Origin of the sequence: Nocardioides sp. LHG3406-4 (genome assembly GCF_049897745.1) — a bacterium.
Classification (GTDB): domain Bacteria; phylum Actinomycetota; class Actinomycetes; order Propionibacteriales; family Nocardioidaceae; genus Nocardioides.
This window is the reverse complement of record NZ_JAFCWV010000003.1, coordinates 334,214-516,599: the sequence shown is the minus strand read 5'-3', so window position 1 is coordinate 516,599 and position 182,386 is coordinate 334,214. Positions and strand designations below refer to the sequence as shown.

Here is a 182,386-nt window from a genome sequence, read left to right as displayed (position 1 = left end):
CACGCCGCCAGCGTTCGTCCTGAGCCAGGATCAAACTCTCCGTAGAAAACTTGCTCCCGACAAACAAACCCTGACTTTCGCCAGAATCATTGCCGAAAAAAACAAAACCCAACAAAAAATCGAAGGGCATAACAAACTAATTCGTCGACTATGACACACTGTTGAGTTCTCAAAAATCAGACGCACCCGACCGCCACCCACAACAGTGAGCCTTGTACCGGGACTTCGCAAAACTTAGCGGCTTGAATTACACCGATGCAAATCGGCGGGCATTCTTGCCTTCCCGTGCCGGCTGACCGGCGCACCACATCAGGTCCGAGATTGACCAGCCGCTATTGCGCGCACTCGTCGACCTCGGATTGAGGTTGTGGTGTTGGGGTGGTCTACCCGGGGCCGGGAGCCCGGTCTCGCGACCTTGCTCCCCGCCGCTCCCTGGCGACTCGGAGAACATTAGGTGAATGTCCCTGGCTGCGCAAATCCATCCACCGTGACGGCGGCCACAACTGCGTATGCGCAGGTCAGCGGCCTGTGGTCAACGAACCTCGACCCCGGCGAGCTTCTTCTTGCCCCGGCGCAGCACCAGCCAGCTGCCCCCGATCAGGTCCCCATCGGCGGGCGCGGCGTCGGCGTCCTCGACGCGCACGTTGTTCAGGTAGGCGCCACCTTCGCTGATCGTGCGGCGCGCCTCCCCCTTGCTCGCCGCCAGGCCGGTGCTCACTAGCAGGTCGACGACCGACGGCAGACCACCGGAGCGGTCCACCGTGACCGAGCCTGCCTCGCGCAGCGCCGCGGCCAGAGTCGTCGTACTGAGACCGTGCAGCACTCCGCCGCCGAACAGCGCGGCGGCTGCCTCCCTGGCGGCCGCCGTCTCGGCGGCGCCGTGCACGAAGGTCGTGACCTCGTCGGCCAGCACCTTCTGGGCGGCCCGGAGGAACGGCTTCTCCTCGGTCTGGGCGGCCAGGTCGTCGATCTCATCGTGGGAGAGGAAGGTGAAGAGCCGCAGCATCTCCACGACCTTCTCGTCCTCGACGTTGAGCCAGAACTGGTGGAAGGCGTACGGCGACATCATCTCGGGATCGAGCCAGAGAGCGCCCGTCTCGGTCTTGCCGTACTTGGTGCCGTCGGCGCGCGTCACCAGGGGCGTCGCGAAGGCGTGCACGTGGTCGCCGGTCACCCGCCGGATCAGCTCGGCCCCGCCGGTGATGTTGCCCCACTGGTCGGACCCGCCGAACTGGAGCGTGATGCCGTGGTCGCGATGGAGCGTGAGGTAGTCCATGGACTGCAGCAGGACGTAGGAGAACTCGGTGTAGCTGATGCCCGACTCCAGGCGTCGCTTGACGGTGTCGCGCGCCAGCATCCGGTTGACCGGGAAGTGCTTCCCGATGTCGCGCAGGAAGTCGATCACCGACATGGACGCAGTCCAGTCGTAGTTGTTGACCATCGTGGCGGCGTTGCGGCCCTCGAAGGACAGGAACGGCTCGATCTGGTCGTGCACCTTCTCGACCCAGCCCTTGACGGTGTCGAGGGAGTTGAGGGTGCGCTCAGCGGAGTCCTTGGGGTCACCGATCATCCCCGTGGCTCCTCCGACCAGCAGGTACGGCGTGTGACCGGCGTCCTGCAGCCGCCTGGCGGTGACGATCTGGACGAGGTTGCCCATGTGGAGGCTGGGGGCGGTCGGGTCGAAACCGACATAGAACCGGACACTGCCCTCGCCCAGCGCCGCACGCAGCGCGTCGAGATCAGTCGAATGCGCGATGAGCCCGCGCCATTCGAGGTCGTCCAGGACGTTCGGGGTCGACACAGATGTTCCTCTCGAGAGTGGGCCGGCACGGCGTACCGGGCAGAGCAAGCCTGCCAGATGGTGCCGACCGCCGCGGCTGCTCCTAGGCTGACCGACGTGATTGCAGGCAGGTACTCCCTCGACCGGGAGATCGGGCGCGGCGGCATGGGCGCGGTCTGGCTCGGCCGCGACGAGGTGTTGCACCGAGACGTCGCGCTCAAGCGCATCGGGATGATGCCCGGCGCCTCGACCCCCGACCTCGAGCGCGCCGAGCGCGAGGGGCGGCTGGCGGCCCGCCTCAACCACCCGCACGTGGTGGCCATCTACGACCTGGTCGACGAGCAGGACGAGCAGTGGCTGGTGATGGAGTACATCGAGGGCTCCAGCCTGGCTCAGGTGATCCGCGCCGACGGACCGTTGAGCTCCGAGCGCGCCGCGGAGATCCTGTGGCAGACCGCCGACGCGCTGGCTGCCGCCCACACCGCGGGCGTCGTGCACCGAGACGTGAAGCCCTCGAACATCCTCCTGACGACCGACGGCCAGGCCAAGCTCACCGACTTCGGCATCGCCCGCGCGGAGGCCGAGGCGTCGCTGACGCAGACCGGCCTGGTGACCGGCTCCCCCGCCTACCTCTCCCCCGAGGTGGCGTCGGGCCAGACCGCCACCCCTGCCGCCGACGTGTGGTCGCTGGGGGCGACGCTCTTCCACGCCCTGGCCGGCCGGCCGCCGTACGACGTGGGCGAGAACGTGCTCGGCGCCATGTACCGCATCGTCAACGAGCCGCCGCCGCGGCTAGACGACGCGGGCTGGCTCGCGCCGTTGCTGGAGAACACGATGGCCACCGACCCTGAGCAGAGATGGTCGATGAGCCAGGTGCGCGACTTCCTGGCCGGACGCGGCAACACCGTCGAGCGGGCGCCGGCGGCGGCGGTCGCCCAGCCGACCTCCACGACCCCGGATGCTCCGGCTCCCCCCGAGCGGGAGTCGCACACCGAGATGCTGACCGCGACACCGGTCGAGCCGGTCACGGCCGCGCCCGCGGCGCGGCCCAGGCGTCGGCGGTCGGTCATGCCGTGGTTGGCGGCCCTGCTGGGGCTGCTGCTGGTGATCGTGATCGCCTACGTAGCCAGCCAGCTCGGCGGGAAGGAGGAGGATCCCAATCCCCCGGCCGCCGACGAGTCGACGTCGTCGCCTGCGGACCCCAGCTCGGAGCCAGACCCGGATCCCACCTCGGAGTCGCCCCCGGCGCAGCCGGATCCAGCCGCCATGGAGGCGTTCGTGGAGGACTACCTGCAGACCGTGACCTCCGACCCGAAGTCGGCCTGGACGCGTCTCACCGGGGACTTCCAGTCGGACAGCGGCGGGTACGGCCAGTACAAGGGCTTCTGGGCCACCATCGAGAGCGCCACGGTGCGCGCCATCGACGCGGACCCGGCCGGGATGACGGTGACCTACGACGTCGACTACGAGACGACGACAGGTCCGAAGAGCGACACGGTTCGGTTGCACCTGGTCGAGTCCGGCGACTCGTTCCTGATCGCTGCCGAGGGCTGATACAGACCGGCCACCTTCGGCGAAAAGTGCACCCGCGCCCCGTGCGCCCACCTATCGTGACCACGACAGGGTCGGGAGGGAACGCACGCCGTGGAGCTGGCACATCTGTACCGCGAGATCGTGGAGACCTCGACCGACGCCATCTGGGTCTTCGACCTCGACGGCCGGCTGCTCTACGTCAACCCTGCCTGTGCGGAGCTCATGGGCGTGCCCGTCGAGCAGGCGGCGGAGCGCACCGCGTTCGACTTCCTCGACCGGGTCGGCAGGCTCCAGTTCGCCCACCACCTCCAGGAGATGCGCGGCGGACTGTTCAACGACTCCGACTTCGAGGTCCAGTTCGTGCAGGACGACGGCAGCCTGGTGTGGGTGCTGGCGAGCGAGACCCCCCTGTACGACGACTCCGGAGAGCTCACCGGGGTCCTGCACCGGATGGCGGACTACACCGATCGCCGGCACACTGTCGACGAGCTCTCCGCCAGCCAGGAGCGGCTGGCGGAGGCCCAGCGCATCGCCCGCATCGGCAGCTTCAGCTGGGACGTCACGCACGACGTGGTGACGGGATCCGACGGGCTGTTCCTCATGCTCGACCTGGGTGAGCCGGGCCGACTGTCCCACGGTGAGTTCCTCTCGCTCGTGCACGAGAGGGACAGGGGAACCCTCGATGAGGACCTCGCGACCGCGATAGCGACCGGGACCGACGTGCGGTTCGTCGCCCGCGCCCGGGGCATCGAGGGATGGATCTGGGTCCGGGTGCAGGCCGAGTGCACACTCGGCGAAGATGGCCAGGTCGTCGCCGTCGCCGGGACCGTGCAGGACATCACCGAGACACTCGAGGCCGAGCTCGCCCTGAAGGACCAGGTGGCCCAGAACGTGCTCATGGAGGCCGTCGCCAGGGCCGCGAACAAGGCCAGCACGATGGCCGACGTACTCCGCGACGCGCGCACGCTCATCCTGCTGCACGACAGCTGGGAACGCGCTCGGGGATTCAACTGCGAGGGTGGCGAGGTCACGCCCCTGTACGTCGACGACGCAGACCACGCCGCAGACGTGCTCGATCCCGGGTCTCTCGCCCTCGACCTGGCCCTGGCCAAGAGGTGCCTGGCCGCCGGGGCCCCGGTCTGGGACGAGACCGGCCTGACCCTCGCCTGCCCGGTGCTCCACGCGGGTGAGGTGCGCGCGATCTACACGATCACGTCGCAGCCGCCGATCATCCGGCGTCGCATGATCGAGCAGATGGCGGAGCAGGCCGCCGTACAGATCGGCCGGGTCGCGGAGCGGGAGGCGACCGCGAGAGTGCTGGCCGAGGCCCGCGACGCAGCCGAGGAGGCGTCGCGCCAGAAGTCGGACTTCCTGGCGATGATCAGCCACGAGATCCGGACGCCGCTCAACGGCGTGCTCGGCCTCAACGACCTGCTGATGCGCTCCGGCCTGGATGCGGAGCAGCGCCGGCTCGTCTCCGGGGTCGAACTGTCGGGGCGAGCGTTGCTCAGCCTCATCAACGAGATCCTCGACTACTCCAAGATCGAGGCGGGGCACCTCGAGCTCGAGGCGATCGACTTCGACGTCAGGTCGGTGCTCGACAGCGCCGTGACCCCGCTGCTCTCGACCGGCAGGTCGAAGGGCCTGTACGTCGAGAACACCTACGACGACGCGGTGCCCGCAGTCGTCAACGGCGACCCGACCCGGCTGTCCCAGGTCTTGTCGAACTTCGTCTCGAACGCTGTGAAGTTCACCCGCGAGGGCGCCGTCGTCGTACACGTCAGCGCGATGGAGACCGACGACGGCTGGATGCTGCGCGCCGACGTACGCGACACCGGCGTGGGGACCGACGTCGACGCCGAGACGCTGTTCGCGCCCTTCCAGCAGGCCGACACCTCGACCACCCGGGTGTTCGGTGGCACCGGACTGGGCCTGGCGATCTCTCGCGAGATCGTGCAGGCGGTCGGCGGCGAGATCGGGTTCGACAGCCAGCGCGGTGTGGGCACGCACGTCTGGTTCACGGCGTTCCTGTGCCCGCCGGCGGGTGGTCCGGTGCTGGGCGCCGCCAAGCCGGCGGGCGGCGTTGCGGCGCTCCCACTCATCGACGGCGAACGCCGACGGGTGCTCGTCGTGGAGGACAACCCGGTCAACCAGATGGTCGCGGTGGGTCTGCTGGAGGCGCTCGGCTACGCGGCGGAGACAGCCGACGACGGGCTCGCGGCCATCAAGCTCTACGACCCGCTGCGCCACGACCTGATCCTGATGGACGTGCAGATGCCGCGGATGGACGGTCTGGCGGCGACCCGCGAGCTGCGCGTGCGCTTCGACGACGGGCCCCGTGTGCCGGTGATCGCGATGACGGCGGCAGCAGTGCCGGGTGAGCGTGAGCGCTGTCTCGAGGCCGGCATGGACGACTTCCTCACCAAGCCCGTGGATCCCGAGGCGCTGGCCCAGACCCTCAAGATCTGGCTCGACGCCACTCGCCCCGTGGGGTCGCCTGACGACGTCGAGCCCGGCGTCCAGGCCGAGAGCCGGATCGTCGACGGCATCGACCTCGGCCGGCTCGACATGCTGCGCGACATGGACAGCGCCGGTACGTCGTACCTCGACCGCGCGATCGGCAACTTCGTGGCCGGTGCCGACGACCAGCTGGCCGCCCTGCGCTCCGCGGTCGACTCGGAGGATGCTGATGCCCTGCGCTTCAGTGCACACCGGCTCGCCGGCAGCGCCGGCAACCTGGGCCTGGTCGCCGCCCGGGAGGCTGTCTCCGCCCTCGAGCTGCTTGCCGACTCCGGCTCCACCGGGGGCGCTGCGTCGCTCCTGCCCAGAGCTGAGCGCGAGGTGACGCGGGGACGCGACGCGCTGCTCGACTACCAGGCCACCCACCGTCGAGCCGACGATGACGTCGCCCCACTAGGCTCGGCGCCCTCGGGGCGGTAGCTCAGTCGGTTAGAGCAGAGGACTCATAATCCTTGGGTCGTGGGTTCGAGCCCCACCCGCCCCACCACCGTCTTCGTATGACGACCGCCCTATCGAGGCGCTCCGCTCCTGAACGAGGAGCCGATGTAGCCGTCGGTGCTGAGGTAGTCGTTGGCCGTTGTCGCGAGGTTGTCACCGGCCAGGCCGACCGCCTTCGCCCCGGTCAGCACGCTCTCGGAGGAGAACTCCACGAGCTGGTTGACGGCCTTGCTGACGGCAGCGGCCTTCGGCACCTCGCCGAACATGTGCGCCTGCACGTGCACGCTGTCGAGGATCGAGGCGGCCGAGGCCAGCGTGGACGCGGGCGAGTCGAGATCGTTGGCCGCCTTCGTGAGCGTCGAGGGCTCCACCTCGAAGTCCTCGGTGAGACCGAGGTCCGAGAGTGGCGTGCGCGTCATGTAGGGGTTGGCCCAGAGGCTGTCGTCGTCGGGAACTCCCCACAGCCAGCCCCAGTCGCCGGACTTCATGTGGTCGTACTCCTCGGCGCCGGACTCGTAGGTGACGACCAGGTCGCCGTTGACCTCCACCACGCCCTGCGACATGTTGGGCAGGTCGTAGGGCTCGCTGCGATCGGTCTCGTCCGACCGGTTCTGGACGATCAGGGAGCTCCCGTTGTCGCGGCCCAGCGACGAGCTGAAGACGTACTCGCCGTCGCGCACGAGGACGCCCTGGCAGTCGGCAGGAGTCTCGACGGTGTCGACCTTCTCCCAGTCGCCCGAGGAGCTCCTCTCGTAGACGTACAGCTTGCTCGCGCCGTGGTCGCCCATGTAGAGCCTGCCGTCCTTCATGGTCGAGTAGGACCCGCCATCGAGACCGGTGATGGGCGGCGCCGACTGGGGCACCGGATCGCTTGCCGAGGCATTGCGCAGGTCCTTGAGCGAGTAGGTGTAGATCTCGCCCTTGTCGGTCACGTAGACGTTGTCGCCATCGACGGTGACGCCACCGGCGTGGGTCGGCCGACTGTCGCTGAGGGTGTTGCCGAACTCGTCCTGGTGGGTGCCGAGCTGGGCCTCACCGATCTCCCGTCCGGTCGCCTCGTCGATCAGTGCGAGGTAGGAACCGTCCTTGGACCAATAGGTCTGCACCAGGGTTCCCGTCCCGGAGCCCGTCCCGGGGACGTAGCCCAGGCCTTGCGGGACCAGCCCGCGATCATCGCCGGTGGCCGCCGTGTTCGGGATGAGCGGTCCGAGGCTGCTGTCGTTCCCGCCCAGCCAGTCGTCGTTCTTCGCCAGCCCCTTCTCCACCCACTCTCGGGTGTCCTCGTCCAGCTCGTCGAGATCGACCTCCTCGCCGGACAGCACGGCCGAGACACCCGCCAGCTGCTCGTTGTAGGTCACTCCGACCGACAGCAGGCGTGCGTTGACGACGCGAGCGAAGAGCTCCTCGATCACCGGCGGCAGCGTCGGCCGGTTGCGCCAGAAGCCGATGTAGTAGCCCGCGTCGTCCACGGCGATCTCGTACGCCGACGCGCTGGTCTCCAGCGCCCCGCGAGCGCGACCGATGGCGGCTCGGGTCGCCACGACGCCCTGGCGCAGTCCGAGCGCCCGGTCCTGGAACACGTTGGCCGCCGAGCCGGTCCACACCATCGTGACGCACACGTCGGCGAGCTCCGTCCGGACACCGTCGAGCTGGCTCATCGTCGACTCGAGCGTCGCGGCGGCCGAGCGCAGCGAGGCGGCGTCACCCGAGGTGAGCCGCTGGTACTCGATCTCCGGGTCGGTCACGACTCGTCCCCGCCCTGGAGGACCATCCCGTTGCCGGCCGTCGCGCCGTACGGGAAGACCACCGTCTGCCCCGCAGACTCCTCGAAGACCTCACACTCACCCGACGGCACCTGACACGTCATCAGGGCGACGGAGTCCCCGGGCTGGGTCCGGATGCCGGTGTTGGGCCCGGTGATGTAGGTCCCCACGGCGGTGCGATCGTCAGCCCACCAGGAGAGGTTCCACCGCGGGCCCTCCGTCACGGGGGTCACCTCCGCACCGTCGGCCCCCACGATCCGGATCCGCCCCTCGTCCGCGCCTTCGATGCGCCACTCGCCGTTCGGGCTCGAGTGCAAGTCCGCTGCCTGCGGCCGCTCACCCTCCTCCAGCTCCCTGCCCTCGCCGGTGGCGAGATCGAAGACGAACTCCCCGAGCGCCCGGACGTAGAGGCTCGTGTCGGTCATCGACAAGATCTCCATCTCCGCCTCGGAGTAGGCATCTGCGAGGTCGTCCTCGTCGGGGTCTCCCATGCCGAGGGTGGAGTCGATGACCTGCTTGCCGGTCTTGAGGTCGAAGGCCACCACGGACGCTTGCGGCGTGTCGAACCTGTCCTTCTCGCCGGTCGTCGTGTCGATGGCGGCGAGATAACGCCCGTCCGGGGAGCCGGCCACGAACTGGGGTGAGACCTGCAACCCCGTGCCGGTCGCGGGCTTCCCCGGCGTCGCGAACCGCAGCTCGTCGACGGTGAGCGTGGTCGACCCTGCGTCCTCCTCGCTCTCGGCCGGGACGAAGAAGGCGCCGTCGCCCGCGACGACGAACGAGCGGACGAAGCCGCCGGTGTCGATCGTCGTGCCGTCGGAGAGATGCACGGTCGACCCGGCAGCCCAGGCAAGGCCGCTGGTGACGACCGGATCGGTGCTCGTCCGCCATGCAGGCGAGTCGGTAGCCTTCACATCACCCTCGTCCCCGCAGCCCGTGGCGAGCAGCAGCAGCAATGCGACCACCGCAAGCCCCGCCCGTCGCACCATGCTGGGATGGTGCCACGGCGCCGAGCACTCAAACCTCAGCGGCCCTTCTGTCAGCCGCGCTTGACCTGCATCTCGTGCATCCGCTCCACGATCCGGAAGCCGAAGTCGCGGTTGGTGCGCTGCATGGCGTGGTTGTCGGGATCGGTCCAGGTGTGGATCGAGGTGGATGCGGGGTACTCCTCGGCCAGGACGCCGAGCGTGGCGAGCTTGAGCAGGGTGCCGAGGCGGCGGCCCCTGTGCTCGGGCATGACCAGGGTGTCGTCCTGGAGCACGTCGGGCTCGCCGCGCGGCACGTAGACCTGGGAGTAGCCGGCGAAGACCCCGTCCCGGCGCCGTCGGGCGGCGGACACGACGGAGCCGTAGGACTGGGCGAGCCGGGTCTCGGACGTCCGGAGCCGCTCCTGGGTGAAGACGACCGGCTCGTAGTCGACCTCGCCGATCGGCACGTCGCTGTCCATGCGGGTGCGCATCTCGCAGAACGCGTCGACGTACTCGTCGGGGCAGGTGTCGCCCCACGTGATGATCTCGTAGTCGGACGCCTTGGCCTCGGCGCCGGTGCGCAGGATGGCGACGTGTCCGTCGTCGACGGGAAGGGGCAGGACCAGGTGGTCCTCGACATGGACCTCCTCGAGGCCCATGGCCCTCGCGAAGGCGTACGGCCCGGCCGTCGCCGGCTCGACGCCGGCGGGGACGTGCAGCTCCCCGCAGACCGAGGTGCGACCGGCCGCGTGGCACCGGCGCAGTGCCTCGTCGTAGAGGGCGCGCCCGATGCCCTCGCGGCGCCGGTCGGGCAGCACGCTGATCTCGAGGTCGGCCAGGTGCGTGTTGTCCTCGACCGAGCCGCCGAGCTCGGCCACGCCGGCCGTGACCTCGCCCTCGCGCGCGGCGAACAGGGTCCGTCGGTAGTAGGGCCCGGGCTCCCTCACGCTGTTGGACAGCGCCTCCCACGTGCGCAGCAGCGCGTGCGGGCGGTCGGCCCGGATCGCCGCCTGCTCGGTCTCCCAGAAGGCCCGCAGCGCGGTCTCGTCGGACGGGTCGACCTCGACGATGACGATCACTCCGCAACCGTGCCATGCTCCTCGACATGGAGCCACTGCATTCCCTCAGCGAGGACTGGGAGCGCGCGCTGTGCGTCGTCGCGCACCCCGACGACCTCGAGTTCGGCGCAGCCGCCGCCATCGCCCGCTGGACCGCGCAGGGCAAGCACGTCGTCTACTGCATGGTGACCAGCGGAGAGGCCGGCATCGACGGGATGCACCCCGACGAGGCCCGTCGCATACGTGAGGCCGAGCAGGTCGAGTCGGCGCGCATCGTCGGCGTCGACACCGTGGACTTCCTCGGCCTGACCGACGGCGTCCTGGAGTACGGCGTCGCGTTGCGGCGGGTGATCGCCGAGAGGGTGCGCAGGCACCGTCCGGAGATCGTCATCACCGCCAACTTCCAGGAGACCTGGGGTGGGCGCAACTTCAACCAGGCCGACCACATCGCTGTCGGCCGGGCCGTCATCGACGCGGTGCGCGACGCCGGGAACCGCTGGGTCTTCAAGGACCAGCTGGTCGATGGCCTCGAGCCGTGGGGCGGGGTGCGCGAGGTCTGGGCCGCCGGCTCGCCCACCGGGGGCCACGGCGTCGACGTCACCGCGACCTTCGAGGCGGGCGTCGAGTCGCTTCGCGCCCACGCGGCGTACATCGAGGGGCTCGGTTGGGAGAACTGGGACCCCCGCGAGTTCCTGGAAGGGATCGCGAGGCAGGCCGGGCAGCGGATGGGCGTGGCGTTCGCCACGACGTTCGAGGTCTATCCAATGGGCTGGGGAGAGTAGCTAGTCGGAGCTGAGGAGCTCGGCCGGCACCCACTCCTCCACCAGTGACCATCGGCCGGCCCGCAGCTCGGCGACGTAGGCGACGCGACCCTCCCAGCGTCCGTTCTCGACCCGGCGCCACTCGATGAGCAGGCCCGGCCGGGGCCTCGTGCCGTCGACCGGAGCCGAGATCCAGCAGTGCCGGGCCGGGTGCGCATCGGTAGGGGCAGGTGCCGCAGCGGGAGGCGGCGACTGTGCCCCACCGGCGCGGACCCGGTCGCGCAGCGGCACCCCGCTCCCTGTGCCGTACCCGCCGCGCGCCATGTGTCAGATTAGAACATGTGTTCGAACGACGCATGTCTTTCGACTTTCAACCATCGACCTGCTTTGCTCGAGGGCGCGCGACGGGCCACCGGGCCTGCGCCCGACGGGAAGGACCAGCAATGCCCAGCATCAACTCCGGCTCGGTCGAGATCCACTACGAGGACACCGGCGGCGACGGGCGCCCCGTCGTCCTCGTCCACGGCTGGCCGCTCAGCGGCGCCTCGTGGTCCGGGCAGGTGCCGGCGCTCACCGCGGCCGGCCACCGGGTGATCACCTACGACCGTCGCGGGTTCGGCCAGTCCGGCAAGCCTGGCGCCGACTCCGCCTACGACTACGACACCCTCACCACCGACCTCGACGCCGTGCTCACCGAGCTCGACCTGCACGACGTGAGCCTGGTCGGCTTCTCCATGGGCGGCGGCGAGGTCGCTCGCTACGTCGGGACGTACGGCGAGGGCCGGGTCCACAGCGCCGTGCTCGCGGCCGCCGTCCCGCCGTGCCTGCTCAAGGACGACGCACACCCGGACGGAGCGCTCACCCTCGACGACATCGCTGGGATGCAGGAGCAGCTGCGCGCCGACCCGGAGGCGTTCTACGGCGCCTTCCTCACCAACTTCTTCAGCGCGGGCGACGACCTCAAGGTGACAGAGGAGCAGCGCCAGGAGGCGTTGGGCCTCGCCGCCCAGGCCGACCTGCACGCGTCGGCGGAGTGCATCCGGTCCTGGGTCAGCGACTTCACCGGCGACCTCGCGAAGGTCACCGTGCCGCTGCTGGTCATCCACGGTGACTCCGACGCTATCGTGCCGTTCGAGGTCTCGGGCGAGCGCTCGGCGCAGGCCGTCGCCAACAGCGAGCTGGTGGTCGTGGCGGACGCGCCCCACGGGCTCAACGTCAGCCACGCGGCGGAGTTCAACCGCGTCCTGCTGGAGTTCCTCGCCCACTGACTGTGCCGGGCACCGGCACGTCAGGCTGCTCGGCGCTCGCGGACGATCTCGCCGACGAGCGGCACCCGCGGCGATGCGAAGCGGAGCGGCATCCGGGCCTCCTCGGGGGTCCGGTTGCCCTTCCGGGCGTTGCACGGGCTGCACGCCGCGACGCAGTTCAGCCACGACCACTGGCCGCCACGTGAGCGTGGAAGCAGGTGGTCGACCGTCGTGGCCTTGGCGCCGCAGTAGGCGCAGCGGTGCTTGTCCCGCAGGAAGACCCCGCCGCGGTGCCACGCTGCGTCGCGGTAGAGCCAGGCCTGGAAGACGTAGCGGACCAGTCGGAGCACCCGCGGCCACGGGTGCGGCCCGATGCGACGAGTCTCGTCACCCTCCTCGACCACGGCCACCTGACGGAAGAGCATGCGCACGGCCTTGGGGAAGTCGACGTGGCCGAGAGGCTCGTAGGAGGCGTTGAGGAGCGTCACCGAGCGTGAGCGGTGACCCATCGGCGTACCTCCTCCCGGGTGGCTGCCTACAGTGTGCGCCGCAGGTGGTCACGCCGGGAAGTGAATAGTCGGTGCGCGCCTCGCCGACGGGCGGGCCGCGCAACGCCGGCAGCTACGCCGACGGTGCGCTGCCGCCCTCGTCTGCGATCAGGTCCATCAGCCGCTCGTCGCGCCATCGGACGCGTTGCTCCCACTCCTCCAGGGGCATCGCCTCGCGGCGCTGCCGCACCACCTCGGCGACCAGCTCCTCGGTCCACGGGTCGTCCTGGCCGCGTTCGGCGCCCATGCGCGCGTACGCCGGCCCCATCCGCCCGGCGTGCACGCCGATACCGCCGCGGGTGTTCAGATCGACGGTCTCGAAGGGACCGACCACGCCCCAGCGACGGCCGAGCCCGAGCCGCATCACCGCGTCGATGTCGGCGACCGAGGCGACGCCGTCGCGCACCAGGCAGTACGCCTCACGCAGGACCGCGCCCTGGAGACGGTTGAACAGGAAGCCCTCGACCTCGCGTCGCAGTCTGACCGGGTGCAGCCCGGCATCGGCGTAGGTCGCGGAGGCGCGCTCCACAACATCCGGGCGCGTGAGCGGACTCGGCACCACCTCGACCACCGGGAGCAGGTACGGCGGGTTGCCCGGGTGCCCCACGAGGATCCGGTCGGCCGCCGGGAGGTCGTGACCGATCCGGCTCGCGCTGATGGCCGAGCTCGACGAGGCGAGCACCGTGTCAGGTCCGGTGAGCTCGCCGAGCCTCGCGAACAGGTCGCGCTTGAGCTCGACATCCTCCGGCGCGCACTCCTGGACGAGCTCGACACCAGCCGTGGCGGTCGACAGGTCGCTGGTGAGGGTCACCAGCCCGAGGACGGCGTCCGGGTCGTCGAGCAGCCCGTGCCGGTGCAGCGTCGCCGCCTTGTCCGCCAGGTCGGCCCTGGCCCGTCCGATCGCCTCTGGCAGCGGATCCCAGCACCGGACCTCGGCGCCGGCCCGCGCGAACACGAGCGCGAAGGCCACGCCGATCGAGCCGGTCCCGACGACGGCGACGCTCACGCCTGCCACCAGGACCGGTCGTCGTGGTACCCGTGCTCGAGGATGCTCAGCACTGCGTCCTTGTCGAGCTCCCGCGGGTTGTTGGCGGTGAGCCGGGTGGCCAGCAGCGCCTGGTCGGCGACGTACTCGAAGCCGTCGGGCTCGAGTCCCAGCGCCTTGAGGTTCAGCGGGCAGCCGATGGTCTCGAGGAGCTCCTCGACCCGGCGGATGCCGGCCTGCGCCCGGGCCTCGACGCTCTCGCCTTGTGCGGTGACGCCGAGGACGCGGCCGATCTCGGCGAACTCCTCGAGACGCGTCGGCAGGTTGTAGCGCATGACGTAGGGCAGCAGCGCGCCCACGCCGAGGCCGTGGGCGGTGTGGGTGAGGGCACCGATCGGCGACTGGATCGCGTGCGCACCGGCCGTCCCGGCGGTGTTGATCGCCATTCCGGCGCAGAACGCCGCCATCATCTTGTCCGTGCGCGCCCGCAGGTCGCCGGGGTCAGCGACCACTCGGGCGAAGGCGGTGTTCACCATGGTCAGGCCGTGTCGGCAGTACAGGTCGGTGAGGAGGTTCTTCCCGACGTAGAGGTGTGCCTCGATCTGCTCGGCGCCAGGGTTCTTGGCCCGACCGGTGAAGGCTTCGACGAGGTGGGTGAGCGCATCGGCGCCGGTCGCGGCCGTCAGTCCCGGCGGACAGGTCAAGGTCAGCTCGGGGTCGACGATGGCCATCGCGGGCTCGAGGTACGGCGAGGCGACGCCGATCTTCATGCCGCGATCGGCGTCGTAGACCACGGAGATGCAGGTGACCTCCGCTCCGGTGCCGCCGGTGGTCGGAACCGTGATGATCGGGATGCCGGCACGCTCGACGATGTTCTCGCCGTACAGGTCGCGCACGTCACCGCCGTGCGCGAGCAGCTGGGAGGCCACCTTGGCGAAGTCCAACACGGAGCCGCCGCCGACGCCGACGATGACGTCGAACGTCGATCCGCCATGAGCCTCGACGACGTCGAGGAGGTTCTCCCGCGGCAGGTCCGGCTCGACCTTCGCGTAGACCTCCACATCGATGCCGCGGCCGGTCAGCGCCTCGACGAGGTCTCGGAACAGCCCGTCCCCGGCCATCCGCTCGTCGGTGCACAGCAGCGCCCGGTCGCCGAAGGCGGCCACGGCAGCGGGGAGCTGCCGGCGCTGACCGGGACCGAACAGCACGGTGGAGGGCTGGCGGACGAGCCCGAGGTCGAGCTCGTTGACGGTGGTGGTCACCTCGGCGGACATCAGAGCACCGCCGCCTCGTCGTCCACCGTGACCGCGAGGTACTTCGGCTCGAGGAACTCATAGATCCCGTCGTGGCCGCCCTCGCGCCCCAGGCCGGACGCCTTCGTGCCTCCGAAGGAGGCGACCGGGTCCGCCATGATCCCGCGGTTGATGCCGACCATGCCGAACTCGAGGCGCTCGGCGATCGAGAACGCACGTGACAGGTCGCGTGTGAACACGTACGCCGCCAGGCCGTAGTCGGTGTCGTTGGCGAACTCGAGCGCCTCGGCACCGCTCTTCACGGTGTAGAGCGCGGCCAGCGGGGCGAACAGCTCCTCGGTGCACAGGTCGCTGTCGCGGTTGTCCATCTTGATGACGGTGGGCTCGAAGAAGTAGCCCGGGCGGTCGACCGGCGATCCGCCGACGAGGACCTCGGCGCCGTCGGCGGCGAACCGGCCGACGAGGTCGGCGACCCGGTCGCGCTGCTGGCTGCTGATGATCGGACCGACGTCGACCCCGGCCTCGAAGCCGCTGCCGACCGTCAGGGCCTGCGCCCGCTCGACGAACTTCCCGGTGAACTCCTCGGCGATGTCCTGGTGCAGGATGATCCGGTTGGCGGCGACGCAGGCCTGACCGGCGTTGCGGAACTTGCAGATGATGGCCTGGTCGACCGCGAGGTCGACGTCAGCGTCGTCGAGGACGATGAACGGCCCGTCGCCGCCGAGCTCCATCGACGCGTTCACGATGTTGCCGGCCGCCTGGCGCAGCAGGTGGGCGCCGACTCCGGTCGAGCCGGTGAAGCTCACCTTGCGCAGCCTCGGGTCGGTCAGCAGGGTGTCGGAGACCGCAGCCGAGTTCGTGGTGTGGAGCAGGTTGACCACACCGGCGGGGAAGCCGGCGTCGTGGAGTGCCTGGACGAACAGCGCACCGGTCAGCGGGGTCTGCTGCGCCGTCTTCATCACCACGGTGCATCCCGCGGCGAGCGCCGCACCGGCCTTGCGGGCGGACATCAGCAGGGGGAAGTTCCACGGGGTGATCAGCAGGCTCGGGCCGACCGGCTGGTGGGTCATGACGACGCGGTAGCCGCCGTTGGACCCGGAGGCGAAGGTCCCGTGGAGGTGATTGATCTGCTCGGCGTACCAGAGGAAGAACCCGGCCGACAGGCCGAACTCGGCGAGGGACTCGGAGCGCGGCTTGCCACTCTCCGCGGTCATCACGTCGGCGAAGGCGTCCGTGCGATCGAGGAGGAGGCGGTGCGCCCTGAGGAAGAGGTCGGCGCGGGCCCGCGGCGACCAGCCGGCCCACGCCCGCTGGGCCAGGGTCGCCGCGTCGAGCGCACGCCGGGCGTCCTCGGCGGTGCCGTCGGGGACGTCGGCGATGGTGTCGCCGCTGCTGGGGTCCACCACCTGGAACGTGGTCGGGGCGCCGGTCCACGCGCCGTCGATGTAGAGCCCCGCCGGGAGCTCGTGGCCGTAGACGGAGACCGGGTGGTGGTCCTGGGGGACGGTGTTCATGGTGTTCCTTTCGTCATGGCCGTCAGCGGGCCGTGTAGCCGCCGTCGATGGGGAGGTTCACGCCGGTGACCCAGTCGGCTTCGTCAGAGGCGAGGTAGAGGACGCCGTACGCGACGTCCTCGGGGCGACCGAGCCGGCGCAGCGACTGCCGGCCGGTCATGGCCTGCTCGTAGGCGGGCAGTCCGCCGGGGTACGCGTCGGCGATCCCCTCGACGAGCGGGGTGAGCACCGTGCTCGGGTGGACGGAGTTCACCCGGATGTTGTGACGGCCGTACACCGCGGCGTCCTGCCGGGTCTGCATCGTCACCGCGCCCTTGGCCACGTGGTAGGCGGTGAACTCGTCGTTGCCGAGCAGCCCGTAGATCGAGGAGTAGTTCACGATGCTGCCCCTGCCACGGTGCAGCATGTGCCGTACGGCGTGCTTGGTGCACAGCAGCACACCCTTCACGTCGACGGCGAAGAGCGCGTCGAACTCGGCCTCGGTGAGCTCGTGGGTCGGCTTGTCCGGCCCGATGACGCCTGCGCAGTTCACGAGGATGTCGAGGCCACCGAGCACGACGGTGACCGCGGCGAAGACGTCCTCGACGAGCTCCTCGTCCGAGACGTCGAGGTGCCAGTACTCGGCGGTCCCGCCGTCGGCCCGGATCGCCTCGACGAGCTCCTTCCCGGCAGGGTCGGTGACATCGGTGACGGCCACCGCGGCGCCCTCCTTGGCGAAGAGCTCCGCGGTGGCGCGTCCCATGCCGGAGGCCGCGCCGGTGATGACAGCCACCTTGCCGGCGAGCCGACCGCCTCCTCGGCTCATGCGGTCACCGGCTCGGGGGTCGAGGCCCCGAGGTCGGCGAGGAAGCTCCGGTAGCCCGACTCCTCGGCCTCGCGGCAGTACTGCTGGTAGACCTGCCCGCCGCCCATGTACACCTGGAACGCGCGCGGCTTGCCCGCCACGTTGTGGCCGAGGAACCAGGCGCCCGCCTTCTCGCCCTCGGAGCTCATGACGGTGGCCTCGCCGGCACGCAGCGTCTCCTTCTCCCACCAGTCCTCGGACTCCACGGTCGCCTCGATGCGCTCGACGCCGTGCTCACGGGCCCAGACCAGCAGTCGCTGGAGCCACTGCGCGCCCAGCTGGATCGGGACCGGCAGGTTCGAGTACGGCGTCTGCGGGCCCAGCGACATGAAGAAGTTCGGGAACCCGTTGACCGAGATGCCGAGGTTGGACCGCAGCCCCTCCTCGTTCCACTTGTCGCGCAGGATGCGCCCGTTGCGGCCGACGATGTCGATGTTGGTCAGGGTGCCGGTCATCGCGTCGAAGCCGGTGGCGAAGATGATCACGTCGAGCTCGTACTCGGTGTCCCCGACGACGATGCCCTGTGGCGTGATCGCCGTGATCGGCACGGACTTGGCGTCGACCAGGTGCACGTTCTCGCGGTTGAACGTCTCGTAGTAGTTGTGGCCGGTCGGCACCCGCTTGCCGTTGAAGGAGTAGCCCTTCGGGCACAGCAGCTCGGCGGTCGCGGGGTCCTTGACGATCTCGCGGATCTTCGACCGGATGAACTCCGACGCCAGCTCGGCGGACTCGTGGTTGGTCGCCAGGTCGTTGAAGCACTCGTTGGCGAAGTGGAAGCCGCCCTCCTTCCACTTCGACTCGAACACGCGGCGGCGCTCCTCCGCGTCGACCTCGAGCGCACTCTTCTCGGCGTACTCCATGGCGACGCCGAACGGGTGTGCGGCGGCCTGCTCGAAGATCGCGTCGTAGTGCTCGCGGACGTGGTTCATCCAGTCCTCGGACACCTGCTCGTTGTTCGTCTCCACCACGAAGTTGGGCGTGCGCTGGAAGACGAAGAACTCCTTGGCCTGGGGCGCGACGACCGGCACGATCTGGATGCCCGAGGCGCCCAGGCCGATGATCCCGACCCGCTTGCCCGACAGGTCCACGCCCTCGCGAGGCCAGCTCGCCGTGTGGTACTTCTCGCCGGCGAACGTGTCGATGCCGGGGATGTCGGGGTAGATCGCCTGCGAGAGGACGCCCATCCCGGAGACGACGTACATCGCGACGATGGCGCGCCCGTCCTCGAGCGTGACCGTCCACCGGTTGGTGGCCTCGTCGTACACGGCCGACCTCACCCGGGAGCTCAGCTGGATGTCGCGACGCAGGTCGAGCCGGTCGGCGACGAAGTTGAGGTACGCCAGCACCTCCTTGCCGCTGGGATAGCGCTCGGTCCACGTCCACTCCTCGCGGACCTCCTTGGAGAAGGAGAAGGAGTAGTAGTGGAACTCCGAGTCGGTGCGGACGCCCGGGTAGTTGTTGATCCACCAGGTGCCGCCGATTCCGTCGGTCGCCTCGACGACCTTGGTGTCCAGCCCTGCCTCACGCAGGTGGTGGAGCATGGCGAGGCCGGAGAAGCCGGCCCCGATGACGAGGGCGTCGACCTCGGTGGGCGTGCTGTTGTCGGTCATTGCGGTTGTTCCTTTCGGGATGGAGGCGCTCAGGCGTCCTGGCCGGCGGCGTACCAGGCGCCGATGCGGGCGATCTCGTCGTCGGCCACGGGGTGGCGTCCGGCGAGGAACGGATACACGTGCTGCTGTCCTTCGCCGACGGTGAAGGTGACGTCCACCCCGCACTTCTCGGCGAGGAGGTTGAGCCGGACGGCGTCGTCGAGGAGCGACTCGACCGATCCGGCGTTGATGTAGAGGCGTGGGAACCCGGTCAGGTCGGCGTACAGGGGGTTCACGAACGGGTCGGTGGGGTCGGCCCCGCCCGACAGGTAGCGGTCGATGTTGGCCTGCAGGCCCTCGCGGGCGATCAGGAAGTCGGTGGCGTCGTTGGTGTCGAGGGTCGCCCCGGTGTTCTCCATGTTGAGCCACGGCGACATGGCGATCACCGAGGTCGGCAGCTCCCTGTCGGCGCTCATCAGCCTCAGCACGATGCTGATGGCGAGGTTCGCGCCCGCACTGTCGCCGGCCAGCGTGATGTCCTTGACGGGCAGCCCGTCGGCCACGAGCGCGTCAATGATGGCGAGGCCGTCCTCGACGGCCGCGGGGTACGGATGCTCGGGAGCGAGGCGGAAGTCCGCGACGAACGCGGTCACCCCGCACGCCTTGGCGAGGTGGCCGGTGAGCTTGCGGTGGCTGGCTGACGAGCCGAGGGCGAAGCCGCCGCCGTGCATCAGCACCAGCATCCGCGCGGGGTCGGCACCCGCGGGGCTCACCCGGATCCCGGGGACTCCCCCGATCTCCGTGTGCTCGTAGGTGACGTCCGTCGGCTCGGCGGTGGCGCGCTGCCAGTCGTCGAACACGATACGGAGCAGCTGCTCGGACATGTCCGGGTGGGCGGCCATCTCGACGGCCCACTGCGCGTAGATCTCGCCCAGGAGGTCCTGGGGCTCGGGGTTGCTCATCGTCGGTTCTCCCTCGACGTGGAGGTGGCGAGGTGGCGCGGTGAGCGCCACGGCCGCAACCTTGAACCCGCGTACGACGACTTCGGAATGGCTGTCGCAGATTGCGACAGTCCCGTCTCAGAGTGACCGCGCTCACACGCCTGGTCTGGGCCAAGACTCTCAACCCAGTAGTGGTGCCTCTCACATCCCCCGGCACCCGGGAAAGGCGGACAGATCGTCATGAAGTTCACACTCAAGCCCGGCGCGCTCGCGGCCACCACGGCAGCCCTCGCCCTGCTTCTGTCGGCATGCTCCAGTGGAGCGCCGGCCCAGGAGATCGGCGGCGCGGGTTCCGTCGAGGGTCAGAAGACAGGCATCGTCGGCACCCAGGACCAGATCCAGGACATCAGCGAGCTCTGCGGTGACGAGCCGATGACCGTCGCGCTGGCGGACGGCTTCGGCGGCAACTCCTGGCGCAAGATCACCCGCGCGGTGTTCGAGGCGGAGGCCGCCAAGTGCCCGAACATCGAGAAGGTCCTCTACACCGACGCACAGGGCGATACCCAGAAGGCGATCGCGGACATCAACTCCCTCGTGGCCCAGGGCGTCGACATCATCGTCACGTTCGTCGACGGTGGCGAGGCCCTGCTGCCCACGATCAAGAAGGCGACGGCGGCCGGCGTGAAGGTGGTGCCCTTCGTCGGATCCCCCGGCGGCACACCCGGCGAGGACTACGTCGACTTCGTCGCCGAGGACATCAAGACCTACGGCGGCTCGCTGGCCGACTGGACCATCGACGCGATGGGCGGCGAGGGAAACCTGGTCATGCTCGGTGGCATCGCCGGCAACTCCTACAGCCAGGGCGTCTTCGAGGGTGTCAAGGACGCCGCGGCGAAGAGCCCGGGCATCAACCTCCTCAACGCCGACGGCCCCATCAGCACCGACTGGGAGCCCGGCAAGACCCAGCAGGTCGTCGCGGGACTGATCACCAAGTACGGCCAGATCGACGGGATCGTCGCCGACTACGGCGGCGGCTCGGTGGGAGGCATCCGCGCCTTCATCGCCGCCAACAAGCCGCTGCCGGTGTGGTCCGCGAACGACTCCAACGAGTTCGCCTGCCTCTGGTACCAGTACAAGGACGACAACCCGAGCTACCAGATCGCCACCGAGTCGTCGCGCAACTGGATCGTCAAGGTCGCGCTGCACAAGGGACTCGCTGCGGCGAACGGCATCCTCAGCGACGAGCCCTCGATCTACAACCTGGAGATCATCGAGGACTCCCGCAATCCCGACATGTTGCCGACGTGCGAGGACTCGCTGCCGCCCGACGCCATCCTCTCCTCCGGTCTCAAGGTCGAGCAGCTGGCAGACCTCTTCAAGTAGCCCCTCTCGGCCACCGTCCCGGCCTCATCGTCGAGGCCGGGGCGGCGGCCCCCTTCTCCCCCATCTCGCAATCGTCAGGAGCACGTCATGTCTCGTCTTCAGGGAAAGGTCGCCGTCGTCACGGGCGCCGGCCGTGGAATCGGCCGGTCCATCGCCGAAGTGTTCGCCAAGGAGGGCGCCACCTTGGTGGCCACCGGCCGCCGCGGCGAGGACGACTTCGAATCGCTCGACGGGTCGATCTCCTACGCGCAGCTCGACGTCGCCGACAAGGCGGCGTGGGAGCGGACCATCGCGGACGTCGTCGCGCAGCACGGGCGGGTCGACGTGCTGGTCAACAACGCCGGCATCATCAACTACGAGCCGCTGCACGACCTCGACGTCGACGGGTGGAACGAGGTCCTCGCGGTCAACCAGACCGGCACGTGGCTCGGCATGCGCACCGTCGTGCCCCACATGCTGGCCCAGGGCCGCGGCTCGATCATCAACGTGTCATCGATCTGGGGGAACGCCGCGGTCGGCGGTGCCCACGCCTACCACGCCACCAAGGGCGCGGTGCGGAACATGTCGAAGAACGCCGCGATCACCTACGCCAAGGAGGGGATCCGGGTGAACTCGCTGCACCCGGGCTTCGTCGCGACCCCGCTGACCGACTCCCAGGACGCTGACGTCAACGCGTACGTCGTCTCGCAGACCCCCATGGGCCGCGCCGGGACACCCGAGGAGATCGCCTACGCGGCCGTCTACCTGGCGAGCGACGAGTCCAGCTTCATGACCGGATCCGAGCTCGTCGTCGACGGCGGCTACCTCGCCCAGTAGGGCGTTCGAAGGAGACTGACCATGACCACCAACCAGGTGCTCCCGGACTCATCGCCGGCTCCCGACGTACGGGCTCCCGCGGCGCTGCTGCTGACCGGCATCGGACGCTCGTTCCCCGGCGTCCGTGCCCTCGACGACGTCAACCTCGACGTACGACCCGGCGAGGTGCACGCGCTCGTCGGCGAGAACGGCGCCGGCAAGTCCACCCTGATGGCGATCGCGTCGGGTGCGCTGGCGCCCGACGAGGGCACGGTCTCGATCGGCGGCGGCCGGCTCGAGGAGCCCTCTCCCGACGCGGCCCGCGCCCTGGGACTCGGCATCGTCCGTCAGTACCCCGCGCTGCTTCCCGAGCTCACCGTGGCCGAGAACCTGGCCATCGGCGTGGGCTACGACCGGGTCGGTGGCATCGGCAGCGCAGTCGCCTGGAGCCAGGCAGCGCTCGACCCCTGGCAGATGGCCATCGACGCCTCCGCCAAGGTCTCCGACCTGACCGTCGAGCAGCGGTTCGTCGTCGAGATCGCCAAGGCGCTCGCTCTGGAGCCCTCGGTGCTGATCCTCGACGAGCCGACCGAGCACCTCAGCCTGGAGGAGGTGGAGCGGCTCTTCGCCCGGGTACGCGACCTGGTCAAGGGCGGCACCGCCATCGTCTACATCTCGCACCGCATCCCCGAGGTGAAGCAGATCGCCGACCGGATCACCGTGCTGCGGGACGGCAGGACGCGTGGCACGTTCCCGTGCCAGGACGTCACCGAGGAGCAGATCATCGAGCTCGTCGTCGGGCGCGCGCTGGAGACGGTGTTCCCGCCCAAGGGCTCCGAGGCCGGCTCGATAGGCCAGCACGAGCAGCTCGTGGTCCGCGACGTCAGCGGCGCAGACTTCCGGGACGTCTCGTTCACCGTCCGTGCCGGGGAGATCGTCGGACTGGCCGGCGTCCAGGGCAACGGGCAGAGCGGCATCATCCGCGCGCTGGCCGGCCTCGAGAAGGCATCCGGCGAGGTGGCGGTCGACGGCGCTCGGGTACGCCTCGGCAGTCCCGCCGTGCTGCACGACGCCGGTGTCGTCTACGTGCCGGCCGACCGGCACGAGGAGGGGCTCTTCCTGCCGCTCTCCGTCGCGGCCAACACCGTGATGAGCACGCTGGACTCGTTCTCCGTCGCCGGGCTCGTCCAGGAGCGACGCGTGCGGACGGTGGCCGCGGCCGAGGCGGCCGAGCTCGGCACCAAGACTCCGAGTGTGGACACGCCGGTCCGGTCGCTCTCGGGCGGCAACCAGCAGAAGGTGGTGATGGCGCGCACCCTGCTCTCGGAGCCCCGGGTGCTGCTCGCGGAGGAGCCGACCCAGGGCGTCGACGCGGGCGCACGCGTCGACATCTACCGCATCATCCGAGACGTCGCCGCCAGCGGCGCCGCCGTCGTGCTGCTGTCCTCCGACGGCGTCGAGCTCGAGGGCCTCTGCGACCGGGTGCTGATCGTCTCGCGCGGCACGGTGGTCAAGGAGCTCGAGGGGGCGGAGGTCACCGAGGCGGCGATCGCCCGTGCGGCCCTGACCTCCACGACCATGCGCGGGCGCGAGCACACCGCCACCCGGGAGAAGGGAGCCTGGCTCTCCCGGCTGCGCAGCGACCACACCCCCGCCGGCGTCCTGGCCGCGGTCTTCCTGGCGATGGCGCTGGTGGTCGGGGTCACCAACGCGACGTACTTCAGCGCGTTCAACCTCAACAACCTGCTCTTCATGGCTGCCCCGCTGATCCTGGTCGGCGCCGCCCAGCACACCGTGGTCCTCACCGGCGGCATCGACCTCTCCGTCGGACCACTGACGGGCATGCTCGTGGTGGTCGCGTCGTACCAGGTCACCGACACCGGGAACGTGGGGCTCGGCATCCTCCTGATGGTGCTCCTGGCGCTGGTGGTGGGCCTGACGAACGGGCTGCTGGTCGCGCGCCTCGGTGTCGACTCGGTGGTCGCGACCCTGGCGATGTTCATGGCCCTGCAAGGAGGGTTCCTCACGCTGCGCGGCGTGCCCGACGGTCTCATCTCGACCTCGGTGAGCGACCAGCTGAACCTCCGCGTCGGCTTCGTGCCGGTGGTGACCATCGTCGCCCTCGTGGTCGTCGTCGTGCTCGAGCTCGCACTGCGTCGTACGCGGTGGGGCCTGGAGGTCAGGGCGGTCGGGTCGATGCGCGACAACGCCGAGAAGCTCGGCATCCGCGTCGTACGGCGCCAGGTCGGCGCCTACGTGCTGTGCGCGCTGCTGGCCTTCCTCGCCGCGCTCGTGGTGATGGCGCAGATCGGCATCGGTGACGGCCGGCCGGGCCTCAGCTACACCTTGTCCTCGATCACCGTGGTGGTTCTCGCGGGTGCCAGCGTCTTCGGCGGACGAGGCTCCTACCTCGGCGTCGCTGCTGCCGCCCTGCTCGTCCAGCAGCTGCTCAACGCCTCGCCGTTCCTCGGGCTCTCGCAGGCATGGAGCTACTGGCTGCCCGGGCTGATCATCCTCACCGCCGCGGTCGTCTACGCGGCTCTCCAGCGCACCAGGAAGGCCTGAGATGAACAAGAGAGATCTCAGCAGCTCGACCATCGTCCGCGCGTTCAGCGGCAGCTCGGCGGCGATCTGGCTGGCCACCGTCGCACTGTTCGCGATCAGCCCACTCGTGTCGCCTGGCAGCCTGGCCAAGGCACCGCTGCTCAGCATGCTGCCGTTCGCGGCGGTCCTCGCGATCGCCGCTGCCGGCCAGACCCTTGTCGTCCAGCAGCGCGGCCTCGACCTGTCCGTGCCGGGCATGATGGCGCTCGGCGCAGTGCTGTGCACGAACCTGCCGCAGGGGCACGGCTGGCCGCTCGCGACCGCAGCGGTGGCCGCGATCCTCGCCACGGCGCTGGTCGGCTGCCTCAACGGGCTCCTGGTGACCGCACTCGGCGTGACCGCGCTCGTCGCCACGCTCGGCATGAACGTGGTGCTGCTCGGCACGGTCTTCTCGATCGCGAACGGGACTCCTTCCGGTGCGACACCGGCCCTGAACCAGTTCGCCCTCGACCGGACGCTCGGCATCCCCAACACGGTGCTGATCGCGGTGGCCGTGCTCGCCGTCGCCGGGGTGGTCACCCGCCGGTCGGTGATCGGGCACCGACTGACCGCGGTCGGGGTGAGCGAGCGCGCGGCCGCCGCCATCGGCATCCGGGTCCGGACGTACCAGATCGTGGCCTACGGCTTCGCCGGGCTCTGCTACGGCGCCGCGGGCGTGCTGCTCGCCGGGTACACCAAGACGCCGCCGCTCTTCCTCGGCGACTCCTACCTGCTGCCGACGGTGGCCGCTGTGATCCTGGGCGGCACGGCACTGTCCGGCGGCCTGGCCAGCGTGGTGTCGACGGGTGTCGCGGCGCTCTTCCTCACCCAGCTCGGGCAGCTGCTGCGCACGCTCGGCTGGACGGACGCCCAACAGCTGATCGCCCAGGCAGCGGTGCTGCTCCTCGTGGTGCTGGCCCGGGTGCTCGCGCCGCGCGCACTCGCCTCCGTGCGGGAGCGCCGCGCGCTCGCCCTGGAGCCCGCGGCCTGAGCGCTGGGAGCTGGAGCTCAGCCGTCGAGCCGGTAGGACTTCATCTTCCGGTAGACGGTGGCCCGGGAGATCCCCAGGATCTCGGCGGCCTTGGCCCGGTTGCCGCCGGCTTCTTCCAGCGCCTGGCGGATGGCCTGGAGCTCGACCTGCTCGATCAGCGTGAGCGTGGAGCCGGTGCCTCGCATGTGGTCGGGCAGGTCCACCGCGGCCACCGATCCCCGCTTCCCCGACGCGGCGAGCTGGCTGATCGTCGACCGGAGCTCACTGACGTTGCCGGTCCAGCGGTGTGCCCGCAGGGTGGGTACGGCGTCCGGCCGGAGCACCAGTCCGGCCGTGGGCGCGACCGACTGGGCGATCGAGTTCCACAGCTCGGGCACGTCGGCGGCGCGGGCGCGCAGCGAGGGCACCCAGACCACCCGGGCGCCGCCGAGCCGCCGCGCCAGCTCCTCGGCATCGTCCAGCTCGTTGGTGGTGAGGGTCAGGGTGACCCTCGAGCCCGCGGCGGACTTCTGCATGGCGGCGCGTAGACCGGCCACCGCGGCCTTCTCCAGCGTCTCGACCGAACGGATGCAGACGGGATCACCTGACTCGAGCCGCGCGCTGACCGTCTTGAGCCATTCCTGGACGCCAACCAGGTGGGACTCGGCGCCGTCGACGACGCGCGCCGCGTCGTCGGCGCCGGGTGTGGACGGACGCCCCAGCGCGACCGACGTCTTGCCGACCCCGGTCTCGCCCGCGAGCAGCACGGGCTCATCGCCCTGGCGGGCCTTGGCGACCTGGTGCAGCACCGCCAGCCACTCGGGCGCGCGGCCGATCAGCTTCGCGTGCGGAGTCGCCGTGCGAGGTGCCGAGAGCGTCCGCGTCGGAGTGTCGACGACGACCGCCACGTGGTTGTCCCGCTCCACCGGGGTGATCTCGACCGTCAGCTCGTCCAGCTTGATGAGCCGGGGTCGGCCGTCGCCGGCGGGCAGGTCCAGGCACAGCTGTTGGATCTCGGCCAGCTGCTCCCGGGTCAGGTGACTGGCCCGGGCGTTCTGGATCACCAGGCCATCGGGACCGATCGCGACCACCGGCTCGCTTCGAGTCTCGGCGTAGTGCAGGAACGCCGTGAGCGCGCGCCGGGACGCGGGCTGCTCGATGTCGAGGACCTGCTTCTGCAGCTGGCCGGTGACGGTCTGCAGCAGGGGTCGGAGCAGCTCGGCACGCGGAGTCACGTCGCACGACAGGGTGACCACGGCGAGCAGCTTCCCGGACAGCGGGTGCAGCACCGGCGCGCCGGTGCAGACGGCCTGCTGGTAGAAGTCCGCGAAGTGCTCGGCTCCACGAACCTGGACGAGCTTGCGCGCCGCGATGGCCGTGCCGACGCCGTTCGTGCCGACCGCTTCCTCGGCCAGCACCGCACCGCGGGTGGTGCCCATCCTGTCGAAGTGCGCCTCGACCCTGCGGTCGGCGCTCCACCGCTCCAGGATGCGGCCCGAGGCGTCCGCGAGCAGCAGCCCGAGATGGGTGCCGTCGAGCGTCTCGGAGAACCGCTGGAGGGGGGCCCGGAACATGTCGAGCAGCTGGGTGTCGAGGAGCTCGTCCGCCACGTGGGGCACCTCGGTGACGTTGGCGGGAGAGCCGAGGGCCGCATGGCTGCGGCGCCAGGAGCCCAGCAGGGCCTCGGAGGGCGCGGACTCGGTCTCGATGGCGCTGAGGAAGTCCTCCTTGGCGCGCTCGATCGCCCCGTTGGAGTCGATGTCGGACACGAAGATCCCTCCGTCACCCAAGGCGATCATGGGCATGACAATCGGAGCATCATACCGTCATACAATCGCCATCACGAGGAGATCTCCTCGCCATCTGCTCTACACGCAACGGAGGGACAATGACGCTCGTCTCGGGGGTCTCGGGGGATGAGACATCGCACCGGATCGAGGCGCACGCGGCGCCGCTGCGACAGGAGGTGGTGCGGCTGCTGCGTCAGGAGATCCTCGACCAGGTGCTGGTGCCAGGGCAGCGGATCACCGAGGCGTCGCTCTGCGAGCGGTTCGGGGTGTCACGGACGGTGGTCCGGGAGTCGCTGCGGCACCTGGAGTCCGAGAGCCTGATCACGTTGCTGCCCCATCGCGGCCCCATCGTCACCGTGCTGTCCCGCCACGACATCGAGTCGCTCTACGAGGTGCGCCGCAACCTCGAGGGACTCGCCGGAGAGCTCTTCGCACAACGAGCCACGCAGACCATCGTCGAGGCCATGCTGGTGCACATCGACGTCATGAGGGCACAGATGCCCGACGCCGACGTGGCCGACCGGGGCAGGTTGAAGGACGAGTTCTACCGGCTGCTCCTCGCCGGTGCCGACAACCCCGTGCTGACCACGGCACTCCACGGCCTGCATGCTCGGGTCGCTGTCTTCCGCCACTACGCCTTCCAGGACGACGAGAAGGTGGTGAACGCGTTGCAGGAGGTGGCGACGATCGTGCACGCTGCGGCAGAGCAGCGGGATCCGGCCGCCGCGAGGCGTGCGTGCGAGGACCACATCGAGCGGGCCGGGCGGCTCGCGGTCGAGGAGTACGGCCGCCGGGTGCCTCACATGCCCAACTGACGCGGCCAGGGAGGTTACGTCGCCACGAGGGTGGAGATCAGACGCCCTGGCGCTCCTCCTGCTGCCGGATCAGCTCCTCGACCGCGCTCGGCAGAGTCGACTCGAAGTCGATGAGCTTCGCCCAGGTCGGCGTCACGACGATGCGGACCATCCCGTCGCGGTAGAGCGAGCGCACGCCCGCCTCCCACTCGACCCGCTGCTCCGGCGTCATCTCGTAGGTGCTCGTCGTCTGGAGGTACTCGTCCGGGATGCCGTCGACGTAGTCCAGCTCGGCCCGACCCCGGATGAGCAGGATCTTGGGCGGGTGCACCTCGGTGTCGATCGTCAGGGCCACCATCGGGTTCACGCTCAGGGCGTGGAGCTTCGGCGCGTTCTTCGGCGTGCACATGACGATCTGGGAGCCGTTCCAGGCGAAGATGATCGGGATGTTGCGGGGTGTGCCGTCCTTGGCGACGTAGGCCAGGCGAGTCATGTCGCGGGCCAGCAGCTCGCGGCTGAGCGGTCGGTTCAGCACCTCGGCGATCTCGTTCGGTTGCACGTCGTTCCTCCCGTTGTGATTCGGTCCGCCAGCGGACCGTTCTCGTCGGTCGTACGTCGGTCGCGCGATGACCTCAGCCGAGCTGCTCGGCCAGCGCGACGATGATCCCCGCGGGACCCCTGAGGTAGCAGAGCCGGTAGCTGTCCTCGTACTGCACCACCTCTCCCACGAGCTCCGCGCCGTGGGGCAGGAGGCCTGCGACAGCGGCGTCGATGTCGTCGACCGCGAACATGATGCTGCGCAGCCCCAGGATGTTGGGCGCGTTCTCCGGCTGGGACTCGACCGCCTGCGGGTGGTGGAACTTCGTCAGCTCGAGGCGGCCGTGACCGTCCGGTGTCCGCATCATCGCGATGTCGACTCGTATGCCGTCGATCCCGTTGACACGATCGACCGACTCCCCCGCGACCGGCGCCTCGCCCTCGAGCTCCATGCCGAGCTGGACGAAGAACGCCTTCGCAGCCTCCAGGTCGTCGACGACGACGCTGACGTGGTCCATCCGCTGAATGGTCATGACCGTCCTCCCGTGGTGTCGTACCGCAGAAGTGCCACGCCGTTCTCGAACGCGGTGGCCTCGACCAGCCTCAGGTCCTGCGAGCTCTCGAAGATGCGCGTGCCCTGGCCGCGTGACGCCGGGCAGACCAGCATCCGGACCTCGTCGACGAGGCCGGCGTCCAGCAGGGAGTGCATGAGCTGCAGGCTCCCCCACAGCCAGATGTCCTTCCCGCGCTGCCCCTTGAGCTCACCGACGGTGGCGGCCGGGTCGCGCGTCACGGTCGCGGCGGGAAAGTCACCCCACGGGGCGTCGTCCAGCTTCGACGAGGCGACGAACTTGGCGAGGTTGTTGAGCTTCTCGCCGTACTCGCCCTGCTCGTCGGCGTTGGGCCAGTAGCCCACGCTCTGGGCGTAGGTGTTGGCGCCGAGGATCATCGTGTCGACCGAGTCGATGAACCCCATCACGCTCGCCTTGAACCCGCTGGTGTCGGTCTCGGAGAAGGGCTCCCCCGACACGAAGCTGAGTCCGCCGTCCTCCTCCGCCGCGACGTTGTCGACGGTCACCCACTGCTGGACGATGAGCTTTCGCGTGTCTGCCATTCCTGTGGATCTCCTTGCTTCGAGGTGGTCATCATGGTTGCAGGCAGGTCGTGAGGCCTTGCGCCCGCCGACGGCACGGCGCGGGGCTCAGTGGCTGGTGGTCAGGAGCCGGGCCGCCGCGACGACGAGCGCCGACCCAGTCACCTGCTCGATGCGCGCCCGCACCCTCGGTCGCCGCAGCCGGCGGCCCAGTTGCTCGACGCTGGGGACGTACAGCGAGAACCACGCCAAGTAGACCCCGGCGAAGACCGCGGAGAGCAGGAGCGCCTGTGCGCGTGGCGAGCCGCCGTCGGCGGTGAGGAACTGGGGCAGGAGCGTCACGAAGAACAGCGCCACCTTCGGGTTGAGCGCGTTCGACAGGAAGCCCTATCGCAGGTACGCCGAGCGCTGGGGCGCAACCGAGGGCCTCGCGCAGCATGTGAATCGGCGAGGTCAGTCACGAGTTCTGTGACCGAGGCTACCGCGACGCGCTGTGCGCCCTGATCACAGACGAAGTCGTCGATACCGAGGAGTCGACGGAGACAGGTCTGGTCATCCGGTTCGGGCTGGGAGAACTCATCATCAGTCCCGAACCAACCGACCTGAGCGGACCAGGAATTGCGGCGATGCGTGGCCACGAGGACGCGTTCCGGGGTGCGGCGTTGGCGGCCCGGTGAGGATGTCTTTGCCGGCCGTGCCTGACTCTGACTCCCACATCGTGACATCGATACCAGCGAGCGGATCGCGGCAGATCCGTGCGTTGAGAGTGCTCAGCTGAGCAGCCCACCCGCTGACGCGTAGCGAAGGCGAATCGGCTCAGGCGTTGGGGCCCTGGGGTGCGGGGAGTCGGCGCGTGTTTATCAGTTCAACCGCGACCTGGCGCATCTTCATGTTCTGCGTGGAAGAGATGCGAGTGAGCAGGGCGAACGCACGGACAGCGTCAACGTCGTAGCGCTCCATTACCAGTCCGCACGCCTGCGCGATGAGGGTGCGGGAGTCCAAAGCGGTCTCGTACTGGTCAATTCTCTGCGCTGCTAGGACGGCGATGGCAATGTGCGCGGCAAGTGCCAGCCCCTCCGCCTTGTCCTCGGCGCCGAACGCATCAGCGTGGGTCGAGTACATGCTGAGCGCACCAATGACGTCCTTGATGGTGAAGAGGCGAAAGGTCAAGACACTGCGCGCCCCGGTCGCCTCGCTCAGCTGGGGTCCCCAGTTGGGCCAACGGTCGTCGGCGGCAAGGTTGGGGACGTAGACCGAGTCCTCGTCCCACAGGGTGTCCAAAGCAGGCCCTTCATGAAGATCCGCCTGCAGCCGATCGCCCATTGCGGCCAAGTCGTCGCTGGCTGCCGGGGTCTCCACACGCCGCTTGCCGTAGACCAGCGAGATGCTCGCCGAGTCACATCCCTTGACATTCTGTACGAGCAGTTCGACGGCGCTCTTCACAGTCGCCAAGGGGTCATGCTGGTCCTGCAACTCTCGCGCAGCCGCACTCATGCGCTCCAAAATTGATTCCTGAACCACGTCGACGTGCATCCCAACCCCTTGGCGTCATTGCTGGCGACCATTCAACACGGGGGTGCGGGCCACTTAACACGGGGCGCGCGCCACCGGGCCGCCTTCTCGACCCAGTGGACCCTAGGCATTGCCCCCGTGCGCGCCCGCAGGCGGCGGCCTACGGCGTCGGCACCCAAAGGGAGTGGAGGGGCACCGCGTCGACGATCAGCGCGCCTTCCAGCTACTCACGCGGGTGTCAATGACCTCGAACCTGCGGATGCGTGTCGTGGCTCAGGAGGTCATCGACCAAGCAGTGACCGGCTACTCACCTCGTCGACGACCCGCGCCACATCGTTCGACGTCGCGATATTCGGGTGGGTGTCGAGGACCAGCACTCTGTACTCGGACAGGCGCTCGTGTCTTGGGCGCCGCAGATCCACGCGGTGAGCCTTGCCGAGCGTCATACCGTCCGGCTGGGCCAGGACCTCGAGAAGTGTCACCAAGTCAGCGGCGCTGCGCGCCATGGGTCCGATGACGCTCAGGTCTCGCTCGTAGGGCAACGCGGGCGCCGACGGGGCGGTGTGCCCCCGCGACGGCAGCAGCGCGAAGGACGGCTCGTGGGCGTAGACCCCGCAGAAGTGGGCGGGGATGCGCAAGGATCCCGCGAAGTCGGACCCGATCGACACGGCCCGAAGCCGGCGGCGAGCGCCGCCGCAGAGCCGCCGGAAGACCCACCGGGCGTCCGCCCGTCATCCCACACGGGTGGTTCGTCGTGCCGTAGATCGGGTTATACGTCTGGATGTCCCCGAGCGCCACCGGCACGTTCGTCTTGCCCAGGATCACCGCACCGGCGCGTCGCAGCCGACTGACAGGCAGCGCGTCCTGGTCTGCCACGAAGTCACGAAACGGCGGGATGCCCCAGCTGGGGACGAGGCCGGCAACGTTGAAGGACTCCTTGACCGTCGCGGGGACACCGAGCAGGGGGCCCCGTTCCCCGCGCGCCCGTGCCTCGTCGGCTCCCGCGCGGCGTCCAGGGCCCGGTCGAAGTCGCGCACCGCGAGAGCGTTGATCGCCTGGTCATAACGCTCGATCCGTGCGATCGCGGCGCGGGTGAGCTCAACGGACGAGACGGCGCGACCTTCCCTCGCTGCCCGCATCGCGGCAGCGGTGACGCAGTCGAGCTCAGCGGCATCGATGCGCACGTCCCTTTCCTTCCATTGGTTTGCAAGTCAAACTCTATCAACGCCCGAGCCGTCAGCTCGGAGGCCTGGTGTCAGGCGTCCACGTCGGTCGAGAACGCGAGATCCTTCGCGGACTCCAGCTCTGCGAGTCGACCGCTCAGCGAGTCGTGCACGAACTGATAGGCATCGCTTCCGAGGGTGACTCGCCGCGGGGCCGGCACGACGTCAACCGATCCGATGATCGCTTCGGCGATCTTGTCCGGGTCACCCGGCCCGGCTGCCGTGATGCCTCCGGGGCTCTCTATGAACGTTCGCGACTGGCCCACGACGGTCTCGGCGTACGCCTCCATCGCCGGCGCGACGTCGAGCGATGTCCCGAACGCGGTGCGCGCGACCCCGGGCTCGATGAGCGTGATCCCGATCCCGAACGGGGCGACCTCCAACATCACCGACTCGAGGAACCCCTCGATCCCCCACTTCGTCGCGTGGTAGAGATTCCCGCCGGGGAAGGCCGCCTGTCCACCCGCGCTGGACAATTGCACGATCCGGCCGCCGCCCTGAGCCCGGAGGTGCGGCAGTACGGCGCGCGTCAGCTGGATGGGTGCGACCAGGTTGGTCGCGATCTGGTGATCTATGGCTCGGTCGATGAGCTCCTCCGCCGCGCCGAACGACCCGTAGCCGGCATTGGAGATCACGACGTCGATCCTGGCCAGCTCGCCGAAGGCCTGATCCACGACGGAGCGCATCCGCGCCGTGTCGGTCACGTCGAGCTCGGCGGTCCACAGCAGGTCGCCATGGCGGGCGGACAGCTCGGCCAATCGTTCGGGTCGTCGAGCGGTCGCCGCCACGCGATCGCCGCGTTCCAGCAACTGCCGGGTCATGGCGAGCCCGAATCCTGATGATGCACCGGTGATGAACCACGTTCTGGACATTGTGCTCCTTCTAAACCAACTGGATGGTTTAGTACTCTACGGCTTCGGGTCGCGATTTCCAACTACACGGTTGGATTACACTCTCTGGATGGGCTATGACTCGGCGGCGACGCGTGCGCGCCTCCTCGACGCGGCGCTTGAGGAGTTCGTGAACCACGGTCTGGCGGGGGCCCGCGTGGACCGGATCTCCGTAGCCGCGTCGGCGAACAAACAGGCGATCTACGCCTACTTCGGCTCCAAGGACGCTCTGTTCGACGCCGTGCTGGACGACCGGTTGCGCGACCTGGCTGATCTGGTGCCGTTCACCCCTGCCGATCTGCCGGGGTACACCGGTGTTCTCTTTGACCAACTGGTCGAAGATCCGGGCCTGGTTCGCCTGACACAGTGGAAGGCTTTGGAACGCCCTGGCGCCGCACCGGCCGAGCTGAGCGCGCACACCGACAAGGCCGACGCGCTCGCAGCGGTCTACGGCGTGACGCGCGAGACTGGGATGGACGCCCTCATGCTCACCCTGGGAGTGGCGCTGGCATGGAGCACTACCGCACCTGAGATCCGACACGTCGACGGCGGACCGGAGCGGCGCCGGCGGCTCCGCCATCGCGCCGCAGTGGTCGCCGCGGCCGAGGCAATCACCGCTGCCGTGCTGGGACGCGCCCCACACCCCGCCTGACACACCACCGTACGACGCTGTCGTCGTCGGGTTACGTCACCGGGCGCCAACTCTCCAGTCGGGCATCGTGATCACGGCGCCGCCGGAGGGGCTTCGATATACGCGGCTGCGGGACTGACCCACGGGGCGGCACATCCGGGGCGCCCGTCACCCAAAGATCGCCTTGGTCTGCACATAGGCGTCGAGAGCACCGGGACCCCGCTCGCGCCCGAGACCGCTCGCCTTGACCCCACCGAACGGGGACGACGGATCGGGGAGGTAACGGTTGATGCCGACGGTGCCGGTGTCCATTCGGCGGGCGATGGCCATCGCCCGCTCCGGATCCGCACTCCAGACCGTGCCGCCGAGACCGTAGTCAGATTCGTTCGCGAGCCGGACCGCGTCATCCTCGTCCTCGTGGCGAATGACCGACAGCACGGGTCCGAAGATCTCCTCGCGCGCGATCGTGGATGCGTTGTCGACGCCGACGAACAGGGTCGGCTCGACGAACCAGCCATCGGGAAGGTCGACTGGGCGACCGCCGCCGACCAGTAGCCGCGCCCCTTCGGCCACGCCCGTGGCGATGTAGGCCTCCACCCGGTCACGATGGGCCCGGGTGGCCATCGGACCGATCTGCGTCGCGGGATCGAGGGCGTCCTCGATTTTGAGGGACCGGACGAATGTCTCCAGGACTTCGATGATCTCGTCGTAGCGGCTGCTGGGAACCAGGATCCGCATGCTGAGGTAGCACGTCTGGCCGTTGCTCAGGATGAAGGACTCGAAGAACCGCTCCCCCAGCGTCGCCAGGTCGAGGTGGACATCATCCAAGACGCTGAGGACAGCGACATCACGCGGGACTACTACGTCCACAAAGCCTCGGTGGCGCCCGACCTGACGGTGCACCTGGAGAAGTTCCGGTCCACGATCTGACGCGACTCTTCGGGATCTCCTGTCCGAAGGCGCACCCTGACCACCGAACTGTGTCCTACGCTCGGGTTTGTGGGGCACCTCAGGTCGAGGTTTGTGGACTGTTTTTGGACAGTTTCGGCACTAGGCGCAAATCTCAGAGGGCCCCTGCCTGGACGTTTCGCCAGGTCAGAGGCCCTCTTCCCGCTCCCCCGGTTGGACTCGAACCAACAACCCTCCGGTTAACAGCCGAATGCTCTGCCAGTTGAGCTACAGGGGATCGGCCGCTCTCGCGAGCGGCGGTGAGAAGAGTAGCAAGGTGCTCTGGGCCCGGTGAAATTGCCCTGCGGTGCCCCGCTGCCACGGACGCGAAGCGGCGCTCAGGGCAGGCCGACCTCGTCGCGAGCGGCGGCGAGCGCGCGACCGGCAACCTCGCGCACGCCCGGGTCGTCGGGGTCGATCGTCTCGTCGTACTCGTAGACCCAGGCGATCGGCTCACGCCCACTCGGGGCACGGCGGGCGATCACGCGCAGGCCTCGGCGCCCTCGGATCGGGACGTGCCGCTGGTAGACGACGCTGGCGGTCACCCGCTCCCGCACCAGCTCGAGCAGCCGACGTGGTTCGTCGAGGGTGAAGGTGTGCTCGGGTCGCGGCCGACCCCACGCGCCGACCTCGGAGACTCGCAGTACGACGGTGTCGCGGTCCCAGTCGGCCGCCTCGACGTGCTCCCACGGGACCCGCCCGTCGGGCAGGTAGAGCGCGTCGCGGGTGCCGGCGAGGACGGCGCCGTCGGTCGTGCGGCACCAGGCGAGCACCTTCTCACCGGCAGCCACCGCGACGTCGGGGGGCGGCATCTCCCGGAACGGCATCTTCACGTCTGCGCTCCTGTCGCCAGCTCGCGCAGGCTCCGTCGGTGCTGCTCGAGAGCGACCAGCTCGCCGAACATCTTGTTGTAGTCGGCCGGTTGCTCGACCGGGTTGGTGCGCTGGAGCCGGGACTTCAGGTCCGTGATGCGGCGCAGCGCGGTGAGCTCCTGGAGGCGGTAGACGTGCGCGTCGACGTACGACGGGGCCGGGTCGCCGCTGGTGCGCACCGGCTCGACCCCCAGCTCGCTGATGGCCGACGACACCGCCGGGTCGACGGCGGCGGACCGCACCCGCGACGCCCAGCCGGGATCCGCAGCCCCCGCAGCCGGGCCGCCGTTCGCGGCCACGGCCAGCCAGACGTCGCGGTAGGTCGGGTGCGTGAAGTCGTTGGGTCCGACGCCGGCGGCGCTGCGTCCGACCGCGGACGGGTGCTGGATCACCAGCTTGAGCGTCTCGCGCTCGATGGAGAACCGGGGGTCGCGCAGGTCGGGCAGCTGCCGTCGCGGGGGCTCGGGCGGTGCCTGGGGCTCCTGTCCGGCGCGTACGTCGGAGCGATGGGCGGGCCGCTCGTCCGGGCGGGCCGCGGGCCGGTTGGCGGCCCGGCGCACCTCGGTGCGGGCCTCGTCGACGTCCACGCCGAGCATGCCCGCGATCTCGCGGGCGAACGCGTCGACCTTGGACTTGTCGCGGATGCTCGAGACAAGGCGAGCAGCCTCGCGCAGCGCGTCGATGCGGCCGTCGGCGCGGTCGAGGTCGTAGCGGCTGGCGACGTTGCCGAGCACGAAGCGGTAGAGCGGCTGACGCTTCGCGACCAGCTCCCGCACCGCTGCGTCGCCCTGCTGGATGCGCAGGTCGCACGGGTCGAGGCCCGACGGCTCCACGGCGACGTAGGTCTGGGAGACGAAGTTCTGGTCGCCGCCGAAGGCGCGCAGCGCAGCCTTCTGGCCGGCCGCGTCGCCGTCGAAGGTGAAGATCACCTCGCCCCTGAACTCCTCGTGGTCGTGCAGGAAGCGGCGCAGCACTCGGGCGTGGTCGTCGCCGAAGGCCGTGCCGCACGTGGCCACGGCCGTGCCCACTCCGGCCAGGTGGCAGGCCATCACGTCGGTGTAGCCCTCGACGACCACCGCCTGCGACGACCGGGCGATCTCGCGGCGGGCGAGGTCGAGGCCGTAGAGCACCTGGCTCTTCTTGTAGATCGCGGTCTCGGAGGTGTTGAGGTACTTGGCCTCGATGCGGTCGTCGTCGAAGATGCGCCGCGCCCCGAAGCCGATCGTGTCACCGTTGGACTCACGGATCGGCCACAGCAGGCGCCCCCGGAAGCGGTCGTACGGCGATCGGCCCTGCGCTACGAGACCCGCGGCGATGGTCTCCTCGTCGGTGAAGTTGCGCTGGCGCAGGTGGCGGTAGAGCGACTCCCCCTCGCGCGGCGCGAATCCGATGCCGAACGTCTCGGCTGCGGCCTGGTCGAAGCCGCGCTCGCTGAGGAACTGGCGGGCGACGATCGCGTCGGGGGTCGCGAGCTGGTCGCGGTAGAACTCCTGGGCGACGCGGTGGGCCTCGATGAGCCGGCTGCGCTGGGGGCCGCGCGGCCGCTCGGAGGGCGAGTCGCCCTCCTCGCGCCGCAGCTGCACGCCGTACTTCTCGCCGAGGCGCTCGACCGCCTCGACGAAGGTCACGCCGTCGATCTTCATCAGGAAGCCGATGACGTCGCCGCCCTCGCCGCAGCCGAAGCAGTGCCAGAACTGCTTGGCCGGCGTGACGTGGAACGACGGAGACTTCTCGTCGTGGAACGGGCACAGGCCCTTGAGTGACCCGCCGCCGGCCTTGCGGAGCGTGACGTAGGAGGAGACGACCTCGTCGATGCGCGCCTTCTCGCGCACCTCGGCGATGTCGTCGTCTCTGATCCGGCCGGCCACGTCGCGGAGTCTACGGCCGGGTGGGGCGCCCAGGTCGCCCGCTCCACAACGTCCCGCTTCACCCCTTCGTGTGTCGCGCCCGGTGCCGACTTGGGGCAGGGTGGAGGATCACGCACGATCAACGAGGGAGGGATCACATGAAGAAGCTGATGGTGCTGATCGCCGCAGGGATCGGGTACGTCCTGGGGACCAAGGCGGGTCGTGAGCGCTACGACCAGATCCGCGGTGCCGCCCGCAAGTTCAAGGACAACCCCGCGGTCCAGGAGAAGGCACAGCACGTGGCCGACGTGGCCCGCGAGAAGGCGCCGATCGTCACCGACAAGGTGAAGGGAGCCGCCTCCTCGGCCGCTGAGAAGGTGAAGCCCTCGGGCAGCGACCCGGCCGACCAGCTGAACCCCGACAGCACGGCCCTGCAGGACGACCCCTACCCGAAGGGCGACCTCCCCTGACCTCCGTCAGGTGAGCGAGCGGTGCCGCGCGACCGCGCTGGCGTCACCCAGCGACGCGACCTGGTCGATGACCACGCGCTGCCGGGCTGCGTCGTCGGCTGCGGCACGCCAGTCGTCGGCGAACGGCTGGTCGAGCGAGTCGGGTCCCTGCGCGAGCATGGCCTCGACGAGCTCGGCCAGCAGCTCGCGCTGGCGGGCCATCAGCTCCACGCGGTCGTCGGTGCTCATCACGTAGTGCGCGGCGATGCCCTTGAGCACGCCGATCTCCAGTCGCGTGCGCTGCGGTACGGCGAGCCGGGCGTCGTACCGGACGAACGGCCCGTCCCCCGCCGCGAACGTCGCCTCCTGCACGGCGCCGCAGAAGCGGCCGATCAGGTCGCTCGTGAGGTTCTTCAGCGCGGCCATGGCACGCCGGCTGCCGTCGTACGGCGTGGTGGGCCAGCTGCCCTGGGTGCGCAGGCCGGCGAGCACGTCGTCGAGCTCGTCGTCGGACGACTGCGGGAGGTACCACTCGCGGACCCGCTCCCACAGTGCCGGCCGGTCGAGGGCGGTGAGGTCGATCTTGCCCGCCACGATGCCGTCCTCGACGTCGTGCACGGAGTAGGCCACGTCGTCGGCGAGGTCCATCACCTGCGCCTCGAGGCACTGCTCGGTGCCGGTGACGCCCTGGCGCATCCAGTCGAAGACCGGGCGGTCGTCGTCGTAGACGCCGAACTTCACGACCAGCCGCGGTGACCCGTCGCCGTGCACGCCCTGCGGCGCCTCGGCACGGTCGCGGGTCCAGGGGTACTTCGTGCAGGCGTCCAGCGTGGCGCGGGTGAGGTTGAGCCCGACGCTGCGGCCGTCGGCGTCGAACGTCTTGGACTCGAGCCGGGTCAGCAGGCGCAGGGTCTGCGCGTTGCCCTCGAAGCCGCCGCACTCGACCGCATGCTCGGCCAGGGCCCGCTCGCCGTTGTGGCCGAACGGCGGGTGGCCGAGGTCGTGCGCCAGCGCGGCCGTCTCGGTGATGTCGGGGTGGCAGCCCAATGCGCGGGCCAGGTCGCGGGCGACCTGCGCCACCTCGAGGCTGTGGGTCAGCCGATTGCGCACGAAGTCGTCGGTCTGCGGGCCCACGACCTGGGTCTTGGCGGCCAGCCGCCGGCTCGCCGCCGCGTGCACCACCCGCGCCCGGTCGCGCTCGAACGGCTCGCGGATCGGGGCGTCGACGCGCTTGGGCGGCTCGACGACGAGGCGCGCCCGGGCGGCGTCGTCGTAGCGGGCGTCGTACTGCTGTGTCATCGGCGCGAGGCTAGCGGGTCGCGCCGCCGGCCGATCAGTAGGTGGTGACGTGGACGTGGTCGTAGTGGTTGGCCGTCGTGGACCCGCGATCCGACATGCCGCGCCACCCCTCGCCGCTGCGCTCGACCGACCAGATGTGCTGGGAGTAGATGACGTACTCGACGCCGAGCTCGCTGTAGTGGGCGCGCACGAAGTTGGCGACGTCCCAGCCGGTCGATCCGCTGATCATGATGTCCACGGCGAGCCCCTGCGAGTGCTCCCCGTCACCGCGGAAGGTGCCGTAGGTGGTGATCTGCGGGAAGACCGCGCAGACCGCCTCGTGCACCTTTACGATGTTCGGCGAGACGCCGCTCGCGACACTGCTGCCGTTGGTGCAGCTGCCGCCGATGCCGGGAAGCGGCTTGTCGTCGTCGAGGTAGCCGGTCGAGACCCAGTGGGGCTCGCCGTCGAGCACGATCTCCTCGCGCCCGGCCCGCTCGCGACCGGTCACGAGCACCTTCTCGGCAGGGTCCACGACGCCGAGCTTCACGGCGTCCTGCTCCGGTCCGCTCCAGAGGTTGAGCGCCTCGGTGGTCCACAGCCTGGTGTCCGCGTTGCGCACGGCGCTGCGGGTGGCCTTGATCTGCTGGCGCGCGGCGTCGATCTGCTTCTCGGCCTTGACCAGCCGGGACGTGCCGCGAGTGACGACGGGGCCACGGGCGGCGGACCCTCCGGCGGTGGCGTCCAGCCGGGCCTGCGGGCTGGCCGTGGCCATCAGGTCATGGCCCTCGGAGGGGTGCGCGGCGACGACGCCGAGGGTTACCGCGGAGGCGGTCGCCAAGACGGCGACCGGGGCTGCCACGAGGGCGGCCCTGGAGAGACTGGGGAGCTTGGGGCGGGCGATACGGGGGATGCGGGCATTGGTTTCCCGCTTGTGGCGATGTTGTGCCACAGCGCTGATCCTTTGCTGTTGCTGACTCGGGGGACGCCTCGGGACCTCGTCATTGCAGGGTCGGTGCCCGGGGCGCGTCCGCGAGTCAAGCACATCCGAGTGCCGGTTTCCGCATTTCCGGGGGGCGTACCGAGGGGTGGAAAGCTCCCCACCGTGATCTTGGCGTGATCTTCGCGTGACCGGAGCGTTATCCGCCCGTCACCTCGGCGGCGTCCTCCCGCACGTGCGCCCCGCGCCCGTCGGTGTCGTCGAGCCAGCCGTCGGGTACGACGACCCGCTTGCGCGGTGCGCCCTGCCGGCCCCGCGGGGTGCCCAGCTCGGACACCGGGAACGGGGCGTTCGCGTCGAGCTCGGCCAGCAGGGCATCGAGCGTCGCGAGCGAGTCGATCAGGGCCAGCGAGCGACGCAGCTCACCGCCGGCCGGGAAGCCCTTGAGGTACCACGTGACGTGCTTGCGGAACTCCTTGCAGCCCCGCTCCTCCCCCATGTGCTCGCAGAGCAGCTCGGCGTGCCGGCGCATCATCGCGCGCACCTCGCCTAGGTCGGGCAGTGTCGCGACGGTCTCGCCACGGAACGCCGCCGCGAGGTCGCGGAAGAGCCACGGCCGGCCCAGGCAGCCGCGGCCGACGACCACGCCGGCGACCCCGGTCTGCTCGACCATGCGGAGCGCGTCGGCGGCCTCCCAGATGTCGCCGTTGCCGAGCACCGGAATGTCGACGTGCTCGACCAGCCGGGCGATGGCCTCCCAGTCGGCCTCGCCGGAGTAGGCCTGCTCGACGGTGCGCCCGTGCAGGGCGATAGCGGTCACCCCGGTCTCCTGCGCGATCCGGCCGGCGTCGAGGTAGGTGAGGTGGTCGTCGTCGAGGCCCTTGCGGGTCTTCATGGTCACGGGCACGTCGTACGGCGTCGCGGCGGCCACCGCTGAGGTCAGGATCTCGGCGAGCAGGCCACGCTTCCAGGGCAGCGCGCCGCCGCCGCCCTTGCGGGTGACCTTCGGGACCGGGCAGCCGAAGTTGAGGTCGATGTGGTCGACGCCGAACTCCGCGCAGAGGATCTCCGCGGCCTTGCCGATGTAGACCGGGTCGGTGCCGTAGAGCTGCACCGACCGCGTGGTCTCGAGCTCGTCGAAGACCAGCATCTTCAGCGTGGTCTCGTCGCGCTCGACGAGGCCGCGGGACGTGATCATCTCGCAGACGTAGAGGCCCGCGCCCTGCTCGGCGCACACCCGGCGGTACGCCGCGTTGGTGATGCCGGCCATCGGGGCGAGCACCACCGGCACGGGCACCGTGAGGGGGCCGAGGGTCAGCGTCATGCCCCCATTGTCGGCGCGAGCCCGGCACATCCGAAAATCAGGAGCGACGTGACTCCTGGCCGGACGACCCGGTCAGCCGACCTGCCAGGTCACCCCGAGGTCGGTGCTGGTCGGCTGGAACGTCATCGCGTCGGGATCGGCGCCCGGCGCCAAGGTGTAGACGAGGCAGATGTCGACGGTGTCGCCGGGAGCGAACGGGTCCGGGAGCGGCGTCGAGGGACAGCGCGGGTAGTCGCTGCCGAAGGTCACCGCCGGCGTCAGCACCCCGCTCGCGTCGCGCAGGTAGAGCGGCAGGGCCGCACCGCCCAGCTCCGTCTCGCCGGCGTTGACGACACTGCCGCGGACGAAGTACGGCGTGGTGTCGGCCACCTGGTCCTCGGGCACCCAGCCCGACAGCACCGAGGGCCCCCGGCGCTGGACCTTGACGACCGTCACGTCTGCGGTCGCCTGGGTGCGGGCGTCGACCTGCCAGGCGACGGTGCCGGTCTCCCCCAGCGCCAGGACGGTGCCGGCCGCCGTGGTCGTCGCTCCGGACGCAGCGGTGCCGCTCGAGGTGGCGACGCTGGCCGGCGTACTGCTGGACAGGGAGCGGGGCTCCACGGACTCGTCCCCGCCGCCCGAGCAGCCGGCCAGTGCGAGCGTCGCCACCAGAGCCAGAGCCAGCGCGCGGACCGTCATGCGGTCATTGTGCAGCCCGCGACGTCTCAGCAGCCGAGGAAACGCTCCGCGAAGTAGGTGGAGATGCCCTCGAGGCTGATCCGCTCCTGGGTCATGGAGTCGCGCTCGCGCACGGTGACGGCGTTGTCGTCGAGGGTGTCGAAGTCGACAGTCACGCAGTACGGCGTGCCGATCTCGTCCTGGCGCCGGTAGCGCCGGCCGATGGCACCCGAGTCGTCGAACTCGACGTTCCAATGCTGCCGCAGCTCGGCGGCCAGGGCCTTCGCCTTGGGGCTCAGGTCGGCGTTGCGGCTCAGCGGCAGCACCGCGACCTTGACCGGGGCCAGGCGCGGGTCGAGGCGCAGCACGGTGCGCTTGTCGACGCCACCCTTGGTGTTGGGTGCCTCGTCCTCCTCGTAGGCGTCGATGAGGAACGCCATCAGCGAGCGGGTGAGACCGGCGGCCGGCTCGATGACGTAGGGGAAGTAGCGCTCGTCACCGGCCTGGTCGAAGTAGGAGAGGTCCTGCCCGGAGTACTCGCTGTGCTGCTTGAGGTCGAAGTCGGTGCGGTTGGCGATGCCCTCGAGCTCCTCGAAGTCGCGGCCGGAGAAGCCGAAGCGGAACTCGATGTCGACGGTCCGCTTGGAGTAGTGGCTGAGCTTCTCCTTCGGGTGCTCGAAGTGGCGCAGGTTGGCGGGGTCGATGCCGAGGTCGGTGTACCAGCGGGTGCGCTCGTCGATCCAGTACTGGTGTAGCTCCTCGTCTTCGCCCGGCTTGACGAAGTACTCCATCTCCATCTGCTCGAACTCGCGGGTGCGGAAGATGAAGTTTCCGGGCGTGATCTCGTTGCGGAAGCTCTTGCCCATCTGGGCGATGCCGAACGGCGGCTTCTTGCGGCTGCTCGTCACGACGTTGGCGAAGTTGAGGAAGATGCCCTGGGCCGTCTCGGGCCGCAGGTAGTGCAGGCCGGACTCGTCCTCGATCACGCCGAGGTAGGTCTTGAGCATCATGTTGAACTCGCGCGGCGGGGTCCAGGCGCCGCGGGTGCCGCAGTTGGGGCAGGCGACCGACTCGTTGATGTCGACATCATCAGGGGAGACGGGGTTGCCCTTGGCTTCTTGCTTGGCCGCGTAGTCCTCCTGGAGGTGGTCCTCCCGGAAGCGCTTGTGGCACGACTGGCACTCGGTGAGCGGGTCGCTGAACGTCTTCAGGTGCCCGCTGGCCTCCCAGGTGCGGGTGGGCAGGATGACGCTGGAGTCCAGGCCGACGACGTCCTCGCGAGCGGTGACCATCGACTTCCACCACTGGCGCTTGATGTTCTCCTTGAGCTCGACCCCCAGCGGGCCGTAGTCCCACGCGGAGCGCGTGCCGCCGTAGATCTCGCCGCACGGGTAGACGAAGCCCCTGCGCTTGCAGAGGGAGACGACGTGATCGAGGGTCGTTGCGGGCGCCTTGGCCACTGGGGACTCACTTTCGCGATCGGGCCGGCTGGCTGCCGGTCCGGGAACGATCAGCCTAACGAGCGGGTCTGCTGGATATTGAGGTCGCCTCCCGGCTCGACCAGCTCGAAGGCGCTCGGCTCGTCGACAGCACGGCTCAGCAGCGGCACGGCATGCAGCTTCACGTCGTACTCCGAGAGGGCGCGGCGGTAGGCACCGACGTGCTCCCACAGGGTGGTCAGCACCCACAGCTCCGGGTCGTCGACGTTGCGGCCGATGACGCCCTGGAGGTACCCCGGCCGCTCGGCCAGCGTGGCCCGGGCGCGCTCGAGGTCGGCGCGGAACGCCTCCTGCTCGGCGGCGGGCACCCGGAACCTGTTCACGACCAGCACGGCGCCAGTATGACGCAGGACGAGTTGACAATGGTTCTCAACTGTTTGAGAATCGTTCTCATGAAGTCCCAGCCCCTCACGCTCGGCGCCGTGCTCGCGGGCGCCGCCCTGCTCTCCTCGTGTGCCGCCTTCTCCGCCAGCGACACCGAAGGCGTGCAGGCCGCGGCGGCGTTCTATCCCCTGGAGTACGCCGCGGCGCGCGTGGGCGGCGACCACGTCACCGTCGACAACCTCACCCAGCCGGGGCAGGAGCCGCACGACCTGGAGCTGTCGATCCGGCAGACGGCAGTGGTGGCGGCCGCTGACCTGGTGGTCCTCGAGGAGGGCTTCCAGCCCGCCGTGGACGCGGCAGCCGAGGTCAACGCCGACGGCACGGTGCTCGACGTGTCCGGTGCGGCCGACCTGCTGCCGTTCGACGCGCACGACCACGAGGGCGGCCACGAGGAGGGCCCCGAGGAGGCGCATCAGGAGGGCCACGACCACGGCTCGACCGATCCCCACTTCTGGCTCGACCCGCTGCGGCTGGCCGACGTCGGCGACGCGATCGCTGACGCGCTCTCCGAGGTCGACCCAGGCTCAGAGGCGACGTACGACGCGAACGCGGCCTCCCTGCGCCGCGACCTGGAGGCCCTCGACCGCGACTTCGCCGCCGGGCTCGAGTCGTGTGACCGCGACACCGTCGTGGTCTCCCACGACGCGTTCGGCTACCTGCGGAAGTACGGGCTGCACCTCGAGCCGATCACGGGCCTCACGCCCGGTGCCGAGCCGACTCCCGCTGACGTGCAACGGCTGCAGGAGCTGATCACCGAGGAGGGCATCACCACCGTCTTCTCCGAGACACTGGCCTCGAACGCCGCGTCCGTGAGCCTGGCCCACGACCTCGGCATCGTCACCGCCGTGCTCGACCCCCTCGAGGGGCTGGCGTCCAAGGACGATGATGACGACTACCTGACCATCATGCGTGCCAACCTGGCCGCCCTGCAGAAGGCCAACGGATGCTGAAGACCCCTCTGGCCGACCCCATCGAGCTCGTCAACGGCGGCGTCTCCATCGACGGACGACCGATCCTGCGCGGCATCGACCTCACGGTGACGAGCGGCGAGTTCGTAGCCCTGATGGGGGCCAACGGCTCCGGCAAGTCGACGCTGGTGCGCGCCCTCACCGGGCTACGGGAGCTCACGGCGGGTTCACTGTCGCTGTTCGGCACCCCCTTGGGCAGGTTCACCGACTGGCAGCGCGTCGGCTTCGTGCCGCAGCGCACCGAAGCGGCCACCGGAGTGCCGGCCTCGGTGTGGGAGGTGGTGGCGGCGGGCAGGCTGCCGCACCGCCGGCTGCTCCGCCCGCTGTCACGTGCCGACCGCCGCGCGATCGACGAGGCGCTCGACGTCGTCGGGCTCTCCGACCAGGCGCGGATGGGGGTCTCCACCCTGTCGGGCGGTCAGCAGCAGCGTGCCCTGATCGCGCGGGCGCTGGCTGGTGCGCCCGACCTGTTCTTCCTCGACGAGCCGGCCGCCGGGGTCGACCTGCCCAACCAGCAGGTGCTGGCCGACACCCTCCAGGTGCTCTCCCAGCGCGGCGCGACGATCGTGCTCGTCGCTCACGAGCTCGGCCCGGTGGCGCCGCTGATCGACCGGGCCGTCGTGATGCGCGACGGACGCAAGGCCTACGACGGCGCCCCGCTGGCCGACCACGAGGTGCACGCCCCCGGCTTCGGTGAGTCGCACAGCCACCACCACGTCGTCGCCCACCAGCACGACCATGCCCCGCACGTGTCGGGGCCCTTCGAGGGAGGCCCGCGATGATCGACCTCTTCTCCATGCCGTTCATGCAGCGCGCCCTGCTGGCCGCGGTCTTCACCGGGCTCGCCGCGCCCGCCGTCGGCACCTATCTCGTCCAGCGGCGGCTGGCGCTGATGGGCGACGGCATCGGGCACGTCGCCGTCACCGGCGTCGCGATCGGCCTCGTCACCGGCACCTCCCCGACCTGGACCGCCGTCGTGGTCGCCGTGCTCGGCGCCATCGTGATCGAGGTCATCCGCGAGCGCGGCCACGCCAACGGCGACGTCGCGCTGGCCCTGCTCTTCTACGGCGGCCTCGCCGGCGGAGTGCTGATCACCGGGCTCGGCGCCCAGAGCACGGTCAAGCTGCAGCAGTACCTCTTCGGCTCCATCACCACGATCACCGCCGGCGACGTGCTCGTCACGATGGTGCTGGCCGCCGTGGTGATCGTCCTCTGCGTCGGCCTCGCTCCACAGCTCTTCGCTGTCGCCCAGGACGACGAGTTCGCCCGGGTGGCGGGACTGAACACCCGGTTCTACAACGTGCTCGTGGCCGTGGTGGCGGCCGTCTCGGTCACCGTCGCGATGCGCACGGTCGGACTCCTGCTGGTCTCCGCCCTGATGGTGGTGCCGGTGGCCACGGCCCAGCAGGTGACGCGGTCGTTCCGCTCGACGCTCGGGCTGGCGATGGGGCTGGGCGTGCTCGCCTCGCTCGGCGGACTCGTGGTGTCGACGTTCGCGTCCTATCGGGCCGACGTGGCGCCGGGGCCGACGATCGTTCTGGTCGCGCTGCTCGGGTTCGTGCTGGCGTGGCCCGCCGGCGTGCTGCTGAGGCAGCGGCGGCGGCGGCGGGCGCCCTTCGCGGGCGTCGTACCCCAAGAGCACCTGACCACCGACCACGAGCACCTGCACGGGGACGAGTGCGGGCACCCGGGGGTGCAGCACGGCGACCACGTCGACTACGTGCACGACGGCCACCGGCACGCGCCGCACGGGAGGCACTATGACGAGCACTGAGTCGGGTCCCCTCCGACCCACCCGGCAGCGGCGGGCGGTGATCGCCGCCCTGGCGAGCTTCGCCGACTTCCGCTCCGCCCAGGAGATCCACGAGCTGCTGGCGCGCACCGGCGAGAAGGTGGGACTGGCGACCGTCTACCGCACCCTGGCCGCCCTCGCGGACTCCGGTGACGTCGACGTGCTGCGCAGCGAGGACGGCGAGTCGATCTACCGCAGCTGCTCCGACACCCACCACCATCACCTCGTCTGTCGCGCGTGCGGCGCCACCGTCGAGGTCGAGGGGCCGGCAGTGGAGCGTTGGACGCGGGCGATCGCCGACGAGCACGGGTTCGCCGACATCAGCCACACGCTGGAGATCTTCGGCACCTGCCCCTCCTGCCGCGGCTGGTCCTAGGCTGTCGCACGTGCCCCGAGACGTGCCCCGAGACGTGAGCCGCGCCGTACGCCGACCCTCGCCGCACCCCTCCGGCGCACGCCCCCCGGCGATCCCGCCGGAGCTGGTCCCGCGGCACGTGGCCCTCGTCATGGACGGCAACGGCCGGTGGGCCAAGAAGCGCGGTCTCCCCCGCACCAAGGGCCACGAGGCCGGCGAGAGCTCGTTGTTCGACGTCGTCGAGGGGGCGATCGAGATCGGCGTGAAGGCAGTCTCCGCCTACGCCTTCTCGACCGAGAACTGGTCGCGGTCGACCGACGAGGTCAGGTTCCTGATGGGGTTCAACCGCGACGTGATCCGCCGCCGCCGCGACGAGATGCACGAGCTCGGAGTGCGCGTGCGCTGGGCCGGTCGCGCCCCCCGGCTGTGGAAGTCGGTCATCAAGGAATTGCAGGTCGCGGAGGAGCTGACCCGGCATAACGACGTCCTGACGCTCACCATGTGCGTCAACTACGGCGGCCGGGCGGAGGTCGCCGATGCGGCCCGGTCGATCGCGCGCGAGGTGGCTGCGGGCCGGCTGAACCCCGAGAAGGTCGACGAGAAGGTCTTCGCGCGACACATGTACGTGCCGGAGTGGAGCGACGCCGACCTGGTGTGGCGGACCTCGGGCGAGCAGCGGCTGTCGAACTACATGCTCTGGCAGTCGGCGTACAGCGAGTTCGTGTTCTCCGACGTGCTGTGGCCCGACGTCGACCGCACCCATCTGTGGGCGGCCATCGACGAGTACGCCCGGCGGGACCGCAGGTACGGCTCGGCCTGAGGCCCGCCTCAGCGCTCGACGTGCTCCATGGAGCGCAGGCCGCGCTCGAGGTGCCAGGCGAGGTACGCCGACACGAGGCCGCTGGCCTCCTTGACGTGGCGCGGCTCGGAGGCGGCCACGGCGGGCCAGTCGCCGGCGAGCAGGGCCCCGAGGAGGGCGAGGGTCTCGGGGGCCGGCGTCGCCGAGCCCGGAACCCGGCAGTGGGCGCACAGCACCCCGCCGGAGGATGGGCTGAAGTAGCGGTGCGGACCGATCTCGCCACACCTCACGCAGTGGTCGAACGACGGCGCGTAGCCGGCGACCGACAGCGACCGCAGCAGGTAGGAGTCGAGGATCGCCCCGGCCCGCTGCTCCCCCGCCGCCATCGCCCGCAGGCCGCCGACGAGGAGCAGGAACTGCTGGACCGCGGGCTCCTTGTCCTCGACGACCAGGCGCTCGGCGGTCTCGAGCATGACGGTGCCGGAGGTGTAGCGGTCGTAGTCGAGCCCGAGGCGGCCGTGGAACGGCGTGATCGTCTCGGCCTGGGTGATGATGTCGAGCGAGCGGCCCTCCGCCAGCTGCAGGTCGACGTGGGTGAACGGCTCGAGCCGCGAGCCCCACCGCGAGGTGGTGCGGCGTACGCCCTTCGCGACCGCACGCACCCGGCCGTGCTGACGGGTCAGCAGGGTGATGATGCGGTCGGCCTCGCCCAGCTTGTGGGTGCGCAGCACGATCGCCTCGTCGCGGTATAGAGGCACTCCCTCATTGTGCCTGCTCAGCCGTGAGTACGGCGGCTGCCGCGTCCGCGCGCGCCGTCGGGCCTGGTGCCCCGACGGAGCCACGGAGCGGGTGGGCGGAGCGGAATGTACCCCGGCGAAACGGCCGATGGGTTCGGTTTTGCTTGCCAGGAAAGGCCACGAATCGCCCCGCAGGCTGAAACACTCAGCACCATGTCCTCGAGGGTCGCGGAACTGGGAGACCGGCGCGCAGTCATAGCCTTGGTCTTCCTGGTCTTCGCCGCGGCCTGCCTGGCCCTGGGGGTCGCCTCTCCGGGCCCGACCGACGTGGTTACCTGGTGGCCCGCCGTGGGCGTCACCGCCATGCTCGCGACGCTGACCCGGCGCTCCTGGTGGTGGTGGGCCCTGCCCCTGGTGGTGGTGGCCAACGCGGCGGCCAACGTGGCCTTCGGCAGGCCCTTGAGCCTCGCCCTGATCCTCAGCGTGAACGTGGCCGCCGAGGGTGCGCTGTTCGCCCTGATCATGCGTCACCGCGAGAGCGGCCTCGCCCAGCTGACCACCCAGCGCGACTTCCTGCGGCTGCTCACCGCGTCCGGGGCCGCCGCGGTCGCCGGCGGCATAGTCGGCGGCCTGGCCGTGCCGATCCTCGTCGGCAGCGACTCGTTCCGTGAGCTCCTCCTCACGATCGCGCCCTCCCATGCCGCTGCGATGCTCGTTGTGGCCCCGGTGGCGCTGAGCTGGCGGCGCTCCCTGATGCCCATCCGGGGCTTCGAGCTGTTCGTCCAGTCGACAGCCCTCGCGGTGACGGCGATCGCGACGTTCTGGTTCAGCGACGTGCTTGCCATGACGTTCGTGCCGTTGCCGTTCCTGGTGTGGGCGGCGTTCAAGTTCGGGCTGCGCGTGGTGGCGTGGCAGATGGCAGCGCTGGCGCTCGTGGCCACCGCCGCCACCGCCCTCGACCACGGGCCCTTCGCCGTCGGGTTCGCCAGCGACAGCCTCAGCCGGCTGGCCGCCACCTCGCTCGTGCAGACGTTCCTGGTCTGCATGGTGCTGATCTGCGTGCCGCTCGCGGTCAACGTGGAGCGTGGACGCCGGCTGCTCGAGCGGGTGCGTGCCAGCAGTGAGCTCTTCCGTCAGAACTTCTCCGAGTCGCTGCTGTCGATCCTCGTGCTGAGGGTGGGCGAGGGGCGGCTCGAGATCTTCGACGCCAACACGACCTCCGCGAGCCTGCTCGGCCGCTCCGTCGACCAGCTCCTGGGTCTCCCGCTCGACGCCGTCGTCTCCACGGACACGCCGATGGCCGAGGTGACCGAGTCGATGCTGCACGGCAGCCTGGACGGCTGGCGCGACGAGGGCACACTCGTCAACCGTCCCGGCAGCCGCATCGCGGTGTCGATCGCTCGCCTGGCGGGAACCTACGACGAACCCATGTTCAGCGCGCAGCTGCTCGACCTCACCACCGAGCGCGAGGCGACCGCCGGGCTGCGCGCCGAGCGCGCCCTCACCGACATCACGCTCGACGCCACACCCTGCCTGATCCTGGTGGCCGACATGAGCGGCACGGTGCTGCGCGTCAACCGGGCGACGACCCGCATCACGGGCTACTCCGAGAAGGAGCTCGTGGGGCGGCCGATCTGGGAGACGATCATCTCCCCGGAGTCCCGCGACTCCGTCCGGTCGATGTACGACGACTCGTCGGGCCACGGCATCGTCGGAGCCGGCGAGTCGGGCGTGCACACGAGCGACGGCGCCCTGCTCAGGATCCTGTGGAGCAACGACGTGGTGCGCGACGAGTGTGGCGACGCGGCGTACGCCGTCCTCACCGGACTCGACGTGACGGCCGAGCGGAATGCGTCCGGGCTGATGCGGCACATGCTCGCGGCCGCCCTCAGCACGGCCCTGATCGGTCTCGACAACCGCGGCCGCATCACGGTGTTCAACGCCGGTGCCGAGCAGATCCTCGGCTACGACAGCTTCACGGCTCTGGGCATGGAGTTCACCGACATCCTCGAGCCCGGGGAGTTCGCCGCCTGGACCGCCGAGCAGATGTTGCCGCCCACCTTCGACGCGCTCGCCAAGAACCTCGCCAGCGGGCGGCCCATCTCCGACGACTGCTGCTGGGTGCGCGGCGACGGGTCCCGCACTCTCGTCTCGATGACGCTGAGCGTCGTCGAGGACAGCTACGGCCACCAGGTCGGCTACCTCTGCGTCGCCAGCGACGTCACCGACGTACGCCGCAGCGAGGAGCTGCTGGTCTCCGCGCTGGAGAAGGAGCGACTGGTCGTCGACCGGCTGCGCGACCTCGACGCCGCCAAGGACGAGTTCGTCTCCACGGTGAGCCATGAGCTGCGGACTCCGGTGACCAGCATCGTGGGCTACACGGAGATGCTCATCGACGGCGGCTTCGGCGACATCTCCGATCCGCAGCGACCTGCGCTGGACGCCATCAACCGCAACGGGGAGCGGCTCATCACGCTCGCCAACAACCTGCTCACCCTCAACGGCCTCGCGTCCGGCAGCCTCACGTGGGAGCGCGGACAGATCGACCTCACCGAGGCGGTGCGGGCGGCCCAGGCCGCGATCGCCCCGATGCTCAAGGACCGCGACCTCGAGGTGTCGTTCAAGAACCCCGCGTGGCCGGTCGTCGTGCTCGGCGACGCACCCCACCTCGAGCGCGTCGTCACCAACCTGCTCACCAACGCGGTGAAGTTCACCGAGGACGGCGGCTCCGTCGTCTGCCGCCTCGACACCCGGATGAACGAGGCGGTCATCACCGTGCGCGACACCGGCCTGGGCATCCCCAAGCACGAGCAGCACGGCCTCTTCGACAAGTTCTGGCGCAGCTCGACCTCACAGCTGCGGCACATCCAGGGCACCGGTCTGGGCCTGGCCATCGTGCAGGCGATCGTGGCCGCCCACGGCGGCACCGTCAGCATCGAGTCCGAGCACCTGCAGGGCACGACGGTCTCGGTCAAGCTGCCGCTCTACCGTGAGCGCACCCGTCGCCTCACGTCGGCGTTCTGACCCGGCCGCCCCTCAGGCGCGGTTGACGGCGCTGGTCACGGCCTTGAGGCTGGCGGTGACGATGTTGGCGTCCAGGCCGACCCCCCACAGCACCTGCTCGCCCACAGCACACTCGACGTACGCCGCAGCGATGGCGTCGCCACCCGACGACAGCGCGTGCTCGTGGTAGTCGAGCACCCGCACGTCGTACTCCTGGGGGAGCTCGTTGAGCGCGCTGACGAAGGCCGCGATCGGGCCGTTGCCCGTGCCGCTGAGGGTGGTGAGCACCCCGTCGACGTGGACGCCGACCGTGAGCTGGTCCTTCTCCCCCGCGGCGGAGGAGGTGTGCACGGAGTCGAGGGAGAGCGGGATGGTGCGGGTGAGGTACTCGTCGGAGAAGATCTGCCAGATCTGCTCCGGCGTCACCTCGCCACCGTCGGCGTCGGTGCGGTTCTGCACGACCCGGCTGAACTCGATCTGCGCGCGCCGCGGCAGGTCGAGGTTGTGCTCCGACTTGAGCAGGTAGGCAACTCCGCCCTTGCCCGACTGGCTGTTGACCCGGATGACCGCCTCGTAGGTGCGACCGACGTCCTTCGGGTCGATCGGCAGGTACGGCGCCTCCCACGGCAGCTCGCGCACCGGGACGCCACGCTCGGCGGCCTGCCGCTCGAGGTCCTCGAGGCCCTTCTTGATCGCGTCCTGGTGCGACCCGGAGAACGCCGTGTAGACCAGGTCGCCGGCGTAGGGGTGGCGCGGGTGTACGGGGAGGGCGGTGCAGTACTCGACGGTGCGGCGCACCTCGTCGATGTCGCCGAAGTCGACCTGCGGGTCGATCCCCTGGCTGAACAGATTCATGGCCAGCGTGACGAGGTCGACGTTGCCGGTGCGCTCACCGTGGCCGAAGAGGCAGCCCTCGACCCGGTCGGCCCCGGCCATCAGCGCCAGCTCGGTGGCCGCCACGGCGGTGCCGCGGTCGTTGTGCGGGTGCAGGGAGACCGCGGAGTGCTCGCGCCGGGTCAGGCCGCGGATGAAGTACTCGATCTGGTCGGCGTAGGTATTCGGCGTCGACATCTCGACGGTCGCCGGCAGGTTGAGGATGATCTCGCGCCCGGCCTCGGGCTGCCACACGTCGGACACCGCCTCGCACACGTCGAGGGCGAAGTCGGTGCCGGTCTGGGTGAAGATCTCGGGGCTGTACTGGTAGCCGAAGTCCTCGCTGCCGACGAGGCCGCCCAGCAGCTCCTCGGCGTACTTCATCACGATCTCGGTGCCTCGCGTGGCGATGGCGCGGCACTCGTCGGGCGTGACGCCGAAGACCACCCGCTGGAAGAGCGGTGCGGTCGCGTTGTAGAGGTGCACGGTGGCGCGGTCGACGCCGACCAGTGAGGCCACGGTGCGCTCGATCAGGTCCTCGCGAGCCTGCGTCAGCACCGAGATCTGCACGTCGTCGGGGATGCGGTCCTCCTCGATCAGCTTGCGCACGAAGTCGAAGTCGGTCTGGCTCGCGCTCGGGAAGCCGACCTCGATCTCCTTGTAGCCGAGCTTGACGAGCAGCTCGAACATCGTCAGCTTGCGCGCCGGCGTCATCGGGTCGATGAGGGCCTGGTTGCCGTCGCGCAGGTCGGTGGACAGCCAGCGCGGGGCGTGCGTGATCTTGCGGGTGGGCCAGGTGCGGTCAGGTACGTCGACGGGCTCGAACGCGACGTACCGCCCGAACGGCATGCCGGACGTGGCTTGGGAGTTGGCGGTGTTGCTCAGGTGGGTCATGGCTTCCTCGGCTGCGATGGTGGTCGGGGCCGGTGCACACCACGCTCTCCGCAGCGAGGGGGCCCGGCGTCAGGCCTCGCTGCGGCGACGAAGAAGAAGCTGTGCGCGCATCATGACGAGGTCAACGGTAGCCCAGCCGGGGCCGTCTGTCCCCCGTGGGCCGAACTGTGGGACGCGTGCTGTGGGATCGTGCTGGCCGTGACCGCAGACTTCGACATCCAGGTCGGCGAGGCCGACGCCGCGCTCGACCAGCAGCTCTCCGACGGCCTCGACGTCGTCAACGAGGCAGCGACGACCGGCATCACCCCGCAGCTCGAGCTCACCGTCTCGGTCCGGGACGCCGCCGGGCTGGTGGGCGGCGCCAGCGGCTGGACCTGGGGCACCTGCGCCGGCATCGGCATGGTCTGGGTGCGCGAGGACGGTCGCGGGACCGGCCTCGGCGCTCGGTTGCTCGCGGCCTTCGAGACCGCCGCCCGTGCGCGCGGGTGTGTGCAGGTGCTGGTGTCCTCGTTCACGTTCCAGGCGCCGCGGTTCTACGAACGGCACGGGTACGTCGAGTTCGCGCGCTCCGAGGGACTCCCGGTGGAGGGCGAAGCGGACGTGCACTTCCGCAAAGCCCTATAGACAGGGACCTCTAGACAGGGCCCTCTAGACAGGGCCCTCTAGACAGGGCCCTCTAGACAGGGCCCTCTAGACAGGGCCCTCTAGATTTGCCGGCATGCCTCGCCTCCTGCTCGTGCACCACTCGGCCAGGTCGACGCCGCGGTCCGTGACGAACGCGGTGGTCGCGGGCATCGTGCTGGCGGGGCTGCTCCTCGCCGGCTGCACGGGCCGCGACGGCGAGTCCCCTTCGCCCTCGGCCTCGCCCTCGAGTACGCCGTCCGCCGACGCGTCCTCGCCCGTGCCCGTCCCGAAGCCGCCGAGGGAGGGCTCCTGCCACCGGCTGACCTTCGACGAGGCAGTCGCTCCCACCGCCGACCACGACGCCGTGAAGTGCCGCCGCAAGCACACGTCGCAGACCTTCCGGGTGGGACGCCTCGCCCTGGGTGCCGGCGACGACCGCCGGACCGTCGACTCGGACCGGGCGCAGCGGCAGGCAGCCCGGGCATGCACCGGCCAGCTCGGGCGCTTCCTCGGCGCGGACCGCGAGGCCCTTCGGCTCTCCCTGCTGGCGACGGTGTGGTTCACCCCGACCGTGGAGGAGGGCGAGGCCGGCGGGCGGTGGTTCCGCTGCGACGTGATCGCCACCGCCGGCTCGCGCCGACTGCTGCCGCTCCCCCGCCGCATCCAGGGCGCCCTCGACGACTTCGCCCTCTGTGCCACCTCCGAGCCGGGGCACCCGGACTCGCGACGCATCCCCTGCTCGCAGCCGCACACCTGGGAGGCGCTGACGACCGTCGACCTGCCCGGGACGGCGTACCCGTCCGCCGATCGGGCCGCCGACACGATGGCCGACACCTGCCGTGCCAGTGCCCGCTCGGCCGCCGACGACCCGCTCGACTTCACGTGGAGCGAGGAGCGGCCGACGCGCGCCCAGTGGAAGTCGGGTCAGCGCTACGGGATCTGCTGGGTGCCGGAGTGACTCGGGTCTGACGGGTGCGAGGAGCGCCCGCGGTGTCGCTGGTCGCTGGTCGCGGTGCGAGGAGCGCCAGCCGGTCGCTGGTTGAGGTGTGAGGAGCGCCAGCCGGTCGCTGGTTGAGGTGTGAGGAGCGCAGCGACGAGCCTCGAAACCAAGACCCCGCGCTCCGTCACGCTCTCGCGCCTCGCCGCGTGCTCACGCCGCGTGCAGGATCTCGTTGAAGAACCAGCGCTCGAAGAGGCCGCCCCGGTCCCGGCTGCTGACCGCTATCCCGACCTCGAGGTCGAGTGATAGCTCGACCCCGTCCGGGAGCTCGCCGGGCTTCGGCACCCACTTTGCGCCGTACTCGAGGCGCTGGGAGATGTCGGAGAACACGAGCGGACAGCATGTGCACACCGGGTCATAGCCCGGCAGCGCGTGAGCCACGAAGGTCACGACAGGCCGGCCGAACAGCTCCTCGCGGCGCACCTCTGTGATCGCGACGTTCTCGGTGAGCTCGTACGGGTCGAGCATCGCGGACCACAGGTAGTTGGTCGCATAGGGCTCCAGTGGCCGCACTGCCCACGACGAGGGCGGTGCGCCCCGCTCGCGTATGCGATGGCCGTCCGAGAGGCGTGCGCCGTCGAGCTCACCGTGTCGCAGTGTGGCGTGCACGTCGACGTAGCTCGATCGGTGCACGAGCTCCAGCTCGGTCCAGCGCTCGGGCACCGAGCGCGCAAGGCGACGTACGTCCTCGGGGGTCACGGGCTGAAGGCTAGACGTCACCGTGAGCCCACGCTGAGTAGTTACACGGAGGGACGGTTCAAGACCGACGTGAACGGGAAGGGCCGTGGGATCATCCGCGAGTGATCGGCACTACGGAGACCCGGCTCGTGATCCTTCGGGGCAACAGCGGATCGGGTAAGTCCTCAGTCGCTCGTGCGTTGCAACAGCGCAGAGGGAGGGGGCACCTCGCCGTGGTCTCGCAGGACGTGGTCCGCCGAGAGGTTCTGTGGGCCGACGACAGCGTGGGCAATCCGAGCATCGCGCTCATCGACCTGATGACGAGGTACTCCCTCAACGCAGGGTTCTCGGTGGTCGTGGAAGGCATCCTGCACCCGGATCGATATGCCGAGATGCTGTCCCACCTGGTCCGCGACCACAGGGGCACGACTCACGCCTACTTCTGGGACCTCCCGTTCGAGGACACGCTTCGCCGACACGCGACCAAGGACAAGGCATCCGAGTTCGGCGAGGCCGAGATGCGCGAATGGTGGTACGGGGCGGCACTCATCGCGGCCTTGAACGAAGAAGTGATCGGCCCCGGGTGCGGCCTCGATGCGACCGTTCGGCGCATCGAGGAGGACTGCGGTTGGCTCTGAGCGATGCTCGCCCATGGGCACACGAATCCTCGGTCGCTGGTTGAGGTGCGAGCAGGTCGCTGGTTGAGGTGCGAGGAGCGCAGCGACGAGCCTCGAAACCAAGACCCCCGGGTATTCACAGCCGCCCGGCATCGGGGCGCCGAAATGTCGGTGGTCCCTGGTTGGCTTCTCGTATGGCGATCACCACGAGCGAGCTTCCCGACACCGCAGCAGCGGTGCTCGCGTTCGCACGCTCCCGCCGCCAGGTGGCCGACCGGGCGGAGGCGGAGCTGCTGGTCGCAGCCTGTGAGTGGGCCGACCTGCACCCCGCCGAGTCGGTGTCGGACGCGGCCGCGTTCACGGTCCCGGGTGGGGGTGAGCACGAGGAGCCGGTCGCCGGCCCGGGTGCACCACTGGTCGCGGAGTTCTGCATTCCCGAGTTCGGTGCCGTCCTCGGCCTGTCCACCACCGCGGCGAAGCAGCTGATCGGCCAGGCCCTCGAGCTGCGGCACCGGCTCCCGAGGTTGTGGCGGCGGGTCCAGGCCGGTGACCTCCCGGCGTGGCGGGCCAGGCGGTTCGCCGAAACCACCATCCACGCCCGGTTGTCCCGGGACGCGGCGGGGTACGTCGACGCCCAGCTGACCCCGTTCGCACACCGCACCACGGTTTCGGCCGTCGACCGGATGGTCGATGCGGCCATCGCCCGGTACGAACCCGCCCGGGCGGCTGCCGAAGCTGCCCGCGGCGCCGACGGTAGGCACCATCGAGGACCAGCAGGTGTCCTTCGCCGGCACCATGCGCGTCACCGCGGAGCTCGACCTCGCCGACGCCCTCGACTTCGGCGCCGCCATCACCCACGGCGCCGAGACCCTCAAGACACTCGGATCCGAACAGTCGCTGGACGCCCGGCGCGCCGCCGCGGTCGGGGAGCTGGCGCGCACGCAGCTGTCGCTCGACCTGGACCTGGCCGCTGGTTTCGAGACAGGCGCCAGGGCGCCTTCCTCAACCGGCGACCACACCCCGCCACCCGCCCGGCAGGTGGTGTTGCACGTCCACCTGAGCGAGCACGACCCCGTCGCCCGCCTCGAGCCCGGCACCCTGACCACCCTCGACCAGGTCCGGCACTGGTGCACCCGCTCGCACACCCAAGTGGTGGTGAAACCCCTCCTCGACCTCAACCAGCCGATCGTGTGCGACGGCTACCAACCCTCGGCCCGGCTCCGCGAGCAGGTGATCCTCCGCGACCGCACCTGCGTGTTCCCCTGGTGCACCCGACCCGCCCGAGCCTGCGACCTCGACCACATCGTCCCCTGGGAACACGGCGGCCCCACAAGCACTGCGAACCTGACCGCCCTGTGCCGCCGACACCACCGCCTCACTACCCACACCGCCTGGACCTATGAGCGCACCGGCCCCGCGGCGTACACCTGGACCAGCCCCCACGGCCACACCTACGTCCGCGACGACACCGGCACCGAACCGGGTTGACCACCACGCCCCACACCCCGCCGAAGTCACGCCGGCGGGGCGACCGGCATGTCTCGAGCTGCGATTGAGCTCACTCCACGCTTCGCCGACGTCCCATGATCACCTGGTCGTCGCGCAGTCCGGGTCCGAGGACCTCCCACCCGAGGCGGGCGTACAGGCGCCGCGCCGGGTCCGCGGCATCGGCCGTCGTCATCAGCACCAAGCGTTCGTGCGGAAGCCCGGCGGTGAGCGCGGTCATCAGCCGCTGTCCGAGCCCACGGCCGCGAGCAGCGGCCAGTACGCCGATGCTGACCACCTCGAAGTGACCGCCGATCCACTCGGCGGCCACATCGTCCGGCAGCACCTCGACGGCCCGGTCGCTCCACCACTGACCGCGTTCGCCGGTGTAGCCGTAGGCGAAGCCGACGAGGTCGCCCGTGGACGACGCCCGGGCGAGGCGGAAGCCCTCGCGGGCTACGTGCCGGTCCCAGACCGAGGCGCGCCAGGTGTCCAGGTCGGGCTGGTCGCCGAGCACCGCGTCGTACACGGGCCAGAGCTCGGCGGCGCCGGCCCCGTCCACCACGCCGGTGAGGGTGACCTGCATGGACCTAGAACCCCAGCTTGCGCAGCTGGCGCGGGTCGCGCTGCCAGTCCTTGGCGATCTTGATGTGCAGGTCGAGGTAGACCGGGGTCCCGAGGAGCGCCTCGATCTGCTTGCGGGCAGCCGTGCCGACGTCGCGCAGGCGGGCGCCCTTGTGGCCGATCATGATCCCCTTCTGGGAGTCGCGCTCGACGTAGAGGTTGGCGTAGATGTCGAGGAGCGGCTTGTCCTCGGCGCGCCCCTCGCGCAGCCCCATCTCCTCGACCACGACGGCGATGGAGTGCGGAAGCTCGTCGCGCACGCCCTCCAGCGCGGCCTCGCGGATCAACTCGGCCACGATCGCCTCCTCGGGGGCGTCGCTGAGGTCGCCGTCAGGGTAGAGCTGGGGACCTTCGGGCAGCAGACCGACGAGCAGGTCCTCGAGGAGCTTGACCTGGTCGCCTGAATGCGCCGAGACCGGCACGATCTCGGCCCACTCGACGCCGGTCTCGCCGCCGAGCCTCTGGATGTCGAGCAGGTGCTGCCCGACCTGCTCCCCCGTCGCGAGGTCGGTCTTCGTGGCGATCGCGACCTTGATGGTCCGCTTGACCTTGGCCATCTCCTTGACGATGAAGCGGTCGCCCGGACCGACCTTCTCGTTCGCCGGGAAGCACACGCACACGACGTCGACCTCGGCCAGCGTCGTCTTGACCAGGTCGTTGAGCCGCTCCCCGAGCAGGGTGCGCGGCCGGTGGAGGCCCGGGGTGTCCACCAGGATCAGCTGCGCGTCCGGGCGGTGCACGATGCCTCGTACGACGGTGCGGGTCGTCTGCGGCTTGGAGCTGGTGATGACCACCTTGCTCCCCACCAGTGCGTTGGTCAGCGTCGACTTGCCCGCGTTCGGGCGGCCGACGAAGGACGCGAATCCGCTCTTGTGCTCGGTCATGAGTTCCTAGCGTCGTCGTACTCGGCCCAGATCTGGTCGTCAGTCTTGCCTGCCGCCTTGCCGGCCCGGTAGATCGGGCCCGGGTCGACGGCTCGCGGCTGCCGCTGCGTGCTGGCGCGCCAGTAGCCCATCACGTCGTACGCCGTGCTGGCCAGGCCGCGCTCGCGCATCAGGTGCTTGCGGATCGCCCGCATCTGCGCGGACTCGCCCGCCATCCAGAAGTAGCCGTCGCCGTCCGGCCAGTCGATGCCGGAGACGACCTCGGCCAGCGCGGACGCGCCGGGCGCGGGTGGCGCGAGCCAGGTGATCGACGGGCCGGCGGGGAGGTAGGAGCCCAGTTCGTCGTTCACCTCCGCCCAGATGCGCGTCGGCAGGTCGACGGTCTCGGCGATCCTCGCCATCGCGGGCAGCCCGGTGAGGTCGCCGACCAGCATCAGCCAGCCGGCACCGTCGGGCAGCGCGAAGGAGCCCCGCGGCTCGGTGATCGTCACGGTCTCGCCCACGCAGTCGCGCGCGGCCCACTCGGTGACCAGCCCTACGTCGTGCAGGACGACGTCGACCACCAGCTCTCCGGCTGACCACGAGCGCACCGTGTAGTAGCGGCTCTGGAACTGGCCCGGGACCACCACGCCGACCCACTCGTCGGGCACACCGGTGCTCGTGAACCCCTCGAGCCCCGCACCGCCCAGCGTCAGCCGGGCGAGGTGCGGCGACAGCTGCTCACGACGCAGCACCTCGGCGGCGAACTGACGGGCTCTGGTGCTCACCCGCCAAGGCTAGTCACCAGTGGGGACGCAGCCCGAATCCGTCGTGACCCTCGTCGTCCGTGCGGACGGCGAGCACCTGGTGCAGCTGGATCTCGTTGCGCTCGAAGCCGATCCGCGAGCCGGCCATGTAGACGCCCCACACCCGCGCCGTACCCTCGCCCACCTCGGCCACGCACTCGTCCCAGTTGTCGCGCAGGTTGGCGCACCACTCGCGCAGGGTCATCGCGTAGTGCTTGCGGAGGTTCTCCTCGTGCATGACCTCGAAGCCAGCATCCTGCGCCACGGTGATGATGCGACCCGAGCCGGTCAGCTCGCCGTCGGGGAACACGTAGCGGTCGATGAACGCGCCCGTCTCCTCGCGCCGGTTGTGCGCCCGCGTGATGCAGTGGTTGAGGAGCCGACCTTCGGGACGGAGCCGGTTGCGCAGGTGGCTGAAGTACGCCGGGTAGTTGCGCACGCCGATGTGCTCGGTCAGCCCGATGGAGCTCACCGCGTCGAAGCCGGTCTCGGTGACGTGCCGGTAGTCGAGGTGACGGATCTCGACGAGATGGTCGAGCCCGGCGCGCTTCACGGCCTCCTGGCCCCACGCGGCCTGCTCGGCGGACAGCGTCACGCCGAGGGCGGAGACGCCGTACTCGCGGGCCGCGTGCATCACCATGCCCCCCCAGCCGCAGCCGACGTCGAGCAGCCGCTGGCCGGAGGAGAGCCCGAGCTTGCGGGCGACCAGGTCGAACTTCTCGGCCTGTGCCTCCTCGAGCGTGGCCTCCGGGGTCGGGAAGACGGCGCAGGTGTAGGCCATCGAGGGGCCCAGCACCATCTCGTAGAAGCGGTTGGAGACGTCGTAGTGGTGGTGGATCACCTCGGCGTCGCGGCTCATGGAGTGGCGCAGCCCCTCGACCGCCCGCCGCCAGCGCGGAAGCGTCTCCTGCGGCGGCGGCGGGGGCGGCACGAGGTGGCTGATGCCGAGCGAGCGCACGATCGCCAGCGCCTCGGCGGGGGTCGGTGCCCGGAAGCGCAGGTGGCTCTTCAGCAGCTCCAGCGCCTCGTAGGGGTCGCCCGGCTCCACGCCGGTGAGCTCGAGGTCGCCCATGACGTAGGCCCGCGCCATCCCGAGGTCGCCCGGTGCCGTCAGCAGGTAGGACAGCCCACGCTGGGTGCGAAGGTGCAGGCCGATGCGTGCGTCGGCAGGTCCTGCGCTGCTGCCGTCGTACGCCGTGAACCGCACCGGCATGCCGTCGCGGAGCAGCGACGCAACCGCGTCTCCGATGGTCAGGTTCCGGGTCGTCGTCAGGCTCATTCTCATCCTCCGTATTGCCGTCGTGGTGCCGGCTAGCGCCGGCGTACCGCCTTGTCGTAGAGGCTGGTCAGCCGGTCGCCGGGGTCGACGTCCTTCTTGACCTTCGCCAGGTGTGCGCCGTCGTAGAGGGCGTCGAAGGTCTCCTCGTCGTAGAACGCCTCGGAGTAGAGCGACTTGTGGCCGCCGAGCTCATGCACCTTCGCCTCGATCGCGCGGTTGCGCGGGGCGTCGACCGCCTCGGGACCCACGTGCACGGTGCCCCAGAAGCCGACGTTGACGTACGTCGCTCCCGGACGCAGCGGGTAGGTCGGCCAGTCGCGGGTGGTGACGAGCGGGCAGAGCCACACCGGCCGCATCCCGATCTCGGTGTCGAACCAGGCGAGGAACTCCGCGAGCCGCTCGATGGGCAGCTCGACGTCCTGGATGACCCGCTCGCGCTGCGGGCGCTTGGCCAGCCTGTCCAGCCGGTCGGCCACCCCGAACCGTCGCTCCAGCCCCACCATCCGGTGGTAGACGTCGGAGCGGCGCCAGCGCCGGGGCCACACCCGCCGGATGAGCGGATGCTGTGCGCCGAACGCCCCCGAGCACCAGAACCAGTCGGTGTCCCAGCGCCACAGGTAGTCGAGCATGGTCAGCCGGTCGGAGACGCGCTCCCGGATCGAGCGGTAGAAGATCTGCTGCCCGGTGTAGTCGGACGTCGGCCCCGGCTCGTCGGTCCAGCGTGCCAGGGTGAGGTAGAGCTCGCCGGGCTCGAAGGCCACCCCGTCGATGCCGTCGACGCGCTCGCCCGCCCACTCGCGGCTCTCCGCGATCTCGGCGATCGCCCGGGCCACCTGCTCCGCGTCGTCGAAGCGCACGTGACGCAGGGCCACGAACTCCTGCACGGGCTCGAGGTCGATGCGCAGGCGCGTGGCGTAGCCGAGGGACCCGTAGGAGTTGGGGAAGGTGTCGAAGAGCTCGTCGCCGGGGCGGCACGTGACGACCTCGCCCGCGCCGGTGAAGACGTCCATCTCGCGCACCGACTCGTGCGGCAGCCCGTTGCGGAACGACGTGGACTCGATGCCCAGGCCGGTGACCGCGCCGCCGAGGGTGATCGTGCGCAGCTGCGGCACGACGAACGGGATGAGGCCGTGCGGCAGCGTGGCCGCGACGAGGTTCTCGTAGGTGCACATGCCCTGGACGTCCGCCGTGCGAGCGGTCGGGTCGACGTGCAGCACCCCGTCGAGGCCGGACACGTCGAGCCCGGGTGTGCCCGTCGCCGCGCGCGGGCGGAACAGGTTCGACGTCGGCTTGGCCAGCCGCACCGGCGCGCCCAGGGGGATGGCGTCGTACGACGCCCGCAGCCGTGCCACTGCCTCGGCGTGCGCCGTGGTCCCGGTCGAGTCGAGGCCCTTCCTCTCCCACGGATTCACGGGTCCAAACGTACTCAGCCCCGGCGGCGTGGCAAGTGGGAGGGTTCAGGTTGTGACGTGGCCCACGGCCGTGCCGCGTCCGTCGGCGAAGTGCACCGTGACGCCGGGACCGGCGAGGTCGGTGAGCGCACGCGCATCGGGCTCGGTCAGCGACGTCGAGGCACCGAGCAGCACGCACGCCTCGAGACCGCGCGCGCCCGACGCGACCGCCATCACCACGCAGCCCTGGATGGCGCTGACCTGCAGGCTGGGCAGGTCGACGGTGGCCGCGGCGTACGTGCGCCCGTCGAGATCGCGGACGGCCGCACCCTCGGCCGCACCCACGCGCGCGCGGGTCGCGCGGGCCAGGGTCACGAGCTTGGCGTCCTCCGCTGACAGGCCAGCGGATGGGTCAGGCATCGGCGCGCTCCTCGTCGTCGGATCGCTGCGGGTCGGGAGACACGCGCCTGATCAGGACCGTGCCAAGCGTGTGCCGACGGCCCGTCGCGCGCTCGGCCTCGAAGCGCAGCCCGTGCACCTCGACGGACGCGCCGGGGAGCGGCACCCGGCCCAGGTGCTTGGCCAGCAGCCCGCCCACGCTGTCGACGTCGTCGTCGAACACCTGGATGCCGAAGAGCTCGACGAGGTCGTCGATGGGGAAGCGGGAGACGACACGCACGCTGCCGTTCTCGAGCGTCTCGAAGTCGGCCTCGTCCTCGTCGTACTCGTCGGTGATCTCCCCGACGATCTCCTCGAGCACGTCCTCGATGGTCACGAGACCGGCCGTGCCGCCGTACTCGTCGACGACGATGGCGACGTGCTGGCGCATCGACTGCATCTCCGACATCAGCTCGTCGACGGGCTTGGAGTCGGGCACGTAGTGCACGGGACGCATGACCTCCTCGACGCGCTGGGTGGTCTCGACGTCGGGCGCCTCGAAGTCGCGCCGCACGAGGTCCTTGAGATAGGCCATGCCGCGTACGTCGTCGAGGTTGTCGCCGATGACCGGCACCCGGGAGTAGCCGCTGCGCAGGAACAGCGACATCGTCTGGCGGAGGTTCTTGTAGTGCTCGATGTAGACCACGTCGTTGCGCGGCACCATCACCTCACGGGCGATCGTGTCGCCGAGCTCGAACACCGAGTGGATCATCTTCCGCTCACCCGACTCGATCACCGCCGACGCCTCCGCGAGGTCGACCAGCTCGCGCAGCTCGGTCTCGGTGGAGAAGGGGCCGGTCCGGAAGCCGCGCCCCGGGGTGATCGCGTTGCCGAGCAGGATCAGCAGCTGTGGCAGCGGCCCCAGGATCGTGGTGACGAAGACCAGCGGGGCAGCGGAGAGCAGGGCGACGCTGACGTCGTGCTGGCGGCCGAGGGTGCGGGGCGCCACGCCGATGACCACGAAGGAGACCAGCAGCATCACGCCGATGGTGACCACCAGCGTGGCGCCCCACGCGCCGTCGAAGCGCTCCGTGACCCACAGGGCGACGATCACGGTCGCGCCGATCTCGCAGAGCAGGCGCAGCAGCAGCACCGTGTTGAGGTAGCGGGGGGCGTCGTCGAGGATGCCCATCAGCCGGCGCGCGCCGGGTCGCGACTCGGCCAGCAGCTCCTCGGCGCGGGCACGTGAGAAGCCCGCCAGTGCGGCGTCGGCAGCCGAGAAGACGCCGGCCAGCAGGATCAGCGCGGCCGCTGAGACGAGCAGCCAGACGTCAGTCACCGAGAGCGCCACTCCACGAGCAGCCGGTCCTGGAGGCCGAACATCTCCGCGTGCTCCTCCGGCTCGGCGTGGTCGTAGCCGAGCAGGTGCAGGATGCCGTGCACGGTCAGCAGCTCGATCTCCGCGTCGCCGGAGTGCCCGGCCGTCGCCGCCTGCTTGTCGGCGATGTCGGGGCAGAGCACCAGGTCGCCGAGCACGCCCTCCTCGGGCTCCTCGTTGACCAGCCCCGGCCGCAGCTCGTCCATCGGGAAGGCCAGCACGTCGGTGGGCCCGGACTTGTCCATCCACTGCTGGTTGAGGGCGGCGATGGTGTCCTCGTCGACGGCCTTGATGCAGAGCTCGGCCAAGGGGTGCACGCGCATCCGGTCCATGACGAAGCGCGAGAGGCCGGCGAGGTGCTTCACGTCGAGCTCGCGGCCCGACTCGTTGAGGACCTCGATGCTCATCGAGTGGTGCCCCGGACCGGGCCGGAGTCCTGGCGCGACCCGAACTCGTCGTACGCCGCGACGATCTTGCCGACGAGACGGTGCCGGACGACGTCGTGGGCGGTGAGCCGGTTGAACGAGATGTCGCCGACCTCTCCGAGGATGCCCTCGATGACGCGCAGACCCGACTGCATGCCACCGGGCAGGTCGACCTGGGTGACGTCGCCGGTGACGACGATCTTGGAGCCGAAGCCGAGGCGCGTCAGGAACATCTTCATCTGCTCCGGCGAGGTGTTCTGCGCCTCGTCGAGGATGATGAAGGAGTCGTTGAGCGAGCGACCGCGCATGAAGGCCAGCGGCGCCACCTCGATGGTTCCTGCCGCCAGCAGCTTGGGGATCGACTCGGGGTCGACCATGTCGTGCAGCGCGTCGTAGAGCGGCCGGAGGTAGGGGTCGATCTTCTCGCTGAGCGTGCCGGGCAGGAAGCCGAGCCGCTCGCCCGCCTCCACCGCCGGGCGGGTCAGGATGATCCGGTTGACGTCCTTGCCCTGGAGGGCCTGCACGGCTTTGGCCATCGCGAGATACGTCTTGCCGGTGCCGGCGGGGCCGATGCCGAAGGTGATCGTGTGCTTGTCGATCGCGTCGACGTAGCGCTTCTGGTTGAGCGTCTTGGGCCGGATCGTGCGGCCTCGGTTGCTGAGGATGTTGAGGCTCAGCACGTCGGCGGGTCGCTCGGTGGTCTCCTGGCGGAGCATGCCGATGACCCGCTCGACCGTCTCGGTGGTGACGCCCTGGCCGGTGCGGATGATCGCGACCAGCTCGTCGATGAGTCGCTCTGCGAGGGCGATCTCGGCCGCGTCTCCGTGGAACGTGATGCGGTTGCCGCGCACGTGGACGTCAGCATCGAAGGCCGATTCGAGGAGTCCGAGGTGCTCGTCGCCCGGCCCCAGCAGGCTCACCATGTTGACGCTGTTGGGCACGACGACCGTGTGCTTGGTGGTGAGTCGCTGTGAGTCAGTCATCTTTGCCCGGGGTGGGCGCCTTTCGGGTCGGGTCTCAGGAGGCCTCCATGGTACGGGAGTGGGGCCGAGGAGCCCACCGACTAAGGCGTACCGTCGTGCGTATGGGCGTTCCGCCGGAATGGCGCAGGGACGAGTACGACGACCACGACGACGACTCGCCCCCTGCCTGGTTCCCCGGCCAGCACCTGCCCGCGGACGCCCGGCGCATGGGCCTCACGTCACACGTGCCCGACGGCGCGCTGCTCGACTTCGCCGGGACTCTGGACAGCTCCAAGCCGCTGCACCGCTTCACCGCATGGGTGCTGCTGGTGGTGTTCGGCCTGCCGGTGGTCCTCGCCGTCCTGTGGGTGATCTCGGCCCTCGCGGGCGGCTGACCGGCGTCGGCTCAGCCGGGGGGCCAGGTGAAGCGACGGCCACCGAGCAGGTGCAGGTGGGTGTGGAAGACCGACTGGCCGGCATCCGCGCCGGTGTTGAAGACCAGGCGGTACTGCCCGTCGAGACCCTCGTCGTCGGCGACCCGGGCGGCAGCCGCCACGAGACCGGCCACGGTCGCGGGCTCGGCAGCAGCCAGCTCGGCGGCATTGGCGTGGTGGGAGCGAGGGACGACCAGGACGTGCGTGGGTGCCTGCGGGTTCAGGTCGCGGAAGGCGAGCACGGTGTCGGACTCGTGCACGACGTCGGCCGGGATGTCACCGGCGACGATCTTGCAGAAGAGGCAGTCGTCGGGAGCCGTCATGGGCTCACTGTCCCACGCAACACGGCACCGCGGGCGCGGTAAACCACTCGAACGCCTCGCGCGTCCCACTAGCGTGACCATCCATGCACCGGCTCGCCCCGCAGGGACGCGCGCCCCGCTCCAGGCGGGGCCTGTGACCGACCCCGGGGGATGGCACGCCGACGAGGCGCTCGAGCAGCTGTACGCCGCCCACTGGCGCCAGCTCGTGCGCCTGGCCGTGCTCCTCGTCCGGGACACCGGGACGGCCGAGGAGGTCGTGCAGGACGCGTTCGTCGCGGTGCACGGCCGGTGGTCGCGCATCCGCACACCGGAGGCGGCGCTCCCCTACCTGCGCCAGGCGGTCGTCAACCGGTCGCGCTCGGTGCTCCGGCACCGGGTGGTCGTCGACCGGCACCTGCGCGCCGAGGCCGCTCAGCCCGCACCGGTGGCACCCGATGCCGAGGGAGCCGTGCTCGGCGCGGCCCGGCGCGACGCCGTACTCGACGGACTGCGGGAGCTCCCCCGGCGCCAGCGCGAGGTGCTGGCCCTGCGCTACTTCGCCGACCTGTCGGAGGGCGAGATCGCCACGACCCTGGGCATCTCCCGAGGCGCGGTCAAGAGCCACGCGTCCCGCGGCGCAGCGTCGCTGCGTGGCCTGCTCGGTCCGCTGCTGGAGGAAGAACAGCCATGAACGACGACGACGACCTCGCCCGCGCGCTCCGCGACGCGGTCTCCGACATCGAGCCGCGCGACGCGCTGGCCGACATCCGCGCACGAACGCGCACCGATGCGAAGGTGACAACCATGAGCAAGCGCAGCTGGCCCCTCGTCCTCCTCGGCGCCGCGGCGACCGCGGCCGTCATCGCCGCGATCGCGGTCGCAGGCGGGCTCGGCGGTGACGACGCAGACCCCGATCCTGCCGCGTCGTCGTCGCAGGACGTCGAGCCGACGCCTGCGCAGCCCTCGGCCGACCAGTCGCAGGACCCGAGCGAGTCACCGTCCTCCCCGGCTGCGGAGGCGGGGGCCGTCCCGCTGTACTTCATCGGCGACACCGATCGCGGCGGCCCGCGGCTCTACCGCGAGTTCCAAGCGGGAGACGTCTCCCTCACGTCCGCCCTCGAGCTGCTCTCGGGCACGCCGAAGGACCCCGACTACCGCACCGCCTGGCGGGCGGGCTCCTTCGACGGGGTCGAGGACGACGGCGACGTGATCTCGGTGCGCTTCGCGGACGACTCCATGAGTGCCGCGAAGCCCGGCATGTCCAGGGCGGAGGCGACGGCCGCGGTCCAGCAGGTCGTCTACACCGTGCAGGCCGTGGCCCAGCGCCGGGCACCGGTGCAGTTCATGGTGGACGACGCACGCGCCCAGACCGTGTACGGCGTCCCGACGGCCGAGCCGGTCACCAACGCGCCGGTCCTCGAAGCGCTCAGCCACATGAACATCACCACCCCCGAGCAGGGCGCCACCGTCAGCGGCACGATGAAGCTCTCCGGTGTGGCCAACAGCTTCGAGGCCAGCAGCGGCTGGGAGCTGCGGCGTGGCGACGAGGTCGTGAAGAAGGGCGTGTGGATGGCCGACGGCTGGATGGAGGACAAGCTGTTCCCGTTCGAGCTCTCGATCGACCTGGCCGGCGTCGCACCGGGCGACTACACCATCTGGGCGACGACCGACGACCCGACGGGAGGGACCGAGGGCGTCGGCGCCATGACGGACTCGAAGGACGTCACGGTCGAGTGATCTCGTCCCAGAGGCGTCCGAGCAGCGCACCGTGTCCGGCCGACAGCGAGTGGCACTGGCTGACGGGAAGCCAGTAGCACTCGAAGCGGTGCGCCCCCGAGGCGTCGTCGGGGTCGTCCTCCTGGCTGAGCCAGCGCTCCGGCGCAGGCCCGTCCAGCGCGAGCAGGAAGACCTGACGGTGCTGCACCTCGTCGCGGTACGGCGCCATGTCGTAGCGGCACTCGCCCAGGTGCCGGACCACGCGGAGGCCGCTGAGCCCCGTCTCCTCGGTCGCCTCACGGAGCGCCGCCTGCTGTGCTGTCTCCCCGGCCTTGACGGTGCCGGCGGGGACCTGGAGCTCGCTCTCGTCCCAGTCCTCGTCGACATGGCGGAACACCAGCAGGCGAGCGTCCCTGACGATGTAGCACAGGACCTTCGACCTCTCAGGACGCGCTGCCACGGTCTGACCCTAGGGCAGCGTTGCCGGCCGCTCGGCGAGCGCTCAGCGCCAGCGCGGCGTGCCGGCCAGCAGGGCGGCCACCGCCGCGACGCCGGCGGTCGACGTACGCAGGACCTCGGCACCCAGCCGGACGGACACGGCTCCGGCCCCGACGAACGCCGCGACCTCCTCGTCGGTGAGCCCGCCCTCCGGTCCCACCACGACCACGACGGACGTCGCGGCGCCCACGTCGGGCAGGGATCGCTCCGCCTCCTCGTGGAGTACGACGACCAGGTCGGCCGCGCGCACGAGCTCGACCACCGCCGCTGTGCCGGCGAGCTCGGCCACGTCGGGGAACCACGCGCGGCGGGCCTGCTTGGCCGCCTCCCGGGCCGTCGCGCGCCACTTCGCCACTGACTTGGCCGCCCGGTCACCGCGCCACACCGCGACGCTGCGCGTGGCCGCCCACGGCACGATCCGGGCGACCCCGATCTCGGTGAGCATCTCGACGGCCAGCTCGCCTCGGTCGCCCTTGGGCAGTGCCTGCACGACCGTGACGGCGGGCGCCGGCTCCGGCGGTGTCGCCACGTCGGTGACGGTCACTGCGAAGACCCGCTTGCCGGTCGAGGTCACCTCACCGGTCGCCGCCGTGCCGGCGCCGTCGGTGAGAACGACGAACTCCCCCGCCCGCAGCCGTCGTACGGCCACCGCGTGGTGGGCCTCGTCACCCGTCACCTCGACGGCGCTGCCGGGACGCACCCCGGCCAGGGACGGCACGAGGTGGACCGGCAGCGACATCAGACGTTGAACGCGTCGCGCAGCCGGCCGAAGACCGACTTGTGCGTCGCCCGCACGGTGCCTTCGGGCGACTCCTCGCCGCGGATCGCCGCCAGCTCGCGCAGCAGCTCCTCCTGTCGGTCGTCGAGGCGCGTGGGCGTCTCGACGACGACGGTGACGACCAGGTCGCCCCGGCCGCCGCGCAGGCCAGGCACGCCGTACCCGCGCATGAGGTGCTCGGTGCCGGACTGGGTGCCGGCCTTGAGGTCGAGGTCGAGGGTGGTGACGAGCTCGGAGTCCTCGGCCGACTCGAGATCCGCCTCCAGCAGCGGCAGCGTCACGGTGGTGCCGAGCGCGGCCGCGGTCATCGGCAGGGAGACCGTGCAGTGCAGGTCGTTGCCCGCCCGGGTGAAGGTCGGGTGCGAATCGACCTGGATCTCGACGTAGAGGTCACCGGCCGGACCACCGCCCGGGCCGACCTCGCCCTGCTCGGTGAGCTGGACGCGGGTGCCGGAGTCGACGCCCGCGGGGATCTTGACCTTCAGGGTGCGACGCGACCGCACCCGTCCGTCGCCGGAGCACTCGCGACACGGGTCGGGGATGAGCGTTCCGAAGCCGCGGCAGGCGGCGCACGGGCGCAGGGTCCGGATCTCGCCGAGGAACGAGCGCTGCACCTGCGCCACCTCGCCGGCACCGCGGCAGGTCTCGCAGGTGATCGGGCTCGTGCCCGGCGCCGTGCCCTCGCCGTGGCAGGTCGTGCAGACCACGGCGGTGTCGACCTTGAGATCCTTGGTGACGCCGAACGCCGCCTCGGCGAGGTCGATGTCCAGCCGGATCAGCGCGTCCTGGCCCCGCCGGGTGCGCGGCCGCGGCCCGCGGGTCTGGCCGCCCTGGCCCTGCCCGCCGAAGAACGCGTCCATGATGTCGGTGAACGAGAAGCCGGCGCCCTGCGCGAAGCCCCCGGCACCGCCGGCGAACGGGTCTGCGCCGCGGTCGTACGCCGCGCGCTTCTGGGGGTCCGACAGCACCTCGTAGGCGCGGGACACCTCCTTGAAGCGCTCCTGCGTCTCGGGGTCGGGGTTGACGTCCGGGTGCAGCTGCCGGGCCTGCCTGCGGTAGGCCTTCTTGATGGCGTCGGCATCCGCGTCGCGGGCGACACCGAGGAGCTCGTAGAGGTCCTGACTCACGTTTGTCCGTCTTCCTAACTTCTGGAGGCCAGCTTCCGGGCCCGGGTTTCGAGGCTAGGCCTCGTCGAGAATGCGCGAGACATAGCGGGCGACGGCACGCACCGCCGTCATCGTGCCGGGGTAGTCCATGCGGGTGGGCCCGACGATGCCGAGGCTGGCGACGGCGTCGTCGCCCGGGCCGTAGCCGGTGGCCACCACGCTGGTCGAGGAGAGCTCGGCGTAGGGGCCCTCGTGACCGATCCGCACGGTCACGGCACCGCCGGTGCTGGCCTCACCGAGCAGCTTGAGCAGCACGACGTGCTCCTCGAGCGCCTCGAGCAGGGGTCTGACCGAGGTGTCGAACGAGTCGCCGTACCGCGCGAGGTTGGCTGCGCCGCCCACCGCCACCCGCTCGTCGCTGCGGTGGTCGGACATCGCGTCGGTGAGCGTCTCGACCACCGCGGCGACCAGCCCGACCGGCTCATCGCCCGGCGCGCTGGAGATGGCGCCGAGGGCGGCGATGGCGTCGGCGATGCGCTCACCGGTGACCGCTCGCGCGATGCGCGACCGCAGGATGGCGAGCACGTCGTCGTCGAGCTGGCCGTCGACCTCGACCAGGCGCTGCTCGACCCGGCCGGTGGAGAGGATCAGCACCACGAGCAGCCGCGCGGGAGCCAGCGCGACCAGCTCGACGTGCCGCACCGTGCTGCGCGAGAGGGTGGGGTACTGCACGACGGCGACCTGCCGGGTGAGCTGCGAGAGCATCCGCACCGAGCGCTGCACCACGTCGTCGAGGTCGACGGCGCCGTCGAGGAAGGTCGAGATGGCGCGCTTCTCGGCGGCGCTCATCGGCTTGACGGTGGTGAGCCGGTCGACGAAGAGCCGGTAGCCCTTGTCGGTGGGCACCCGGCCGGCGCTGGTGTGCGGCTGGTGGATGAAGCCCTCCTCCTCCAGCGCCGCCATGTCGTTGCGCACAGTGGCCGGCGAGACGCCCAGGCCGTGCCGCTCGACGAGAGCCTTGGAGCCGACCGGCTCCTCGGTGGCGACGTAGTCCTCGACGATCGCGCGGAGTACGGCGAGCTTGCGGTCGTCGGTCACGGGCTCCTCCTCCTCGATCGGTGCTGGCACTCAGGCGTGGCGAGTGCCAAGCCTACTAGGCTCGCGGGCATGTCCGACTTCATCGAGGTGGCCGAGCGCGTGTGGGTGGCGCGCTACGAGTGGTTCGACGTCAACGTCACGGCTGTCGGCAGCGACCGCGGACTCCTGGTGGTGGACACCCACAGCTCGGGACTGGCGGCCAGTGGCGTCATCGACGACCTACGGCGGCTCGGCGCCGGCGAGGTGACGACGGTCGTCAACACGCACTGCCACTTCGACCACACCTTCGGCAACGCGGCCTTCCGGTCGGCGTACGGCGACATCGCGATCCACGCCCACGAGAACGCCGCGGCCACCACGGTCCCGTGGGGCGAGCGCACCAAGCAGAGGTACGCAGACGACCCCGACGACCCGCACCGCGACGAGGTGCTGGCCACCGAGCTGGTCGCCGCCGACCACACGTTCTCCTCGGCCGTCTCACTCGACCTCGGCGACCGCGTCGTCGAGCTGGTGCACCCGGGGCGCGGCCACACCGACGGCGACCTCGTGGTGCGCATCCCCGACGTCGACGTGCTGCTGGCCGGCGACCTGGTCGAGGAGTCGGCCCCGCCGGTCTACGGCGACGACTGCTTCCCCTTGGACTGGCCGCACAGCATGGACATCGTGCTGGGCCTCACCACCTCCTCGAGCACGGTCGTGCCGGGCCACGGCGCCCCCGTCGACCGCGACTTCGTCGAGGTCCAGCGCAACGACATCGGTCTGGTCGCCGACGCGATCCGCAACCTGGCGAACCGCGGCGTACCCCCGGACCAGGCGCTCGAGGCGGCCGAGTGGCCGTTCCCGAGCGAGCGGCTGGCCGCCGCCCTACGCCGTGGCTACGAGCAGCTGCCCCGCGGCCAGAAACGGCTCCCTCTCGTCTGAACGGACGTTGACGCCCGACGGCTGGGCCTGTTGGCTCGACCCATGAGCGAACAGGACGCCGAGACCCCCCAGGCCGGGATCGCCGACGAGCAGCTGCCCGAGGATCTCCAGCCGGGCGAGGACAACCCGCTGGCCGAGCCGCTCGACCCCGACGACGTCGACCGGGACCTGGAGATGGACGCCACCCAGGACCCCGACGGGTCCGAGGACTCGCACGCGGCCGAGGACGCCGACGACTCAGCCGACGGGTCCTGACGGCGCGCCACCGCCACCTGGGACCCCGCGCGACCTAGCGTTGGCGGGTGACCTCCCCTGATCGCTACGGCGCCGACGTGCTCTCGACCGACTGGAGGGCGCCCAAGCGCGGGCGAGCCCAGGAGCATCCAGCCGACCTCGGCCTCGTCGTCGAGGAGGTCACCACCGACTGGTGCGGCGAGATCATCGCCGTCGACCGGGACCTCTTCACCGTCACGCTCGAGGACCGCCGGAGCAAGCGCCGTACCTTCCCGCTGGGTCCGGGGTTCCTCCTGGAGGGCCGGCCGGTGATCCTCACCCCGCCGCTGCGTCAGAAGGCTCCCGCGGCCCCCACGCGTACGGCGTCCGGCTCCGTGGCCGTGCAGGGCGTGAAGGCGCGAGTGGCGCGCCAGAGCCGCATCTTCGTCGAGGGCCGGCACGACGCCGAGCTGGTCGAGCGGGTCTGGGGCGACGACCTGCGCATCGAGGGCGTGGTCGTGGAGTACCTCGGAGGCGTCGACGACCTCGCCGACCACCTCCGCGACTTCCGGCCCGGACCGGAGCGCCGGGTCGGCGTCCTGGTCGACCACCTGGTCGCCGGGTCGAAGGAGAGCCGGATCGCGCAGGGCATCGCCAGGTCGCCCATCGGAAAGCACGTGCTCATCGTCGGGCACCCCTTCATCGACGTCTGGCAGGCGGTCAAGCCAGAGCGGCTCGGCATCGCGCGCTGGCCCGACGTGCCGCGCAGCATGGACTGGAAGAAGGGCACCTGCCAGCTGCTGGGCTGGCCGCACCGCGACCAGGCCGACATCGCCCGCGCCTGGCAGCACATCCTGTCCAAGGTGAACTCCTTCGCCGACCTCGACCCCGCGCTGCTCGGCCGCGTCGAGGAGCTCATCGACTTCACGACCCAGGACTGAGCTTGCTCAGGCCTGATCGGGTCGGGAGATCGAGGCGCCGGGAAACCGGTTGAGGCGCGGCAGTGCCGGGCGCACACTCAGTCATGGCCCCGGCACCCCGGACCCGCACCGCCAGCAGCCGTCGTGGACCACGCGACCTCCTCGCGTGGGCGACGTCAGTGGCAGTGCTGCTTCTCGCCTCCGGGTGCGGGTCGGACGATCCGCAGGATGACGCCGTCGCCTCGGAACCCGCCTCCACCTCCTCGTCGGCGCCGCCAGGCCTGAGACTCGTCGTCGTCGGCGACTCGATCCCCTACAACCTCTCGACCGACTGCTCGGGCTGCATCGGGTTCATCGAGACCTATGCGGCGAAGGTGGAGGAAGCCACCGGCCAGCGCGTCGACGTCGTGAACCTCTCCGAGCACACGGGCCTGACCGTCGAGGGCCTCACCGGGGAGATGGGCCGGCTGACCGACGCTCTCGGCCAGGCGGACGTCATCGTCGTCGCGATCGCGCACAACAGCACTGAGCTGAACAGCGACCGACCGTGCGGCGTCCCGCTGGCTGCCGACGAGATGCCCCGGTGGTCCGCGGTCGACAGCGGCTGTGCGCGGCACGCGGCCGCGGCGTACCGCCCGAAGTACGCGAGGCTCTTCCACGACGTCGCCGAGCTGCGGTCGGGCTCCCCGACCATCCTGCGGACCCTGAACCGCTACAACGACTTCATCGGGTGGGAGGAGGGCCACCTGAGCCCGGCGGAGGACCGGCGCACCAAGCTGGTCCTCAACGCGTGGAACGCGATGCTGTGCGACACAGCGGAGAGCGCCGGCTTCGGGTGCGTCGACGTCTACCACGCGTTCAACGGTCCGGACGGCCTCCAACCCTCCGGCGATCTCCTCGCGGAGGACTACACGCACCCCTCGCAGAAGGGCAACGACGTGATCAGCGACGTCCTGACCGAGATGGGGTTCGAGCCGCTGGGATGACCGGCACCCGACGTCTCAGGGCAACAGGTCCCGCACCACGCCGTCGGCGAGCAGCCGGCCGCGCGGGGTCAGCACCAGCCGCTCGGTGCGCAGGGTGAGCAGGCCCTCGTCGACGAGCCGGCGCACCTGGCCGCGGCCGTGCTGGTCGAGCGCCAGTACCGGCAGGCCGTCACGCAGCCGGAGCTCCAGCAGGACACACTCCACCCGGCGGGTCTCGTCGTCGAGCACCTCCCGCGCATGGGCCGGGCTGACGCCGGCCGCGAGGCGGTCGGCGTACGCGCTCGGGTGCTTGACGTTCCACCAGCGCACGCCGCCGACGTGGGAGTGGGCCCCCGGGCCCGCGCCCCACCAGTCGCCGCCGGTCCAGTAGAGGAGGTTGTGCCGGCAGCGGCTCTCCGGGCGGCGCGCCCAGTTGGACACCTCGTACCACTCGAGCCCCCCGGCGCCGAGTCGCTGGTCGGCCAGCAGGTACTTGTCGGCGAGGTCGTCCTCGTCGGGCATCGGCAGCTCGCCGCGGCGCACCCGCCGAGCCAGCGCGGTGCCGTCCTCGACGATGAGGGAGTACGCCGACACGTGGTCGGGCTCGCAGGCGAGCGCGGCATCGAGCGACTCCTCCCAGTCGGCGAGGGACTCGCCGGGGGTGCCGTAGATGAGGTCGAGGCTCACCTCGTCGAAGCCGGCGGCCCGCGCCCACTCGACGACCGCCGGGACCCGCAGCGGGTCGTGGGTGCGGTCGAGAGTCTTGAGCACGCGTGGCACCGCCGACTGCATCCCGAAGCTGATCCGGTTGAAGCCGACGGCACGCAGCTCGTCCAGGTCCCACGACGCCACGCTGTCGGGGTTGGCCTCGGTGGTGACCTCGACGTCGTCGGCGAGGCCGAACTCGCTGGCCACCGACGCCAGGATCGCGCCCAGGTCGGCCGTCTTGAGCAGGGTCGGCGTGCCGCCGCCGAGGAAGATCGTCGACACCGGGCGGTCGTCCTGCCCGAGCACGCGCCGAGCCATCCGCAGCTCGTCGATCACCGCCTCGGCGTACGTCGCGCGCGACGCGCCGGGGGTCTCGCCGAGCTCCTCGGCGGTGTAGGTGTTGAAGTCGCAGTAGCCGCACCGGACCGTGCAGAACGGCACGTGGACATAGATGCCCAGGGGTCGCTCCCCCGCGCCGGCGAGCGCGCTCTCCGGCAGCGACCCGTCCGCAGGTGCAGGGTCGCCCGAGGGCTGTGCGGGGGCCACCCGCTCATCCCACCACAGCTGGGACGGCCGGTCCGCGTCAGGTCACGCCGTGAGAGGCAGCCGTCGGGTCAGGAGGCGTACATCTCGTCGATGATCGCCTTGTGGTTGTCCTGCACGACGTTGCGCTTGACCTTCATCGACGGGGTCATCTCCCCCGACTCGACCGTGAGGTCCTCGTCGAGCAGGCGCCACTTCTTGATCGTCTCCCAGCGGTTGAGCTGGGCGTTCATCTGGTCGACGTAGCCGCCGACCATCGCCTTCACGGCCTCGGAGTGCACGATCTCCGTGTACGACGCCCCGGCCAGGCCGTTCTGCGCGGCCCAGCCCGTCATGGCGTCGGGGTCGAGGGTGACGAGCGCCACGCAGTAGTTGCGCTCGTCGCCGAAGACGATGAACTGGCTGGCGTAGGGGCAGACGGCCTTGAACTTGGACTCGATCGCGGGCGGGGCGACGTACTTGCCGCCGGAGGTCTTGAAGAGCTCCTTGATGCGCCCGGTGATGGTGAGGTAGCCGTCGGCGTCCAGGGAGCCCTTGTCGCCGGTGTGCAGCCAGCCGTCGGGGGTGAGCGCCTTGGCCGTCTCCTCGGGCTGGTTGTGGTAGCCGTCCATGATGCCGGGGCCCTTGATCAGGACCTCGTCGCCGTCGCCGAGCTTGACCTCCGAGCCGGGGAACACCGGTCCGACGGTGCCGAAGCGGTTGTCGTCTGGGTGGTTGACGAAGGACCCGGCGGAGGTCTCGGTGAGCCCGTAGCCCTCGAGGATCGTGATGCCGGCGGCGTGGAACCACTCGGCGATGTCGCGGTTGAGCGCCGCTGCCCCGGAGATGAAGAAGCGCACGCGTCCGCCGAACCGGTCGCGGATCTTGCTGAAGACCAGCTTGTCGAAGAGACCGTGCTGGATCCTCAGCGGGAGTGGCACCGCTGCGCCCTCACGCTCGAGGCGGTCGACCTTGAGACCGACCTCGAAGGCCTTCTTGAAGATCTTCTCCTTGGCGCCACCCTCGGCCGCCTGCATGGTGACGATGCGGCCGTGGGCCTTCTCGAAGATGCGCGGTGCCGCACCCATGAACGTCGGCTTGACGACGCCGAGGTTCTCGACGATCTTGTCGACGCGGCCGTCGATGGCCGCGGCGAAGCCGCACGCCATCTGGGCCGACATCAGGACCTTGCCGAAGGAGTGCGCCATCGGCAGCCAGCGGAACTCCAGGTCGTCGGCGTTGAGGATGCCCTGCGCGTTGATCGCCTCGCCCTCGTAGACCCATGACCGGTGGCGGAGCCGGACGCCCTTCGGGCGACCGGTCGTGCCGGAGGTGTAGATGAGGGTGGCGAGGTGCTCGGGCGAGATCGACGCGGCGGTCTCCTCGATGGCGTCGGGGTGCTCGGCGAGGTAGGCGTCGCCGAGCGCCGTCAGGTCGTCGAGGCTGATGACCCAGTCGCCGTCGCTGGCGCCGACGAACGTCACGACCTTGGCGAGGTGGGGCAGGTCGGACTTGTGCTCCCGCACCTTGGAGACCTGCTCGTCGTCCTCGGCGAAGACCACGCGGCACTCGGAGTCGCCGAGGATGTAGCCGGTGTCGTCACTGTTGGTGGTCGGGTAGACGGTCGTCGTCGCGCCACCCGCGCACATGATGGCCAGGTCGGCCAGGATCCACTCGTAGCGGGTGCCCGAGGCGATCCCGGCCCGCTGCTCTGACTCGAGACCGAGGCTCAACAGTCCTGCGGCGAGGCTGCGCACGCGGTCACCGGCCTCACGCCAGGTGACCGACTCCCAGCCCTCTCCCGCGGGGAACCGGAACGCCTCGCGGTCGGGCGACTTCTGGACCCGGTCCCAGAACTGAACGGCGACGCTGGGTAGCAGGTTCTGCACGAAGCTCGTGTCGGTCGTGGTCGGCATGGGACTCCTGCAGCTCGGGATGGGTGGATCCTTGCGGAGTAACCTAGATCACTCTCGAACCCACCGGTAGCGAATGCCTGCGCGAGTTCGAGCCTGCCCACCGCGCTCATCACTTGCCATAGTGGAAACCTTCGGATAGGTTTCCAACATGGAAAGCAATGCAGGCCGCGAACGGCTGCGTCAGCAGCTTCACGAGATCGAGCGTGGCGAGTCCGCCGCCTGGGTCGTCCATCCGCCCACGCCGGTGTGGTGGCCCATCGGGTTCGGCGTCTGGGCAGGGGTCCTGGCCCTGGCCATCGGCTTCCTCGAAGGCATCGTCCTGGCGCTGGTCCAGCTCGGGCTGGTGCTGGTCATGGGTCTGGTGATCCGATGGGACCGGCGTCGGCGCGGCACGTACCCCACCGGACGGCCGCCGCGCGAGCTCAACCCCGCCGTGCTCCGGATGGTGCTTGGCGCCGTCGTCGTCGGCGGGGCGGCCTGGCTGGCCGGTGAGCAGGTCAGCCCCTGGCTGGCCGTCGCGATCGCAGCCGTGGGCGGCTGGGCGGTCGTGGCCTGGTACGAGCACGAGTACGCCGTCGTCGCGGCGCGCGTGCGCGAGCGACTGGCATGACCACCTCCTCGGCCCTGGACGGACTGGACCCGGTCCTCAACGCACCGAAGCGGCTGGCGATCATGGCGGTGCTCAGCAGCTCGAGGTCCTCCGACTTCGCCTTCCTGCGCCAGCATCTCGGTGTCAGCGACTCCGACCTCTCCAAGCAGGCGAGCGCGCTCGAGGCCGCCGGCTACGTCACGATCACCAAGAGCGGGCGCGGGCGCGGCGCCGTGACGGCGTACAAGGCGACCAAGGCCGGCCGCCATGCCTACGAGCAGCACCGCGCTGCCCTCCGGGCCCTCCTCGACGACTGAGGCCCGCGCCCCTAGTCCTGCACGGCCTTGGTGATGGCGATGCAGCGGGTGATCCACTCGCGCTCGTCGGCGGTCAGGTCACGGCCGGCGCGCTGGGCGTCCTCGACGGCCCAGTGGGCGTTGAGGACCATCCGGACGACCACCCAGCCACGGGCCCGGTCCTCGTCGAGGCCGGCGACGTCGACCAGCGTGTGGAACCGGCGGCGCACTCCCTCGCGGATGTCACCCGCCAGCTCGTCGAAGCGGTTCCACAGCATCGGCGCGGGCTCGTAGTGCGGGTCGCCGCTCATCGGCTTCGGGTCGATCACCAGCCACGGCTCGCGATCACCGGCGAGCACGTTCTCGTAGTGCAGGTCCCCGTGCACGAGCGTGCCGGTGCTGGCCTCGTCGGCCACCAGGTCGCGGGCCAGCGACACGGTCTGCTCCACGAGCCGGTGCGGGATCGGCGCGCCGCGGGGCATCGCGGCCAGCGCGGCGACCCAGCGCTCGACGTACGACGTGACCGTGCGCAGCTGCGGCAGAGCCGGCACGTGGATCCGCCGGTAGAGGCCGGCCACGACCTCGCAGGCCTCGAGGTCCCAGAGCGCGGTGAGGTCGTCGCGGTGGAGGCGCTCCAGCAGCATCGCCCGACGGGAGGGATCGGCACGCAGGAGTCGTACGACCCCCTCGCCTCCCCAACGCTGGAGGGCGAGGTGCTCGAACGCCGACTCGTCGTCACCGTCGAAGCTCAGCTTGAGCGCCGCAGGGCCACCCGACCGGGTGCGCACCGGCACGACCACCGAGCAGAAGCCGTGCATCACGGCACCGTCGGGCAACAGCTCCCACTCCGCCCCGACGTCGGCGTAGCGGCGCGGAAGCGCGTCGAGCCAGGCCCCCCAGGGCTCTCCGAGGCTCCGCTGCGCGGCGAGTCCGTGGGGTACGACGAGCGGGGCGGTCACACCGTCGAGCCGGGCTCGACCCGGGCGCCCGCCGGCAGGGTGGCACCGGGCCCGATTACCGAGCCCTTGCCGACCAGGACGACCTCGTCGTCGCGGGCCAGCCGGTGGCTCGGGGCGGCACCGACGTGCGCACCTCGGGCCACCACCACGTCGTCGTCCAGGACCCCGGTGGTCACGGTGGCGTCACGGGCGACTCGCACGTCGGCGAAGAGGACGGCGTCCTCGACGACCGCACCGGCCTCGACGACCACGCCGGGGCCGAGGACGCTGCGGACCACGGTGCCCGACACGTCGGCACCCGGCGAGACCAGGCTGTCCTCGATCACCGCTCCCCGGCGGATCCGGGCGGCCTCCCGGTCGTTCCAGTGCGAGATCACCGGCCGCGCGGGGTCGTCGTAGACGTCGACCTTCCCCGCCAGCAGGTCGCGGTGACCCTGCAGGTAGGCCCCTGGACGACCGACATCGCGCCAGTAGCCCGCGATCGGCTCGGCGAGCACGGTGCCCCGCTCGATCAGCCGCGGCAGCAGGTGCTCGCCGAAGTCGCCGATCCCGCTGTCGGAGCCCTCGGCCGCACCGGACAGCTCCGCGCGCAGCTCACGCAGGGTCTCGAGGAGCGGCTCGGTCTGGTAGACGAACACCTCGGTGGCGACGGTGCCGGTCGACGGTCGCGACGGCTTGACCTCGAGCCCGGTCACCCGACGGCCGCGGCCGGTTGTGATGGTGACGTTCTCGGCGGCCTCGCGCCGGGTCACGTCGCAGGTGAGCACGGTGGCGACGGCACCGGAGGCGAGGTGGCGCTCCACCACGGGAGCCAGGTCCATGGCGAAGACGTGGTCGGCGCTGCTCACCACGATCGTGGGTGCGCCCCAGGCCTCCAGGTCGCGCGCCATCCGCAGCAGCAGGTCGCCGTTGCCGTGGGCGAACTCGTCCTCGGTGGCAGGCCCGCTGCCGGTCTGCGGCACGATGCGCCGGAAGCCCCCGCGGGTGGCGTCCAGGTCCCACGGGCGACCGCCGGCGAGGTACTCGTCGATCGAGGCGACCTGGTACTCGACGCTGACCCACACGTCACGGATCTCGGAGTGCACCATGCTCGAGATCGCGAAGTCGATGAGGCGGTGCGTGCCGGCGTACGGCAGGGCAGGCTTGGCCCGCTCGCGCGTCAGCACATCCATGCGAGACCCGGCTCCACCCGCCTGGACGAGCCCGAGCACCTGACGTGCGGCCATCTGCCACCTCCCTGGCCGCGAGCCTACTGAGTCGACCGAGCCGGCTGGTCGGCGAGGAACTCGCCAGGAGTCATGCCGCTCACGGTGCGGAAGTCGTGCGTGAAGTGGGCCTGGTCGGCGTAGCCCAGCTCGACCGCGATGTCGGCGAGCGACGTCTCCCCCGCCTTGAGCCGCTCGACCGCGTCGTGGAGACGACGGCGCTGGATGAGCCACTTCGGGGACAGGCCGACGCGCTGCTCCACCAGGCGCTGGAGGCTCCGCTCGGTCATCGCGAACTCGGCGGCCAGCTCGTCGACCCGGGTGACCTCGGGGTGGTCGACCAGCCAGGCCACCACGCGGTTGATGAGCTCACCCTGCTCGTCCAGCGGCAGCAGCGGCTCGAGCCGGCCCTCCACCTGCGCCATCGCGGCCGCGTGGGCACGCGGGTCGGCCGGATCGGATGACATCGCGTCGCGGACCTCGCCGACCAGGCGCGTCGCGTCGAGCCCCGGCACCTCGCCGACGTCGAGCCACCGACCGGTGACCGTGGCCACCGAGCGCCCCAGCAGCAACCGGCCGGCCGCGGGGGTCAGCATGGTGCCGACCGCCCAGCCGGTGCCCTCGAGGGTGACCGACGAGAGACCGCGGACCACACCGTAGAAGCGCGCATAGGTGTCGCTGATGACCACCAGGCAGACCGGGTGCTGCAGGGTGCTCTGGGTCTGTGGCTCCTCGACGGACCAGACCGGGATCCAGAACCGCTCGACGAGTGGCGCGAGAGTCGGAGTGGGTGAGTAGCGGAAGATCGGCGGGGACGGGCGGGTGGTGCCGGTCAGGTGGGCGCGGTCCACCGGGTCGACGGGGCGGGCATCGAACCTGGGTGGAGGCTCGTTCTCGCGCATGTGTCGGATTATCACAAGAGCCGCCGACACCCCCGCTCCTAGCCTCGTCCGCATGAACCCCACAGCCCAGCGATTCCATGACCGCGCCAGCCGCTTCGCAGAGATCGTCGACTCGGCCGACGCTCAGTGGGACTCCCCCACCCCGTGCGAGGGATGGACCGTGCGCGACGTCGTCTCCCATGCGATCGGCACCGAGCGGGACTTCTTCGAGACGCGCGCCCTCGACCTCGGCCCGGCCCCCGACGGCACCGACCCGGCCAAGGCCTGGCGCGCGCACGCCGACGCGGTGGTCGACGTGCTCACCCGCGACGGAGTGGCCGAGACGGCGTACGACGGCTACTTCGGCCCGACGACCGTGGCCGACACGATGGCCGACTTCTACGGCTGGGACCTGGTGATCCACGGGTGGGACATCGCCCGGGCGACCGGGCAGGAGTGGAGCATCGGCGAGGACGAGATCGCCCGGCTCCACGCGACCGCCGACGGCTGGGGCGACGCTCTGCACTCCGAGGGGGTGTGTGGGCCCGAGGTGCGCATCGGCGACGACGCGTCTGCCCAGGACCGGCTGCTGGCGCGGCTGGGGCGCGACCCGGGGTGGTCCCTCAACCGCGCTTCTTGATCGTGCGCCAGCCACCTGCCCGGTTGTCCGCGATCAGTCGGCGCAGGAAGCCCGTCAGCGCCACCTCGTCGACCGGGTCGTCCTCGCGGAAGGCGATGCAGCGGCCGGTGGCGTTGCCGTGGCCGGAGGTGATCAGCCCGTCGGGGTCGGGCACGATGCCGCCGTCGTACACGAAGAGGTTCACGTGGTCCTTCGCGGCGAGCAGCGCGCAGACGTTGCCCTGGAGGACGAAGTAGGGCTGCACCGTGCGCTTGATGGTCTCCTCCATCTCCGGATCCGCAGCGTGCACGATCTCGCGCAGCCGCTCGCAGAGGTCCTGCTGCCACGGCGGCAGGCCGGCGATGTAGTGGTCGACTCGGGGGTCACGGACATCGGACATGGGCCCATGATGGCAGCGTCGGGGCATGATGAGGAGATGCGAAAGCTTCTCGGCGCAGCCCTTGCCGGCCTTCTCCTCATGCCCGCTGCCGGTGCCGCCGAGTCGGTTTCGCAGTCCGCGCCGGTGGTGCCACCGCTGTGGGCCGCGTCCGCGTCCCCGGTCCCTGCGGGCTGGGTGGTGCACCTGTGCCCGTGGCTGTCCAGACGCGGTCCCGACCGCACCCTGCGGATCGCCCTACCGGCCCGGTTCGGTCCGATGTCGGCGACCCGCGAGGGCTGCGAGGCGCAGGGCGGGGGCTTCGACGAGTGGGTCTACGTGGAGCCGGCGGTCGGCATGTCGCTGCGCACTTACGAAGAGACGTACATCGACCCCCGGGTCGACGAAGGCGGCGACGACTCGATCTCCGACGTCGTCTACGCCGCCGACGTGCCGGCCTACGGCGCCCGCGTGGGCGAGACGCTCTCCTACGAGGCGTACGCCGACGGCTCCCCGACCGACGTCCACTACGTCCAGGCCGAGGGCGTGCGTCTCCGCTGGGACGTGACCGACGACCACTGGGGCGAGGTCGAGGACGTCTACGCCACCGCCACCGCCGGTGTCGGCATCGACGCGACCCGGGAGAGCAGCTGCGCCCGGAGTGACCTGACGGTCCGCTACCCCCTCGACCGCGAGGTGCGCTGGGTCGACTCGTACCCGGGCACCTGCTACCTGATCCTCGGCAGCGGCGACTTCCGGACGCGCGCCATCAAGGTGGCGGTCCGGCCGGTCCGCGGGCTCACCGCCGCCTACCGGTCGCTGGCTGCGCGCGACGACGTACGCCGCCTGCGTCGCACCAGCGCCCGCCAGCTCGACTACGACGTGCTGCTGGGAGCGACCCGGAAGCCGCGCCGGGTCCGCGTCGTCCAGGCAGGGGCCGTGCGGCTGACGCTGACCACGTCGCGGTCGCGCTGGCGCCACGACCGCCGGCTCTACGACGAGCTGCGCGCCGCGTGGGCTACTTCTTCGTCTTCTCCGCCGTCTGGCCGGTCGACAGCGCAGCGATGAACGCCTCCTGGGGGACCTCGACGCGGCCGACCATCTTCATCCGCTTCTTGCCCTCCTTCTGCTTCTCCAGCAGCTTGCGCTTGCGGGTGATGTCGCCGCCGTAGCACTTGGCGAGCACGTCCTTGCGAATGGCGCGGATGTTCTCGCGCGCGATCACGCGGGCGCCGATGGCGGCCTGGATCGGCACCTCGAACTGCTGGCGCGGGATGAGCTCCTTGAGCTTGCTGGCGAGCATCACCCCGTAGGAGTACGCCGCGTCCCGGTGCACGATGGCCGAGAAGGCGTCCACCGGCTCGCCCTGGAGGAGGATGTCGACCTTCACCAGGTCGGCCGCCTGGTCACCGGAGCGCTCGTAGTCGAGCGAGGCGTAGCCCTTGGTGCGCGACTTCAGCTGGTCGAAGAAGTCGAAGACGATCTCGCCCATCGGCAGGGTGTAGCGCATCTCGACCCGGTCCTCGGAGAGGTAGTCCATGCCCTGGAGGTTGCCGCGCTTGGTCTGGCAGAGCTCCATGATCGTGCCGATGTAGTCGGACGGCGAGAGGATCGTCGCGCGCACGACGGGCTCGCGGACCTCCGCGATCCGGCCGCCGTCGGGATACTCGCTGGGGTTCGTGCACTCGATGACGGTGCCGTCCTCCATCGCGACCTGGTAGATCACGTTGGGGGCCGTCGAGATCAGGTCCAGGTTGAACTCGCGCTCGAGCCGCTCGCGCACGATCTCCATGTGCAGCAGGCCGAGGAAGCCGCACCGGAAGCCGAACCCGAGCGCGCCGGAGGTCTCGGGCTCGTAGGCCAGGGCCGCGTCGTTGAGCTGCAGGCGCTCCAGGGCGTCGCGCAGGGTCGGATAGTCGTCGCCGTCGATGGGGTACAGCCCGGCGAAGACCATCGGGTTGGGGTGCTTGTAGCCGCCCAGCGGCTCGGTGGCTCCGTGGTGCTGGCTGGTGACGGTGTCGCCGACCCGGGACTGGCGGACGTCCTTCACCCCGGTGATGAGGTAGCCCACCTCGCCGACGCCGAGGTCGCTCGACTTCATCGGCTCGGGGCTGATCACGCCGACCTCGAGCATCTCGTGCACGACGCCGTTGGACATCATCTTGATGCGGTCGCGGTGGCTGAGCTTGCCGTCGACGACCCGCACGTAGGTCACCACGCCGCGGTAGGTGTCGTAGACCGAGTCGAAGATCAGTGCGCGCGGCGGGGCATCGGCGTCGCCGGTCGGGGCCGGCGTCTGCCTGACGATCTCGTTGAGCAGCGCCTCGACACCCAGTCCGGTCTTGGCGGAGGTCCGGAGCACGTCGGAGGGGTCGCACCCGATGATGCCGGCGAGCTCCGCGGCGTACTTCTCCGGCTGCGCGTTGGGCAGGTCGATCTTGTTGAGCACCGGGATGATGTGGAGGTCGGCACCCAGGGCGAGATACAGGTTGGCCAGCGTCTGGGCCTCGATGCCCTGCGCGGCGTCGACGAGCAGCACGGCCGTCTCGCACGCCTCGAGCGAGCGCGACACCTCGTAGGTGAAGTCGACGTGGCCCGGGGTGTCGATCATGTTCAGCACGTAGGTGCCGGGCTCGGCGTCCTGGTCGTTGCCCGCCGGGACCGTCCACGGCATCCGCACGGCCTGGCTCTTGATGGTGATGCCGCGCTCGCGCTCGATGTCCATCCGGTCGAGGTACTGCGCGCGGGCGGCGCGCTCGTCGACGACCCCGGTGAGCTGCAGCATCCGGTCGGCGAGCGTGGACTTGCCGTGGTCGATGTGCGCGATGATGCAGAAGTTCCTGATGATCGCGGGATCGGTGTGGCCGGGAAGCGGAGCAGGGGTCCCAGATTTGTGTAGGGGCACGTCGTACTTCCGTGAAGGGGTTCTGCGGGAACCGTCATTGTTCCACGGACGACATGGCCGTGCGGAAACGCTGCGTCGTCCCGGTAGCGTGCCCGGCGATGACTGAGCCGGCCACGCAGACGCCTCCCCCGCTGCATCTGCCCTGGGTGCCCGCTACGGCGTTCGTCCTGGTCTGGTCATCCGGCTACATCGCCGGGCCCGCCGCGGTCCACGCGGCCGCGCCGTTCACCGTGCTGGGGTGGCGGCTGAGCCTGGCGGCAGTAGTGGGGTGCCTCCTGGCGCTCGCCCTGAGGCGGCCGTTCCGGATGTCCCGGCGCATGCTCGGCCGGGTCGCCGGCGTGGGCCTCGTGATGAACGCGCTCCAGTTCGGGCTGATGTACGTCGCGTTCGACCTCGGCCTGGGCGCGACCGTCAGCTCGATGTTCCACGCCTTGAGTCCCGTCCTGACCGCGATCCTGGCGGCCCTCGTGCTGCACGAGCGGCTGTCGTGGGTGCAGGTCGCCGGCTTCGTGACCGGGGTGGCCGGGGTGCTGGTGGTGCTCGGCGCCGACCTGGGACACGTGGGTGGCGCCCTCGCGGTGGTGCTGGGTGCCCTGAGCGTGCTGACCCTGAGCCTCGGCACCCTGGGACAGCGGTGGATCGGCGGCACGCCCGACCTGCTGTGGTCGGCCACGGTGCAGTTCGCCGTCTCCGCGCCGCCCTTGATGGTCATCGGCTGGGTGACCGAGGGGCTGTGGCCCGTCGTCGACGGGCCGAGGGTCGCGGTCGCGGTGCTGTGGATGGCCGTCGTGAACTCGATCTCCGGGCTGGTGCTGCTCGCGGTGCTCGTGCTGCGCGGCGGCTCAGGGGCCGCCGCCAGCCTGTTCTTCCTCTCTCCCCCGGTGACGGCCGTGCTCGCCTGGCTGATCCTCGACGAGACCCTCGGCCCGCGCCAGGTCGTCGGCCTGGTCGTGACCATGGTCGGCGTCGCGGCCGCGACCCGGACCCGGCGACGGCGCGGGCCTGCCGACGTACTCCAACCCGGTGGCTCCGACCCCGGGGCGTCCGGAATGATGCGCGGATGAGCGCACCCATCCCGCATGGCCGGACGGCCCGACGACTGGAGTGGCGCTTCCTCTTGCCGCACGTGCGCGACCTGATCGAGCGTCACTGCGGGTCTCCGGTGGTGGACGCCGCCTCGGCGGGTGGCGGATTCACGCCGGGCTTCGCATCGGTGCTGACCTGTGAGGACGGTTCGCGGCACTTCGTGAAGGCGGCGTCGGGCAAGGCGCAGCGCCTGTTCGCGGAGTCCTACCGCCGCGAGGCGCTGGTGCGCTCAGCGCTGCCGGACGCAGTGCCCGCACCCGCGCTGCTCTGGAGCCACGACTCCGACTGGATGGTGCTCGGGCTCGAGTACGTCGAGGCGCGGGCTCCGCGCCGGCCGTGGCGCAGCGACGAGGTCGACGCCACGCTCGATGCCCTGGAGACCTGCGCAGAACTGCTGACGCCCGCGCCGGAGACGCTGCGCGACGAGACCGCGGTCGACGAGTTCGCGTCCTGGCCGGCGCGCTGGGAGCGGGTCCGCGCGACCCGTCAAGACCTGCCGCACCTCGACGAGGCGGCGGCCCTGGCGGGGTCGTACGCCGCGGCGGTGGTGGGAGACACCCTGAGCCACACCGACGTCCGCGACGACAACGTGCTCATCCGTCCCGACGGCGTCGCGCTGCTCTGCGACTGGAACTGGCCGGTCGTGGGGGCCGACTGGCTCGACACCGTGTTCCTGCTCATGGGTCTGCGCGGCGACGGCCTCGACGTCGAGAAGCTGCTCGCCTCGCGACGCCTCACCAGGGACGTCCCCGCAGACCACATCGACGCGCTGCTCGCGCTGGCCGCCGGCTACTTCCTCTCCTCGGCAGACGAGCCGGTGCCCCCCACGTCACCGCATCTGCGCGACCACCAGCGGTGGTACGGCGAGGCGTGCTGGGGCTGGCTCGCCGAACGACGGGGCTGGGTGTGAGCGCACCTCGCGCCGTGGGCGTGCGAGCGCCGTACTCCGCGATCCCGGAACGGATCCGCGCGTGGGTCGCCGAGACGCTCGGGTCGCCCGTGGTCGAGACCGCGGAGCAGACCGGCGGCATGTCGCCCGGCTGCGCCACCCGGGTGCGGTGCGCGGACGGCAGCCGCGCCTTCGTCAAGGCGGTCGGGCTCGAGCTCAACCCTGACACCCCGACCCTGTTCCGCCGCGAGCGTGCGGTGCTGGAGCTGCTCGGGTCGCACCCCTTGTGGGCGACCCTCCTGGCCGCCCACGACGACGGCTACTGGGTGGCGCTCCTCCTCGAGGACGTCGAGGGGACCCACCCCGACCTCTCCGACGAGAGCACCATAGGCCGCCTGCTGGAGACCACCGACGCGCTCACCGCCGAGCTCGGTCGGCGTGGGCTGCCGGGGCACGAGCCGCTGATCGGCAGCCTCGCCGAGAGGTTCGAGGTCTGGGCCGACGCGGTCGACCGGGTCGGGGAGGTGCCCGAGGAGCTGGTGCCGGGCTGGGTGCGCGAGGCCGCTCCCAGCATCGCGACCACGGTGCGGGCGCTCGGGTCCGAGCCGATGGAACGGCTGGTGCACTGGGACATCCGCAACGACAACCTCATCCAGCGCGCCGACGCGTCGCTCGTCTTCGTCGACTGGGGCATGGCCCACCGGGGTCCCGGCTGGGCCGACCCGCTGCTGGCGCGCGTGGAGAGGGTCGAGCACCCGTGGTTCGACGACAGCCTCGCCACCTCACCCGCGTTGACGGCCCTGGATGACGAGGCGGTCACCGCCTGGCTCGCCGGCTTCGGCACCTTCCTCGCGTGGCGGGCGACCACGGCCGTCGACGTGAACCTGCCGACCCTCAAGGCGTTCCGCATCACCGAGTCCCGGCGGTTCCTGGCCGGTGCGGCCCGGAGGTGGGGAGTCTGACGTCCGCCCGAACACGATTTGGGCGGCCCGTCGCCCCGCTGGTAGCGTGTGTTCTCGCATGTCAGGCGCCAGTCTCTCCGGTGTTCCAGGCTGCCCGACATCCAGCATCTCTCGGCCAGACTTTCTCCTGACCAGACCGATCCAGCGAAGGCTCATCAGTGGCGAACATCAAGTCCCAGATCAAGCGCAACCGCCAGAACGAGGCGGCCCACGAGCGCAACAAGTCCGTCAAGACCGGGCTCAAGTCAGCCGTGCGCAAGTTCCGCGAGCTCGCGGAGTCCGGCGACAAGGAAGCGGCCGTGACCGCGGGTCGGCTGGCCGCCAAGAAGCTCGACAAGGCCGCCTCCAAGGGCGTCATCCACAAGAACCAGGCCGCGAACCGCAAGTCGGCCATCGCGAAGAAGACCGCTTCTCTCTGAGGCTGACCCTCCCTCACGAACACCGCACGAACACCGCACGAACGCCGCCCTCGGGCGGCGTTCGTCATTTCGGCTCAGCGCGGGTTGCGCAGCCCGGTGACCGTGAGCACGAGCCGCTCCAGGGTGTACGCCGCGTCGTGGGCCGCACCCTTGATGTCGGCGTCGGCCCGGGCAACCGCCTGCACCGCCGCGCCGATGCCGTCGTCGCTCCAGCCCCGGGACTGGTCGCGGATCGTCTTGACCTTCCACGGCGGCACTCCCAGCTCACGCGCCAGGTCGGCCTCGCGCAGCCCGCGGGGAGCGCCGAGGTAGCGGGCGATGCCGCGGGCGCCGCCGGCGAACGCGGAGGTCACCAGCACCGGTGCGGTGCCACCGTCCAGCGCCCACCGCAGCTCCTCCAGCGCGGGGGCGGCGCGACCCCCGAACGCGTGGTCGGCGACAGCGAACGACTTCGCCTCGGCTCGGCCGCCGAAGTAGCGCTTCACCTCGTCGATGCCGATCTGCTGGTCGGGGAAGTCGTTGCCGAGCTGGTGGACCGCGGCCGACAGTGAGCGCAGGTCCTGTCCGACGGCCTGGACGAGGAAGTCGGTGGCCTCCGGGGTCGCGCGGGCACCCTGCACCGCGAACTCGGCGGCCACGAAGGAGACGAAGTCGCGGGCGTACTTGACCTCGGCCGACTTCACCTCGGTCACCGCCGCGAGCTTGCGCAGCCTCGTCAGCACCCCGCTGCCCTTGGCGCCGCCGGAGTGCACCAGCACGAGCGCGACCTCCTCGACCGGCGCCGCGGCATAGTCGACCAGCCCGTCGGCGACCTCGTCGGAGGCATCCTCCAGCGCGGTCACCACGACGCAGCGGGTGGACGAGAACAGGGACGGTGAGGACATGTCCGCGAGCGCGGCCGGGGTGAGGTCACCGGCGGGCGAATCGGCCACCTCGGCCTCGGGGTCGTGCGCGCGGATCGCGTGCCGGACGGCCGCGACGGTGCGCGCGCTGAGGTACTCCTCCTTGCCCGTCACGAGAGTGACGCGACCGAGGACCTGGGATGCGCTGGGACCGTGACCTGCCATGGTGGGCCAACCCTGCCACACAGCGCGGACACTCGACCGCCGGGTCAGTGGTCGGTGAGGGTGCCCAGGCGGCCGTCGCGCACGGTCACCACGAGGTCACCGTCGAGGTCGGTGCGCAGCACGCGGGCACCCGCGTCCGCCAGGGCCTCCAGCGTCTGGGCCGCCGGATGGCCGTAGTCGTTGTCGACGCCCACCGACACCAGCGCGACCCGGGCGCGGAGCCCTTCGAGGAACGAGAGGTCCTGGTAGCGACTGCCGTGGTGCGGCACCTTGAGCACGTCGACACGCAACCCCGCGAGAGTCCCCGCCAAGCGGCGCTGGGCCTCCGGCTCGACGTCCCCGGTGAGCAGCACCCGCACTCCGGCGACCTCGGCGACCATCACCACGCTGGCGTCGTTGGGGCCGCTCGGGGGCGGGCCGGGCACCGGCCAGACCGCCTGAAGGCGGACGTCGCCCACCCGCCACCCCCGGTCGTACGCCGTCACGGCGGGCTCGATGCCGCGCCCCTCCGCCAGCCGACGTACGGCCGCCACGGCCTCGGGCGGGTCGGCCAGCGAGGTCACGACCACCTCGCCCACCGACCGTCCGCGCAGCACGCCTCCGAGCCCGTCGACATGGTCGGCGTGGAAGTGGGTGAGCACGACCAGGGGCACCGAGTCGACGTCGAACCGGTGCAGGCACCGGTCGACCGCGACGGGATCCGGACCGGCGTCGACGACCACCGCCGACCCCGGTCCGGCACGGAGCAGCAGGGCATCGCCCTGCCCGACGTCGCACGCGGCGACGACCCAGCCGTCCGGCGGCCACCCGGGCGTGGGCGGCCGGGTCACCACCGTCACGACGAGGAGCAGGCAGCACCCGATGCCCGACACCGGTGAGCGCAGCAGCCGTGGCGCCAGCGCCACGACGACCACCGTGAGGACCGTGAGCAGGACGAGCGCCCAGGGGCCTGCGCCCCAGTCGAGGGCCGCGGTCGGGAGCGCCGCCCCACGGCGGGCCACCACCACGATCCAGCCGACGCACCATGCAGCCGGTGCGGCGACGACCTGGCCCAGCGGCAGCCAGACGAGGGCCAGCAGACCACCCGCCAGACCGAGCACCGTGGCCGGCCCGATGGCCGGAGCGGCCAGCAGGTTGGCCAGCACGGCCACCAGGCTGACCTGCCCCGACAGCGCCGCCACGACCGGAGTGCAGGCTGCCTGGGCGGCGGCCGGGATGGCGATCGCGGCCGCGAGCCACCGCGGCAGCCAGCACGACAGGGCATCACGCCACCCCGGCGCGAGGAAGAGGATCCCGGCGGTGGCGAGCACCGACAGGGCGAAGCCCGCCGTCGTCGCCAGCCACGGGTCGACGAGCAGAAGGAGGACGACGGCCACGCCCAGGGCCCGTGACCCCTGCTCGCGACCGTTGGAGCCCATCGCGACCAGGCCCACCGCCCCCATCACCGCTGCCCTCAGCACGCTCGGCTCGGTGCGCGCGAGGAGCACAAAGCCCACGATGCCGAGCGCCGCCACCAGCTGGATCCAGCGGCCACGCACGCCCACCCACCGGGCGAACAGCACCACGAACCCGACCAGCAGCGTCAGGTTGGTGCCGCTCACCGCGAGGAGGTGCGTCAGCCCGGTGGTGCGGAAGTCGGCGGCCAGGGCGTCGTCGACGCGCGCGTCGTCGCCGACCACCAGGGCGGGCACCAGCGCCTGCGCCTCGGCCGAGCGGGGCTCGACGGCGTCCCTCATCGAGGCCCGCACCGCCCCGGCGCCGCGCCACCACACGTCCGGCCGCCCCACGACCGCAGGCGAGCCGCGTGCGGAGACCACGGCGGCCGCGTCGCCGTCAGCGGGAGCGAGCCGGCCGGTCGTCCGCACCGTCGAGCCGAGCGCCAGCCCGGCCCACTGCGCGTCGCCGATGACGACCACCGGGCTGTCCACGCGCCAGCTGCGGCCGCGACCGGTCAGCTCGGTCACCCGCCCGCGCGCCACGACGTACGGCGCGAAGCGGCCGGCCTTCTCGCGCGGGTCGGCGGTCACCCGGATCGTGGCCGCCACGACCGCGCCCTCCTCGGCGAGGGCGGCCACGGGACCGCCGCCGACCCGTTCACCCCGGACCACCGCCAGTCCCGCCACGGCCACGAGGACGAGGGTCACGGCGAGCCAGCTGCGCACGGCCCGGGACCTTCGCCAGGCCATCAGCCCCACGATCAGGGCTCCCGTCGTCGCCACCACGGGCACCCAGGTGGGACGCAGCACCCCGACCAGGCCGCCCGCCCATGCCGCGAGGCCGAGCACCGGCATCCGCAGGTCGGGCACCCCGACCCGCCCCGGCACCGCCATCGGTCAGATCGTCACGTGCGGGACGAGCTGCTCCAGCGTCGCGTCGCCGATCCCGTCGACCTCGAGCAGCTCGTCGACGGAGGTGAACCCGCCGTGCTCGGTGCGCCAGGCGATGATCGACCCGGCGGTCACCGGACCGATCCCGGGCAGCGTCTCGAGCGCGGCCTGGTCTGCGGTGTTGATGTTCACCAGGGCCGCCGGGGCACCCGGCGTGGTGCCGCCCGGGTCGGTGGAGGCCGGGGTGCCCGGCGAGGCGACACCCACGAGCACCTGCTCACCGTCGACGAGGGGCCGGGCCAGGTTGAGCGAGGTCAGGTCGACGCCGCGCCTGGCGCCGCCGGCCGCCTCGAGCGCATCGACGACCCGCGAGCCGGTGGGCAGCACCGCGATGCCGGGGCGGCGCACCTTGCCCGCGACGTCGACGGTCACCTCGGCCGCCGCCTCGCCCGGCCCGGACTCCGCTCCTGCCTCTGGAGCTGCCTCTTCTGAAGCTGTCTCGCCGGGCGCCGCCGACGCCACACCGGCCTCCGCCTCGGACACCTCGACCCACGGCTCCGCCACCTGAGGTGCCTGGACCTCCTGCGGGTCGGAGCGCACCAGCCACCAGCACGTCAGGGCCAGCGCGGCGCACAGCACCAGCGCCACCACCGTCACGGCTCCGTGGCTGAGCGAGACCCGCCCCCGGAGGGTCTCCGGCACCAGCTCGGCCACCCTGGCTCGCCCGCTGGGGCGCGCGTGCCGCCCGGGCATCGGCACAGCCGGCACCCCGCGCTCCGAGGCCTGGTCCCAGGGCGCCTCGTCGAGGACCGCCCGGATCCGCGTGTGCGGGTGCACGGGAGCCGAGCCGGGGCTGGCATAGGGGTCGGCATCGGGGTCTGGCCGCACCGTCGCGAGCTCGGCGGAGAGCAGCGCGAGCCGCCGGGTCACGGCTTCCTGGTGCTCCGGGCTCGGACGTCGACTGCGCATGGCTCGACCCTAGGAACCTCCACCCCCGGGCCGCGACCCCGATCCGGACTGCTGTGGATAACCCCTCAGCCGACGTCCAGCCGCGGCGCCACGCACGCGGCGACCATGCCGGGCCCGACGTGTGCCCCGAGCACCGCACCCAGCTCGTTGCACCACACCTCGCGCCCGTAGAGCTGCTGCTCGAGCCGCTCGGAGAGCTTGGTGGTCAGGTGGCCCGCGCGCTCGGCGCTGGCCAGGTGCGCCACCCAGATGTCGACCTGCTGGTCGCCGGCCGCCTCCACGACGAGGTCCTCGAGCCTCGCCAGCGCCCGGGCCGCGGTACGCACCCGCTCGAGGTTGGCGACCCGGCCGTCCTCGACCCTCAGCAACGGCTTGACCGAGAGGGCGCCACCGAACAGCGCGGCAGCGGCACCGATCCGGCCCCCGCGACGGAGGTACTCCAAGGTGTCGACGTAGAAGAAGGACGACGACAGCGCGGCCCGCTCCCGAGCGGTCTCCGCAGCGAGCTCGGCACTCCCCCCGTCAGCCAGTACGGCGGCGGCGGAGATCGCCGCGAACCCGGTTGCCGCTCCGACCTGCATGCTGTCGACCGGCAGCACCGGGATCGGCGCCTGGCGCGCGGCCAGCTGGGCCGACTCGAAGGTGCCGCTCATCTCGCCCGACAGGTGCACCGACACGACCGACGAGAAGCCGTCGGCCGCCGCCTTCTCGTAGATGCCGAGCAGCACCGCCGGCGCGGGTCGTGAGGTCGAGACCGGCACGAACGCCTTCAGCGCCTCCGCGACCATGGCCGGCGTCGCGCCCCCCGGGCCCTCGTCGTACACCTTGGCGCCGATCACCACCTGCAGAGGGACGACCACGATGCCGTGCTCGGCGGCGGTCTCTGGCGGCAGGCTGGCCGTCGAGTCGGTGACGACCAGGGTGCGCTCGGGCATGGCGGCAGGCTACCGGCGCCCGGGTGCCACGACGAGGTCTCTCCTCTAGGCTGCCGTTTCGGATCGACACCTCGGGGGACTCGTGACCACCAGCTCGCACATCACCGCCGGCGACGGCGCGCCGACGCCCGTCGAGACGGACGGCGCACCCGAGCTCGCCGACATCCGTCGCTTCGGCCGCCACCTGGTGAGCAGGTTCGTGGCCCAGGCCCGTAAGGCCGACGCGCGGACGTTCCGATCACTGGTCGGCGAGCACCTCGGGTCGGCTGTCGACGAGCTGCCGGTGGTGCAGGAGACGTGGCCCGACTACGAGCACGTCAACGTGCAGGCCGCACTCGACGCGTGGGCGGCGCGACCCGGTCGGGCCCAGGACATCATCGGGATCGCGAACTTCCGCCACCGCGAGCTCGGGCTCGCCGACCTGCTCGCCCAGGCGCACCACGACCCCTACAGTCCGATGCCAGGCAACGTCACCCGGGTGAGCCTGGCCGTCGGCCCCGACGGCGAGACGCGCGACTGCCTGCGCGCCGCCATCGTCCTGCTCACCGACGGTGACGACCGGCTCGCGCTGTTCTTCCGCGGACCCGAGCGCGAGTCCGACCAACGTGGCACGACCCTGGAGATCGTGGGGACCGACCACGCGACGGCGCGCGCCGTGGGGCAGGAGCTGCGGCGGCTGACCCTCGAGCTCAATGCCTTCCGAGGTCAGGTGGTGTCGTTCGGCCGCAGCGTCTTCGGAGAGCGCGCCTCGATCCTGCGCTTCCACCACCGGCCGCAGGTGTCCGGCGACGATCTCATCCTGCCGGCCTCCACCTTCGACGACGTACGACGTCAGGTCATCGGCGTCGCCCGCAACCGGGACCGTCTCCGGGCCGCCGGCCAGCACCTCAAGCGCGGGGTGCTCCTCTACGGGCCGCCAGGCGTCGGCAAGACCCACACGGTGCGCTACCTCGTGAGCCAGCTGGCCGACACCACCATCATCGAGCTCACCGGCGAGACGCTCGGCGGCATCCGGGAGGCGTGCTCCATCGCGCGCAGCCTCCAGCCCTCCATGATCGTCGTCGAGGACGTCGACCTGATCGCCCAGCAGCGCGACCACTACAGCGGCGAGACGCCGTTGCTGTTCACCCTGCTCAACGAGATGGACGGACTCGTCGAGGACGCCGACGTCGTCTTCCTGCTGACCACCAACCGCGCCGACCTGCTCGAGCCGGCGCTCGCCTCCCGGCCGGGTCGCGTCGACCAGGCCGTGCACATCGACGTGCCCGACCGTGCCGCACGCCGGCGCCTCATCGACCTCTACCGCGGCAGGCTGCGCCTCGACGGGAGCCGTCTCGACGACGTCCTCGACCGCACCGACGGGGTCACGGCGTCGTTCCTCAAGGAGCTGCTGCGCCGGGCCGCGGTGATAGCGGCCGACCGCGACCCGGACGACGAGGGAGAGCTCGCCGTCTCGGGCGACGACCTCACCCAGGCCCTCGACGACCTGCTCGACACCCGCAACCAGTTGACGCGTGCGGTGCTCGGCTTCGAGCGGCCGGCGACCTCCGAGTGAGCCCTAGACGACGATGTTGACCAGCTTGGGCGCGCGCACGACGACCTTGCGCACCTCGGCTCCGTCGATCGCGCGCACCACCGCCGGATCGGCCAGCGCGGCCGTCTCCAGGTCGGCGGCGCTGATGTCGGGAGAGACCTCCAGCCGGGCCCGCACCTTGCCGCGCACCTGCACGACGGCCGTCACGGAGTCCTCGACCAGCAACGCCTCGTCGACGACCGGCCAGCCGGCGCGCGCGACCGTGGGCTGGTGACCCAGCCGCGCCCACATCTCCTCGGCGGTGTACGGCGCCACCAGCGACAGCATGATCGCGACCGCCTCGACGGCCTCGCGCACGGCCGGGTCGGCCGGCCCGCAGCCCGAGTCGATGGCCTTGCGAGTGGCGTTGACGAGCTCCATGACCCGGGCCACCATCACGTTGAACCGGTGACCCTCGATCAGCTCACCGCCCTCGTGGACGGTCCTGTGGGTGACCTTGCGCAGCGCGACGTCGCCGCCCCCGGGCGGCGTACCGGCAGGGGACGAGACGTCACCCGACAGCCGCCAGGCGCGCTGCAGGAACCGCAGCGACCCGGCCGGCGACATGTCGGCCCAGTCGATGTTGTCCTCGGGCGGGCTCGCGAAGACCAGCGTCAGCCGCACGGCGTCCACGCCGAACTCCGACAGCTGCTCCCCCAGGCTGACGCCGTTGCCCAGCGACTTGCTCATCTTGCGGCCCTGGTTGATGACCTTGCCCTGGCTCAGGTACGCCGAGAAGGGCTCGTTCCAGGAGATCAGGCCCATGTCGCGCAGCGCCTTGGTGAAGAAGCGCGCGTACAGCAGGTGCAGGACGGCATGCTCGTCGCCGCCGATGTACAGGTCGCACGGACCCCACAGCTCGGCCAGCGCCGAGTCGAACGCCTGGGTGTCGTCGTGCGGCGACAGGTAGCGCAGGAAGTACCACGACGAGTCGACGAAGGTGTCCATCGTGTCGGTGTCGCGCTTGGCCGGGCCGCCGCACACCGGGCAGGTGACGTTGACCCACTCCTCCGCCCCGCCCAGCGGGGAGACGCCCTTCGGCTTCAGGTCGGCGCCGCGCAGCTCGGGCAGCTCCACGGGCAGCTGGTCCTCCGGGACCGGCACCTCGCCGTCGACCGGGCAGTGGATGATCGGGATCGGCGCCCCCCAGTAGCGCTGCCGTGACAGCAGCCAGTCCCGCAGCCGGAAGTTGATGGTGCTGCGGCCCAACCCCTGGCGCTCCAGGAACGCGATCGCCGTGGACTTCGCCTCGTCGATCCCCATCCCGGACAGGTCGATCTCGTCGTTCGCGGAGTTGATCGCCGGCCCGTCGCCGGTGAACGCCTCGCCCTCCCAGTCGGCAGGCGGCTCGACGGTGCGGACGATCGGCAGGTCGAAGGCCTTCGCGAACTCCCAGTCCCGCTGGTCCTGGCCGGGGACGGCCATGATCGCGCCGGTGCCGTAGTCGGCCAGCACGTAGTCGGCGGCGTACACCGGGATGCGGGTGCCGGTCAGCGGGTTGGCTGCGTGCACGCCCAGGAAGACGCCCGTCTTCGGCCGGTCGGTCGACAGCCGGTTCATCTCGGTCTCCTTGCGGACCTCGACCAGGTAGTCCTCCAGCGCCGGACGCTGCTCGTCGGAGACCAGCTCGCCGGCCAGCGCGGCGTCGGCGGCGACGACCATGAAGGTCGCGCCGAACAGCGTGTCCGGCCGCGTGGTGTACACCGTGACCGGCTCGTCGCGTCCCTCGACGACGAAGTCGACGTGGGCGCCCTCGGACCGTCCGATCCAGTTGCGCTGGGCGTTGATCACCTTGTCGGACCACGTGGGCTGCAGGTCGTCCAGGCCGTCCAGCAGCTCCTGGGCGTACTGGGTCGTCCGGAAGTACCACTGCGTCAGCTCGCGCTTGGTGACCTCGGCGCCGCAGCGCTCGCACATGCCGTCGACGACCTGCTCGTTGGCCAGCACCGTCTGGTCGCGGGGGCACCAGTTCACCGGGCTGTTCTTGCGGTAGGCCAGCCCTCGCTCGCGCAGCTTCAGGAACAGCCACTGGGTCCAGCGGTAGTACTCCGGGTCGGAGGTGTGCAGGCGGCGCGACCAGTCGAACGACACGGCGTACTTCTTGAACGACTCGAACTGCGTCTCGATGTTGGCGTACGTGTACGTCGCGGGGTGCTCGTTGTTGCGGATCGCGGCGTTCTCGGCGGGCAGGCCGAAGGAGTCCCAGCCCATCGGGTTCAGCACCTCGTAGCCGCGCTGCCACCAGTAGCGCGCGATCACGTCGTGCAGGGCCGTGACCTCGGCATGACCCATGTGCAGGTCACCGCTCGGGTAGGGGAACATCGTCAGCGCATAGCGCTTCTCACGCGGGCTCGCGTCGTCGGCGGTGAAGGGCTGCAGCTCCTCCCAGACTGGCTGCCACCGGGCCTCGACCTCTCGGACGTCGTACGACTGGGGCTCGTCGCGGGGTTCGTCTCGCTCGCTCATCTCATGTCCTTCGTGTGCTGCTCCGCAGCATGGCTGTGGGCTGGGCTGGCTCGGCGCACAAAAAAGCCCCTCGGACACGAGGGGCAGCCGCATCGACGTGTGCGTGTCGATGCGGCTAGCTAAGAAGCAGGCGCTGCGTCATGCACACATGCTACCGCGCCCGCTCCCGATGTGCCGTGCCGGTCAGCGCACCATCCGGGGCGTCATCGGCGGGTTCCACCACTCGCCGCGGTGCGCCTTGACGGTGCCGAGCAGGTGCAGCACGAACGCGAACACCAGCGCGATGCCGTAGGTCACGAAGCCGATCAGCACGAACATCAGCGGGATAGAGATCAGCAGCACGATGCCGGTGATGATCTGGACGTTGAGCGAGTTGGCGGCGTGCGCGCGCACGAAGGGGCCGCGGTCCTTGTAGAGCAGGTAGATCACCAGCGAGCCGACGAAGCCGAGCAGGCCGGCGCTGAGCACCATCGCCACGAGGGGTACGCCGTGCGCGACGGCGCCGAGGGTGCGCTCCTGGCCGGGCGAGACGGACGGGGCGGTGGCGTACGGGTTCTCACTCATGCGACCAGCCAACCACGCCGTGGCCCCCGGCCCAAGGGGTCTCGGGGTTCAGCCAGGGTCCGATCAGGGCCGCGAGGGGCCTGCCATGATCGGCCCATGACCGTCACCGACATGTTCCGTCTCGACGACAGGGTCGCCATCGTCACCGGTGCCTCCAGCGGCCTGGGCGTGGCCTTCGCGCAGGGACTGGCCGAGGCCGGGGCCGACCTGGTGCTGGGCGCCCGGCGGGTCGACCGGCTCGAGGAGACCGCGGAGCTGGTCCGGGCCGCCGGGCGGCGCGTGCTCACGGTCGCCACCGACGTCGCCTCGGTCGACGACTGCCAGGCGCTCGTCGACGCGGCGATAGCGGAGCTCGGCCGGGTGGACGTGCTGGTCAACAACGCGGGCGTCGGCACCGCCGTACCCGCCACACGGGAGCAGCCCGACGAGTTCCGCCGGGTCATCGACGTGAACCTCAACGGCTGCTACTGGATGGCCCAGGCCTGCGGTCGGGTCATGCGGCCCGGCTCGTCGATCGTCAACATCTCCTCGGTGCTCGGCATCACCACCGCCGGCCTGCCGCAGGCGGCCTACTCCGCGTCCAAGGCCGGGCTCAACGGGCTCACCCGCGACCTGGCCCAGCAGTGGACCGAGCGCAAGGGCATCCGGGTCAACTCCGTCGCGCCGGGCTTCTTCACCTCCGAGATGACCGACACCTACCCCGACGGCTACCTCGAGCTGGCGATGCAGCGCGTGCCTGCGCGCCGCAAGGGCGACCCGGCCGAGCTCGCCGCCACCGTGGTGTTCCTCGCCTCCCCCGCCGCCGGCTACATCACCGGCCAGACGATCCCCGTCGACGGCGGCATGACGATCGGCTGATCAGCGCAGCCGCCTCGGGTAGCGCAGTGCCTTCGACAGCACCGACCTGTCGCTCGCCGCGCGACCCCAGCCGGCGGGACCGTAGGAGTCGAGGTAGGTCACCGCGACCAGCTTCACCCGCCCGCGCAGCCGCAGGCAGGCGGCCGGCATGGTGACCGACAGGATGCCCTTGGCGAGGTTGCGCGTACGACGAGCGCGCGGGCACCGGGTAACGGCACCGTCCGGGCGGACAGCGCGTACGCCGCTGCTGAGGTCGAACACGACGGCGTACGCCACGAGCCGGGGCGGCTTGCGCTCGGGCGAGCGCCACGCCTCGACGACCAGCCCCTGGCGATAGGCGGCATCCGTCTTCCGGGCCTGCTGGATCCGCGCGCGGACCCGGAGCCGGTCCTCATGGCGGAGCCGCAGGTGGGACCACTCGGTGCGCTTCAGCTCCACCTCGATGCGACGGGTCCCGTCGGCGTCGGCCGCGCCGAACATCACGTCCGGCACGGGGTCGGCGATGGAGAACGACCGGACGGTCGTCACCCCTGCCGAGGCGGGAGCGGCGGGTAGCGCGGTGGTCGGGAGCAGTGCCGCCAGCACGAGGGCGGCGACGCGGCGGGACGTCATCCGGCCAATCTCTCATGCCCACCCGCCCACGCCCGGGAACGACGAAGGCTCCCCGTCTCTCGACGGGGAGCCTCGTGTCTCCGGTGGAGCTGAGGGGACTCGAACCCCTGACCCTCTGCATGCCATGCAGATGCGCTACCAGCTGCGCCACAGCCCCGGATCGTCGCCCGCTGGGCAACGAGTGAGAATGCTAGCCAATGGTCGGGCGGCCCGCGAAATCGGGGGGTCACGCACCCGCGTTGTAGCTCACCAGACGCCGGCTGCCGCCCTGGCCGGAGTCGTCGACGGCCGCCCAGCGGCAGTTGTCGAGACCTCGCAGCGACGCGGCCAGGGACTCGGGCCAGCCCAGCCACGCGAGCACCGCGACCTTGAGCGCGGCGCCGTGGGCGACCACGATCCCCGTCTCCCCGGCGCGGAGCCGGGCGAAGGCATCGTCGAGGGCCGGCAGGAAGCGAGCGAGCACGTCGCCGAGCGACTCCCCGGCGGGTACGACGTCGTAGGCGCCCGCGCGGAACGCGGCGTACTCGTCGGGATGCGCCGCGGCGTACTCCGGCATCGTCATGCCGGTGCGCTCCCCCAGGTCGAACTCGCGCAGCCGGGGATCGGCGCTGGCCGTCAGGCCGCTGGCTGAGGCCACCTCGCGGGCGGTGTCGCAGGCACGGGCCAGGTCGGAGGAGACCACGAAGGCGGGTCGCAGCGCCGCCAGCACCGGCGCCACGGCGCGCGCCTGCGCGACCCCCACGTCGTCGAGCCCGATGTCGGCGTGGCCCTGGGCTCGTTGCTCATTGTTCCAGGCGGTGCGGCCGTGGCGGAGGAGCAGGAGGGTGCGAGTGGTGTCGGGTCGCTCAGCGCTCATGCGAGACGACGTCGGCGGGCAGCTTGATGCTGGGGCAGTCGCGCCACAGCCTCTCGAGGGCGTAGAACTGCCGCTCCTCCTCGTGCTGGACGTGGACGACCACGTCGCCGTAGTCGATGAGGACCCAGCGCCCGTCGCGCTCGCCCTCCCGGCGGATCGGCTTGGCGCCGATCTGGCGGAGCTTGTCCTCGATCTCGTCGACGATCGACTTGACCTGACGGTCGTTGGTCGCGGACGCAAGCACGAAGGCGTCGGTGATCGCGAGCTGCTCGCTCACGTCGAAGGCGATGATCTGGGTGGCGAGCTTGTCGGACGCCGCGCGGGCGGCGGCGTGGACGAGCTCGATGGCGTGGTCGGTGGCGGTCATGCCGGGATGTCTCCTGCAACCGGGGCGGGCCCGGGATAGAGGTGGTGCTTGGCGATGTACTGGACCACGCCGTCGGGGACGAGGTACCACACCGGCTCGCCGCGCTCCTTGCGCCTGCGGCAGTCGGTGGAGGAGATGGCGAGAGCCGGGATCTCGACCATTGTGACCCGCTCGGCGGGGATGGCGTCCAACGTCTTCGCGTCCATCTCGTAGCCGGGGCGCGTGCAGCCGACGAACTGGGCGAGCTCGAACATCTCATCGGCGTCGCGCCAGGTGAAGATGTCGGCCAGCGCGTCGGCTCCGGTGATGAAGTAGAGGTCCGCGTCGGGCAGCTGCTGCCTCAGGTCGCGGAGCGTGTCGATGGTGTACGTCGGCCCGGAGCGGTCGATGTCGACGCGCGAGACGCGGAAGCGTGGGTTGGCGGCCGTGGCGATGACCGTCATCAGGTAGCGGTGCTCCGCCGGCGACACCGACTGGTCCGACTTCTGCCAGGGCGCGCCGGTCGGGACGAACACGACCTCGTCGAGGTCGAACCACGCCTGGACCTCCGAGGCCGCCACGAGGTGGCCGTGGTGGATCGGGTCGAACGTGCCACCCATCACCCCGATACGGCGGGATCGGGACGGAGCCGGGGAGGCTGGCACGTCAGCTGTGCTCGCGCCCGCCGCCGAAGACCACCAGGGCACCGAGCGCAGCCAGCAGGAGGCCCAGGGCGATGCCGCCCACGGCGTACGGGGACAGGGCGGGGTCACCGTGCTCAGCAGCGGCGGCCACGATGGAGACGGCACTCAGGGTCATGGCGCACACCCTACCGAGCAATCGCATCCTGATCCGTCCAGGGCCTTCCCAGCGGCAGGGTGGCGGGGGTAGAACGTGATCTTCATCACTCTCGGCTGGCGACGCCGTCGCCTGGAAGGAACCACCGATGCTCCGCAGATCTCGGGTCGGAGGAGTCGGCGCTGCCCTGACGGCGCTCGCTCTCGCAGCCACACTCTCGCCTCTCGCGTCCGCTGCCGGCTCGGCCGGCGCAGCCCCACCGACCTCGGCTCCACCGACAGATGCCCATGCCGCGGGCTTCCAGGGTGAGGGCTCGACGGCACGCGACAAGGACGTCCGGACCAAGCGCGTCAGTCCCGACGCCACCCAGAAGTCGGCCGTCGACGCCCTCGACGCGACGGCGCGCTGGAACCGGCTGGGCACGCCCGCGGTCCTGATGGCCACGGACACTCCGCTGGCCACCGGACTGCCGGCCAAGCCGGAGGCGGCCGCACGCGCCTTCCTCACCCGCTCCCGCGAGCTGCTCGGGCTCACCGCACGCGGTGCGGAGTCCGTGGAGACGCTCACGACCCGGCCGCTGGGTGAGAATGCCTCGGTCGTCGTGCTCCGCCAGCGGTTCGGCGACCTGGCCGCCGGCGTCGACGGGATCGTCTCGGTCGGCGTCCGCGCCGGGAAGGCCCTCTACGTCAGCTCGTCCCTGGCCCGCGACGCCGCGCCCCCGGCGCCCGCCTCGCTGACCGCTGCCGACGCCGAGCGGATCGCCGCCCAGGACGCCGGCATCGCCGAGCCCGTCGTACGCCGTACGACCCAGGTCGCCGTACCCATGCCGGGGGCTCCGGCCCGGGCGGCCTTCCAGGTCGTCCTCGGGTCCGAGGCCGACGCGGCCACGGCCTTCACCAGTTACGTCGACGCCCGCTCCGGCGAGGTGCTGGTGCGCGACGACCTGGTCGACCACGACAGCGACAACCCGGAGTGGGAGGTCTTCCCCTCCTCTCCTCCGCAGGACTACAGCTCCGCCGACACCCGCATGACCTGGTGCTGGCTGGCGGCGGCAAGCTGCGACGAGGTCGTCGCCACCTCGGCGTCGCCCCTGCCGTGGGACGTGGACCCCGCGACCGGGCAGCCGACGCTGACCACTCGTGGCAACAACGCCATCGCGGTGCACAACCTCAACAGCAACGACGCCTTCTCGGTCGGCACCGAGACCGCCACCCCCTCGCCGACCCGCGAGTACGACTACCCGTGGACCAACCAGTGGTACGAGGAGTCCTGCAACCCCGAGGCGTTCAGCTCACCCGAGCGCGCCGACGTCGACGCGGCCCGCGCCAACCTGTTCGCGATGCACAACCGGATGCACGACTGGTCCTACCACCTCGGCTTCGTCGAGAGCACCTGGAACATGCAGCTGGACAACGGCGCCAAGGGCGGGCTCGGCGGCGACTACGAGCAGGGCAACGCCCAGGCGGGCGGCATCTCCGGCGGCCCGCCCACCTTCGCCGCGCGCGACAACGCCAACCAGATCACCCCGCCCGACGGCGTCGCGCCCATCACCAACATGTACATGTGGCAGCCGATCGCGGGCTCCTTCTACGCCCCGTGCGTCGACGGCGACTACGACATGTCGATCATCGCCCACGAGTACGGCCACGCCATCACCAACCGGATGGTCGCCGGCCCGGACGGCGGGCTGAGCTCGCCCCAGGGCATGAGCGAGAGCTGGGGCGACCTGTTCGCCATGGAGTACCTCAACGAGCACGGGTACGCCGACGCCGGCGCCGCGGCGTACACCGCCGGCGCCTACGCCACCGGTGACAAGGTCGCCGGCATCCGCAACTACAACATGAGCCGGAGCCCGCTCAACTACACCGACATCGGCTACGACCTCACCGGGCCGCAGGTGCACGCCGACGGCGAGATCTGGTCGGCGATCAACTTCGACATCCGGCAGGCCTTCATCGGCCGGTACGGCGCCGGGGACGCGGCGCTCAACAAGTCCTGCGCTAACGGCCTGACGCCGGTCTCCGGGTGCCCTGGCGCGCGGCGTTGGATGCAGCTGGTCTTCGACTCCTTCCTGCTGATGGCCAACAGCCAGGTGAGCCAGGTGGACGCGCGCAACGCGCTCATCGCCGCTGACCTGCTGCGCTTCAACGGCGCCAACCAGGACATCTTGTGGAACACGTTCGCCCGGCGCGGGCTGGGCGAGGGGGCGACGAGTGCGGGCCACAGTGACCCGGACCCGGTGCCGAGCTTCCGCTCCGCCTACGCGAACGAGGCGACGGTCACGTTCGCGCCCCGCAGCGACAACGGCAAGGTGGTGCGCAACGCCGATCTCTACGTCGGCCGCTACCAGGCCCGCGCGGTGCCGGTCGCCGACACCGACCCGACGACGGCGCTGCCCGACCGGGTGGAGATGGTGCCGGGCAGCTACGAGTTCACGGTGCGGGCTCCCGGCTACGGCCACGCCCGGGTCGCGCAGACCGCGCTCGCCGCCGGAGCCGACCGGAGGCTGGCCCCGCGGATGTCCGAGAACCTCGCGTCGACGACCAACGGGGCCTCGGTCGAGGGCACCGGCATAAACCTCGACCGCCTCGTCGACGACGAGGAGGGCACCCAGTGGGCGGCACTCGGGGCGCCGGTGGACGAGCAGCACGTGATCGTCGATCTGGCCGGGAGCAAGAAGCAGGACGTGCGCCGGGTGCAGGTCAGCGCCCACCTGCGTCAGGCCATCCCGAGCGACCCCGACAACGGCACCCAGAGCCGCTTCTCCGCGCTGCGGCAGTTCGAGGTCCTGGCCTGCTCGGTGGCGCGGGGCGTCGACTGCGACGAGGAGGACGAGTTCACCCGGGTGTTCGTCAGCCCGGAGGACGCCTTCCCCGCGACCGCTCCGCGGCCGCGGGCGCCCGACCTGATCATCAGGTCGTTCGACATCCGGCGCACCAAGGCGACGCACCTGTGGTTCCAGGCAGTCACCAACCAGTGCACCGGGGCGCCCGACTACGCCGGCGAGCAGGACGCCGACCCACGGGCCACGTCGGACTGCACGACCGGCAGCCCGCAGGCGCTCAACGTGCGAGCCGCCGAGTTCCAGGCGTTCGGACGCTGAGCGCAAGCTGACCGCCGTCTCGCGGTGCCGGCCCTCGGCCGGCGCCGCGAGGCCACGTCAGCGGATGTGGCCCTCGCCGGTGACGACGTACTTGGTCGACGTCATCTCGGCCAGCCCCATCGGCCCACGGGCGTGCAGCTTCTGGGTGCTGATCCCGATCTCGGCGCCGAACCCGAACTCGCCGCCGTCGGTGAAGCGCGTCGAGGCGTTCACGAGCACCACCGCCGAGTCGACGGCGGCCACGAAGCGGCGCGCGGCCGCCTGGTCGCGGGTGACGATCGCCTCGGTGTGGCCGCTCGAGAAGCGCCGGATGTGGGCGATCGCCTCGTCCACGGAGTCGACGACCCGCGCCGAGATGTCGAGGGAGAGGTACTCCGCGGCGTAGTCGTCGTCGGTCGCCGCCAGCACCCCGTCGTACGCCGCGAACCCGGCGTCGCCGTGCACGGTCACGCCCGCCTCGGTCAGCGCCGCGACGACCCTCGGCACGAACGAGCCGACCAGGTCGGCGTGCACGAGCAGCGACTCGGCCGCGTTGCAGACGCTGGTGCGGTCGGTCTTGGCGTTGAGCACGATGGCGAGCGCCTGGTCGAGGTCGGCCGCCGCGTCGACGTAGACGTGGCAGTTGCCGACCCCGGTCTCGATCACCGGCACCGTGGACTCCTCCACGACCGAGCGGATCAGCCCGGCTCCCCCGCGGGGGATGAGCACGTCGACGAGGCCGCGGGCCCGCATCAGGGCCTTGACGCTCTCATGGGAGTCGCCCGGCACCAGCTGCACGACGTCGGCCGGCAGGCCCACCGCGGCGGCGGCGTCGCGCAGCACCTGCACGATCGCTGCGTTCGACGACCGGGCGCTCGACGAGCCGCGCAGGAGCACCGCGTTGCCCGACTTGAGGCAGATCCCGGCCGCGTCGGCCGTGACGTTGGGGCGCGCCTCGTAGATCATCCCGACCACGCCGAAGGGCACGCGCACCTGGCGCAGCTCCAGCCCGTTGGCGAGCGTCGACCCGCGGACCACCTCGCCCACCGGGTCGGGCAGGCCGGCCACCTCCCGCAGTCCCTGGGCCATCGCCTGCAGCCGGTCGGGGGTCAGGCGCAGCCGGTCGACGATGTTGGCGGGGGTGCCGCCCGACTCCGCCCGCGCGACGTCCTCGGTGTTGGCGGTCAGCACCGCCGCGGAGGAGGCCAGCAGCGTGTCGGCCATCGCGTGCAGCGCGGCGTCCTTCGTGGCGCGGTTCGCCAACGCCAGGTCGTGGCTCGCCTCCCGGGCGCGCGCCGCCACCGCGCGCACGTCGTCCTCGATGGTCATGCTCCGAGCCTAGGACTGCTCGCCGTGGCGAGTCACCGCCGTCTCACGAGCGCGGCGCGATAGGACAGGCACATGCGTCCTGCTGCTGGGTGACAGCCACCTCGCCCGCATCCCGCCACGCGACCTGGGCCGCATCGCGGATGGGGTGACCAACGCGGCGGTAGGCGGCTCCATCGCCACCGACCTGGCCGGCCAGGTCGCCGGCGTCCGCGACCTCGCGACGTACGACGTCGTGGTGGTCTGCGTCGGGACCAACGACGCCGCGCCGTGGAGGCAGGTGCCCATCGAGACCTCGGAGCGGGCGCTGGCCGACGTCGTCGCCCGCCTCCCACCGCGTCCCGGCCGCCGCCTCGTGTACGTCGCGTCGCCAGGCGTGGACGAGGCCCGGCTCGAGCGGGTCGCCGACCGCACCAACGACGTGCTCACCGACTACAGCAGGGTCGCCGCGGCCGTGGTGACGGCGGCCGGTGGCAGCGTCGTGGACACCCCATCGGTGCTGGCACCGCTCGGCGGTGCGGCGTTCACCGACGACGGCCTGCACCTGACGCCGGCGGCGTACGAGCTGCTGATCCCGGCGCTCGCCGCTGCCGTCGCCAGGTCATCACCCTGACCGCTACTTGCGGGCGTTGATCTCCTCGGTCGCGGCCGGGAGCACGGTGTGCAGGTCGCCGACGACCCCGAAGTCCACCAGCTCGAAGATCGGGGCCTCGTCGTCCTTGTTAACGGCCACGATGGTCTTCGAGGTCTGCATGCCGGCGCGGTGCTGGATCGCGCCGGAGATGCCGTTGGCGACGTAGAGCTGGGGCGAGACGGTCTTGCCGGTCTGGCCGACCTGGAACGAGTGCGGCTTCCAGCCGGAGTCCACCGCAGCGCGCGAGGCACCGACCGCGGCACCGAGCGCGTCGGCGAACGCCTCGACAGGCCCGAAGTCGCCGCCCGTGCCGCGACCGCCGGAGACCACGATCGCGGCCTCGGTGAGCTCGGGACGCCCGGTCGCCTGCCGGGGCTGGCTGGCGACGATCTGGGCACCCTTGGCGGCGTCGGACACCGTCGCCGCGAACTGCTCGACGACCGCGGCGCCCTCGGCCTCCTGCGGGGCCGCGGAGTTCGGCTTGACGGTGATGATCGGCGTGCCCCGGGTGACCTTCGCGGTCACGGTGAAGTTGCCGGCGAACACGCTCTGCGTCGTGACCGGTCCTTCCTGCACGTCGACCGCGTCGGTGATCAGGCCGGACTCAGCCTTGATCGCGAGCCGGCCGGCGATCTCCTTGCCCTCGACCGAGGAGGAGATGAGCACGGCGGCGGGCGAGGTCCTCTCGACCAGCTGGTGCAGGGCCTCGGCCTTGGGCGCGACGAGGTAGCCCTTGATCTCGGTGTCGTCGACCACGTAGACCTTCTGCGCGCCGTACCGCTTGACGGCCTCCGCCACGGCGTCGGCCTGGTCGGCGGCGCCGATGAAGACCGCGGAGGGCTCACCGAGACGAGCCGCGATGGTGAGCAGCTCGTAGGTCGGCTTCTTGACCGCGCCGTCGACGTGGTCGACCAGAACGAGAACTTCAGTCATGGGTCCGGCTCCTCAGATGAACTTCTTGGAGGCGAGGAACTCGGTGAGCGCCTTGGCACCCGAGCCGTCCTCGTCCTTGACGATCTCGCCGGCCGTGCGGGGCGGACGCTCCGTCGTGTCCTCCACGACGGTCCACGCCACCGACAGGCCGACCTGGTCGGCGTCGACGCCGAGGTCGCTCAGCGAGTAGGTCTCCAGGGGCTTCTTCTTCGCCGCCATGATGCCCTTGAACGACGGGTAGCGGGCCTCGCCGGACTGGTCGGTCACCGAGAGCACCAGCGGCATCGTCGCGCCGACGACCTCGGTCGCGGAGTCCCCGTCGCGCTTGATCCGGACCTGGTCGCCCTGGGCCTCCACGACCGACGCCTGGGTCACCTGCGGGAGCCCCAGCCGCTCGGCCAGCATCGCCGGGACCACGCTCATCGCGCCGTCGGTGGAGGCCATGCCGCACATCACGATGTCGACCTTCGAGTCGGCCCCGATCCTCTCGACGGCCTTGGCGAGCACGAGGGAGGTCGCCATGGCGTCGGAGCCGGCGATCGCGTCGTCGAGCACGTGCACGCCCCGGTCGGCACCCATCTGCAGGGCCTTGCGGATCGCGTCGACCGCCTTCTCGGGGCCCATGCACAGGGCGGTCACGGTGCTCTCCTGGCCCTCCTCGCCCGCCGCGGTCTTCTCCTTGAGCTGGAGCGCCTGCTCCACGGCGTACTCGTCGAGCTCGGACAGGAGTCCGTCGACACCGACACGGTCGACGGTGTTGTCGGACTCGAACTTCCGGTCGGCGGTGGCGTCGGGGACGTGCTTCACGCAGACAACAATGTTCATGGTGTGACCCGGAGGCCCTTCCTGTTCCATGCGCCCTGCATTCGGATGGTGCGGCAGAGGCTACTAGCGAGCACCCCACGGCGGAACGGGGCGCCCGGGTGGGGTCTCTCACAGTAGAACTGTCAGAGTCGTCGGGCTCAGCGGCCTCCGGTCAGGGACGGATCAGCCGGTCGAGGATGCGACCCACGACCAGCCAGGCGATCGCACCGAGCCCCCAGTTGAACAGCGCGTTCTTCACCCCGGCGTTCTCGCCGACGAACTCCTTGATCCCGTCGGCACGCGAGAAGACGCCGAGGTCGACGGCGTCCGCCGCGGAGAGCACGAACGAGACGAGGTCGTTGTCCTTGTTGGCCTTGAGGGCCACTAGCAACGCCCCCACCGCGAGCACCAGGGCCGCCAGCACGCAGACGAGCCAGATCAGCTGCGCCAGGCGGGCGCGCACCGTGTCGACCGCCCCACGGACCGACCTCTTGTCCTTGCCAGGCGTGCGCTCGGCCTTTGCATCCGTTGCCACGGCGTCCTTCTCTCTGTCGACCGGGAGGCTATCGCCCGACGAACTCGGCCTTGCCCGGTCCACTCTCAACGAAGGACTCCATGCCGATGGCACGGTCCTCGGTGGCGAAAAGGGCGGCGAACTGCTGGCGCTCGATCTCGAGCCCCGTCTCGAGGTCGGTCTCCAGCCCCCGGTCGATGGTCTCCTTGGCCGCTCGGAGGGCGTACGTCGCGGCGCCGGTGAACTGGCGCGCCCACGCCAGCGCCTCGTCGTACACCTGGTCGGCAGGCACGACCCGGTCCACGAGACCGATGGCGAGCGCCTCGTCGGCCTTGACGAAGCGGCCGGTGAAGACCAGGTCCTTCGCCTTGCTCGGGCCGACCAGCCGGGTGAGCCGCTGGGTGCCACCCGCGCCCGGGATGATGCCGAGCAGGATCTCGGGCTGGCCGAGCACCGCGGTGTCGGCGGCGAACCGCACGTCGGCACACAGCGCCAGCTCGCACCCGCCGCCCAGGGCGTAGCCGGTGATCGCCGCGACCACGGGCTTGGGGATCTTCGCGACGGCGGTGAACGCCGACTGGAGGGCCCCGGAGCGCTTCACCATGTCCGTGTAGGACATCTCGGCCATCTCCTTGATGTCGGCACCGGCGGCGAACACCTTCTCCCCGCCGTAGACCACGACCGCCTTGACGTCGTCGCGGGTGGCGGCCTCGGTGGCGGCGGCGCGGATCTCCTCCTGCACCTGCTCGTTGAGCGCGTTCATCTTGGGCCGGTCCAGCCGCAGCGTGGCGACGCCGTCGGCCACCTCCAGTCGCACGAACTCCATAGCTTGCGTCCTCCACTCGTCGTCGACACGTTGCCGGGCTGCAGATCCCCTCGGGGGCATTGTGCCGTCATCGTGAAGAATGCTTCGACGTGACACCGGGAATGTGGGACCACCAGGGCCAGCGCAACGCTGTGTGGCCGGGGCGCAACTGGCCGCTGGGGGCGACCTGGAGCGAGGACTCCACCAACTTCGCGGTCTACGCGCCGCAGGCGACGCGCGCCTGGGTGTGCCTGTTCGAGGACGACGGCGCCGGCGGCGACGTCGAGCAGCGGGTCGAGCTCACCGAGCAGTCACTGGGCATCTGGCACAGCGCAGTGCCCGGCCTGATGGCCGGCACCCGCTACGGCTACCGCGTGGAGGGTCCGTGGCGGCCGGCCGACGGCTTGCGGTTCAACGTCCACAAGCTGCTGCTCGACCCCTACGGGCAGGCCGTCTCCGGCACGGTCACCCCCGACCCGGCGATCTACTCCTACGTCGTCGGCGCGCCCGCCCTGCCCAGCGAGCTCGACTCCGCGCCGTTCGTGCCGCGCAGCGTCGTCGTGAACGACGAGTTCGACTGGGGCGGCGACACCCCGCAGCGCCGCCGCTGGCGCGACACCGTCATCTACGAGCTGCACGTCAAGGGCATGACCCAGCTGCACGACCGGGTGCCCGAGGAGCTGCGCGGCACGTACGCCGGCCTCGCGACGCCGGCGGTCACCGACTACCTGCGCGACCTGGGCGTGACCGCGGTCGAGCTGCTGCCCGTGCACCAGTTCGTCTCGGAGCCCGAGCTCTCCGAGCGCGGCCTGGTCAACTACTGGGGCTACAACTCGATCGGCTTCTTCGCCCCGCACGGCGCGTACTCCGCCTCGGGCGACCGCGGCCAGCAGGTCACCGAGTTCAAGCAGATGGTCAAGACGTTCCACGAGGCCGGCCTCGAGGTCATCCTCGACGTGGTCTACAACCACACCGCCGAAGCCGGCTTCCGCGGGCCGACGCTGAGCTTCCGCGGTCTCGACGACCTCGGCTACTACCAGCGCGTGTGGGACGACGCCTCGCCTGTCCCCCACCCCGAGACCTACTGGGACGTCACCGGCTGCGGCAACACCGTCGACGCGACGCACACGCAGTCGCTGCGGATGATCCTCGACTCGCTCCGCTACTGGGTGACCGAGATGCACGTCGACGGCTTCCGCTTCGACCTGTTGTCCGCGCTGACCCGCACCAACCAGGAGGTCGACATGGGCAGTCATCTGTTGACCGCGATCGGCCAGGACCCCCTGCTGCGGCACGTGAAGCTGATCGCCGAGCCCTGGGACGCGTCCATGGACGGCTACCGCGTCGGCGAGTTCCCGCCGCCGTGGGTCGAGTGGAACGACCAGTTCCGCGACACCGTCCGCGACTTCTGGCGAGGCCGGTCCCACGGGATCCGCACCGTGGCCACCCGCCTCGCGGGCTCCTCCGACCTGTACGCCGACGACGGCCGGTCGCCGTACGCCTCGATCAACTTCGTGACCGCCCACGACGGGTTCACCCTGCGTGACCTGGTGTCCTACGAGAGGAAGCACAACGAGGCCAACGGCGAGGGGAACCGCGACGGCACCGACAACCACCGGTCGTGGAACTGCGGAGTCGAGGGAGAGACCGACGACCCAGGCATCCTCGCGATGAGGAGGAGGCAGGCCGCCAACATCATGGCGACGCTGTGCTTCGCCAACGGCGTGCCGATGCTGACCGCGGGCGACGAGCGCGGCCGCACCCAGCGCGGCAACAACAACGCCTACGGCCAGGACAACGAGATCTCGTGGATCGACTGGCGTCCCGACGACGCCTGGCTGGACCTCTACGAGGTCACGAAGACGGCGCTGCGCCTGCGACGCGAGCACCCGGCGCTGCGGCAGCGGCACTGGTTCGAGGGCCGGCCGACCATCAGGGGTGGCCCCAAGGACCTCGCCTGGCTGCACCCCGACGGCCGCGAGATGTCGGGCGAGGACTGGCTCGACGACTCCATCAGCACCTTCGGGATGTTCGTCCTGGGCGACCCGCTCCGCTTCCCCGGCGTCCACGGCGAGCAGCAGCGGGACAGGTCGTTCATGATCTGGCTCAACGCCGGCGCGGACGACGTCGTCCTCACCATGCCGGAGAACTCCTGGGTCACCGCCGGCGAGGTCGTGCTGTCCACCGACACCGCCAACCCCGTCGGCACCCACGTCAAGGCCGGTGACCGGCTGACTCAGGAGGGTCGCTCGGTGCTGGTGCTGCGCCAGACCTAGGGACTCGCCGGTGGTTGAGGTGCGAGCGCAGCCTCGCGCCGGTGGTTGAGGTGCGAGCGCAGCCTTGCGTTGAGGTGCGAGCGCAGCGAGCCTCGAAACGAGCCTCGAAACCCAGGCGCTCGGCGTTGAGGCTCGTCACCCGGGCGCTTGGTCTCGAGGCTCGTCGCTGGCGCTCCTCACACCTCGACAGGAGCGCGGAACGCGCTACGCGGGTACGGCGACCAGGCCCAGCTCGGCGACCGAGGCCAGGGCCTCGTTGCGCGGCACCACCCGAACGGTGTAGCCGAAGGACCCGGAGTGACCGAGCGGCACGTCGGAGTCGAAGCGGTGCCGGTTGCCCTCGTAGCTCTCGACGACCCGCATCACGGCCACCTCGGGCTCGCGGATCTCGTCGTCACCGGTGGTGCGACCGTGCACGACCTGCACCTCCACGTCGTCGGGACCGAGCGAGCCGAGCGCCACGAACGCGTGCACCGACAGGCCCGCCCCCACCTCCGGCGAGTCGTCGACACCCTCGGACTCGACGTGTTCGACGTGCACCGAGGGCCAGCCCTCACGGACGCGTCGCTTCCAGGCGGCCAGCTCGCGGGCACCCGCATAGTCGGAGTTGAGGGCCCGAGAGGTGTGCGCGGCCGGGGCGTAGAGGTCACGCACGTAGTCACGCACCTGGCGGGTGGCGAGCACCTTGGGGCCGAGGGACTTCAGGGTGTGCCGCACCATCTCGAGCCACCGGGTCGGCACCCCCTCGTCGTCGACGTCGTAGAAGCGCGGCGCGACCTCGTTCTCGATCAGGTCGTAGAGCGCGTGCGCCTCCAGGTCGTCACGTCGCTCCTGGTCGTCGACGCCGTCGGCCGAGGGGATCGCCCAGCCGTTCTGGCCGTCGTACCACTCGTCCCACCAGCCGTCGAGAATGGAGAGGTTCAGGCCGCCGTTGAGCGCCGCCTTCATGCCGGAGGTGCCGCAGGCCTCATAGGGACGCAGCGGGTTGTTCAGCCAGACGTCGCAGCCGGGGTAGAGCGGCTGCGCCATCGCGATGTCGTAGTTCGGCAGGAACGTGATGCGGTGCCGGACCTCGGGGTCGTCGGCGAAGCGGACCATCTCCTGGATCAGCTTCTTGCCGCCGTCGTCGGCCGGGTGCGACTTGCCGGCGATCACCAGCTGGATCGGCCGGGCGGGGTCGAGCAGCAGCTTCTTGAGCCGGTCCGGGTCGCGCAGCATCAGCGTGAGTCGCTTGTACGACGGCACGCGGCGCGCGAAGCCGATCGTGAGCACGTCGGGGTCCAGGGCGGAGTCGATCCAGCCGAGCTCAGCGGGCGCGTAGCCGCGCTTGAGGCTCGAGCGGGTCATCCTGGCGCGGGCGTCCTCGACGAGGCGCTGGCGCAGGGTGCGCTTGAGGTCCCAGATCTCCTTGCCGCCGATCTTGTCGACCAGTGGCCAGAGCGCGTCGGTGTCGTCGGCGTCGATGTCGGCCCCGTAGGAGCGGGCCAGGTCGAAGATCTCGCGGGCGATCCAGGTCGGCCCGTGCACCCCGTTGGTGATCGACCCGATCGGCACCTCGGCCTCGTCGAAGGCGGGCCACAGGCCGTTGAACATGCCGCGGGAGACGACGCCGTGCAGCTGCGAGACGCCGTTGGCCCGCTGGGCGAGCCGGAAGCCCATCACGGCCATGTTGAAGACGGCCGCGTCGCCGCCGTCGTAGTCCTCGGCGCCCAGGGCGAGCACCCGGTCGGCGGGCACGCCCGGCGTCGGCGAGGAGCCGCCCCCGAAGTACTGCTCGACGAGCTCGCGGGGGAACCGGTCGATGCCGGCCGGCACCGGGGTGTGGGTCGTGAAGACCGTCCCGGCCCGGGAGACCTCCAGCGCGGTGTCGAAGTCCAGGTGGGGACCGTCGTCGGCGACGGTCAGCTCGCGGATCCGCTCGATGCCGAGGAAGCCGGCGTGACCCTCGTTGGTGTGAAAGACCTCCGGCGTGGGGGCACCGGTGATGCGGGAGAACGCCCGCAGCGCGCGCACGCCGCCGATGCCCAGCAGCAGCTCCTGGCGCAGGCGGTGCTCGGAGTTGCCGCCGTAGAGCCGGTCGGTGACGTCGCGGTAGTGCTGGCTGTTCTCCTCGATGTCGGAGTCGAGCAGCAGCAGCGGCACCCGGCCGACGTTCGCCACGAAGATCTTGGCCAGCAGGTCGGGGCCGTCGGGCAGCGAGATGGAGACGATGGCTCGCGACCCGTCCGCCTCTCGCAGCAGGGTCAGCGGCAGCTCGTCGGGATCGAGGACCGGGTAGGTCTCCTGCTGCCAGCCCTCGCGCGAGAGCGACTGCTTGAAGTAGCCGTGCCGGTAGAGCAGGCCCACGCCCACGACCGGCACGCCCAGGTCGGAGGCGGACTTGAGGTGGTCCCCGGCGAGGATGCCGAGGCCGCCGGAGTACTGCGGCAGCACGGCGGTGATGCCGTACTCCGGCGAGAAGTAGGCGATGGAGCGCGGTGCGTCGGGGCCTGCCTTGCGGGCGTACCACCGCTCACCGGTGAGGTAGTCGTCGAGCTCCTCGTGCGCGGCGCCCAGCAGCTGCAGGAACGACTCGTCGCGGGCCAGCTCCTCGAGGCGGTCGCGGGCGACCGCGCCGAGCAGGCGGACGGGGTCGTGGTTGACGTCCTCCCACACCCGGGGGTCGACGGCCCGGAAGACGTCCTGGCTCTCTGGATGCCACGACCAGCGCAGGTTGCCGGCCAGCACCCCGAGGGCGGTCAGCGGCTCGGGCAGGACAGGGCGCACGGTGAATCGTCGAATTGCTCGCACAGGGCGACGGTAACGAACATTCTTGGATCGATCCAACCTATCGTCGTAACCCGGAGGCGGTTTCGACTGTTACCGAAGTGTCGGCGGGCGGCGCCACGGGGGCCGCCCGCCGTCCTCGACCCGGCTCGCCGGCGTGGGCGACCATTTGCGTGTGGCCATGTGATTCGCGAGTGTGGGCGCATGGTCGGACGAATCCCCATCATGGACGTGCACCCCGTGGTCGACCTTGGCCGGCTCCCGGCCAAGGCCACCGTCGGCGAGCCGCTGCCCGTGCGCGCCTCGGTGTTCCGGGAGGGGCACGACAGGCTCGGCGCCGAGGTCGTGCTGACCGGCCCGGACGGCGTACGCCGTGCCCCGGTGCGGATGGTCGAGCACCCGCAGATCCCCGACCGGTACGACGCGCTGGTGACGCCCGACCAGCCGGGCGACTGGACCTTCGAGGTGCACGGCTGGTCCGACCCGGTCGCGACCTGGCAGCACAACGCCGGTCTCAAGATCCCGGCCGGCGTCGACGTCGAGCTGATGTTCACCGAGGGCCGGCTCCTCCTCAACCGCGTCATCGCCGGCGGCGGCCTCACCGACAGCGAGCGATCGGTGCTCACGGGCGCGGCCGAGGCGGCCGCCGACGACGCCCGGCCGGTGCAGGCCCGGCTGGCGGCCCTGCAGTCCGCCGAGCTCGACGCGGTGCTGGCGAGCCACCCGTTGCGCGAGCTGGTCACGGTCGAGGGCCCCTACCCGGCGTACGCCGACCGCGGCCGCGCGCTCTTCGGCAGCTGGTACGAGTTCTTCCCGCGGTCCGAGGGGGCCGCCCGCGACGAGGTCACTGGCGAGGTCAGCACCGGCACGTTCCTCTCGGCCGCGAAGCGTCTCGACGCAGTGGCCGAGATGGGCTTCGACGTGATCTACCTGCCGCCCATCCACCCGATCGGCGAGGTCAACCGCAAGGGCCCCAACAACACCCTCACACCGGGACCCACCGACCCCGGATCGCCGTGGGCGATCGGCAGCAAGGACGGCGGCCACGACGCCGTACACCCCGATCTGGGCACCCTGGCCGACTTCGACGCCTTCGTGGCGCGTGCCGGCGAGCTGGGACTCGAGGTGGCCCTCGACCTGGCCCTGCAGGCCGCCCCCGACCACCCGTGGGTGACGAGCAACCCGGAGTGGTTCACCACGCGCGCCGACGGCACCATCGCCTACGCCGAGAACCCGCCGAAGAAGTACCAGGACATCTATCCGGTCAACTTCGACAACGACCCCACCGGCATCTGCCGCGAGGTGCTGCGGGTCGTCCGGCACTGGATGGCCCACGGGGTGCGGATCTTCCGCGTCGACAACCCCCACACGAAGCCGCTGGCCTTCTGGGAGTGGCTGCTCCGCGAGGTGCGCGACACCGACCCGGACGTGCTCTTCCTCTCGGAGGCGTTCACCCGCCCGGCGATGATGCACGGCCTGGGCGCGATCGGCTTCCACCAGTCCTACACCTACTTCACGTGGCGCACGGCCAAGGGCGAGCTGGGCGACTACCTCACCGAGCTGGCCACGGAGTCCGACCACCTGATGCGGCCGAACTTCTTCGTCAACACCCCCGACATCCTGCACGCCTACCTCCAGTACGGCGGACCGGCGGCGTTCCGGATCCGGGCCGCCGTCGCCGCGACCGGATCGCCCAGCTGGGGGGTCTACGCGGGCTACGAGCTCTACGAGCACGTCGCGGTCAAGCCGGGCAGCGAGGAGTACCTCGACTCGGAGAAGTACCAGATCCGCATCCGCGACTGGAAGCAGGCCGACGCGGACGGCCGCACCCTCGCGCCGTACCTCACCCACCTCAACAAGATCCGCCGCGCGCACCCGGCCCTGCAGCTGCTCCGCAACGTCGTCGTCCACGAGAGCGACGACGACAGCATCCTGGTGTTCAGCAAGCGCCACGAGGACGACGTGGTGATCGTGGTGGCCAACCTCGATCCACACGGCGCGCGGGAGACCATGGTGCACCTGGACATGACGGCCCTCGGTCTCGACTGGAACGACTCGTTCGTCGCCCACGACGAGATCACCGGCGCCGACTGGAGCTGGGCCAGACACAACTATGTTCGCCTCGACCCCGGGCACGAACCCGTCCACATCATCTCCGTCAGGAGGCCCCGTTGACCGACCCCGCGAGCCCGCCCGAGCCCATCCACCACAGCGATGAACCGGTCCACCCGGCGAGCGCCCAGGAGATCGGCGAGCTCGCGGTCGGCGACCAGCCCGACTGGTTCAAGACGGCGGTGTTCTACGAGGTCCTGGTGCGGTCGTTCCGCGACTCCAACGCCGACGGCACCGGCGACTTCAAGGGCCTGATCGAGAAGCTCGACTACCTCGCCTGGCTCGGCGTCGACTGCCTCTGGGTGCCGCCGTTCTTCACCTCGCCGCTGCGCGACGGTGGCTACGACGTCGCCGACTACACCGACATCCTTCCCGAGTGCGGCAGCGTCGACGACTTCCACGAATTCCTCGACGAGGCCCACAAGCGGGGCATCCGGGTGATCATCGACTTCGTCATGAACCACACCTCCGATGCGCACCCGTGGTTCCAGGAGTCCCGCAAAGATCCCGACGGCCCGTACGGCGACTTCTACGTGTGGTCCGACACCGACGACCTCTACGAGGAAGCCCGCATCATCTTCGTCGACACCGAGCCGTCGAACTGGACGTGGGACCCCGAGCGCCAGCAGTACTACTGGCACCGCTTCTTCCACCACCAGCCCGATCTCAACTTCGACAACCCGGCCGTGCACGACGCGATGTTCGAGGCGATGGCCTTCTGGCTGGACATGGGACTGGACGGGTTCCGGCTGGACGCCGTGCCCTACCTCTACGAGCGCCCCGGCACCAACGGCGAGAACCTGCCGGAGACCCACGCCTTCCTGCGCAAGTGCCGCGCGTTCGTCGACGAGCACTACCCAGGCCGCGTGCTGCTCTGCGAGGCCAACCAGTGGCCCACTGACGTGGTCGAGTACTTCGGCGACCCCGACGTCGGCGGCGACGAGTGCCACATGGCGTTCCACTTCCCGGTGATGCCGCGCATCTTCATGGCCGTACGCCGGGAGTCGCGCTTCCCGATCTCCGAGATCATGGCCCAGACGCCGCAGATCCCCGACAGCTGCCAGTGGGGCATCTTCCTGCGCAACCACGACGAGCTGACCCTGGAGATGGTGACCGACGAGGACCGCGACTACATGTGGTCCGAGTACGCCACCGACCCCCGGATGAAGGCGAACATCGGCATCCGCCGCCGGCTGGCACCGCTGCTTGACAACGACATCAACCGGATGGAGCTCTTCACCGCGCTGCTGCTGTCGCTGCCCGGCTCCCCGGTGCTCTACTACGGCGACGAGATCGGCATGGGCGACAACATCTGGCTCGGTGACCGCGACGGCGTGCGCACGCCGATGCAGTGGACCCCCGACCGCAACGCCGGGTTCTCCTCGGCGACGCCGGGCAAGCTCCACCTGCCGGCCATCCAGGATCCCGTCTACGGCTACCAGAGCGTCAACGTCGAGGCGCAGCTGGAGAACTCCTCCAGCCTGCTGCACTGGACACGTCGGATGATCCACGCCCGACGCGGCCACGACGCCTTCGGGCTCGGCACGTTCACCGATCTGGGCGGGTCCAACCCCAGCGTGCTGTCGTACGCCCGCGAGCACCACGGCGACGTGATCGTGTGCGTAAACAACCTGTCCCGCTTCCCGCAGCCGGTCGAGCTCGACCTGCGGCAGTGGGAGGGCTGCGTGCCCGTCGAGCTGCTGGGTGGCGTCCCGTTCCCCGCGATCGGTGAGCTGCCCTACCTGCTCACGATGGGCGGCTACGGCTTCTACTGGTTCAAGCTCACGCCACCCCAGTCGACCGGCGTACCGCTCGAGGGAGGACTGACATGACCGACTCCGAGACGACACACCCGCAGCTCGAGGCCTATCTCGAGGCCGCCCGCTGGTTCGGCGGCAAGGGACGCGGCGCGCGCGTCACCGGCATCGACCGGATCGCGTCGCTCGACGGCTCGCCCCTCCTCACGGTCGACCTGATCACCGTCGCCTACGCCGACGGCGGGGCCGACGAGGTCTACCAGCTGCCGCTGGGCAACTACGCCGAGCCGGAGGGTCGTCTCGAGCACGCCCTGGTCGGCAGCTGGTACGACGGCCGGCTCGGCCACCACGTCTTCGCGTACGACGCCCTGCACGACCGCGATGCCATGGCCCGCTACCTGCAGGCCTTCGCCGAGACCGACGCGACGCGTGAGGTCGGCGGCCTGACCTTCCACCGGCTGCCGGGCCACGAGTGCGATACCGAGGCGCACTCGACGCTGTTCACCGGTGAGCAGTCGAACTCGTCGGTCGCCTTCGGCGAGGACTCCGTGCTCAAGGTGTTCCGCAAGATCACCCCGGGTCCCAACCCCGACATCGCCGTCCACGAGGTGCTGACCCGAGCCGGCTCCGAGCACGTGGCTCACCTCTACGGGTGGGTCGAGGCGCCAGCGGGCGACGAGGTGCTGCAGCTCGCGATGCTCCAGCAGTTCCTGCGCACCGCCAGCGACGGCTGGGAGCTGGCGCAGGCGAGCGTGCGCAACCTGCTCACCGAGGGCGACCTGCACGCCGACGAGGTCGGTGGCGACTTCGCCGGCGAGGCGGCCCGACTCGGCGTCGCCCTCGCCGAGACCCACGAGGTCCTCGCGGAGCACTTCCCCACCCACGTGCGCACCCCCGCCGAGATGGGCGAGCTCGCGGCGTCGATGCACGCGCGGCTGGACGCGGCGCTCGAGGTCGCGCCGCCGCTCTCGGCGTACGAGCCTGCGCTCCGGACGGCCTACGACGCCGTGGCGTCGCTGCCGGGCAGCCTCGTGCAGACCGTGCACGGAGACCTCCACCTCGGCCAGACGCTGCGCACTGTGAAGGGCTGGAAGATCGTCGACTTCGAGGGCGAGCCCGCACGGCCGCTCGCCGAGCGGATGCTCCCCGACTCGCGGTGGCGTGACGTCGCCGGCATGCTGCGCAGCTTCGACTACGCGCCGAGGGTGGCGGCCATGATCGCCAGTGCCAACGCCGTCGAGGGCGACGAGCAGCGCGACTACCGCGCCCGCGAGTGGGCGGCACGCAACCGAGAGGCCTTCCTCACGGCGTACGCCGGCCGCACCCTCGACGACGACGAACGCACCCTGCTGGACGCCTACATCGCCGACAAGGCGGTCTACGAGGCGGTCTACGAGGTGCGCAACCGCCCCGCGTGGGTGACCATCCCGCTCGAGGCACTGGAGGCCCTCGGGGCCGCCGCAGACGACGAGGAGACCCGATGACCGGTCCCGGAGAGCTCGACATCCACCTGATCAACGAGGGCCGGCACGAGGAGCTGTGGGAGGTGCTGGGCGCCCACCCCACCGAGGACGGCACGTCGTTCTCGGTCTGGGCGCCGAACGCCCGTGAGGTCCAGGTCGCGGGCTCCTTCAACGAGTGGGACGGCGCCCGCACCCGGCTGTCGCCGATCGGCTCGTCCGGGGTGTGGCACGTGCTGGCTGCAGGCGTCGGTGCCGGCGCGCAGTACAAGTTCCGGATCCGCGGCGCCGACGGCGTGTGGCGCGACAAGGCAGACCCGATGGCCTTCCACACCCAGGTGCCGCCCGAGACGGCGTCGGTCGTCTTCGAGTCCTCGCACACCTGGGGCGACCAGGAGTGGATGCGGCAGCGCGCAGCCAAGCAGCCCGTCTCGGCGCCGATGTCGGTCTACGAGGTGCACCTCGGGTCCTGGCGCAAGCACTACGACGGCTCGACGTACTCCTACGTCGAGCTCGCCGACGCGCTCGTCCCCTACGTCGTCGAGCTGGGCTTCACGCACGTCGAGCTCATGCCGGTGATGGAGCACCCGTTCGGCGGCTCGTGGGGCTACCAGGTGACGTCGTACTTCGCGCCGACCTCCCGCTTCGGGGACCCCGACGGCTTCCGCCATCTCGTCGATCGGCTCCACCAGGCCGGCATCGGCGTCATCGTCGACTGGGTGCCCGCGCACTTCCCCAAGGACGACTTCGCCCTGGCCCGCTTCGACGGCACGCCCCTCTACGAGGACCCGAACCCCGCGCGCGGCGAGCACCCCGACTGGGGCACCTACGTCTTCAACTTCGGCCGCCGCGAGGTGCGGAACTTCCTGGTCGCCAACGCGCTCTACTGGCTGGAGGAGTTCCACATCGACGGCCTGCGCGTCGACGCGGTCGCCTCGATGCTCTACCTCGACTACTCCCGGGAGCCCGGGCAGTGGTCGCCCAACGTGCACGGCGGTCGCGAGAACCTGGAGGCCGTGCAGTTCCTGCAGGAGATGAACGCCACCGTCTACAAGCGGGTCCCGGGGGCCATCACCATCGCCGAGGAGTCGACGTCGTGGGACGGCGTCACCAAGCCCACGTCGGCGGGTGGCCTCGGCTTCGGCTTCAAGTGGAACATGGGCTGGATGCACGACTCCCTCGGCTACGTCGAGAAGGACCCGGTCCACCGCAGCTACCACCACGGCCAGATGACGTTCTCGATGGTCTACGCCTACTCCGAGAACTACGTCCTGCCGATCAGCCACGACGAGGTCGTCCACGGCAAGGGGTCCCTGCTGCGCAAGATGCCCGGAGACCGCTGGCAGCAGCTCGCCAACCTGCGTGCCTACCTCGCCTTCATGTGGGCGCATCCCGGCAAGCAGCTGGTCTTCATGGGTGTGGAGCTCGGGCAGGAGTCGGAGTGGGCCGAGGCCCGCGAGCTCGACTGGTGGCTGTTGGAGCACCCCGAGCACGAGGGCGTGCGCTCGCTGATCCGCGACCTCAACCGCGTGTACGCCGAGACGCCGGCGCTCTACGCGAACGACAACGATCCCACCGGCTTCTCGTGGATCGACGCCAACGACGCCTCGCACAACGTCTTCTCGTTCGTCCGTCGCGCGCCCGGCGAGTCCGACCTGGTCTGCGTGGCCAACTTCGCCGCCGCACCCCACGAGGGCTACCACCTCGCCCTCCCCCACCCCGGCACCTGGGAGGAGGTCGTCAACACCGACAGCACCTCCTACACCGGCTCGGGGGTCGGCAACCTGGGCCGCGTGGAGGCGACGGAGTCCGGCGCCACCATCGTGGTGCCTCCCCTGGCGACGGTGTTCCTGCGCCACCGCGGGTGACCGGTCGCCCGGGGTGACGCACCCTGGGGGGCCGGACCGGCCAACCGGTGGGCAGGCGGCCACCTCGGCGACGGGATGCGGTAGGACTGTCGCCATGCCCCGCCCTGACAACCACACAGCCCACCCCGCCTCCGACCGCCAGGAGGCGCGCGCGGACCTCGCAGACCTGCCGGTCGACCAGCTGGGGGGATCACCCGGAGGGGGCTATCGGTGCGCCCGGACTGGCGGGAGGATCGCGGGATGACCACCTTCGTGTACGACTTCGCCGACGGCAACAAGGACCAGAAGGACCTGCTGGGCGGCAAGGGTGCCAACCTGGCCGAGATGACCAATCTCGGGTTGCCCGTTCCTCCAGGCTTCACGATCACCACCGAGGCCTGCCGGGCCTACCTCGAGAGTGGTGGGCAGCCCGACGCGCTCGAGGACGAGGTGACCCAGCACCTGGCGGCGCTCGAGAAGAAGATGGGCCGCGCGCTCGGTGACCCGAGCGACCCGCTGCTGGTCAGCGTCCGGAGCGGCGCCAAGTTCTCGATGCCCGGGATGATGGAGACGGTCCTCAACATCGGCCTCAACGACGAGTCGGTCGCAGGCCTCGCCAAGCAGAGCGACGACGAGCGCTTCGCGCAGGACTCCTACCGCCGGCTGCTGCAGATGTTCGGCTCGACGGTGCTGGGCGTCCACGGCGAGCGGTTCTCCGACGCCCTGGACGAGGCGAAGAAGGCGAAGGACACCACCAACGACCTCGACCTCGACGCCGACGACCTGCGCACCCTCGTGGCGACGTACAAGAAGATCATCGAGGACGACGCCGGCCGGCTCTTCCCGCAGGAGCCGCGCGAGCAGCTCGACCTGGCCGTGCGCGCCGTCTTCGACTCGTGGAACACCGAGCGCGCGATGCTCTACCGCCGCCAGGAGCGGATCCCCGAGGACCTCGGCACGGCCGTCAACGTGCAGGCGATGGTGTTCGGCAACGGCGGCATGGACTCCGGCTCGGGAGTCGCGTTCACACGCGACCCGGCCAGCGGCGAGCAGGGCGTGTACGGGGACTACCTGCAGAACGCCCAGGGAGAGGACGTCGTCGCGGGCATCCGCAACACCGTCTCGCTGGCCGACTTCGCCGAGGTCGACCGGGCCTCCCACGACGAGCTGCTCGCCATCATGGAGAAGCTCGAGAGGCACTACCGGGACATGTGCGACATCGAGTTCACCGTCGAGCACGGCAAGCTCTGGATGCTGCAGACCCGGGTCGGCAAGCGCACCCCCGAGGCGGCGTTCCGGATCGGCATGCACATGTCCGACGAGGGCCTCATCGACGCCGACGAGACCGTACGCCGGGTGACCGGCGCCCAGCTCGCGCAGCTGATGTTCCCCCGCTTCGACCCGGACGCCGACCGCACCCTCATCGCCCGCGGGATGAACGCCTCTCCGGGCGCCGCCGTCGGCAGGATCGTCTTCGACTCCGACACGGCCGTCGAGTGGGCCGGCCGCGGCGAGGACGTGATCCTGGTCCGCAAGGAGACCAACCCCGACGACCTCCGAGGCATGGTCGTCGCCCGCGGCATCCTCACGAGCCGCGGGGGCAAGACCAGCCACGCGGCCGTCGTCGCCCGCGGCATGGGCCGCACCTGCGTGTGCGGCGCCGAGTCGCTCGACGTCGACGCACGCGCCCGGGAGGTGCGGGTCCGCGACGGCGAGACCCTCAAGGAGGGCGACATCATCTCGATCGACGGCACGACCGGGGAGGTGTACTCCGGCGAGGTCCCGGTGTCGGCCTCGCTGGTCGTGCGCCACTTCGAGGGTGAGGAGCTCGACGACGACCTCGTGCTCGCGGTCCGACGGGTCATGAAGCACGCCGACGGAGCCCGGAGGCTGCGGGTGCGGGCGAACGCCGACACCCCGGAGGACGCGGCCCGTGCGCGCCGGTTCGGCGCCGAGGGGATCGGCCTGTGCCGCACCGAGCACATGTTCCTGGGTGACCGGCGAGAGCTGGTCGAGACCCTCATCGTCGCCCAGGAGGAGGCCGACCAGACAGCCGCCCTGGACGCCCTGCTCCCCCTGCAGCGCGAGGACTTCACCGGCATCCTCGAGGCGATGGACGGGCTGCCCGTCACGATCCGGCTGATCGACCCGCCCCTGCACGAGTTCCTGCCCGACTACACCGACCTCTCGGTCAAGGTGGCCCTGGCCGAGGAGCGCGGCGAGGTCGACGAGCACGACAAGCGGCTGCTCGTGGCCGTCAAGCGGCTGCACGAGCAGAACCCCATGCTCGGCCTGCGCGGCGTACGCCTGGGCATCTTGATCCCCGGCCTGTTCACCATGCAGGCCCGGGCGATCCTCGAGGCCGCCGCCGACCGCACCGCCGCGGGTGGCAACCCGCAGCCGGAGATCATGATCCCGCTGGTGGCCAGCGTGCGTGAGCTCGACGTCGTCAAGGCCCGCATCCTCGCCATCGCGCGCGAGGTCGAGGAGGAGCGCGGCGTCGAGGTCGCGTTCAAGCTCGGCACGATGATCGAGCTGCCCCGGGCCGCCGTGCTCGCAGACCGGATCGCGAAGAGCGCGGAGTTCTTCTCCTTCGGCACCAACGACCTGACCCAGATGACCTGGGGATTCTCGCGCGACGACGTGGAGTCGTCGTTCTTCTCGACCTATCTGGAGAACGGCATCTTCGACGTCTCGCCGTTCGAGTCGCTCGACACGCTGGGCGTCGGCACCCTGGTGCGGATGGGCACGGAGAAGGGCCGGGCGACGCGTCCGGACCTGCACGTCGGGGTGTGCGGTGAGCACGGCGGCGATCCTGCCTCGATCCACTTCTTCGACGAGGTCGGCCTCGACTACGTCTCGTGCTCCCCGTTCCGGGTGCCGGTCGCCCGGCTGGAGGCGGGCCGGGCCCGCCTCGGGTGACGGCGCGGGGCTGGGTGCCCCGCGGCTAAGGTGATCCGCGTGAGCGCGCACCCCGACCAGCCGACGCTGTCGGACGGCACCGTCACCCTGCGGGCCCGGACTCCCGACGACGGCCAGCTCGCCGCCTTCGTGGTGGAGCACGAGGACTCCCCCGTCGGCGGCGTCGAGGTCGCTCCCGAGGGCTCCGCCGGGGGCAGCCTGAGCTGGCGGCTGTCCGCCGACCACCGCGGCCACGGCTACGCCACCCGCGCCGTCCGGGTGCTCGCCGACTGGGCCCTGACGGACCGCGAGCAGGGCGGGCTCGGCCTGCTCCGCGTCGAGGCACGGGTCGACCCGCGCAACGAGGCGTCGCTGCGCGTGGCGACGCGCTCGGGCCTGCGTCGCGAGGGCGTGCAGCGGGTGGTGGCCGGCATGGGCGACCTGGCCGACGCCACCGAGTACGTCGTGCTGGCGCGGCTGGCCGACGACCCGCCGCTGAGCGACCCGGAGAGCTTCCGCGCCCTGCTCAACTCCTTCCTGCCGCGCAAGCGGGCGATCAGCCAGCTGCTGGTGCGCGACCAGGACGACCGGGTGCTGCTCTGCCAGCTGACCTACAAGCGGGACTGGGACCTGCCCGGCGGCGTCGTCGAGGTCGGGGAGTCGCCGCACCTGGCCGCCCGCCGCGAGGTGGAGGAGGAGCTGGCGCTGCACATCGAGCCCGGCCGCCTGCTCCTGACCGACTGGCTGCCCCCGTGGGGCGGCTGGGACGACGCCCTGTGCCTGGTCTTCGACGGGGGCGTGCACGACGCCGCGATCGTCGCCGGCGTCGTACGCCAGGAGCGGGAGATCCGCGACGCGCAGTTCTGCACTGTGGAGCAGGTGCGCGAGCGGGCGGCCGACTTCACCGCCAGGCGTATCGAGGCGGCGCTGGCCAACGTGTCCTCGGAGCCGACGTACACCGAGTCGGGACGCACCCCCCAATGACTGTTTGACAGTCCGTCGTCTGCTGCCGCACACTGACTCCCCAACAACCATTGGAGGGACAGTGGAGGACCAGATCTCGGCGCTGCGCGCCACCGCCCACCCGGTGCGGCTGCGCATCATGTCGCTGCTGACGGGCACCGCGATGAGTGCCGCCGAGGTGTCCCGCGAGCTCGGCATCAGCCACGCCAACGCGTCCTACCACCTGCGCACCCTCCTCGACGTGGGCGAGCTGGTGGAGGCGGGCGAGGAGAAGATCCGGGGCGGGTTGGCCAAGCGCTACCGCTACCCCCACGAGCACGGCGGGCGGCCGGCCAAGGGACCCAGACCCTCACCCGAGGAGTTCACGACCTACCTCAAGGCGGTGCACCGCGAGGTCGAGCGCCGATCGCACCTGCCCCGCGAGCGACCCGGCTTCAGCTCCGACCTCGAGGGGTGGGTGCCGCCCGAGGTCTGGGAGGAGGCGTCGGCCCTGCTCATGCAGGTGTCCCGGCTGCTGCACGACAACAACACCGCCCCCCGCACCGAGGACACGGTGCACGTCTCCGTCACCCTGACCGCCTTCTCCATGGAGGAGGCGCCGTGACCTGGGCAGACTCCATGGCGCCGCTGCGCGAGCGCAACTTCCGCTTCTACTTCGCCTCCCGCAGCGTCAACCTGCTCGGCACGATGATGGCCACCGTCGCGCTGGCCTTCGCGGTCCTCGAGATCACCGACGACCCCGCCGCGCTCGGTCAGGTGCTCGCCGCCCACACCGTCCCGATGGTCGCCCTGCTGCTGTGGGGCGGTGTCATCGCCGACCGCTTCCCGCGGGAGACGGTGCTGCAGTTCTCCAACCTCACCTCCGCGCTCTCGCAGGGTGCGATCGCCGTCCTCGTCATCACCGGCAGCGCGCAGCTGTGGATGCTCATCGTCCTGAGCGCGGTGCACGGCACCGTGTCGGCCCTGAGCTTCCCGGCGATGGCCAGCATCATGCCGCAGCTCGTGCCGCGCGATCAGCTGCAGCCGGCCAACGCCCTGGTCTCGCTGGTGCGCGGCGCCCTCACCATCATCGGCCCCACGATCGGCGCCCTGCTCGTCGTGACCGTCGGCGCCGGCTGGGCGGTCGCCGTCGACGCAGCCACCTGGCTCGCCTCCGCGATCCTGCTCGGCTTCGTGCACGTGCCGCGGCGCACGACCCCCGACGAGAAGCCCGGCACCTTCGCGGAGCTGGCCGCCGGCTGGTCCTACGTGCGGCGCACGACCTGGCTGTGGGCGGTCGTGCTCGGCTTCGGCTTCCTCAACGCCATCCACGCCGGCGCCTGGTTCACCCTCGGGCCGGCGGTCGCGAAGCAGACGTTCGGCGCCCAGGGCTGGGGGGTGGTGCTGTCAGCGGAGGCCATCGGACTGCTCCTGACGACCCTCGTCCTGCTGCGGGTGCCCCTGCAGCGTCCGCTGCTCTACGGCATGGCCGGCATCGCCTGCCTCGGCGTGCCCATCTTCGTCCTGGGCGCCCATCCGAACCTGTGGTGGCTGGTGCCGGCCGCGTTCGTCGCCGGGGTAGGCACCGAGGTGTTCGGGATGGGCTGGAACCTCGCCATGCAGGAGCACGTGCCCGACGAGATGCTCTCGCGCGCCTACTCCTACGACGCGCTCGGCTCGTTCGTCGCGATCCCGGTGGGTCAGCTCGCGTTCGGGCCGCTCGCCGCGGCGTACGGCTTCAGGGACGTGCTGATGGTCAGCGGGGTGGTCTACGTGCTCGTCTGCGGCCTGGTGCTGTGCTCCAGGGAGGTGCGCCGGCTACCCCGGGTCGTGGCGACGGACCGGGAGACGGCCTCAGAACAGGGCTGAGGCCAGCGCGCGGCGCCCGGCCAGGACCAGCTCGTCCTCGTTGCCGACGGCGGCGAAGAGTCCCAGCAGGTGGTCTCGCGCTCGCGTGCGGTCCTCGCCGGAGGTGCGCCGCACGACCTCGACCAGGCGCGCGAACGCGTCCTCCACGTGACCGCCCAGCAGGTCGAGGTCGGCCACCAGCGTCTGGGCGGAGACGTCCTCGGGGTCGGCGGCCGCCGCCGCGCGCGCCTCGTTGAGGTCGACTCCCGTCGTGCGCTGTAGGACCTTCGCCATGGCCAGGCCGGCCACCGCCTCGACGTCGGCCGGGTTGGCGTCGACGAGCTTCTGGTACTCCGCGACCGCGGTGTCGATGTCGCCCTCGCCGAGCGCGTCCTGGGCCGGCGCGTAGCGCGGGTCGACGACCGGCTCGTCTCCCTCGGCCTCGGGCACCGCGCCCTGCCGCGGCTGGTGCCGGCCGGTCACGCCCTGGGCGGTGAACTGCTGCACGACCGAGGTCAGCGCGGTGCGCAGCTCCTCGATCGGCAGCACGTCCTGCATGAGCGGCACCGGCCGCCCGTCCAGCACGGCCACGACGAGCGGGATCGACGGGATCTGCATCGCCTGGGCGATCTGCGGCGACGAGTCGATGTCGACGAGCCCGACGAGGAACCTGCCCTCGAACTCCCCCGACAGCGTCTCGAGGTCCTCGGCGAGCTGACCGCTCTCGGGCATCCGGGTGCGCGAGTAGAACACCAGCAGCACCGGGGCCGTCATCGAGCCCTCGATGACGGCCTGGAAGTTCTGCTCGGTCACGTCCACGGCGTACGCCGACCCACCGGCTCCGTCGGCACCGCCGGGCGCGCCCGCCGAGGGCGCGGGGGCGGCCGGACGCTTGAGGGCCGAGAGGTCGATGGCTCCGGGACGGGAGAACGGTCGCTGCGTCATGGGGCCATTCTCACCAACCGGTGTCCGGGCGCGCCAACCGGAGTGCCCCAACCGTTCAGCGAGCCCAGCGGTACAGCTGCCCGTCCCGCACCTCGACGCGGGTCGGCGGCCGCAGGGCGGGATGGTCCCGCAGGTGGGCCAGCAGGTTGCTCCGGCCGCGCACCGTCACGTCGCCGTCGCTGAACCCGACGTACGGATGCAGCAACGAGCGGACGTCGGCCCACTCCCGCTGCTCGAACAGGTCCCACACGCGGGCCGCCGGTGCGGGCAGCTCCGGCAGCTCGTGCAGCATCTTCGGCACGCACATCCGCCAGGCGTCGACGACCAGCTCGCGCATCTCGTCCTCCCCGAGGCGGGGCAGGTGCCCGCAGACCCACTGGTAGCGCAGGTCCGAGGTGCCGGGGAGGAAGAACGTCTCGGGGTCTGAGGCGACGAGCCCGTCCCGCTCCGCCTTCGGGAAGCCGAAACCCATCGACAGCTCGTCGCGGGAGAAGGCGACGTAGACGATCTGCTTCACCTTGAGCTTCCAGCGACCGCGCACCTGATGCTCGTAGGTCCGGGGCAGGGCGAGTCCCACGCGGCGTACGTCGTCGGCGGTCGCCATGTCAGAAGTCTCCAGCTGCCCGGCGTACTGGTGTCAACTCCGTCCGAGAGGCAGTGGCATCAGTTGACGGCGCGGGGCCCGCGCAGGCCGGCTCGCTGCACCACGCGCTGGATGGCGAGGTCGCGGACGTCGGGCTGGCCGACGTACCGGATGTCGCGCAGGCCCTGCTCCTGGGCGGCCGACTCGAAGATGAAGTGGCCGTAGCCGAGGATCCGCCCGATCAGCGGCTTGGCGACGGTGATGTCGAGGATGCGCGAGAGCGGCATGGTGGCCAGCTGCTGCGACAGGACGCCGTGCACGCGGAAGACGCGCATGTTGGTGATCACGAAGATGTCCATCTTCGCGCTCAGCGCCAGCCAGCCGGCGTGCGCTGCGATGCCTCCGGCCAGCAGGAACGGGAACCACGCCAGGTCGAGGTCGACGAACGGGAAGGCCACCAGCAGCACGACGGCCAGCAACGCCTCGAGTGCCGAGCGGACATAGGCCACCGGATGCTTGCGCACCTCGTCGACGACGACCTCGCCCTCCTCACGCAGCAGGTGGCGACGGATGTCCGGCTCCGTCACGGACGCGATCAGGCCCATCAGGGACTCAGAGCGCGTCCACGAAGTCGATGATCGCCCGGAAGAGGTCCTGGGTGAGCTCCCACGTCTTGTCGGCGCCGTTGCTCGCGGCGTCGGCGAGCCCGTTGGGGTCGGTGAACATCCAGAAGCCGAGGAACACCACGACCAGCACGAGGAGCGCCTTCTTGGCGTTCATCTCTGACTCCGTTCGCTTGCGGTCGGTGCAGGGTCCGGCCCGCCCCCGGCATAGGGGCGCGCACAGGTCGCCACATTGGTACCACCGGTCCCGGGAGTACGCCGGGAGGCGCGCCCTGGGCGATTCCCGGGACACGCGGCCACGCTCGTGTCAGGCTTGGATCCGTGAAGTTCGCTCACCTCCTTCGAGGCGGCGCCACTGTCTCTTGGGCCCGCATTAGCACCCTTCTCGTCGCCCTACTGACGGGTGCCGTCAGTCTCGTCACACCCGCGCACGCCGCGGGCGCCGTCGACGTCGTGCCGCCCGACACGGTCATCAAGAGCGGGCCGGCCCCCGAGCTCACCCCGGGTCCCCTCTACTTCGAGTTCGCCTCGACCGAGCCCGGCACGTTCCAGTGTGCGATGGACGCGGGCCTGTGGGCGCCGTGCGAGACGCCGTACGCGACGACGGTGCTGGCCCAGGGCCCGCACACCCTGGCCGTGATCGCCGTCGACGCGGCCCAGAACGCCGACCCCGTCCCGGCGACGTACTCCTTCACGATCCTGCCGCCCACGTCCGAGCCGGCTACCGTCGCGGCCAAGCCCGTCTCGGGCAAGCGGAGGCTCCGGGTCGACGTGGAGCCCGACTGGGCCGAGGGTGACTACGGGCTCGACGTCCAGCGTCGCAAGGGCGACTCGTGGAGGACCGTCAAGCACACCCGCACCAGAGGCAGCCGCGACGTGCGCGTCCTGGATCTTCGGGCCGGGACCTACCGGGTCGTCATCGGTGCGGTGGACGCTCTCGCAGGAGTCACCAGCAAGCCGGTCCGGCTCAAGCGCTGATCGCGGCGACCAGCTCGTCGGCTGCGGAGTAGGGGTCGGACGTGCCGTCCGCCACCGACGCCGCGAGGCCGTCGAGCGACGCATGGCCGTGCAGGTCGCCCCAACGCGCCCTGAGCGCGGTCATGGCGATCGCCTCGATCTCGTCGCGCGCCCGGCGCGCTCGGCGCACGTCCAGCTCACCCGACTCGACGAGCCAGGCGCGGTGCCGGTGGATCTCGGCGACGACCTCGTCGAGGCCCCGCGCCTCCACGGCGACCGTCGTCACGATCGGAGGCTTCCACCGACCGTCGCGTCGCTCGCCCATCGCCAGCATCGAGCGCAGCTCGCGGCGCACCTGGTCGACCCCGTCGCGATCGGCCTTGTTGACGACGTAGACGTCGCCGATCTCGAGGATGCCCGCCTTGGCCGCCTGGATGCCGTCGCCCATGCCCGGCGCCATCAGCACCAGGGTCGTGTCGGCGAGGCCGGCGATCTCGACCTCGCTCTGCCCCACGCCCACTGTCTCGATGAGGACGACGTCGCAGCCGGCCGCGTCGAGCACCCGCAGCGCCTGCGGGGTGGTCCAGGCGAGGCCGCCGAGGTGCCCACGCGACGCCATCGACCGGATGTAGACGTCGCGGTCGGTGGCGTGGTCCTGCATGCGTACCCGGTCGCCGAGCAGCGCCCCGCCGGAGAACGGCGACGACGGGTCGACGGCCAGCACGCCCACCCGCCTGCCGGCTCCGCGCAGCTCGGCCACCAGCGCGTTGGTGGACGTGGACTTGCCCACCCCGGGCGAGCCGGTGATGCCGACGATCTGCGCGTGACCGGTGAACGGGGCCAGCGCCGTCATCACCTCGCGAAGCAGCGGCGACTCGTCCTCGACCAGCGAGATGAGCCGGGCCACCGCTCTCGCGTCGCCCTCGCGGGCACGTGCGACGAGATCGGGAACCGAGGCCGCCGACCGGCGCCCGCCCCTGCTTCCGTGGGACGGGCCGGTCGAGGCCGTCACGCCTGCGGGACTCGGATGATCAGGGCGTCACCCTGGCCGCCGCCGCCGCACAGCGCGGCGGCACCGACGCCGCCGCCACGGCGCTGGAGCTCGAGTGCGAGGTGGAGTACGACGCGGGTGCCGGACATCCCGACCGGGTGCCCCAGGGCGATGGCACCGCCGTTGACGTTGACCTTGGCGCTGTCGATCCCGAGCTCCCGGGCCGAGGAGATGCCGACGGCGGCGAAGGCCTCGTTGAACTCCACGAGGTCCAGGTCCGTGGGCGAGATGCCCTCCTTCGCACACGCCTTGGCGGTGGCGGCAGCGGGCTGGAGCTGCAGGGTCGAGTCCGGCCCGGCCACCTGGCCGTGTGCGCCGATCTCGGCGAGCCAGGTCAGGCCGAGCTCCTCGGCCTTGGCCTTGCTCATGACGACCACCGCTGCGGCGCCGTCGGAGATCTGCGAGGAGGAGCCGGCCGTCACGGTGCCGTCCTTGCTGAAGGCCGGCCGGAGCTTCCCGAGCGTCTCGACGGTCGTGTCCCCGCGCACGCCCTCGTCCTGGGAGACCACGACCGGGTCACCCTTGCGCTGCGGGATCTCGACCGGCACCACCTCGTCCTCGAAGACGCCGTTCTTCCAAGCCACTGCGGCCTTCTGGTGCGACTGGGCCGCGAACTCGTCCTGCTCCGCGCGGGTCAGGTTGGCACCGGCTGCGTTGCACTCCTCCGTGAGCAGCCCCATCGCCTGCGAGGTGAACTGGTCGAAGAGGGCGTCGTAGGCCATCGAGTCGACCAGCTTCACGTCGCCGAACTTGATGCCCTCGCGCGACTTCGGCAGGAAGTGCGGAGCGTTCGTCATCGACTCCATGCCCCCGGCCACGACGATCTCGCACTCGCCGGCGCGCACGAGCTGGTCGGCCAGCGCGATGGCGTTGAGACCGGACAGGCACACCTTGTTGATGGTGATAGACGGGACGCTCATCGGGATGCCGCCGCCGACCGCGGCGGTCCGGGCGGGGTTCTGCCCGGCGCCGGCCTGGATGACCTGCCCCATGATCACGTAGTCGACCTGGTCGCCGGAGACGCCGGCCTTCTCGAGCGCGCCCCTGATGGCGACGCCGCCGAGGTCAGCGGCCGACTTGTCCTTGAGGCCGCCCAGCAGGCGACCGATCGGGGTGCGGGCCCCGGCGACGATGACGGATCCGGTGCTGCCTGACATGTGGTGCCTCCACTGAGTTCGGGTGTGCTACGACGATACCCACCCACCCTCGGCGGTCGAACCGGCCTGCGGCCACCACGGCCCGATGTCTCACATGTCACACCTCCTCGCGCGCGGCGCGGGCGTCGTACACGATGTCGGCCATGACCGCACCCGGGCCCGGCCTCGACTCCGTGCAGCACCTGTTCACCGCGATCGATCACGTGGGCATCGCCGTCTCCGACCTGGACGAGGCGATGGCGTTCTACCGCGACGTCTACGGCATGGAGGTCCTCCACGAGGAGACCAACGAGGAGCAGGGCGTCCGCGAGGCGATGGTCGGCGTGGGCGGACCGGGCAGCGCCTGCATCCAGCTGCTCGCCCCGCTGTCCCCGGAGTCGACCATCGCAAGGTTCCTGGACCGCTCCGGACCGGGCATCCAGCAGCTGGCGTTCCGCGTGGACGACGTCGAGCAGGTGTCGGCGACGCTGCGCGAGCGCGGCCTCCGCCTGCTGTACGACGCACCGAGGCGCGGGACGTCGGACAGCCGCGTCAACTTCATCCACCCCAAGGACACCGGCGGAGTCCTCGTCGAGCTGGTCCAGCCGGCCGGCGAGTGACCTCCAGCACAGCACTTACCGGTGAAGTTACCTCCCGGTAGCCTTTCGTCGGACCCATCAGCCTGACCCGCTAGGAGTGAGCCAGTGCAGAACATCCTCGACGCCGTCACAGCGAGCCAGGCCGGCGAGACGCTGACGGCCGACGACTTCGCCAGCCTGCAGCTCCCCGAGTCCTACCGGGCCGCGACGGTGCACAAGGACGACGCCGGCCTGTTCGAGGGCCTGGAGACCGCTGACAAGGATCCCCGCAGGTCCCTGCACGTCGAGGACGTCGCCCTGCCCGAGCTCGGTCCGGGAGAGGCACTGGTCGCCGTGATGGCGAGCGCCATCAACTACAACACCGTGTGGACGTCGATCTTCGAGCCGGTGTCGACCTTCGGGTTCCTGGAGCGCTACGGAAAGATGTCGCCCCTGGGCAAGCGCCACGACCTGCCCTACCACGTGGTCGGCTCCGACCTGGCCGGCGTCGTGCTCAAGACCGGCGTCGGCGTGCACTCCTGGAACCCGGGCGACGAGGTCGTCGCACACTGCCTGTCGGTCGAGCTGGAGAGCTCCGACGGCCACAACGACACCATGCTCGACCCCGAGCAGCGGATCTGGGGCTTCGAGACCAACTTCGGCGGCCTCGCCCACGTGGCCCTGGTGAAGTCGAACCAGCTAATGCCCAAGGCGGCGCACCTCACCTGGGAGGAGGCCGCCACCCCCGGCCTCGTGAACTCCACGGCGTACCGGCAGCTGGTCAGCCGGAACGGCGCCGCCATGAAGCAGGGCGACAACGTGCTGATCTGGGGCGCCAGCGGTGGCCTGGGCGGCTTCGCCACCCAGTACGCCCTGAACGGCGGCGCGACCCCCATCTGCGTGGTGTCCAACGAGGCGAAGGCCGACATCTGCCGCGCGATGGGCGCCGAGCTCATCCTCAACCGCTCGGAGGAGGACTGGCGGTTCTGGTCCGACGAGCACACCCAGGACCAGCGGGAGTGGCGCCGGCTGGGCGCCAGCATCCGCGAGCTCACCGGCGGCGAGGACGTCGACATCGTCTTCGAGCATCCGGGCAAGGAGACGTTCGGAGCTTCCGTGTACGCCGCCCGCAAGGGCGGCACGATCGTGACGTGCGCGTCGACGAGCGGCTACATGCACCAGTACGACAACCGCTACCTGTGGATGAACCTCAAGCGGATCGTGGGATCGCACTTCGCCAACTATCGCGAGTCCTGGGAGGCGAACCGGCTGATCGCCAAGGGGATGATCCACCCGACGCTGTCGAAGACCTACCCGCTCGAGCAGGTCGGGCAGGCTGCCCTGGACGTGCACCAGAACGCCCACCAGGGCAAGGTCGGCGTGCTGTGCCTGGCCCCCGAGGAGGGACTCGGCGTGCGCGACACCGAGATGCGCGAGCGGCTTCTGCCCCAGATCAACCGCTTCCGCGGGGTCTGAGCCACCCGACTCCCCGGTTCGCCAGGCGGATGCCCACCGGTCCGCGCGGCGGGGTGTGTTGTTGCGGGCCCATCGGCGACACTGGTTCGACAACCGAGCAGACGTGATCAGAAGGGTGCGCCACACATGAGCCGCGACGAGGGCCTGTCCATCTTCGACGAGGAGCCGCGCGACGAGCAGCTCGAGGATCCCGACGAGGAAGCCACCCAGGTGTTGCCTGCCCTGCCCAAGGAGTCCGGCGCCAAGGAGTCCGAGTCCGGTGCCAAGAAGTCCGCACCCGTGAAGCCGGCGTCCGGGAAGGTTCTGCCACCGCCGCCCGACGCCGTGACGGCCGCGCCCGAGAAGCCGCTGGAGCGCACCCAGCAGGCTCCGGCCGTGGCGCCGGCCGAGGCGACCGCGAGCAAGCCGGCTCCGGTGCTCCCGCCGCCCCCCACCGCCCGTCCGCCAGCCAGTCCAGCACCGGTCTCGAGCCCGACCCGGGTGGCCGCCGCCACCCAGGCCCCGAGCTCGGGCTCGACCGCCAGCGTGCCCACGTTCCCCGCCGTACGCCGTGGCGGGTACGACAAGGACGCCGTCGATGCCTTCGTGCGGCAGCTGGTCGCCGAGAGGGTCGGCCTGGGCGGCAACCTCACCGAGGCCGAGCGCCGGGTCGACGAGCTCCAGGCGCAGGTCGAGTCCCTCAGCGCACAGCTCGCCGAGAACCAGAACCCGTCCTATGCCGGACTCGGCGGCCGGGCGACCTCGATGCTCAAGCTGGCCGAGGACGAGGCGGCCGACGTGCGTGAGGCCGCCCTGCGCGACGCCGCCGAGATCCGTGCGCAGGCCGACCGCGACGCGAGGGCGATCCGGGCCGACGCGTCCCGCGAGGCCGAGGACATGCGCCTGGTCCAGCTCAAGGAGCTCGACGAGACCCGCGCCCGGATCACCGCGGACGCGGAGCAGGAGCGCACCCTCGCCAAGAGCGAGGCCGAGGACCACCGGGCCTCGGCGAAGCGCGAGGCTGACCAGCTGCGCCTGGCTGCCCAGCAGGAGACCAACGAGCTGCTGACGAGCGCCAGGCGGGAGGCCGAGCAGGCTCGGGCCGCCGCCGACCGCGAGGTGCAGGAGGCCCGCCGGACCCTCGCCGTCGAGAAGGAGCGGCTGGCCCGCGAGGCCTCCGACCACCACGCCAGCGCCACCGCCGAGACCGCCCGGCTGGTGGCGGAGGCCGAGGAGCGCGCCACCGCCGCCGAGCAGCGCGCCCGTGAGGCCATCACCCAGGCGACCGCTCACCGCCAGCAGGCCCAGTCGGAGTCCGAGGCGCTGCTCGCCAGGGCCCGCCGGGAGGCCGAGCAGATCGTGGCCACCGCCAAGACCCAGGCCGACTCCGTGGCCTCCACCGGGACCGCCGAGGCCGAGCGCGAGCTGGCCGGCGTCAAGGCCGAGGTCGAGCGGATGACCAAGCGCCGCGACGCGATCGCCGCGCAGCTCGGCGCCCTGCGTGACGTGGTGTCGGGCTTCTCCGAGGACGAGTCCTGAGCCCGAGGCCCCGCCCTGGTCGCGCGTCCGCCGCGAAGGCCGAGGCTCCGGCAGCGGAGGCGGGCGAGCCCGGGCAGCCCACCGAGCCCGGGGAGCCTGGCGACTCGGCGCGCATGGCCGCCGCGTCGGCGGCCTCGACCGCGACGTACGGCGCTCCCGGCAAGGCTCTCGAACGGCACTCGCCGTTCTACCTCGGCTTCTTCGCCGGTGCGGGGGCGCTCGTGGCCTTCTGGCTCGGCATGCAGGTGCTGGCGATTGGCTCCACCCTGATCCTGATCGTGGTGGCGCTCTTCCTCGCGGCCGGGCTCAACCCGGCCGTCGAGTGGTTCCAGGGGCGCGGCTTCAAGCGCTCGTGGGCCGTCCTGACGGTCATCGCCCTGGTGGTGCTCGCGCTGGCAGGCTTCGTCACGGCGATCGTGCCGGTGATCTCCGACCAAGTAGCGGCGATCACCCAGAACGCGCCGGGCTGGCTCGACGACCTGCAGCGCAACCGCCAGGTCCAGCAACTCGACGACAAGTACGACATCATCGCCAAGATCCGGGAGAAGGTCGAGGAGGGCGACCTCGTCTCGAGCCTCTTCGGCGGCGCCCTGGGCATCGGCCTCAGGGTGATCTCGACCCTCCTCAACGGGTTCGTCGTCGTCGTGCTGATGCTCTACTTCCTGGCGGGCCTCGACGCCACGAAGTCGGCGCTCTACCGCCTGGCACCGGCCTCGCGTCGCGACCGCGTGTCCAAGCTCGGCGACCGCGTCATCAAGAGCGTCGGCGGCTACGTCTCCGGGGCCTTCATCGTCGCGATGTGCGCCGGTCTCACCAGCTTGGTGTTCCTCTTCATCGTCGGTCTCGGCAAGTACGCCGTGGCGCTGGCCTTCGTGGTCGCACTGCTCGACGTCATCCCGATGATCGGCGCCACCATCGGTGCGGTCATCGTCACGGCCATCGGCTTCGCGACCGATCCCAAGATCGGCATCGCGTGCCTGATCTTCTACCTCGTCTACCAGCAGGTGGAGAACTACCTGATCTACCCGCGGGTGATGTCGCACTCCGTCGACATCCCGGGGTCCGTCACGGTCATCGCGGCGCTCATCGGCGCCGGCCTGCTCGGTGTCGTGGGGGCGTTGCTGGCGATCCCCACCGCGGCCGCCGTGCTCATGCTGACCAGGGAGATCTTCATCCGCCGTCAGGATGCGCGCTGACGCGCGTCGTACGCCGCTCCCCAAGCTTCACCACCACGACACCGGCCAGGATCAGCACCCCGCCGAGCACCTGCACCTGCCGCGGCAGCTCGTCGAGCAGGAGCCACGCGAACACGAGCGCGAAGAGCACCTCCAGGAGGGCCACGAACGACGCCAGTCGCGAGCCGAGACGGCGGGAGGCGCCGATCCCGGTGACGTAGGCGAGCGCGGCGGTCACGACCCCCAGGCCGACCAACGGCACCCACCAGGCGACCGCGGTGCCGTCGTAGGTCACCGCCCGGGTCGAGCCCGCCATCGGGACCACGCCGACCGCCCCCGCGACCAGCAGCCCGACGGCTCCCACCGTCAGCCCGGCGCCGGCCAGCACCATCGGGGGCAGCCCGTTGGTCTCGCTCGCCGACAGGACGAAGTAGACCGCCACCCCGACCATCGCCGCGAGCGCCCAGGCGACCCCGACCGCGCTGAGGTCGGCGCCAGAGACCAGGTCGAGCACCAGCACGAGCCCGACCGCCGCCAGGCCCGCACCCGCGACGGTGACCGGACTCGGTCGTTGCGCGTGGCGCAGCCAGAGCCAGCCGAGGACGGCCACGGGGGCGGTGTACTCGATCAGCAGCGCGACGCCGACCTGCATGTGGGCGACAGCGTTGAAGTAGGCCAACTGGCAGCCCGCCACCGCCACCAGCCCGTAACCGGCGATGACCGCGACGTTCTGGTGCAGCAGGTGCCAGCGCCCGCGCAGCATCACCAGCGCCGGGACCATCAGCACGAGGGCTGCGATCGAGACGCGGACGGTCACTGCGGCTCCGGCGCTCCACCCGGCGTCGAGGAGCCCCTTGGCGAGGGTGCCGGAGAGCCCGAACGACGCCGCCGAGACGACCGCAAGCCCGAGCCCGGCCCCGAGGCGGGAGCGGCTCGCGAGCCCGGTGTCATCAGCCAACGTCGTCATGACATGTGACACTAGTGACGGATGCTGTAATGTGTCAATGTGCCTTTCACTCATGACACCGACGTGGCGCTGCAGGCGGCCGTCCGGCTGGTCAACTCCGGCGAGGAGCCGGACACGCTGACCACCGTCGCCGAGCTCGACGCGTTCTACGCGGAGTTCGAGTACACCGGTCGCCACGACGGCGACCTGGCCGAGCTCGACGCCGTCCGCGCCCTGCGACCCGCCCTGCGCTCGGTGCTGACCACCCCACGCGACGAGGCGGTCGCCCTGGTCAACGAGATGCTCGCCGACGCCGGCGCGCTGCCTCAGCTGGTGCGGCACGACGAGTCGGACTGGCACCTGCACGCGGTGGGGCCGGACCGCCCGCTCGCCACCCGGATCGCCGTCGAGACCGCGATGGCGATGATCGACGTGCTTCGGGCCGACGAGACGTCGCGGCTCGGCGTGTGTGCCGACGAAGGCTGCGAGGGGGTCGTGCTCGACCTGTCCCGCAACCGCTCCCGAAGGTTCTGCAGCACCGCCTGCGGCAACCGGGCCGCGGTGGCCGCCTACCGCTCGCGCCGGCGCGTCTGACCCGGGCGTTCCCGCTGACGCGGCCTCGACCTGCTGGGCCGCTAGAAGTCGAACCCGTCGAACATGTCGCCGATGCCCCCGACGGCGTCGCCGATGCCGTCCCCGATGCCTCCGACAGCGTCGCCGAGGCCCTCGCCGATGGCGCCGATGCCCTCGCCGATGCCCTCGAACCCCCCGCTGAAGAGCATGCCCATGAACATCCACTCCATCGGCCCGAAGGCGCCGTAGTAGCCCATGGCGTAGGGCTGGTAGGCGCGACCACCCTGCCAGTAGGGCACCCGTCGCGACCCGACCATCACCTTGCGGATGTCGGGCTCCGCGCCGGCCCGGACCCGCTCGGCGTCGAGCTCGCACGCGGGTACGTCGCGTTGCGCGCCCCCGGGCGGGGTGTAGGCCACATCGGCGACCGAGAGGCCGTGGCGCGGGTCGAAGAAGCACGGCGGGCGGCGAGTCGGCAGGGTCTTGCCGTCCACCCGGGCCCGCACGCAGGCCATGGCGTAGCGGCCGTCTTCGAGGATCTCGGTGACGTGCCGGACCTGCTCCGGGTCGGTGAGGTAGTCACCGGCGTGCTTGGCCGACTCGTAGGCGTCGAGAGCGCGCTGGTAGTCGGAGCGGGCGCCGTCGCCGAGGTCGCGACCGGACATCTCGATGTCGAGCTCCTGCAGCTCCACGCCGAGGGCGGTGACGTCCTCGTCGACGAGCTTCTTCACCGGCGCCAGCTCGCGCGCCCTGCGGTCGGCCTCGCGCCGCTTTCCGGCACGCGACATGAGCACGACACCGCCGATGGCGGCGGCCAGGACGACGAGCAGGACGACGTACTCCATGGCGACAGCGTACGTCGTTCCGGCAACCAGAAACCCGGCCGGGAGGAACGGCAGGCCGCGACTCTCAGCTCGGTCGCGGCCTGCCCTGGGCACGGTCCCCCGGGTAGGCCATCCCCTGTGTGGCCTACTCGATGTGGTGCCGGACATGAGCGTCTCGCGGAGAGGCATCTCGCAGCATCGGTAGTCCTACCTAATCCTCGACCTAAACCCTCGGGCCCGTATCCCGCTAGGTTCAGCCTGTGCTCACTGCGTGCGTCGGTCGCGAGCGGGTCCGGGAACTCCTGGACACCGCGCTCTCGAGCTCGCGCTGGGTCAGCATCGTCGGCCCTCCCGGGTGCGGCAAGACCCTGCTCGCGCGGCACGCCACAGCGCACACGCGGGACACCGCCTGGGTCAACGCGCGCGGGCTGAACCACACCGACGCCGTCCTCGCCGCCTGCCTCGACGCCCTCGATGTGGAGCCCGTGCCGGGCGACAGTCCCGAAGGCGCGCTGTCCCGCGCGCTCGACGGCACCGAGACCCTCCTGGTGGTCGACGGCGTCGACATCGACGCCGCTGGATCGAACACCCTCGGCGCGACCTTCCAGCAGGTCCTCGACGCCACCTCGACCGCCCGGCTGGCCCTCACCGCGCTCACCATGGCCGGCCAGCCCGCCGAACGCGTCGTGCGCGTCGGCCCACTGCCCCTGCCAGGCATCCACGAGCCGCTCGCCGGCCCCGTCGTCGACCTGCTGCGCAGCCGGGTCGAGGGCGCCGGCGGCCACCCGATCGACCTCGTGGCCCACGACCGCGACGTACGCCGCCTGCTGGCCGCCACGGGCGGGCTGCCGCTGCTCATCGAGCAGTTCGCCGTGCAGATCGCGCTGATGGGGATCACGAACGTCGTCCCGGCCGCCTCCCTGTCTGAGGCCGTGCACGCGTCGTACGAGCTGCTCGACGACGACCAGCAGCGCTGCTTCCGCCGGATGGCACAGATGACGTCACCGGTGAGCATCGACGTCCTCGCCGAGATCGCCGAGGTGAGCCGCGAGACCGCGACCTCGCTCGCGGCACGGCTGGTCCGGCGCAGCCTGCTCGAGGTGCTTCCCGACGGTCGCTTCGACATGCTGTCGCCGATCCGGCGGCACGGCACCTTCCTCGCCGCCTCGACCGACGACGCCGCGCAGGTCCACGCCGGCCTGCTGCGCTGGGCCGACCGGGTCGCCCCCGACCACGACAACTTCGGCGCGGCCGACGCGCCGTGGCTCGCTGACCTGCCGGTCATGCGCACCGCGATCCTCGGCGCCTGCGCCGATCCGGCGACCCGCGACACCGGCTACGCGCTGGCGAACCGCGTCTTCTCCTCGCTCTACACCTCCATGCGCGCCCGCGAGGCCGTCGAGATCCTCGAGGCCGCCATCGTCAGTGGTGACGGACCCGCGGCGATCGGCGCACAGGTGGCGCGCCGCGCGGGCATCGCGGCGTCGGAGGTGCGCGGCACCTACGAGGGACTCTGGCTGCTCGACCGGGCCGACGAGCACGCGCTCAACGCTCCCGACACAGACCTCCAGCTCGCGCGCAACGCGTCGATCCGCGCCGAGATGCACCTCGACGCTGGCGACCTCACGCGAGCGGAGAAGGAGGCGCAACGGGCCATCGACCTCGACACGGTCAGCCGCTCGATCGTGCGGCAGGCGACCCGCACGCTCACCGACATCGCGGTCTCGCGAGGCAACTTCGCAGCGGCCACCCGGGCCGCCGCGTCGATCATGGCCAGCACCGAGGCCAACGACGAACGCTGGATCACCCTCTCGGCCCGCATCCTGCTGGGCAAGGTGGCGCTCGAGCAGGGCCGCACGGTCGAGGCGGCGTCGGCCGCTCGGGCCGTGATGCGCGAGGCGCGGCAGCTCGCCGAGGACCGCGTCGCCCTGCTCGCCGAGACCCTGCTCCGGGGGGTGGACCGTGACTACGTCCCGATGGACGTCGACCGCGAGATGCTGCCCTGGGCCGTCCGCCTACCGGTCCTGGCGCAGGACGCCCGCGACCTCTTCGCGGCCGGCGAGGTGCAGCGCGCGGCCGGGCTCGCCGCCGACGTGGTCGTGCTCGCCGACAGCAGCCGGCTGGGTCGCGACGGCGTCGAGGTCAGACTCCTGCTGGGACGCGCCTTCCTGGCCCTCGGTGACCTCGACCAGGCGGCGACGACCTTGCTCTACGCCCTCGAGCAGGCGACGACCATGCCGATGCCCCTGCGGGTGGCGGACGCCCTCGACGGCCTGGGCTGCGTCGCCGACCAGCGGGAGCAGCCCGAGAGCCGGCTGCTCGCGGCGGCGGCGACGGCCCTGCGGACACCCCGGCACGCCGTGCCGTGGGGGTACGCCGCGGAGTTCCCGGTCGCGGCGGCCCGGACTGCACCCGACGGCTGGGTCGACGGCGGCGAGTTCACCGAGCGCGGCCTGCTCAGTGTCGCAGCCGTCTTCACCGGAGCACCCGAGCCCGAGACCGTCCGCCACTCCCCGCTCGCTCTTCTCACCCGGGCCGAGCGTCAGGTCGCGGACAAGATCGCCGACGGGCTCACCAGCCGCCAGATCGCCGACGAGCTCTACATCTCCCCCCGCACCGTCGACGCGCACCTCTCGCACATCTACCGCAAGCTCGACATCAACACCCGCGCCAGGCTCGCCGCCATGGTGGCCGATGATCGGACCGGCTGACTGCCCTGCACCGCGCTAGCGTGCCGACATGAGGACTCCGATCGCTGTCGTCGTCTCCACCTGCCTGCTCACCCTGGCTACCTCGGTCAGCCTGCCCACCCTGTCGTCGCCCGCGTCGGCCGGGCCCGACGCCCCCGGCGCGGCGCCCGCCCCGGCCGGGCGCGCCGCCGCTCCGGACCTCCGCGTCAAGCCGCTGGTGACCGGGCTCAGCAACCCGTGGGACGTCCAGTCACTCGGAGGTGGCCGACTCCTGATCACCGAGCGGGAGGGTCGCCTCTCCCTGTGGCACCGCGGCACGCGTCGTACGGTCCCGCTGCCGTCGGGGACCGTGCGGTCCGAGGGCGAGACCGGCCTGATGTCGCTGGCGGTCGACCCCGGCTTCGCCTCGAACCGGCGGATCTACCTGTGCCTGGGCAGCGGCGGGCCGAGCGGGCCCGACGTGCGCGTCCTCGCCTGGCGGCTGGACCTGGCCTCGGCGCGGGTGAGCGACCCGCGGGTCCTGATCTCGGGCCTGCCCGCCAGCGACGACGGACGGCATGGGGGCTGCCGGCTCCTCATCACGCGCGACGGCGCTCTGCTCGTCGGCACCGGCGACGCCACGGTCGGCACCAACCCGCAGGACCTCGGCTCCCTGGGTGGCAAGACTCTTCGGCTGGACCGCCGCACGGGCGCCCCGTGGCCGGCCAACCGGTTCATCGGCTCCGACGATCCAGCCACTCGCTACGTGTTCACCTACGGGCACCGCAACGTGCAGGGCCTCGCCCAGCGCCGGGACGGCACCCTGTGGTCGGTCGAGCACGGGTCCTTCCGCGACGACGAGGTCAACCGCCTGCGCAACGGCGGCAACTACGGGTGGAACCCGGTGCCCGGCTACGACGAGTCGGTGCCGATGACCGACCGATCCCTGCCGGGGCGCCAGGTGGGCGCCCGATGGCGGTCCGGCACTCCCACGGTCGCCACCTCCGGCGCCACCTGGGTGGGCGGTCGGCAGTGGAAGGCCTACGCCGGCACGCTCGCGGTGGCCGCCCTCAAGGGGTCCCGTGTCCTGTTCATGGACTTCGACCGCAAGGGCCGGCTGCGCGGCGTACGCACGCCGGCCGCCCTGCGCGAGTACGGCCGGCTGCGCTCGGTCACCCGGACGCCTCGTGGCGACCTCCTGGTCACCACGTCCAACGGCTCGAACGACATGGTGCTCCGGGTCCGGCCCCGGGGCTGACCGGTCGCCGTCCGCGGTCAGGCGTGGGAGTAGTCGCGGAAGCCGCGCTTGGTCTTGCGGCCGAGGTAGCCGGCGGTGACCAGGTGCTCGAGGAGCGGCGCCGGGGCGAAGCCCGGCTCCCGGAACTCCAGGTAGAGCTCGCGCTGGATCGCCAGGGACACGTCGTTGCCCACCACGTCGAGAAGCTCGAAGGGCCCCATCGGCAGGGCACAGCCCTGCTTCATGGCGATGTCGATGTCGTCGGCGGTCGCGTAGTGCGCCTCCAGCATCTTCACCGCGTCGTTGAGGTAGGGGAACAGCAGCGCGTTGACGATGAACCCGGCCCGGTCCCCGCAGGAGACCGCGACCTTGCCGACCGCGGCCCCCAGCGCACGCGCGGTCTCGGCCACGTCGTCGGACGTGGAGACCGTGGTGACGACCTCGACCAGCTTCATGACCGGGGCTGGGTTGAAGAAGTGCATGCCGACCACGTCCTGCGGCCGCGACGTGGCCTTGGCCAGCGCGATGATCGGCAGCGAGGAGGTCGAGGTGGCCAGGATGGCGCCCGGCTTGCAGATGTCGTCGAGGTTCTCGAAGAGGGTCGTCTTGACCGCGAGGTTCTCGGCGATCGCCTCGACGACGATGTCGGCGTCCCGGAGGTCGTCGAGCGACGTCGTACCCGTCAGCCGTCCCAGGACCTCGGCTTTGGTGGCCTCGTCGAGCTTGCCGCGTCCGATGGCCTTGTCGAGCGAGCGCTCGATGGTGGTGCGCACGGCGTCGACCTTGTCGGGTGAGCGACCGACGTACACGACGTCGTAGCCGCCCTTGGCGAAGACCTCGACGATGCCCGCTGCCATGGTGCCGGTGCCGACGACGCCGACCCGGCCGATCGCGTGCCGAAGCTGCGGGGCGCTGTCGACGGACGGGGTCCTCTCGTCGGGCACGACGGTCGAGGAGTCCGGGCCGTCGTAGGTGTAGAAGCCGCGGCCGGTCTTCCGCCCGAGCAGGCCGGCCGTGACCATCTGCTTGAGGATCGGCGCCGGGGCGTGCAGTCGGTCGCGGCCCTGCTTGTACATCGTGTCGAGGATCTCGTACGCCGTGTCGAGGCCGATCAGGTCGAGCAGCGCGAGCGGTCCCATCGGGTAGCCGCAGCCGAAGCGCATCGCCGCGTCGATGTCCTCACGCGTGGCGTAGTGGTTCTCGAAGAAGGAGACCGCGTGGTTGAGGTAGCCGAACAGCAGCGTGTTGGCGATGAAGCCGGCCTTGTCGCCGCACACCACGGGGTTCTTGCCCAGTCGGCCCACGAGGTCCTTGGCGGCGTCGAGCACCTCCGGCTCGGTGACGACGGTACGCACGATCTCCACGAGGTTCTGCACCGGAGCAGGGTTGAAGAAGTGCACGCCGACGACGCGGCCCGGTCGGCCGTTGGCCGTGGAGATCTCCGTCACCGACAGCGACGAGGTGTTGGTGGCCAGGATCGCCTCGTCCCTCACCACCCCGTCGAGCCTGCGGAAGATGTCCTTCTTGATCTCCAGTGACTCCACGACGGCCTCGACGACGAAGTCGGCAGCAGCCAGCCCCTCCAGGCTCGTGGAGAAGGTGATCCGCCCCAGGATCTCGGCCTGCTCGGCCTCCGTGATCTTCTCCCGCCTGACCGCACGGCCGGTCGAGTGCTCGAGGTGCAGACGCCCGCGCTCGATGGCCTCCTCGCTGAGCTCGACACCGATGACGGCGAAGCCGTTGCGGGCGAAGACCTCGGCGATGCCGGCGCCCATGGTGCCGAGGCCGATCACGCCGACGGTCGAGATGTCGCGCTGCTCTGCGGGGGTGCTCGTCATGGCGGGCATCATTCCACGGGCGGGTCCGCCCGGCCGGCGTCCTGCAGCACGGCGACGGGCGCGCGCATGGCGGCGCGACGACCGTGCCTGTCCAGCCCGAGCTCGCGCTCGCGGTCGCGCAGCAGCCTCAGGTGGCCGGTGGGCTCGACCTCCGTGAAGCCCAGCCGGGAGTAGAACGGCCCGTTCCACGGCAGGTCGGCGTAGGTGCACAACGTGATCTCGGCGAGCCCACGACGACCCGCCTCGGCCATCGCGGCCCGCACCAGCGCCGCGCCGACGCCGCGGCGGCCCGCGGCGGGCAGCACCGAGACCTGCTCCAGGTGCGCGCCACCCTCGATGTGCAGCACGTGGGCGAAGCCGACGGGCGGATCGCCGGCGACTAGCAGGAAGCCGGGCTGGGAGGCGCGCTCCGCACCCGACGGCGCCGGGGAGGCCAGCACGTCGCCGGTCAGGTCACCGAGGGCCTCCTCGAACAGCGCCAGGCCGGCGTTCTCGATGGCGGCCAGGCTCGGCAGGTCGTCGGCGCGGGCCGGGCGGACGTCGTACATAGGGAGGACTGTAGATTCCTCGCCGTGAGGTTGGTCGTCGCGCGCTGCCAGGTGGACTACGCCGGACGACTCTCGGCGCACCTGCCGATGGCCACCCGGGTGCTGATGCTGAAGGCCGACGGATCGGTGCTCGTGCACTCCGACGGCGGCTCCTACAAGCCGCTCAACTGGATGAGCCCGCCGTGCACCGTCAAGGAGGGCACCACCGAGGACGGCCGGGTCGAGTGGACGGTCACCTCGAAGACCGACGACACGCTGCGGATCCTGGTCGAGGAGATCCTGCACGACTCCTCACACGAGCTGGGCATCGATCCCGGCCTGCAGAAGGACGGCGTCGAGAAGCACCTCCAGGAGCTCCTCGCTGAGCACCCGGCGACCCTCTTCGAGGGCCTGAGGCTCGTACGTCGCGAGTACCCCACGGCGATCGGCCCGGTCGACCTCATGTGCCGAGACGCCGCCGGTCTCTCGGTCGCCGTCGAGATCAAGCGGCGCGGGGACATCGACGGGGTGGAGCAGCTCACCCGCTACCTGGAGCTGCTCAACCGCGATCCCCTGCTTCGCCCGGTGCGCGGGATCTTCGCGGCCCAGGAGATCAAGCCGCAGGCCCGGGTGCTCGCCCTCGACCGCGGCATCGCGTGCGCCGTCGTCGACTACGACGCGCTGCGGGGCATGGACGACTCCGAGCACCGGCTGTTCTGAGCGGCGATGAGCCACGCCCGGCGGTCGCCCTGATGCACGTCTTCCACATCGCCACCGCGGCCGAGTGGGAGCTGGCGCTGGCATCCGGCTCCTACACGACCTCCACCCGCGGGCGGACGCTCGCGGAGGAGGGCTTCATCCACGCCTCCCGTCGCGAGCAGGTGGAGCCGACGTTCGCGCGCTTCTACCGCGACGTCCGCGAGCCGTTGGTCCTGCTCACGATCGACACCGACCGGCTCGGCGTCCCGTGGCGCGAGGACCCGGTCGGTGACGACACCTTCCCCCACTTGTACGGCGCCCTGTCCCCGTCGGCGGTGGTCCGGGTGCAGCCCCTCGACCGGCGGGGCGGGACGGGGTCGCTGACCGGGATGTTCGTCGGCGAGATGGCCTGGCGGATGGGGCTGGTCCTCGGGGTGATGCTCGTCAGCGGCCTGGGCGCGACTCTGGGCCGCACCACCGGCGCGACGTGGGGCCCGTTCCTCGGCGCGCTGGCCGGACTCGCGCTCGGTGGCGCGGTGGCCTGGGCCGTCAGCCGGCGCCGGGCCTGACCCGCGTGCCGCTCACTGGATCGTCGCCCTGACGATCGGGTGGTCGGAGTAGTACCTGGCGTAGGCACGGCGGCGGCAGGCCCCGCCCGAGCTGCCGTAGTCGATCGCGCGGCGCTGGCACGCACCGAACGCCTGCTCGCTGGCGAACGCGGAGTCGCGGCGCGAGCAGCCGGCCGCGATCCGCGGTCGGTAGCACCGGTCCCAGCCCGCGGCCGCTGCCTGTCCGGTCGTGTGGATGAAGTCGACGCGTCCCCGGGTGCCGAAGGAGACGCCGGCAGCGCGCAGGGCGTCACCGAAGCCACGGTCGGCCAGCTCGCGGTGCCCGTCCGCGACGGGGCAGCTCGGGGACTCGACGGCACCGGCGCCTCCCCGGCACCACGGCAGGTTGAAGTCTCCCGCGACGACCGAGAGTCCGGCCGGTCCGGCGAGCTCGCGCGCCCGATCGCCCAACAGCCGCATCGCCAGCGTCTTCAGGTAGTGGCCCCGTGGCCCGACGTGCGTGCCCACCACGACGGCGTCGCGCGTGGCACCTTCCCGCGTGACCCGGACCCGCGCCCACGGGTGCTCGGCACAGCCCGCCGCGTTGGGCCGGCGCAGCACGCCGCGCATGCCCGGGAGCCAGCGACCCCACGTGCGGATGACGCCGCGGTCGAGGACCTCGGTAGTGGCCGTGTTGATCACGAGCGCCCCGTCCCGCACCACGGTGAACCGGCCGCGAGCCCCCGCACAGGCGCCCCGGTCGCGCGTCAGACCCGGCCTGGTCACCGCGGCGTACGTCGCACGGCCGACCATCGCGCGGTTCAGCCGGCGTACGACGGCAGGGAGCGAGCCGCGCACCTCCTGCAGCGCGACGACGTCCGGGGCGGCGACGTTGAGCTCGGCGAAGCGACGGGCGAAGCGGCGGATGTCGGACTCGTCGGCCAGGTCCCGTGGTGCCGGCAGGACCGCGCCCTCGTAGAGGTTCGTCGCGGCCACGACGACGCTGCCCTGGGCCGCCGGCGGGGCCGGTGGGACCCGCGCGGGACGGGGGTCAGTGGCCGGCACCGCAGAGGTGGTCGACGGGAACAGCGCAAGGACGACACCGGCGAAGACGAGGGCGATCGGCAGCCTGGGCACGCGCACAGGCTCGTGCCCGGCTATGAACGTGCGGTGAGGGCGGGATGAAGACGTTCTCATCCATGGGTGACACTCAGGCCCGAGGCGTCAGGTCCGGTCCTTCAGGCGCCGGCGACCCGCGGCGCCGTGGGGTCGTCCACCGCGGCGCCCTGTTCGCGAGCGACGTACTCCTCGATGTCCTCGATGTCGTCCTGGTTGCGGGTGACGACGGCGAGCAGGTCGCTCATCGTGGCGATCTCCTCGACCTGCTCCTTGATGAACCACTGCATGAACTGCTCGGAGGCGAAGTCGGACTCCTCACGCGCGATCCTGAGCAGCGTGTTGATCTGTTCGGTGACCGACTTCTCGTGGTCGAGGGCCAGGCGCACCGGCGCGACCAGGCTGTCGAACGCCGACTCGGGCGCCTCCACCCCGGGCAGCACCACTGCGGAGTCGGTGTCGAGGAGGTACTGCACCATCATCAGCGCGTGCCCGCGCTCCTCGAGCGCCTGATCGTAGAAGAACGCCGCCATCCGGGGCATCGTCAGGGCGTCGTAGTAGATCGCGCAGGCGAGGTACTGGTTGTGGGCCGCGAGCTCATGGCCGATCTGGACGTTGAGCTGCTCGACGAATCGGGCTGCGGGCACGGGGCGCTCCTGAGGGTACGGCGACGGGTCAGGCCGCGATCTTCTTCGACTTCTTCTTCGCACCGGTCTGGTCGACCGTGACGAGCTTGCGCCTCTTGACCGTATAACCCTCGGGCAGCGTGCCTTCCTTCAGCATGCGCAGGGGGCACCGGTTGCACCGCGGCTTCGAGACGCAGCACTTCTTCTTCGGGAGCTTGGCGACCTGTGTGCCGTCGTCCCTGGAGACCCGGTTCTTGCGCTTGTCCTTGCCCACGCACGGCACTGTACACCGATTTAGGATTGCCTTACCTATGGTTCGTCCTGCGATCAGGGAGACCCCTGGCTGACACTTCACGAGGCCGGCGGCAGGGGCTAGCGTCGATGCCCCGCCCAGGAAGGAGCCTGCCGTGGCCTCGCGACTGAACCCCTACATCAGCTTCAAGGACAACGCGGCCGAGGCGCTGGCGTTCTACCAGTCGGTCCTCGGCGGCGAGCTCGAGTCCCACACGTTCGGCGAGTACGCCGACCCCGCTGCCCCGGAGGTTGACCTGCTCATGCACGGCCAGCTCGAGACGCCCGCGGGCTTCACCATCATGGCCGCCGACACCCCGCCGGGCATGGAGCACAGACCCGGCGAGAACGTCGCGGTCAGCCTGTCGGGTGACGACGTCACGGAGCTGCGGCAGTGGTACGCCGGCCTCTCCGCGGGCGGCACCGTCATCATGCCGCTCGAGATGCAGATGTGGGGCGACGAGTTCGGCATGTTCAACGATCGCTTCGGCGTCCCGTGGATGGTCAACATCGCGGGCGCTGCGGTGTGAGCCGCCACCCGTCGGCATCGCGCTCCAGGGCGACGAAGCCGCCACCCGGCAGGGCCAGGTCGTAGGCCCACTGGCGGGGCCGGTCGACCAGCTCGGGCACGCTCGTCATGATCGCTCCGCCGTGGCTGACCACCAGCACCGCCTCGCCCCGGTGCTGGTCGGCGATCTCCTCGAGCACGCCGGCCGCGCGGCTCACGATGTCGGCGATCACCTCGCCGCCGTCGATGGCCGCCTCGTCGTCGCCGTCGGCCCAGGCCCGGAACACCGCACCGATCACGGCGGCCTCGTCGGCGTCCGAGCCGGCCAGCGACCCGACGCCGTACTCCCGCAGGCCCTCGCGGACCACCACGTCGACGCCCAGGGCGGCCGCCGCGATCTCGGCGGTCTGAACGGCACGCGACAGCGGGCTGGTCCAGACCCGGGCGATGCGCTCTCCGCGCAGCGCCTCGGCGAGCCCACGGGCCTGCTCGCGCCCCTCGGCCGACAGGCTGCCGCCGTCGTCGGTGACGAGGGAAGTCTCGTAGTCCGCGAGCCCGTGCCGGGCCAGGAAGACCCGGGTCGGGCACTGGAGGTCGCTCATGTCCTCACGCTAACGCGCGCTCAGTCGAGGTCGTTGGCCCTGCGGATCACGTCGACGATGCCGCCCATGATCTCGGTCAGCCCGAAGTCCTTGGGGGTGTAGACGGCGGCCACGCCGAGCTCACGGAGCCTGCGTGCGTCGGAGTCGGGGATGATCCCGCCGACGATCACCGGCAGGTCACCGGAGCCGGCCTCCGCGAGACCTTCGAGCACCGACGGCACCAGCTCCATGTGCGAACCGGAGAGGATGGAGAGGCCCACGCAGTGGACGTCCTCGGCGACCGCCGCGGCCACGATCTGCTCGGGCGTGAGCCGGATGCCCTGGTAGATCACCTCGAAGCCGGCATCACGCGCGCGTACGGCGACCTGCTCGGCGCCGTTGGAGTGGCCGTCGAGCCCCGGCTTCCCGACCAGGAGGCGCAGTCGGCCACCCTGGTTGCCGGAGAGCTCCGCGCCCGTGGCTCGCACCCGCTCGCGCACTGCGGCCAGCTCCGCGCCCGACTCGGCGACCCCCACGGCTCCCGACACTCCCGTCGGGGCCCGGAACTCGCCGAAGACCTCGCGCAGGGTGCCGGCCCACTCCCCCGTGGTGGCGCCTGCCCGGGCCGCGTCGAGGGTCGCCGCCATCAGGTTCGCCGTCGTCTTGGCGTCCCTGGCGAGCCGGGCCAGCGCCGACTCGACTGCCGCATCGTCGCGCTGGGCCTTCCACTCCTCGACCGACCTGAGGGCAGACCGCTCGGCCTCGGGATCGGGGGCCATGATGGCGGCGTCGAGGTCGGCCGTCAGGGGCGACGGCTCGGTGGACTCGTACCTGTTGACCCCGACGACGACCTCCTCACCCGACTCGATCCGGCCTCGGCGCGCAGCGTGCGCGGATACCAGCTCCTGCTTCATGTAGCCGGACTCCACGGCCGCGATCGCCCCGCCGAGGGCCTGCACCCGGTCCATCTCGGCTCTCGCTCCGGCCACCAGCTCGGCCACCTTCGCCTCGATCACCGTGGAGCCGTCGAAGATGTCGTCGTACTCGAGCAGGTCCGACTCGAACGCCAGCACCTGCTGCATCCGCAGCGACCACTGCTGGTCCCAAGGTCGCGGCAGCCCGAGCGCCTCGTTCCACGCCGGCAGCTGGACGGCGCGCGCGCGGGCGTTCTTGGACAGCGTCACGCCCAGCATCTCGAGCACGATCCGCTGCACGTTGTTCTCGGGCTGGACCTCGGTGAGCCCCAGGGAGTTGACCTGTACGCCGTAGCGGAACCGTCGCATCTTGGGGTCCTGCACGTCGTAGCGCTCGCGGGTGATCTCGTCCCACAGCTCGACGAACGCCCGCATCTTGCACGTCTCCTCGACGAACCTGACACCGGCGTTGACGAAGAAGGAGATCCGGCCGACGACCTGCTCGAAGTCGGCCTCGTCGACCTGGCCCGACTCCTTCACCTGGTCGAGCACCGCGATCGCCGTGCAGAGCGCGTAGGCCAGCTCCTGCGCGGGCGTCGCCCCCGCCTCCTGCAGGTGGTAGCTGCAGATGTTGATCGGGTTCCACCTCGGGATCTGGTGGACGGTGTAGGCGATCATGTCGCCGGTCAGGCGCAGCGAGTGCTCCGGTGGGAACACGTAGGTGCCGCGCGAGAGGTACTCCTTGATGATGTCGTTCTGGGTGGTGCCGGCCAGCTGGGCCGCGACCTCGGCGGGGTCGAGGTCGGGGTTCTGCTCCTCCGCGGCCACCTGGTACATGGCCAGCAGCCACATCGCCGTCGCGTTGATCGTCATCGAGGTGTTCATCGCAGTCAGCGGGATGTCGTCGAAGAGCCGGCGCATCTCCCCCAGGTGCGGCACGGGTACGCCGACCTTGCCGACCTCCCCGCGCGCCAGCGGGCTGTCGGGGTCGTAGCCGGTCTGGGTGGGCAGGTCGAAGGCCACCGAGAGCCCGGTCTGGCCCTTCGCGAGGTTGGCGCGGTAGAGCGCGTTCGACGCAGCGGCCGTCGAGTGCCCGGCGTACGTCCGCATCACCCAGGGCCGGTCCTTCGCGGCGGGCCCGGCCGGGTCACTCGGGGAGAGCTCAGTCATGGGGACGAGAGTATGGCTGTGGTTACCACCGCGTAACCGGTCTGCGTGTGGGAATCCCCACGTGCGGCTCAGGCGGAGGCTGCTCGGCGCTCCACCTCGACCACCCGGATCAGCCGGGAGATGTGCAGCATGCGGCGCACATGGGGGCCGCAGCCGCGCAGCGTGAGCCGGTGCCCGTGCCGCATCGCCTCTCGTGTCGCCACCGCGAGCACCCTCAGCGCGGTCACGTCGACGGTGGTCACGTGGGTCATGTCGATCACGACGTCCGAGTCGTGTCCGAGGAGGTTCTCCTCCAGATGCTCATATAGCGCTGCCCGCAACGCCCAGGTGTTGCGCACGTCGAAATCGCCTCTCAGCACGAGCGTCGGACCGTCCCTGATGATGTCCACGTGTCCTCCCAAATCCGACGTCCCCAGCGCCGGTCCCCGCCACCGCCTGCGTGACGCCCGCCCTGCTGCACCCGGCCCCCACCGACTGCAGTTCCTGACCCCTATGACGCTGTGATACCTCACCCGGTTGCGTCTGCGCCTCACCTTTTTCGGCCTGTCTGGCCGGCCCTCCACGCGGCAGCCGGATACCGGACATGGCATCGGACCGGCGTTCGCCATGTGGCGGGTGTGACTGCTGTGACGTGCTGGAGGAGGCACGTGGACAGGCCGGGACGCGCACTACGCTCGGCCTCATGGTCAACCTCACCCGGATCTACACCCGCACCGGCGACGCCGGCACCACCCGACTGGGCGACATGAGCGAGACGTCCAAGACCGACCTCCGGCTGGCGGCGTACGCCGACGTCGACGAGGCCAACGCCTCGCTGGGCGTGGCTCTCGCCTGTGGGGACCTCGAGGCCGGCGTGACCGACCTGCTGGTCCGGGTCCAGAACGACCTGTTCGACGTCGGCGCGGACCTGTGCACGCCGGTCGTCGCCGACCCGGAGTTCCCGCCGCTTCGAGTCGAGCAGGGCTACGTCGACCGGCTGGAGGGCTGGTGCGACACCTACAACGAGCCGCTGCCCAAGCTGCGCTCGTTCATCCTCAACGGCGGCACGCCCGGCGCGGCCCACCTGCACGTGTCCCGCACGGTCGTACGCCGGGCCGAGCGGTCCGGCTGGGCGGCCTGGGCCGAGCACGAGGACACCATGAACGTGCTCGCGCTGACCTACCTCAACCGCCTCTCGGACCTGTTGTTCATCCTCGCCCGGCACGCCAACCGCGAGCAGGGCGACGTGCTCTGGAAGCCCGGGGGCGAGCGGGGCTGATCCAGTTCCAGGCTCCGCGTGTCGCCCTGGGCCGCACCGGGCAGGCGCAGATACCTCAACGGGGGCATGCCCCGGCGCACCCGGCGTGCTCCAATGGCCGCGGACCACCGAGCCCGGAGGGGGAGACTCATGCGTCCCAAGTCTCGCCTGCCCAGGATCGGTCTCAGGATCGCGCTCCTGGTCGCTGTGGCATCCGGCCTCCTCGCGTCACCCTCGTCACCCTCGTCGGCCGAGCCGACCTGGCTGACCGGTCCCGCCAGCATCTCCGACGGGAGCCAGAACGCCCAGGCGCCCGAGGTCGTGCTCGACCGGGCGGGCAACGCCACGGCGGTGTGGCTGCACTTCAACGGCGCGGCGAACGTCGTCCAGGCCTCGACCCGCCCGGCCGGCGGGTCGTGGTCGGGTCCGGTCACGCTCGCGTCGATCGGACAGCACCTGCTGCCGACTGAGGTGCGCCTGGCGGTCGACGACGGTGGCCGGGTGACCGCCGTCTGGGCCCGGCAGGACGCTTCGCACCAGGTGGTCACGACCGCGAGCCGCCCTGCCGAGGGGACCTGGTCGGCACCCGAGGCAGTCTCCGAGCCGGGCCTGGACTCTCGGCTGCCGGACGTGGCCGCCCTGCCCGGTGGCGGAGTGGTGGTCGCGTGGCAGCGCCACACCTCCGACAGCCGCGAGGTCGTGGCGGCCGTGCAGGCTCCCACGGGCACGTGGAGCACCCCGAGCCGTCTGTCCGCCGTCGGCCAGGACGCCCACGAGCCCCGCGTCGTCGCAGACGCCTCGGGTGACCTGACGGCCGCTTGGCTGCGGTCCGACGGGTCCCAGGACGTCGTACAGGCCGCTCGGCGCCCGAGCGCCGGTGCGTGGTCCGGCCCGGTGGACCTCTCGGGCGGCGGTCGCCACGTCTATGCCCTCCGCCTCTCGGGCGACCGCGACGGCAACGTAGCCGCGGCGTGGACCTGGGGCGACGTGCTCACCGACGTCGTGGCCCAGGCGAGCTCGCGGCCGGCGGGTGCCGGCTGGAGCACGCCCTCGACGCTGTCCGCGGGCGGCCAGCAGATCGAGTCGATCGACATCTCCGCCCGCCCCGGCGGCGGGGCCACCGCCGCGTGGTCGCGGGGCACGGGGTCGACGTTCGTCATCGCGTCCTCGAGCGGTTCCGCCACGGGGTCGTGGTCGGCAGCGACCACCATCTCCGGCGGCGGTGACGCGGCCTTCGCCCCCGACCTCGACACGGCACCCGACGGGACCACCACCGTCGTGTGGAAGCGCTTCAACGGCAGCCACCACGACATCCGGGCGGTCAGGATGCGTGGCGGCTCGCAGAGCGCAGCCGTCACCCTCTCCGGCCCTCGCGACGTCGGCGACCCCGAGATCGCGGTCGACCCGGCCGGCAACGCCTGCGTCGTCTGGACCGACGCCCTGGGCGCCAGCACCACGCAGGCCACCGGGCTCGATGCCGCAGGACCCGTGCTCGCCCGTCCCGGGATCCCGGCCACCGGCACCGTCGGAGAGCCGCTCGAGTTCTCCGTCACCGGGTACGACGCCTGGTCGCCGGTCAGCTCGACCACCTGGAGCTTCGGCGACGGGGGCACCGCCGACGGAGCCACCGTCAAGCACAGCTACGACACCACCGGCACCTACCCGGTCACCGTCACCGCGACCGACAAGGTCGGCAACGCCAGCACCATGAGCGGCACTGTCACCGTGGTCCCCGGCGACGTCGAGGCGTCGGAGCCCCCCGAGACCGCACCCACCCCCACCACCGGGACCCCACCCACCCCGAGCGCCGGGACCCCACCCAAGATCACCCGGCTCGCGCTGACGACGAAGAGGATCACGGCCTCGGCAGCCGACGTCGCGCGAAGGACGCGGGCGAGGATCACTCTCACGACCGGCGCCCAGGTCGCCATCGAGCTCACCCGGCTCCGGGCTCCGGGCGAGCCCCGGCGCAAGAGCTTCACCGCGACGCTGGCCAGGAGCCTGCCCGCCGGCACCTCGTTCGTGGTGCTGCGTGCCACGGTGCACGGCAAGAGGCTCCCGCCCGGCCGCTACCGGATCACGGTGCTCGCCCGCAACGCCGCCGGGACGAGCCCCGCCCGAACGGTGCGCCTGAGCGTCGTCAGCCGCTGAGCCGCACTGGCTGCCGGGCGGCGGGGACGGCCAGCGCAGCCGGGACGAGGACGCAGGCGACCACGAGCAACGAGCTGAGCGTGCCCACCTCGTCGCCGAGGAACCCGAGCAGCGGCGGGCCGGCAAGGAAGGCGGCGTAGCCGATCGTCGAGACCACGCTGACGCGTGCCGCCGCGTGCGAGGGGTCGTCGGCCGCCGCACTCATGCCGACGGGGAAGCCCAGTGCCGCCCCCGCACCCCACAGCACGATGCCGACCGCGACCACGGCAGGGTGCTGGCCGAACACGATCAGCACGACGCCGAGTCCGGCTGCCGCCATGGTCGACCACAGGACTCCCACCCGGCCGAACCTGTCGATGAGGTCGGTGCCGACGAACCGGCAGCCCGTCATCGCGGCCACGAACAGTGCGAAGCCGGCGACCCCCACCGGGTGCGAGACGTCGTAGCCGTCGACGAGCGCTACCGCGAGCCAGTCGTTGGCCGTGCCCTCGGTGAGGGCGAGCGCGAGCACCATGACGCCGATGACGATGGTGCGCGGCTCGAGCCAGGCCCGGTACGCCCCCGGGCGCTCCTCGTGCGAGAGGTCCGGGATGGGCAGGAAGGACCTCGAGGTCGACCACACCAGGCCGCACGAGGCTGTGGCCACGACCCCGAGGTGCCAGGAGGCGGGCGCATCCAGGCCCACGAGACCAGCACCCGCGAGTGCGCCCACGACGGTGCCGAGGCTGAACCCGGCGTGGAAGCGAGGCATGATCGAGCGGCCGAGGTGGCGCTCGACCTCGGCACCCTCGACGTTCATCGCGACGTCCCAGACGCCGATTCCGAGCCCGTAGACGAACAGCCCGGCTGCCGGTCAGGGGCAGGAGGATGCCCAGTCCGATCGCGGCACCGATCAGGCCCAGGCCCGCGGCCAGCGCACCCATCCGGACGACTCGCACGGTCCCCCACGCGGTGATCGCCGCCCCCGTCGTGGGCAGGGCCAGGAGCGACCCGACGGCGATGGTGAGGAGGAGCAGGCCCAGCGACCCGTTGGAGAGGTCGAAGCTGGAGCGAGCCTCCGGGATGCGCGACACCCACGTCGAGAAGCAGAGCCCGTTGAGGAAGAACGAGAGACCCACCGCGTTGCGCGCTGCCGGGGACCCCGCGGTCACCACTGCCGGACGCCCCCAGGGGGACCGGCCTCGAGCCACGACTGGAACCCCGTCAGCGACGACGGGTCCATGGCCAGCTCCAGCTGCCCGTAATCGGTGGTGCAGGAGACCACGACGTGGTCGGCGTACAGCGACATCTGCTCGACGCCCGAGGGGTCCCGGCGGCCCGCGTAGGCGAGCTGCCCACGCTGCCACACACGCTTGGGCCTGGGCGAGAGCGAGAAGATGCGGAACCACTCCAGCGTGTCACCGGAGTAGCGCCCGAGCCCGAGCAGCCACCCGCGACCCGCGCGCCCGGTGCGGATGCGGTAGCTCAGCTCGAAGGTCCCACCGTGTCGGGCGAGCAGGCGGCGACGCACGATGAGCGCGATGCCGTAACACAGGACGAGTACCAAGACGATGCCGGCTGAGTCCAGCAGCCATTGCCATACCGGCATCCAGCCCTCCTGCACCCTCGTCGTCTCGGGACTCCGGGGCCGCGGCAGTCACAGACCAGACATGCCCCCCAGGCCTGCGACCTGAGGGGCAACCCCTGAAATCCAGCAGGGTGAGCCACGGTTTCCCGTGCGCTCACCCTACTGGTGGAGTTCGGTCTCGAATCAGGAGGCCATCTCGACAGCTCGGATCCGGGCCTCGGCCCGGCGGACCGCCTCCTGCGCCTCGTCGTCGTTCTCGCCCAGGGCCTTGGCCCGCTCGAGATCCTGGCGTGCCTTCTCCAGGTCGATCTCGTGGGACATCTCGGCGTGCTCGGACAGGATCGAGACACGGTTGTGCGCCACCGAGAGGAAGCCGGCGTCCACGGCCGCGACCCAGGTCTCCCCGTCGGCGGTCTGCACGTCGACGACACCCTCGATGATCACCGCCAGCATCGGCGCGTGGTTCGGCAGGATGCCGACGTCGCCCTCCGTGGTGCGCGCGATGACCATCTTCGCCTCCCCCGACCACACGAGGCGGTCGGCGGCGACGAGCTCGACCCGCAGCTGGGCGTCACTCATCACAGGCTCTTCTGGATCTCAGACCACTTCGCCTCGACGTCGTCGAGACCGCCGCACATGAAGAACGCCTGCTCGGCGACGTGGTCGTACTCACCGGCGGCGATCTTGTTGAACGCCTCGATCGTGTCGGCCACCGGGACCGTCGAGCCCTCGATGCCGGTGAACTGCTTGGCGACGTAGGTGTTCTGCGAGAGGAACCGCTGGATGCGGCGCGCCCGGAGGACGATGACCTTGTCCTCCTCCGACAGCTCGTCGACACCGAGGATGGCGATGATGTCCTGCAGCTCCTTGTTGCGCTGGAGGATCTGCTTGACCCGGATGGCGGCCTGGTAGTGGTCGTCACCGATGTACTGCGGGTCGAGGATCCGCGAGGTCGACGTCAGCGGGTCGACCGCCGGGTAGATGCCCATCGAGGCGATGTCACGCGACAGCTCGGTCGTGGCGTCCAGGTGGGCGAACGTCGTGGCCGGGGCCGGGTCGGTGTAGTCGTCGGCGGGCACGTAGATCGCCTGCATCGAGGTGATCGAGTGACCGCGCGTCGAGGTGATCCGCTCCTGCAGCTGCCCCATCTCGTCGGCGAGGTTGGGCTGGTAGCCCACGGCCGAGGGCATCCGCCCGAGCAGCGTGGAGACCTCGGAGCCGGCCTGGGTGAACCGGAAGATGTTGTCGATGAAGAGCAGCACGTCCTGCTGCTGCACGTCGCGGAAGTACTCCGCCATCGTGAGCGCCGACAGGGCGACCCGCAGGCGGGTGCCCGGCGGCTCGTCCATCTGGCCGAAGACGAGGGCGGTCTGACCGATGACGCCGGCCTCCTCCATCTCGGCGATCAGGTCGTTGCCCTCACGGGTCCGCTCGCCGACACCGGCGAACACCGACACCCCACCGTGGTCCTTCGCGACCCGCGCGATCATCTCCTGGATGAGCACGGTCTTGCCGACGCCGGCACCACCGAACAGGCCGATCTTGCCGCCCTGGACGTACGGCGTGAGCAGGTCGATGACCTTGATGCCGGTCTCGAACATCTGGGTCTTGGACTCCAGCTGGTCGAAGGCCGGGGGCCGGCGGTGGATGCCCCAGCGCTCCTTGACGTCGAGCGTCTCGCCCTCGGCGAGGTTGAGGCAGTCGCCGGTGGTGTTGAACACCTTGCCGAGCGTCACGTCGCCCACGGGCACGCTGATCGACTCGCCGGTGTCGGTCACCTGGGCACCGCGCACCAGTCCGTCGGTGGGGCGCATGGAGATGGCGCGCACCATGCCGTCACCGATGTGCTGGGACACCTCGAGGATGATGGTCTGGGTCTCGTCGTTCAGGGTCAGGTCGACCTCGAGCGCGTTGTAGATCCCAGGCATCGCGTCGGTCGGGAACTCGATGTCCACGACCGGGCCGATGACGCGGGCGATGCGGCCGACGCCGCCGCCCTTGGTGCCTTCCGTCGTCTCTTCAACAGTGGCAGTCATGTCTCTCACTCACTCCCGGCTTGTGCGTCGGCAAGGGCGTTCACGCCGCCGACGATCTCGCTGATTTCCTGGGTAATGCCAGCCTGACGAGCCTGGTTGGCGATTCGCTTGTACTTCTTGATGAGCTCGTCGGCGTTGTCGGTCGCGGACTTCATCGCCTTCTGTCGGGCAGCCAGCTCGGAGGCGGCGGCCTGCAGCAGCGCGAAGAAGATCCTGCTCTGGACGTAGCGCGGGAGCAGGGAGTCGAGCACCTCGGCAGGCGAGGGCTCGAACTCGTAGAGCGGCAACAGGTCGTCGTCACCGGGCTTCTCCTCGCCCTCCACGACCTCCAGTGGGAGGAGGCGGACGGCGGTGGGCTCCTGGACCAGCATCGACCGGAAGCGCGTGTAGACCACGTGCACCTCGTCGACGCCCTGGGGTGCGTCCTCGGGGGTCTCGTCGTCGTCGCCGAGGAACGCCTCGATGAGCGTGGCGCCGATGTCAGCGGCGACGTCGTACGTCGGCTGGTCGGAGAAGCCCGTCCACGCCTGCACCACGGGGCGCTGGCGGAACTTGAAGTAGGCCTCGCCCTTGCGGCCGGTGATGTAGAGGTCGACCTCCTTGCCCTCGCCCTTCAGCTTCTCGACGAGGCGCTCGGCCTCCTTGAGAACGTTGGAGGAGTAGGCACCGGCGAGACCCCGGTCGCTGGTCACGACCAGGAGTGCTGCCCGCTTGGGGTTCTCGGGCTCGGTGGTCAGCGCGTGCTCGACGTTTGAGAACGTCGCCACGGCCGACACCGCTCGGGTCAGCTCACGGGCGTACGGCGCGGCCGACTGGGCTCGCTGCTGCGCCTTGATGATGCGGGACGCGGCGATGAGCTCCATGGCACGCGTGATCTTCTTCATCGACTCCGTCGACTTGATCCGCGCGCGGTACTCGCGTACCGAGAGAGCCATGGTCAGCCCCGCTTCTGCTTGACGATCTGCTCCTGCTCGACGTCCTCGTCCTCGAGGGCGACGTGCGCCTCCTGGCCGGCCTTGATCGACTGGCCGTCGGAGGTCTCGAACTGGTCGAGGAAGGAGTCGTACGCCGAGCTGAGCTCCGACTCGGTGGAGTCCTCGAACTTCGTCGTCTCGCGGATCCCGGCGAGGATGCCCTCGTGCGAGCGGCGCAGGTAGTCGAGGAACTCCTGCTCGAAGCGGCTGACGTCGTCGGTCGGGACGTTGTCGAGGCGTCCCGACGTGCCGATCCACAGCGAGACCGTCATCTCCTCCAGCGGGTACGGGGAGTACTGCGGCTGCTTGAGCAGGGCCATCAGGCGCTGGCCGCGGTCGAGCTGCTGGCGCGAGGCGGCGTCGAGGTCGGACGCGAACATCGCGAAGGCCTCCATGGCGCGGAACTGCGCCAGGTCGACCTTCAGCGATCCGGTGACGGCCTTCATCGCCTTGGTCATCGCCGAGCCACCCACGCGCGAGACCGAGACACCCACGTCGATGGCCGGCCGCTGGTTGGCGGCGAACAGGTCGGACTGCAGGAAGATCTGGCCGTCGGTGATCGAGATGACGTTGGTCGGGATGAACGCCGAGACGTCGTTGGCCTTGGTCTCGATGATCGGCAGGCCGGTCATCGAGCCCTTGCCCATGTCGTCGGACAGCTTCGCGCAGCGCTCCAGCAGGCGGGAGTGCAGGTAGAAGACGTCACCCGGGTAGGCCTCGCGACCCGGCGGGCGACGCAGCAGCAGCGACACGGCGCGGTAGGCCTCGGCCTGCTTGGTCAGGTCGTCGAACACGATCAGGACGTGCTTGCCGTCGTACATCCAGTGCTGGCCGATGGCCGACCCGGTGTACGGCGCGAGGTACTTGAAGCCCGCGGAGTCCGACGCCGGCGAGGCGACGATCGTGGTGTACTCCAGGGCGCCGGCCTCCTCGAGGGCGCCACGCACGGAGGCGATGGTCGAGCCCTTCTGGCCGATGGCGACATAGATGCAGCGCACCTGCTTGTCCGGGTCGCCGGACTCCCAGTTCTGCTTCTGGTTGATGATCGTGTCGATGGCGATGGTGGTCTTGCCGGTCGCACGGTCGCCGATGATCAGCTGGCGCTGGCCGCGGCCGATCGGCGTGAGCGAGTCGATCGCCTTGATGCCGGTGGCGAGCGGCTCGTGCACCGACTTGCGGGCCATCACCGAGGGAGCCTGGATCTCCAGGGCGCGACGACCGCTGGTCTCGAGCTCGCCGAGGCCGTCGATCGGCACGCCGAGCGGGTCGACGACCCGGCCGAGGTAGCCGTCGCCGACGGGCACGGAGAGGATCTCGCCGGTGCGGCGCACCGCCTGGCCCTCCTCGATCTTGTCGAAGTCACCGAGGACCACGACGCCGATCTCCCGGGTGTCGAGGTTCAGGGCGATGCCCAGGGTGCCGTCCTCGAACTCGAGCAGCTCGCTGGCCATGACCGAGGGCAGGCCGCTCACCCGGGCGATGCCGTCCGCGGCCTCGGCCACGGTGCCGACCTCTTCCTTGCTGGCCGTCTCGGGCTTGTAGTCCGACACAAAGCGCTGCAGCGCGTCCCGGATCTCGTCCGGACGAATCGTTAGCTCCGTCATTTCTAGTCCTGACTTCTCGTCTGCTCGATGAGTTCTGGGTGGTCAGCCGGCAAGTTGGCGGCGGGCGTCGTCGAGGCGGCTGACCACGGTGCCGTCGATGACGTCGTCACCGATCTCGACACGGATGCCGCCGATGACGTCGGGGTCGACGACGACGTTGAGGTGGATCTCCCGGTCGTACTGGCGCGACAGGGCGTCGGTGAGGCGCTGGATGTCACCGTCGGCGAGCGGGTGGGCCACGCGGACGGTGGCCACCTTCTCGCCGTGTAGCTCTGCTGCTACGTGCTGGTACGTCGTCAGCGCGACGCCCACGGTCCGGTAGGTCCCCGCCAGCGCGTGCTTGGCCAGGGTGACCGTGGCAGGCAGCGCCTTGTCGGCCATCAGCCCGTCGAGCAGGCTCACCTTGTCGTCGACCGACCGCGACGGGTCCGAGAGCGCGTCGCGCAGCTCGGGTGCGTGGTTGACGGTCTGCGCGAAGGAGAACAGCTCGTCGGCCAGCCGGCCCGAGTCGCTGCCGGCGGACGTGACGACGGCAACCTCGCTCAGGCTCTCGAGGGCGTCGGCGAGGTCACGCGTGCGGGTCCAGCGCTGAGCGACCGCCGCGTCGACGACCGATCCGGCCGCGCCGTCGATCTTGCCGTCGAGGATCTGGCGCACCAGACCCTGCTTGGCCTCGGCCGGCAGTGACACGTCCGTGGCGACCCTGCGCAGGGACGCCTCGCGCCGGAGCAGCTGCGAGACGCCGAACAGGTCGTCGCCGGCCCGCTTGGCCGCGTCCACGTCGCCGGAGAGCTGCTCGTCGAGCAGCTCCCTGAGGGCGGCGTACGCCCCGGCCGAGGCACCTCGGAACGACATCAGCTGGCGCCTTCCAGCTCGGCGAGGAAGCGCTCGACCACGCGGCTCTGACGAGCCTCGTCGTCCAGGCTCTCGCCGACGATGCGACCGGCCAGACCGGTGGCGAGGCTGCCGACCTCGGCACGCAGCGAGGTGACCGCCTGCTGGCGCTCGGCCTCGATCTGTGCCTTGCCGTGCTCCACGATGCGGCTGGACTCGGCCTGCGCCTGCTCCCGCATCTCGGCCACGATCTGGGCACCCTGCTCACGCGCCTCCTCACGGATGCGCGCGGCCTCGTGCCTGGCGTCGGCCAGCTGCTTCTGCAGCTCTGCGAGCTTGGCGTCGGCCTCGGCCTGCTTGGTCTCCGCCGCAGCCAACCCGCCCTCGATCGACTGGGTGCGCTCGGCGAAGGTCTTCTCGAAGCCCGGGACGACGTACTTCTTGACCAGCCAGAAGAGGATGGCGAAGACGACGAGCGAGAGAACGATCTCGACCGGGTGCGGGACGAGGGGGTTGAGCGTGTGCTCTTCCTCGGCCGCCCGGAGGATCACAGTCTGCATTGGCAGGTCCTTCTATCGGTCGGTGGTCGCCGGACGGTCAGTTGAGGACGAACGCGAGGGCGATACCGATGATGGCGAGAGCCTCGGCAAGGGCGAAGCCCAAGATGGCGATCGACTGCAGGCGGCTCTGGGCCTCCGGCTGACGCGCGACACCACTGATGTAGGCGGCGAAGATCAGGCCGATGCCGACGCCGGGGCCGATGGCCGCCAGGCCGTAGCCGATCATGTTGAGCGAGCCGTTGAGTTCACCGGTCACGGCGAGTTCCTTTCGGTTGGTACTGCTTTTGTTCGAACGTGTGGGTCGGACAGGGGTGGAGCGGTCTCTCAGTGCTCGTCGGCGACGGCACCGGAGATGTACATGGCGTTCAGGAGCACGAAGACGTACGCCTGCAGGAACTGCACCAGCAGCTCGAGGAAGGCGATGAGGACGAAGAGCACCCAGGCGAGGATGCCGACCGGGGCGTACGCCAGCGACATCTCGAAGATGAGGTACTGGCCGCCGAGCGCGAAGAGGATCAGCAGCAGGTGGCCGGCCAGCATGTTGGCGAAGAGTCGGAGGGCGAGCGTGACGGGGCGGACCACGATGTTGGAGAGGAACTCCAGCGGGACCAGCAGGCCGAGGATCGGGCCGCTGATGCCGGCGGGCACCGACTGCAGCTTGAGGTAGCCCACGAAGCCGTGCTTCTTGATGCCCACCGCGTTGTAGATCACCCAGCTGAGCAGCGCGAGACCGTAGACCATCCCCGAGCGCGACAGCGTCGGGAACTGGATGAACGGGATGGTCGCGAAGACGTTGTTGAGCAGGATGAAGAAGAACAGCGCGAAGAGGTAGGGCACGAAGCGCATGAAGTCTTGACTGCCGATGATGTCGCGGCCCATCGAGTTGCGCACGAAGGAGTAGGCCTCCTCGCCGACGAACTGCAGCCGGCCCGGCACCATGGCCCGGCGGCGCGAGGCGACGTAGAAGAACACGAAGACGATCGCGGCGGCCAGCACCAGCTGGAGCATCGGCTTGGTGACGCCGAGGTACATCGTCTCGCCCATGAACCCGAACGTCTTGTCCGCCCCGATGGGAGGCAGGTTGAAGTCGCCGGGGCCCGGGGGCGTGAAGTCACTCTTCAGTGACATGGCGATCATGCTCACGGAGTCTCCTGTGTCTGCGTCTGCTGCGAAACGATGGTTCGTGCTGCGGGCACTACTGCTTGGTGTTCCATGGTGCGTTGAAGCGCTTCCAGGTCATGTAGATCCCCAGACTGACGCCAGCGAGAATGCCGACGACCGCGAGGAAGCTGGTGTTCAGCCAACGGTCCAGCCCCCACCCAATGAGTCCGTAGACGAGCACCCCGGAGACGAGGTACCCGAATGCGTGCCACGGGTCGCCCTTCGGCATGTCGTCGGGGTGCGGTGACGGAGGAGTCTGCTGTGCCATCGCGCCCCGGACAATAGCAGTCCGCGCGGGTCATCGCGCACCCACGTCGGGTCGCTCGACGGTGCCTTCGGGCACCGAGGAGGCGGGCAGGTCGTAGACCGGGATGCGGGCGCGAGTGGTCAGCCAGATCTGCCCGATCAGCCAGGTCACCGTCACGGCGATGACCCCGGCAGCCAGCCAGCGGCGGTCGAGCGTCTCGTCGAGCAGGCCCGAGCGGTTGAGGGCCACGAACACCAGCGCCATCACGACGACCTGGAGGGTGTAGGTCAGCATCGCGACGAGGAGGGACGCGCTGGGCATCGCTCGAGCGACCGCGTCGACCGAGAAGGACCCGACCATGAAGACCGCGAGCGCGAGAGCGGCGCCGGTGAGGGCGCCGTACGCGGCGGTGGATCCGGCCGCGAGCCCACCGACGACGGTGATGGCGATGGCAACGACGAGGCCGGCAGCGGCCGCACCGAGGAGCACGGACATGCCCTGCGGGCGGGTGACCTGCTTCGACTCGGTCGTCATCACGGCGGCCGTTCTGTGGAGGGACTGCGGGCGGCACCCGGGCTGTGCTCCGGGTGCTCGTGAAAGTTATCACAAAGTCCCCGGGCGGGCCAAAGTCAGCCCTCCTCGTGCTCCTCCGCCCGCGCCAGCACCGGCTTGTTGACCCGCGGCAGCACGAACGTCAGGGCCACGGTGAACGCCGCCATCAGGGCGAGTGACGACCACATGAGCGGTCCCGTGTAGAGGCTCACGATCACCGCGCCGAAGCTGACCAGGCCGGCCCACAGCCACATGATGAAGACGGCGCGTCGCTGGGAGTGGCCGATCTCCAGCAGCCGGTGGTGGAGGTGCTGCTTGTCGGGCGAGAACGGCGACCGGCCCGCCCGGGTGCGCCGTACGACGGCCATCACGAGGTCGGCCAGCGGGACCAGGCACAGCGACACGGGCAGCAGCAGCGGGAGCAGCAGCAGCGCACCGGAGCGGCTGCCGTCGTCGGAGCGGGTGATGTCGGTGCCGTCGAACTGACCGGTGATCGTCACCGCACTCGCCGAGAGGACCAGCCCGATGAGCATCGACCCGCTGTCGCCCATGAACAGCCGCGCCGGATGGAAGTTGTGCGGCAGGAAGCCCGTGCACGCGCCCGCCAGGGCGGCCGAGAGGAGCGCCCCGGTGGTGGCGAGCGTGAACCCGTTCAGGTTGGCCAGCTGGTAGCAGAAGACGAAGAACGCCAGGGCGCCGATGCCCACCGCCCCCGCCGCCAGGCCGTCGAGCCCGTCGACGAAGTTCACGGCGTTCATGGTCGACACGACGATCAGCACGGTCAGCAGGGCGCCCTGCGCGGGGTCGAGCGACAGCTGGGCGCCGTCGGAGTTGGGGAAGTAGTAGAAGCGCACGCCGAAGTAGACGAGCAGGCCGGCCGCCAGCACCTGTCCGCCGAACTTGGTGAGGGCATCGATGTCGAACAGGTCGTCGACCACGCCCACGGCGCAGATCAGGGCACCCGCGATCAGCACCACGCCGGCGTCGCGGAACACGAACGGGTCGCTCCCGGAGAGGAACGGCAGCTCCCGCGCCACGAAGTACGCCGCGACCAGGCCTCCGAGCATGGCCAGCCCGCCGAGGTAGGGGATCGGCTCGGCGTGGACGTCACGGTCGCGGACCTCGGCCACCGCTCCCGTGCGCAGCGCGATCTCGCGGGCGATGACGGTCAGCAGGTACGTCGCGGTGGCGGCGACGAGGAAGACGAGGAGGTACTCGCGCATCAGCCCTCGTCGGTGAGGGTGGCGCCCAGCGGCTCGAGGACGGCGTTGAGCTCCTCGATGGCCAGCGCCCCCCGGCGCAGGATGCGGCCCCGGTCTCCGGTGGCGTCCACGATCGTCGACGGGTCGGCACCGCCGGTGGGGCCGCTGTCGATGATGACCGACACGGCGTCGCCGAGCATCGTCTCCGCCTCGTCCGCGTCGTGCGCGGCCGGCCGGCCGGTGACGTTGGCCGAGCTCACCGCGAGCGGCCCGGTGCGCTCGAGCACGGCGAGCGCGATCTCGTCGTCGGGCATCCGGAGGGCGACCGTGCCGCGCGTCTCTCCGAGGTCCCACTGCAGGGACGCCTGCTGGTGACACACCAGCGTGAGCGGACCCGGCCAGAACTCAGCGACCAGCGCGCGCGCCCAGCCCGGGACGTTGACGGCGAGGGCGTCGAGGGTCGTGGAGGCGCTCACCAGCACCGGCGGCGGCATGTCGCGACCCCTCCCCTTGGCGTCCAGCAGGCGCTGGACGGCCTCCGGGTCGAACGCGTCGGCGCCGACGCCGTAGACCGTGTCGGTGGGGAAGACCACCAGCTCCCCGCGACGGACGGCCAGGCTGGCCGCGTCGATGGCCGCCTCGAGCTCGTCGTCGGTGGTCGTCGGAAAACGCATGAGGGTCATCGTGCCAGTCGTGCCGTCACGAACCGCGCACGGCCGGCCAGGTCGTCGTGGTCGCGGACCTCCGACCACCGGCCCGCCCGGCTGAAGACCGCAGGCGCCGACGCGCCCTGGACGTCGGCATGCTCGGCGCCCACCAGTCCCCCGGGCCGCAGCAGCACGGCCGCCCGGCTCTCCAGGACGCGGATCGCGTCGAGCCCGTCGGCCCCGGAGAACAGCGCGAGGTGCGGATCGTGGTCGCGGGCCTCGGCAGCCACCGACTCCCACGCCTCCAGGGGGATGTACGGCGGGTTGCAGACGACCACGTCAACCTGACCGAGGATGTCGCCGAACGCATCGGCCATGTCGCCCTGTCGCAGGTCGACCCCGGTGCCGCGGAGATTGCGCTCCGCCCATGCGTGCGCGGCCTCGTCGAGCTCGACGGCGTGCACGCGTGCGTCCGGCACCTCGTCGGCCACCGCCTTCGCGATCGCCCCCGACCCGGTGCACAGGTCGACGACGACCGGCGCAGCAAGGGCGAGGGCTGCCTCGATGGCCCATCCCGCCAGCAGCTCGGTCTCGGGCCGCGGCACGAAGACGCCCGGCCCGACGGCCAGGTCGACGTGGCGGAAGCCGGTGGAGCCGGTGAGGTGCTGCAGCGGCTCGCGCTGGGCCCGGCGCGCCACCAGCGCGGAGAAGGCGGCACGCTGCGGGTCCCCGACGAGGTCGATCTCGTACAGGCGCCCCCGCGGGATGGCGTACACGTGGGCCAGCAGCGCGGCGGCGTCATGGTCGGGGCTCGCGACGCCGGCCTCGCGCAGCCGGTCGACCGCCTCGGCGAGCACTGCGGCGCGACGCGGCTGCATCAGGACTCGAGCGCGTCGAGCCGGGCCGCCAGGTCGGCCTGCACGCAGCTGTCGAGCACCGGTTGCAGGTCGCCGTCGAGCACCTGGTCGAGGTTGTAGGCCTTGTAGCCGGTGCGGTGGTCGGAGATGCGGTTCTCGGGGTAGTTGTAGGTGCGGATCCGCTCGGAGCGGTCGACCGTGCGGATCTGGCTCTTCCGTGCCGCGCTGGCCTCGGCGTTGGCCTCCTCCTCGGCCGCGGCGAGCAGCCTCGCCCGGAGGATGCGCATCGCCGACTCCTTGTTCTGCAGCTGGCTCTTCTCGTTCTGACAGCTGACGACGATGCCGGTGGGGAGGTGCGTGATGCGCACGGCGGAGTCGGTCGTGTTGACGCTCTGGCCGCCGGGACCCGACGAGCGGAAGACGTCGATGCGCAGGTCGTTCTCGTCGACGGTGACGTCGACGGGCTCGGCCTCGGGCATCACCAGCACGCCCGCCGCCGACGTGTGCACCCGACCCTGGCTCTCGGTGACCGGGACCCGTTGGACGCGGTGCACGCCGCCCTCGAACTTCAACAGGGCGTACGGCGCCTCGCCGGGCTCGGGCGTGCCCTTCGCCTTGACGGCCACGGTCACGGACTTGTAGCCGCCGAGATCGGACTCGGTGGCGTCAAGCACCTGGGTGCTCCAGCCCCGCGTCTCGGCGTACCGGGTGTACATGCGGAGCAGGTCGCCGGCGAAGAGCGCGGACTCCTCGCCGCCCTCGCCGGACTTCACCTCGAGGATGGCGTCCTTCGAGTCGGTGGCGTCGCGAGGCACCAGCAGATGCCGCAGCCGTTCCTCGGCGGTGACCAGCCGGAGCTCGAGCGGCTCGATCTCGGCCGCGAACGCGGAGTCCTCCTGCGCCAGCTCGCGGGCGGCGCCGAGGTCGTCGGTGATGGCCAGCCACTCGCGCCAGGCCGCGATCGTCGCCGACAGCTCGGCGTAGCGCTGGTTGAGGCGCTTGGCCAGCCGCTGGTCGGCATGGGTCTCGGGCGCGGCGAGGCGTCGCTCCAGCTCGGCATGCTCCTCGCTGAGCCCCTCCACTGCCTCGAACACGTGCACTCCTCGTCGTAGATCCGCCGTCACCTGCCGAAATGGCGAACGCCGGTCGCCCACATGGAGGTGGGGACCGGCGCTCGGACGGTGCTACTTGTCAGCGGTCTTCTTGGCGTAGCGGGCCTCGAAGCGGGCGACGCGACCGCCGGTGTCGAGGATCTTCTGCTTGCCGGTGTAGAACGGGTGGCACTGCGAGCAGACGTCGGCACGGAGCGAGCCCGACGTGGCAGTGCTGCGGGTGGTGAACGACGCACCGCAGGTACAGGTGACCTGGGTCTCGACGTACTCCGGGTGGATGTCCTTCTGCATGTGATTTCCTCTCGACCAAGGTCGCCGGGTCGTCCCCGCCTGTTGCGGGCACGTGAACCGGAACCAGCGCACAAGTGTGCCACCGGTCTGAACAGCGGTGCCAATCGGGACATTCCCGACCGGCGTCTCCCTCACTGGGTGCGCGACAGGAGGTTCTGCACGCGGGTGGCGAGCTCTCGGGGACTGAACGGCTTCGTGATGTAGTCGTCGGCCCCGGACTCGAAGCCGGTCTCGACGTCGGTCTCCTGGGCACGCGCCGTCAGCAGGATGACGGGGAGGTCGGCGAGAGCCGGGTCGTTGCGGATGACGCGCACCGCCTCGAGCCCGGACATCCCGGGCATCATCACGTCGAGCACGGCCAGATCGGGGCGTTGCGCCTGGCACGCCTCGATCGCGGCCGCCCCGTCGGCGACCGCCACGATGTCGTGACCAAGGGTCGACAACTTGAACTCCACCAGTTCCCTGATGTCGACGTCGTCGTCGGCTACCACGATCCGAGCCATCTGTGCCTGCCTTCCTCGTTGCGAGAGTCAAGGCGACCCTATCGGCCGGGATCGCGTCACGGCGGACGAATGAACGGACTGGCCGACGTACTGCGTGAGTACGCCGGCCCCCGTCGCCCGGAGCTCCCGGGCGAATGTGGTGCCGTCAGTCGCTCTGGCCGGAGACCGACGGCGTCGTCTTCTGGACCTGCATGAGGAACTCGATGTTGCTCTGCGACTTCTTGAGTCGCTCGAGCAGCAGCTCGAGGGCCTGCTGACCGTCGAGGCCGGAGAGCACGCGGCGCAGCTTCCACACGATCGCGGTCTCCTCCTTGCTCATCAGGAGCTCCTCGCGGCGGGTGCCGGACTGCACGGCGTCGATCGCCGGGAAGATCCGCTTGTCGGCGAACTCCCGGCGCAGGCGCAGCTCCATGTTCCCGGTGCCCTTGAACTCCTCGAAGATGACCTCGTCCATCTTCGAGCCGGTCTCGATGAGGGCAGTGGCAAGGATCGTGAGCGAGCCGCCGTTCTCGATGTTGCGGGCGGCTCCGAAGAACTTCTTCGGCGGGTAGAGGGCCGAGGAGTCGACACCACCGGAGAGGATGCGCCCGCTCGCCGGCGCGGCGAGGTTGTAGGCGCGGCCGAGCCGGGTGATCGAGTCGAGCAGCACGACCACGTCGTGTCCGAGCTCGACGAGGCGCTTGGCCCGCTCGATCGCGAGCTCCGCGACCATGGTGTGGTCACTGGCGGGCCGGTCGAACGTCGAGGCGATGACCTCGCCCTTGACGGTGCGCTGGAAGTCGGTGACCTCCTCCGGACGCTCGTCGACGAGCACGATCATCAGGTGGCACTCGGGGTTGTTGGTGCTGATGGAATTGGCGATCGACTGCAGCACCATCGTCTTGCCGGCCTTGGGCGGGGAGACGATCAGGCCGCGCTGGCCCTTGCCGATGGGCGCGGCGATGTCGATCACGCGACCGATCAGGTTGGTCTGCTCGGTCTCCAGGCGCAGCCGCTCACTGGCGTGCAGCGGGGTGAACTTGGAGAAGTCGAGCCGGTCGCGCATCGTCTCCGGCTCGGCGCCGTTGACGCTGTCGATGCGCACCATCGGGTTGAACTTCTCCTTGCGCTCGCCCTCGCGGGGCTGGCGCACCTGACCCAGGACGGCGTCGCCCCGGCGCAGGCCGAACTTGCGCACCATCGACAGCGAGACGTAGACGTCGTCGGTGCCCGGCAGGTATCCGCTCGTGCGGACGAACGCGTAGTTGTCGAGCACGTCGAGGATGCCGGCGGCCGGGACCAGCACGTCGTCCTCGAGGATCGTGGTGTCCGGCTCGTTGCGGTTGCCGCGGGCCACACCCGCGCCGCGGTCCCGGTCCCTGTCCCGGTCCCTGTCCCGGTCCCGCTCCCGGTCAGCCGGCTGGGGCCGGTCGCGGTCGCGACCCCGGCGGCGGCGGTTGCGGCGGCTGCCGCCGTCCTCGTCCCGATTGTCGCTGCGGTTGTCGGCCCGGTCGGCCCGGTTCTCCGTGCGGTCGGTGCGGTCGGTTTGGTCGACCCGGTTCTCGGTCCGCTCGCCCCGGTCGGCCCGGTTCTCGCTCCGGTCGGTGCGGTTCTCGGCCCGGTCGGTCCGGTCGGTCCGGTCGGCGCGGTTCTCGGCCCGGTCGGTCCGGTCGCCCCGGTCGGCGCGGTCGTTGCGGTTCTCGGCCCGGTCGGTCCGGTCGGCGCGGTCGGCGCGGTCGGCGCGGTTCTCGGTCCGGTCACTCCGGTCACTCCGGTCGCTGCGGCCCTCGGCACGGTCGGCACGACTCTGGTTGCCGTCCTGGGTGCGGGCCTGCCGCCCGTCCTGCCGCCCGTCCTGCTGCCCGTCCTGCTGGGCCCGGCTCGTCGCGTCGCGCGGGGTGTCCGCCCTCTCGGCCGGGGCCTGGGAAGGCGTCACGGGAGCCGTCTCGGTGACCGACCCCTCCGGGGTCGACGTCTCAGCCGAGGCCTTCTTCCGCTGCCGTGCCGGCTTCTCGCTCCTGGCGGCCGGCTGTGCGTCGCTGCTGGGCGCGCTGCTCTGTGTGGCGGCCCGGCTCGCGGACTGGCCCGCGGACTGAGCAGCCTTGATGGCGTCGACCAGCTGGGCCTTCTTCATCGACGAGGCGCCGGAGATCCCCATGCCGCCGGCCATCGACTTCAAGTCGGCCAGGAGCAGGGAGTTGAGTCCCCCGCCGCGCTTCTTCGGGGCACTGGCCGCGGGCGCAGGGGTGGATTCGATGGTGTCCGTCACGTGAGGTCCTTCCCACGTATCTGTGCCGACGAGTCTGAGCCGTCGGCATCGTCTGCGGTGCTTCCTCACCAGCGGGACCCCGCCGGGCCACCTCGGGCAGCCGTGTCGGCGGGTGCGCGACCGAGGTCGGCACGTTGATGAGGAAGGTTGCGCACCCGGTGCGATGGCGAACGCGTCATCGGATGGGGTGCTCACGCCGAATGGCGCGCCTTCAAGATACCACCGGCGCAGCCAAACGCCTCACCCGGCGCAGCACGCCTGCCGCGGGTGACCTCAGCCGACGAGGACGCCGCGCGCCTCCACGGCCAGGTGATGTGGCGTCCAGCCGAGCGGACAACGGGCCAGGAGAGAGTCCACCGAGGCCGCATCGGTGAACGCCAGGACCGTGGGCCCGGCGCCTGACACGACGGCGGCCACCCCGTCGGCGCGCAGGGCCTCCACCAGCCGGAGCGACTCCGGCATGGCCGGCGCGCGGTAGGACTGGTGGAGGTGGTCGCGGGTGGCCCGGAGCAGCAGCTCAGGGCGGCCGGCCAGTGCGGCGACGAGCAGCGCCGTGCTGGCGGAGTTGGCCGCCGCGTCGGCGTGGCGTACGACGTCCGGCAGCAGGCCGCGGGCAACGGAGGTCGCGACAGGCGTGGGCGGCACGAAGACGACGGTCGTCACGCGCGGGTCCACGGACGAGGCGACGGTGAAGAACTCGCCGTCGTCGTGACCGGAGATGGTGAAGCCGCCGAGGAGCGCCGGGGCCACGTTGTCGGGGTGCCCCTCCAGCTCGGCGGCGAGCTGGAAGAGAGCCTCGTCGTCGAGCAGCAGTGAGCCGCCGGCGACCAGCGCACGTGCCAGCGCCAGCCCGGCGACGATGGCCGCCGACGACGAGCCGAGCCCGCGACTGTGCGGGATGACGTTGCGACAGCGCAGCACGAGACCGGGTGGCCGGGCATCCATCGAGGCGAAGGCGGCGTGCATCGCCCGCACCACCAGGTGCGTCTCGTCCCGGGGCACGTCGTCTGCGCCGGCGCCCTCGACGTCGATGTCGAGCCCCGCCGGCGCGACGGAGGCACTGAGCTCGTCGCGCATCGACAGCGCGAGGCCGAGGGAGTCGAAGCCGGGCCCGAGGTTGGCCGAGGTGGCCGGCACGGTGACGCTGACGGCGTGGTCGACGAACGACACCATCAGGTCAGGCCGGCCGCCGCCGCGGCGGCGTCGACGTCGGCGTCCACCACCACGTCGACGAGGTCTCCGGTGCCCTCCAGCGCGGTCGAGGTGTCCTTCAGCCCATGCCCGGTCACCGTGATGACGACGGTCGAGCCGGCGAAGCTCTCACCCGCCGCCAGTGCGGCGAGCAGCCCGGCGACCCCGGTCGCCGAAGCCGGCTCGACGAAGACGCCGTCACGCCTGGCCAGCTCGGCCTGCGCCGAGAGGATCTGGGCGTCGGAGAGTGCGGCGAATCCGCCACCGGACTCGGTGGCAGCCGCCTCGGCGAGCTTCCACGAGGCGGGGTTCCCCACGCGGATCGCGGTGGCCTTCGTCTCCGGGTCCGGGAACGGCTCACCGGTGACCAGCGGCGCGGCGCCCTCGGCCTGGAAGCCCAGCATCCTGGGCCGCTTCGTCGATCGGCCGAGTGCGGCGTACTCCTCGTAGCCCAGCCAGTAGGCCGAGATGTTGCCGGCGTTGCCCACGGGCAGGAGGTGGTGGTCGGGAGCGTCCCCCAGGAAGTCGACGACCTCGAAGGACGCGGTCTTCTGACCCTGCAGCCGCACCGGGTTGACGGAGTTGACCAGGGCGACCGGGTAGCTCCAGGCCAGCTGGCGCGCCAGGGTCAGGCAGTCGTCGAAGTTGCCGCGCACCATGATCACCTGCGCGCCGTGCATGATCGCCTGCGCCATCTTGCCGGCGGCGATCTTGCCCTCCGGCACGAGCACGAGCGGCTTGAGACCGGCTTTGGCGGCGTACGCTGCCATCGACGCCGACGTGTTGCCTGTGGAGGCGCACACCACTGCCGCGGCGCCTTCGTGCTTGGCCACCGAGATGGCCGCGGTCATGCCCCGGTCCTTGAAGGACCCGGTGGGGTTGTCCCCCTCGACCTTGAGCCAGACCTCGGCGCGGGCCTGGGCACTGAGCCAGTCGGAGTGCACGAGCGGAGTGCCGCCCTCCCCCAGGGTGACCGCCGCGAGGTCGGGCGGGATGTCGATGAGGTCGCGGTACTCCTCGATGACGCCCCGCCACTGGTGTGTCCGGCCGGTGCTCATTCAGTGTCTCCTTCGACCCGCATCACTGAGGTCACTTCGTGCACGATGTCCATGGAGCGCAGCTGCTCGACGGTGGCGGCGAGCTGCGCGTCGGTGGCCTGGTGGGACACGACGACGAGCTGGGCGTCGGCACCGCGTCCCTCCTGGCGGACGGTCTGGATCGAGACGTCGTGGTCGGCGAAGGCGTTCGCCACCGCGGCCAGCACGCCCGCGCGGTCGTCGACGTCGATGGCGACGTGGTAGCGGGTGACGGTCTCCCCCATCGGCAGCACCACCCGGTCGGCGTACGCAGACTCGCCCACACCGCGGGTGTCGCTGAGGCGGTTGCGCGCCACCGTGACGAGGTCGCCCAGCACCGCGGAGGCGGTCGGTGCCCCACCGGCGCCGGGACCGTAGAACATCAGCTGGCCGGCGGCCTCGGACTCCACGAAGACCGCGTTGTAGGACTCGCGCACGCTGGCCAGCGGGTGGCTGCGCGGGATCATCGCGGGGTGCACCCGCACGGACACCGCCTGGGGTGCGCCGTCGCCGGTGTCGCGGAGCTCGGCGATGGCGAGCAGCTTCACCACGGAGCCCATGTCGCGTGCCGAGGCGACGTCGGCGGCGGTGATCTCGGAGATGCCCTCCCGGTGCACGTCGGAGGCGGTCACCCGCGAGTGGAAGGCGAGGCTGGCGAGGATCGCGGCCTTCGCGGCGGCGTCGAAGCCCTCGATGTCGGCGGTCGGGTCGGCCTCCGCGTAGCCCAGGTCCTGGGCCTCCTCCAGTGCCTCGGCGAAGCCGCTGCCCGCGGTGTCCATCTTGTCGAGGATGAAGTTGGTCGTGCCGTTGACGATGCCGAGCACCCGGGTCACCCGGTCACCGGCGAGGCTCTCGCGCAGCGGGCGCAGGATCGGGATGGCGCCGGCCACGGCGGCTTCGTAGTAGAGGTCGCGGCCGGCCTTGTCGGCGGCCTCGAAGAGGGTCGGGCCGTCCTCGGCGAGCAGCGCCTTGTTGGCGGTGACGACGGACGCGCCGTGCTCGAGGGCACTGAGGATGAGGCTGCGCGCGGGCTCGATCCCGCCGATGACCTCGACCACGAGGTCGACGTCGTCGCGGGCCACGAGGCCGGCGGCGTCGGTGGTCAGAAGGCCGTCCGGCACCTCGATCTCGCGCTGCGCATCGAGACGTCGTACGGCGACCCCGGCGAGCTCGATGGGTGCGCCGATCCGGGCCGCGAGGTCGTCGGCCTGCTCACCGAGCAGCCGAACAACCTGTGACCCCACCGACCCGCACCCGAGAACTGCCACCCGGAGGGGCTTGTCACCCTCGATCATGAAGCACCCACGTCCGTCGCCAACAAATCGTCCTCAGTCTCGCGCCTCAGCAGGACGGATGCGACGCCGTCCCGCACAGCGATCACCGGTGGGCGCAGCGAGTGGTTGTAGTTGGAGGCCATCGAGCGGCAGTAAGCACCGGTGCCGGGCACCGCCACGAGGTCGCCCGGCGCGACGTCGGCGGGGAGGAACTCGTCCTTGACGACGATGTCGCCGGCCTCGCAGTGCTTGCCGACCACCCGGGCCAGCACCGGCGGCGCGTCGGAGGCGCGACCGGCGAGCGTGCAGGAGTAGTCGGCGTCGTAGAGCGCGGTGCGGATGTTGTCGCTCATCCCCCCGTCGACGCTGACGTAGGTGCGCACGGCGCCGCCGTCAAGTGTCACCGGCTTGACCGTGCCGACGGTGTAGACGGTGCACATCGACGGCCCGACGATGGCCCGACCCGGCTCGATCGACAGCCGGGGCTGGGCGATGCCGAGTGCCTGGCACTCGTGCTCGACGATCTTGGTCATCTCGATCGCCAGCTGCGCGGGCTCCGACGGGTCGTCCTGGGTGGTGTAGGCGATGCCGAAGCCTCCACCGAGGTCCATCTCGGGCATGGTCACGCCCAGCTCGTCGGACACCGTCGCGTGAAGGGCCAGCACCCGGCGGGCGGCCACCTCGAAGCCCGAGGAGTCGAAGATCTGGCTGCCGATGTGGGAGTGCAGGCCGAGCAGCTCCAGGCCGTCGGCCTCGAGCACCCGGCGTACGGCCTCGAGCGCGTCGCCGCTGGTGATCGAGAACCCGAACTTCTGGTCCTCGTGGGCGGTCGCGATGTACTCGTGGGTGTGCGCCTCGACGCCGGCGGTCACGCGCACCATCACCTTCGTGCTCGTGCCGAGGTCGCGGGTCGCGGCGGCCAGCCGCGCGATCTCCTCGAAGGAGTCGACGATGATGCGGCCGACTCCGGCCGCGACCGCGCGCCGCAGCTCCGGCAGGGTCTTGTTGTTGCCGTGGTAGCCGATGCGGGCCGGGTCGAAGCCGGCGCGCAGGGCGACGGTGAGCTCGCCGCCGGAGCAGACGTCGAGCGAGAGTCCCTCCTCCGCGATCCAGCGGGCGACCGTGGTGCAGAGGAAGGCCTTGCCGGCGTAGTAGACGTCCCACCCGGCGCTCTCGGCGAAAGCCTCCCGGAAGGCGCGGGCCCGGGCCCGGAAGTCGGCCTCGTCGAGGACGTACGCCGGGGTGTTGTGCTCCGCCACGAGGTCGGCCACCGCGATGCCACCGACGACCAGGTCGCCGGCGACCTTGGTGGCCGTCGACGACCACAGCTGGGGCAGCAGGGCGTTGGCGTCGTCCGGCGGGCGCAGCCAGGACGGGCCCCTCAGGGCGCCGGGCGCGTGCGCCCAGCCGGCTTCGTGTGTCACCCGGCTACATCCGGTCCGGGGCGCTGACGCCCAGCAGGGCCAGACCGTTGGCGAGTACGACGCGGGTCGCGGCCACCAGGGTGAGCCTGGCCCGGTGCAGGTCGGTGGGCTCCTCGTCGCCCATCGGCAGCACCCGGCAGACGTCGTAGAACCGGTGGTAGGTCGCGGCGGTGTCCTCGAGGTAGCGGGCCACCCGGTGCGGCTCGCGCAGCTGGGCCGCAGCAGCGACCACCCGCGGGAACTCGGCCAGCGCCCTCAGCAGCTCGCCCTCCTTCTCGTGGGAGAGGAGGCTCGGGTCGAAGGCCTCGTCCTTCGCCGGGGCGAGCTCCAGGTCTGCAGCGTTGCGCAGGATGGAGGCGACGCGGGCGTGGGCGTACTGCACGTAGTAGACGGGATTGTCGCTGCTCTGCCGGGTCATCTCGGCCGCGTCGAGAGTGAGCGGAGAGTCCGCCGGGAACCGGGCCAGCGTGTAGCGCAGGGCGTCCACGCCAATGAGCTCGATCAGCTCCTCCAGGGTGACGAGCGTCCCGGCCCGCTTCGACAGCTTCAGCTCCTCGCCGTCCTGCATGATCTTGACCAGCTGACCGATCAGCACCTCGATGTTGCGGTCCGGGTCGTCGCCCGCGCACGCCGCCATCGCCCGCAGCCGGTTCACATAGCCGTGGTGGTCGGCACCGAGCAGGTAGATGCAGCGGTCGAAGCCCCGCTGACGCTTGTTGACGTAGTAGGCGGTGTCGCTGGCGAAATAGGTCAGCTCACCGTTGGACCGGATCAGCACCCGGTCCTTGTCGTCGTCGAAGTCGGTCGTGCGCATCCACAGGGCGCCGTCCGCGTCGAACAGGTGGCCCCGGGACCGCAGCTTCTCGAGCTGGGCGGCGACGTCGTCGGAGCTGTGCAGCGTCCGCTCCGAGAACCACACGTCGAAATGGGTCTGGAAGGCGTCGAGCTGCTCCTGCTGCTGCGTGAGCTGCAGGGCGTACCCCGCCTCGCGGAAGGCCACGGTTCGTGCCTCGCCGGTCAGGTCGAGCAGGCCCGGGTCGGCCGCGACCGCCTCGGCCGCCAGGTCGGCGATGTAGCCCCCGTGGTAACCGCCTTCGGGAGTCGGCTCCCCGAGCGCGGCGGCCTCGAGTGAGGCGCCGAAGAGGTTCATCTGGTTGCCGCGGTCGTTGATGTAGAACTCCCGGGTGACGTCCGCCCCGGCTGCCTCCAGCACCCGGGCCAGCGCGTCGCCCACCACGGCCCAGCGGGTGTGGCCCAGGTGCAGCGGACCTGTCGGGTTCGCCGAGATGAACTCCACGTTGATCTTCTCGCCGGTGTGCGCCATGCCCGAGCCGTACGCCGCCCCCGCAGCGACGATGTCGGCCGCGACCTGGCCCTGGGCACCGGCCTCAACGGTGATGTTGAGGAATCCCGGCCCGGCGACCTCCACACCCGCGATGCCGTCGGCGGCGCTCAGCCTCGCGCTCACCAGCTCCGCGAACGCCCGCGGGTTGGTGCCGGCCCTCTTGGCGAGCTGGAGCGCGACGTTGGTGGCGTAGTCGCCGTGACCCTTCTGCCGGGGTCGCTCGACCGTGACCTCGCTCGGGGCTCCGTCGGGCAGCGCCACGGCGCCCTCGGCCTCCAGGGCCTCGAGCGCGGAGACGATCACGGAAGAGAGTTCCTCGGGAGTCACCGGCCCAGCCTATCGGCGCAGGTGCACACTCCCCGAACCGGTTTCACTCCCTGACGAGCACGCCTGTAAGGTCAGCACCGCACCACGCAGTCACAGTGGCCAGCCCGCTGGCCCCCGTAGCTCAGGGGATAGAGCACCGCCCTCCGGAGGCGGGAGCGAAGGTTCGAATCCTTCCGGGGGCACCATCGTCGCGTCGGCACCCACCCCTCACTCCCTCACCGGGGTCAGGGGCCGCTGCCGTGCCTGCGCACCCGGGGCCCGGTGCCGGCCATCCGGGGGCCGTAACTGCGCGTTACATGCCGCGTTAGCCGAGATGGGCGCGCCTCGTGCCCGCGAGTCACCAGCGGGTCGAGGTGCGATGATCTCGCCCACCGCTGGACGACTTCCTGGGGGGAACCACGTGTCCAATCACACCATCCGCCACACCATCCGCCCGACCATCCGTGCCACCATCCGTGCGGTGTTGGCCGCCGCCACCGCCTGCGTGCTCGCGACCGGCCTGGTGCTGACCGGCGGCGCCGCCCAGGCGAAGCCCAAGCCCGGCGAAGGCCCCGACTTCACCGACCTCGGCTTCCGCGCCGACGTCTACGGCGCCAAGCTCGTCACCGGCGGCGTCGAGGCCTTCAACGTCAAGGACGCCCACGCCCAGCAGCGGTGCACCCGCCGCGTCAACCAGACCGTCACGCGGAAGTCGGTCGTCGCGGTGCCCGACAACCCGCTCGTGAACGTCTCCGCCAGCACCAGCACGACCCAGACGTACCAGTCGGGCAGCCGCTACGGCGTCCGTGGGGTCAACACCATCGGGGACATCGTGATCGGAGGCGAGCTGCCCGGAGGGATCAAGACGCCGAGACTCGTCATCGAGGGCCTCAAGAGCTCCGCCGACGCCTTCAACGACGACGGCAGGTTCGGCCACGCGGAGGACGCGTCGTTCGGCGGGATCCGGCTCGAGCTGCTGGAGGGCACGGTCCTCGAGCAGCTGCCTCCCCAGCTCCAGGAGCTGCTCGGCCCGCTGACCCAGGTGACCGACACCGTCTTCACCGGCACGTCGGCGGTGGCCGACGACGTGTTCGAGGTCCTGCACGACGTCACTGCGCCGATCCAGATCCCCGGGCTCGGCAGCATCGGGGTCGGCCGCACCGGCGGCAACGTCACCGGCAAGAGCGCCGCCTCCGACGCCACCTCGCTGGTCGTCACCATCACCGCCGGCGGCGAGAAGCAGGAGCTCACCCTCGGCCAGGCACACACCCGCGTCGGCAAGCCGGCCCCCGCCGGAGTCTTCCGGTCCGGCGGCACCGCCATGGACCTCTACGCGCTCGGCGACGCGCTGCACTTCGGCTCGATCGCCCACAAGGCACTGCCCTGCGAGGGCACGCTCGGCAGGACCGTCACCTACAAGGTCCCCTCCGCCTCGCTGCTCGCCGGCACCGCCGTCGCGCTCACCGACGTCGTCTACAGCCACCGGGGCAGCCAGCACGCGCAGCAGGACCTCGCGAAGGGCTTCTCGTCCACCCACGTCGGCACCGTGTCCGTCCCCGCCGCCCAGCTCGAGATCAGCGACGTCAACACACTGGTCAAGATGCGCGGCAAGGACGGCCGCAAGGTCAAGCGCACGATCGCCACCTCTGTCGGTAGCATCGTCGCGGGCGGACAGCCCCTGCCGGTGCCCGCACCCGGCCAGTCGGTCGAGCTGCCGAACGGCATGGGCCTGATCACGCACCGGATCGTGTCGCAGAGCTTCTACGGCGCCGAGGTCACCGCGCTGCGCATCCAGCTGTTCGCCGAGCAGGTGCGCATCGACCTGGCCACAGCAGGTGGCCGGATCTACGCGAAGTAGGCGTCAGCAGCGCTCGAGCCGGGCGTCGGCGCGGGCCGCCCGGCCCCAGCGACGTGCCTGCGCGACGTCGGGGAAGACCACGCTCGCCGCGCCGGCGTACCCGATGCGTCCCGGCACCACACACGTCGTCACCTTGCGGGGGTTGACCAGCGCGACGGCCTGGGCGATGCGGAACAGCTCGGCCGGCCCCACGTCGGTGCCCAGGTGCTTGAGGGCCGTCAGCACGCCCCGCTCGATGAACCCCGGACGCTCGGCCTGCGACGCCACCCTGGCCTGGATGCCACGCA

The 182,386-nt window shown here is 70.9% G+C and carries 174 protein-coding genes, 4 tRNA genes and 2 pseudogenes (1 of these 180 only partly in view); 66 read left to right on the top strand and 114 right to left on the bottom strand.

From position 1 onward, the window contains the following. Window positions 1-532: 532 nt before the first annotated feature. On the bottom strand, window positions 533-1,801 hold the full coding sequence (tyrS, locus tag ACP7BP_RS14250) for a tyrosine--tRNA ligase (RefSeq protein WP_426245425.1): 1,269 nt from the start codon (window positions 1,799-1,801) through the stop codon (window positions 533-535). Window positions 1,802-1,897: 96 nt separating this feature from the next. Here tyrS and ACP7BP_RS14245 point away from each other — a divergent pair, with 96 nt between their 5' ends. The 3 genes from ACP7BP_RS14245 to ACP7BP_RS14235 all read left to right on the top strand — a co-directional run bounded on the left by ACP7BP_RS14245 (window position 1,898) and on the right by ACP7BP_RS14235 (window position 6,320). After that, window positions 1,898-3,334: a protein kinase domain-containing protein gene (locus ACP7BP_RS14245; protein WP_426245424.1), complete on the top strand. Its 1,437-nt coding sequence runs from the start codon at window positions 1,898-1,900 to the stop codon at window positions 3,332-3,334. Between the two features lie 90 nt (window positions 3,335-3,424). Then, window positions 3,425-6,253: a response regulator gene (locus ACP7BP_RS14240; protein ID WP_426245423.1), complete on the top strand. Its 2,829-nt coding sequence runs from the start codon at window positions 3,425-3,427 to the stop codon at window positions 6,251-6,253. Then, window positions 6,244-6,320: transfer RNA gene (locus ACP7BP_RS14235), tRNA-Ile, on the top strand. The genes ACP7BP_RS14240 and ACP7BP_RS14235 overlap by 10 nt, the downstream gene beginning before the upstream one ends. Window positions 6,321-6,342: 22 nt before the next feature. Here the strand turns inward: ACP7BP_RS14235 and ACP7BP_RS14230 are convergent. The 3 genes from ACP7BP_RS14230 to ACP7BP_RS14220 are packed head-to-tail and all read right to left on the bottom strand — an operon-like array spanning window position 6,343 to window position 10,081. Then, window positions 6,343-8,016, bottom strand: coding sequence for a WXG100 family type VII secretion target (locus ACP7BP_RS14230; protein WP_426245422.1), 1,674 nt, complete (start codon window positions 8,014-8,016; stop codon window positions 6,343-6,345). Further along, a complete protein-coding gene (locus ACP7BP_RS14225) occupies window positions 8,013-9,023 on the bottom strand; it encodes a hypothetical protein (RefSeq protein WP_426245420.1) in 1,011 nt (336 codons plus the stop codon). Before ACP7BP_RS14225 ends, ACP7BP_RS14230 begins: the two co-directional genes overlap by 4 nt. Before the next feature lie 50 nt (window positions 9,024-9,073). Further along, complete coding sequence (locus tag ACP7BP_RS14220; RefSeq protein WP_426245419.1) at window positions 9,074-10,081, bottom strand: GNAT family N-acetyltransferase; 1,008 nt, start codon at window positions 10,079-10,081, stop codon at window positions 9,074-9,076. A 26-nt stretch (window positions 10,082-10,107) separates the two neighbouring features. Between ACP7BP_RS14220 and ACP7BP_RS14215 the strand changes: the two genes are divergently transcribed. Beyond that, a complete protein-coding gene (locus tag ACP7BP_RS14215) occupies window positions 10,108-10,842 on the top strand; it encodes a PIG-L deacetylase family protein (protein WP_426245417.1) in 735 nt (244 codons plus the stop codon). On the opposite strand, the gene ACP7BP_RS14210 is transcribed toward ACP7BP_RS14215, so the two are convergent. Beyond that, entirely contained in the window at window positions 10,843-11,145 is a 303-nt protein-coding gene (locus ACP7BP_RS14210) for a hypothetical protein (RefSeq protein ID WP_426245416.1), read from the bottom strand. Window positions 11,146-11,264: 119 nt separating this feature from the next. On the opposite strand from ACP7BP_RS14210, the gene ACP7BP_RS14205 reads away from it, so the two are divergent. Then, complete coding sequence (locus tag ACP7BP_RS14205) at window positions 11,265-12,089, top strand: alpha/beta fold hydrolase (RefSeq protein WP_426245414.1); 825 nt, start codon at window positions 11,265-11,267, stop codon at window positions 12,087-12,089. 20 nt (window positions 12,090-12,109) lie between these two features. Here the strand turns inward: ACP7BP_RS14205 and ACP7BP_RS14200 are convergent, their stop codons facing one another. From ACP7BP_RS14200 to ACP7BP_RS14170, 7 genes are all read right to left on the bottom strand, one after another. Beyond that, a complete protein-coding gene (locus ACP7BP_RS14200; RefSeq protein WP_426245412.1) occupies window positions 12,110-12,577 on the bottom strand; it encodes an HNH endonuclease in 468 nt (155 codons plus the stop codon). Between the two features lie 112 nt (window positions 12,578-12,689). Next, complete coding sequence (locus tag ACP7BP_RS14195; protein ID WP_426245410.1) at window positions 12,690-13,622, bottom strand: 3-hydroxyacyl-CoA dehydrogenase; 933 nt, start codon at window positions 13,620-13,622, stop codon at window positions 12,690-12,692. Then, window positions 13,619-14,875: an iron-containing alcohol dehydrogenase gene (locus tag ACP7BP_RS14190; protein ID WP_426245409.1), complete on the bottom strand. Its 1,257-nt coding sequence runs from the start codon at window positions 14,873-14,875 to the stop codon at window positions 13,619-13,621. The genes ACP7BP_RS14195 and ACP7BP_RS14190 overlap by 4 nt, the downstream gene beginning before the upstream one ends. Beyond that, window positions 14,875-16,368, bottom strand: a complete 1,494-nt coding sequence (locus ACP7BP_RS14185; RefSeq protein WP_426245407.1) for an NAD-dependent succinate-semialdehyde dehydrogenase — start codon at window positions 16,366-16,368, stop codon at window positions 14,875-14,877. Before ACP7BP_RS14185 ends, ACP7BP_RS14190 begins: the two co-directional genes overlap by 1 nt. A gap of 22 nt (window positions 16,369-16,390) precedes the next feature. Further along, window positions 16,391-17,173 carry an SDR family NAD(P)-dependent oxidoreductase gene (locus ACP7BP_RS14180; protein ID WP_426245406.1) on the bottom strand — a complete coding sequence of 261 codons (783 nt, stop codon included), beginning with the start codon at window positions 17,171-17,173 and terminating at the stop codon, window positions 16,391-16,393. Beyond that, on the bottom strand, window positions 17,170-18,822 hold the full coding sequence (locus ACP7BP_RS14175; RefSeq protein WP_426245404.1) for a flavin-containing monooxygenase: 1,653 nt from the start codon (window positions 18,820-18,822) through the stop codon (window positions 17,170-17,172). The genes ACP7BP_RS14180 and ACP7BP_RS14175 overlap by 4 nt, the downstream gene beginning before the upstream one ends. Before the next feature lie 29 nt (window positions 18,823-18,851). Further along, window positions 18,852-19,763 (bottom strand): alpha/beta hydrolase, encoded by a 912-nt coding sequence (locus ACP7BP_RS14170; RefSeq protein ID WP_426245402.1) that lies wholly within the window; start codon window positions 19,761-19,763, stop codon window positions 18,852-18,854. A gap of 219 nt (window positions 19,764-19,982) precedes the next feature. On the opposite strand from ACP7BP_RS14170, the gene ACP7BP_RS14165 reads away from it, so the two are divergent. The 4 genes from ACP7BP_RS14165 (at window position 19,983) to ACP7BP_RS14150 (ending at window position 25,494) form a co-directional block, all read left to right on the top strand. After that, complete coding sequence (locus tag ACP7BP_RS14165) at window positions 19,983-21,125, top strand: substrate-binding domain-containing protein (RefSeq protein ID WP_426245400.1); 1,143 nt, start codon at window positions 19,983-19,985, stop codon at window positions 21,123-21,125. An 87-nt stretch (window positions 21,126-21,212) separates the two neighbouring features. Next, window positions 21,213-21,941, top strand: a complete 729-nt coding sequence (locus tag ACP7BP_RS14160; RefSeq protein ID WP_426245399.1) for an SDR family NAD(P)-dependent oxidoreductase — start codon at window positions 21,213-21,215, stop codon at window positions 21,939-21,941. Between the two features lie 21 nt (window positions 21,942-21,962). Then, window positions 21,963-24,485 carry an ATP-binding cassette domain-containing protein gene (locus tag ACP7BP_RS14155; RefSeq protein WP_426245397.1) on the top strand — a complete coding sequence of 841 codons (2,523 nt, stop codon included), beginning with the start codon at window positions 21,963-21,965 and terminating at the stop codon, window positions 24,483-24,485. 1 nt (window position 24,486) lies between these two features. Then, complete coding sequence (locus ACP7BP_RS14150) at window positions 24,487-25,494, top strand: ABC transporter permease (protein WP_426245395.1); 1,008 nt, start codon at window positions 24,487-24,489, stop codon at window positions 25,492-25,494. Window positions 25,495-25,511: 17 nt separating this feature from the next. Here the strand turns inward: ACP7BP_RS14150 and ACP7BP_RS14145 are convergent, their stop codons facing one another. Next, on the bottom strand, window positions 25,512-27,278 hold the full coding sequence (locus ACP7BP_RS14145) for a sigma-54-dependent Fis family transcriptional regulator (RefSeq protein WP_426245394.1): 1,767 nt from the start codon (window positions 27,276-27,278) through the stop codon (window positions 25,512-25,514). A gap of 83 nt (window positions 27,279-27,361) precedes the next feature. Here ACP7BP_RS14145 and ACP7BP_RS14140 point away from each other — a divergent pair, with 83 nt between their 5' ends. Beyond that, window positions 27,362-28,078: a GntR family transcriptional regulator gene (locus ACP7BP_RS14140; protein ID WP_426245393.1), complete on the top strand. Its 717-nt coding sequence runs from the start codon at window positions 27,362-27,364 to the stop codon at window positions 28,076-28,078. Window positions 28,079-28,115: 37 nt separating this feature from the next. Here ACP7BP_RS14140 and ACP7BP_RS14135 read toward each other — a convergent pair whose 3' ends face one another. The 5 genes from ACP7BP_RS14135 to ACP7BP_RS14115 form a co-directional block, all read right to left on the bottom strand. Further along, window positions 28,116-28,616 carry a pyridoxamine 5'-phosphate oxidase family protein gene (locus ACP7BP_RS14135; protein ID WP_426245392.1) on the bottom strand — a complete coding sequence of 167 codons (501 nt, stop codon included), beginning with the start codon at window positions 28,614-28,616 and terminating at the stop codon, window positions 28,116-28,118. Window positions 28,617-28,689: 73 nt separating this feature from the next. Next, window positions 28,690-29,127, bottom strand: coding sequence for a VOC family protein (locus tag ACP7BP_RS14130; protein ID WP_426245391.1), 438 nt, complete (start codon window positions 29,125-29,127; stop codon window positions 28,690-28,692). Beyond that, complete coding sequence (locus tag ACP7BP_RS14125) at window positions 29,124-29,708, bottom strand: dihydrofolate reductase family protein (protein WP_426245390.1); 585 nt, start codon at window positions 29,706-29,708, stop codon at window positions 29,124-29,126. Before ACP7BP_RS14125 ends, ACP7BP_RS14130 begins: the two co-directional genes overlap by 4 nt. Window positions 29,709-29,795: 87 nt before the next feature. Continuing rightward, on the bottom strand, window positions 29,796-30,068 hold the full coding sequence (locus ACP7BP_RS14120) for a LysE family transporter (RefSeq protein WP_426245445.1): 273 nt from the start codon (window positions 30,066-30,068) through the stop codon (window positions 29,796-29,798). Between the two features lie 435 nt (window positions 30,069-30,503). Beyond that, a complete protein-coding gene (locus ACP7BP_RS14115; protein ID WP_426245389.1) occupies window positions 30,504-31,220 on the bottom strand; it encodes a GAF and ANTAR domain-containing protein in 717 nt (238 codons plus the stop codon). Window positions 31,221-31,383: 163 nt separating this feature from the next. Between ACP7BP_RS14115 and ACP7BP_RS14110 the strand changes: the two are divergent. After that, window positions 31,384-31,440: pseudogene (locus tag ACP7BP_RS14110) on the top strand (hypothetical protein); the annotation flags it as partial. A 40-nt stretch (window positions 31,441-31,480) separates the two neighbouring features. Here the strand turns inward: ACP7BP_RS14110 and ACP7BP_RS14105 are convergent. The 3 genes and pseudogenes from ACP7BP_RS14105 to ACP7BP_RS14095 all read right to left on the bottom strand — a co-directional run bounded on the left by ACP7BP_RS14105 (window position 31,481) and on the right by ACP7BP_RS14095 (window position 33,294). Next, window positions 31,481-31,867 carry an amidase family protein gene (locus tag ACP7BP_RS14105; RefSeq protein WP_426245387.1) on the bottom strand — a complete coding sequence of 129 codons (387 nt, stop codon included), beginning with the start codon at window positions 31,865-31,867 and terminating at the stop codon, window positions 31,481-31,483. A gap of 130 nt (window positions 31,868-31,997) precedes the next feature. After that, window positions 31,998-32,162: pseudogene (locus tag ACP7BP_RS14100) on the bottom strand (amidase family protein); the annotation flags it as partial. A gap of 292 nt (window positions 32,163-32,454) precedes the next feature. Next, complete coding sequence (locus tag ACP7BP_RS14095) at window positions 32,455-33,294, bottom strand: SDR family oxidoreductase (RefSeq protein ID WP_426245386.1); 840 nt, start codon at window positions 33,292-33,294, stop codon at window positions 32,455-32,457. 88 nt (window positions 33,295-33,382) lie between these two features. Between ACP7BP_RS14095 and ACP7BP_RS14090 the strand changes: the two genes are divergently transcribed. After that, window positions 33,383-33,964: a TetR/AcrR family transcriptional regulator gene (locus ACP7BP_RS14090; RefSeq protein WP_426245385.1), complete on the top strand. Its 582-nt coding sequence runs from the start codon at window positions 33,383-33,385 to the stop codon at window positions 33,962-33,964. 147 nt (window positions 33,965-34,111) lie between these two features. On the opposite strand, the gene ACP7BP_RS14085 is transcribed toward ACP7BP_RS14090, so the two are convergent. The 4 genes from ACP7BP_RS14085 to dnaG all read right to left on the bottom strand — a co-directional run bounded on the left by ACP7BP_RS14085 (window position 34,112) and on the right by dnaG (window position 37,631). Continuing rightward, window positions 34,112-34,771: an aldehyde dehydrogenase family protein gene (locus tag ACP7BP_RS14085; protein WP_426245444.1), complete on the bottom strand. Its 660-nt coding sequence runs from the start codon at window positions 34,769-34,771 to the stop codon at window positions 34,112-34,114. Window positions 34,772-35,056: 285 nt separating this feature from the next. Next, window positions 35,057-35,129: transfer RNA gene (locus tag ACP7BP_RS14080), tRNA-Asn, on the bottom strand. A 100-nt stretch (window positions 35,130-35,229) separates the two neighbouring features. After that, window positions 35,230-35,724, bottom strand: a complete 495-nt coding sequence (locus tag ACP7BP_RS14075) for a hypothetical protein (protein ID WP_426245383.1) — start codon at window positions 35,722-35,724, stop codon at window positions 35,230-35,232. Further along, window positions 35,721-37,631 (bottom strand): DNA primase, encoded by a 1,911-nt coding sequence (gene dnaG, locus ACP7BP_RS14070; protein WP_426245382.1) that lies wholly within the window; start codon window positions 37,629-37,631, stop codon window positions 35,721-35,723. The genes ACP7BP_RS14075 and dnaG overlap by 4 nt, the downstream gene beginning before the upstream one ends. 137 nt (window positions 37,632-37,768) lie before the next feature. On the opposite strand from dnaG, the gene ACP7BP_RS14065 reads away from it, so the two are divergent. After that, entirely contained in the window at window positions 37,769-38,080 is a 312-nt protein-coding gene (locus ACP7BP_RS14065; RefSeq protein WP_426245380.1) for a hypothetical protein, read from the top strand. Between the two features lie 6 nt (window positions 38,081-38,086). Here the strand turns inward: ACP7BP_RS14065 and ACP7BP_RS14060 are convergent, their stop codons facing one another. The 6 genes from ACP7BP_RS14060 to ACP7BP_RS14035 form a co-directional block, all read right to left on the bottom strand. Beyond that, entirely contained in the window at window positions 38,087-39,358 is a 1,272-nt protein-coding gene (locus ACP7BP_RS14060) for a deoxyguanosinetriphosphate triphosphohydrolase (RefSeq protein ID WP_426245378.1), read from the bottom strand. 34 nt (window positions 39,359-39,392) lie between these two features. Further along, window positions 39,393-40,199, bottom strand: coding sequence for a hypothetical protein (locus ACP7BP_RS14055; RefSeq protein WP_426245377.1), 807 nt, complete (start codon window positions 40,197-40,199; stop codon window positions 39,393-39,395). A 277-nt stretch (window positions 40,200-40,476) separates the two neighbouring features. After that, window positions 40,477-41,601: a tRNA dihydrouridine synthase DusB gene (gene dusB / locus ACP7BP_RS14050; protein ID WP_426245375.1), complete on the bottom strand. Its 1,125-nt coding sequence runs from the start codon at window positions 41,599-41,601 to the stop codon at window positions 40,477-40,479. 72 nt (window positions 41,602-41,673) lie between these two features. Continuing rightward, complete coding sequence (locus ACP7BP_RS14045) at window positions 41,674-42,279, bottom strand: hypothetical protein (protein WP_426245373.1); 606 nt, start codon at window positions 42,277-42,279, stop codon at window positions 41,674-41,676. A 26-nt stretch (window positions 42,280-42,305) separates the two neighbouring features. Continuing rightward, complete coding sequence (locus ACP7BP_RS14040; RefSeq protein ID WP_426245372.1) at window positions 42,306-43,718, bottom strand: glycine--tRNA ligase; 1,413 nt, start codon at window positions 43,716-43,718, stop codon at window positions 42,306-42,308. 50 nt (window positions 43,719-43,768) lie between these two features. Next, entirely contained in the window at window positions 43,769-44,089 is a 321-nt protein-coding gene (locus ACP7BP_RS14035) for an antibiotic biosynthesis monooxygenase family protein (protein WP_426245370.1), read from the bottom strand. A gap of 60 nt (window positions 44,090-44,149) precedes the next feature. On the opposite strand from ACP7BP_RS14035, the gene ACP7BP_RS14030 reads away from it, so the two are divergent. Genes ACP7BP_RS14030 through ACP7BP_RS14010 form a run of 5 tightly spaced genes read left to right on the top strand, consistent with a single transcriptional unit; the run spans window position 44,150 to window position 48,076 of the window. Then, window positions 44,150-45,091, top strand: coding sequence for a metal ABC transporter substrate-binding protein (locus ACP7BP_RS14030; RefSeq protein ID WP_426245369.1), 942 nt, complete (start codon window positions 44,150-44,152; stop codon window positions 45,089-45,091). Continuing rightward, window positions 45,085-45,891 carry a metal ABC transporter ATP-binding protein gene (locus ACP7BP_RS14025; RefSeq protein WP_426245367.1) on the top strand — a complete coding sequence of 269 codons (807 nt, stop codon included), beginning with the start codon at window positions 45,085-45,087 and terminating at the stop codon, window positions 45,889-45,891. The genes ACP7BP_RS14030 and ACP7BP_RS14025 overlap by 7 nt, the downstream gene beginning before the upstream one ends. Next, the gene (locus ACP7BP_RS14020; RefSeq protein WP_426245365.1) at window positions 45,888-46,883 is read left to right on the top strand and encodes a metal ABC transporter permease; all 996 of its coding nucleotides are present in this window, start codon (window positions 45,888-45,890) and stop codon (window positions 46,881-46,883) included. Before ACP7BP_RS14025 ends, ACP7BP_RS14020 begins: the two co-directional genes overlap by 4 nt. Continuing rightward, window positions 46,870-47,277 carry a Fur family transcriptional regulator gene (locus ACP7BP_RS14015; RefSeq protein ID WP_426245363.1) on the top strand — a complete coding sequence of 136 codons (408 nt, stop codon included), beginning with the start codon at window positions 46,870-46,872 and terminating at the stop codon, window positions 47,275-47,277. The genes ACP7BP_RS14020 and ACP7BP_RS14015 overlap by 14 nt, the downstream gene beginning before the upstream one ends. Before the next feature lie 10 nt (window positions 47,278-47,287). Further along, entirely contained in the window at window positions 47,288-48,076 is a 789-nt protein-coding gene (locus tag ACP7BP_RS14010; protein ID WP_426245361.1) for an isoprenyl transferase, read from the top strand. Between the two features lie 8 nt (window positions 48,077-48,084). Here the strand turns inward: ACP7BP_RS14010 and recO are convergent, their stop codons facing one another. Continuing rightward, window positions 48,085-48,813: a DNA repair protein RecO gene (gene recO / locus ACP7BP_RS14005; RefSeq protein ID WP_426245359.1), complete on the bottom strand. Its 729-nt coding sequence runs from the start codon at window positions 48,811-48,813 to the stop codon at window positions 48,085-48,087. 192 nt (window positions 48,814-49,005) lie between these two features. On the opposite strand from recO, the gene ACP7BP_RS14000 reads away from it, so the two are divergent. Beyond that, the gene (locus tag ACP7BP_RS14000) at window positions 49,006-51,816 is read left to right on the top strand and encodes a PAS domain S-box protein (RefSeq protein WP_426245357.1); all 2,811 of its coding nucleotides are present in this window, start codon (window positions 49,006-49,008) and stop codon (window positions 51,814-51,816) included. Window positions 51,817-51,828: 12 nt separating this feature from the next. Here ACP7BP_RS14000 and leuA read toward each other — a convergent pair whose 3' ends face one another. Further along, entirely contained in the window at window positions 51,829-53,562 is a 1,734-nt protein-coding gene (gene leuA, locus ACP7BP_RS13995) for a 2-isopropylmalate synthase (RefSeq protein WP_426245355.1), read from the bottom strand. Between the two features lie 198 nt (window positions 53,563-53,760). Here leuA and ACP7BP_RS13990 point away from each other — a divergent pair, with 198 nt between their 5' ends. Beyond that, the gene (locus tag ACP7BP_RS13990; protein WP_426245353.1) at window positions 53,761-54,186 is read left to right on the top strand and encodes a GNAT family N-acetyltransferase; all 426 of its coding nucleotides are present in this window, start codon (window positions 53,761-53,763) and stop codon (window positions 54,184-54,186) included. Window positions 54,187-54,280: 94 nt separating this feature from the next. Then, the gene (locus ACP7BP_RS13985) at window positions 54,281-55,144 is read left to right on the top strand and encodes a septum formation family protein (protein ID WP_426245351.1); all 864 of its coding nucleotides are present in this window, start codon (window positions 54,281-54,283) and stop codon (window positions 55,142-55,144) included. Between the two features lie 192 nt (window positions 55,145-55,336). On the opposite strand, the gene ACP7BP_RS13980 is transcribed toward ACP7BP_RS13985, so the two are convergent. After that, on the bottom strand, window positions 55,337-55,885 hold the full coding sequence (locus tag ACP7BP_RS13980) for a hypothetical protein (protein WP_426245350.1): 549 nt from the start codon (window positions 55,883-55,885) through the stop codon (window positions 55,337-55,339). Between the two features lie 101 nt (window positions 55,886-55,986). Here ACP7BP_RS13980 and ACP7BP_RS13975 point away from each other — a divergent pair, with 101 nt between their 5' ends. Both ACP7BP_RS13975 and ACP7BP_RS13970 read left to right on the top strand, forming a co-directional pair. Next, the gene (locus ACP7BP_RS13975; protein ID WP_426245348.1) at window positions 55,987-56,502 is read left to right on the top strand and encodes an AAA family ATPase; all 516 of its coding nucleotides are present in this window, start codon (window positions 55,987-55,989) and stop codon (window positions 56,500-56,502) included. Window positions 56,503-57,171: 669 nt separating this feature from the next. Continuing rightward, the gene (locus ACP7BP_RS13970) at window positions 57,172-57,969 is read left to right on the top strand and encodes an HNH endonuclease signature motif containing protein (protein WP_426245346.1); all 798 of its coding nucleotides are present in this window, start codon (window positions 57,172-57,174) and stop codon (window positions 57,967-57,969) included. Between the two features lie 70 nt (window positions 57,970-58,039). Here ACP7BP_RS13970 and ACP7BP_RS13965 read toward each other — a convergent pair whose 3' ends face one another. From ACP7BP_RS13965 to ACP7BP_RS13925, 9 genes are read right to left on the bottom strand one after another with little or no spacing between them, the layout of a single operon-like run. Beyond that, on the bottom strand, window positions 58,040-58,552 hold the full coding sequence (locus tag ACP7BP_RS13965) for a GNAT family N-acetyltransferase (protein ID WP_426245345.1): 513 nt from the start codon (window positions 58,550-58,552) through the stop codon (window positions 58,040-58,042). A gap of 4 nt (window positions 58,553-58,556) precedes the next feature. After that, entirely contained in the window at window positions 58,557-59,474 is a 918-nt protein-coding gene (gene era / locus ACP7BP_RS13960; RefSeq protein WP_426245344.1) for a GTPase Era, read from the bottom strand. Next, window positions 59,471-60,241 carry a siderophore-interacting protein gene (locus ACP7BP_RS13955; protein ID WP_426245342.1) on the bottom strand — a complete coding sequence of 257 codons (771 nt, stop codon included), beginning with the start codon at window positions 60,239-60,241 and terminating at the stop codon, window positions 59,471-59,473. Before ACP7BP_RS13955 ends, era begins: the two co-directional genes overlap by 4 nt. Before the next feature lie 13 nt (window positions 60,242-60,254). Beyond that, window positions 60,255-61,538, bottom strand: coding sequence for a class I SAM-dependent methyltransferase (locus ACP7BP_RS13950; protein WP_426245340.1), 1,284 nt, complete (start codon window positions 61,536-61,538; stop codon window positions 60,255-60,257). A gap of 32 nt (window positions 61,539-61,570) precedes the next feature. Further along, a complete protein-coding gene (locus tag ACP7BP_RS13945) occupies window positions 61,571-62,950 on the bottom strand; it encodes an FAD-binding oxidoreductase (RefSeq protein WP_426245338.1) in 1,380 nt (459 codons plus the stop codon). A 45-nt stretch (window positions 62,951-62,995) separates the two neighbouring features. Beyond that, window positions 62,996-63,349 carry a cytidine deaminase gene (locus ACP7BP_RS13940; protein ID WP_426245337.1) on the bottom strand — a complete coding sequence of 118 codons (354 nt, stop codon included), beginning with the start codon at window positions 63,347-63,349 and terminating at the stop codon, window positions 62,996-62,998. Continuing rightward, window positions 63,342-64,646 carry a hemolysin family protein gene (locus ACP7BP_RS13935; protein WP_426245336.1) on the bottom strand — a complete coding sequence of 435 codons (1,305 nt, stop codon included), beginning with the start codon at window positions 64,644-64,646 and terminating at the stop codon, window positions 63,342-63,344. The genes ACP7BP_RS13940 and ACP7BP_RS13935 overlap by 8 nt, the downstream gene beginning before the upstream one ends. Further along, entirely contained in the window at window positions 64,643-65,092 is a 450-nt protein-coding gene (ybeY, locus tag ACP7BP_RS13930; RefSeq protein WP_426245334.1) for an rRNA maturation RNase YbeY, read from the bottom strand. Before ybeY ends, ACP7BP_RS13935 begins: the two co-directional genes overlap by 4 nt. Further along, window positions 65,089-66,093 (bottom strand): PhoH family protein, encoded by a 1,005-nt coding sequence (locus ACP7BP_RS13925; RefSeq protein WP_426245332.1) that lies wholly within the window; start codon window positions 66,091-66,093, stop codon window positions 65,089-65,091. The genes ybeY and ACP7BP_RS13925 overlap by 4 nt, the downstream gene beginning before the upstream one ends. A 101-nt stretch (window positions 66,094-66,194) precedes the next feature. Between ACP7BP_RS13925 and ACP7BP_RS13920 the strand changes: the two genes are divergently transcribed. Further along, window positions 66,195-66,467, top strand: coding sequence for a hypothetical protein (locus tag ACP7BP_RS13920; protein ID WP_426245331.1), 273 nt, complete (start codon window positions 66,195-66,197; stop codon window positions 66,465-66,467). Window positions 66,468-66,478: 11 nt separating this feature from the next. On the opposite strand, the gene ACP7BP_RS13915 is transcribed toward ACP7BP_RS13920, so the two are convergent. Then, window positions 66,479-66,829, bottom strand: a complete 351-nt coding sequence (locus ACP7BP_RS13915) for an HIT domain-containing protein (RefSeq protein ID WP_426245330.1) — start codon at window positions 66,827-66,829, stop codon at window positions 66,479-66,481. 133 nt (window positions 66,830-66,962) lie between these two features. Here ACP7BP_RS13915 and ACP7BP_RS13910 point away from each other — a divergent pair, with 133 nt between their 5' ends. After that, entirely contained in the window at window positions 66,963-67,499 is a 537-nt protein-coding gene (locus ACP7BP_RS13910; RefSeq protein ID WP_426245328.1) for a SigE family RNA polymerase sigma factor, read from the top strand. Then, window positions 67,496-68,545, top strand: a complete 1,050-nt coding sequence (locus ACP7BP_RS13905; protein ID WP_426245327.1) for a Gmad2 immunoglobulin-like domain-containing protein — start codon at window positions 67,496-67,498, stop codon at window positions 68,543-68,545. Before ACP7BP_RS13910 ends, ACP7BP_RS13905 begins: the two co-directional genes overlap by 4 nt. Here ACP7BP_RS13905 and ACP7BP_RS13900 read toward each other — a convergent pair. From ACP7BP_RS13900 to hrcA, 4 genes are read right to left on the bottom strand one after another with little or no spacing between them, the layout of a single operon-like run. Beyond that, window positions 68,532-68,984: an NUDIX hydrolase gene (locus ACP7BP_RS13900; RefSeq protein WP_426245325.1), complete on the bottom strand. Its 453-nt coding sequence runs from the start codon at window positions 68,982-68,984 to the stop codon at window positions 68,532-68,534. The two genes, ACP7BP_RS13905 and ACP7BP_RS13900, sit on opposite strands and share 14 nt — an antisense overlap. 42 nt (window positions 68,985-69,026) lie before the next feature. Further along, the gene (locus tag ACP7BP_RS13895; protein ID WP_426245324.1) at window positions 69,027-69,761 is read right to left on the bottom strand and encodes a 16S rRNA (uracil(1498)-N(3))-methyltransferase; all 735 of its coding nucleotides are present in this window, start codon (window positions 69,759-69,761) and stop codon (window positions 69,027-69,029) included. After that, window positions 69,761-70,927, bottom strand: coding sequence for a molecular chaperone DnaJ (dnaJ, locus tag ACP7BP_RS13890; protein ID WP_426245323.1), 1,167 nt, complete (start codon window positions 70,925-70,927; stop codon window positions 69,761-69,763). Before dnaJ ends, ACP7BP_RS13895 begins: the two co-directional genes overlap by 1 nt. 54 nt (window positions 70,928-70,981) lie before the next feature. Continuing rightward, window positions 70,982-72,004, bottom strand: a complete 1,023-nt coding sequence (hrcA, locus tag ACP7BP_RS13885) for a heat-inducible transcriptional repressor HrcA (protein WP_426245322.1) — start codon at window positions 72,002-72,004, stop codon at window positions 70,982-70,984. A gap of 69 nt (window positions 72,005-72,073) precedes the next feature. Here hrcA and ACP7BP_RS13880 point away from each other — a divergent pair, with 69 nt between their 5' ends. The 4 genes from ACP7BP_RS13880 (at window position 72,074) to ACP7BP_RS13865 (ending at window position 75,044) form a co-directional block, all read left to right on the top strand. Further along, complete coding sequence (locus ACP7BP_RS13880; RefSeq protein WP_426245320.1) at window positions 72,074-72,925, top strand: MBL fold metallo-hydrolase; 852 nt, start codon at window positions 72,074-72,076, stop codon at window positions 72,923-72,925. Between the two features lie 42 nt (window positions 72,926-72,967). Continuing rightward, on the top strand, window positions 72,968-73,180 hold the full coding sequence (locus ACP7BP_RS13875; RefSeq protein ID WP_426245319.1) for a hypothetical protein: 213 nt from the start codon (window positions 72,968-72,970) through the stop codon (window positions 73,178-73,180). Window positions 73,181-73,227: 47 nt separating this feature from the next. Next, complete coding sequence (locus ACP7BP_RS13870) at window positions 73,228-74,079, top strand: DUF3097 domain-containing protein (protein ID WP_426245318.1); 852 nt, start codon at window positions 73,228-73,230, stop codon at window positions 74,077-74,079. 158 nt (window positions 74,080-74,237) lie between these two features. Then, window positions 74,238-75,044 carry an SGNH/GDSL hydrolase family protein gene (locus ACP7BP_RS13865; RefSeq protein ID WP_426245316.1) on the top strand — a complete coding sequence of 269 codons (807 nt, stop codon included), beginning with the start codon at window positions 74,238-74,240 and terminating at the stop codon, window positions 75,042-75,044. A gap of 15 nt (window positions 75,045-75,059) precedes the next feature. Here ACP7BP_RS13865 and hemW read toward each other — a convergent pair whose 3' ends face one another. Together hemW and ACP7BP_RS13855 are read right to left on the bottom strand one after the other, a co-directional pair. Continuing rightward, window positions 75,060-76,277 (bottom strand): radical SAM family heme chaperone HemW, encoded by a 1,218-nt coding sequence (hemW, locus tag ACP7BP_RS13860; RefSeq protein ID WP_426245314.1) that lies wholly within the window; start codon window positions 76,275-76,277, stop codon window positions 75,060-75,062. A 68-nt stretch (window positions 76,278-76,345) separates the two neighbouring features. Then, window positions 76,346-78,169: an AMP-dependent synthetase/ligase gene (locus tag ACP7BP_RS13855; RefSeq protein ID WP_426245313.1), complete on the bottom strand. Its 1,824-nt coding sequence runs from the start codon at window positions 78,167-78,169 to the stop codon at window positions 76,346-76,348. A gap of 148 nt (window positions 78,170-78,317) precedes the next feature. Here ACP7BP_RS13855 and ACP7BP_RS13850 point away from each other — a divergent pair, with 148 nt between their 5' ends. Together ACP7BP_RS13850 and ACP7BP_RS13845 are read left to right on the top strand one after the other, a co-directional pair. Beyond that, window positions 78,318-78,779, top strand: coding sequence for a hypothetical protein (locus ACP7BP_RS13850; RefSeq protein WP_426245312.1), 462 nt, complete (start codon window positions 78,318-78,320; stop codon window positions 78,777-78,779). Further along, the gene (locus tag ACP7BP_RS13845; RefSeq protein ID WP_426245310.1) at window positions 78,776-79,075 is read left to right on the top strand and encodes a transcriptional regulator; all 300 of its coding nucleotides are present in this window, start codon (window positions 78,776-78,778) and stop codon (window positions 79,073-79,075) included. The genes ACP7BP_RS13850 and ACP7BP_RS13845 overlap by 4 nt, the downstream gene beginning before the upstream one ends. A gap of 11 nt (window positions 79,076-79,086) precedes the next feature. Here the strand turns inward: ACP7BP_RS13845 and ACP7BP_RS13840 are convergent, their stop codons facing one another. The 3 genes from ACP7BP_RS13840 to ACP7BP_RS13830 are packed head-to-tail and all read right to left on the bottom strand — an operon-like array spanning window position 79,087 to window position 82,120. Next, on the bottom strand, window positions 79,087-80,013 hold the full coding sequence (locus ACP7BP_RS13840) for an aminoglycoside phosphotransferase family protein (RefSeq protein ID WP_426245309.1): 927 nt from the start codon (window positions 80,011-80,013) through the stop codon (window positions 79,087-79,089). Further along, window positions 80,010-81,239: a glucose-1-phosphate adenylyltransferase family protein gene (locus tag ACP7BP_RS13835; protein ID WP_426245308.1), complete on the bottom strand. Its 1,230-nt coding sequence runs from the start codon at window positions 81,237-81,239 to the stop codon at window positions 80,010-80,012. Before ACP7BP_RS13835 ends, ACP7BP_RS13840 begins: the two co-directional genes overlap by 4 nt. A gap of 23 nt (window positions 81,240-81,262) precedes the next feature. Next, complete coding sequence (locus tag ACP7BP_RS13830) at window positions 81,263-82,120, bottom strand: helix-turn-helix domain-containing protein (protein WP_426245306.1); 858 nt, start codon at window positions 82,118-82,120, stop codon at window positions 81,263-81,265. 52 nt (window positions 82,121-82,172) lie between these two features. On the opposite strand from ACP7BP_RS13830, the gene ACP7BP_RS13825 reads away from it, so the two are divergent. Then, complete coding sequence (locus tag ACP7BP_RS13825; RefSeq protein ID WP_426245304.1) at window positions 82,173-82,739, top strand: TIGR03086 family metal-binding protein; 567 nt, start codon at window positions 82,173-82,175, stop codon at window positions 82,737-82,739. On the opposite strand, the gene ACP7BP_RS13820 is transcribed toward ACP7BP_RS13825, so the two are convergent. After that, window positions 82,723-83,118, bottom strand: coding sequence for a DUF1801 domain-containing protein (locus tag ACP7BP_RS13820; RefSeq protein WP_426245302.1), 396 nt, complete (start codon window positions 83,116-83,118; stop codon window positions 82,723-82,725). The two genes, ACP7BP_RS13825 and ACP7BP_RS13820, sit on opposite strands and share 17 nt — an antisense overlap. A 36-nt stretch (window positions 83,119-83,154) precedes the next feature. Between ACP7BP_RS13820 and ACP7BP_RS13815 the strand changes: the two genes are divergently transcribed. After that, window positions 83,155-84,162: a hypothetical protein gene (locus ACP7BP_RS13815; RefSeq protein ID WP_426245300.1), complete on the top strand. Its 1,008-nt coding sequence runs from the start codon at window positions 83,155-83,157 to the stop codon at window positions 84,160-84,162. Here ACP7BP_RS13815 and lepA read toward each other — a convergent pair. Continuing rightward, window positions 84,113-85,999: a translation elongation factor 4 gene (lepA, locus tag ACP7BP_RS13810; protein ID WP_426245299.1), complete on the bottom strand. Its 1,887-nt coding sequence runs from the start codon at window positions 85,997-85,999 to the stop codon at window positions 84,113-84,115. The two genes, ACP7BP_RS13815 and lepA, sit on opposite strands and share 50 nt — an antisense overlap. Before the next feature lie 98 nt (window positions 86,000-86,097). On the opposite strand from lepA, the gene ACP7BP_RS13805 reads away from it, so the two are divergent. The 4 genes from ACP7BP_RS13805 (at window position 86,098) to rpsT (ending at window position 89,355) form a co-directional block, all read left to right on the top strand. Then, the gene (locus ACP7BP_RS13805; RefSeq protein WP_426245297.1) at window positions 86,098-87,063 is read left to right on the top strand and encodes a DMT family transporter; all 966 of its coding nucleotides are present in this window, start codon (window positions 86,098-86,100) and stop codon (window positions 87,061-87,063) included. Next, window positions 87,060-87,995, top strand: coding sequence for a phosphotransferase family protein (locus tag ACP7BP_RS13800; RefSeq protein ID WP_426245295.1), 936 nt, complete (start codon window positions 87,060-87,062; stop codon window positions 87,993-87,995). The genes ACP7BP_RS13805 and ACP7BP_RS13800 overlap by 4 nt, the downstream gene beginning before the upstream one ends. Beyond that, on the top strand, window positions 87,992-88,936 hold the full coding sequence (locus tag ACP7BP_RS13795) for a hypothetical protein (protein ID WP_426245294.1): 945 nt from the start codon (window positions 87,992-87,994) through the stop codon (window positions 88,934-88,936). Before ACP7BP_RS13800 ends, ACP7BP_RS13795 begins: the two co-directional genes overlap by 4 nt. Before the next feature lie 158 nt (window positions 88,937-89,094). Next, on the top strand, window positions 89,095-89,355 hold the full coding sequence (rpsT, locus tag ACP7BP_RS13790) for a 30S ribosomal protein S20 (protein ID WP_426245292.1): 261 nt from the start codon (window positions 89,095-89,097) through the stop codon (window positions 89,353-89,355). A gap of 74 nt (window positions 89,356-89,429) precedes the next feature. Here rpsT and holA read toward each other — a convergent pair whose 3' ends face one another. From holA to ACP7BP_RS13770, 4 genes are all read right to left on the bottom strand, one after another. After that, entirely contained in the window at window positions 89,430-90,422 is a 993-nt protein-coding gene (gene holA, locus ACP7BP_RS13785) for a DNA polymerase III subunit delta (protein ID WP_426245291.1), read from the bottom strand. A gap of 44 nt (window positions 90,423-90,466) precedes the next feature. Further along, on the bottom strand, window positions 90,467-92,752 hold the full coding sequence (locus ACP7BP_RS13780; RefSeq protein WP_426245290.1) for a ComEC/Rec2 family competence protein: 2,286 nt from the start codon (window positions 92,750-92,752) through the stop codon (window positions 90,467-90,469). A gap of 3 nt (window positions 92,753-92,755) precedes the next feature. Beyond that, entirely contained in the window at window positions 92,756-93,718 is a 963-nt protein-coding gene (locus ACP7BP_RS13775) for a helix-hairpin-helix domain-containing protein (RefSeq protein WP_426245289.1), read from the bottom strand. Between the two features lie 65 nt (window positions 93,719-93,783). After that, a complete protein-coding gene (locus ACP7BP_RS13770; RefSeq protein ID WP_426245287.1) occupies window positions 93,784-94,653 on the bottom strand; it encodes a DegV family protein in 870 nt (289 codons plus the stop codon). A gap of 82 nt (window positions 94,654-94,735) precedes the next feature. Here ACP7BP_RS13770 and ACP7BP_RS13765 point away from each other — a divergent pair, with 82 nt between their 5' ends. Beyond that, a complete protein-coding gene (locus ACP7BP_RS13765) occupies window positions 94,736-96,208 on the top strand; it encodes an AAA family ATPase (protein WP_426245286.1) in 1,473 nt (490 codons plus the stop codon). Window positions 96,209-96,211: 3 nt separating this feature from the next. On the opposite strand, the gene leuS is transcribed toward ACP7BP_RS13765, so the two are convergent. Then, window positions 96,212-98,692: a leucine--tRNA ligase gene (leuS, locus tag ACP7BP_RS13760; protein WP_426245285.1), complete on the bottom strand. Its 2,481-nt coding sequence runs from the start codon at window positions 98,690-98,692 to the stop codon at window positions 96,212-96,214. Window positions 98,693-98,875: 183 nt separating this feature from the next. Continuing rightward, window positions 98,876-99,256, bottom strand: a complete 381-nt coding sequence (locus tag ACP7BP_RS13755; protein ID WP_426245284.1) for a DUF4870 domain-containing protein — start codon at window positions 99,254-99,256, stop codon at window positions 98,876-98,878. Window positions 99,257-99,352: 96 nt separating this feature from the next. Here ACP7BP_RS13755 and ACP7BP_RS13750 point away from each other — a divergent pair, with 96 nt between their 5' ends. Next, window positions 99,353-100,114, top strand: coding sequence for an SDR family NAD(P)-dependent oxidoreductase (locus ACP7BP_RS13750; protein WP_426245283.1), 762 nt, complete (start codon window positions 99,353-99,355; stop codon window positions 100,112-100,114). Here ACP7BP_RS13750 and ACP7BP_RS13745 read toward each other — a convergent pair whose 3' ends face one another. The 6 genes from ACP7BP_RS13745 to ACP7BP_RS13720 all read right to left on the bottom strand — a co-directional run bounded on the left by ACP7BP_RS13745 (window position 100,115) and on the right by ACP7BP_RS13720 (window position 102,747). Continuing rightward, the gene (locus ACP7BP_RS13745) at window positions 100,115-100,726 is read right to left on the bottom strand and encodes a hypothetical protein (RefSeq protein WP_426245282.1); all 612 of its coding nucleotides are present in this window, start codon (window positions 100,724-100,726) and stop codon (window positions 100,115-100,117) included. 84 nt (window positions 100,727-100,810) lie between these two features. Further along, window positions 100,811-100,883, bottom strand: a tRNA-Ala gene (locus tag ACP7BP_RS13740). 69 nt (window positions 100,884-100,952) lie between these two features. Then, window positions 100,953-101,582: a histidine phosphatase family protein gene (locus ACP7BP_RS13735; RefSeq protein WP_426245280.1), complete on the bottom strand. Its 630-nt coding sequence runs from the start codon at window positions 101,580-101,582 to the stop codon at window positions 100,953-100,955. Next, complete coding sequence (gene rsfS / locus ACP7BP_RS13730) at window positions 101,572-101,949, bottom strand: ribosome silencing factor (RefSeq protein WP_426245279.1); 378 nt, start codon at window positions 101,947-101,949, stop codon at window positions 101,572-101,574. Before rsfS ends, ACP7BP_RS13735 begins: the two co-directional genes overlap by 11 nt. Then, window positions 101,946-102,593: a nicotinate-nucleotide adenylyltransferase gene (gene nadD, locus ACP7BP_RS13725; protein WP_426245277.1), complete on the bottom strand. Its 648-nt coding sequence runs from the start codon at window positions 102,591-102,593 to the stop codon at window positions 101,946-101,948. Before nadD ends, rsfS begins: the two co-directional genes overlap by 4 nt. Before the next feature lies 1 nt (window position 102,594). Further along, complete coding sequence (locus ACP7BP_RS13720; RefSeq protein WP_426245276.1) at window positions 102,595-102,747, bottom strand: hypothetical protein; 153 nt, start codon at window positions 102,745-102,747, stop codon at window positions 102,595-102,597. A gap of 127 nt (window positions 102,748-102,874) precedes the next feature. Between ACP7BP_RS13720 and ACP7BP_RS13715 the strand changes: the two genes are divergently transcribed. Further along, complete coding sequence (locus tag ACP7BP_RS13715; RefSeq protein WP_426245274.1) at window positions 102,875-105,829, top strand: M36 family metallopeptidase; 2,955 nt, start codon at window positions 102,875-102,877, stop codon at window positions 105,827-105,829. A 57-nt stretch (window positions 105,830-105,886) separates the two neighbouring features. On the opposite strand, the gene ACP7BP_RS13710 is transcribed toward ACP7BP_RS13715, so the two are convergent. Beyond that, window positions 105,887-107,137, bottom strand: coding sequence for a glutamate-5-semialdehyde dehydrogenase (locus tag ACP7BP_RS13710; RefSeq protein ID WP_426245272.1), 1,251 nt, complete (start codon window positions 107,135-107,137; stop codon window positions 105,887-105,889). 79 nt (window positions 107,138-107,216) lie between these two features. Between ACP7BP_RS13710 and ACP7BP_RS13705 the strand changes: the two genes are divergently transcribed. Continuing rightward, window positions 107,217-107,747 (top strand): SGNH/GDSL hydrolase family protein, encoded by a 531-nt coding sequence (locus tag ACP7BP_RS13705; protein WP_426245442.1) that lies wholly within the window; start codon window positions 107,217-107,219, stop codon window positions 107,745-107,747. A gap of 3 nt (window positions 107,748-107,750) precedes the next feature. On the opposite strand, the gene ACP7BP_RS13700 is transcribed toward ACP7BP_RS13705, so the two are convergent. From ACP7BP_RS13700 to ACP7BP_RS13685, 4 genes are all read right to left on the bottom strand, one after another. Then, complete coding sequence (locus ACP7BP_RS13700; protein ID WP_426245270.1) at window positions 107,751-108,701, bottom strand: electron transfer flavoprotein subunit alpha/FixB family protein; 951 nt, start codon at window positions 108,699-108,701, stop codon at window positions 107,751-107,753. 12 nt (window positions 108,702-108,713) lie between these two features. After that, entirely contained in the window at window positions 108,714-109,508 is a 795-nt protein-coding gene (locus ACP7BP_RS13695; RefSeq protein ID WP_426245268.1) for an electron transfer flavoprotein subunit beta/FixA family protein, read from the bottom strand. 169 nt (window positions 109,509-109,677) lie between these two features. After that, window positions 109,678-110,040: a hypothetical protein gene (locus tag ACP7BP_RS13690; RefSeq protein WP_426245267.1), complete on the bottom strand. Its 363-nt coding sequence runs from the start codon at window positions 110,038-110,040 to the stop codon at window positions 109,678-109,680. Window positions 110,041-110,068: 28 nt separating this feature from the next. Then, the gene (locus tag ACP7BP_RS13685; protein WP_426245265.1) at window positions 110,069-110,845 is read right to left on the bottom strand and encodes an enoyl-CoA hydratase/isomerase family protein; all 777 of its coding nucleotides are present in this window, start codon (window positions 110,843-110,845) and stop codon (window positions 110,069-110,071) included. An 89-nt stretch (window positions 110,846-110,934) separates the two neighbouring features. On the opposite strand from ACP7BP_RS13685, the gene glgX reads away from it, so the two are divergent. Beyond that, window positions 110,935-113,100: a glycogen debranching protein GlgX gene (gene glgX / locus ACP7BP_RS13680; protein WP_426245263.1), complete on the top strand. Its 2,166-nt coding sequence runs from the start codon at window positions 110,935-110,937 to the stop codon at window positions 113,098-113,100. 204 nt (window positions 113,101-113,304) lie between these two features. On the opposite strand, the gene glgP is transcribed toward glgX, so the two are convergent. Next, window positions 113,305-115,890 (bottom strand): alpha-glucan family phosphorylase, encoded by a 2,586-nt coding sequence (glgP, locus tag ACP7BP_RS13675; RefSeq protein ID WP_426245262.1) that lies wholly within the window; start codon window positions 115,888-115,890, stop codon window positions 113,305-113,307. 180 nt (window positions 115,891-116,070) lie between these two features. On the opposite strand from glgP, the gene ACP7BP_RS13670 reads away from it, so the two are divergent. The 8 genes from ACP7BP_RS13670 (at window position 116,071) to ACP7BP_RS13635 (ending at window position 128,754) form a co-directional block, all read left to right on the top strand. After that, window positions 116,071-118,041: a maltotransferase domain-containing protein gene (locus ACP7BP_RS13670; protein ID WP_426245260.1), complete on the top strand. Its 1,971-nt coding sequence runs from the start codon at window positions 116,071-116,073 to the stop codon at window positions 118,039-118,041. Between the two features lie 71 nt (window positions 118,042-118,112). Then, a complete protein-coding gene (gene treS, locus ACP7BP_RS13665) occupies window positions 118,113-119,810 on the top strand; it encodes a maltose alpha-D-glucosyltransferase (RefSeq protein WP_426245441.1) in 1,698 nt (565 codons plus the stop codon). After that, complete coding sequence (locus ACP7BP_RS13660) at window positions 119,807-121,219, top strand: maltokinase N-terminal cap-like domain-containing protein (protein WP_426245258.1); 1,413 nt, start codon at window positions 119,807-119,809, stop codon at window positions 121,217-121,219. Before treS ends, ACP7BP_RS13660 begins: the two co-directional genes overlap by 4 nt. Continuing rightward, window positions 121,216-123,063, top strand: a complete 1,848-nt coding sequence (gene glgB / locus ACP7BP_RS13655; protein ID WP_426245257.1) for a 1,4-alpha-glucan branching protein GlgB — start codon at window positions 121,216-121,218, stop codon at window positions 123,061-123,063. The genes ACP7BP_RS13660 and glgB overlap by 4 nt, the downstream gene beginning before the upstream one ends. A gap of 240 nt (window positions 123,064-123,303) precedes the next feature. Beyond that, window positions 123,304-125,964 carry a pyruvate, phosphate dikinase gene (gene ppdK, locus ACP7BP_RS13650; protein WP_426245255.1) on the top strand — a complete coding sequence of 887 codons (2,661 nt, stop codon included), beginning with the start codon at window positions 123,304-123,306 and terminating at the stop codon, window positions 125,962-125,964. A 39-nt stretch (window positions 125,965-126,003) separates the two neighbouring features. Then, complete coding sequence (locus tag ACP7BP_RS13645) at window positions 126,004-126,927, top strand: NUDIX hydrolase (RefSeq protein WP_426245254.1); 924 nt, start codon at window positions 126,004-126,006, stop codon at window positions 126,925-126,927. A gap of 61 nt (window positions 126,928-126,988) precedes the next feature. Further along, complete coding sequence (locus ACP7BP_RS13640; protein WP_426245253.1) at window positions 126,989-127,510, top strand: ArsR/SmtB family transcription factor; 522 nt, start codon at window positions 126,989-126,991, stop codon at window positions 127,508-127,510. Beyond that, window positions 127,507-128,754, top strand: a complete 1,248-nt coding sequence (locus tag ACP7BP_RS13635) for an MFS transporter (RefSeq protein WP_426245252.1) — start codon at window positions 127,507-127,509, stop codon at window positions 128,752-128,754. Before ACP7BP_RS13640 ends, ACP7BP_RS13635 begins: the two co-directional genes overlap by 4 nt. Here the strand turns inward: ACP7BP_RS13635 and ACP7BP_RS13630 are convergent. Genes ACP7BP_RS13630 through ACP7BP_RS13615 form a run of 4 tightly spaced genes read right to left on the bottom strand, consistent with a single transcriptional unit; the run spans window position 128,740 to window position 131,041 of the window. After that, window positions 128,740-129,678 (bottom strand): co-chaperone YbbN, encoded by a 939-nt coding sequence (locus tag ACP7BP_RS13630; protein ID WP_426245251.1) that lies wholly within the window; start codon window positions 129,676-129,678, stop codon window positions 128,740-128,742. The two genes, ACP7BP_RS13635 and ACP7BP_RS13630, sit on opposite strands and share 15 nt — an antisense overlap. Window positions 129,679-129,733: 55 nt before the next feature. Beyond that, a complete protein-coding gene (locus tag ACP7BP_RS13625) occupies window positions 129,734-130,282 on the bottom strand; it encodes an MmcQ/YjbR family DNA-binding protein (RefSeq protein ID WP_426245250.1) in 549 nt (182 codons plus the stop codon). Window positions 130,283-130,341: 59 nt separating this feature from the next. Continuing rightward, entirely contained in the window at window positions 130,342-130,848 is a 507-nt protein-coding gene (locus ACP7BP_RS13620) for a PH domain-containing protein (protein ID WP_426245248.1), read from the bottom strand. A 25-nt stretch (window positions 130,849-130,873) separates the two neighbouring features. Next, a complete protein-coding gene (locus ACP7BP_RS13615) occupies window positions 130,874-131,041 on the bottom strand; it encodes a hypothetical protein (RefSeq protein ID WP_426245246.1) in 168 nt (55 codons plus the stop codon). Window positions 131,042-131,205: 164 nt separating this feature from the next. Between ACP7BP_RS13615 and ACP7BP_RS13610 the strand changes: the two genes are divergently transcribed. Beyond that, window positions 131,206-131,862 (top strand): hypothetical protein, encoded by a 657-nt coding sequence (locus ACP7BP_RS13610; protein ID WP_426245244.1) that lies wholly within the window; start codon window positions 131,206-131,208, stop codon window positions 131,860-131,862. Here the strand turns inward: ACP7BP_RS13610 and meaB are convergent. Both meaB and ACP7BP_RS13600 read right to left on the bottom strand, forming a co-directional pair. Continuing rightward, entirely contained in the window at window positions 131,852-132,853 is a 1,002-nt protein-coding gene (gene meaB / locus ACP7BP_RS13605; protein ID WP_426245243.1) for a methylmalonyl Co-A mutase-associated GTPase MeaB, read from the bottom strand. The genes ACP7BP_RS13610 and meaB overlap by 11 nt on opposite strands. Then, window positions 132,850-134,049 (bottom strand): acetyl-CoA C-acetyltransferase, encoded by a 1,200-nt coding sequence (locus ACP7BP_RS13600; RefSeq protein WP_426245241.1) that lies wholly within the window; start codon window positions 134,047-134,049, stop codon window positions 132,850-132,852. Before ACP7BP_RS13600 ends, meaB begins: the two co-directional genes overlap by 4 nt. Window positions 134,050-134,192: 143 nt before the next feature. On the opposite strand from ACP7BP_RS13600, the gene mce reads away from it, so the two are divergent. The 4 genes from mce to ACP7BP_RS13580 all read left to right on the top strand — a co-directional run bounded on the left by mce (window position 134,193) and on the right by ACP7BP_RS13580 (window position 138,796). Next, on the top strand, window positions 134,193-134,648 hold the full coding sequence (gene mce / locus ACP7BP_RS13595) for a methylmalonyl-CoA epimerase (RefSeq protein ID WP_426245239.1): 456 nt from the start codon (window positions 134,193-134,195) through the stop codon (window positions 134,646-134,648). 84 nt (window positions 134,649-134,732) lie between these two features. Then, window positions 134,733-136,082, top strand: coding sequence for a crotonyl-CoA carboxylase/reductase (gene ccrA, locus ACP7BP_RS13590; protein WP_426245238.1), 1,350 nt, complete (start codon window positions 134,733-134,735; stop codon window positions 136,080-136,082). Window positions 136,083-136,208: 126 nt separating this feature from the next. Next, window positions 136,209-137,600 carry a hypothetical protein gene (locus ACP7BP_RS13585; RefSeq protein WP_426245236.1) on the top strand — a complete coding sequence of 464 codons (1,392 nt, stop codon included), beginning with the start codon at window positions 136,209-136,211 and terminating at the stop codon, window positions 137,598-137,600. 113 nt (window positions 137,601-137,713) lie between these two features. Then, window positions 137,714-138,796, top strand: coding sequence for an AI-2E family transporter (locus tag ACP7BP_RS13580; RefSeq protein WP_426245234.1), 1,083 nt, complete (start codon window positions 137,714-137,716; stop codon window positions 138,794-138,796). On the opposite strand, the gene ACP7BP_RS13575 is transcribed toward ACP7BP_RS13580, so the two are convergent. After that, the gene (locus ACP7BP_RS13575; RefSeq protein ID WP_426245232.1) at window positions 138,771-139,742 is read right to left on the bottom strand and encodes an EamA family transporter; all 972 of its coding nucleotides are present in this window, start codon (window positions 139,740-139,742) and stop codon (window positions 138,771-138,773) included. The genes ACP7BP_RS13580 and ACP7BP_RS13575 overlap by 26 nt on opposite strands. A gap of 39 nt (window positions 139,743-139,781) precedes the next feature. On the opposite strand from ACP7BP_RS13575, the gene ACP7BP_RS13570 reads away from it, so the two are divergent. After that, window positions 139,782-140,315: a CGNR zinc finger domain-containing protein gene (locus ACP7BP_RS13570; protein ID WP_426245230.1), complete on the top strand. Its 534-nt coding sequence runs from the start codon at window positions 139,782-139,784 to the stop codon at window positions 140,313-140,315. Window positions 140,316-140,356: 41 nt separating this feature from the next. On the opposite strand, the gene ACP7BP_RS13565 is transcribed toward ACP7BP_RS13570, so the two are convergent. Then, window positions 140,357-141,139, bottom strand: coding sequence for a hypothetical protein (locus ACP7BP_RS13565; protein WP_426245228.1), 783 nt, complete (start codon window positions 141,137-141,139; stop codon window positions 140,357-140,359). 239 nt (window positions 141,140-141,378) lie between these two features. Here ACP7BP_RS13565 and ACP7BP_RS13560 point away from each other — a divergent pair, with 239 nt between their 5' ends. After that, window positions 141,379-143,829: a LuxR C-terminal-related transcriptional regulator gene (locus ACP7BP_RS13560; protein ID WP_426245226.1), complete on the top strand. Its 2,451-nt coding sequence runs from the start codon at window positions 141,379-141,381 to the stop codon at window positions 143,827-143,829. 28 nt (window positions 143,830-143,857) lie between these two features. After that, a complete protein-coding gene (locus ACP7BP_RS13555) occupies window positions 143,858-145,045 on the top strand; it encodes a PQQ-dependent sugar dehydrogenase (protein ID WP_426245224.1) in 1,188 nt (395 codons plus the stop codon). 17 nt (window positions 145,046-145,062) lie between these two features. On the opposite strand, the gene ACP7BP_RS13550 is transcribed toward ACP7BP_RS13555, so the two are convergent. Beyond that, window positions 145,063-146,862: a 3-hydroxyacyl-CoA dehydrogenase family protein gene (locus ACP7BP_RS13550; protein ID WP_426245223.1), complete on the bottom strand. Its 1,800-nt coding sequence runs from the start codon at window positions 146,860-146,862 to the stop codon at window positions 145,063-145,065. Between the two features lie 8 nt (window positions 146,863-146,870). After that, window positions 146,871-147,410: a GNAT family N-acetyltransferase gene (locus ACP7BP_RS13545; RefSeq protein WP_426245222.1), complete on the bottom strand. Its 540-nt coding sequence runs from the start codon at window positions 147,408-147,410 to the stop codon at window positions 146,871-146,873. Between the two features lie 24 nt (window positions 147,411-147,434). Between ACP7BP_RS13545 and nucS the strand changes: the two genes are divergently transcribed. Both nucS and ACP7BP_RS13535 read left to right on the top strand, forming a co-directional pair. Further along, the gene (gene nucS / locus ACP7BP_RS13540; protein WP_426245221.1) at window positions 147,435-148,109 is read left to right on the top strand and encodes an endonuclease NucS; all 675 of its coding nucleotides are present in this window, start codon (window positions 147,435-147,437) and stop codon (window positions 148,107-148,109) included. A gap of 32 nt (window positions 148,110-148,141) precedes the next feature. Beyond that, window positions 148,142-148,657: a DUF952 domain-containing protein gene (locus tag ACP7BP_RS13535; RefSeq protein WP_426245220.1), complete on the top strand. Its 516-nt coding sequence runs from the start codon at window positions 148,142-148,144 to the stop codon at window positions 148,655-148,657. 12 nt (window positions 148,658-148,669) lie between these two features. On the opposite strand, the gene ACP7BP_RS13530 is transcribed toward ACP7BP_RS13535, so the two are convergent. The 3 genes from ACP7BP_RS13530 to ACP7BP_RS13520 all read right to left on the bottom strand — a co-directional run bounded on the left by ACP7BP_RS13530 (window position 148,670) and on the right by ACP7BP_RS13520 (window position 150,652). Further along, window positions 148,670-149,773, bottom strand: coding sequence for an endonuclease/exonuclease/phosphatase family protein (locus tag ACP7BP_RS13530; protein WP_426245218.1), 1,104 nt, complete (start codon window positions 149,771-149,773; stop codon window positions 148,670-148,672). A 101-nt stretch (window positions 149,774-149,874) separates the two neighbouring features. Continuing rightward, complete coding sequence (locus ACP7BP_RS13525) at window positions 149,875-150,399, bottom strand: ferritin (RefSeq protein WP_426245216.1); 525 nt, start codon at window positions 150,397-150,399, stop codon at window positions 149,875-149,877. A gap of 28 nt (window positions 150,400-150,427) precedes the next feature. Then, window positions 150,428-150,652, bottom strand: a complete 225-nt coding sequence (locus tag ACP7BP_RS13520) for a hypothetical protein (protein WP_426245215.1) — start codon at window positions 150,650-150,652, stop codon at window positions 150,428-150,430. 133 nt (window positions 150,653-150,785) lie between these two features. On the opposite strand from ACP7BP_RS13520, the gene ACP7BP_RS13515 reads away from it, so the two are divergent. Then, entirely contained in the window at window positions 150,786-151,199 is a 414-nt protein-coding gene (locus tag ACP7BP_RS13515) for a VOC family protein (RefSeq protein WP_426245213.1), read from the top strand. Here ACP7BP_RS13515 and ACP7BP_RS13510 read toward each other — a convergent pair. From ACP7BP_RS13510 to ACP7BP_RS13500, 3 genes are all read right to left on the bottom strand, one after another. Beyond that, the gene (locus tag ACP7BP_RS13510) at window positions 151,174-151,779 is read right to left on the bottom strand and encodes a histidine phosphatase family protein (protein ID WP_426245211.1); all 606 of its coding nucleotides are present in this window, start codon (window positions 151,777-151,779) and stop codon (window positions 151,174-151,176) included. The genes ACP7BP_RS13515 and ACP7BP_RS13510 overlap by 26 nt on opposite strands. A gap of 20 nt (window positions 151,780-151,799) precedes the next feature. Next, on the bottom strand, window positions 151,800-153,842 hold the full coding sequence (locus tag ACP7BP_RS13505) for a protein meaA (RefSeq protein ID WP_426245209.1): 2,043 nt from the start codon (window positions 153,840-153,842) through the stop codon (window positions 151,800-151,802). A gap of 68 nt (window positions 153,843-153,910) precedes the next feature. Continuing rightward, on the bottom strand, window positions 153,911-154,231 hold the full coding sequence (locus tag ACP7BP_RS13500) for an STAS domain-containing protein (protein ID WP_426245208.1): 321 nt from the start codon (window positions 154,229-154,231) through the stop codon (window positions 153,911-153,913). Between the two features lie 293 nt (window positions 154,232-154,524). Here ACP7BP_RS13500 and ACP7BP_RS13495 point away from each other — a divergent pair, with 293 nt between their 5' ends. After that, window positions 154,525-155,100, top strand: coding sequence for a cob(I)yrinic acid a,c-diamide adenosyltransferase (locus tag ACP7BP_RS13495; protein ID WP_426245206.1), 576 nt, complete (start codon window positions 154,525-154,527; stop codon window positions 155,098-155,100). A 129-nt stretch (window positions 155,101-155,229) separates the two neighbouring features. Next, window positions 155,230-157,230, top strand: a complete 2,001-nt coding sequence (locus ACP7BP_RS13490; protein ID WP_426245205.1) for a PKD domain-containing protein — start codon at window positions 155,230-155,232, stop codon at window positions 157,228-157,230. On the opposite strand, the gene ACP7BP_RS13485 is transcribed toward ACP7BP_RS13490, so the two are convergent. The 24 genes from ACP7BP_RS13485 to argS form a co-directional block, all read right to left on the bottom strand. After that, complete coding sequence (locus tag ACP7BP_RS13485; RefSeq protein ID WP_426245203.1) at window positions 157,220-158,029, bottom strand: MFS transporter; 810 nt, start codon at window positions 158,027-158,029, stop codon at window positions 157,220-157,222. The two genes, ACP7BP_RS13490 and ACP7BP_RS13485, sit on opposite strands and share 11 nt — an antisense overlap. Before the next feature lie 348 nt (window positions 158,030-158,377). Continuing rightward, window positions 158,378-158,818, bottom strand: coding sequence for a DUF2550 domain-containing protein (locus ACP7BP_RS13480; RefSeq protein ID WP_426245202.1), 441 nt, complete (start codon window positions 158,816-158,818; stop codon window positions 158,378-158,380). A 162-nt stretch (window positions 158,819-158,980) separates the two neighbouring features. Beyond that, window positions 158,981-159,376: a F0F1 ATP synthase subunit epsilon gene (locus ACP7BP_RS13475; RefSeq protein ID WP_426245200.1), complete on the bottom strand. Its 396-nt coding sequence runs from the start codon at window positions 159,374-159,376 to the stop codon at window positions 158,981-158,983. Further along, the gene (gene atpD / locus ACP7BP_RS13470; protein ID WP_426245198.1) at window positions 159,376-160,842 is read right to left on the bottom strand and encodes a F0F1 ATP synthase subunit beta; all 1,467 of its coding nucleotides are present in this window, start codon (window positions 160,840-160,842) and stop codon (window positions 159,376-159,378) included. Before atpD ends, ACP7BP_RS13475 begins: the two co-directional genes overlap by 1 nt. Continuing rightward, a complete protein-coding gene (locus ACP7BP_RS13465) occupies window positions 160,839-161,768 on the bottom strand; it encodes a F0F1 ATP synthase subunit gamma (RefSeq protein WP_426245197.1) in 930 nt (309 codons plus the stop codon). The genes atpD and ACP7BP_RS13465 overlap by 4 nt, the downstream gene beginning before the upstream one ends. Before the next feature lie 2 nt (window positions 161,769-161,770). Next, window positions 161,771-163,411 (bottom strand): F0F1 ATP synthase subunit alpha, encoded by a 1,641-nt coding sequence (gene atpA / locus ACP7BP_RS13460; protein ID WP_426245195.1) that lies wholly within the window; start codon window positions 163,409-163,411, stop codon window positions 161,771-161,773. A gap of 42 nt (window positions 163,412-163,453) precedes the next feature. Continuing rightward, window positions 163,454-164,266, bottom strand: coding sequence for a F0F1 ATP synthase subunit delta (locus ACP7BP_RS13455; RefSeq protein ID WP_426245193.1), 813 nt, complete (start codon window positions 164,264-164,266; stop codon window positions 163,454-163,456). Further along, entirely contained in the window at window positions 164,266-164,805 is a 540-nt protein-coding gene (locus ACP7BP_RS13450; protein ID WP_426245191.1) for a F0F1 ATP synthase subunit B, read from the bottom strand. Before ACP7BP_RS13450 ends, ACP7BP_RS13455 begins: the two co-directional genes overlap by 1 nt. A gap of 37 nt (window positions 164,806-164,842) precedes the next feature. Continuing rightward, on the bottom strand, window positions 164,843-165,031 hold the full coding sequence (gene atpE, locus ACP7BP_RS13445; RefSeq protein WP_426245439.1) for an ATP synthase F0 subunit C: 189 nt from the start codon (window positions 165,029-165,031) through the stop codon (window positions 164,843-164,845). Between the two features lie 98 nt (window positions 165,032-165,129). Beyond that, window positions 165,130-165,933: a F0F1 ATP synthase subunit A gene (atpB, locus tag ACP7BP_RS13440; protein WP_426245189.1), complete on the bottom strand. Its 804-nt coding sequence runs from the start codon at window positions 165,931-165,933 to the stop codon at window positions 165,130-165,132. Between the two features lie 67 nt (window positions 165,934-166,000). Continuing rightward, window positions 166,001-166,234 (bottom strand): AtpZ/AtpI family protein, encoded by a 234-nt coding sequence (locus ACP7BP_RS13435; protein WP_426245187.1) that lies wholly within the window; start codon window positions 166,232-166,234, stop codon window positions 166,001-166,003. Window positions 166,235-166,264: 30 nt separating this feature from the next. Continuing rightward, window positions 166,265-166,747: a hypothetical protein gene (locus ACP7BP_RS13430; RefSeq protein WP_426245185.1), complete on the bottom strand. Its 483-nt coding sequence runs from the start codon at window positions 166,745-166,747 to the stop codon at window positions 166,265-166,267. A gap of 95 nt (window positions 166,748-166,842) precedes the next feature. Continuing rightward, complete coding sequence (locus ACP7BP_RS13425; protein ID WP_426245184.1) at window positions 166,843-167,988, bottom strand: glycosyltransferase family 4 protein; 1,146 nt, start codon at window positions 167,986-167,988, stop codon at window positions 166,843-166,845. Beyond that, on the bottom strand, window positions 167,988-168,641 hold the full coding sequence (locus ACP7BP_RS13420; RefSeq protein ID WP_426245182.1) for an L-threonylcarbamoyladenylate synthase: 654 nt from the start codon (window positions 168,639-168,641) through the stop codon (window positions 167,988-167,990). The genes ACP7BP_RS13425 and ACP7BP_RS13420 overlap by 1 nt, the downstream gene beginning before the upstream one ends. A gap of 5 nt (window positions 168,642-168,646) precedes the next feature. Beyond that, on the bottom strand, window positions 168,647-169,492 hold the full coding sequence (prmC, locus tag ACP7BP_RS13415) for a peptide chain release factor N(5)-glutamine methyltransferase (protein WP_426245181.1): 846 nt from the start codon (window positions 169,490-169,492) through the stop codon (window positions 168,647-168,649). Continuing rightward, window positions 169,492-170,565: a peptide chain release factor 1 gene (gene prfA, locus ACP7BP_RS13410; RefSeq protein WP_426245179.1), complete on the bottom strand. Its 1,074-nt coding sequence runs from the start codon at window positions 170,563-170,565 to the stop codon at window positions 169,492-169,494. Before prfA ends, prmC begins: the two co-directional genes overlap by 1 nt. Window positions 170,566-170,655: 90 nt before the next feature. Further along, window positions 170,656-170,874 carry a 50S ribosomal protein L31 gene (rpmE, locus tag ACP7BP_RS13405; RefSeq protein ID WP_426245178.1) on the bottom strand — a complete coding sequence of 73 codons (219 nt, stop codon included), beginning with the start codon at window positions 170,872-170,874 and terminating at the stop codon, window positions 170,656-170,658. 131 nt (window positions 170,875-171,005) lie between these two features. Continuing rightward, complete coding sequence (locus tag ACP7BP_RS13400; RefSeq protein ID WP_426245177.1) at window positions 171,006-171,377, bottom strand: response regulator transcription factor; 372 nt, start codon at window positions 171,375-171,377, stop codon at window positions 171,006-171,008. Between the two features lie 145 nt (window positions 171,378-171,522). Then, entirely contained in the window at window positions 171,523-173,625 is a 2,103-nt protein-coding gene (gene rho, locus ACP7BP_RS13395; RefSeq protein ID WP_426245175.1) for a transcription termination factor Rho, read from the bottom strand. A gap of 273 nt (window positions 173,626-173,898) precedes the next feature. Next, window positions 173,899-174,798, bottom strand: a complete 900-nt coding sequence (gene thrB / locus ACP7BP_RS13390; protein ID WP_426245173.1) for a homoserine kinase — start codon at window positions 174,796-174,798, stop codon at window positions 173,899-173,901. Continuing rightward, window positions 174,798-175,874, bottom strand: coding sequence for a threonine synthase (gene thrC / locus ACP7BP_RS13385; protein ID WP_426245171.1), 1,077 nt, complete (start codon window positions 175,872-175,874; stop codon window positions 174,798-174,800). Before thrC ends, thrB begins: the two co-directional genes overlap by 1 nt. Next, the gene (locus tag ACP7BP_RS13380) at window positions 175,871-177,187 is read right to left on the bottom strand and encodes a homoserine dehydrogenase (RefSeq protein WP_426245170.1); all 1,317 of its coding nucleotides are present in this window, start codon (window positions 177,185-177,187) and stop codon (window positions 175,871-175,873) included. Before ACP7BP_RS13380 ends, thrC begins: the two co-directional genes overlap by 4 nt. Further along, window positions 177,184-178,590 carry a diaminopimelate decarboxylase gene (gene lysA, locus ACP7BP_RS13375; protein WP_426245168.1) on the bottom strand — a complete coding sequence of 469 codons (1,407 nt, stop codon included), beginning with the start codon at window positions 178,588-178,590 and terminating at the stop codon, window positions 177,184-177,186. Before lysA ends, ACP7BP_RS13380 begins: the two co-directional genes overlap by 4 nt. A gap of 4 nt (window positions 178,591-178,594) precedes the next feature. Continuing rightward, complete coding sequence (gene argS, locus ACP7BP_RS13370; protein WP_426245166.1) at window positions 178,595-180,262, bottom strand: arginine--tRNA ligase; 1,668 nt, start codon at window positions 180,260-180,262, stop codon at window positions 178,595-178,597. Between the two features lie 110 nt (window positions 180,263-180,372). Between argS and ACP7BP_RS13365 the strand changes: the two genes are divergently transcribed. Then, a tRNA-Arg gene (locus ACP7BP_RS13365) sits at window positions 180,373-180,447 on the top strand. A gap of 215 nt (window positions 180,448-180,662) precedes the next feature. Beyond that, window positions 180,663-182,099, top strand: coding sequence for a choice-of-anchor P family protein (locus ACP7BP_RS13360; protein ID WP_426245165.1), 1,437 nt, complete (start codon window positions 180,663-180,665; stop codon window positions 182,097-182,099). A 3-nt stretch (window positions 182,100-182,102) separates the two neighbouring features. Here the strand turns inward: ACP7BP_RS13360 and ACP7BP_RS13355 are convergent, their stop codons facing one another. Further along, window positions 182,103-182,386, bottom strand: partial view of an LCP family protein gene (locus ACP7BP_RS13355; RefSeq protein ID WP_426245163.1) — the final stretch only. It continues 628 nt past the right edge of the window; 284 of the gene's 912 nt are visible here — the last part of the coding sequence; its start codon lies off the right edge, out of view; the stop codon is at window positions 182,103-182,105.

Excerpts from the sequence above, each read along its gene's own strand:
- ACP7BP_RS13735 (WP_426245280.1), bottom strand. The coding sequence starts at position 101,582 with ATGAGCGCTGAGCGACCCGACACCACTCGCACCCTCCTGCTCCTCCGC.
- ACP7BP_RS13835 (WP_426245308.1), bottom strand. The coding sequence starts at position 81,239 with ATGGCCGCACGTCAGGTGCTCGGGCTCGTCCAGGCGGGTGGAGCCGGG.
- ACP7BP_RS13545 (WP_426245222.1), bottom strand. The coding sequence starts at position 147,410 with ATGTACGACGTCCGCCCGGCCCGCGCCGACGACCTGCCGAGCCTGGCC.
- ACP7BP_RS13850 (WP_426245312.1), top strand. The coding sequence starts at position 78,318 with ATGGAAAGCAATGCAGGCCGCGAACGGCTGCGTCAGCAGCTTCACGAG.
- rpmE (WP_426245178.1), bottom strand. The coding sequence starts at position 170,874 with ATGCAGAAGGACATCCACCCGGAGTACGTCGAGACCCAGGTCACCTGT.
- ACP7BP_RS13495 (WP_426245206.1), top strand. The coding sequence starts at position 154,525 with ATGGTCAACCTCACCCGGATCTACACCCGCACCGGCGACGCCGGCACC.
- ACP7BP_RS14215 (WP_426245417.1), top strand. The coding sequence starts at position 10,108 with ATGGAGCCACTGCATTCCCTCAGCGAGGACTGGGAGCGCGCGCTGTGC.
- ACP7BP_RS14160 (WP_426245399.1), top strand. The coding sequence starts at position 21,213 with ATGTCTCGTCTTCAGGGAAAGGTCGCCGTCGTCACGGGCGCCGGCCGT.
- thrC (WP_426245171.1), bottom strand. The coding sequence starts at position 175,874 with ATGAGCACCGGCCGGACACACCAGTGGCGGGGCGTCATCGAGGAGTAC.
- ACP7BP_RS14115 (WP_426245389.1), bottom strand. The coding sequence starts at position 31,220 with ATGCACGTCGACGTGGTTCAGGAATCAATTTTGGAGCGCATGAGTGCG.
- ACP7BP_RS13430 (WP_426245185.1), bottom strand. The coding sequence starts at position 166,747 with ATGACGACCGAGTCGAAGCAGGTCACCCGCCCGCAGGGCATGTCCGTG.
- ACP7BP_RS14030 (WP_426245369.1), top strand. The coding sequence starts at position 44,150 with ATGAAGTCCCAGCCCCTCACGCTCGGCGCCGTGCTCGCGGGCGCCGCC.
- ACP7BP_RS13855 (WP_426245313.1), bottom strand. The coding sequence starts at position 78,169 with ATGCCGACCACGACCGACACGAGCTTCGTGCAGAACCTGCTACCCAGC.
- ACP7BP_RS14210 (WP_426245416.1), bottom strand. The coding sequence starts at position 11,145 with ATGGCGCGCGGCGGGTACGGCACAGGGAGCGGGGTGCCGCTGCGCGAC.
- ACP7BP_RS13820 (WP_426245302.1), bottom strand. The coding sequence starts at position 83,118 with ATGTCCGATGTCCGTGACCCCCGAGTCGACCACTACATCGCCGGCCTG.
- dusB (WP_426245375.1), bottom strand. The coding sequence starts at position 41,601 with ATGACGCTGACCCTCGGCCCCCTCACGGTGCCCGTGCCGGTGGTGCTC.
- ACP7BP_RS13825 (WP_426245304.1), top strand. The coding sequence starts at position 82,173 with ATGAACCCCACAGCCCAGCGATTCCATGACCGCGCCAGCCGCTTCGCA.
- ACP7BP_RS14090 (WP_426245385.1), top strand. The coding sequence starts at position 33,383 with ATGGGCTATGACTCGGCGGCGACGCGTGCGCGCCTCCTCGACGCGGCG.
- ACP7BP_RS13755 (WP_426245284.1), bottom strand. The coding sequence starts at position 99,256 with ATGAGTGAGAACCCGTACGCCACCGCCCCGTCCGTCTCGCCCGGCCAG.
- ACP7BP_RS13535 (WP_426245220.1), top strand. The coding sequence starts at position 148,142 with ATGCACGTCTTCCACATCGCCACCGCGGCCGAGTGGGAGCTGGCGCTG.
- ACP7BP_RS14185 (WP_426245407.1), bottom strand. The coding sequence starts at position 16,368 with ATGAACACCGTCCCCCAGGACCACCACCCGGTCTCCGTCTACGGCCAC.
- holA (WP_426245291.1), bottom strand. The coding sequence starts at position 90,422 with ATGGCAGGTCACGGTCCCAGCGCATCCCAGGTCCTCGGTCGCGTCACT.
- ACP7BP_RS14065 (WP_426245380.1), top strand. The coding sequence starts at position 37,769 with ATGAAGAAGCTGATGGTGCTGATCGCCGCAGGGATCGGGTACGTCCTG.
- ACP7BP_RS13965 (WP_426245345.1), bottom strand. The coding sequence starts at position 58,552 with ATGCAGGTCACCCTCACCGGCGTGGTGGACGGGGCCGGCGCCGCCGAG.
- ACP7BP_RS13450 (WP_426245191.1), bottom strand. The coding sequence starts at position 164,805 with ATGCAGACTGTGATCCTCCGGGCGGCCGAGGAAGAGCACACGCTCAAC.
- ACP7BP_RS13745 (WP_426245282.1), bottom strand. The coding sequence starts at position 100,726 with ATGACGTCCCGCCGCGTCGCCGCCCTCGTGCTGGCGGCACTGCTCCCG.
- ACP7BP_RS14155 (WP_426245397.1), top strand. The coding sequence starts at position 21,963 with ATGACCACCAACCAGGTGCTCCCGGACTCATCGCCGGCTCCCGACGTA.
- ACP7BP_RS13720 (WP_426245276.1), bottom strand. The coding sequence starts at position 102,747 with ATGACCCTGAGTGCCGTCTCCATCGTGGCCGCCGCTGCTGAGCACGGT.
- ACP7BP_RS14200 (WP_426245412.1), bottom strand. The coding sequence starts at position 12,577 with ATGGGTCACCGCTCACGCTCGGTGACGCTCCTCAACGCCTCCTACGAG.
- atpA (WP_426245195.1), bottom strand. The coding sequence starts at position 163,411 with ATGACGGAGCTAACGATTCGTCCGGACGAGATCCGGGACGCGCTGCAG.
- ACP7BP_RS13625 (WP_426245250.1), bottom strand. The coding sequence starts at position 130,282 with ATGGCGACCGCCGACGACGTACGCCGCGTGGGACTCGCCCTGCCCCGG.
- ACP7BP_RS13490 (WP_426245205.1), top strand. The coding sequence starts at position 155,230 with ATGCGTCCCAAGTCTCGCCTGCCCAGGATCGGTCTCAGGATCGCGCTC.
- ACP7BP_RS13895 (WP_426245324.1), bottom strand. The coding sequence starts at position 69,761 with ATGTCGCTGCCGGTCCACCTCGTGCCGTCCCTGGCCGGGGTGCGTCCC.
- ACP7BP_RS13715 (WP_426245274.1), top strand. The coding sequence starts at position 102,875 with ATGCTCCGCAGATCTCGGGTCGGAGGAGTCGGCGCTGCCCTGACGGCG.
- ACP7BP_RS14170 (WP_426245402.1), bottom strand. The coding sequence starts at position 19,763 with ATGAGCAACCCCGAGCCCCAGGACCTCCTGGGCGAGATCTACGCGCAG.
- ACP7BP_RS13670 (WP_426245260.1), top strand. The coding sequence starts at position 116,071 with ATGGTCGGACGAATCCCCATCATGGACGTGCACCCCGTGGTCGACCTT.
- rsfS (WP_426245279.1), bottom strand. The coding sequence starts at position 101,949 with ATGACCGCCACCGACCACGCCATCGAGCTCGTCCACGCCGCCGCCCGC.
- ACP7BP_RS13615 (WP_426245246.1), bottom strand. The coding sequence starts at position 131,041 with ATGAACGCCAAGAAGGCGCTCCTCGTGCTGGTCGTGGTGTTCCTCGGC.
- ACP7BP_RS14145 (WP_426245394.1), bottom strand. The coding sequence starts at position 27,278 with ATGCCCATGATCGCCTTGGGTGACGGAGGGATCTTCGTGTCCGACATC.
- ACP7BP_RS14020 (WP_426245365.1), top strand. The coding sequence starts at position 45,888 with ATGATCGACCTCTTCTCCATGCCGTTCATGCAGCGCGCCCTGCTGGCC.
- ACP7BP_RS13985 (WP_426245351.1), top strand. The coding sequence starts at position 54,281 with ATGCCTCGCCTCCTGCTCGTGCACCACTCGGCCAGGTCGACGCCGCGG.
- ACP7BP_RS14165 (WP_426245400.1), top strand. The coding sequence starts at position 19,983 with ATGAAGTTCACACTCAAGCCCGGCGCGCTCGCGGCCACCACGGCAGCC.
- atpB (WP_426245189.1), bottom strand. The coding sequence starts at position 165,933 with ATGTCACTGAAGAGTGACTTCACGCCCCCGGGCCCCGGCGACTTCAAC.
- prmC (WP_426245181.1), bottom strand. The coding sequence starts at position 169,492 with ATGCAGCCGCGTCGCGCCGCAGTGCTCGCCGAGGCGGTCGACCGGCTG.
- ACP7BP_RS13800 (WP_426245295.1), top strand. The coding sequence starts at position 87,060 with ATGAGCGCACCCATCCCGCATGGCCGGACGGCCCGACGACTGGAGTGG.
- ACP7BP_RS13550 (WP_426245223.1), bottom strand. The coding sequence starts at position 146,862 with ATGACGAGCACCCCCGCAGAGCAGCGCGACATCTCGACCGTCGGCGTG.
- ACP7BP_RS13815 (WP_426245300.1), top strand. The coding sequence starts at position 83,155 with ATGCGAAAGCTTCTCGGCGCAGCCCTTGCCGGCCTTCTCCTCATGCCC.
- thrB (WP_426245173.1), bottom strand. The coding sequence starts at position 174,798 with ATGGTGTCGTTCGTCGACCACGCCGTCAGCGTCACCGTGCCGGCCACC.
- leuA (WP_426245355.1), bottom strand. The coding sequence starts at position 53,562 with ATGACCCACCTGAGCAACACCGCCAACTCCCAAGCCACGTCCGGCATG.
- ACP7BP_RS13575 (WP_426245232.1), bottom strand. The coding sequence starts at position 139,742 with ATGACGACGTTGGCTGATGACACCGGGCTCGCGAGCCGCTCCCGCCTC.
- ACP7BP_RS14150 (WP_426245395.1), top strand. The coding sequence starts at position 24,487 with ATGAACAAGAGAGATCTCAGCAGCTCGACCATCGTCCGCGCGTTCAGC.
- ACP7BP_RS13970 (WP_426245346.1), top strand. The coding sequence starts at position 57,172 with ATGCGGCCATCGCCCGGTACGAACCCGCCCGGGCGGCTGCCGAAGCTG.
- ACP7BP_RS14000 (WP_426245357.1), top strand. The coding sequence starts at position 49,006 with ATGTCCTCGAGGGTCGCGGAACTGGGAGACCGGCGCGCAGTCATAGCC.
- ACP7BP_RS14180 (WP_426245406.1), bottom strand. The coding sequence starts at position 17,173 with ATGAGCCGAGGAGGCGGTCGGCTCGCCGGCAAGGTGGCTGTCATCACC.
- ACP7BP_RS13600 (WP_426245241.1), bottom strand. The coding sequence starts at position 134,049 with ATGTCAGGCAGCACCGGATCCGTCATCGTCGCCGGGGCCCGCACCCCG.
- ACP7BP_RS13750 (WP_426245283.1), top strand. The coding sequence starts at position 99,353 with ATGACCGTCACCGACATGTTCCGTCTCGACGACAGGGTCGCCATCGTC.
- ACP7BP_RS13830 (WP_426245306.1), bottom strand. The coding sequence starts at position 82,120 with ATGCGCGAGAACGAGCCTCCACCCAGGTTCGATGCCCGCCCCGTCGAC.
- ACP7BP_RS13710 (WP_426245272.1), bottom strand. The coding sequence starts at position 107,137 with ATGACCATCGAGGACGACGTGCGCGCGGTGGCGGCGCGCGCCCGGGAG.
- ACP7BP_RS13905 (WP_426245327.1), top strand. The coding sequence starts at position 67,496 with ATGAACGACGACGACGACCTCGCCCGCGCGCTCCGCGACGCGGTCTCC.
- ACP7BP_RS13805 (WP_426245297.1), top strand. The coding sequence starts at position 86,098 with ATGACTGAGCCGGCCACGCAGACGCCTCCCCCGCTGCATCTGCCCTGG.
- ACP7BP_RS14190 (WP_426245409.1), bottom strand. The coding sequence starts at position 14,875 with ATGTCCGCCGAGGTGACCACCACCGTCAACGAGCTCGACCTCGGGCTC.
- ACP7BP_RS13700 (WP_426245270.1), bottom strand. The coding sequence starts at position 108,701 with ATGACTGAAGTTCTCGTTCTGGTCGACCACGTCGACGGCGCGGTCAAG.
- ACP7BP_RS14015 (WP_426245363.1), top strand. The coding sequence starts at position 46,870 with ATGACGAGCACTGAGTCGGGTCCCCTCCGACCCACCCGGCAGCGGCGG.
- ACP7BP_RS13920 (WP_426245331.1), top strand. The coding sequence starts at position 66,195 with ATGGGCGTTCCGCCGGAATGGCGCAGGGACGAGTACGACGACCACGAC.
- ACP7BP_RS13915 (WP_426245330.1), bottom strand. The coding sequence starts at position 66,829 with ATGACGGCTCCCGACGACTGCCTCTTCTGCAAGATCGTCGCCGGTGAC.
- atpE (WP_426245439.1), bottom strand. The coding sequence starts at position 165,031 with ATGATCGGCTACGGCCTGGCGGCCATCGGCCCCGGCGTCGGCATCGGC.
- glgB (WP_426245257.1), top strand. The coding sequence starts at position 121,216 with ATGACCGGTCCCGGAGAGCTCGACATCCACCTGATCAACGAGGGCCGG.
- ACP7BP_RS14140 (WP_426245393.1), top strand. The coding sequence starts at position 27,362 with ATGACGCTCGTCTCGGGGGTCTCGGGGGATGAGACATCGCACCGGATC.
- ACP7BP_RS13580 (WP_426245234.1), top strand. The coding sequence starts at position 137,714 with ATGGCCGCCGCGTCGGCGGCCTCGACCGCGACGTACGGCGCTCCCGGC.
- ACP7BP_RS13630 (WP_426245251.1), bottom strand. The coding sequence starts at position 129,678 with ATGACGCAGCGACCGTTCTCCCGTCCCGGAGCCATCGACCTCTCGGCC.
- ybeY (WP_426245334.1), bottom strand. The coding sequence starts at position 65,092 with ATGAGCATCGAGGTCCTCAACGAGTCGGGCCGCGAGCTCGACGTGAAG.
- ACP7BP_RS13875 (WP_426245319.1), top strand. The coding sequence starts at position 72,968 with ATGAGCGAACAGGACGCCGAGACCCCCCAGGCCGGGATCGCCGACGAG.
- ACP7BP_RS14205 (WP_426245414.1), top strand. The coding sequence starts at position 11,265 with ATGCCCAGCATCAACTCCGGCTCGGTCGAGATCCACTACGAGGACACC.
- ACP7BP_RS13780 (WP_426245290.1), bottom strand. The coding sequence starts at position 92,752 with ATGGCGGTGCCGGGGCGGGTCGGGGTGCCCGACCTGCGGATGCCGGTG.
- ACP7BP_RS13510 (WP_426245211.1), bottom strand. The coding sequence starts at position 151,779 with ATGAGCGACCTCCAGTGCCCGACCCGGGTCTTCCTGGCCCGGCACGGG.
- ACP7BP_RS13400 (WP_426245177.1), bottom strand. The coding sequence starts at position 171,377 with ATGGCTCGGATCGTGGTAGCCGACGACGACGTCGACATCAGGGAACTG.
- ACP7BP_RS13925 (WP_426245332.1), bottom strand. The coding sequence starts at position 66,093 with ATGACTGACTCACAGCGACTCACCACCAAGCACACGGTCGTCGTGCCC.
- ACP7BP_RS13770 (WP_426245287.1), bottom strand. The coding sequence starts at position 94,653 with ATGCCCGAGCGCACCCTGGTCGTCACCGACTCGACGGCCAGCCTGCCG.
- ACP7BP_RS13685 (WP_426245265.1), bottom strand. The coding sequence starts at position 110,845 with ATGGAGTTCGTGCGACTGGAGGTGGCCGACGGCGTCGCCACGCTGCGG.
- ACP7BP_RS14125 (WP_426245390.1), bottom strand. The coding sequence starts at position 29,708 with ATGGCAGACACGCGAAAGCTCATCGTCCAGCAGTGGGTGACCGTCGAC.
- mce (WP_426245239.1), top strand. The coding sequence starts at position 134,193 with ATGACCGCACCCGGGCCCGGCCTCGACTCCGTGCAGCACCTGTTCACC.
- ACP7BP_RS13480 (WP_426245202.1), bottom strand. The coding sequence starts at position 158,818 with ATGCCGGTATGGCAATGGCTGCTGGACTCAGCCGGCATCGTCTTGGTA.
- ACP7BP_RS14095 (WP_426245386.1), bottom strand. The coding sequence starts at position 33,294 with ATGTCCAGAACGTGGTTCATCACCGGTGCATCATCAGGATTCGGGCTC.
- ACP7BP_RS13950 (WP_426245340.1), bottom strand. The coding sequence starts at position 61,538 with ATGAGCCTGACGACGACCCGGAACCTGACCATCGGAGACGCGGTTGCG.
- ACP7BP_RS13435 (WP_426245187.1), bottom strand. The coding sequence starts at position 166,234 with ATGGCACAGCAGACTCCTCCGTCACCGCACCCCGACGACATGCCGAAG.
- ACP7BP_RS13555 (WP_426245224.1), top strand. The coding sequence starts at position 143,858 with ATGAGGACTCCGATCGCTGTCGTCGTCTCCACCTGCCTGCTCACCCTG.
- ACP7BP_RS13940 (WP_426245337.1), bottom strand. The coding sequence starts at position 63,349 with ATGCCTGACCCATCCGCTGGCCTGTCAGCGGAGGACGCCAAGCTCGTG.
- ACP7BP_RS13505 (WP_426245209.1), bottom strand. The coding sequence starts at position 153,842 with ATGACTGAGCTCTCCCCGAGTGACCCGGCCGGGCCCGCCGCGAAGGAC.
- ACP7BP_RS13425 (WP_426245184.1), bottom strand. The coding sequence starts at position 167,988 with ATGCGCGAGTACCTCCTCGTCTTCCTCGTCGCCGCCACCGCGACGTAC.
- ACP7BP_RS14225 (WP_426245420.1), bottom strand. The coding sequence starts at position 9,023 with ATGGTGCGACGGGCGGGGCTTGCGGTGGTCGCATTGCTGCTGCTGCTC.
- ACP7BP_RS13880 (WP_426245320.1), top strand. The coding sequence starts at position 72,074 with ATGTCCGACTTCATCGAGGTGGCCGAGCGCGTGTGGGTGGCGCGCTAC.
- ACP7BP_RS13455 (WP_426245193.1), bottom strand. The coding sequence starts at position 164,266 with ATGTCGTTCCGAGGTGCCTCGGCCGGGGCGTACGCCGCCCTCAGGGAG.
- ACP7BP_RS14060 (WP_426245378.1), bottom strand. The coding sequence starts at position 39,358 with ATGACACAGCAGTACGACGCCCGCTACGACGACGCCGCCCGGGCGCGC.
- ACP7BP_RS13565 (WP_426245228.1), bottom strand. The coding sequence starts at position 141,139 with ATGGAGTACGTCGTCCTGCTCGTCGTCCTGGCCGCCGCCATCGGCGGT.
- ACP7BP_RS14045 (WP_426245373.1), bottom strand. The coding sequence starts at position 42,279 with ATGACGGTCCGCGCGCTGGCTCTGGCTCTGGTGGCGACGCTCGCACTG.
- ACP7BP_RS13585 (WP_426245236.1), top strand. The coding sequence starts at position 136,209 with ATGAGCCGCGACGAGGGCCTGTCCATCTTCGACGAGGAGCCGCGCGAC.
- ACP7BP_RS13485 (WP_426245203.1), bottom strand. The coding sequence starts at position 158,029 with ATGAACGTCGAGGGTGCCGAGGTCGAGCGCCACCTCGGCCGCTCGATC.
- era (WP_426245344.1), bottom strand. The coding sequence starts at position 59,474 with ATGACCGAGCACAAGAGCGGATTCGCGTCCTTCGTCGGCCGCCCGAAC.
- ACP7BP_RS13775 (WP_426245289.1), bottom strand. The coding sequence starts at position 93,718 with ATGCGCAGTCGACGTCCGAGCCCGGAGCACCAGGAAGCCGTGACCCGG.
- ACP7BP_RS13475 (WP_426245200.1), bottom strand. The coding sequence starts at position 159,376 with ATGAGTGACGCCCAGCTGCGGGTCGAGCTCGTCGCCGCCGACCGCCTC.
- ACP7BP_RS13845 (WP_426245310.1), top strand. The coding sequence starts at position 78,776 with ATGACCACCTCCTCGGCCCTGGACGGACTGGACCCGGTCCTCAACGCA.
- ACP7BP_RS14175 (WP_426245404.1), bottom strand. The coding sequence starts at position 18,822 with ATGACCGACAACAGCACGCCCACCGAGGTCGACGCCCTCGTCATCGGG.
- ACP7BP_RS13660 (WP_426245258.1), top strand. The coding sequence starts at position 119,807 with ATGACCGACTCCGAGACGACACACCCGCAGCTCGAGGCCTATCTCGAG.
- ppdK (WP_426245255.1), top strand. The coding sequence starts at position 123,304 with ATGACCACCTTCGTGTACGACTTCGCCGACGGCAACAAGGACCAGAAG.
- ACP7BP_RS13465 (WP_426245197.1), bottom strand. The coding sequence starts at position 161,768 with ATGGCTCTCTCGGTACGCGAGTACCGCGCGCGGATCAAGTCGACGGAG.
- leuS (WP_426245285.1), bottom strand. The coding sequence starts at position 98,692 with ATGAGCGAGCGAGACGAACCCCGCGACGAGCCCCAGTCGTACGACGTC.
- ACP7BP_RS13420 (WP_426245182.1), bottom strand. The coding sequence starts at position 168,641 with ATGCGTTTTCCGACGACCACCGACGACGAGCTCGAGGCGGCCATCGAC.
- ACP7BP_RS14025 (WP_426245367.1), top strand. The coding sequence starts at position 45,085 with ATGCTGAAGACCCCTCTGGCCGACCCCATCGAGCTCGTCAACGGCGGC.
- ACP7BP_RS14130 (WP_426245391.1), bottom strand. The coding sequence starts at position 29,127 with ATGACCATTCAGCGGATGGACCACGTCAGCGTCGTCGTCGACGACCTG.
- ACP7BP_RS13380 (WP_426245170.1), bottom strand. The coding sequence starts at position 177,187 with ATGATCGAGGGTGACAAGCCCCTCCGGGTGGCAGTTCTCGGGTGCGGG.